This is a genomic window from Duganella sp. Leaf61 (genome assembly GCF_001421905.1).
Classification (GTDB): domain Bacteria; phylum Pseudomonadota; class Gammaproteobacteria; order Burkholderiales; family Burkholderiaceae_D; genus Rugamonas; species Rugamonas zoogloeoides.
Map to the genome: position 1 here is coordinate 227,995 of NZ_LMLM01000001.1, position 227,946 is coordinate 455,940.

The window sequence follows — 227,946 nt, forward strand, 5'->3', positions numbered from 1 at the left end:
CGTTTTCCAGCGTCTTCTGGTCGATGATGTTAATCGAGTTCGACACCCGGTTCGACACATAGGTGTAGCGGCCGTCGCCGGCCGAGCGGAAGTTGTGCGCGCCCATGCCGGTCTTGATGCGCTTGACGGTCTTTTGGATTTTCCAGTCGATCACTTCCACGTAGTCGCTGCCCATGATGCCCACCAGCAGGTACTTGTCGTCCGGTGTCATGGCGATGCCGGCTGGCAGCTTGCCCACCGACATGGTCCACTTGACCGCACCGCTGACCAGGTCGATGGCGCTGACCTGGTCGCTGCCCTGCTGGGTGATGAAGGCAGTGGTGCTGGCCTTGTCGAACGCCATGTGGCTCGGCAGCTTGGCCAGCGCAATGCGCTTGTTCAGGGTCAGGTTAGTGCCGTTGTAGCGGTAAATGTCCACCCGGTCCAGCCGCAGCGAGTTCGAGACGAACCATTTCTGGTCGGGCGAGAAGCCGATCTGGTACGGGTCGAGGATGTCCTTGAGAGTGCGCTGGATCTGGCCCGACTTCGGATCGAGGAAGATCAGTTCGTTACCGACCGAGCTGGCCACGATCAGCGACTTGTTGTCGGGCGTGGCCATCAGGTGGTGCGGCTCCTTGCCGACCGGGAAGGTGGACAAGCTCTGGTACGTGGCCTGGTCCAGCAACTGCACGGTCGCATCACGCGAGTTGAGCACCACCACGACGTTGGCCTGGGCGCCCTGGATGAAGGCGACGGCGCAAACGCTGGAAACAACGATATGGCGGAAATTGCGGCGGAGACTGCTGAACATGAAGAAATCGCTTGTAGGAGCAAAGACTTTATTTTACGTGCAAACCCGGCTGTGCCGAGGGGGAAAGTTCACAATTATTCTGCCGTGCGGGCTGGCGCGCGACACCGGCCAGGGCATCGGGAGCGACGCCACCTTGTCGCTGCTGCTACAATTGATGACTTGTTCCCAACAATAGAAGGAAAAGCTATGTCCACCATCACTACCGACTCCGGCCTGCAATTCATCGAACTGACGGTTGGCGACGGCGCTGAAGCCAAGGCCGGTCAAAACGTTACCGTGCATTACACCGGCTGGCTGCGCAACGACGACGGCACCAAGGGCGCCAAGTTCGATTCGAGCAAAGACCGCAACGACCCGTTCGAGTTCGCACTGGGCGCGGGCATGGTCATCCGTGGTTGGGACGAAGGCGTGCAAGGCATGAAAATCGGCGGCGCCCGCCAGCTGATCATTCCAGCGGAACTGGGCTACGGTTCGCGCGGCGCCGGCGGCGTGATTCCACCGAATGCCACCCTGATCTTCGACGTCGAACTGCTGGGCGTTTAATCGCGTTAAGTAGTACCGCTGGCAGCGCGCGCACTACCCTCAGCGCTGCCAGTTGCGCCGCAACGCCTCCTGCTCCGCGCGCGTATCCATCATTCCCCCCACTATTCGCTGGTCGATCGCTTCGAGCACTGCTGTCGGCATTTCCGTGCCTGCCATGCGCTGCGCGCTCATTTGTGGCGCGGGACGCATGTTTTGCACCATTACTGGCACCCGCCACTCCTCGCTGGCGCGGCAGGCCATGCCCACCAGATCCTGGCTCAGGCCCACCAGCGTAAAGGTGCGGCAATAGCCGCCCTGGTTCGACAGAAAACTCAAGCCCACCCGCACATCGCCTTCCGACGGCGCGGCGCCGCCCATTTGCCGGCTCAGCGCCAGATCGAGCTTGCCCTGGGCGATTAACATGCCGTTGCGGCTGATGATGGTGGTGGGTGTGGCCGGTGGTTCGCCCAGCCAGGCCGGCTGCCAGTACACCAGCGCAAAGCGCCCCGCCAGCAAGCCGGCGACCAGCGCGGCGCCGATCGCGATCCAGACCGGCCAGCGCCAGCGCGGCGTTTGCGCCTTGCGCGCAGCCTGCTGCACGGCCACGCGCTGGGCCCGGATCGCCGACAGGTGTACCACTTTACCGTAGCGCGGCTGCGGTCCGTTGTATGCATGGGATTTCACGCGCAGGGTGGCCACCCGGCATTGCAGGCTGGCGTCGCGCTGCATGGCGTGCTCGATGGCGCGGCGGGTCGCGTCGTCCAGCTGGCCATCGGCGTAGGCAATCAGTGTGTCATCTGAAAAGCTCATCATCCTGCTCATTATCGCTGCGCAAGTCGTGCCATGATAAACCTTTTTGAACAGGATGCGAGTCCGTCAGGATTGCGTAAGCCCTTTAACTACAAGGGATCATCCGGTGCAAATGGGCGCGCGGCAGGTGCAGCAAGGGTTACTTTGAAACTCTTCACGCGGAAACCATTACATCTGACAATATTTATGCTAATCTGCGCGCTCTAATAACCAAGGAGGTAGTAATGAAAAAAGGCGAACTGATTGCTGAATTTGCGAAACGCACCGAGATGTCTGCTGCTGCCGCCAACACCGCAGTAAACACCCTGATCGCCATCGTGACCGAGCGTCTGAAAAAAGGCGACACGGTAGGCATCACCGGCTTCGGCACCTTCTCCGTTGCCAAGCGTGCTGCGCGCAAAGGTCGCAATCCAGCTACCGGCGAAGCGATCAAGATCGCTGCGTCGAAAACCCCGAAATTCTCGGCGGGCGCGACCCTGAAGTCGGCTGTCAACCCGGCCAAAAAAGCCAAGTAATTGCAGCACCGCTGGCGCCCAGGTGCAGCCAGCGACCAGTAACACGGCGGTTCATGCCAGGCGCACAGCCTGCCATGGCCGCCGTTGTGCTTTGGAGCGCGTGTTTTTGAGGGGTTCCTCTAGCGGATTTCGCGAGGGCTGCGGGTATGATGGACGATTGCACCCAACACAGGAGAAGACATGAGCTTACAAGCACAATTCGAACAAGCCCAGGCGGACTCGAAAAACCTGCCGGAACGTCCGGACAATATGACCCTGCTGAAAATCTACGCGCTGTTCAAGCAGGCGTCGGTGGGCGACGCCACCGGCGAGCGTCCCGGCTTTACCGACATGGTCGGCCGCGCCAAGTTCGACGCCTGGGATGCACTCAAGGGCACCAGCGCCGACGACGCCAAACAACAGTACATCGACCTGATCGAAGACCTGAAGTAATCCCGTGCCGGCCCTGGACTACCATGGGCCGGCCTCCTGCTATGCTGCCGTAAATACGCGGCGCATCTTGTCCGCTACCTTGCTCTCGATCTGCGACGCAAACGCGCTGATCGGAAAGCCGAGGGCGATATGCAACTGCGCCTGGTTCGGCAGCAAACTCAGCGTGCCATTCACGCCGCTGCGCTCGAACCGCAGCACATCACCATCCCAGCGCGACGTCAATTCGAATTGTTCGGACAGTTTGTCCGCAACTTGTTGCGCCGCCGCACGGGCTTGCTCGGGCGCCAGGTGGTGTTCCTGGACGATGTTGATGTCCGCCATGCACTTCCTTAAAAGTAAAACAAAGGCTGCATCATGCCAGTTGCGCCCCTGCGGCGCTAGTGTCCGGCCTGCCTGAACGATGCCGATGGGTCCGCGCGCGAGTCGCGCTGCGGCTCCGCGCCCGGCCACGGCGCATTTGCTTATATGTATTGTATATAAGCGCCGTTTGTGAGAAATAAGGAATTACCTTAAAATACAGTGCTTTGCCGAGGTTAGCCGGCTACGCCATTGCCGCCGACGCCACTGCGCACCAACATTGATAGGACTGTTATGACCCACGTTGTCACCGAATCTTGCATCAGCTGCCGTTATACGGACTGCGTCGATGTTTGCCCGGTAGATTGTTTCCGCTCTGGACCGAACTTCCTTGCCATCGACCCGGACGAGTGCATCGACTGCGCCGTTTGCGTGGCCGAGTGCCCGGTCAACGCGATTTACGCCGAAGAAGATGTGCCCGGCGACCAGCAGCAATACATCAAGCTCAACGCCGACCTGTCGCGCCACTGGCCGTCGATCACCAAGACCGTCGCCCCGCTGCCGGACGCCGACCAGTTCAAGGACGTCAAAGACAAGCTGCACCTGCTGGTACGCTAAGACGTCTGTCTGGCCGGGCAATACCGACAGCGCGCAGCGCGCTGTCGGTATTGCCTAACCATTATTGAAATCACAGGAAAAACGAATGAATAGCACTGTCACCCCTACCGGCGTCATCGAAACCGATGCCGTCATCATTGGCGCCGGCCCGGTCGGCCTGTTCCAGGTCTTCGAACTGGGCCTGCTGGAAATCAAAGCCCATGTGATCGATTCGCTGGGCGCGGTGGGCGGACAATGCGTCGAACTGTATCCTGACAAGCCGATCTACGACATCCCGGCCGTGCCTTCGTGCACCGGTCAGGAACTGACCGACAACCTGCTCAAGCAGATCGAGCCGTTCGAGCCGACCTTCCACCTGGGCCAGGAAGTGGTCAAGGTTCAACGCCGCGACGACGGCCGTTTCGACGTCGCCACCACTGCCGGTACCGAGTTCATCACCAAGACCATCTTCATTGCTGCAGGCGTCGGTTCGTTCCAGGCCCGTACCCTGAAAGTGGACGGCATCGACGTCTTCGAAGGTTCGCAACTGCACTACAAGGTCAAGGATCCTGCCCAGTTCGAAGGCAAGAACCTGGTCATCTGCGGCGGCGGCGACTCGGCCCTGGACTGGGCCCTGAACTTCGTCGGCAAGGCCGAATCGGTCGTGCTGCTGCACCGCCGTGAGGACTTCCGCGCTGCGCCAGCCTCGGTCGCCAAGATGAAAGCACTGTGCGACGACTACGAAATGCAATTGATCGTGGGCCAGGCCACTGGTTTCGAGACCAAGGACGACAAGCTGACCGAACTGAAGGTCACCGGCCAGGACGGCGTTACCCGCCGCGTGCCTCTGGACATGCTGCTGGTGTTCTACGGCCTGTCGCCGAAGCTGGGCCCGATCGCCGAATGGGGCCTGGACATCGAGCGCCGCCAGCTCAAGGTGCAGGATACCGAGAAGTTCGAAACCAATGTGCCGGGCATCTTTGCCGTGGGCGACATCAACACCTATCCGGGCAAGAAAAAGCTGATCCTGTCGGGCTTCCACGAAGCCGCGCTGGCCGCCTTTGGCGCCGCGCCGTACATCTTCCCGGACAAGAAGATCCACATGCAATACACCACCACCTCGCCAAAGCTGCACAAGGTGCTGGGCGTGGAGACGCCAGTTTTTGATTAAGGGAACATCAAAAACCTACTGCACGGTCCGCTATCGCCGCTCCGTTGCTCAGCGTACAGCTGTACGCTTCCGCTACTCGCGACGATAACGAACCGCTCGCTACGGTTTTTCAATATTCCCAAGCTTGATCAAGTGCTACTAGCGCATCGCCAGTAACACAACACTCAGGTAGATGTCCTACATAAAAGCAGCGGAAACGCTGCTTTTTTTATGGCGGCAGCAGTATTATTCTTGAGACGGGATTTGTTGCGCAATATCAGTAATTTTTCCCCGAGGCACCAAAATGCATCGATCACCAGCCCCTACGCGGCCTTGCGCCGCTAAATTGGCGTATCATGCATGGATTGGTGCAACGCACCATAAAAACACCGGGACAACTACCATGCTCTACCAACTGCACGAAATGCAACGATCGATGCTCACGCCACTGATGCAGTGGGCCGATGCCTCCGCCAAAATCTTCAGCAATCCGGTCTCGCCGCTGGCGCACACGCCGTTCGCGCAGCGCATCGCCGCCGGCTACGAACTGATGTACCGACTGGGCAAGGACTACGAAAAGCCGGCGTTCGGCATCGACACGTCTCCGGTCAAGGGTATGCCCGAGCCGGTAGGCATCATCGAGCAGGTGACAGTCAACAAACCGTTCTGCCGCGTGATCCACTTCCGCAAGGACCTGGACGATCAGCAGGTGACAGACCTGGCGCAGCCGACCGTGCTGCTGGTGGCGCCGCTGTCGGGACACCACTCCACGCTGCTGCGCGACACCGTGCGCGGCTTACTGGTCGAGCACGACGTCTTCATCACGGACTGGACCGACGCCCGCATGGTGCCGCTGGCCGACGGCGCCTTCCGCCTCGACGATTACATTTATTATGTGCAGGACTTCATCCGCCACCTCGGCCCGGACGTGCACGTGATTTCCGTGTGCCAGCCCACGGTGCCGGTATTGGCCGCCATTTCGCTGATGGCAACCGCCAACGACCCTAAACTGCCGAAAACCATGACCATGATGGGCGGCCCGATCGATCCGCGCCGTTCGCCCACGGCCGTCAACAACCTGGCCACCGAGAAAAAATTCTCGTGGTTTGAAAACACCGTGATTTACCCGGTGCCGCCGAACTACCCCGGTTTCGGCCGCAAGGTGTACCCGGGCTTCCTGCAGCACGCCGGCTTCATCGCCATGAACCCGGGCCGCCACGCCGAGAGCCACCGCGACTTCTACAACCACCTGGTCAAGGGTGACGAAGAAACCGCCGAATCGCACCGCAAGTTCTACGACGAATACAATGCCGTGCTGGACATGCCGGCCGAGTACTATCTCGACACCATCAAGACCGTGTTCCAGGAATTCGCCCTGCCGCGAGGCACCTGGGAAGTGGGCGGCCAGCTGGTGCGTCCGCAAGACATCACCTCGGTGGCGCTGTTCACGGTCGAAGGCGAGCTGGACGACATTTCCGGCGCCGGCCAGACCCAGGCCGCGCACGACCTGTGCAGCAATATTCCGGACGACATGAAGCAGGACTTCGTGGCGCCGGGCGCCGGCCACTACGGTATTTTCTCGGGCCGCCGCTGGCGCGAGATGGTCTGCCCGAAAATCACCGATTTTATCAAGCAACACGCTTAAGTCTGCAAAATACCCGCCGCTGCAACAGCGCCGGGTATTTTTTCGGTCAAATACATCACGTTGCGATATATTTCGGCATGACTTCCAAAACCCTCGACAAATCGGACTTTGCCGCGCTGTCCGAATTCCGTTACCAGATGCGCCGCTTCGAACGCTTTTCCGAAGACGTGGTGCAAGCGCAAGGCATCACTCCCCTGCAATACCTGCTGCTGCTGCACATCAAGGGCTACCCGGGCCGCGACTGGGCCTCGGTGGGCGAACTGGCCGAACGGCTGCAAGCGAAGCACCACGGCGTGGTGGCGCTGGTCACGCGCTGCGAAGCGATGGGCCTGGTCATGCGGCGCGTGAGCGAGACCGACCGCCGCCGCGTGGAAATCCACCTGTTGCCGCACGGCGAAACCATCCTGGCCCAATTGGCCGAACAGCATCGCATCGAACTGCTGTCGCTCGCAGGCGTGTTCACCATTCCCCAGATCCGCCACGAGTAAAACCGGCTTTTTTCGGTGAACGGCGCGCAGATGTCGGATAATGGCGTTTTACCGATTTTGAAACCGCCGTGTCCGACCTCCGCCCCCTCGCCGACCGCATCGAAGACGTCCTGCCGCAAACGCAATGCACCAAGTGCGGCTTCGATGGCTGCCGTCCGTACGCGCAGGCAATAGCGGACGGCGCGGCCGAGATCAACCAGTGCCCGCCTGGCGGCGCCGAAGGCATCGCCAGGCTGTCGGCGGTCACCGGCCGCAAGGTCATTCCGCTCAATCCCGTCAACGGCCTCGAGCGCCCGCGCGCGGTGGCGTTTATCGACGAGTCGCTGTGCATCGGCTGCACCCTGTGCATCCAGGCCTGCCCGGTGGACGCCATCGTCGGCGCTGCCAAGCTGATGCACACCATCGTGCCCGACCTGTGCACCGGCTGCGACCTGTGCGTGAACCCGTGCCCGGTCGATTGCATCGTCATGTACCCGGTCACCGAGACCACCGGCTGGGCCGCCTGGGGCCAGCCCGAGGCCGACGCCGCGCGCGAGCGCCACGACTTCCGCACCGTGCGCCTCCAGCGCGAAAAGCGGGAAAACGACGACCGCCTGGCCGCCAAGGCCCACAGCAAGATGGAGGTCGTCAACGCCATCGATCCGGCCGACGCCGCGTCGGCCGAGGCGCTCGCGCGCAAGAAAGCCATCATCGCCGCCGCCATGGAGCGCGCCCGCGCCAAGAAAGAAGCTGCGGCAGCCGATGCTGCGGCAGCCGAAGCTGCGGCAGCCGAAGCTGCAGCAACCAGCCAGAACGGAACCAAGCCTGAATGAATCCAGCCAAACGCCACGAAATGTTCGTGCGCTTCCGCGCCGCCAATCCCCACCCCAAGACCGAACTCGAATACACCACGCCGTTCGAACTGCTGATCGCGGTGCTGCTGTCGGCGCAGGCCACCGACGTCGGCGTGAACAAGGCCACCCGCAAGCTCTACCCGGTGGCCAACACGCCGCAGGCGATACTCGACCTGGGCGAGGACGAACTCAAGACCTATATCCAGACCATCGGCCTGTATAAAACCAAGGGCAAGAACGTGATCGCCACGTGCAGGATGCTGGTGGACCTGCACGGCGGCGAAGTGCCGCGCGACCGCGAGTCGCTCGAAGCCCTGCCCGGCGTGGGCCGCAAGACTGCCAACGTGGTCATGAATACGGCGTTTGGCGAACCGACCATGGCGGTCGATACCCATATCTTCCGCGTGTCAAACCGCACCGGGCTGGCGCCCGGCAAGAATGTCGAGATCGTCGAGCAAAAGCTGTTAAAGTTCATTCCTAAAGAATTCTTGCAAGATGCGCATCATTGGCTGATACTGCATGGTCGCTATACCTGCAAGGCACGTAAACCAGAGTGCTGGAACTGCATGCAGATCGATTTATGCGACTACCGCAGCAAAACTCCGCCGCCAGCCATATTGTAAGCAAGCTTACCCCACGCTATCTTTACACGTTTTTGGATGCAAAAAACTACATTCGGCGCCCTGGCGTGCCCCGCATGCCGCACGTCATTGAACAGCGATACACCATTGGCCACCAGTTTGCCGCTATCGAGCGGTGTGCTGAGCTGCCCTGACTGCGCGCTCCATGTCCCCGTGGTGCGGGGGTTCCCGCTGTTTACAGAAGCGCACCTGGGTAGCGTGGCCGACGCGCGCGCCACGCTGCCGGCGCTCGATGCCAAGCTGGCGCCCAGCCCCGACTACCTGTCATTCATGCACCGCCGCCATGTGCGCCGCATTCCCGACCGCTACGCCGCCTTCCAGCCGTTCAACGAATCGACACGCGCGTTCTACGCCCTGCTCGACCTGGCGCGCGCGCACCTGCGGCCCGGCGACCTGATACTCGACACCTGGGGCCGTACCGGCTGGAGCGGCGAGATGCTGGCAGCGGTCTTTCCCGAGCAACACGTGGTGTCGATCTGGGAAGGCAACTTCGACGTACTCGGCTACATGGGCTACGCGCATTGGCTTGCCGCCGGCCGACGCGCGCCCAACCACGATATCGTGTTTGTGCCGCCCGGCGGTCCGCTGCCGTTCGGGGACAGCCGGTTTGCGCTGGTCCACGGCCTCGACTCGCTGCACCGCTACGCGCCCGCGACTTTCCTCGGCGACCTGCTGCGCATCGCCCGCGACGACGCGCCGATCATCTTCCCGCACGTGCACATGGCCAACAGCGAACCGTCGCCATATTTTGATCGTGGCGGCCTGATCCTGCACGGCCGGCGCCACCTGGAGCGGCTGCAAGCGGCGCGCAAGCGCCAGGCACGCAGCGCCATCGTCATGGCCGAGGTAACCTTGTTCGATGCCCGTGCGCACGGCGCCACGACCTTGCTGAGCGAGCCGGACACGCCGCATTACAACGGCCTGGTGGCGTTGACGCCGCCATCGTGGGAAGGCGCACCGCTGCGGCGGGCCGATCTCGATCTCGCCGTGCCCGGCGCACGCGGCATCGTCAACGCCCTGCTCGAGCTGGACAGCCTGAACGGCCGTGCCGTGGCCGATCCGCAGGCATTGGGCGGCCTGATGGCAGATCTGCTGCTGCGCCACCCCTGCTATGCGGACCGGCTCGACCGGCTCGGCCTGCAAGCGCTGGAGCCGGAGCAGTTGCAGATCCTGTTCCAGCTTGGGCAAATGCGTACTCTAGAAGAAACGGCGCAACGATTGCAGTTGCCGGTCCGTCACGTGTGCGACCAGGCCCGCGCCATGGTCGATGCCGAGCTGGTGCAACTGGCGCCGGTGAGCGGCGCCATGGCGCGCCTGCAGTCGTATTACGCCAGCCAGGTGGTGCGGCCGCTACCACAAGAAGAGACTTTCGAATACCTGTGGCAATTGCTGCCCACGCTGTACCGCGACCGGCCGTTGCTGCTGTGTGGCATCGACGACAGCGCCTTCGGCGTGGACGAGGTGACACTGCTGGTGCCGGCCCTGCAACAGGGCTTGCGCGCCCTGGGCGTTGGGCCCGGCGACCGCGTGGTGATGCTGTGCGCGCCACACCCGGAAGCGGTGCTGCTGACCTGGGCCATCTGGCGACTGGGTGCGGTGGTGGTGCCATTGCGCAAGGAGCTGGCCGAAACACCTGCGCAGCTGGCGCCGCTGCTCGACCGTATCGAACCGGCCTTGCTGGTGCTGGACCGCCCGCGCCTCGGCGCTGCCGCCCTCGCCACCTGTCCGGCCGTGCTGCTCGATGCCTTGCACGATGACGACAACGACGCAGCGGTGCCCGCCGGGAACACCGTGCCGGAATTGTCGGCTCTGCTCGAAGACTGGCTGGAACTGCCGCCAGCATCAACCACACACGTGGTGCAGCCAGATGATGTCGCCATGATCCTGTTTACGTCCGGCAGCACCGGCATGCCCAAGGGCGTGGTCCATAGCCAGCGCGCACTGCTGCACAGCGGCCAACTGGCAGCCACCGAGTTCGGCTGGCACGACCAGGACCTGCTGCTGTCGCTGGGCGACTTCCACACCATGAGCGGCTTGCGCAATCCACTGGTGGCGGCGCTGTTCGCGGGCGCAGGCGTGTACCTGGCCGACGAGGCCGAGCGCCACAGCGTGGGCAAGACCCTGCAGGCGGCGCAGCGCCACGGCGTGACAGTGTTGTCCACCGGACCAGCCTGGCTGTCCATGCTCGACCTGCTGCCGGCCCACCTGACCCTGCACCCGGCCAGCCTGCGCCAGATCCTGTCCACCGGCGCGCCGCTACAGCCGGCGCTGCATGCAACGCTGGTGCAACGCATGAACCTGGCCATTGTCGACTACTACGGTCTGACCGAAACGGGCGGCCTGTGCATGGTGTTCGACCACCTGCAAGGCGCCACCGGCAAACCGGTAGGCGCCGTGGTGCAAATCTGCGATGCCGACGGCGCGCCATTGGCAGCCGGCCAGGCCGGCGAACTGCGCGTGCACAGCAATCAGCTGATGCTCGGCTACTGGCGCGATGCCGCGCAAACGGCCCGCGTCGCACGCGGCAACTGGCTCTATACCGGCGACATCGCCAGCCACGACGGCCACGGCCGTATCACCCTGCTGGGCCGGCACGACGACCAGCTCAAGAACGAGTTTGGCGATATCGTCCACCCGGCGCCGCTCGAGCGCGCCGTCTGCCACCTGCCCCACGTGCGCGAGGCAGCCATCACCGCGGGACCGCAAGGCCTGGTCGGACTGCTGGTGGTCGATGCCGGTTTCGACATGGCAGCGTTTGTCGACGCCTGCCGCCGCCAGGCCACCGCCGACGTCATGCCGCGCCTGTGGCGCGTGCGCGACGCGCTCTCCTATACCGCAGCTGGTAAGCTCGACCGCAAACTGCTGGCGCATTCCCTCTCACAAGTTTAGAAAGCAGCACATGTTCGACTCCCGTTCCGGCCATGCCGCGTCGCCTTTTTTGATCGGCGCGAAAACCCTGTCTCACGGTGAACTGGACACCCAGATCGCCCTGGTCGCAGCACGCCTGCTGGCCGGCAAGCTCGACCAGCAACGCGTGCTGTTCATGGTGCGCGACGACCTGGCCGCGATGCCGCTGCTGCTCGGTTGCCTGCGCGCTGGCGCGATCCCGCTGCTGCTTGATCCCGGCACCGCCGCCAGCCAGGTGCAATACCTGCTCGAACATGCACAAGTGGCCGGCGTCATCGCCGACGCCGACCGCATTGCACAATGGCAGGAAGCCGGCATGGCCCTGCCGGCGCAGCGGATCGGCGTGGCTGGCGCCCAGGCCAAGGGCAAGCTGCTCGGCAAATTGCTGGGCCGCCGCGCCCCGGCCGATCTCGACAACTGGCCCGGCCTGCTGTCGGCGCCGACGCCGGCAGCGCTGCCGCCAGCGCGCCAGGAAGGTCCCGCCTACGTGGTCTTCACCTCGGGTAGCACGGCGCGCCCGAAGGGCGTGGAAATGCACTGGCCGGCGCTGCTGGCGCATTCGCGCACGATAGGCGACCACTACGGGCTCGACCAGAACTCGCGCCTGATGAACTTGATGCCACTGACGCATGCCGACGGCCTGGTGCAAGGCGTGCTGCTCGCTTACCGGGTGGGCTGCGCGCTGGTGCGGCCGGCGCCGTTTTCCATCGTCGGCATCGAGGCGCTGTTGATTGCCGTGTACCGCGAACAGGTCACCCACCTGGTGGCGGCGCCCACCGCGCTGGCGCTGATGCAGCAATACGGCAGCCACCTGGCAGAAAATTTCAGCAACGGCCATTTCCAGTTTGCCGTCTCGTGCAGCGCGCCGCTGAGCGCCGCCATCTGGACCGGCTTTAGCGACACCTTCAAAATCAAGCTGATCAACACCTATGGCCTGAGCGAAACCGGCGCCTGCGGCCTGTATGCCGGACCGGACGCTGCCAGCCACAAGGTAGGCAGCGTGGGCATCCCGCGCGACATGCTGGCCAGGATCCTGCGTGAAGACGGCAGCGCAGCGGCGGACGACGAGCCGGGCGAACTGTGCCTGCAAGGCGCCAACCTGATGCACGGCTACCTCGACAATCCCGCAGCCACCGCCGCCGTGCTGCGCGACGGCTGGCTGCACACGGGCGACCAGGCGCGGCGCGACAGCGACGGTGTCTACTGGATCACCGGCCGCCTCAAGGACCTGATCATCTGTGGCGGCTACAATCTGTCGCCGGAAGCCATCAACGGCGTGCTGCTGCAACACCCGGCCGTCCTGGAAGCGGCCACCGTGGCCCTGCCCGATGCAACCTGGGGCGAAATCCCGGTGGCCTGCGTGGTGCTGCGCCCCGCCATGGAGGCCGACAGCGCGCAATTGCTGGCGCACTGCGGCAGCCACCTGGGCGCGCACGAACTGCCCAAGCGCATCGTCTTCAGTTCGCAATTGCCGCGTACGCCGTCGGGCAAGGTGATCACCGCTCAACTGCAAAAATCGCTGGCGGTAACGCCGGTGAGCGCGGGCAGCACGCACGACCCGCGCGCACAAGTTTTCGCGCTTGCTGCCGAACTGTTCCAGGTGGCCCCGCACACCTTGCAGGACAGCTCCGGTCCGGCCAACACCCCGGGCTGGGACTCGCTGGCCCACATCAATTTCGTGATCGGCCTGGAAACCCTGTTCAACATCCGCCTGAGTCCGACGGACGTGGTGCACATGGAATCGCTGGGCGCGACCGTGCACATGATCAACAGGCTGGCGCGCTGAGATGGGCGTGGCGATGGCCAAGGTCTTGCCGCTGCGCATCTGGCTGTACAGCGTGGTGCTGGTAGCCGCCGTGATGGCGGTGGCGGCGCTGTACTACCGGTCGGCCAGACAGGAAGCCGGCGCCGCAGCGGCCGGCCAGGTACAGCACTTTCTTGCAGATCATCCCGACCGGCCTGGTGTGCGCGTAGTGGCACTGGGGTCTTCGCTGCTGTGGGCCGCCACGCCGCCAGGCCAGTATGAGAAGCTGGAAGGCATGGACTGGCTGCGGATCACCAAGAGCGGCAGCAGCATGGGGTATTTGCACGCCGTGCTGGACGTACTCGACCGTCACCCCCCCGGCATACTGGTCATCGACACCAACCTGCTGTTGCCAACCACCCCAGACGTGATCCTGGAAGAGATGCGCTATGCTGTAGCGACCATGCTGAAGGCCCAGGTTGCAAAGCTCGTGGCACGCGGCGGGCCTGGCACTGCAACCGGGATGCGCCTCAACGACCAGGTGACCATGTTTCCGTGCGAAGTCCAGACGCCTGCCGCAATCCGGAAACAGCTGGCAAGCCTGGTTGCCCAGCAAAACTCCGCACAGGGCCGCCCTGACATCGACGCCGCTTTACAAGCCCGACTGCTGCAACTGTCCCGGCGCGGGGTGCACATCGTGGTGCTGGAGATACGCCGCAGCAACCACTTCGAGCAGGCACTCACGCACGAAAGGCAGTCGTGGTTGCAACGCTGGAAAGCCGCCATGCCGCCAGGCCCGCGCGTCAGCTACCTCGCCTCCCCCGATTATCCCGAACCGGACTTGTACTGCGACGGTCGCCACATGAACGCCGCCGGCGCACGCCGCTTCGAGACTTGGTGGTCCGCGCAGCTGCAGTCCATGGCGAAGGGCGGCTGACATGGTATGGCTGTCTGTTTTCGGCATGCTGTTTATATCCGCGCTGGTTGCGCTCTACTGGCGGTTGCCGGGTCAATGGCGGCCATGGTTGCTGGCCGCCGGCGGCACGGTGCTGCTCGCCCATGACAGCTGGATCGGGCTGGGCGCATGGGCGGCCTTGCTGCTCTGGGTGGCGCTGATGTGCGGGCCGCAATGGCAGCGCAAGACCCTGATGCGTGCCGTGGGGCTGGGCGGGGTGCTGCTGATGTTCGGCGCCTACCAGCTCGGCAAGGCCAGCCATGGTTTGATCGCCTGGCTCGGCTATGCGTTCGTTTCGCTCAAGGCGTGGCATCTGATCGCCGAACACGGCAGCGGCCCGCTGCGCGATGGCCGCGCCGCAAGTAGCCTGGCCTACCTGCTGTTCCCGCCGACGCTGGCGGTAGGCCCGGTGCAGCGCTATGAAAGCTTCCGGCTGGAACTGCTGCGCGCGCGCTGGGATGGTGCCATCGCCTCGCAGGCGCTGCAACGCCTGCTGTATGGCTACGTGAAAGTGGTGCTGCTGGCTGGTTACCTGCTGAATCACAAGCTCGATACCCTGGCGCTGGCAACCGGCCATCCCTGGCTCGATACGTACCTGCCGCTGCTCGGATACGGGCTCAACCTGTACTGGCAGTTTTCAGGCTACTGCGATATCGCCATCGGTTTTGCCGCGCTGCTGGGCATGCGGGTGCCGGAGAATTTTAACTTCCCGTTTTCCGCTGGTAATTTGCAGGAATTCTGGCGGCGCTGGCATATCACGGTGTCGGAATGGTGCCGCGACTTCGTGTTCCGTCCCATCCTGTCGCGTACCCGCCAGTACATGCTGGCCAGCCTGGCCAGCATGGTGGTGCTGGGCCTGTGGCACGAGCTCTCGCCGCGCTACCTGGCCTGGGGTCTGTTCCACGGCGCCGGCCTGGTGGTGGTGCATCTATGGGGCAAGCACATGCCGTGGGCGGCCGCGCTGCGCACCAACGCGCTGTGGCGGGGTTTCAGCTGGCTGCTCACGCTGCAATTTGTCATCCTCAGCTTTGCGCTGACCTCGACGCCGAACCTGGCCGCCGCCTGGCGCTGCCTGGCAACGCTGTTCGCACCACTGATACCGGGGAGTTAAACCATGTACGCATTCCTGTTACGCCACCTGCCAGCGCCGCTGGTCCACGCGCTCTACACGCTATGGTACGGCGGCTTGCTGTTGCTGCTGTGGCTCAAGTGGTCGGTCGCGCTGGGCATAGGGTTCCGCTACGGCCAGCTGTGATTACACCAGCACCAGGTTATCGCGGTGCACCAGCTCCTTGCCCTCGAGGTAGCCGAGGATCGCTTCGATCTCGCTCGAAGGTTTACGCATGATGCGCCGGGTTTCGGCGCTGGTGTAGTTCGACAGCCCGCGCGCCACCGGCAAGCCAGCCTGGTCCACGCACGTGATCACGGCACCGCGCCCGAACTCCCCTTTGACTTCGATCACGCCGATCGGCAACAGCGACTTGCCCTCGGCCGTCAGTTTTTGTACCGCGCCGGCGTCGAGCACGACCTGGCCCGCCGTGTGCAGGTGGTCGGCCATCCACTGCTTGCGCGCGGTCAGGTGGCCGGTCTGCGCGGCCAGTTCGGTGCCGATCGCTTCGCCGCCGGCCAGCCGCTCGAGCACCCGGTCCTCGCGCCCGTAGGCGATCACCGTGTGCGCGCCCGACTTGGCGGCGCGCTTGGCGGCCAGGATCTTGGTCAGCATGCCGCCGCGCCCCAGGCTGCTGCCGGCGCCGCCGGCCATCGCTTCAAGCGTCAGGTCGCCGGCGCGGCCATGCGCGATCAATACGGCGGCCGGGTCCTTGCGCGGATCGGCGCTGTACAGGCCTTTCTGGTCGGTGAGGATGATCAGCGCGTCGGCTTCGATCAGGTTGGCCACCAGCGCACCGAGGGTGTCGTTGTCGCCGAACTTGATTTCGTCGGTAACCACCGTGTCGTTCTCGTTGATGATCGGCACGATCCCCAAGCGCAGCAAGGTAGTGAGCGTGGAGCGGGCATTCAGGTAGCGTTCGCGGTCGGCCAGGTCGGCGTGGGTAAGCAGCACCTGCGCCGTGCCCAGCGCGTGGGCGCGGAAGCTGGTTTCGTAGATTTGCGCCAGGCCCATCTGGCCGACGGCGGCGCAGGCCTGCAATTCGTGGATGTCGTGCGGACGGCGCTCGAAGCCAAGGCGCAACATGCCCTCTGCGATGGCGCCGGACGAGACCAGCACCACCTGCTTGCCGAGTGCGCGCAAGGCAGCGATCTGCGCGGCCCAGCGGGCAATCGCTGCGTGGTCGAGGCCGCGGCCGTCGTTGGTGACCAGCGACGAGCCGACCTTGATGATGATGCGTTGGGCTTTTTGTATAACGGAATTCATGGGTGCGACACTACTCCAGACAAGCGAAAGAAATGACTGTGCTGTGATTGTGCTTGGCTAGGACGGATGGCCCTGCTTGCCGCAGAGGGTCGCAGGCCTTGTGGTAACAAAGGACGGCGGGCATCATCAGCTGATTACGATTATGACGGTGAAAAACAAAAGGCATAACCAGTTCAACCTGATTATGCCTTTGATACCAAATTCCGTCGAGGACTGGTGCAGTCCCTTTGGGAAATCAGTCGAGAATCTTGAAACGCGGATCGTCCGGATCGATCGACGAAATGCCGCGTGCTTCCTCGGTCATCTGGGTTTCTTCGCTACGCTGCTCGGTGTGACGCACTTGTTCCAGGTGCATCTGGATGGCGTTGACCAGCTCTTGCGTACCGTCGCGGCTCAGCGCCGAGATCTCGAACACCGGACCCTTGAAGCCGAACTTCTTGATGAAGTCCTTCACGCGCTTGACGCGTTCCGCTTCCGGCACCATGTCGAGCTTGTTCAGTACCAGCCAGCGCGGCTTGTCCACCAGCGCTTCGTCGTACTTTTTCAGCTCGTTGACCAGCGCCTTGGCTTCCTTGACCGGATCGACATTGGTCTCGAACGGCGCCAGATCGACGATGTGCAGCAGCAGACCGGTGCGCTGCAAGTGGCGCAGGAACTGGTGGCCGAGGCCCGCGCCTTCGGCGGCGCCTTCGATCAGGCCTGGAATGTCGGCGATCACAAAGCTTTTCTCGTGCGATACGCGGACCACGCCCAGGTTCGGGAACAAGGTGGTGAACGGGTAGTCGGCGATCTTCGGACGGGCGTTCGATACGGCCGAAATGAAGGTCGATTTGCCGGCATTCGGCATGCCCAGCAGGCCGACGTCGGCCAGCACTTTCAGCTCGAGGCGGATTTCGCGGCGTTCGCCTTCTTTACCCTCGGTCTTCTGGCGCGGTGCGCGGTTGGTCGAGGTCTTGAAGTGGATGTTGCCCCAGCCGCCCTCGCCGCCCTTGGCCAGCAATTCCATTTGACCGTGTTCGGTCAGGTCGGCCAGGATCTCGCCCGACACGTCGTCGATGATCAGGGTGCCGACCGGCATGCGCATGTGGATATCGTCAGCGCCCTTGCCGTAGCAATCGGCGCCACGGCCCGATTCGCCGTCTTTCGCGCGGTGCACCTTGGAGAAGCGGAAATCGACCAAGGTATTGATGTTACGGTCCGCTACAGCCCAGATCGAGCCACCCTTGCCGCCGTCGCCGCCGTCAGGGCCGCCAAATGGGCGGAATTTTTCACGGCAAAACGAGGCGCAACCATTGCCGCCGTCACCACCGATTACTTCAATTTTTGCTTCGTCGATAAACTTCATGATGTACCGCCATAAAACTAAAAGGCCCTACCATGGGCAGAGCCTTTTCGATTGAAGGCTTGCGCCTTACAAAATCGGATGGTGCGCCCCGCGCATCATCCGTGCAGCGTCATTAGGCTGCTGCTACTACGGTAACGTACTGCTTCGAGCCTGCGCCCTTGACTACGAACTTGACCACGCCATCCACCAGAGCGAACAAGGTGTGGTCTTTGCCGGTGCCAACACCTTCGCCGGCGCGCACTGGCGTGCCGCGTTGACGAATGATGATGCCGCCTGCATTGATCGTTTGACCGCCGTAAACCTTAACGCCCAGGCGTTTTGATTCTGAGTCACGACCATTTCGCGTTGTGCCGCCGCCTTTTTTGTGTGCCATGCTAAAGCTCCTTGAGTACTAGAGTGTGCCGGAACGGGATTAGCCGTTGATCGAGACGATTTGGATTTCGGTGTAATTCTGACGATGGCCTTGATGCTTCTGGTAGTGCTTACGACGACGCATCTTGAAAATCTTCACCTTATCGTGACGACCTTGAGCCACAACAGTAACCAGTACCGTAGCACCTTCAACCAGGGGAGCACCAAACTTGATGCTGTCGCCCGCGCCAACGGCGAGGACTTGGTCAATGGTGATTTCGGAACCAATGTCTGCAGGTATCTGTTCTACTTTAAGTTTTTCGCCAGCGACAACTTTGTATTGTTTGCCACCGGTTTTTATGACCGCGTACATGATTTGAAACCTCTTCATATGTTGAGAAAAATCCGCCAGCGCCTTGCAGCGACGAGTGCTGCTGTCCTGCATGGAAACCGGGGAACCGCAGATTATACATGGGATGAGTTTTCGCGTCAAAAACTATTCACAAACCGGCGGCGGCGTGGTATGTCAGTCAACTTGGCTCCCTATCAAGATGGACAAACCCACCAGCGCCCCCGGTAGCGGGGGCCATGTCGTATAATCTCGGCACCTATAATGTCAACGCACAGGTTCGTCTTGTCTGCCGCTACCCAAACCGCCCCCCAGAACACCATCGCCCACTCGATCGCCGCCGACATGGACGCGGTCAATGCGGTGATCCGCCGCAAGCTGCATTCCGAGGTCAGCCTCGTCAATCAGATTGCCGAATACATCATCAGCGCTGGCGGCAAACGCCTGCGGCCGGTATTGGTATTGCTGGTAGCTAACGCGTATTCCTATAAAGGCACAGCGCACCACGAGCTGGCCGCCGTGGTCGAATTCATTCACACCGCCACCCTGCTGCACGACGACGTGGTCGATGAATCGTCGCTGCGCCGGGGCCGCGCTACCGCCAATGCGCTGTTCGGCAATGCCGCGTCTGTGCTGGTCGGCGACTTCCTGTACTCGCGCGCGTTCCAGATGATGGCCGACCTGGCCAATATGCGCGTGATGCAAATCCTGTCCGAGGCCACTAACGTGATCGCCGAAGGCGAAGTCCTGCAACTGCTGAACATGCACGACCCGGACGTGAGCCAGGAACGCTACCTGCAAGTGATCCGCTCGAAAACCGCCAAGCTGTTCGAGGCCGCCGCCGAACTGGGTGCCCTGATCGCCGGCGCCACCGAGCCGCAGATCGCCGCCGCCGGCGAATACGGCCGCTCGCTGGGCACCGCGTTCCAGCTCATCGACGACGTGCTCGACTACGCTGGCGACGCTGCCGAAATCGGCAAGAACGTCGGCGACGACCTGCGCGAAGGCAAGCCGACGCTGCCGCTGATCTACCTGATGGAAAACGGCACGCCGGAACAGCGCCAGCTGGTGCGCACCTGCATCGAGCAAGGCGACGAGCAGCACTTCGACGCGGTCCTGGCAGCAGTGACCAGCAGCGGCGCGCTCGACTTCACGCGCCGCCAGGCCGAGATCGCTGCTGAGCGGGCGGCCGAAGCGATTGCCGGGCTGCCGGAAAGCGAGTACAAGGATTCGCTGCTGCAGCTGGCGCATTTCTCCGTCAATCGTACGCACTGATCAAAACGGCGCCGATGGCGCCGTTTTCATTAGAGGATCTCTTGCACCAGCTCCGCCGGCCGGCACAGGCGCACGCCCTTGTCGGTCACCACGAACGGGCGGTTGATGAGAATCGGATGGGCCATCATCGCATCGAGCAACGCCGAATCCGGCAGCGACAAGTCGCCAAGGCCCAGTTCGCCGTACAGGTCGCCCTTGTCGCGCATGCCCTGGCGCACGGTCAGGCCGGACTTGGCAATCAAGCTTTCCAGTTCCGCGCGCGTGGGCGGGTTTTTCACATAATCGATGATCTGCGGTTCGACGCCAATGGCGCGGATCGCTTCGAGGGTCTTGCGCGACGTGCCGCAAGCGGTGTTGTGATAGATCGTGATTGCCATGCTGCCGCCCTTGAGTAGTCAAAGGCGGCATTATCGCCTAGAACTTCGTCGCCAGACTCAGACCGATCGCGCGCGGCATCAGGCGATAGCCCTGCACGATCGACGCCACCTGCGGGTGCTGGATCACGGTATCGTTGTCGAAGGCATTCTTGACGAACACGGTGAACGTGTAATTGTCGAAGCTGGTGCCGGCGCTGAAGTCGGCCGTGTGGTAGCCGGGCCGGTCGTAGTCGGTGGACTCGGGATTGAGCGAACCCTTGCTCGCCCCCACCCACTGCACGCCACCCATCACGAACGCGCTCTGGGCGCCGGCCAGGGCGAAGTTGTAGCGTGCGCTGATGGCCGCGTTGTACTTTGGCACGCCCTGGATGCGCGCGCCAGCCACCGCCCCCACCACGCCGTTCTGGCTGCCCACATCGTTGCTCAGTTCGGCCTTCACGTAACCGCCCGATGCACTCAGGGTCAGGCCCGCCATCGGCTTGGCCTTGATGTCGAATTCAAAGCCTTTGGTGGTGGCGTCGCCGGCATTGGCGTTATACGTGTAGGCGCAGGTGGGCAAGTACACGCCCTGCTGGATATTTTTCCACTTCACGTAAAACACGTCGGCGTTGACCGTCAGCCGGTTGCCCATAAAACGTGATTTGCTGCCCACCTCGTAGCTCCACAGGCTGTCGGCCGCGTAGTTGGGCGGGCCTTCGGTCAAGCCATTGAGTTCCAGGTCGGGGCCGCAGGTGGTCGGCGGCACGAAGATATTCGAGCCGCCGAGCCTAAAACCCTTGGCCACGCTGGCGTACACGGTATTGGACGGATCGACTTCCCACGTCATTGCATACTTGGGCGTAAACGCGTGCGACGACAGGCTGGCGCCGCTATTGTTGCCGGCGCCAGCCAGGTAGTTGCCGTTGCGCTGGGCCAGCGTCGACTTGGCTTTCAGGTAGCGCGCGCCGACGGTCGCGTGCACCGCGGGGGTAAAGTAATAATTGGCTTCGCCGAAGATCGACGCCTGCTTTTCGCGGTAGTGGAACTGGCCGGCAAACGAATCGTCGTTCGGAAACGAACCGGGCTGCACGTCCGGCAGCAATTCGGGGTCGTAGATATCGAAGCCGAACGACTTGAAGGTATCGGTCAGGCCGAAGATGGGATCGTTCTCGGCAATGTCGGTGCGCTGGCGCGAAAAATAAGTGCCGGCCAGCCAGGTCCACGGCGACACACTGGCATCGTAGGGGCGCGATGCCAGACGGAATTCCTGCGACACCTGGCGCACGCGGTTTTGCAGGTACACGGCCGACGGCAAGCCGGCAATCGCCTCGATCAGCGCGGGCGGCGCCTTGCCGCCGTCATCGGTCGAGGTCAGAAAAGTCGAGAGCGAATAGCTGTTGTACGCCGAGCCGTTCTGGGTGCGGTCGAACTTGCGCGAGAAATAGCTGGTGGCCGACGTCAGATCGGCGCCGCCCAGGTCCCAGTTGACGGTGATGCTGGGCGCGAACAGCTTGTCGAGCGACGGCTCGCGCACCTGTTTTTGCGCCTGGTAGTTGGGACGGTCGAGGTTGAAGGCCGAGATATCCTTGGCGTCGAGCCGCTGGTAGTAGAGCGACGGCGTCACGGTCACATTGCGCGTGGCCCGCCACTTGAGCGCCACGCGCAGCTCCTGGTCGCTGATCCGGTTGATGTTGTCGGCCACGGTGGCGCCATTGCCATCGACCTGGTCGATGAAACCGCCCGTGTGCTGGGCCTGCACGCCAATGCGCAGCGCCAGCTCGTCGGGCACCAGCGGGAAGTTGCCGACGATATTGGCCGACCAGCTGGGGCTGCCGCCTTTGGTATTCGACGCCTCGGTATAGGTGGTGACCTCGCCGTCTTTCAGGTCCGGCTCATTGGGCACGAACTTGATGGTGCCGCCCATCGAGCTGGCGCCGTACAAGGTTGCTTGCGGGCCGCGCAGCACTTCCACCCGGTCGATATCGAAAAAGCGCGGCTCGATATTGCCCATGGTGTACACATTGCCCACCGTGACCGGCGTATCGCCAAGGTACACGCCAACGGTGGCAGCGCCGGCCGTGGAGCTGATGCCGCGGATTTCGATATTCGACGTGCCGGGCCCGGCGCCGCCATTGCCGCTGGCAGCGGTAAACGAGATATTGGGCACCACCCGCGTGAGGTCGGTGATATCGCGGATATGCTCTTCCTGCAACTGCTTGCCGGTGACAGCCGAGATGCTCATGGCCACCTTGACCGGATCTTCCTTGCGCTTTTGCGCGGTGACCGTGACTACTTCGATCTGGTCCGGGTTAACTGCCTGCACTTGCGCTTGCGCTGTGCCTGTCAGCGCCAACGCTGCCGAAACCGCACTGAACATGATCGTCCGCCGTGTCTTCATCCGTGTTCCCCAATCGTCAAAGTGAGCCGGTAGGCGGGGCCAGCGCCCCGAAATGATGCATCTTTTGCCAAACAACAAGCTTAACCATCTTAATCTTTTTACAAAGCAAGATCTTTGCCAACGAGGTGGGAAATGTTGTCTATTGACAACGCATGCGCATGGTTATGCGTTGCATCAGCAAAAGCGTGGATCCGTTGCCGAGCCGGTGAAGGGCTACTGATTATCGACGCGAAGTGACCCCGGAATCGAACCGGCAAACAAACCGGCAAAAAAACCGGCTTTAAATGATGGATTCCTCAGAAAAATCACCTACAATCAAATAGTTACGAATCACCAAAACCGGCAAAGAAAGCGGAAAAATGTACCATTCTCCACGGACTTTTTGATTGAAGCGCATCGGGCGCTGTATGAGCGACTGGCCCCCGAGGACCGTATTTCAGACGATGGAGAAGTGATCGTACCCGGTCAAATCAGGACGCGCGACGTGGAGGTGGGACGCCATATACCGCCAAGGGCCGCGTCGCTGCCGGCTTTCCTTGAACGCCTCGACCAGGTGTACGGACCCACACGCAGTTGGGAGCGCACCCTGATTGCAACCGCATGTGCGCATCACCGGGTGGCGTGGGTACATCCTTTCCTCGATGGGAACGGCAGAGCCACCCGGCTGCAAAGTCATTGCGCCCTCTGGAAACTTTCTGAAGGTCTGTGGTCCCCCAATCGCGGCCTTGCGCGATCCACGACCGCTTACTACGCCGCCCTTCAAAACGCCGACTCTGCGCGCCGTGGCGATCTCGATGGCCGTGGCAACCTCAGCGCAGCCGGCTTGTTTGAGTGGGTAAAATATTTTCTTGGCATCTGCCAGGACCAGGTGGCGTATATGTCGTCCATGCTTGCACTGGAGGGTATCAAACAACGCATCGAAGCACTGATCATTTTCCGCTCGACCCAGGACAAGTCCATACGACGCGAAGCGATTCTTCCGCTGGTTCACATCTTTGGGCTGGGCCCCATCACCCGTGGCGAGTTTGCACAAATGACAGGGTTGGGGGAGCGCAGTGCCCGCTCCCTGTTGTCCAAGCTATTGGCAGACCGGCTGCTGGTCAGCGACACGCCTTATGGCCCTGTGCGCTTTGGCATGCCGCTGAACTCGCTGGGCATGATATTCCCGAATCTTTACCCGGAAGTGGACCAGCTACTGGCCTGATTTTTCTCTTGCCCCCCTATTCTGGCATGCACTTCACGCGCTTGAAGGCCACGCCGAAATATGCTGAAATAATGACACGTCGGGGTGTAGCTTAGCCCGGTAGAGCGCTACGTTCGGGACGTAGAGGCCGGAGGTTCGAATCCTCTCACCCCGACCAAGTCCTCCCACTAAACTCCGTTTTCAAAAGAAAACAGCACAGACCAGCAAGCCCGATATCGACCTGGCTGAAAAACGCTACCGTGATTTGAAGAAGGAATTAGGAAAATGAACACTACCCTTTTTGCCAGCGTCTGGGACGCGTATTGAAGACACGCCGGAGGAAGCTGCAAACATGAAGGTTCGTTCGCAATTGATGATGCAGTTGAAAAGCCGCATCACCAAATCCGGGCTGAGCCAGGGAGACGTCGCCAAGCTGCTTGACATCACTCAGCCCCGCGTGTCCGATCTAATGCGCGGCAAGATCAATTTGTTCGGCATCGATGCCTTGGTGAATATGGCGGCCAAGGCAGGCTTGCAAGTCCAACTCCAACTGCTGGATGCAGCGTAAGCCGAAACAGAGCAGCCAATAGCACTGTCCCGGCCAAGTCGAACCAACATCGCATCGAAGGCCAGGGTACCCATCCGCAAGCTCCGCTGACGCAGGACGCGTTCGTGCCCATGACCGGCCTGGCGAACCGGTTGTACCCGCACCACTGCACTCAAATCCACAACATCACCGTATTGGCAGTCGCCTGCAACGCCGGCACGCAGCGCCCGGTAGCTTCCGCGCGCGAGCAACTGCCTATGCTCATCGACACCGACAGCGCGCCCACCAGGTCGCCGCGCCGGCTCTTGATCGGTACTGAAATACCGCGCAAGCCCACCTCGTACTGGTTCTCGGTAACGCCAAAGCCCGCTTCGCGGATCGCCATCAGCTCGTGCAGCAGTACGTCCTTGTCGATGACGGTCATGTGGGTGTAGGCCACCAGTTCCACGCGTTCCAGGTAGGCGTGCAAGGCGTCCTCCGGCAATCCCGAGAGCAGCACGCGGCCGGCGGTGGAAGTGTAGGCCGGCAGCCGCGTGCCCGGATCGAAGCCGGCGGTGAGCACGCGCGGCGCGTTGACACGGCTGACGTACACCACGTCGTCGCCTTCCAGTACCGAGTAGTTGGTGGACTCCTGCAACTGCGTGGTCAGGCGCTGCAGGAACGGCACGATGGCGCGCGGCAGCCGCGCCGAGTCCAGGTAGGAGTGGCCCAGCGACAGCACCTTGGGCGTGAGCCAGAACTGCCGGCCATCGGTTTGCGCCATGCCCACGTGGACCAGCGTGAGCAGGTAGCGGCGCGCCGCGCTGCGCGTGATCTGCACCTTGTCGGCCAGCTCGCTGGCGCTCAGGCGCATCGATTCGTCGCTGAATGCACGAATCACTTCCAGCCCCTTGACCAGTCCCTCGATGACGTCGCGCTTGGCGACCACCACGTCCGGCAATGCCTGTCGTCTCATGAAACCCCGCCTGATTGCTCTAATTGCACGAATTTTACGATGATTGCGCGATAATCGCGCATCACGGGCGATTATTGCACTATTCGCGATTTTAGGGTCTATATTTCATCGCGGTCGTTTTCTACACTCGCTGCATAAGTTCTTACAGCGAGGAGATCATGCACACACCGCAAGCCCATCCCGAGCCGACCAATCCACTCGGCATCGACGGCATCGAATTCATCGAATACGCCAGCGCCGAGCCGCTCGCCTTTGGCGCGCTGCTCGAGCAGCTCGGTTTTATCGCCACCGCCCGCCACCGCTCGCGTGAAGTCACGCTGTACCGCCAGGGCAGCATGAACGTGATCGTCAATGCCGACGCGCGCGCCCTGCAGCAATCGGGCACCGAGCCGCGTTCCACCATCGTCAGCGCCATCGCCCTGCGCGTGCGCGATGCCGATGCCGCCTACCGCCACGCAGTGGACCAGGGCGCCTGGCCGATTCCCACCCGCGCCGGCGTGATGGAGCTAAACATCCCCGGCGTCCATGGCCCGGGCGACTCGATCCTGTATTTCGTGGACCGCTTCCGCGACTTTTCGATTTACGACGTCGACTTCAAGCCGATTGCGCCCACGCCCGCCCCCGCTCCTGCTCCTGCTCCGACATTGGCCGGGCTGCACTTTTTCGGCGTGGTGCAAGCCATCGGCGCCGGCCGTGCGCCCGAATGGATCGCCTTCTACCAGCAACTGATGGACTTTCGTGCGCTGCCGGAGGGCCGCTACTTCGGCGTGGTCCCCAAAGGCACGCTGCTGGAAAGCCCGTGCCACCGCTTCTACCTGCAACTGGTGGAGCCGCCGGAAGGCGCGGCCGGCCTGCAATGGGGCGAGCAGCTGATCCGCGTGGCCTTCGGTGCGCCCGATGTGCCGGCCGCCGTGCGCGCTCTCCAGCAGCGCGGCATCGTGTTTATCGACCGCGAGCCGGTCCAGGCCAGCGAGAAAGGCGCGCTCACCCAGTTGTACAAAGGCGGCGTCAGTTTCGAGCTGGTGCACAGCCATCTCGAGGAGCAGCCATGATCGACATTTCCGGCACCACGCGCATCTTCCCCGTGATCGGCTGGCCGGTCGAACAGGTGAAGGCCCCAGCGCTGTTCAACGCCTACTTCCAGCGCCACGGCCTCGATGCGCGCGTGATTCCGCTCAAGATCGAGCCGGCATCCTATGCGGCGGCAGTGCGCATGCTGATGTCGTTCGAGAACGTCGGCGGCATCTTCGTCTCGATTCCGCACAAGCCGGCCAGCGTGGGCGCAGTGCAAGTGGCAACGCCGCGCGCCGCGCTGGCCGGTTCCTGCAATGCCATCTACCGCGCTGCCGATGGCGTGCTGACCGGCGACCTGATCGACGGTGAAGGTTTCATCCGCGCGTTCGACCGCCTGTGCGCGGGCCAGGCCCCCGCACCAGCCAGTTCGCGCGCGCTGGTGGTGGGCACCGGCGGCGTCGGTTGCGCGATCGCCTACGCGCTGGCCGAACGCGGCTACGCGGAAGTGGCGATTTGCGACACCCGCCCCGAACCGGCAGCCGCATTGCAAGCCCGCCTGCGCCAGGCCTTTCCCGCCGTGCGCATCGTGATCGGCACGCCGCAAGCGGCCGGCTACGACGTGGTGGTCAACGCCACGCCGCTCGGCATGCACGCCGACGACGCCGTGCCGATCGACCTGCAGGGCGTGTCGCCCGACTGCATCGTGGCCGACTGCGGCATGAAGATCGAGATGACCCGGCTGCTGCGCCAGGCGCAGGAACGCGGCTGCCGCATCCAGAAGGGCAAGGAAATGCTGATCGAACAGGCGCCCTTGTACCTCGAGCACTTCGGCTGGCCCGGGGTCTCGTCCGATGCGTTCCGCGCGCTGGAGGCATTATGAATCTCTCCAACTTCGGCATGGACAGCATTACCCTCGCCGGCCCGCTCGAAGCGAAGCTGCGCGCCTCGCAGGCACTGGGTTTTTCGCAAATCATGCTGTGGGCGCGCGACCTGGCGGGCCACCCCGGCGGGCTCGATGAAGCGGTGCGCATCGTGCGCGCCAGCGGCGTGCGGGTGACCGGCATCCAGGTGATGCGCGACTACGAAGGCCTGAGCGGCGCGCTGCACGACTATAAGTTCGACATCGCCCGCGAGCTGCTGCGGGTGTGCCAGGCAGTTGGCGCACCGCTGCTGATGGTGTGCTCCACCACCTCCAGCCACGCCAGCGACGACATCCACCTGGTGGCGCGCCAGCTGGCCAAGCTGGCCACGGCGGCGGTGCCGCTGGGCGTGCGGGTGGGCTTCGAGGCATTGTCCTGGGGCCGTCATATCAACCAGTACGAACAATCGTGGCAGGCCGTGGAACTGGCCGACCATGCCAACCTGGGCGTGGTGATCGACTCGTTCCACATGCTGGCCAATCGCGCCGACCTCGATGGCCTGGCCGATATCCCGTCGCACAAGATCGCCATGGTGCAGCTGTCCGACTTCATGTGGCGCGACATCCGCTCGGCCGAAGAACGCCTGGAGACGGCGCGTCACCTGCGCGTGTTCCCCGGCGAAGGCGCCCACTCGGCGGAACTGGCCGACCTGCTGCGCCGCCTCGATCGCGGCGGCTACAGCGGCGACTACAGTTTTGAAGTCTTCAACGACGACTACCTGCAACTGGCGCCGGAAATCGTTGCCGCGCGCGCGCACCGTTCCGCCAAGTGGGTCACCGACCAGGTGCTGCGCCGCAGCCTGGAGGTGCGCCGCCCGGTCCACGGCCAGCCGGTGATGGCATGAAGCAGGCCATCCTGGTCCTGAACGGACCCAACCTCAATCTGCTGGGCCGGCGCGAGCCCGCCGTGTACGGCGCCCACACGCTGGCCGATGTCGAAGGCTTGTGCCGCGACGCCTGCGCGCACCACGGCTACACGCTCGATTTCCGCCAGTCGAACCACGAAGGGGTGCTGATCGACTGGCTGCACCAGGCCGGCGCCGCGCAGGCCAGTGGCGCACTGGCCGGTGTGGTATTCAACGCCGGCGCGTACACCCACACATCAGTGGCGCTGCACGACGCCATCAAGGGCGCGCAGGTCAGGGTGATCGAGCTGCATATCACCAATGTGCATGCGCGCGAGCCGTTCCGCCATCACTCGTACCTGGCGCCAGCGGTATACGGCGTGATGGCCGGCTTTGGGGTACAGGGCTATGCGCTGGCGATTGCGGCGCTGGCAGCGGGGCCGCCGCCCGCCAACCGCAGCGCCGTGAAATAAAAAAACAAAATTCACACAATAACGACAACGGAGACAAGACATGAAACAGCAGCTATGCCTGGTGGCAGCGCTGGCGGGCGGCGCCATGCCCGCGCCAGCCCTGGCCCAAGGCCAGGGCCAGACCACCCTGTACGGCAATATCGATGAATACGTAGGCTACATCCGCAGCAGCAGCGGCGCCAGCATTATCGGCCTGAACGACGGCGCCATCCTGCGCAGCCGCCTCGGTGTGCGCGGCGGCGAAGACCTCGGCGGCGGCTACCAGTTCAAGTTCACGCTGGAACAGGGCTTTGCCACCGACAGCGGCGTGATGGCCGACAGCAGCCGCCTGTTCGACCGCCAGGCCTGGATCGGCCTGGCCGGCCCATACGGCGAATGGCGCATCGGCCGCCAGAACACGGAAATCTTCATGGCCGGCGGCGCCATCGACTACACCGATCGCACCACGTTCGGCTCGCTGTTCAACAGCTTCGGCATCCCTTCGCGCTATGACAACGACCTGTATTACAAGTCGCCGCGCCTGCAAGGCGCCCAGCTGACGCTGCACTACGCGCTGCCGGAAAACGCGGGCCGCGTCGACAACGGCCCGGTGGTACAAGCCATGCTGGACTGGCAGGAAGCACTGTGGCGGGCCGGCTACGTAGGCCTGGCCGCCCGGCCCGACGGCGCCACCGCCACCGTACGCAACCGCATCGTCTATCACAACGTGTACGTGAACTACCAGTACGGCAAGGGCAAGGTGTACCTGGCGCTGGGCCGCAGCAACAACAATACCGCCAGCGCCAATGGCTTGAACACCGCAGCCATCCTCAGCAATATCAGCAGCCCCAACAATTATTTTGCCGGCACCGACCTCAACGCCGCGCGCTACTACAACCTGGCGCAGGTCTCGGCCGACTACCGCCTCGGCCCGCAACTGCGCGTGGGGGCGCTGTACGGCGTGCTGCACGACACCTCGGGCGGCGGCGCCAGCGCCCGCGGCTTCAACCTGGGTGGTTACTACGACCTGTCCCGGCGCAGCCAGCTCTACGCGTTCGCCAGCCGGCTGACCAACAACCGCAACGCCGGCTTCCGTTTCAGCGGTTCGGCCGGACCATCGGCCAACCTGGCTGGCGCCGACGTCAATGGGCAAAAACTGACCGGTCTGCAGATCGGCATCTTGCACAAGTTCTGATGCGCTTGTTCACCATATAAACTACGATTCTTGGAGAATACAATGTCGACCGCAACCGCACAGGCCAGGCAGCAAGCTGCTGCCGCCACCCCTGCTTCTCAACATTCACCGCGCAAAGCGGCACTGGCCAGCTGGATCGGCAGCGCTGTTGAGTACTACGACTTTTTCATTTACGGCACCGCCGCGGCGCTGGTGTTCGGCAAGATCTTCTTTCCCGCGTTTGATCCGGCCACCGCGGCCATCGCTGCCTTCGCCACGTTTGGCGTGGCCTATATCACCCGCCCGATCGGCGCCGTCATGCTCGGCCACATCGGCGACAAATACGGCCGCAAGAAGGTGCTCACGTTTACGCTGCTGCTGATGGGCGTATCGACCTTCCTGGTGGGCCTGCTGCCCACCTACAACCAGGCCGGCATCCTGTCGCCCATCATGCTGGTGGTGCTGCGCATGTTGCAAGGCATCTCTGCCGCCGGCGAACAGGCCGGCGCCAACTCGATGACGCTCGAACACGCGCCACCGCACCGCAGGGCCTTCTTCACCAGCTTTACGCTCAGCGGCACCCAGGCCGGCCTGATCCTGGCCACGCTGGTCTTCCTGCCGATTTCCGCACTGCCGGAAGAGCAGCTGCTGTCGTGGGGCTGGCGCATTCCGTTCTTCCTCAGTGCCATCGTGGTGGTGGTCGGCTTCTGGGTGCGCCGCACGCTGCCGGAAACCCCGGCCTTCCAGGAAGAATCCAAACAGCATGAAGACGACCGCCTGCCGCTGACCGTGCTCCTGCAACAGCACAAGGCCAACCTGGTGCGGGTGATCTTTGCCGCGCTGGTCTCGGTGATCAGCACCATCTTCAGCGTGTTTACGCTGTCGTATGCAGTCAATACCGTGCACCTGCCGCGTTCGACCATGCTGACGGTGCTGGTGCTGGCCAACCTGGTGGCGCTCGGTGCGATCCCGCTGTTTGCGGCGCTGTCCGACCGCATCGGCCGCCGCCCCGTGTTCATCTTCGGCGCACTCGGTTCGGCAGCGCTGGCGTGGCCGTATATGTGGGCCATCAGCACGTCCAACATCCCGCTGATCTTCGTGTTCGGCCTGCTGCTGTCGGGCGTGGTTTACAGCGCCGCCAACGGCGTGTGGCCGGCGATGTACGGCGAAATGTTCAGCACCCGCGTGCGCCTGTCAGGCATGGCGATCGGCACCCAGATCGGCTTCGCGCTGGGCGGCTTCGCCCCGACCATCAGCGCCGCCATCCTGCGCCCGAACGATCCAATGGGCTGGGTACCGGTGGCGGCGTTCGTCACCTGCACTTCGATCATTTCGGCCTTCGCGGTATTTACCGCGCGCGAGACTTGTCGGGTGCCGATGCAGGACCTCGGAAAAAATTGATATTACGGCGCCGGCGCCATCCGCACCACCACCTTGCCCCTGGCCCGGCCCTGGTCCAGGTAGGCCAGCGCTTCTTTCGCCTGGGCGAACGGATAGACCTGGTCGATCACGGGACGGATGGCGCCCGTTTCCAGCAGCTTGCCGATGGCGGCCAGCTGGGCGCCGTCCGGGCGCACGAACATGAAGGAATAAGCGGCGCCGCGCTGCCTGGCCATGCTGCGGATCTTGCGGCTGAGCAGGCCCATCACGAAGCGGAACACCACGTTCATGCCGCGCTGGCGGGCAAAATCGGCGGTAGGCGGGCCGATCAGCGAAACCACCTTGCTGCCCGGTCGGACGATGCCCAGCGCCTGCGCCAGCCCGTCGCCCTTCACCGTGCCCAGCACCACGTCGTAGTCGCCCAGCACTTGGGTGAAATCCTGCTGCTTGTAGTCGATCACTTCGTCGGCCCCGAGGCTGCGCACCAGCGCCACGTTGCCGGTGCTGGTGGTGGTGGCCACGCGGGCGCCCATCTGTTTGGCCAGCTGGATGGCAAACGAGCCGATGCCGCCCGAGCCGGCCGGGATGAACACTTTCTGCCCCGGCTTGACCGATGCATGCTCGTGGAACGATTGCCACGCGGTGAGCCCCACCATCGGGATCGCTGCTGCCTGCACGAAGTCGAGGTTGGCGGGCTTGTGGGCGGCTGCGTGTTCGGGCACGGCAACGAACTCGGCCAGCGATCCGCGACCGGTGTCGAACACGCTGGCAAACACCGCATCACCCACCTTGAAGCGGGTGACGCCGGCGCCGGTTGCCACCACCACGCCAGCCAGGTCGCTGCCCATCACGGCAGGCAACTCGAACTTGAGCAGCGGCTTGAATTCGCCCCTGACGATCGCGTTATCGACCGGGTTGAGGCCGGCCGCGTGGACTTGCACCAGGATCTCGCCAGGCGCGACCACGGGACGGGCCACCTCGGCCAGCACCAGCGCGCCAGTCTTGCCATAGGCTTTCAGGATGAGTGCTTGCATGGTTTCAGTTCGCCAAGGTGGGGTAATCAGTGTACCCCTTGGCGCCGGGCGTGTAGAAAGTGGCCGGGTCGGGGGCGTTCAACGGGGCGTCGCGGCGCAGGCGCTCGACCAGGTCGGGATTGGCGATGAACGGGCGGCCAAAGGCCACCAGGTCGGCCTGGCCGCCTTTCAACGCCTGCTCGGCGCTGGTTTTGTCGAAGCCGCCGGCAGCGATGAACGGGCCATCGAAGGCGGCGCGCAAGGCAGCCTTGATGCCGACAGGTACGGGCGGCGTGCCCATCGCGGAGTGGTCGAGCACATGCACATACAGCAGGCCCAGCCGCGACAGTTCCGCCACCAGCTCAATGTATTGCTCGTCAACGCCGTCATAGGCGCCAGCGGCATTGACCACGCCGTAAGGCGACAGGCGTATGCCCACGCGGTCGGCACCGATCGCGGCCACTGCCGCGCGCGCCACTTCCAGCACGAAACGGTTGCGTCCTTCGGCGGTCACGCCGTAGCCGTCGGTGCGCAGGTTGATATTGGCGTTGAGGAATTGTTCAAGCTGGTAGCCATTGGCGGCGTGCAGTTCGATGCCGTCGAAGCCGGCCTCAATGGCCAGGCGCGCAGCGTCGGCATACTCCTGCACCGTGGCGGCGATGTCGTCCTCGGTCATGGCGCGCGGCGCCGTGTGCGGCAACGGCCCCTTGCCGTCGACCTGCATTTCGCCGGGGCACACTGCGGACGACGGCCCCATCACCGTGGCGCCTGCGGGCAGGTTGTCGATGTGGCTGACGCGGCCCGTGTGCATCAACTGCACGACGATCTTGCCGCCCTGCGCATGCACGGCGTCGGTCACCAGGCGCCAGCCGGCCACATGTTCGCGATTGAACAGGCCGGGAATCCGCGGGTAGCCCAGGCCGTTGGGCGACGGCGACGTGCCTTCGGTGACGATCAGGCCGGCAGTGGCGCGCTGCGCGTAGTACGTGGCCATCAGCCTGTTGGACGTGTTGTGCTCGACGGCGCGGCTGCGCGTCAGCGGCGACATCACTACACGGTTGGCCAGTTCAAGGCCACGCAGGGAAAAAGGTTCAAAGATCATGGTGGGCATCCGAATGTCAAGGTTAAGCAGGCAGCAGGCGCGGGGCGACGGTGCCGGTCTGGGCGCTGGCGAACAGCGTGACGCGCGCGGTCTCGTATTGTTCGATCAGCGCGGCATCAGCCACCGATGGCAGGGTCAGGGTTTCGCCCTGGTCGAGGCCGAACAGCGCGGCATCGACCATGGCGTCGGCCGCCATCACGGTTTCCGGCGCCAGCGCGGCCAGTGGCACGCCCGACGGGTCCCACAGCTCGGTAGCGGTGGCGGCGGGCAGCACGGCCTGCACCTTGACGCCGGTGTCGGCCAGCTCCTGCTCGATGCCGCGTGTAAAAGCCACCACGAACGACTTGGTGCCGCTGTAGACGGCGGTGATCGGCAGCGAGTGCAGGCCCAGCACCGAGGCGACGTTGATGATCAGGCCGGCATTGCGCTGCTTGAAGGCCGGCAGCGCCGCATAAGTCAGGCGGGTGAGCGCCGTGATATTGAGCGCCAGTTGCGCGGCGACGTCGTCCGCGGTGCTGGCGGCCAGCGGCGCCAGGCGGGCGATGCCGGCGTTGTTGACCAGCACGCTCACGGCAGGATTGGTGGCCAGCACGTCGGCCACGCTGTCCTGCCCGGCCGTGGTGGCCAGGTCGGCAACCAGCGGCGTCACGTGCACGCCGTGTTTTGCGGCCAGGCTGGCAGCCAGGGTTTCCAGGCGGTCGGCGCGGCGCGCGACCAGCACCACGTCGTAGCCACGGGCGGCAAAACGGTCGGCGTAGATGGCGCCGATGCCGGACGAGGCGCCGGTGATGACGGCGATGTTGCGGCTGCTGTGAGCGGTAACTGACATGATTTTTCCCTTTAAAAAATATGAAAATATGACGATCATCATATTCATGATCAAAAAAAACCGCCGAACAACTATTCGGCAGCCGGTAAAAACTGCTTGACGGTGGCCGCGCACAGCGCTGCCGACAACTTGGGATCGTCCACCGCGCGGGCCAGCATGGTGGTGCCGATCAGTGAACACAGCAATGCCATGGCCTGCTCGTGGGCCTGGGGCTGGCCCCAGTCCGGCATCTGGCGCGCCAGCAGATCGACCATCTCCTTGATGTGCACGGTGGCCGCGTGGCGGACTTCGGGCGCCTGCCGCGGCATTTCCGACGCCAGCGCCGAGACCGGGCAACCGTGCTCGATGGATGCAATGTGTTCCGGCGACAGATACGCGTCCATGATCGCCTTGATCGCCTGCCCCGGCGGTGCGGCAGCGGCCAGCCTGGTGGCCAGCGCCACCGCGTCTGCCCCCGCGCGGTCGCCGGCCTCGGCCAGCAGCGCGTCGCGCGAGGCGAAGTGGGCGTAGAAGCCGCCATGGGTGAGGCCGGCCTCCTTCATGATGTCGGCCACGCCCGTGCCATCGTAGCCGCTGCGGCGGATGGCGCGCGAGGCCACCTCGACGATACGTTCGTGGGTCACTTCCTTGCGGCTGGCAGCCGGGCGCCTGGATGATTTTGTTTGCATGACGGTCATCATATACCGGTTTCGGAATCGCTGCAAGCCGGTATCGCGTGACGCAGTTACCGCCCCGACGGTAGCGCCTGCGGGGTGGGCTGCACGACAGGCCGGGCCAGCCACGCCACTGCCAGCGACGCCAGCACCAATCCCAGCACCGTCGGCGCAAATGCCTGCACCCCGTACCGGTCGAGCAGCAAGCCGCCCACCAGGCCGCCGCCGGCAATGGCCAGGTTCCAGGCCGTGACCAGCATCGACTGCGCCACGTCGGCCGCCGCGCCGGCAGCATTGTCGAGCGCGGTCTGGAACAGCGTGGGAACGCCGCCGAACGCCGCACCCCACAGCGCCACGGCAAGATACATCATGACCGGCGCCGGCTGCACCGGAACCAGCACCAGCAGCAGTGCCGCTATGGCAAAGACCACGTGGCTGGCAATGGTCAGCGCACGCAGGTGGCGGTCGATCAGCACGCCGGTAATCCAGATGCCGGCCAGCGCACTGACGCCGAACACCAGCAGCACCACGTCGATACGCTCGGCCAGACCGGCGCCGGCCAGCAACGGCGCGATATACGTGTACAGGATGTTGTGAGCCAGCACGAAGACCAGCACCATCCACAACACCGGCCGCACACCGGCCAGCGCCAGCACCGCCCCCAGCGAGCGGCGCGCTCCCGGCGCCTGGCCGGCTACATCGGGCACTTTGCGCCACACCCACAACATCAGCAACAGCGCCAGCGCGCTCATGGCGGCAAAGCACATGCGCCAGCCGATCAGCTTGCCGATAAAGGTGGCCAGCGGCACGCCGAGCGCCAGCGCCAGCGGCGTGCCCACCATCGCCACTGCGATCGCCCTGCCCTTCTGGTGCGGCGGTACCATGCGTGCCGCATAACCGGCCAGCAGCGCCCACAACACGCCGGCCGACACGCCCGCCACCAGCCGTCCCGCCATGATGGCGCCGTAGTGGCTGGAAAAACTGGTCACGCTGTTGGCGACCGCAAAGCCGGCAATCGCCAGCAGCAGCAACGGCCGGCGGCGCCAGCTTTGGGTGAGCGTTACCAGAGGTATTGCCGCCACCAGCGAGCCGATGGCGTAGATCGTCACCATCTGGCCAACCATCGACTCGGACACCGACAGGCTGGCCGCAATCGGCAACAGCAGGCCGGCCGGCAGGGTCTCGGTCAGAATGGTGAGAAAGCCGGCCATGGCGAGGGCCAGCAAGGCGGCCAGCGGCAGTGGGCGGTCCCGGTCCCGGTCCCGGTCCCGGTCCCGGTCCCGGTTCCGGTTCCGGTCGTGGTCATGAGTATGTTCGTGGTCCGGCTTCATGCGCAATCCTCTCTGTAGAAAAGGCGATGATAGGCAGCGCACCAATAAAGAAAAAGTCGGGTACAGTTCCTCGTTCTACGGACAGAACTGTCCGCAATCAGGGAGACGCATGGACAGCTTGACCGGCTTTACGGTATTCGTGACAGTGGCGGAGGCGCGCAGTTTTGTCGCAGCCGGCCGCGCCCTCGGCGTATCGGCTTCGGCGGTGGGGAAAAGCATCGCCCGGCTCGAGGACAAGCTCGGTGTGCGGCTGTTCCACCGCAGCACGCGCAGCATCACGCTGACGGCCGAAGGCACCCTGTTCCTCGAGCGCAGCCGGCGCATCCTGGCCGAGATCGAAGCGGCCGAGCAGGAACTGTCGCAGGCCGCCGGTGCGCCGCAGGGACGGCTGCGCGTGAGCTTGCCGCTGGTGAGCACGCTGGTGCTGCCCGTGTTGAGCGAGTTCATGCGACTGCACCCGGCGGTGCAACTCGACCTCGACTTCACCGACCGCATGGTCGATGTGATCGACGAGGGTTTCGACGCCGTGGTGCGCACCGGCCAGCCCACCGATTCGCGGCTGTCGGCGCGCCAGGTAGGCACGTTCCGCCAGGTGCTGGTGGCCGCTCCCGACTACCTGGCCCGGTGCGGCACGCCGCAGGCGCCGGCCGACCTGCTGCAGCACACCTGTTTGCACTTCCGCTTTCCGCACAACGGCAAGCTCGAGGCGTGGCCGCTGCCTGAGCGCGATGGCCAGGTGCCGTTGCAGCTACCGGCCTCGATGGTCTGCAACAACATCGAAACGCGCGTGTGCTTTGCGCTGCTGGGACGCGGCATCGCGTTCCTGCCGGATTTTTCGATCCACAACATGCTGGCCGACGGCCGCCTGGTGCAGGTGCTGCCGGGCTGCGAGCGCCGCAGCACGTTTCACGTGCTGTGGCCAGCCAGCCGCCACCCGTCGCCCAAGGTGCGGGCGCTGGTGGACTTCCTGTGCGACCATCTGTTCGCGGCATTCCCGACAACGACAAAACAGGAGCATGGCAAACGATGAAAACGGTGTTGTTCTGGTTCCGCAACGACCTGCGCCTGCACGACCAGCCCGCCCTGCAGGCGGCGCTGGCCAGTGGCGCGCGCTACCTGCTGCCGGTGGCGTGCCTGCCGGCGCCCGACGAGCGCGGCGCCTGGGGCTGGGAGCGCGCCAGCCCACAGCGCCGCGCCTGGCGGCATGGCGCGCTGCGCGACCTCGACCGGCAGCTGACCCGCCTCGGCTGCCCGCTGCTGGTATGCGATGGCGATCCGGCCACCGTGCTGCCGGCGTTGGCCGCTGCGGTCGGCGCCACTGAACTCTACTGCGAAGACATCGCCGCCCCCGAGGAACTGCAGCAAGTGGCAGCACTGCGGGCCGCCGGCCTGGCGGTGCATACCACCTGGCAAAGCACGCTACTCGATCCGCAATATCTGCCGTGGACGGTGGACGCGCTGCCGGCCAGTTATACGCCGTTCCGGCAGGCGGTCGAGCGGGCGACCCGCGTCGCTATCCCGGCCATCCCGGCCACATCGGCCGCGGCGGCCACGTCGGCATCATCGGCGACCAAGGCGCCAGTCACTGCGCCACTGGCGGCGCCGTCGGCACTGGCGCCCGCGCCGCTGGCACCTCCCGACGCCCTGCTGCCGTGGCCGCCGGCAACCACCGCAGCCGGTCCTGGCTTGCCCGGCTACCGCGCAGCGCTGCTGCCGGCGCACGTCGATGCGCGGACGGTCGATGCGCGCGCGTCGCTGCCGGCGGGTCTGCAAGGCGGCGAGACGGCCGCACTGGCGCACCTGCACCAGTACCTGCACCGGCGCCTGCCCGACAGCTACAAGCGCACCCGCAACCAGTTACAGGGCGTGGATTTTTCCAGCAAGTGGTCGCCGTGGCTGGCCAATGGCGCGCTGTCGGCGCGGCGCATCGTGGCCGAGTTGCGTGCGTACGAGGCGCAGCACGGCGCCAACGAAGGCACCTACTGGCTGTGGTTCGAACTGCTGTGGCGCGACTACTTCCGCCTGCTGCACTTGCAGCATGGCGTGGCGCTGTACCGCGAACGCGGCCTGTCCACCCGGCGTGCAACGCCGACGCCTGACGCATCCGCTGAGCGCACTGCCAATCTCACCCGCTGGCGCCACGGCGCAACCGGCCAGCCGCTGGTGGACGCCGCCATGCGCGAACTGCTGCACACGGGCTACCTGAGCAACCGCCTGCGCCAGGTCGTCGCCAGCTTCCTGCTGGGCGAGTTGCAGGGCGACTGGCGCGCCGGCGCCGCGTGGTTCGAATCGCGCCTGGTCGATTACGACGTCTACAGCAACCAGGGCAACTGGCTGTACATCGCCGGACGCGGCACCGACCCGCGCGGCGGGCGGCACTTCAACCTCGAGAAGCAGACCGCCGAGCATGATCCCGACGGCGTCTATCGCCGGTTGTGGACCGAGGGGGAGTCGGCATAGAGCGCTGTTACGGAAAACGCGGCCGGGCAGTGGGCGAGCGTAACTGGTCGAGGCGAGCGCGCACATCGCGCATCGGCGAGCAGCCGAACACGCGGCTGTATTCGCGGTTGAACTGGCTGGCGCTCTCGTAGCCGACCTCGAACGCGGCGCTGGCCGCGTCCAGGCCATCGATCAGCATGCGCCGCCGCGCTTCGTGCAGGCGCAGCTGTTTCTGGTATTGCAGCGGACTCATCGACGTCAAGCGGCGGAAATGGTGGTGCAGGGTCGAGACACCCATGCCAGCCTGCTGCGCCAGTTGCTCAATGCGCAGCGGCTCGGTGTAATGCTCGCGGATCCAGTCCACCGCGCGCACCGTGCGGTCGCTGTCGCCGCCGGTGGTGGCAATTGCGCGCAAACGCGCGCCTGCTGCGCTGTGCAGCACGCGATAGATGATTTCCCGCTGCAGTAGGTCACTGAGAAACGCCGACGGCTCATGCGACCCGAGCAGATCGAGCATGCGGCCAAAGGCCGCCGCCAGTTCCACCGTCACGGCCCCGGTGCCCATGCCACACGTATCCGGTGCTGCGGCACCGGTCATATCCGTCATTAACGGCGTACTGACCAGCACCTCGCGTACCAGGCGGATATCGAGCGCCAGCCGCAAGCACATATACGGCGCGGCCACGCTGGCATCGAGCACTTCGCTGCTGACCGGCAAGTCGATGGCGGTCACCAAAAAGCGCGAGCGGTCATAGACAAAACTGTGCTGCCCCAGGTGCACCCGCTTGCTCCCCTGCACCACCAGCGCAATGCTGGGCAGGTACTGGGCCGGCGCCGGCGGCGTCGGCTCCAGGTGGCGGTAAAGCGTGAGCGCGGCGATGCCGGTCGGATTTTCGACGGCGCCCACCAGCGGCGCGCTTTTTCGTACCAGCTCGGCACACAATGATTCGATTGTTTTATCCATGGTGGAGGCAATCATAGCGACTGGCGCCCCCGGCTGGCTACAGGATTCGCCGGCGCCAGAGGATCAGGCAAGCGACGTAGAGGAACGGGATACCGCCGCCCCCGCCCAGGCGGCACACTGGTCCGGTCAGCCGGGCCTTGCCCGGCATCCCCGAACCATGGAGCCCCAGATGCCAGACTTGCCGATATCAACCGCGCCAACCTCCCCAAACATCGATCGCCGCACCTTCATTGCTACCAGCTCCGGCGCCGTGGCCGCCAGCATGCTGCCCGGTCGCGCCCAGGCCGACGGCGCGCGACAGGCCGCAGGCCAGAACCCGGCCACGGGCGGCGCCGTTGTCACCGCCAACACCACGCTCACCGTGAACGGCAAGCAACATCAGCTCGACCTCGACACCCGCGTCACCCTGCTCGACGCCTTGCGCGAACACCTGCACCTGACCGGCACCAAGAAAGGCTGCGACCACGGCCAGTGCGGCGCCTGCACGGTACTGGTCGATGGCCGCCGCATCAACTCCTGCCTGAGCCTGGCCGTCATGCACGACGGCGACCAGGTCACCACCATCGAAGGCCTGGGCACGCCCGACCAACTGCACGCGATGCAGGCGGCATTCGTCAAGCACGACGGCTACCAGTGCGGCTACTGTACGCCCGGCCAGATCTGTTCGGCCGTGGCCACGCTCGACGAGCTCGCGCGCGGCGTACCGAGCCACGTCACCGCCGACCTCACCGCCGCGCCGCTCTTGAGCGCCGCAGAACTGCGCGAGCGCATGAGCGGCAATATCTGCCGCTGCGGCGCCTATTCCAACATCATCGACGCCATCACCGACGTGGCCGGGAGCCGCGCATGAAAGCCTTCACCTACGAACGCGCGCGCACCCCGGCCGAAGCGGCGGCCGCCATCGTCCGCACCCCGGGCGCGCGCTTTATTGCCGGCGGCACCAACCTGCTCGACCTGATGAAGCTGGAAATTGACACCCCGGCACACCTGGTGGACGTCAACCACATCGGCCTCGACCAGATTGCCGCCACGCCGGACGGCGGCCTGCGCATCGGCGCACTGGTGCGCAACACGGAACTCGCTGCCGACGCCACCGTGCGGCGCGGCTACGGCGTGCTGTCGCGCGCACTGCTGGCCGGCGCCTCGGCCCAGCTGCGCAACAAGGCCACCACGGCCGGCAACCTGCTGCAACGCACGCGCTGCCCGTATTTCTATGACACCAACCAGGCCTGCAACAAGCGCCAGCCCGGCAGCGGCTGCGCCGCCGTCGGCGGTTTTACCCGGGGCCTGGCCATCATCGGCCACAGCGACGCCTGCCTGGCCACTCACCCGAGCGACATGGCCGTGGCCATGCGCGCGCTCGATGCGGTGGTGGAAACCGTGCGCGCCGACGGCGCCACGCGCCGCATTGCAATCGCCGATTTTTATCGGCTGCCCGGCAACGCGCCCGAGCGCGACACCAACCTCGCACCCGGCGAACTGGTTACCTCGGTAGTGCTGCCGCCGCCAGTGGGCGGCCAGCATTTCTACCGCAAGGTGCGCGACCGCGCCTCGTATGCATTCGCGCTGGTGTCGGTGGCGGCCATCGTCCAGCAGGACGGCAGCGGGCGCGTGGCGCTGGGCGGCGTCGCCCACCAGCCGTGGCGCCGCCAGGAAGCCGACAGCGCCCTGCCGCAAGGCGCCAGGGCCGCCATGGCGCGCCTGCTGGAGGGCGCCAGACCGACTGAAGACAACAGCTACAAGGCAGTGCTGGCCGAACGCACGCTGCACGCCATTCTCGATCAGGCCAACCCGCAAGCCAAGGAACCCGCATGAAATTCGACAAACCCGCCACCACCAGTCCGATCGACCAGCTCAAGGTGGTCGGCAAGCCCCTCTCGCGAGTGGAAGGATTGCTCAAGGTCACCGGCACAGCCACTTACGCCTACGAGCAGCACGCCGCCGCGCCGAACGCCGCCTACGGCTACGTGCTGGGCGCGGCGATTCCCAAGGGCCGCATCGACAGCATCGACATTACCCGCGCCCGCGCCGCGCCCGGCGTGCTGGCCGTGGTCACGGCCGCCAATGCCGGCCAGCTGGGCAAGGGCGAGTTCTACGCCGCCCGCGCGCTGGCCGGTCCCGACGTCGAGCATTACCACCAGGCCGTGGCGCTGGTAGTGGCCGAGACGTTCGAGCAGGCGCGCGCCGCCGCGCAACTGGTCGATGTGCGCTACACGCGCACCGCCGGCGCCTTCGATCTGGCCGCGGCCAGGGACGGCGCGCCAGCACCGAAGGCAGCCAAATTCGCGCCGCCGCCCGAAACCGGCATCGGCGACTTCGACTCCGCCTATGCCCAGGCCACGGTCAGGCTAGACCGGCAATACACCACGCCCGACCAGGCCCACGCCATGATGGAGCCGCATGCCAGCATCTCCGCCTGGCACGGCGCCCAGCTCACGCTCTGGACCTCGATCCAGCAAATCAACTGGGGCCGGCGCGACCTGGCCAAAACGCTCGGCATCGCGGCAGACAATGTGCGGCTGGTGTCACCGTACATCGGCGGCGGTTTCGGCGGCAAGGGCACCATCCTGTGCGACGCCGTGCTGGCTGCGCTCGGGGCCCGCGCAGCCGGCCGGCCGGTCAAGCTGGCGTTGCAACGCCCGCTGATGTTCAACAACGTCACCCACCGTCCGGCCACCATCCAGCGCCTGCGCATCGGCGCCACCGAAAGCGGAAAAATCGTTGCCATCGGCCACGAAAGCTGGTCCGGCAATATTGCCGGCGGCCGGCCCGAGGCAGCCACCGCCGCCACCCGCCTGCTGTACGCGGGCGCCCACCGCATGACACGGCTGCGCCTGGCGCACCTGGACCTGGCCGAAGGCAGCGCCATGCGCGCACCGGGCGAAGCGCCCGGCATGATGGCGCTGGAAATCGCCATCGATGAACTGGCCGAACAGCTGCAGCTCGATCCCATCGAACTGCGCATCCGCAACGACACCCAGGTCGATCCAGAAAACCCCAAGCGGCCGTTCTCCCAGCGCCAGCTGGTGCAATGCCTGCGCACCGGTGCCGAGCGCTTCGGCTGGCAGAACCGGCCGGAACGCCCGGCCAGCCGCCGCGACGGTCACTGGCTGGTCGGCTACGGCGTGGCCGCCGCCATCCGCGGCGCGCCGATCACCACGTCGGCCGCGCGCGTGCGGCTCGACCGGCGCGGCATGGTGACGGTGGAAACCGACATGACCGATATCGGCACCGGCAGCTACACCATCATCGCCCAGACCGCCGCCGAGATGATGGGCGTGACGGTCGGGCAGGTAGTGGTCAGGCTGGGCGACTCGAACTTCCCGGAATCGTCCGGCTCCGGCGGCCAGTGGGGCGCGGCATCCTCGACGGCAGGCGTGTATGCGGCGTGCATCAAGCTGCGCGAGGCGGTGGCCAGGCAGCTCGGGTTCAAGGCCGACGATGCCACCTTTGCCGACGGCCAGGTGCGCTGGGGTGGCCGCAGCGTGCCGCTGGCCTATGCTGCACGCACGCGCGATCTGGTGGGCGAAGACAAGATGGAATACGGCGAGCTGTCGAAACAGTTTGCGCAGCAGACTTTCGGCGCGCATTTCGTCGAAGTGGCGGTCGATGCGGCCACCGGCGAGGTGCGCGTCCGCCGCATGCTGGCCGTGTGCGCGGCCGGCCGCATATTGAATCCCAAGACCGCGCGCAGCCAGATCATCGGCGGCATGACCATGGGCGCCGGCGCGGCGCTGATGGAAGACATGGTGGTCGATCACCAGCGCGGCTTCTTCGTGAACCACGACCTGGCCGGCTACGAAGTGCCGGTCCACGCCGACATCCCCCACCTCGATGCGATCTTCCTCGACGAGGTCGATCCCACCATGAGTCCCTTGAAGGCCAAGGGCGTGGGCGAGCTGGGCATCAGCGGCGCGGCAGCGGCAATCGCCAACGCCATCTACAACGCTACCGGCGTGCGGGTACGCGATTACCCGATCACGCTCGACAAGCTGATCGACAATTTGCCCAGCCCTGTCTGATCTGGAGCTGGAGCGCCCGAAAAGCCTCCAGGGCAAGGCGCAGCGACGAAGACAGTACGCTAGTACGGCGAGGAGCTGCAACGCCGCCATGGAGGCTTTTCGGGCGCTCCTAATCGAGGAAATCAGCGAATTCTCGCTGGGCATATCCTTGTAATTTGGTCCACGGCGCTGGAGCCGCGCCGGCGCGGGCGGTGACATCCACGCGGCGATAGAAGGTGCCGGCCTTGTCGCCGCTTTCTATCGTCACCGGAATCTGGCGCTGCTCGTCCCACAGCACGCGCTGGTACACGCCGTTGTCCTCGCGCTCCCGCCACTTCGCGCCGGGCGTGCTGCTGGCGCGGTTAGTGATGGCCATGGTTTTCAGCAGGCGCGGATCGAGCAGGTAGAACGCGCGGTCCCACGAACCGTCGAAGTTGACGTTGTCGAACTCGGTGGCGGGGATGGCGATCACCGCCTTCTCTTTCACATCGACAAACTCCAGGCGCGGCGTCTTGCCGGCGTTGATCACGTGGCGCGGCATGGCGATGTGGTTGAGGCCGTGGCGATGACCACCCTCCTCATGTTTATGCGGCGCCGCATGCGCCGGCAGCACCCGCGCACTCCACACGTGGCCGGGGCGGCGCAGCATGGTTTCCTCGTAGCGCGCCTCGCGGGTGACGCCGTCGGGGGTGACGGTTTTGCTGTAGTAGGCAATCGCCAGGTCGAGGTCGGGTGCGGTGGCCGGTGCATTGGCAACGGCGTGCACAGTACCGGCCACGCACAGCGTGGCCAGCAGCAGGGAGATGCGCAAATTGCTCATCAACTCAGAACCCGAACGCCGTTTTCAACAAACCAAACACCTTGGTGTTATCGAGCGTGCCCTTGAACGGCTTGGCGCCGGCGCCGGTAGCAAACAGTTTTACATCGCCACCACCGTGGGTTTCGCTCGACAGGCGCACGCCGGTCTCCTGCAGGTAGTTATCGGCCAGCACCGTGGTGCTGTCGAGGTTGTCGCGCAGGTTCGGGCGGTTCGGGCCGTTGCCGAACACCAGGGTGGTGTAGGTCTTGCCATCGGCATCCCTGGCCGGCTGGCCGTCGCGGTAACCACGGTTGATGTCGAGGATGGGGTTGCCGCGTTTGCCGTAGCCGTTGAACGCCAGCGTGTGGTCATGGTCGGCGGTGACCACGATCAGGGTGTTGGCCAGGGTCGGGTCGGTCAGTCTGGCCTTGGCCAGCGCCGCCTTGATGGCGTCGTCGAATGCAATGGTGTCAGTCAGCGCGCGCTTGGCGTTGGTGCCGTGCAGCGCGTGGTCGATGCGGCCGCCTTCCACCACCAGGAAGTAGCCGTTGGTGTTTTGCGCCAGCAGGTCCATTGCCTTGACCGTCATCTCGGCCAGGCTCGGTTGCGACGCGCCCTCGCCCAGCGGCGGCGTGGCGGTGCGATCGAGTTCGTATTCGAGGTGGCTGCGGGTGCTGTACAGGCCGATGAATTTCTTGCCGGTGGCAGCATTCATCTCGGTCTTGTTGGCAGCGACCGTGTAGCCCTTGGCGGCCAGTTCGGTCAACAGGTTGCGGCCGTCGGCGCGGCCGGTAGTGTTGCCGGCGCCATAAGGCGTGAAGTGGTTGCGCCCGCCGCCCATCAGCACATCGACGCCATCGCCCAGGGCGGTATTGAAACCGGCGCCGCCCGGCACCAGTTGCGCGGCAATGTGGTACTGCGCATTGCGGTTGCAGATGTGCGACCAGGCCGTGGCCGGGGTGGCGTGGGTCAGCTCGGTGGTGGTAATCGTGCCCACGGCCTTGCCCTTGGCCTTGGCCAGTTCCAGGATGGTGGGGGCGGCCGTGCCGTTGGTGGCGGCGCAGTTGTTCACGCCGAGGTTGCCGTTGGCGTCGCGGCCCGGGTTGGTGGCGACCGTTTCGGCGGACATCGAGATTACCTCGTTGTTCATTTTCACGCCGGTCATGTAGGCGGCCATCGACGGTGCGCTGTCGGTGGTCTGGGCGTCGGCCGAGAAGGTCTTGATGCGCGCGGTACGCTCGAGCGTGTCCATGGTCAGGCTGCCGTCTTCGCCGTACTTGTAGATGCGCGCGGCGGTAATCGTGGTGGGGCCCATGCCGTCACCGAGGAAGAAGATGATGTTCTTGGCTTCGCCGGCCGCATGCGCTGGCAGGGTAAAGGAGGTAGCAAGGCCCAGGGCCAGGCTGGCCGCGATCAGGGTAGGTTTCATGTCTGGTATCCGTGTGAAAGTTTTACAGGCCGGAGGCGGTCTTGACCAGGCTAAACACCTTGGTGTTGTCGATGGTGCCGGTGAAGTTTTCGGCGCCCTTGCCGATCGCGCCCAGGAACACGTCGGTGCCGCCGTGGGTCTCGCTGCCCACCGCCACGCGCACTACTGCCTCCTGGTGATAGGTATTGGCGCTGGTCACGCTCTCGTCCAGGCTGGCCATGCTGCTGCGGTTGCCCTGGGTGCGGTTTTCGCCATTGCCGAAGCCGATGATCGAGTACGGCGCACCGTCGAGGTCCTTGTCCACCGCGCCGGTCACGTAGTTTTTCACCACGCCCAGCACGCCGGCATTGCCGGCGGTGGTTTTGCCGGTGCGCTTGGCGTAGCCGTTCAGGACCAGCGTGTGGTCATGGTCGGCGGTCACCACGATCAGGGTGTTTTTCAGGTCCGGGTCGGCGATGCGGGCCTTGGCCAGCACGGCCTTGATGGCGTTGTCGAACGCCACCATGTCGTGCAGGGCTTTCTTGGCCGTGGTTTCGTGCAGCGCGTGGTCGATGCGGCCGCCCTCCACCATCAGGAAGTAACCCTTGCTGTTCTTGGCCAGCACGTCCATGGCCTTGGTGGCCATTTCGGCCAGGCTCGGCTCCTTGGCCGGGTCACGGTCGAGGTCGTAGCTCATGTGGCTCGACGAGAACAGGCCCAGCAGGCGGGTGGTCTTGCTGGCGTCGATCGCGTTCAGCTCGGTGACATTGCTGACGTACGTGGCGTTTTTTGCTTTCGATTCGTCGATCAGGTTGCGGCCGTCGCTGCGCTTGCCGCCGGCGGCGACCGGCACGAAGAACTGGCTGCCGCCGCCGAGCATCACGTCCAGGCCCGTGCCCAGCGCGGCATTGAAACCGGAGCCGCCCGGCACCGACGCGGCGGCGATATCGTTTTCCAGGTCGCGGTGGCAGATGTGGGCGTAGGTGGCGGCCGGGGTGGCGTGGGTGACGCGGGTGGTGGTGACCACGCCGGTAGCCATGCCCTGCGTCTTGGCTTGTTCGAGCAGGGTCGGCACCGCCGTGCCATTGCTGGCGCCGCAGTTGTTGCCGAGCTTGTTACCGTTGGCGTCGTTGACGGGATCGACGGCAATCGTGTTGGCCGACATCGAGATCACTTCGTTGTTCATTTTGACGCCGGTCATGTAGGCGGCCATCGACGGCGCGCTGTCGGTCACTTGCGCGTCGTTGGAGTAGGTCTTCACGAACGCCGATTCCGGCAGCGTATCGACGGTCAGGTCGCCGTCTTCACCGACGGCGTAGATGCGGGCGGCGGTCATGGTGGTCATGCCCATGCCGTCGCCGAGGAAGAAGATCACGTTCTTGGGCGCGGCAGCCACCGGGGTGGTGGGCGCGGTCTCGTTGACAGGAGTGGAATCGCTGCTGCAGCCAGCCAGCAGGGCGGCGGTCAGGCCGGCAACGAGCAGCGGCTTGCACAAGGAGTTGCGGTTCATGGTGTGTGTATCCGGCAATCGTTTTAAAGATTTGCAAGATAACAATTCCGTATTACCGCCTCATGACAAGATGAGGCTGCTCTACAACATCAGGCAGCGTGCAGACCACTGCGGTGCAGCGGCAGGGTGACGCTGAACGTGGTGCCGTCCTGCTCGCCGGAGACGACCTCGATGCGCCCGCCGTGGGCCTGGGCAATCTGGCGCGCGATGTACAGGCCGATGCCCAGGCTGGTGTGCTCGCCTGCGTCCGCACCGCCCTGCTGGGTGATGCGCACCAGCGGATCGAAAATACCGGCAATCTTGTCGGCCGGAATGGCGGGACCGGCATTGTTGATGCTGATGACGATGTCGTTGCCGGCGTCCGCCAGCACAGTGACGGCCACCGGCGTATCCACCAGCCCGTACTGGATGGCGTTGCCGATCAGGTTGGACAGCATTTGCGCGATGCGGCCATTGTCGATCATCGTCATCACGCTGCCCGGAACCTGCAGCGCGATCTGGCGTTCCGGGTGGAAGGTGCGCAGTTCTTCGACCACCTGGCGGCTGATGATGGCCAGGTCGCCGTGGCGGGTATCGATCGGCATATTGGCGCCGAAGTGGGTGCGGGTGTAATCGATCAGGTCGTTGACCAGGCTGCTCATGCGCCTGGCGCTGCTGTTCATGCGGGTAGCCGCCAGCGCGTACTTGTGCGGAATATCGTTGGCCTGCATCAGGAAGCTCGACCCCATCACCACCGCGCCAAGCGGATTGCGCAGGTCGTGGCCGAGGATGGCCAGGAACATGTTCTGCGACTTTTTGACCAGGTATTCGTAGCGCGCCACCGATTCGGCCAGCGCCTGGTCGATCGCCTCGTTAAAGCGCGTCATGTCGGCGCTGTCGGTGTCGCGGTCTTCCCTGGTAAACGCATCCCACAGCGCCAGCACGCTCGAACGCAGCGCGCGGTATTCCGACACCAGTTGCACGACGGTGTAACCGGACAGCAGGCGCGCCTCCGCGTGGGTTTCGGACGCGGTGTCCCGGTGGCCGTTTTCACGCTCGCGCTCGCCCAGCCCCTGCGACTTGGCCACGCGCTCCTGTTCCGATTGCGGCTGGTCGAGGTCGTCGGCCACGGCCAGCAGCATTTGCCGCGCGTGGTCGCGCAGTTCGACATCGTCCATGGTGAGCGCCGGTGGCTCGACCGTGCGGGCGAAATCTTCCCAGGCCTGCAGGATCGCTTCGATATTGCTGCGGATAAAATCGGCAAGCCGGAGGTGTGCCATGGAAGCTTGCCTTTCAGGTGCCCGAGTCCGCGCCATTCGCATCGAAGGGGTCATCGATCATACCACCTGCTGCGGCGCGCCACGCTGCGGGGCAAGGCCTGCCGTATCGCCATCGAGCACTACCCGGCGCGACGCCATGCTGGTGCTGATGCCCATGTCGGCAAAGCGCTCCATGGTGGCCAGCAGTATGGTCTGCTGGGTATCCATGTACACCAGGTAGTTGGACGTGAGCACAAAAAACACCAGCTCGTATTCGATTGCCTCGGGCGTGACCGCTTTCAGGTGCACGCGGTCGCAGCGGATGTCGGGCTGGGCCTCGACGATGGTGCGGATCATGGCCGGCACCTGGCCCGCCAGCGCAGCCGGGGTTTCCGGGTTGATGCGGAAAGACATGACGATGCGGCGCGTGGCCATGCGCTTGTAGTTGCGCAGCACGTTTTTCAGCAGGTCGGTGTTCGATACCACGATCTGTTCGCCGCTGTCGGCGCGGATGCGCGTGGTTTTCAGGCCCACGTGTTCCACGGTGCCGGACACGCCCAGCACATTGATGGCGTCGCCCACCTCGAATGGCTTGTCCACCGCGATCGACAGCGACGCAAACAGGTCGCCGAGAATGTTCTGCGCAGCCAGTGCGATGGCAATACCGCCGATACCGAGACTGGCAATGAACGTGGTGATATTGATGCCGGCATTGGACAACACCGACAGCAGCAGCAAGGTCCACAACAGCGTCTTGATGGCGCCGCTGACCAGCGTGTTGGCCACCGTGAGCGGCGCGTCGGCGTCATCGGACTGGCTGCGGAAGTAGCGGCGGATGCCGATGGTGAGGGCGCGCGTGAGGTAGATCGTCACCTGCACGCCGATCACGATGAACCACAAGTGGTCGATGCGCTGGTTCCACACGGCGCCGAAATCGAGCACCGTCAGCGCCGCCAGCACGGCGATCAGGAGAATGACGAAGTTGCTGGTGCTGGCCACCGTGGCGCTGAGCACCTCGGCCAGCGGGCGCTGGGCATGGGCGCCGGCCGCCATATGGGCCAGGCGCCGCCGCACGAAGATCTGCAAGCCGTGCAGCAGGAAAAACACCACTGTGCCGACCACGGCAGCCACGATCCAGTCTTCGAGGGCGATGCTGGTGAGCCAGGGGCTCAATTGGTAATGGTTCAATACGGGCTCCAGTGCTTGAGTTGGCTAGATGGTAACCCCCTCAGCACTAACGAGCCCGCACTTTTCCGTAAGGAACCTCTAAAACCGTAGCGAGCGGTTCGTTATCGTCGCGAGTAGCGGAAGCGTACGGAGGTACGCTGAGCAACGGAGCGGCGATAGCGGGCCGCGCAGTAGGTTTTCGAGATTCCTTTAGGGAACGATTGCTGTGAACAAATAAACTGCAAAGATTACCAGGTGCACCGTACCCTGCATCACCGTGGTGCGGCCAGTCCCCAGCGACAGCGTGGCGACGATCAGCGACAGCAACAGCAACACGCTGGACTTCACATCGATACCGAGCGACAGGGTCCAGCCGGTCATCAGCGAGACCACGGCCACGGCGGGAATCGTCAGGCCGATACTGGCCAGCGCCGAGCCGAGCGCCAGGTTCAGGCTGGTTTGCAGGCGGTTGGCGCGTGCGGCGTGGAAGGCGGCGATACCTTCCGGCAGCAGCACCACGGCAGCAATGATGATGCCGACCACGGCCTTCGGCGCACCGAGCTTGAGCACGGTTGCTTCAAGCACAGGCGACAGCATCTTGGCCAGCAGTACCACGCTGGCCAGGCAGGCCAGCAGCAAGGCGGCCGACAGCCAGGTCATTTTCAGTGGCGGCGGCGGCGCGTGGGTGTCTTCGTCGTTGGTGGCCACTTCCGGCAGGAAGTAATCGCGGTGACGCACGGTCTGCACCAGCACGAACGTGCCATAGAGCACCAGCGACACCAGCGCGATGAAGCCGAGCTGGCTGGCACTGTACGACGGGCCGGGCACGGTGGTGGTGTAGTTGGGCAAGACCATGGTGAGGATCGAAATCGCCGCCAGCGTGGTCAGCGCGGCCGACACGCCCGACAGGGTAAACGTCTGCTCGCCGTGGCGCTTGGCGCCGGCCAGCAGGCACAGGCCCAGCATGCCGTTGAGGATGATCATCACGGCCGCGAACACGGTATCGCGCGCCAGTCCGGCGGTCGCTTCGCCGCCGGCAATCATCAGCGAGACGATCAGCGCCACCTCGATGGCAGTCACCGCAATCGCCAGCACCAGCGTGCCATACGGCTCGCCCACCTTGTGCGCCACCACCTCGGCGTGGAACACGGCCGCCAGCACGCCGGCAAACAGGCCCGCCACCAGCAGCAAGGTATAGACCTGGCCGACGATGTCCTGCGCGCCCATCGCCTGGCCGGCGATCAGCAACCAGGCGATCACCGGCGAGGCGATCGACCATATGGGCAAAGACTTCGATATTTTCACTATGACACTCCCGTGCTTGACTCTGGAAAGTGCATTGTAACTGCTGCATGCTTGCGCAATAAACAAACCGATAACCAAAATCGCGCGGGCGATGAAAATCCGGCGAAGCGGGCAGCCGGGGCAGCCACCCGTGGTATGGTCCGAAAAAAATGCTACGGAGACAGACATGAAGCGCAGGGAAATGACCAAGGCCATCGCGGCCGGGCTGATGATGCCGTTTGCCTTTTGCCAGCAACACGCCCAGGCTCAAAGCCAGCCGGCCGCCGCCGGCCGCCAGTTGCGCATCGTGCCCGCCATTGCGCCGGTAGCCGGCACCCGCGCCCCGGCCGAGCAGGACATGCAAGCCTACCTGTTCGTCTATTTCAAGGACGAAACCCACTCGGTCCACTTCGCCACGTCCACCGACGGCTACACTTTTACCGACATCAACGACGGCCAGCCGGTATTACCGGGCGAGGGCCTGGGCGAGCAGCAAGGCGTGCGCGACCCGCACCTGATGCGCGGCCCCGACAACGCTTTTTATATGTCGATGACCGACCTGCACATCTACGCGCGCGACGCCGGCCTGCGCAGCACCGAATGGGAACGCCCGGGCGAAGCCTACGGCTGGGGCAACAACCGCGCGCTGATCCTGATGAAATCGTACGACCTGGTCAACTGGACCCACGCGCTGGTGCGCATCGATCAACTGTTCCCGGCCGACTACGCCGACATCGGCGCCGCCTGGGCGCCGCAAACCATTTTCGATGCCGAAAAAAACCAGCTGATGGTGTACTTCACCACCCGCCACAAGGGCGGCCAGAACTACCTGGTGTACTCGTATGCCAACGCCGCCTACACCACGCTCGAGACCACACCACAGCAGCTGTTCCACTACCCTGACCAGACCAAGAGCACCATCGACGGCGACATCACCAGGGTGGGCAACAAGTACCACCTGTTCTACGTCGCCCACGACGCCCCGAACGGCCTGCGCCACGCGGTGTCGGACCGCATCAACACCGGCTACCAGTTCGACCCGCGCAAGATCGATCCCGAAACTGTGGCCTGCGAAGCGCCGATGGTCTGGCGCCGCATCGGCAGCAAGAACTACGTGCTGATGTACGACGTGTTCGGCCTCAAGCCGAACAACATGGGCTTTTCCGAAACCGCCGACTTCACCACCTTCAAGAACCTGGGCCGCTTCAACGACGCCGGCTCACCGATGCGCGCCACCAATTTTTCCGGCCCCAAGCATGGCTCGGTGATGCATCTCACGGCGGCGGAACTGGCGCGCCTCAAGGCGCATTTCGCCCGAGCCTGACTACTGGCAGTTACGCCGCCAGCGTGCCGGCACCAGGCACTGCGCGGGACTGCTGGCGCCGACGCATCCAGCCGACCAGGCCCAGGCCGCCGATCATCATGGCGTAGGTGGACGGTTCCGGCACGGCGGTGACCGAGATATTGTCGACGGCGACGTCAAAGTTGGTGAAGCCGTACATATAGCCGGGTACGAAAGTCCCGAACACCACTTCGTCCACGCTGGCCAGCACGTCGGCAAAACTGCGGCCTTCTGGCAGCCTGGGTCCGGCGCCGTCGTCGGTGGAGCCATAGCCGCCCCAGCCCGCCGGCAAGCCGGTGGCGGTCGGGTCGGCGATGGTGACCGACAGGTGCTGCCAGTCCTGGGTGGCGTCGATGGTGCCGAGCTTGTACCACACGCTCGAGTACGGCATGCCGGCCGGCGTGTTGCCGTAGTCGCGCAGCTCCACCACCACGTCGCGCGCAACGTCCTGGTTGAAATACTTGATCTCGTTGGCCTTGATGTCGAGGCCCAGCGTCACCGGCCCCTTGGCCGAGTAATCGCCAAGAAAGGCGGCGTTGGTGGTGGTGCCGAACGAAATGCCGAAGTTTTCAATCACCGTGCGCAGCGCCGGCGCGCCATGGCCCATGCTGGTATCGATGCCGGAACCGCCATTGCCATCCGCCGCTTCCAGGCCGTACCAGCCTTCGTTACCATTGGAAAAATCCACTGTCGTGGAACCACCGGCCGCGCAGGCGGCGCTACCAGCCAGGGCCAACATTACCGCCATCATTGCTTTGTTCAAAGTCATGAGTCTTCCTTTGTCAGTTGGAGGGAGAACAGGCCACCGGCCGCCGAAAACTTGTGATCTCCGGAGAGCCGGTGCAGGACCAGTTTGTTGTCGTTCCATCCAGCAGTCAAAGACTATGAGTCACAAATTTGTAACCAAAATGTAACCATTGAACGAGTAAATTGCCTTACCCCTACTATGCGTTCTATTTGGTAACGGGTACGAAAGTGACCGACAGTATTGATTCCGACGTTACCCGCTGCGATGGCGGGCCGTGCCATCGAAATGCACCAAGGCGAGCTACGCGCAGTTCTGCACAATCGCCCGCAACGTCCATCGCACGTTGCATGTCACCTTTTTGCCACAGCGTTAATGCGCAGACGGATGATACAAAGCCTGTAACTGGCCATACGGCATAGCCTGCGCCACCAGCGGACCGGCGTTGCCGGTGGCGAGGAAGTCGCGGCCCATTCCGGCAGCGACTGCCCACAACGCTTGCGGAATGCCGGAGCCGGCGCTCAGGCGGCACACGCCCAGCTGCATGAGCGTGTCGGCGTCCGGCACGCCCGGCCAGTCCATCACGTTGACCGGCAAGGCCACTGCCGCGACCACCTGCGCAATCTCATCGGGCTTGACGATGCCGGCCACGAACAGGCCGTCGGCGCCGGCCGCCTGGTACAGCGCCGCGCGGCGCACCGAGGCTTTCGAACAGCCGCGCGCTGCCCGCATCCCAGGCGTTGGGCAGGTGCAGCAAGCGGCTGCCGTCGTGCAGTTTTTTGAAGGTGGTTACAGCGTTCATCCGGGCTCCTTAAAATAAACTCGATTGCATGGTGGTGAGATTGCCGAAGCTGTCGTGCATCGGTTGCAAAATGGCGTCCGCAATCGGCTGCAGCTGCTTGGTCAGGTAATGTTCGTAGTCGATCTGCGACCGTAAATCTTCCAGCGGTTCCGGGCCGCTGGCGGTCATCACGTAGCTGATCCAGCCGCCGTTCTGGTAGCGCAGCGGGCGCCGGTGCGCCAGGTTGTATTCATCGGCCAGGCGCGCGGCGCGCACCTGCGGCGGCACGTTCACCTTGTATTCGTCGAGCGGCTGACGCAGGCGCTTGCGGTACACCAGCAGATCGTCGCATTCGCCGGCCAGCATGCGGTCCGCGTAGTCGCGCACATAGTCCTGGTACGGCTGGTTCTTGAACACGCGCAGGAACAGCCCTTGCTGGAACTGCTGCGCCAGCGGCGTCCAGTCGCTGCGCGCCACTTCCAGGCCGCGATAGATGACTTCCTCTTCACCCTGCGCATTGATCATCAACCCGGCGTAGCGCTTCTTGCTGCCCATTTCCGTGCCGCGGATGGTGGGCATGAAGAATTTCTGGTAGTGGGTGTCGAACTCGATTTCGAGATGGCAGTCGAGGCCATGCTTTTCCTTGAGCATGGTGCGCCACCACTGGTTGATGCCGTCCGCCAGCTGCTGGCCGATGGCCAGCGCATCGTCGTTGCGGTGTTCCTTTTTGAGCCAGATGAAAATCGAATCGGTGTCGCCGTAAATCACGTCGTAGCCTTGCGCTTCCACCAGTGCGCGCGTCTGCTTCATCATCTGGTGGCCGCGCAGCGTCACCGACGACACCAGGCGCGGATTGAAGAAGCGGCATTCGGTGGCGCCCAGCACGCCGCAGAAGGAATTCATCAACAGCTTCAATGCCTGCGACAGCGGCTCGTTCTTCGCCCGCTTGGCGGCGTCGCGCTGCTTCCAGATTTGCGTGGTGATCTCGGGCAGGCAGTGCTTCGTGCGCGAGAACACGGTGCCGTTCACGCCTTCCACCTGCTCGGCCGGATCGGTGGCCGCTTCGCCTTCGATCAGGCCCACCGGATCGACCAGGAAGGTGCGGATGATCGACGGGTACAGGCTTTTGTAGTCGAGCACCACGACCGAGTCGTACAGGCCCGGCTTGGAATCCATGACGAAGCCACCGGGCGACGCCCCGCCCGACACATCGCCCACGCTGGGCGCGACGTAACCCTCGCGGTGCATGCGCGGCAGGTAGTGGTGGCTGAATGCGGCAATCGAGCCGCCCAGGTGGTCGGCCTGCAAGCCGGTAACGGTGGCGCGCTCGATCATGAACGCCAGCAGGTTGGCTTTCTCAAAAATACGCGTGACCAGCTCGCAGTCCTTGAGGTTGTAGTGCGCCAGCGCCGGCTTGTCTTCGTGGAAGCGACGTTCGATCTCGGCCATCTTGTCGTAGTCGCTGCCGATGTCCTTGCCCTCGCCCAGCATCTCCTGCGAGACGTTCTCCAGGCTGTACGACTGGAACATCCACGACGCCGCCTTGAGCGCATCGATCCCGTCCAACACGATGCGGCCCGTCACCGGCGCGAACATATAGCCCTGCTTGCCCGGGTGCTCGCGCCACTCGATGGTTTTGTTTTCGCGACCCAGGGTCAGTGGAATGCGGTACTTGTCGGCGTTCTTTTGCAGCACCCGCAAATCGAACTGCACCACGTTCCAGCCGATGACCACGTCGGGATCGTGGCGCGCGAACCAGCCGTTCAGGCGCTCGATGACCTGGCGCGGCGTGGCGCAGTATTCGAGGTCGAAGTCGATCGACTGCCCCGATGATGCCGGTGCAGTGCCGAGCATATACACCTGGCGCTGGCCGCAGCCTTCGAGCGCAATCGAATACAGGTCGCCGTGGGCGCTGGTTTCGATATCGAGCGAGACGATCTTGAGCGCCGGACGATAATCGGGCGCCGGCTTGAGCTTGCAGTCGAAGATCGTCGCGCCTTCGACGCGGCCGCCTTCAACGGTGACGCCGGCCGAAATGAACCGCTCCATCAAATAGCGCTCGGGCGGGCGGATATCGGCCTCGTACATGCGGATGCCATGCTCGCGCAGCGTGCGTTCAAACGCGGTGAGCGCCTTGTAGCGCGATGCGTACACGCCGATCACAGGCGTCTGCTGGAAGGTTTTCAGCTGCAAGTCGCGCAGCTCGATGCCGCCCGACTGGTCCATCAGCGCCGCGATGGCCGCGCGCTGTCCTGCCTCGGCAAAGGCGACCGAAGTTTGCGCGGTCAGGCGGATTTTCCGGGGGCCGTCGTCGGTGGCCAGCCAGAAGTCGATCTCCGTGCCGTGCGGGGTATCGCGCCAGTGGCGCGTGAGGATAAAGCCGGTGCAGGTCATGGCAGAATTATACTGTATGTGCATACAGCCGCAATTCTGGCCTTGATGAGCTGCGGGAGCAGGCGCGGGGTCAGCCGCTACTGCGTTCGATAATCGAAAAGCCGATATCGAGTATGCGCTCCCCCACCTCGCGCTCCTGCGAGCGGTCGAGAATGAAGCGCGCAGCCGTGGTGCCGATCAGCGCGCCGTCGATGCGCACGGTGGTCAAGGCCGGATGCAGCTCGCGCGCAAACGCCAGGTCGCCCAGGCCAATGACAGCGAGCTGCTCAGGCACCGCGATGCCGAGCGCCTGCGCCTCGGTCAGCACGCCCAGCGCCACCATGTCCGAGCTGCAGAACACGGCGTCGATATCGGGATGCTGCGCCAGCAGCGCGCGCAGGCCGGTGCGACCGAAACCGGTGTTGGTGGGCGCGGGCGCCACCAGCGCGGGTATCGCCGTCTCGCCCGGCGCAGCCATGCCCAGCGCAATTGCCGTTTCCGAGAATGACCGCATGCGGCGCTGGGCGCGGTCGTCGTCGGCGCCCAGCGTGGCCACGCGGCGGCGGCCGCGCGCGTGCAAATACTCGGCCACGGCCTGCCCCACTTTTTCGTGCGAAAAGCCGATCAGCATGTCGATCGGATTGGGCGCCAGGTCCCAGGTTTCCACCACCGGGATGCCGCTGTTGAGCAGGCGCTTGCGGCCGGCTGACGAATGCATGATCCCGGTGAGGACCACGCCGTCCGGGCGGCGGCCGATGATGGCTTCGAGCAGTTCGTCCTCGCGCGAATCCTCGTAGCCCGACTGGCCCAGCATCACCTGGTAGCCATGCTGCGCCAGCGCCGCCGTCAACGACTGCACCATTTCGAGAAACACGTTGCCGGCGATGGTGGGGATCACGGCAGCGACCAGCCGGCTCTTGCGTGACGCAAGGCCGCCGGCCAGCATATTGGGCACGTAGCCGGTTTGCGCGACCGCGTCTTTCACGCGCTGCATGATCGCGTCCGACACCACGCTGGGATTGTTGAGCGCACGCGACGCGGTGATCGGCGCCACCCCGGCCAGGCGCGCAACGTCGCGCAGCGTGATGCCGCCGCTGTTGCGGCGGCGCTTGGGAATGTCGTGGCCAGGCGGGTTATCGGTGGGATCGGTCATGCTGCGATTTTAACAGGTGGACAACCGGTGAGCTTCAGCGGTAGGTGAGCATGTCTTTCCCGCCCAGCGCTTCCAGGTGGGCGTAGTTGTTGAAGTAATCGAGGCCGAATTCGCCGGGCCGATGCAGCAGCCGGGTGACCGAGCAATTGGCCATCTTCCAGGTCATTTCCATGACCTGGTAGTCCTGCAAGCCCAGCACGTGCTGCATCACGGTGGCGATCACGCCGCTGGACGTCAACACCAGCGTGGCCTGCTTGCTGTCGGGGCGGTCGAGGCGTTCCAGCGCAGCCACCACGCGGGCGCGGAATTCGGGCCAGGCCTGCGCGTATTCATCGTCATGCCAGCCGGTCATCCAGCGCTGCATCGCCGCGCGGAACAGCTGCTCCATGGCGCGCTGCGGCTCGCGCTGGCCGGCCAGGCGTTCGCCCAGCGCCACCGGGTCGGCAAATTCCGGGCAGTGGCGCAGCATCACTTCGTGGTGGTCGAATTCGGCAAAACCGGGTTCGACCTCGCGTTGCGCTGGTGGCCACAAGCCGGCCGGCATCTCGGCCTGGCAGGCATCGGCTGCCTGCCCATGGCGGGCCATGCCGCCGGTCAGCACGCGGTGAAAACGCTGGCCGCGCCTGGCGAACCACTGCCCCAGCAGGCGCGCCTGCTCAATGCCGCGTGGCGACAGCTGGTCGTAATTGGCGCTGCCGAACGACGCTTGTGCGCTGCGCACCAAAAAAATCTGTCCCATGATCCGCCTACGACTGCGAAGCCGGGCAGGCCGCGCTGCCATTGGCAGCCAGGCCGCGCACCGCCGTGGCAATGTCGGCCCCCAGGCGCGCCACGGCGCGGCGATGGCCGGCCACCAGCGCTTCGTTACCGTCGCTCACCGTCTCGCTGGCAACCGTGCGGCAGGTCAGCACCTTCGGGCTGCCCACCTGGCGCACGCTCCACACGGCGTCGAGCAGCGCGTATTTGCCGGGTGCGGACTCGAAGCGCTGCACATTGGTGCTGATGCGGTACACGGTGGCGCCTTCCGGCGTGGGCGTGCGGAACACGTCCACCGCACCCAGGTCGTTCGTCACCACCTGCGACAAGGCCTGGCCGATTTCGGCGGCCGGCGGCGAGGTCCACAGGTCCTGCTCCAGCAAATCCATGCGGCCATCGGTGGTCACCACCAGCTGTTTGCGTGCCACCTGCTGCGGCACCGTCACGGCCGGAATCTCGATGAAATAGGCGGGCGCCGCGCCACTTTTCGCGGTGGGCGTGCCCATGCCGCTGGCCAGGCTGTAAAAGCGGTCGGGCGGGGTGCTGGAGCAGCCGGCCAGCGCCGCAGCAGCAGCAACAATGGCGAGGCAATACAAACGGTGCGTCATTTCTTCTCTCCTTTTTTCTCCGGCTTGCCGCGGATGAGCGACTCGGGATGGCGTTCCAGGTAGTCGGTCAGCGCATTGAGGGACTCCATGGTTTGCGTAAGCTGTTGCAGCGCTTCGCGCAGGTCGGACTGCACCGGCGAATCCTTTTGCAGCAGTTCGTCGGCCGTGCCGAAGGTCTTGCGCGCCGCGCCCAGCGTGTCTTTCATCTCGGGCACCACTTGCGCGTCGAGCTGCTTGAGCAGGCTGTCAGCGCTTTTCAGGGTGTCGCGCAGGTTGGTGCCGATTTCCTCGAACGGTACCTTGTCGAGCTTGCGCGCGATGCTCGAGAGCTGGGTTTGCAGCTCGTCGAGCGTATTCGGTACGGTTGGAATTTCAAGCGGGTCCTGGTTCATGTCGATCTTGGCGCTCTTGGCATTCGGGAAGAAGTCGAGCGCCACGTACAGCTGGCCGGTGAGCAGATTACCGGTACGCAGCTGGCCGCGCAGGCCGCGCGCGACCATGCGCTCCATCACCTGCGGTCCGGCGTTGCGGTCCTGGTCGTCATCGATACTCTTCTGGAAGGCGCGGCCCAGGCGCGCCGGGTACATGTCCACCGTGACCGGCATGCGGAAGGTTTTCTTGACACGGTCGAACTCCACGCCCACCGAACGCACTTCGCCCAGCACAATGCCACGGAAGTCTACCGGCGCGCCCTGCGACAGGCCGCGCAGCGACTGGTCGAAATACAGCACGGTGGTGATCGCGGGACCATCCGGGTCGCGCAGCGCGCTGGCCTGGTCGGCGGCCAGCAGGAACTGGCTGCCCTGCGGCGCCACCACGTCGGGCTTCTGGCCGCCGGCGCTCTCGAAGGCGATCCCGCCCACCACCAGTGCGGCCAGCGATTGCGTATTGAGCTTGAAGCCCGACGAATCGAGCCGCACATCGACGCCGCTGGCATGCCACCAGCGCGTGTTCTTGCCCACGTACTGCTCGTACGGCGCGCGGATGAACACTTTCATTTTCACGCCGCGCCCCTGCTCTTCCAGGTCGAACGCGGTCACCCGGCCTACCGGGATGCGGCGGTAGTAGACCGGCGAACCCACATCGACGGAACCGAGGCTTTCGGCGTGCAGCGTAAACAGGCTGCCTTTTTCGTCGGTGGCCACCTGCGGCGCTTCTTCCAGGCCCGCAAATTCGGTGGCGGTCTCGCCGGACTTGCCGGCATCGACGCCGATGTACGCGCCCGACAGCAGCGTGCCCAGGCCCGATACGCCGGTGGCGCCCACCTTGGGCCGCACCACCCAGAAGCGGGTGTCGGCAGCGGCAAAGCGCTCGGCTTCCTTGCTCATGTCGATCTTGACCAGCACCTTGGACAGGTCGCGCGAAATCGAGATCGAGCGCACGATGCCGATATCGACATCCTTGAACTTGACCTTGGTCTTGCCGGGTTCCAGGCCGTCGCCGCTGCGGAAGCTCACCGTCACCGACGGTCCCTGATCCACAAAGGTCTTGATCACCAGGCCCACGCCGATCAGCGCGGCCAGCAGGGGGATCAGCCAGACCAGCGAGGGCAGCCAGCGATTGGCTTTTTCGACGGCCGGTTCGTGCACCGGCCGTGGGTGGTCTTCGTTTTCAGGCATGCTTTTCTCCATGTGTATCGACGGGGTCCCAGATCAGGCGCGGATCGAACTGCATCGACGCCATCATCGTCAGGACCACCACGGCGCAAAACGCCAGCGCGCCAGGGCCGGCGGTAATCACCGCCAGCGACTGGAAGCGCACCAGAGCCACCGTCAGCGTAATGACAAAAATATCGAGCATCGACCAGCGGCCGACGAATTCAACGATGCGGTACAACATCGTGCGCTGCTCCGGGCGCCAGCGCGAGCGGCGCTGCGCAGTCGCGGCCAGTATCGCCAGCGCCACCAGCTTCATCACCGGCACCACGATACTGGCAATGAAAATGATGATGGCCAGCGCCTGCGAACCGCTGTTCCAGAACAGCAGCACGCCGCTGATGATGGTGTCGTCTTCCTTGCCAAACAGGGAGTTCGTGTACATCACGGGCAGCAGCATGGCGGGAATATAAAGAATGGTGGCTGCCAGCAGCAGCGCCCAGGTGCGGCCCACGCTGTCCGGGCGGCGCCGGTGCAGCGCCGACTTGCACCGTTCACAGTGCTGGCGGCGGCCTTTTTCGGGGGCCACCAGGCCGCAGCTATGGCACGCCACCAGTGGTGCACCGGCAGCCAGCGCCTGGTAATTGAACTGCGACTGCGACGGGCGCATGCCCTTGGGCCCCGGCAGATGCTCGCCGATATTCCATAAAATCTTGGGGTCGAACGACATCACCAGCGCCAGCATCAGGGTGAGCACGGCAAACGCGAACAGGCCCGGATGGACGATCACGCGCGCCAGGCTGGTCATCTTGACGATGGTGATCAGGATGCCGATCATCAGCACTTCCGTCATGCCCCAGCGCCGCGCCGTGCCGAGCGCGCGCAGCATGGAGTCGAATCCGGGCGGCCGCCGCCCCCGGCTCAGCCACAGCGTGACGTAGAACAGCGACGCCAGCTCCACCGCCGGCAGCACGATGGTAAACAGCGTGACGATGGCCGCAACGATCTCCATCTTCTCGCGCCAGAGCACGTAAATCGCCCCCATCAGCGTGGAAGCGATGCTGTAGCCGCCCACCGACAACTCGACGATGGGAAAGAACTGGGCAATCAAAAAGGTAAAAATGGCGGCGAGCGTGATGGCGGCCATGGCGCGCGGATCGGAGCGGATGCCGCGATAGAGTATCGAGCCGCAACGCACACACCGCGCCTTTCCGCGCGGTTGCAAAGGGCGGTGCTGGTGCAGCACGCCGCAGTCGTGGCAACTGATCAAATCGTAGCGATACACGGTCCGGCCGGAATGATGGAAACATTCATATCATACGGCAATACTGGCGCGCACAATTGTGCGGCGGGACCGGTTTCGCGGTGCTTACTTCAATTTACTTTTTGTGCAGGAAGTCGAGCAGCGTGGCGGCCACCACCTTGGTCGCTTTGCGCAAGTCGTCCAGGTTCAGGCGTTCGTCGGCCTTCTTGGCGTTCGATTCGGGCACGGTGCGCGGGCCGGCGCCGTACAGCACGGCCGGAATCCCGTGCTCGCCGTACAGGCGCGCGTCCGCGTACAGCGGCGTGCCCTGGGCGGGAATCGTCTCGCCCAGGTAGGTTTGCGCATTGTGCTGCAGGCTGGCCACCAGGTGCGCGGTACCCGGCAGTTCGCGCAGCGCGTGCGACAGCAGCAGGCGCTTGACGTCGAGCGTGATGCCCTCCTGCCCTGCCACCGCCTGTTCGATCAGGGCGCGCACGTGCGCTTCCACCTGTACCGGGTCTTCCTCGGGAATCATGCGGCGATCGAGCTTGAGCACCACCTTGCCCGGCACGACATTAGTATTGGTGCCGCCATCGATGCGGCCCACCAGCATGGTCGGCGAATCGATGCCGGCAATCTTCGACTTGATCTTTTTGAGCTCGGGCAGCTCGTCGTAGATGGCGTTGAGGATGCGGGTGGCCGCCTGCAGCGCGTCGTGGCCCGTCTCCGGCATGGCGCCGTGGCCGGACTTGCCGTGCACCGTCACTTCCAGTTGCAGGCAGGCGTTGTGGGCGGTGACGATGTTGTAGCTGAAGCCCGCCGCGATGACGTAATCGGGCTTGGTCAGCTTTTGTTCGAGCAGCCAGCCGGGGCCCAGCAGGCCGCCGAATTCCTCGTCGTACGTGAAGTGCAGTTCCAGCGCGCCTTGCAACGGCACGCCCAGCGCTTCCAGTGCGCGGGCAGCGAAAATGTAGGTGGCGAAGTCGCACTTGGAGACGGCAGCGGCGCGGCCGTAGATGTAGCCGTTATCGACCACGCCGCCGTACGGCGGATAGGTCCAGTTGTCGCCGGGCGGCACCACGTCGCCGTGGGCGTTGAGGGCCACCGTGGGGCCGCCGCTGTGGTACGGACGCCGCACGATCAGGTTGGTGATGGTCTCCATGCCGTAGTCGCGCACCGCCTGCTCGGGCACCGCGTGCTGCTCGGCGATCCAACCGTAGGCTTGCACCAGGTTCGCCACCATTTCGGCGTGCGGCGCGTTGTCGCCGGGCGGGGTGTCGGTCGGGATGCGCAGCAGTTGCTGGAGCACGCCCACCTGTTCGTCGAAATGGGCGTCGATCCACTGCGCCAGTTGTGCTTTTTGGTCGTTCATCAGTTCTTCTTTCATTTTGCGCCCGCTTCGTACCAGGCCGCGACTTGCGCGCGTTCGGCGTCGGTCATTTGCGTCAGGTTCGCCAGCGGCATGGCCTTCAGTTGGACCGTCTGCTTGTAGATCTTCTCGGCGTTCTGGCGGATTTCCGCCTCGTTCTCCAGCATGATGCCGGCCGGTGCGGCCGCAAAGCCGGCCTGCTTGGGTTGAGCCGCGTGGCACGACACGCAGCGCTGGTCGATGATGGTTTTCACTTGCGCGAATTGTTTGGCAGCCGCTTGCGGATCGACCGCCGGCGCAGCCGCCACCGCTGCCGGACTGCTAGGAGCGATCGCCACGGCCACCGCCGCCAGCAGCGCCAGGCCGATGACCGGATAGCGCCACTCGACGCGGCCCTTGTGGCGCAGGTTGAAGAAGTGGCGAATGAACACGCCGGCCGCCATGATCAGCGCCAGCACCAGCCACGAATACTCGTGGCGGTAAGTCATCGCGTAATGGTTGCTGATCATGATGAACAGCACCGGCAAGGTGAAGTAGTTATTGTGGACGCTGCGCTGCTTGGCCTTCTGGCCGTGCACCGGATCGGGCATGCGGCCGGCCGACATGGCTTCGACCATCTTGCGCTGGCCGGGAATGATCAGCATCAGCACATTGCCCACCATGATGGTGCCGATCAGCGCGCCCACGTGGATGTACGCGGCGCGGCCGCTGAGCACATGGGTCAGGCCATAGGCTGCCGCCACGATCAGGGCGAAGATCACCACGCCGAACCAGAAGTCATGCTTGCCCAGCGGTGAGCGGCATAGCAGGTCATAGACGGTCCAGCCGACGACCAGGGTGCCGACGCCGATGCCCACCGCCTGCAGGCTGGTGATGTCGGCCACCGATTTGTCGATCATCATGGCCTGGGCGTTGAAGTAATAGGCGATCGTCAGCAGTGCGATGCCGGAGAGCCAGGTGGAGTAGGCTTCCCACTTGAACCAGTGTAGCTCCTTCGGCAGCTCGGCCGGCGCCACCAGGTATTTTTGCGGGTTATAAAAGCCGCCGCCGTGCACGGCCCACAGCTCGCCCGACACGCCCTTCTTCGCCAGCTCGGAACCCGGCGCCGGCGGACGGATCGAGTTATCGAGCCACACGAAATAGAACGATGCGCCGATCCAGGCGATACCGGTGATGACGTGGAGCCAGCGTACCAGGAGGTTGAGCCATTCAAGGCCGTAGGGGACGAGGTACGCAAACAATTCCATGGCTAGTCTTTCAGGTCAGGGCTGTGGCTAATTTACAGAAGATAGCTGCAAATGCTGCAATGCACATGAACTATCGAGTATATTAAACATATCGTATTCCGTATAACCTGAACAAGACTTTTCATGGCCGCTCTGCCACAACACCTGGACCTGCACCTGATCCGCATTTTGTACATGCTGCTGGTGGAAAAAAACGTCTCGCGGGTGGCGCTCAAACTCAATCAACCGCAGCCGTCGATTTCGGCCTCGCTGCGCAAGCTGCGCGAGCTGACGGGCGATCCCATCCTGGTGCGCGGCGCCCGTGGCATGGTGCCCACCCAGCACGGCGAGAGCCTGCTGCTGCCGGCCAAGCGCATCCTCGACGAAACGGAAAACCTGTTCCTGAAAAAATCGCCGTTCGTGCCGCAGATCGAAGCGCGTACCTTCCACGTCGCCGCGCCCGATTATCTCGACAGCCAGTTCCTGCCCAATCTTGTTGCGCTTTTACGACGCGGCTCGCCGAACAGCCGCGTCAAAATCCACAGCCTCGGTCCGCGCGTGGACTATGTGCGGCTGCTGTCGGACGGCGACATGGACCTGGTCATCGCCAACTGGGACGAGCCGCCCGAGCACCTGCACATGTCCAAGCTGTTCGAGGACCCGATCACCTGCGTGATGCGCGCCGACTGCCCGTACGCGCTGCGCACGCCCAGCGACGCCATGACGCTCGACGACTACCTGACCCTGCCCCACGTGGCGCCCACCCAGCTGATGCCCGGCTACCTGGGCGTGATCGACGATTTTCTCGACCGCCAGGGCTTGCAGCGCAACGTGGTGGTGGAGTCGGCGTACTTCGGCCTGATCCCCAATATGCTGGCGCAGACCGACCTGGTACTGACCACCGGGCGCCAGTTCGTGCGCCAGTACGAAAAGCAGATGCCGCTCAAAACCTACGCGCTGCCCGTCAAATTCCCGGCCATGCGGTTTTACCAGTTATGGCACGAACGCGTGCACCAGGCGCCGGAGCACAAGTGGCTGCGCGAACAGGTGGCGGCGGCGGCCAAGGGATTGACGCTGAAGTAAGCGCGCCTGCTGCATAAATCGTATAACCCGTACCTGCCGCAGCATATGTCACGCCCCCGTCCACGCGCTATCATCAAGCCTCGATAACGGACACCCACGCCATGACCACCCTTTCCGAGCTCAATAAATGCGACGTCGCCACCTTCATCGACCGCCTGCGCGGCATCTACGAGCATTCGCCCTGGATCCCCGAGCGAGCCGCTGCCCGGCGTCCTTTCGCCAGCGAGAACGCACTGAAGCTGGCCTTGCAGGACGTGGTAACGTCCGCCACGCTCGATGAACAACTGGGCCTGATCCGCGAGCACCCGGAACTGGCCGGCAAGGCCGCCGTGGCCGGCCAGCTGACCATGGAGTCCACCAGCGAACAGGCGGCGTCCGGGCTGCACCTGTGCAGCGCCGAGGAATACGCCGTGCTGCACCAGCTCAACGCCGACTACAACGCCAAATTCGGCTTCCCGTTCATCCTGGCGGTGAAAGGCCCCACCGGCAAGGGCCTTACGCGCCGCCAGGTGATCGCCGCGTTTAGCCGCCGACTGAAAAACCGCCGGCCCGACGAAATCGCCGAATGCCTGCGCCAGATAAAGCGCATCGCCGAAATCCGCCTCAACGACCTGCTCGGTGTTTCGCTCGACTTCGGCCCCACCATCATGGCGTGGGCCGAAACCATCGCCGCCTGGAGCGATGTCGAGGTGGCAGAAGAGCAGGACTTCGACCTCACCTGCGCCTACATGACCCCGGCGCACCAGCGCACCGCCGCACAGCTGCGCGACTGGATGACCGAAGCCGGCATGGATGCCCACATCGATGCGGTGGGCAACGTGGTAGGCGTGTACCGCTCCGACGCGCCGGGCGCCAGGACCCTGATGACCGGCTCCCACTACGACACTGTGCGCAACGGCGGCAAGTACGACGGCCGCCTCGGCATCCTGCTGCCGATTGCCATCGTGCGCCACCTGCACCAGCGCGGCGAGAAGCTGCCGTTCCACCTGGAAGTGGTGGGCTTCGCCGAAGAAGAAGGCGTACGCTTCAAGAGCACTTTCCTGGGCAGCAATGCGATCACAGGCCGCTTCGACATGGCGCTGCTCGACCAGGAAGACGCCGACGGCATCACCATGCGCGCAGCGCTGGCCGCCGGCGGTCACGACTTCACCAGCATTCCCGCCATCGCCCGCCAGCCGGAAGACATCCTCGCCTTCGTGGAAGTCCATATCGAACAAGGCCCCGTGCTGTTGCAGCGCGACCTGGCGCTGGGCGTGGTCACGGCAATCGCCGGCAGCTCGCGGTTCCTGGTACAACTGACCGGCCTGGCCAGCCATGCCGGCACCACGCCGATGGCCATGCGCAAGGATGCCGCTGCTGCCGCCGCAGAGATTGTGCTGCTGGTCGAACAGCGCTGCGCGCAGGCGCCGTCGCTTGTCGGCACGGTGGGCCAGCTCGAAGTGCCGGGCGGCTCGGTCAACGTGATCCCGGGCGCCTGCAAGCTCTCGCTCGACATCCGCGCGGCGGACGACGCGGTGCGGCTGACGGCGGTGGCCGATGTATTGGCAGGCATCGCCGCCATCTGCGAGCGGCGCCAGGTGGAATTCGCGCTCGAACAGATCGTCGATGCCGCCGCCGCGCCCTGCGCCCCGCACCTGATGGACCAGTTGGGCGCAGCAGTGGAACGCGCCGGCCTGCCCCGCTACGACCTGCTATCGGGCGCCGGCCACGATGCAATGGCGATGGCAGCGATCACCGACGTCGCCATGCTGTTCACCCGCTGCGGCAACGGCGGCATCAGCCACAATCCGCTTGAGACCATGACGGCCGATGATGCCGATATTGCGGCGCGGGTGTTGCTTGATTTTGTGCGCAGCTTCTAATCTTCTGATCTCAAACCGCATGCTGCCAGCGCAAACCGTAAGGCAGCACCCCTGGCCCAAACACAAAATGCAGAACGCGGCGGCGGCTGGAGCCGTTTGCCTTGGATGAAGCGTGCAGCAACAGCGGCCGCAGTATCAAGACACCACCTTTACCGACGGTGCAGCTAACTTCTCCGAGATTGTCCCGGGCGGTCAACGCAGCTTGCGCACTAAGCCTGCCCGCCTTGTGCGAGCCCGGCAACACCTTGAGTGGTCCATCGTCGCTACCGCATTCGTCGAGGTGTAGTCTTACTGCTACCAGTTCCTGCAAAACCGCTTCAGGCGGCTGCACAAATATCGCGCCATCCTTTTCGGACCAGCCCGAAAGCGCCTGGTGGTCGATTTTTTCCCGGACCGGGATGCTCAGATCCTGGTGTATCGGGACCAGCCAGTTCTGGTCGCGCGACTTTTCAAAATAGGTGCATTGCACGGCTACCGCATGCTCGGGCAGCGCCGCCCCAATGAGCGGGTGGAGGCGTATCGTCCGCGCCAACGCCCGGCACCAAGGCATCTCCAGCATGCTGCGCGCACCTGTGCCTTCGCTTATGGCCTGCCCAAGCGAAGCCGAAATGCTCGCACACGCAGTTTCATCGAGCACATCTGCGACGATCGCAAAGCCGTCGTCTTCAAAGCGGTTTATATGCATAGGGGATTTCGCAGTCGCGCCAACCGCCAGATTACACTATTCCCGCCCGCTCCAGCATCGCATGAAACAGCACATTGCACCCGGCCTCCAGGTGCTCCGGCTTGGCGTCCTCGATCTCGTTGTGGCTGATGCCGTCCTTGCACGGTACGAAGATCATGCCCGATGGCGCCAGGCGGGCGGCGTAGATGGCGTCGTGGCCGGCTCCCGAGACCACGTCCATGGTCGAGTAGCCCAGTTTGGCGGTGGCGCTGCGCACCGCGTCCACGCAGTCCGGGTGGAACGGGCATGGCGGGTAGTACGACACGCGTTCGAGCGCGATGCGCAAACCGGTGTCGCTTTGCGTCTTGTCGATGAACGCCAGCAGTTCGCCGTGCATGGTGTTGAGCAGTTCATCGTTGACGTTGCGCAGGTCGATGCTGAATTTGACTTCGCCGGGAATCACGTTGCGGCTGTTGGGGAACACCTGCACCATGCCTACCGTGCCACGACCATACGGAGGATAGCGGTTGGCGATCGCCACCACTTCCTGCATGATCACGGTGGACACTTGCAAGGCATCCTTGCGCAATCCCATCGGCGTGGGGCCGGCGTGGGCTTCCATGCCGGTCACCACGCAGTCGTACCACGACAGGCCCATGACGGCCGGCACCACGCCAATCACCTTATCCGCGTCTTCCAGCACCGGGCCTTGCTCGATATGGGTCTCGAAATACGTGCCGATCGGATGCTGGCCCGGCACCTGGTCGCCCTTGTAGCCGATACGCTCCAGTTCTTCGCCCACGGTCTTGCCATCGGTGTCCTTGGCTGCGTACGCAGTCTCCAGGCTGAAGGCGCCGCAGAATACGCCCGAACCCATCATCACCGGCACGAAACGCGAGCCTTCCTCGTTGGTCCAGAAGGCCACTTCGATCGGCGCCTCGGTCTTGATGTTCATGTCGTTCAGGGTGCGCACCACTTCCAGCCCGGCCAGCACGCCGTAGTTGCCATCGAACTTGCCGCCCGTGGGCTGGGTGTCGATATGGCTGCCGGTCATCACCGGCGGCAGCGCGTTGTTGGTGCCGTCGCGGCGCATGAACACGTTGCCGATCTGGTCGATCGTGATCGACATCCCTGCTTCCCTGCCCCACCTGACCACCAGGTCGCGGCCCTGCTTGTCCAGGTCCGTCAACGCCAGGCGCTTGACGCCGCCCTTGGCGGTGGCGCCGATTTGAGCCAGTTCCATCAGCGCCGCCCACAGGCGGTCGCCATTGATGCGTATGTCAGTCATAGTCAGAGTCCTCGTGTGGATGCTGTGAAGGCGGGACGGTCGATGTGGCGGCCAGCGCCCTCCACCGCCATCAGTTCGCCGCGATGGAATACCACGTTGCCCGCCGCCAGCGTGGTCGACGGGATGCCCTTGACGGTGCGCCCCTCGAACACATTGAAGCCGCCCTTGGCAAATTGCGTTTTGGCTGAAATGGTGCGGGTTCCTTGCGGGTCCCACACCACGATATCGGCGTCCGCCCCCACGGCAATCACGCCCTTGCGCGGATAGATGTTGAAAATTTGCGCGGCGTTGGTGGACGTGACGCGCACGAATTCCGATGGCGTGAGCACGCCGGTATTCACACCCGCATCCCATACCACCGACATGCGGTCTTCCACGCCGCCGCAGCCGTTCGGGATCTTGGTAAAGTCATCCTTGCCGGCCGCTTTTTGCGCGGCGCAGAACGTGCAATGGTCGGTGGCGGTCGTGTGCAGGTTGCCGCTCTGCAGACCGTTCCACAACGCCTTTTGGTGGTGCTTGCTGCGAAACGGTGGGCTCATCACGTGGCCGGCCGCAAATTCAAGATCCTCGCTCTGGTACACGCTGTCGTCGATTACCAGGTGGCCGGCCAGCGCCTCGCCGTACACGCGCTGGCCGTGGGACCGCGCACGGGTAATCGCCTCGAGCGACTCTTCGCAGGAGACATGGACGATGTACACCGGCGTGTTCAATACGTTGGCAATCGCAATCGCGCGGTTGGCTGCTTCCGCTTCCACGGCCGGAGGGCGCGACAGCGGATGCGAGCTGGGACCGGTGAGGCCCTGCTTCAACAAGTCCTGCTGCAATTGATAGACCAGCTCACCGTTCTCCGCGTGCACGGTCGGAATCGCCCCGAGTTCGAGCGAGCGACGGAAGCTTTTCACCAGCGTCTCGTCGTCGGCCATGATGGCGTTCTTGTACGCCATGAAGTGCTTGAAACTGTTGACGCCATGGTCGCGCACCAGGATGCCCATGTCGCGGTGCACGGTGTCATCCCACCACGTGATCGCCACGTGGAAGGTGTAGTCGCCGGCCGACCTGGCCGACCACTCGCGCCACTGGTGGTACGCCTCGATCAGGTTCTGCCCTGGCGCGGGGATGACGAAGTCCATGATGGTGGTGGTGCCGCCGGCCAGGCCGGCCGCCGTGCCGGTGAAAAAATCGTCGGACGTGACGGTGCCCATGAACGGCAGGTTCATGTGGGTGTGGGTGTCGATCCCGCCCGGCATCACGTACTGGCCGGTGGCGTCGATCACCTTGGCCGATGCCGGCGCGTCGAGGTTCTCGCCCACGGCCACGATCTTGTCGCCGTAGCACAGCACATCGGCGCGGAAAGCACGGTCGGCGTTGACGACGGTGCCGCCACGGATAATGGTAGTCATTGCAGTCTCCTTAGGGGTGGACCGGCGCGCCGACGGCGGGCACGGTTTTCCCCTTCATCATGATCCCGTACACCACGGCGGAGATGGCAACGCCAACAAACCACGCGTAGGTATAGATCGTTTTAAAACCGTCGCCCACGTCCGGGAACGACGCCGGGAACGCAGCATTGAGGAAGCCGGGAATATTGGGCAGCACGCCGACGATGAACGCCACCAGCGCCGCCATGTTCCAGCCATTGTTATACGAGTACTGGCCGCGCTCGCGGTACAGTTCCGCCACATCGAGTTCCGTCTTGCGCACCAGGTAGTAATCGACGATCAGGATGCCGGCAATAGGACCGAGCAGCGCCGAGTAGCCGATCAGCCAGGTGAACACATAGCCCTGGGTCGATTCCAGTATCTTCCACGGCATCATGACGATGGCGATGGCCGCCGTCAGGTAGCCGCCGGTGCGGTACGTGACGCGCTTGGGCGCCAGCGCCGAAAAATCGTATGCCGGCCCCACCAGGTTGGCGGCCAGGTTGACCGACACCGTGTCGATCAGCAGGATGATCAGCGCCACCAGCACCGCCACGCCGGTCATGCGGCTGGCCAGGTCCACCGGATCCCAGATCGCCTTGCCGTACAGGACCACCGTGGCCGACGTAACGATCACCGCCATCATCGACAGCAGCGCCATCGGCACTGGCAGGCCCACGGTCTGGCCCACCACCTGGTCGCGCTGGGTTTTGGCAAAGCGGGTAAAGTCGGGAATGTTCAATGCCAGCGTGGCCCAGAAGCCCACCATGGCAGTGAGCGACGGCCAGAATACGGACCAGAACTGGCCAGCCTTTTTACCGCCTTCCACGAACTGCGACGGCGCCGACAGCAGGTCGCCGAAGCCGCCGGCCTTGTTGTGCACCCACGCCAGCAGCACGAAGCAGATCAGGATTTTCAGCGGTGCGGTATAGGTTTCCAGTTTGCGGATCGACTCCATGCCGTGCACGATGTAATACAGCTGGATGGCCCAGAAACCCAGGAAACACAGCAACTGCGCAGCGTTGATGCCCAACACTGCGATCTTGTCGCCGCCAATCTCGCCGCCCATCAACACCCCGAGCAAGGTGTAGATCATCTGGCCACCGAACCAGGTTTGAATGCCGTACCAGCCGCAGGCGACGATGGCGCGCATCAGTGCCGGCAGCTTGGCGCCGGCCGTGCCGAACGACGCGCGCGCCAGCACCGCGTACGGGATGCCGAACTTGGTGCCCGCGTGGCCGATCAACAGCATCGGCAACAGCACGATGGCGTTGGCCAGGAAAACCGTGAGCACCGCCTGCCAGCCGGACATGCCGCCTTCGATCAGGCTGGCCGACAGCGTGTACGCCGGAATGCACATCACCATGCCCACCCACAGCGCGGCAAAGTGGTACCAGCGCCACGTGCGCTGCGCGGCGGTGGTGGGCGCCAGGTCTTCGTTCCACAGTTGCGGGCTGACGGGAAGTTCACTGTTATTCACGGGACGGTCTCCAAGGGTTGACGGGCATGCTGCATCGAGTAACATCCTGCAAACGTTGCAAGTTTCGTACCCAGTAAACCTACACTGCTGCCACCGTCTCTTCCACCGCCTTTACTGCTGCCACGTTCTCCGCGCGCGGGTTGCGCGGGTCTTGCGTCCAGTTCATGTAGGGCTTGCCGGTCTTCTGCGGCACCATCGTGATGCAGCCCTGCACCGGGCAGGTGATCTCGCACAGGTTGCAGCCCACGCACTCGTCCTTGATCACCTCGTAGGTGCGCACGCCGGCAGCGTCGATCAGCTGGCTGATCGACTGGTGCGACGTGTCTTCGCACGCCACGTAACAGCGGCCGCACTTGATGCAGTCGTCCTGGTTGATCTGGGCAATGACCTGGTAATTCATGTTCAGGTATTTCCAGTCGGTGGTGTTGGGCACGGCCTTGCCCACGAAGTCGCTCACCTTTGTGTAACCCTTCTGATCCATCCAGCGCGACAGGCCATCCTTCATCTCTTCGACGATGCGGAAGCCATGCAGCATGGCCGCCGTACACACCTGCACGCAGCCCGACCCGAGCGCCATGAACTCGGCCGCGTCGCGCCAGTTGCCGATGCCGCCGATGCCGGAAATCGGCAAGCCTTGCGTAGCCGGATCGCGGGCGATTTCCGCCACCATGTTCAGCGCAATCGGCTTGACCGCCGTACCGCAGTAACCGCCGTGGGTGCTGGCGCCGCCGACGACCGGGAACGCCACCATCTGGTCCAGGTCCAGGTGCGTGATCGAGTTGATGGTGTTGATCAGCGAGACCGCATCGGCCCCGCCAGCCTTGGCGGCACGGGCCGGCGCGCGCACGTCGGTGATGTTGGGCGTTAGCTTGACGATGACGGGCAGCTTGCTGTGCGTCTTGCACCAGCGCGTGACCATTTCCACGTACTCGGGCACCTGGCCCACGGCTGCACCCATGCCGCGTTCCGGCATGCCATGCGGGCAGCCGAAATTGAGTTCGATGCCGTCGGCGCCGGTCGCTTCTACCAGCGGCAGGATATCGGCCCACAGCTTTTCTTCGCACGGCAGCATCAGCGAAACGATGATCACGCGGTCGGGCCAGTCCTTTTTGACCTGCGTGATTTCCTGCAGGTTGATCTCGAGCGAACGGTCGGTAATCAGCTCGATGTTGTTAAAGCCGATGACTTCGCGGTTCTTGCCGTACAGGGCTGAATAGCGCGACGAGACGTTGACGGCGGCCGGGTCTTCACCAAGGGTTTTCCACACCACGCCACCCCAGCCGGCCTCGAAGGCGCGCACCACGTTGTAGGCCTTGTCGGTGGGCGGCGCGGAGGCGAGCCAGAACGGATTGACCGATTTGATGCCGCAAAATTCGATGCTCAGGTCAGCCATTATGCAGCCTCCATTTTCGTCAGGTTGATGTCGCTGTGAATGGCGTGGGCCGCCAGCTTGCCGTGTTGTACCGCCTGCACCGTCAGGTCCTGGCCCGGCGCCACGCAGTCGCCGCCGGCGTAAATCTTCGGCAGCACGGTGCGGAACTGGTCATCGACATGAATCTTGTCGCCGTCGCGTTTCAAGGTCGAAGCCAGCGGATCGCTGATACTGGCTACATCCATGCCCTGGCCGATGGCCTTGAAGATGGCGTCGGCCGCAATCTCGAACGTCTCGCCGGTGCCGGTCAAACGGCCGCCAAGATCGGTGGTGCGCTCGAAGCGCATGCCGCGCACGCGGCCCGCGTCGTCCAGCAGCACCTGCTGCGGCTGCGCCCACGTGCGCATGCGCACCTGGTTGTCCTTGGCGATATGCTGTTCATGTTCGGTCGCGCTCATCGCTTCGAAACCACGGCGGTACACCAGCGTCACTTCTTCCGCACCGAGGCGCTGGATCTGCACCGCCATGTCGATGGCCGTGTTGCCGGCGCCGATGACGATGGCGCGCGATGGCAGCGGCAGTGCTGCCAGGTCGCTGGCCTGGCGCAGTTCGGCGATGTAGTCCACCGCCGCCAGCAGGCCTGGCGCATCTTCGCCGGTCAGGCCCAATTGCTTGCTGGCGCCCAGTCCCAGGCCGAGGAACACGGCATCGTACTGCGCATGTAAGTCTTTCAGTTGCAGGTTGGCGCCGAGCTTCTGGCCATGGCGAATCTCGATGCCGCCGATCTCGAGCAGGAAGTTCACTTCCTTCTGCGCGAAGTTGTCGGTGAGCTTGTACTTGGCGATGCCGTATTCGTTGAGGCCGCCCGATTTTTCCTGCGCCTCGAACACCACCACGTCGTTGCCCAGCATGGCCAGGCGGTGCGCGCACGACAGGCCCGCCGGTCCTGCACCTACCACGGCAATGGTCTTGCCGGTGGATGCAGCACGGGCAAACGGGTGCGCAGTAAGCGCCATGTTATCGACCGCGTAGCGTTGCAGCAGGCCGATTTTAACCGGCTGCCCTTCCGCGTCGTGGTTGCGCACGCAGGCGTCTTCGCACAGGATTTCGGTGGGGCAGACGCGCGCGCAACTGCCGCCCAAAATGTTTTGCTTGAGGATGCCGGTGGCCGCGCCGTTGATGTTTTCATCGTGGATATTGCGGATGAAACTGGCGACGTCGATGCCCGTCGGGCAGATTCGCGTGCACGGCGCATCGTAGCAGTACAGGCAGCGCGCGCTTTCGATGGCAGCCTGGCGCGCATTGAGCGCGGGCGCCAGGTCGGTAAAGTGGGAAGCCAATTGGGCATTGGCCTCCTTCGGATGCGGCATGTAGTTCAGAGATTCGATCATCATTCTTTTTTCCTGGCGAGATACTGCGATGCTTGGTGTGAACGTGATGCTGAAAGAGCGGTCTTACTTCATCTGAGGGAATGCAAATTCCGCGCCAGCAGTGGAGGTATTCGGCCAGCGCTCCATCACCGCTTTATGGCGCGTGTAAAAGCGCACGCCTTCGGGTCCGTATGCGTGATGATCGCCGAACAAACTGCGCTTCCAGCCCCCGAAACTGTTGAACGCCATCGGCACCGGCAGCGGTACATTCACGCCCACCATGCCCACCTGGATTTGCCGCACGAACTCGCGCGCGGTGCCGCCGTCGCGCGTGTAGATCGCCACACCGTTGCCATACTCGTTGCGGTTGATCAGCTCCACCGCGCTGCCCACGTCGGACAGGCGCACGATGCACAGCACGGGGCCGAAAATCTCTTCCTTGTAGATGCTCATGTCCGGCGTGACATGGTCGAATAATGTACCGCCGATGAAGAAGCCGTTCTCACGTTCGGGCACCACGTGGTTGCGGCCATCGACCACCAGCGTGGCGCCCTGCTCCACGCCTTCGCCGATCAGTTTCTCTATACGCTGCTTGGCCGCGCTGGAAACCACGGGCCCCATTTCGGCGTCATGCGCCATGCCGTCGCGCACTTTCAGTGCGGCCGTGCGCTGTGCCAGTGCATCGATGATTTTGTCGCCGGCGTCGCCCACCGCCACCACCACGGAAATCGCCATGCAGCGCTCGCCGGCGGAACCGAAGGCCGCGCCCATCAGGGCATCGACTGTCATGTCCATGTCGGCGTCGGGCATGACCACCATGTGATTTTTGGCGCCGCCCAATGCCTGCACGCGCTTGCCCGCTGCGCAGCCGCGCGCATAAATGTATTCGGCAATCGGCGTGCTGCCGACAAAACTCAAGGCCTGAATCGAAGGATGATCGAGCAGTGCATCGACCGCCAGCTTATCGCCCTGCACCACGTTGAACACGCCGTCCGGCAGGCCCGCTTCTTTCAGCAGTTTGGCGTGCAGCAGCGACGCCGACGGATCGCGTTCGGACGGTTTCAGAATAAAGGTATTGCCGCAGGCGATGGCCAGCGGGAACATCCACATCGGCACCATCACCGGGAAGTTGAATGGCGTGATGCCGGCCACCACGCCCAGCGGCTGGCGCACCGACCATGCATCGATGCCGCGCGAAATCTGTTCGGTGAATTCGCCCTTGAGCATTTGCGGAATGCCGACCGCGAACTCCACCATCTCGATGCCGCGCGCCACCTCGCCCTGGGCGTCGGCAAAGGTCTTGCCGTGTTCGAGCGTGACCACGGCCGCGAAATCGTCCACGTGCTGCTGGCACAGTTGCAGGTATTTGAAGAGCACGCGGGCGCGGGTCAGCGGCGGCGTGGCCGACCACGATGGAAACGCTGCTTCTGCTGCGCGCACGGCGGCATCCACTTCTTCCCCGCTGGCCAGCGCCACGCGGGCGACCGGTTCGCCCAGTGCCGGGTTGAAGACATCGGCGTAACGGCCGGAAGCCGTGTCCTGCTTGGCGCCGTTGATGAAGTGGGTGATGGTGTCAAGTTGGTTCATGTCGTTAGTCCGCTTCAATCGAGGTTTTTCAAAATCGTGGCCAGCTTGCCGAACAACTCGTCGACGTGTTTTTTCTCGAGCACCAGCGGCGGCGAGAGCGCGATGATGTCGCCGGTCACGCGTATCAACACACCGTCCGCAAACGCCTGCTTGAACGCGGCAAAAGCACGTGCGCCGGGCTTGCCCGCAATCGGCGCCAGTTCGATGCCGGCCACCAGGCCGATGGTACGGATGTCGATCACGTGCGGCAGGCCCTTGAGCGAATGCACGGCATCGGTCCAGTACTCGACCATGCCAGCCGCGTGGCCGAGAATGTCCTGTTCCTTGAACACTTCCAGCGTGGCCAGCGAGGCCGCGCAGGCGACCGGGTGGCCCGAATACGTGTAGCCGTGGAACAGTTCGATGCCTGGCGGCGCATCCATGAACGCATCGTGGATGTGCTGCTTGCTGAACACCGCGCCCATTGGAATCGTGCCGTTGGTCAGGCCCTTGGCGGTGGTCATCAGGTCCGGTTCGACGTCGAAATAATCGGCAGCAAACGGTGTGGTAAGACGGCCGAAACCGGTGATTACTTCATCGAAGATCAGCAGGATGCCGTGCTTGGTGCACAGCTCGCGCAAGCGTTTCAGGTAGCCCTTGGGCGGCACCAGCACACCGGTGGAACCGGCCACCGGCTCCACGATCACGGCAGCGATGGTGGAGGCGTCGTGCAGCGTGACGATGCGCTCCAGCTCGTCGGCCAGCTCGAAGCCGTGTTCCGGTTCGCCGCGCGTGTACGCGTTCTTGTCGAGATTGTGCGTGTGCGGCAGGTGATCGACGCCGGGCAGCATCACGCCGTACGGCTTGCGATTGCCGGCGATGCCGCCGACCGAGATGCCGCCGAAGCCCACGCCGTGGTAGCCGCGTTCGCGGCCGATCAGACGGGTGCGGCCAGCTTCGCCGCGCGCGCGGTGGTAAGCCAGCGCCATCTTCAGCGCGGTATCGACGGCCTCGGAGCCGGAGTTGGTATAGAACACGTGGCCGAAGCGGTGGCTGGTGTATTCCATCAGCTTGTCGGCCAGTTCGAACGCGGCCGGGTGACCCATCTGGAACGTGGGCGCGAAGTCGAGCTGGCCCACCATTTCGCGCACGGCAGCGACGATCTTCGGCTGCGCGTGGCCGCACGGTACGCACCACAGGCCGGCAGTGCCGTCGAGGATGCTGTTGCCATCGACATCCTTGTAGTACATGCCTTCGGCGGAGACCAGCAGGCGCGGGTTGGCCTTGAAATCGCGGTTGTTGGTGAACGGCATCCAGAACGATGCCATCGAGTCGGGGCGGGACAGGTTCATGCATATCTCCATGAAGGGGAATTTTTGACGACCCGTAAAAAAATTTTACAAGTGGCAAAACGATGATGCAATAATAGTCAGCGATATAACTATGGCACATATACACAGACGGTAAAACAGTCCAACCGTATCGGTGGTAAAAACAGTACAGTTTCGCTTTGGCTAGCGGGGAACGCAACGATGGAATCGGCAAGCATTGTGGTGGATCAAGCAGACTGTGCGGCAGCGTGGCCGGTACTGGCCATAGAGCGCAGCAGGAAGGGCAGCCTGGTCGAGCAGATCGTAGCCGCGATTGCCGCCATGGTGGGCCGCCGCGAGTTGCGCATCGGCACTAAAATGCCGTCGGTCAGGCAGTTTGCCAAGTGTAATGGCATCAGTACCTTTACAGTTGTGGAGTCGTACGACCGCCTGGTCACGCTGGGGCTGTTGATGTCGCGCCGTGGTTCCGGCTACTTTGTCGCGCGCCAGGATCTGCCGCCGGCCATGACGCCGATGGCCATGCACACCATGCCCACCGCTATCGACGCGCTCACGCCGGACCTGTATTCGGGCGTGTCCGAGGCCCTGGCGGCCGGCGTGGGCTGGCTGCCGCCCGAGTGGTACGGCGACGACACCGTGCTCGACGCCGTGCGCCATGCAATGCGCATTCCGTCGAGCCGGTTGCGCGGCTACGGCCACTCGATGGGCTTTCCCACGCTGCGCCATCACATGGCGGCCACCCTCAGCGACGACCTGTTCCCGGTCGATCCCGAGCAGATCCTGCTCACCCACGGCGCCACCCATGCGTTCGACCTGATCCTGCGCACCCTCACCCGCCCCGGCGACACGGTGTTCGTCGAAGATCCCGGCTACAGCAACCTGCACTCGCTGATCCTGCACCACGGTTGCATCGCGGTCGGCATTCCGCGCGGCGAACACGGTATCGATGTCGAGCTGCTGGCGCGCCAGGCCGCCCTCACCCAGCCCAAGCTCATGTTCGTCAACACGGTGCTGCAAAACCCGCTGGGCACGTCCCTGTCGGCGGCGCAGGCGCACCGGCTGCTGGCCCTGGCCGAGCAGTTCGATTTCTGGCTGGTGGAGGACGATATCTACCGCGAGCTGGCGCAGCGCGGCGAGGCGTCACTGGCAGCTATGGACGGCCTGCGGCGGGTGATCCGCGTGGGCAGCTTTTCCAAGACGCTGTCGCCGGTGCTGCGGGTGGGATCGATCTGTGCGTCCGCCTCGCTGCTGCCCGAGCTGCTGCGCGTGAAAATGCTGGCGGGGCTGACGACCTCCGAGATCAACGAGCGCGCCGTGTACCACGCCATCAGCGCGCGGCCGTATAAACGCATGGTGGACAAGCTGATGGCGCAGCTCGAATCGGGCCGCGAGCGCACCATCGAGAGTCTGCGCAACATCGGCATGGCGCCGCTGGCCAAGCCGCGCGGCGGCATGTTCGTCTCCGCCGGCTGGGATGTTTCACCCCGCCCCGACTGGAATGGCAAGACCATCGCCGATGCGGCGCTCAAGGCCGGCATCCTGCTCTCGCCGTGCGATTTCTTCATGCTGCGACCGCCCGAGTCGGTCTGGTTCCGCTTCAATGTCGCCTACAGCAACCACCCGCAACTGCTGGACTTCCTGCAGTCGGTCCGCCCCGCCTGAAAGAGCTGAACATGTCGATCGTCAAACTGCCAGCAGCACCACGGATCAAGCGCCGCATCATCAACCGCGACAAGCTCGAAGCCGACATCGTAGTCGTGGCCGTGCGCGTGTTTGCCGAAAGCGGCTACGAGGGCGCATCGATCGCCACCATTGCCGACCGGGCCGGCCTGTCGAAGCAGAACCTGATGTACTACTTCCCCACCAAGCAGGCCCTGTACGAGCGCGTGCTCGACGATGTGCTCGACGACTGGCTGGAACGGATGGACAGCCTGGCGGCAGGCGACCAGGAGCCGCAGGCGGTGCTGCGCGCCTATGTGCAGGCCAAGCTGAAGTTTTCGCGCGAGCAGCCGTGGGCGTCGCGCGTGTATGCGATGGAGGTGATCAGCGGCGCCCAGTTGTACGGCGCGCAGATCCAGCGCCGCGTGGTGCCGCTGCTGCGCAAGGATATCGCCGTGTTCGAGCAGTGGATCGCGGCGGGCAAGATCGCCCCGGTCAACGCCACCCACCTGCTGTTCGCGATCTGGGCCATGACCCAGTCCTACGCCGACTTCGCGCCGCAGATGGCGCTGGTGCTGAACCGCAAGCAGCTGGGCAAAAAGGATTTCGACGACGCCGAACAGCTGATCGTCGATATGGTGCTGGCGGCGGTTGGAGTGCCCTTGGTATCCAGGAACGCTTGACAACCGCTCAAGGCAAGGCGCAGCGCCGCAGGCAGTACGAACGTACGGCCACGAAGCTCCAAGAGCGCCTGACAACCGCTCAGGGCAAGGCGCAGCGCCGCAGACAGTACGAGCGTACGGCAAGGCGCTGCAACGCCGCCCTGAGCGGCTTGTCAGGCGCTCTTGCGGCGGCGGGCGGTAAAGCCTACCAACCCCAGACCCGCCAGCAGCATTGCCCAGGTTTGCGCTTCCGGCACGGCCGTGGCGACCAGCACCAGTCCCGGCACGTCAACGGCAGCAAAGCCCCCGCCTGCGGCGTTACCGATGGTCACCGAAGAATTCCAGTCATTGACCACCACCGTGCCGTAGATAGTGCCGCTGCCACCGGTCACGGTAGCCTTGGGCGCCAGCACGTTGGCGTTGAAGCCATTCTGAAAATTGAGGGTGGTGGCGTCGGCAAAGTTGAACAGCACGTTGTAGCCGTCGAACGCGCTGAAGCCACCCTTGAACGTGGCGCTGTCGCCGAGGAAGTTGACGATCAGCGTGGCGCCCGCGCTCAGGTTCGAGAAACTGTACCAGCTGCTGGAATCGAGCCAGCTGGCGTCGAGGTTGATCACTTCGACCTGGCTGTTGGTGCCGTTGATGAAGATGCCGTTCCATTTTTGCTCGGTACTGGCAGTAGGCGTCAGCGCCGCCAGCGCGTTCGAAGTTTGCGTGAGCGACGTGGAAAGCGCATTCAGGTCGGCTGGCGCGATGCCGGTGGTGACCGGGCCGTTCAGGGTGCCGCTCTGGTTCAGGTAGCTGGTGCCGCCCACGTAGGTGCTGCCGTGGCCGACATTGCCGCTGGTGAACGTGAAATCGCGGCCCGCAACCACCGCGTAGTCGCCGTAGGCGCCGGTGTTGCTGGTATTGACGGAATAATTGGCCAGGCTGATGTCGCGGCCGGCCAGGATCGATCCATCCACCCTGCCGCTGCCGGACTTGAAATCGTTGAACGAATAGACAGCGGCGCCGCCCAGGTCGATCTCGAGCACGTCGGCATGCGCTACGGTCATTGCGGAGGCAAGGGCAACAGACGAGATGAAGCGGGCGGTAATTGTCGAAACGGACATGGCAGGGGTTCCCTTTTTAGGTAGAACCCCCGAGTCTAGCATAAATTATATTTACGCAAAACATTTTCCATTTCTACAACTCAACAAATTTAATCCTGCTTGCGGCGGCGGGCCATGAAGCCCAGCATGCCCAGGCCGGCCAGCATCATGGCGTAGGTTTCCGCTTCCGGCACGGCAGTGGCCAGGCTGCCGCTGAACTGTTGCAAGTGCACTTCGCCCTGCTGGTTGAATGCCTTGGCATACACGCCACCCTCGACATTGGCGCCGCCGAGGTTGCTGAACGTACCATCAGCCACCACGACCTGGCCGACAAAGGTACGGTCCACGGTCACGCTGGTGGCGCCGGCGAAGTTCCAGATCAGCGAGCTGCCGAGGCTGTTTGGAGCAAGGATGTTGGCGCTCAGCGACAGGACCTTGTTGTCGGTGTTGAAGATTACCGTGCTGGCGTTGGTCAGGTTGAACGCGAACTCGTTGGTATTGGCCGAGAAGATCTTGCTGTCGAGCGAGGTCAGGTCGAATACCAGCACGCCGCTGGCATTGCCGGTGCCGCTGAAGGTCACCTTGTGGTCGTTGTTGGAGAATCCTACCGAGGTGCCGGTCGTGCCCTTGAGCGCCGCCAGCTTCGTGCTCATATTGTTGATCACGTTCGAGAAGTCGGTGCTGGTGGCGGCGGCGCGGGCGGCGTCCATCACGGCAGTGGTCGAGGCCAGCGGACGGTTGTTATTGGTGCCACTGTAGCTGGCGGCATGGCCCTTGCCATTGAAGTTGACATTGGTGGCGGCGCCAGCCACCCAGGCGTCGCCATTGAACGTCGACGAGGTGGCGCTGCCGCCCACGTAGGCCTGGCCAGTGTTGACAATGATGCCGTTGGCGCTGCCGCCTACCACGGCGCCGAGGCCGTTCACATGCAGATTGCCGCTGGCGCTGCCGCCCACGGTCAGGCCGGCATAGGCCGACTTGGCGGTGTCCGAAGCGTGCTGGACATAATCGCCGCCCTGCAGGTTGCCTGCGACGTAGGTGCGGCCATCGACGTGCGAAGTCGAAGTCATATCGCCCTTCACCACCACGTTGAACTGCTTGAGCATTTCGTCAGCCGTCAATGGCGCGGCGTGTGCAACGCCTGCGAACAGGGTGGAAGCGGCAAGAGCGACACAGGTACGAACCATCATGGTGACTTATCCTTAAAAATTGGTGGAAGGTTGTGATCGGGATCAGTTAGATTCCATATCCACAACAATAATTGCGATGATATCACCATAATTGCAATTTGAATACTTTATTTTTTGCAATTGACAGTTTTTTTCTGCAACGCACCATCCACGCCTGGGTACAGCCCCGCCCCGCTTGTCGCGCGCAGTCGCCGCTGATCCCGCCAAAACCGCAGTTGATCGGAAACCGCGCCCGGACGACGGACGCCACCGCTACAGTGACTCCATCAACACCGATCAACACTTCACCAGGGAGACCACCATGAGCAACTTTTTCCACAACGCCGGCAATGTCGTCGATGAGATCACCCGCGCTTTCACCCAGGCGTTGCGCTTCGGTGCGCGCACCATCCGTCGCCTGTCCTGGCCGGCGCTGCTGGGCGCCGCGCTGCTGCTGGCCTTCATCGTCAGCATCCTGCCGCTGGCCTTGACCCTGTTTGCCATCTTCCTGGTGGTGAAACTGGTGATGTGCGCCTGCGACGGCCAGCGGGGCCGCGTCATCAAGGAGCCGCTGCAATGAAAAAGGGCCGGCTGACCGCAGCCGGCTACAGCAACGCCAAGGGCGCGCTCGACATCGTGCGCGAAATCGGCGAGATCACGGCCACCCTGTGGTGGCGCTTTTTCGACTGGCTGGCCCAGGTGGAATGGCGCAAGCTGGTGATCATCTGGCTGCTGGTCATGATCTTCGGCATGACGCCGTTCGGCCATCCCGAGCAGACCGGCGCCTTCATCGTGCTGTCGCTGGGACTGAAGGTGCTCGCCGGCGGCAAGCGCCGCGCCGAACTCGAAGCGCGCGACGCCACCACCCATGCCGACGAAGAAGGCCTGGAACGGCGCCTGGTCGAAGCGCGCATGGCCGCGCTGCAGGCGCAGGTGGAGCCCCACTTCCTGTTCAACACCCTGGCCCTGATCGGCCAGCTGATCGAGACCGATCCGCCGCAGGCCGCGCGCATCCACCAGAACCTGATCGACTACCTGCGCGCCACGCTGCCGCAGATGCGCGCACGCGGCGCCGGCACCCTGGGCCGGCAGATCGAGATGTCGCGCGCGTATCTGGCCATCATGCAGGCGCGCATGCGCGCACGGCTGGCCGTGTCGATCGATGTGCCCGACGAGATGCAAAGCGCGACCTTCCCGGTGATGATGCTCCAGATCCTGATCGAGAACGCCATCAAGCACGGACTGGAGCCGAAGATCGCGGGCGGACGCATCGATATCCGCGCCAGCGTCGAGGGGCAGGTGCTGCAAGTCGATGTGCTCGACGACGGTATCGGCTTCAATGTGCATGCGGGCGACGGCCTGGGGCTGGCCAATGTCCGCGAGCGGCTGCGCATCCTGTACGGTCAGCGCGCCCAGCTGGTGATCGAGGCGCCGCTCACCGGCGGCACCCGCGCCAGCATCCGCCTGCCCTATGCGCCAGACATTTTCGCCGGCGGTGCGCCATGAACCGCCCTACCGCGCTGATCGCCGACGACGAGGAAGGCATGCGCGAGCAACTGCGCAGCCGCCTGCGCGACGCCTGGCCCGCGCTCGACATCGTGGCCGAAGCGGCCAACGGCATTGAGGCCGTGGCGCTGGCCGGCCAGCACCAGCCCGACATCGTCTTCCTCGACATCCGCATGCCGGGCCTGTCCGGCATCGAAGCGGCGCGCCTGCTGTTCAGGCGCTGCCACCTGGTGTTCGTCACCGCCTACGACCAGTACGCGATCGAGGCGTTCGAACAGGGCGCGCTCGACTACCTGATGAAACCGGTGGGCGGCGAACGCCTGAAGACCACGTGCGCGCGCCTGCAGCAGCTGGTGGGCCGCCAGCCGACCGACATCGAGCGCCAGCTGAAAGCGCTGCTGACACAGCCAGGCCGACCGTCCGCAGCGCCGGCAGCGCCCGACTACCTGCGCTGGATCCAGGCCGTGGTGGGCGCCAACTTGCGCATGATCAGCACGCGCGAGGTGCTGTACTTCCAGGCCGACGAAAAATACACGCGGGTCCAGACCGGCCAGTCGGAAGTGCTGATCCGCAAGCCGCTCAAGGAGCTGGCGGACGAGCTCGACCCCGACGAATTCTGGCGCATCCACCGCTCGACCCTGGTACGGGTGGACGCCATCGAAGGCATCACGCGCGACCTGCGCGGCCGGCAAATGCTCAAGGTACGCAACCATCCGGCGCTGCTGGAAGTAAGCCGGGGCCATGCCGGCAAGTTCCAGCAAATGTGAATACGCTTGATGGGGATCAGGCTATACTGAATTGTCATTGAACTTGCTACCCGTTCGGTGATCGAAACAGTTCCACTTTCCGCACTGGAGGAACCATGACCAGCATCCCCAAGCCAACCTTGTGCAATGTCGTGCCCTGCATGCGCTACCGCGATGCGCCGGCCGCCATCAAATGGCTGAGCGACACCTTCGGCTTCGAACCCCAGCTGGTGGTGCCCAACGACGACGGCACCATCGCCCACGCCCAGCTGGTATTCGGCAATGGCGTGATCATGCTCAGTTCCGTCTTCAACACCGAGTTCGGCCGCCTGATGAAACAGCCGGCCGACATCGGCCATGCGGTCACGCAAAGCACCTACCTGGTCGTCAACGACGCCGACCACGTGTACAGCCGGGTGCTCGAGGCTGGCGCCGAGATCCTGCTCGACATCAAGGACGAAGACTACGGCGGCCGGGGGTTTACCTGCCGCGATCCGGAGGGGCATATCTGGAGTATCGGCACCTACGACCCGCAAACCTGATGGAGCACCCACCCTGACCTCCAGCGCTGCGTTGCGGCTCCTTGCTCTGGCGGTCAGGCCGGGCGCTTGAGGGCAGCGACCAGCGCCTGGTCACGGACCTGGGTAGGATGCAGGCGGATGACGTCGCGGTACAGCGGTGGCATGGCGGCGCACAGGGCGGCCAGGGCTGCTGCGTCGATGCGTGGCGTCACGTACTGGAACTGGTGCGGGTTGTGATCGGGCAGCGGGCCTTCCATGGTCGAGGCCCAGGCGCCCAGGTCCATGAAGCTGGCGGCGCCGTGGTCCGGTCCGTGCGCAAACACGAACGTGCCTTCGCGCGGGTGGCCCAGGTACCGCCGCACCTCTTCCTGTTCCTCCGGCGTGGCGCCGTCCATCAGCTTGTAGCGCAGCTGCGCGTAGGCGCGCGTGATTTCCATGAACGCGGTGCGGATGCCCGACTGCGCGCGCTTGCCGGACATGCACAGCAGCAGGTTGCCGAAGGCGTCGAGCAGGGCCACGGCGTCGCCTTTGGATACAGCGGCGCCTGCGCTGTGGCTGGCGTGGTGACCTTCCTTCTCATTGCCCTGGTCCCGCGCCATGGCTTGCAGCAAAAACGGCGCCAGGCCGGCGTCAGGCGCATGCGGTGCGCAGCGGTACGTCAGCGCATCGGGATGCAGCTGTTTGAGCGCGCGCACGATGCGGTGGTCGGGCGCCAGCGTGGCCGGGTCGCGCAGCTGATCGCGCGCGCGGTCGGCGCCGAACAACGCCACCACTTCGCGCGAAGTGGCTTCGAACGCCAGCGCGCACAGCGCCTGGGTGGCCTCCGCAATGGTTTTACCGATGAAGAACGAGCGCGGCGTGGCGCCGGCGCCCGCGCGCGCATACAGCGATGCGCCCAGCACCGCCGGGTAGCTGAAGCTGCGTTGCGCCTGTGTGCGCAAGCCTGCCGGCAGCGCTTCGAACACAGCCGCCTCATCGTAGTTGATGCCGGCAATGCGGTCGGGCGCGGCTGCCACCACGTTGAAGCCGCCGGCCAGGATCGCGCCGCTGCACATGCAGCACGGGTCGAGCGTGGTGACGATGGTGATATCTTCGGGCGGCGGCAGCGCGCGGCCCCGGGCCCGTTCGGCGTAGTACCAGTCGATCAGCTGGCGTTCGCCGTGCGCGGTGGGGTCGAACACCAGGCCGTGCAAAACGACGTTGTTGTGCAGCGACTTGAGCACGTTGCCGTGCTGGTCGAGCATCAGGCCACCAACACCGAACGTGCCCTGGGTCTTGGCCGCGATGGCCTCGGCCGCCGCAATGGCGACGGCGGCCTGGACATCGATTGTCTTCTTGAAGACCAAGGACTTACTTCTTCAGGTCGGCGCGGCCGAACCCGTTGGGCAGCTGTTCGGCTGCCGTGGTCTCCAAAATGTCGCCCTTGAGATTGGTGAGCAGCACCGGCAGCTCGTCGCCGCCCAGTTCCAGGATCACCTGGCGGCATGCGCCGCACGGGGCGATCGGGCCGTCGGTCTCGCCGATCACGACCAGCTGGTCGAAGTCGCCGGGCTGGTAGCCGTGGGCAAAGGCGCTGAAGAACGCGGTGCGCTCGGCGCAGTTGCACAAGCCATAGGCGGCGTTTTCCACGTTACAGCCGTGGAAAACCTTGCCGTCGCGGGTTTGCAGCGCGGCGCCGACCTTGAAGTTGGAGTACGGCGTGTAAGCCTTCAGGCGCGCGGCGGTGGCTTCGGCGATCAGTTCTTGTTTGTTCATGGTGTCCTCTTGTTTTTGTGATGCCGGCTGGCGGCGGCTCTGACCCCGCACTGCCATCCGGCTGTTTCGGGGTTACGGGCGGATCGTGCGGTATACCACCGGGTTGGCGGCGGGTGCCGTCTCGCCGATCTGGTACGCCGCCTGGATCTCGCGGATCGCCTGGTCGGCTGCTTCCTGCGTGCGCGCATGGACCATTGCCAGCGGCTGGCCGGCCTCGATCTTGTCGCCCAGGCCCGCCAGGCCGGTCAGGCCGACCGCGAAGTCGATCGGATCGGCCGCGCGGCGGCGCCCGCCGCCCAGCGAGACTACGGCCAGGCCGATTTCGCGGCAGTTGGTGGTGGCCGCGTAGCCGGAAACCAGCGCTGGCGCCGGCACGATGATCGGCGAGCGTTCCAGGTACTTGTCCGGGTTGTCCATCAGGTCGGCCGGGCCGCCCAGGGCCGTGACCATGCGGGCGAAGCGCTCGGCCGCTTCGCCGCTGTCGAGCGATGCTTGCAGCCTGGCGCGCGCTTCGTCTTCGGTCGCGGCCAGCTTGCCCAGCACCAGCATCTCGGCGCACAGCGCCATCGTCACTTCGTGCAGGCGTGCGGGGCGCGACTTGCCGGTCAGGTAGTCGATCGCGCCGCGTACTTCCACCGCGTTGCCGGCGTACGGCGCCAGCGATTCGTTCATGTCGGTCAGGATGGCGGACGTGGTCATGCCCGCGCCGTTACCCACCTGGACGATGCTCTCGGCCAGTTCCACCGACTTTTCGTACGTGGGCATGAAGGCGCCGGTGCCGGTCTTCACGTCCATCACCAGCGCATCGAGGCCGGCCGACAGTTTTTTCGACAGAATCGAGCCGGTGATCATGGCCACCGATTCCACGGTGGCGGTGACATCGCGCACACCATAGAAAATCTTGTCGGACGGCGCCAGCGACGCCGTCTGGCCGATGATGGCCACGCCCACTTCCTTGACCACTTTGCGGAACAAGGCGTTGTCCGGCACCGTGCTGTAGCCGGGGATCGAATCGAACTTGTCGAGCGTGCCGCCGGTGTGACCGAGGCCACGGCCCGAGATCATCGGCACGAAGCCGCCGCACGCAGCGATCATGGGGCCCAACAGCAGCGAGACCACGTCACCGACACCGCCGGTAGAGTGTTTATCGACCACGGGACCCGGCAAATCGAGCGAGCGCCAGTCCAGCACTTCGCCCGAGTCGCGCATGGCCAAGGTGAACGCCACGCGTTCGTCCATGGTCATGTCGTTGAAATACACGGCCATCGCCAGTGCGGCGATCTGGCCTTCGGTGATGCTTTTGGTGGTGATGCCACCGACGAAGAACTGGATCTCCTGGGCCGACAGCACGCCGCCGTCACGCTTCTTGCGTATGATCTCTTGAGGTAAAAACATGCGATTCTCCGCTTGGAAATATGGTGCTGAAAGTGATACGGGCCGGCAGCTCCAAAGGAACGCCGGCCCTGATTGTCCTGTCCTTAAGCGTTAAACGCCGTAAGGAATCCAGACATTCTTGACTTGCGACGCATGCGCCAGCACTGCGCGGCCGCCGGCTTGGGCCGTGCTATACCAGTCGCGGCCCTTGGCGCCGCCCACCCAGGTGCGCTTGAGCGACGCGGCCGACAGGCGCTCCACTTCAGCGCAACCGGCAGCCGAGCCGTCGTGGCGCCACACGGCGTCGATGTCGCTGTGCGTGGCCAGCGTGCGCGCCAGTTCGTCGGCGCTGCCGGTGACGATGTTCACCACGCCACCGGGCAGGTCCGACGTATCGAACACCTGGTACAAATCGGTGGCCGACAGCGGATGCGCTTCGGACGGCACCACCACCGCGCGGTTGCCCATCGCGATGGCAGGAGCGACGAGCGAGATCAGTCCCAGCAGCGGCGCCTCGTTCGGGCACACGATGCCGATCACGCCGACCGGTTCGTTCAGCGCCACGGTCACACCGTGCATCGGCGGCTGGTGCGCCAGGCCGTCGTACTTGTCGGCGTACGCTGCGTAGTAGAACAGGCGTTCGATCGAAGCCTGCACTTCCTTCTCGGCGCTGGCGCTCGAGGCGCCGGTCATGGCGCTGATGCGCGCCGCGAATTCCTCGCCACGTGCAGCCAGGTTTTCAGCGATGTAGTACAGCACTTGCGCGCGGTTGTGCGCGGTCGCTTTCGACCAGCCGCCGGCTTTGTGGGCCGCTTCCACCGCGTTGCGGATGTCCTTGCGGCTGCCCTCGCCCACTTCGGCGATGAACGCGCCATCGGCACCGTGCACCGCGCGGCTGTAGGCGCCGTCAGGGCGCGCCTGCTTGCCGCCGATGTACATCTTGGCGGTGCGGTCGATGGCAAACGCGCCACCGGCAGCAATCGGCGCCGGCGCCTTGATCTTGGCCGGAGCAGCCAGGACCGGCGCAGCAGGACGTGCATCTTCCGACAGCGCGGTCAGATATTCGTACATGCCTTCGCGGCCGCCTTCACGGCCGAAGCCGGACTCTCGGTAGCCGCCGAAGCCGCAGGCGGCGTCGAACTGGTTGGCGGTGTTAATCCACACCACGCCAGCCTTGATCTGCGGCGCGACGTCGAGCGCCAGCGAGATGTTCTCGGTCCACACGCACGCGGCCAGGCCATACACGGTGTTGTTGGCCAGTTGTACCGCTTCCGGCGGGGTGCGGAAGCTCATGGCGACCAGCACCGGTCCGAAGATCTCGGCCTGCGCCACGGCAGCCGAGGTGGAGGCGCCGGTGATCAGCGTGGGCGGGAACCAGGCGCCATCGACGGGAATATCGCACGCCGGCTGGTATACGGTGCAGCCTTCGGCGCGGGCCGATTCCACCAGTTCGGTGATGCGCTGCTGCTGGATCGGATCGACCAGCGCGCCGACGTCGATCGATTTTTCCAGCGGCGCACCGAGCGTGAGCTTGTCCATGCGCGCGCGCAGCTTGGCCAGGAACTTGGCTTCGACCGATTCCTGCACCAGCAGGCGCGAACCGGCGCAGCATACCTGCCCCTGGTTGAACCAGATCGAATCGACCAGGCCTTCCACGGCTGCGTCCAGGTCGGCATCTTCGAAGACGATGAACGGCGACTTGCCGCCCAGTTCCAGCGACAGCTTCTTGCCGCTGCCGGCAGTGGCAATGCGGATCTGGCGACCGACTTCGGTGGAACCGGTAAACGCCAGCTTGTCGATGCCCGCGTGGTTGACGATGGCTTCGCCCACGGCGCCGTCGCCGGTAACGATGTTGACCACGCCCGCTGGCACACCCGCCTGCACGCAGATTTCGGCAAACAGCATGGCGGTCAGCGACGTGAATTCGGCCGGCTTGAACACCACCGTGTTACCGGCGGCCAGCGCCGGTGCGATTTTCCACGACAGCATCAGCAGCGGGAAATTCCACGGCACGATCTGGCCCACCACGCCCACGGCGCGGTAGTCGGCAAATTCTTCGGCTTGCAGTTGCGCCCAGCCGGCGTGGTAGTAGAAGTGGCGCGCGGCCAGCGGCAGATCGACGTCGCGGGTTTCGCGGATGGTCTTGCCGTTGTCCAGGGTTTCCAGCACCGCGAACAGGCGCGCATGCTTTTGCAGCAGGCGTGCGATCGCGTACAGCACCTTGGCGCGGCCATGGCCGCCCAGTGCCTGCCAGCCCGGCTGCGCGCGGCGCGCGGCGGCTACGGCGCGGTCGACATCGTCGCCGGTCGCTTGGGTCAGGTCGGCCAGTTTCGAGGCATCGGCCGGGTTGGTGGAGGCGAACAGTGCGCCGGCGTCGGTCCAGGCGTTGTCGATGAACAGGCCGAAGGTGCGGCCGTGTTGTTCCAGCCACGCTTGCGCTTCTTTCTGGCTTTCGGGTGCTGGGCCGTATTCCATGGTGTTGAGGATCTCTTTAATTGATGGCATGACGTGTCCAGATTCTTAAGGTTGGGCGTGACGATGAGCGGCCGAGTAATTGCCGGTCACGTAGTGCTCGAGCTGGCGTTCGATGTCGGTCAGCAGGCTCGAAGCACCGATGCGGAACAGGTGCGGTTCGAGCCACTCGTTACCCAGTTCTTCCTTCATCAGCGTCAGGTATTGCAGGGCCGCCTTGGCCGTGCCCACGCCGCCTGCCGGCTTGTAGCCGATCTTGAAGCCGGTCTGCTCGTGGTAGTCACGAATCGCGCGCACCATCGTCAGCGACACGGGAATCGTGGCATTCACAGGCTCCTTGCCGGTGGACGTCTTGATGAAGTCCGCGCCGGCCATCATGCACACCCACGACGCTTTGGCCACGTTTTCCAGCGTCACCAGTTCACCGGTGGCCAGGATGGCTTTCACGTGCGCGTCGCCGCAGGCCTGGCGGTAAGCCAGCATCTCGTCGTACAGCGCCTGCCAGTTGCCGGTCAGGACGTGCTGGCGCGTGATCACGATATCGATCTCGGACGCGCCGGCAGCCACCGACAATTCGATCTCGCGCACCTTGGTTTCCATGCTGGTGAGACCAGCCGGGAAGCCGGTGGAAACGGCGGCGATCGGCAGGCGGCCTTGCAGCACTTCACCCGCCGGCTTGATCATCTCGTGGTACACGCACACGGCGCCGGTGGTGAGCGGGTAATCGGACAGCCCCAGCGCCTCGACCAGGTCGGCGCGCAGCGGACGCATGGCCTTGCGGCACAGGCGCTCCACGCGGCCCGGGGTATCGTCGCCGGACAGCGTGGTCAGGTCGATCAGGCCGATGGCCTTGACCAGCCACGCGGCCTGGTACTCTTTTTTCACCGTGCGGCGGTTGGCCAGGCTGGCGGCGCGGCGGTCGGCCGCGCTCTTGTTGATGTGGATGTGGTTGATCCAGCCCAGGTCCAGCGGGACGGCTTCGTTACGCTTGAAATCAGCGAGGTGCAAGTCTTGGCTCATAACAGGTTGTTTCCGTTGGAAAGTGGTGGCACGCCCAGGTGGTGCGCCAGGGTCTGGCCGATGTCGGAGAACGATTCGGAGATCGGCAACTGCTGCGGCTTGATACCGGGGCCGAAGAAAATCATCGGGATGTGTTCGCGCGTGTGGTCGGAGCCGGGCCAGGTCGGGTCGCAACCATGGTCGGCGGTGATCACGGCCACGTCGCCGTCCTGCATGCGGGCGATGAACTCGGGCAGGCGCGCATCCATTTCGTGCAGCGCGTTCGAGTAGCCGGTAACGTCGCGGCGGTGGCCGAAAGCCTGGTCGAAGTCGACGAAGTTAACGAACGTGAGCGACTTGTCGCCCGCCTCGTCCTGGACTTTCAGCAGCGCGTCGAACAGCGCCATATTGTCCTTGCCCTTGACCACGCGCGACACGCCTTGCGTGGCAAAGATGTCGCTGATCTTGCCGAGCGCGATCACTTCGCCGCCATCGTTCTTCACGTGGTCGAGCAAGGTGGGCGCCGGTGGCGCGACCGCGTAGTCGTGGCGGTTGGTGGTGCGGGTGTAATTGCCGTCGGCGCCGGTGAACGGACGCGCGATCACGCGGCCGATGTTGTACGGCTCCACCAGCTTGAAGGCGATCTCGCACACCTGGTACAGGCGCTCGAGGCCGAACGATTCTTCATGCGCGGCGATCTGCAGCACCGAATCGGCCGAGGTGTAGATGATCGGTTTGCCGGTAGCGACGTGTTCATCGCCATGCTTGTTGATGATTTCCGTGCCCGAGGCGTGGCAGTCGCCGAGAAAACCCGGCACGCCAGTCAGTTCCTGCAGCTTTTGCGTGAGCTCCGCCGGGAACGACGGCACCGTTTTCGGGAAGTAGCCCCAGTCGAATTCCACCGGCACGCCGGCGATCTCCCAGTGGCCGGACTGGGTGTCCTTGCCGGTGGAGCGCTCGCGCGCGGCGCCGTAGGCGGCGGTGAAACCGTCACGCTGGTTGAAACCCTGGGCCCACTCGCCGCTGGCGGCATGGGCGGCCGCGGCCAGGCCCAGTTTTTCCATCACCGGCAACTGCATCGGCGTGCCAGCCTTGGCGGCCCAGTCGGCGATATGGCCGAAAGTGTTGACGCCGACATCGTTGTACTTGTCCGCGTCGGGCGTGGCGCCGAGGCCGAAGGAATCAAGCAGGAGGATAAATGCGCGTTTCATGGTGTGCTCCTTCAAAAGCAAAAAAGGGCGGACCAGCCGCCCCTTCGGGTATTACTTACGCCTGCGGGGTTTTGCCCACGTTGGCCAGGAAGGCCAAAATCACTTCGATCAGCGACGTGGCGGCAACGGCTGCGTATTTCAGCGTTTGCTCGTGCGACAGCGGGAACGGCGACAGGCCCTCTGCCAGGTTGGTGATGGCGGACACGCCCACCACCTTCAGGCCGCAATGACGGGCCGACACCACTTCCGGCACCACCGACATGCCGACCACGTCGGCGCCCAGCGTCTTGAAGGCGCGGATTTCGGCCGGGGTTTCGAAGTTGGGACCGGCGTAGGCGATGTACACGCCTTCGTGCAGCGGCACGTTCTTTTCCTTGGCCGACGCGTGCAGCAGCGCGCGCAGGTCGGCATCGTAGGCGTTGGCCATGCTGAAGAAGCGTGGACCGAAACGCTCGTCGTTAGGGCCCATCATCGGGGTGCCCGGCAGGTAGTTGATATGGTCGGTCAGCGCCACCAGCGAGCCGGCATCGACTTCGGTGCGCAGCGAACCGGCCGCATTGGTCACGAACAGCATCTCGCAGCCCAGCAGTTTCATGGTGCGCACGGCGCTGGTCATCACGCCCATGCCATAGCCTTCGTACACGTGGCCGCGGCCCTTCATGCACACCACCTGCACGCCCGCCAGGGTGCCCACCACCAGTTCGCCGGCGTGGCCGTGCACGGTGCTGATCGGGAAGCCCGGCAGCTCGTTGAAGCTGATGGTGACTGCGTCGGTCATCTGCTCGGCCAGCACGCCCAGGCCGGAGCCCAGGATCATCGCCACGCGTGGCTTGAAGTCTGCAGGAATGCGGGCACGGACGATTTCGGCGGCCTGGAATGGGGAGTTGCTGGACATGATTTTCCTCTGTTGTTCTTGGGATGGGCCGATCGGGTTGCGCCGAGAGACGGCCATTGGACGAGCATGGAGATGCGACATGATGCCTCATCCCCATTATGTATGGCAAATACCATTTTTCTTGTCCATTTATACTTGGCGCATATAAATGGGCCAGTATTATAAATCATCCGAAACTTCGCTGACGCAAGCTACTGATAGCGGTTGACCGCTTTTAGACATTTGTTTACCATCGCAGACAAATGTTTAACCCAGACCATTCCTTGTGAACGAACTCTCCAAGAAGGAACAGCTGTACCAGCTGATCCGCGCCAATCCCTTCATCTCGCAGCAGGACCTGGCGGCAGACCTGGGCCTGTCGCGCTCTGCCGTGGCCGGCCATATCGCCAGCCTGATCCGCGAGCGGCGCCTGCTCGGCCGTGCCTACGTGCTGCCGGCGCCGCGCGACCAGCGCCCGGTGGTGTGCATCGGCGCGGCCAACGTGGACCGCAAGCTGCGCACCATCGCCGCCCTGCAAGCCGGCACCTCGAATCCCGCCACTGCCTCGGAAGCCTATGGCGGCGTGGCGCGCAATATCGCCGAGAACCTGGCGCGCCTGCAAACCCCGGTGGCGCTGTTGACCGCCCTCGGCGACGACGGCGCCGGCCGCGCACTGCAAGACCATGCCCAGGCCACCGGCATCGACACGCGCGGCAGCCTGGCGCTGGCCAATACCGCCAGCGGCACCTACACCGCCATCCTCGACGCCGAGGGCGAGCTGCACGTGGCCCTGGCCGACATGGCGCTGTACGACCAGCTGACACCCGAATTTCTGGCCAGCCGCGCGCCGCAACGCGCCGACGCCGCGCTCACGGTCGCGGACCTGAACCTGCCACGCGACACGGTGGCCGCGCTGATCGACAGCGCCCGAAACGACGCCGCTGGCGCACCGCTGGTTCTCGTCGCCGTCTCGCAGCCCAAGATGGCGCGCCTGCCGCACGACCTGCACGGCGTGCGCCTGTTGATCCTCAACCGCGCCGAACTTGAAACCCTGGCCGGCCGCCCGCTCCCCACCGAAGCCGATGTGCGCGCCGCCTGTGCCGAGGTGCAGCAACGCGGCGCGCGCGACGTCATCGTCACCTGCGGCAGCCAGGGCGTGTTCCACACCCGCGCCGGCCAGCTGGTGTGGCTGGCCGCGCACCAGGTAAAAGTGGTCGATGTGACCGGCGCCGGCGATGCCTTCTCTGCCGCCGTTTGCTGGTCGCTGGTCCAGGACAGCAGCGCCGACCTGACCCTGGCCTGCCGGCGTGGCCTGGCGCTGGCCGCCGTCACCGTGCAAAGCGCCAGCACCGTGGCGCCGCTGCCCGATGCCGGCCTGCTCGACAACATCTCCGATACCGATGCGGCGCACGGCCATGCCGCGCCGCTCTATACCAACGCATAACAAGGAACCATCATGCATCAATACCTGCTGTTCTCTCCCGAAGTTGCCGCTGCCCGCGCTGCCGGCAAGGCCATCGTCGCGCTGGAATCGACCATCATCTCGCACGGCATGCCCTACCCGCAAAACGTGCAGATGGCGCGTGAAGTGGAACAGATCATCCGCGACGGCGGCGCCGTGCCGGCCACCATCGCCATCATCGGCGGCAAGATCTGCATCGGCCTGTCCGATGAACAGTTAGAGCTGCTGGGCACCTCGCCCGACGCCATGAAGGTCAGCCGCCGCGATTTGCCATTCGTGCTGTCGCAGTCGAAGCTGGGCGCCACCACCGTGGCCGCCACCATGATCTGCGCCGAACTGGCCGGCATTTCCGTGTTCGTCACCGGCGGCATCGGCGGCGTGCACCGTGGCGCCGAGACCAGTTTCGACATCTCGGCTGACTTGCAGGAACTGGCGCAGACGTCGGTGGCCGTGGTGTGCGCAGGCGTGAAATCGATCCTCGACATCGGCTTGACGCTCGAATACCTGGAAACCCACGGCGTGCCGGTGGTGAGCGTGGGCCAGCGCGGCTTCCCGGCGTTCTTCACCCGCGAGAGCGGCTTCAATGCCGACTTCCAGCTCGACACCCCGGCCGAGCAAGCTGGTTTCATCCGCACCAAGTGGGCATTGGGCCTGAAAGGCGGCGTGGTGGTGAGCAACCCGGTGCCGGCCAGCGAGGCGATGCCGAAAGAAGAGATCGACGCCATCACGCTGCAGGCGCTGGGCGAAGCGGATGATCAGGGCGTAACCGGCAAGAACGTCACGCCGTTCCTGCTCGCGCGCATCAAGGCGCTGACCGCAGGCCGCAGCCTGGTGACCAATATCGCGCTGGTGAAAAACAATGCCCGCTGCGGCGCGGCGCTGGCGGTGGCAATGCTCGCCGCCTGATACACTAACGCCCATGTCCATCGACCTGAAACAACTGAAGTACTTCCTCGCCGTCGCAGAAGAAAAGAGTTTCAGCCGGGCGGCCGAGCGGCTGCACATATCGCAGCCGCCGCTCAGCCAGCAGATCATGAAGCTCGAGAGCGAACTCGGTGTGAAGCTGTTCGCCCGCACCACGCGCACGTTCGAGCTTACCGTGGCCGGCAAGGCGCTCATGAGCGAAGCCTCAGACCTGCTGGGCCGCATGCGCATGACCATCGACACCATCCGCCAGATCGACCGCGGCGAAGTCGGCCGCCTGCGCGTGGGCATCGTCGGTTCGGCCATGTGGGGACCGATCCCCAGCCTGCTCGAAGAATTCCAGACCAAGTTCCCGCGCGTGACCTGGACCATCCACGAACTGGGCCCCACCCTGCAATACGAGGCGCTGCGCGCCAAGCAGGTGGACGTGGGATTCTGGCGCGAGCCGCGCATCGACGAAGATCTGCTGCGCCAGGATCACCTGCGCCAGGAGCTGTGCTTCAAGGAGGATGTGTGCGTGGCGATCAACGAGCACCACCCGCTGGCCAAGGCCGACGCCATCGAGTTGATCGACATCGCCAACGAACCGATGCTCACGCTGGCGCTCGACAAGTCGTCGTTCCCGCGCTATTTGATCCAGTGCTGCGTGGATGCCGGCTTCCAGCCGACGATTTTCCAGGAAGCGACCGAGCCGCAAACCCTGCTGGCGATGGTGGGCGCGGGCCTGGGCGTCACGCTGCTGCCCGAAACCACCAGCCGCATCGGCTGGCCCGGCGTGGTGTTCGTGCCGATCCGCACCAACCCGCCCTCGGCCAATCTTTACATTACCTACACCGCGCTGGACGACGCGCCCGTGGTGCGCGCCTTTCTCAACATTCTCAATCCACCGGCCCGCACCGACATCAGTGAGTGACGCCGCCCGACTCGCGCACATCGACCGTGTGGGCGAGCGTGGTGCGGATCGCGATACGCAAGCCTTCCACCATGTCGTCGAGCCGCATGCTGGCAGTGCCCGGATGGGCGGCGGCCTGCTGCGGCAGGTACGGAATATGGATAAAGCCGGCGCGCATGGTGGTACCCCAGTCGCGCGCCTGGTGCATCAGACCATAGAACACGTGATTGCACACAAAGGTGCCGGCAGTTTGCGACACCGATGCCGGCAGCCCCGCCTCGCGCAGCGCGTGGACGATGGCCTTGATCGGCAAGGTGGAGAAGTAAGCGGCCGGCGCGCCATACACCACCGGCTGATCGACGATCTGGCGCTGCACGTTATCGGCAATCGGGGCGTCGTCGATATTGATGGCGATGCGTTCGACCGACAGATCGACGCGGCCGCCCGCCTGGCCCACGGCGATCACCATGCATGGCTGCAGTTCTTCCACCGCGTGGTGCAGCACCTTGTTGGCCTGGCCGAATACGCACGGCAGTTGACGGGCGTGGACGATGAAGTCGCCCTCGCTCCAGCCCTGCAGGGCACGCACGGCTTCCCACGAAGGGTTGATGGTCTCCTGGTTGAACGGCTCGAAGCCCGTCAACAGGATGATTTTTCGCATTGGCATATTGGTTACCTCCTACCTCCTACCAGGACGCTACTCTACTCCAATTGTCGTTGCCCGGCATGACCGTTACAAATTCATCAAAAAATACAGCAGCGCGATATTGGCCAGTAATACCGGCACTGCGGTGGCCACCTGCGCCTTGATCACGGCGTTCTTGTCGGGCAGTTCGAGCAGCGCGGCCGGCACGATATTGAAGTTGGCCGCCATCGGCGTCATGAGCGTGCCGCAGTAGGCGCTAAACATGCCGATCGCCGCCATCACCGCCGGATTGGCGTCGAACACACCGACCAGCACCGGCACCCCGACGCCGCCCGCGATCACCGGGAAGGCCGCGAAGCCGTTCCCCATGATGATGGTAAACAGCGCCATGCCCAGGCAGTACACGGCCACCGCCACCAGCTTCATGTCCATGTCGATGTACGACGTGACCACGTGCGCCACCGCCTTGCCCATGCCTGCTTCAGAAAACAGCAGGCCCAGTACCGCCAGCATGTGCGGCAGCACCACCGCCCAGCCCAGGTGGTCGACCAGCCGCCGCGATTCGCGCAGCGCCTGCACCGGCGTGGCGCGGGTGAGCGCGCAGGCAATGGCGACGGCAATCAGCGAACCGCAACCGAGGCTCGCCAGGGTCAGATTCTTCTGGTCGAGCAGGAACCGGCCGTCGAATTGCACATCTTTTAATAGCGTGGAACCGATCATGGTCACCACAGGGATGGCCAGCGCGGGCAGCAGCAGCTTGTGACCGAGCCGCGCGGCGCTGCCTTGCCGCTCCTGCGGCGTGCGTTCGCCGTGGCGGCCCAGCGCCACGCCGCCGAAGCCGGCGATCAGCGCCATCACCACCATCAGCGCGCCGGCAGCCATGGGTGGCAGTGCTTCGCCGGCCAGGTACACCACCGCGTACAGGCCCCAGAACAGCGCACTCGAATATCGCTTCGGATGGTGGCGGTCGCGCAGCGTCATCACGGCAATCGCCAGCAGCATCGCGCCCAGCACATAATAAAAATAGTCGAGGCGGATGATCATGGCGCCATCCGTTTCATGGTGCGCGCAATCTGGGCGTCGAACCGGTGCAGCCGCCACGCGTGAATGATGAAGGCGGTAACCGCCGTCGGAATGCCCCACAGCGCGATGTGCAGCGGATCGACGTTCAGTCCTTCGCCGAGCAGGATAGTCTGCATCAGCACGATGGCGCCGAAGGCGACAAACACGTCTTCGCCAAAGAACAGGCCGACGTTGTCGGTGGCGGCGGACATGGCGCGGATGCGGTGGCGCACAGTGTCGGGCAGCTTTGGGTAGCGTACCTCGGCCGCGCCTTCGGCCATCGGCGCGATCAGCGGGCGCACCATGTTCGGGTGGCCGCCGATGCTGGTCAGCCCGAAGGCGGCGCTCACCTCGCGGATGGCGAGATAGACGATCAGCAGGCGGCCGGTGGTAGCCGACTTGATGCGGGCGATCGACGCCTGCGCATGCTCCTTCAGGCCGTAGCGCTCGAGCAGGCCGATGGCGGCCAGCGGCAGCAGCAGGATCAATGGCAGGTTGCGGGTCTTGATGAACGCCGCGCCCAGGGTGGCCAGCAGCGTGGGCACGTCCATGGCGGCGGCAAAGCCGGTCACGAAACAGGCGGCGACCACCACCAGCACGGGATGGGCGCGCAGGGCAAAGCCCACGATGATCACGGCCACGCCCAAGAGCGGCCACAGATTGACGGTATGGTTCAACAAAATGCCTCCCAAAGTAAAAAGCCCCGCGCACTTTGCAGTGCGCGGGGCTTTGAATTTACAGCAAATTAGAAATTGACCTTGAAGGTACCGCCCCAGGTGCGCGGTTCGTTCAGGATGCCGGTCAGGTTGTCGAAGTCGATCGCGCCGAGGATCACCTGGCGGTCGGTGATGTTACGGCCGAACGCTGCCACTTCGTACTTGCCATTGCCCCACTTGTAGGCCGCGCGCACGCCGCCTTCGGTCAGCTTCTTGGCCGTGTACTCAGGTGCTTCGTACAGGAAGAAGTTGTAGCTGGTGCGGTAGGCCCAGTCGGTCATGGCGTAGAACTCGCCGTTGCCGATCTCGGTGCTGTACTTGAGCGTGAAGTTCAGCTGGTGCTTGGGCGCGCGCGGCAGCGGGTTGCCGTCGATGTAGGAAGTGCCAACGAACGGCCCCTGCCTGTTGGTGGGCGTGCAGCCGCTGGCAGCGTTGTTGCCCACGTTGCCGCAGTATTGAACGAACAGGTTCTTGTCCTTGATCTCGGTGTCGTTGTAGCTGTAACCGAACGTCGTGCTGAACTCGTCGCTGAGGTTGGCCTGGAAGTCCAGCTCCACGCCCTGGCCGGTGACCTTGTCGGCGTTGATCAGCTGGTTCATATTGACCGCGCCGCTGCCGGCGGTCAGCTGCTTGTCCTTCATGCGGTACTGGAACACGGAAGCGCTCAGGCGCGCGCGCCGGTCAAACAGGTCCTGCTTGACGCCCGCTTCGTACGACAATGCGCGTTCCGCATCGGCCGACGACGGCTTATCGCCCAAGCCGTTAAGGCGGCCCTGGATCGACGGCGCGCGGTAACCGGTAGCGACACGTGCAAACAGGTTGGTGGTCTTGCTCAACTCATAGGTACCGCTCAGGTCCCAGCTCACGTTGTGCGAATCCTTGTTCACTGGCAGCGGGCCCGAGGAAGCCGGCGGCTCCACGCGCATCGCCGTAAAGTCCTTCTTGTCGCTGGTGTAGCGCAGGCCGCCGCGCAATTTCAGCTTGTCCGACACGGTATAGTTGAGCGAGCCAAACGCTGCCCACGACTTGTTCTTCTGGTTCTGCACGGCGTATTGCGGATTTTGTGGATTGCCGGGCGCGAAGGTGTTGAAATTGATACTGTCGATCTGGATGCTCTCGTCGAAGTAGTACAAGCCGCCGATCCATTGCAGCGGGCCGCGGTAATTGGACTCGGCGCGGAACTCCTGCGAGAACTGGCGGTGGTTCGGCAGCACGTCGGCCGTCTCCACCGGGAAGGGAATCACGCCCGGGCCGCTGGGCAACGCCGCTTGTGCCGGACCGCAGAACAGCGTGCAACCATAACCGCCATCGACGTCGGCGCGGCTGTAGAACTCGAGTTTTTCGTAGCCGGTGATCGAGTGCAGCGTGATGTCGCCGGTGGTGTACTTCAGGCGCATGCTGCCGCCCTTGGTTTCCAGGTCCTGCTGGTTGATGCCGTCGCTGGCGTACGAGCCGTAGTCGAAGCCGTCCACCAGGTCGTTGGTGCCCTTCTTGATGATATTGGCGCGGAACAGCGCGGCGTTGCCGTGGTAGTTGCGGGCATGGACGTTGAACAGGGCCGAGAAGTCCTTGTTCGGCTGCACCAGCGCCTGCAGGCGGAACGCCTGGTCGCCATAGCCTTCGAAGTCCTGGGTACCCTTGCCGGCGGTGGGGTTGGTGTTGTGTACGCGGTTGTCGCGGTGCTGGCTGGTGCCCGAGAAGCGCAGCGCCACGGTGTCGCTGACCGGCATGTTGAACACGCCTTCGGCCGTCTTGGCCGAAAAGCTGCCGATGCCCAGCTGCAGATAGCCTTCGGTCTTGAAGACCGGCTTGGCCGAGTCGAACTTGATCACGCCGGCCGGGGAGTTACGGCCGAACAGCGTGCCCTGCGGGCCGCGCAGCACTTCCACCTGGTCCACGTCGAACACCGGGAAGCCCTTGAGCATGGCGTTTTCCATCACGATGTCGTCCATCACCAGACCCACCGGCTGCGACGCGTTCAGGTCGAAGTCGGTGTTGCCGAGACCACGGATGTAAAAGCGCGGGAAAGTGCGGCCGTAGTCCGATTCGATGCTGACCGACGGCGTGCGGCCGGACAGGAAGCGGATGTCGGCGGCGCCGGAGGTGAGCACATCGAGCTTGTCGCCCTTGACGGTGGCGATCGACATCGGCACGTCGCGGATGTTCTCGGCGCGGCGCTGGGCGGTGACGATCACGGTCTCGAGCTGGTTGCGGCCGGCCGGGGCAGCGGTGCCGGCAGCGCTGGCGTCCTGTTCCGCCCCCTGCTCTGCCACGGCTGCAGCGACTGCCGCCGCTTCGGCGGCCAGGGCCGACGACAGCGGGAAGGCGCTGGCCACGGCCAGGGCGATCAGCGATGGTACGGCGGACCGCAAGACGAAACGATGTGTGCTCATGGATACTGCTCCCGGATATTGTTTATATGGTTATGTGGAAAACGCTGGATGCGATGCTAGCACGGGCAAAAAGCGCCGCAAACCGGGATTTTCCCCAGCTTGATTAATAGCTAATCGATATAAATAGCCAAGCAAAAACGAATTTGTCGTACATATCAAGACTGATGCATAGTTGTAGGCTGCTTAAAAAATAGTCGCGAGCGGCATGTTTGCTGCGTTGCAGAGTGAAAAAGCGGTGGCGGCAGAGAAATTGAAGAAGGCAAGCTGCGCAAGGCGCCGTGTGAAATCGGGCCGGTGTGCATGAAAACGCAACAGTGAAAAAATATTTTATTTGGTTTGCAACGTTGCTGCGGTGCGACACGTGCGAATGCTAGTGATGGTTTCACGCAGCGGCCCCTGAAATGGTCCGATTGCTTAAAAATCAGGCAGTCGATGCGAGAAAACGCGGCCAAAGTACATGTTTCGTCCAATAAAAATATACAATATCGTTCTTCCAGGAGCCTATTCATGAAACTTAAACAACTTAGTTTGACGGTTGCAGCCGTGTTGGTCGCTGCCAGCGCGTCCGCAGCGGCCCCAAAACTGGCCGTCGTGTATGACGCCGGCGGCAAGTTCGACAAATCGTTCAACCAGTCCGCATTCGAAGGCGCCTCGCGCTTCAAGCAGGAAACCGGTATCAATTTCATCGAGGTGCAAGCCTCCAGCGACACCCAGGCCGAGCAGGTGCTCCGTGGCCTGGCCCGCAAGAACCTGGACCTGATCGCTTCGATCGGCTTCGCCCAGCAGGCCGCCGTGCAGAAGGTCGCCAAGGAATTCCCGAAAGTGCGTTTCGTGCTGATCGACGGTGTGGCGCAAGGCGCCAACGTCAACTCGATCACGTTTAAAGAAGAAGAAGGTTCGTACCTGGTCGGTGTGGCCGGCGCCATGGCGTCGAAATCGAAAAAGCTCGGCTTCATCGGCGGCATCGACATTCCGCTGATCCGCACCTTCGCCTGCGGCTACACGCAAGGCGCCAAGGCGGTCAATCCGAAGATCGACGTGTTCTCCAACATGGTGGGCACCACTGCCGCCGCCTGGAACGATCCGGCCAAGGGCGGCGAACTGGCGCGCTCGCAGTTCGACCGTGGCGTGGACGTGGTATTCGCCGTGGCCGGTGGTTCGGGCATGGGCACGCTGCAAACGGCCAAGGAAAAAGGCAAGCTGGCGATCGGCGTCGATTCGAACCAGAACGCGCTGTATCCGGGCTCGATCCTGACGTCGATGGTCAAGCGCGTGGACAACGCCGTGTACGACTCGTTCACGCAAGTGAAGAACGGCACCTGGAAGGCCGGCGTCACCGCCAAGGGCCTGAAAGAAGGCGGAGTCGATTGGGCGCTGGACGCCAGCAACCGCAAGCTGATCACCCCCGAGATCGAAAAGCGCGTACTGGGCGCCCGCAAGGACATCATCGACGGCAAGGTCAAGGTGATCGACATCCGTTCGGGCGCGGCCTGCCCGGTCTGATCCCTGTTTGACTTCAGAGCGCGCCGCCGGGGAGCATCCCCGGCGGCGCGTTTGGTTTTTTTCTTATTATTCCGCACCGACTACGACTATGCAGCCAGCAGTAGAATTTCGCGGCATCTCCAAGCACTTTGGGGCTGTCAAGGCGAACACGGACGTCAGCTTCGCCATCGCCAAGGGTTCGATCCATGGCCTGGTGGGCGAGAACGGCGCCGGCAAATCGACCCTGATGAGCATCCTGTACGGATACTACCGCGCCGATGGCGGGGAGATCCTGCTCGATGGCCAGGCGCGCCACATCCGCACCAGCCAGGAGGCGATCGCGATGGGCATCGGCATGGTGCACCAGCACTTCATGCTAGTCGAGAACATGACCGTGCTCGATAACGTCATGCTGGGCAGCGAAGGCGGTTTCCAGCTCAAGCCCAAGCGCGCGGCGGTCGAAGCGAAGCTGCGCGAGATCTGCGCCCGCTACCGCCTCGACGTCGATCCGCTGGCCGTGATCCACGACCTGTCCGTCGGCGCGCAGCAGCGCGTGGAAATCCTCAAGCAGATCTACCGCAGTGCCAACATCCTGATCCTCGACGAGCCGACCGCCGTGCTCACGGCCCAGGAAACCGCGTCGCTGTTCGAAATCCTGCGCCTGTTCAAGGAACAGGGCAAGACCATCATCCTGATCACCCACAAGCTGCAGGAAATCCTCGACATCACCGACACCGTGACCGTAATGCGCGGCGGGCGCGTGATCGGCGCCGTGCCCACCGCCGGCACCACCAAGGAAGACCTGGCCAACATGATGGTGGGCCGCCAGATCATCAACAACCTGCCCCGCGCGCCCTACAATCCGGGCGCGCCGGTGCTGCACGTGCAAAACCTGCAATTGCAGGACGGCCAGGGCGTCAAGCTGCTGGCCGATATCGGCTTTACGCTGCGCGCCGGCGAGATCGTCGCCATTGCCGGCGTGTCCGGCAACGGCCAGAGCGAGTTGATGGAGATTTTGTCCGGCATGCGCCTGCCGTCGTCGGGCCAGGTGGACTTCCAGGGCAAGGCGCTGCCGTTTGCCGGCCGCTCCGACGCCGACGGCCTGCCGCGCACCATCCGCGACCTGGGCATCGCTCATATTCCGGAAGACCGCCTGCGCGACGGCGTGGTGAAAAACTTCTCGGTCATGCACAACACCATCCTCGGTTACCAGGACAAGCTGAAAGGCCGCTGGGGCCTGTTCGACTTCAAGGCCATCGCAGCGCGCTGCGCGGCGCTGATGAAGGACTTCGATGTGCGCCCCAATAACCACGACCTGCGTATCGGCCTGCTCTCGGGCGGCAACCAGCAAAAAGTGGTGATCGCGCGCGAAGTGCTGGCGCAACCGACGCTGATGCTGGTGGGCCAGCCCACCCGTGGCGTCGATATCGGCACCATCGAGAGCATCCACCGCCAGTTGCTCGCGCTGCGCGACTCAGGCGTGGCCATCCTGCTGGTGTCGGTCGAACTGGAGGAAGTGCGGGCGCTGGCCGACCGTATTCTCGTCATGTGCGGCGGCCGCATTACCGGCGAACTGAAAATTGAAGAATTCGATACCACCCGCATTGGCTTGCTGATGGGCGGGATGCACAAATCATGAACAACCAAGACCTGCCACGCTGGGCGACAGCCTTTGTCATGCCCCTCCTGAACCTGCTGTCGGCCCTCCTGGTGACCGCGCTGGTGATCCACATGCTGGGCGAAAGCCCTACCGAGTCGCTGGCCATCCTGGTCAACAGCGCTGTCGTCAATCCGGAAGGCCTGAGCTACACGCTGTTCTATGCGTCCACCTTCATCTTTACCGGCCTGGCCGTGTCGATCGCCATGCAGGCGGGCCTGTTCAACATCGGCGCCGAAGGCCAGATGTACCTGGGCGGTCTCGGTCTCACGCTGGCCATGCTGGCCTTCGACAGCTCGCTGCCGGCATGGGCGCTGATCCCCGTCGGCGTGCTCGGTGCCGCGCTGTTCGGCGGCCTGTGGGCGTTCCTGCCCGGCTACCTGCAAGCGAAGCGCGGCAGCCACGTGGTGGTCACCACCATCATGTTCAACTTCATCGCCGCTTCCCTGATGAACTTCGTGATCGTCAAGTACATGATCCCGGACGGCGAGCAGAATCCCGCCAGCCGCCTGTTTACCGAAGCGGCCGAGCTGCCGCGCCTGAACCAGTGGTTCCCGATCCTGGGCGAAACCCCGCTCAACATCAGCTTCTTCCTGGCCATCCTCGCGCTGGCCGTATACGGCGTGATGACCACGCGGTCGTCGTGGGGCTTCAAGGTGCGCGCCACGGGCCTCAACAAACATGCGGCCCACTACGCGGGCATCCGCATCAGCAAGATGATCATCGTGGTCATGCTGATCTCGGGCGCGCTGGCCGGCCTGGGCGCCGTCAACTCGGTCATGGGGTCCACCCACTACCTGTCGCTCAACTTCGTCGGTGGCGCCGGCTTTATCGGCATCGCCATTGCGCTGATGGGCCGCCAGCACCCGGTGGGCATTTTCCTGTCGGCGGTGCTGTTCGGCGCACTGACCCAGGGCGGCTTCGACCTGTCGCTGGAAAAGCAGAACATCCCGCCCGAAACCGTGATCCTGATCCAGGGCCTGATCATCCTGTTCTGCGGCGCCATGGAAAACCTGTACGCGCCGGTCATCGCCAAGATGCTGAACCTGAAGAAGAAGTGACTACTGGACTGACAATATGACTTTTGACGACCTCCATCTTGGCAGCATCCTGGTATCGACCGTGCGCAATGCGCCGGTGCTGATTTTCGCCGGCATGGCCGGCCTGTTCGCCGAACGCTCGGGCGTGATCGACATCGGCCTGGAAGGCAAGATCCTCGCCAGCGCGTTCGTCTCGGCCGCCGTGGCGTACATCACGCAGAACCCGTGGAACGGCATCGCCGCCGGCATGCTGGTGTCCATCCTGCTGGCCACCCTGCAAGCCTACGTGGCCATCACCCAGAAGGGCAACCAGCTGGTCGCCGGCATTGCGATCAACATCGCCATGAGCGGGTTGACCTTTGTTGTCGCCCAGTACATCTTCCAGCAGGGCGGCCGCACGCCGGACATCGGCTCCGCGCGCCTGTTCGACGTGGTGCTGCCCGGGACCGCTGCGATTCGCGACGTGCCGTTTATCGGCTGGGTATATGCGCACCTGATCGGCGGCCATTCGGTGCTGGTGTACCTGGCGTTCGCGCTGGTGCCGCTGGTGCACTGGCTGCTGTACCACACCCGCTTCGGCCTGCGCCTGCGCGCCTGCGGCGAAAACCCGCATGCGGCCGACGCCGCCGGCGTCAACGTCGCCCGCCAGCGCTACACCACGATGATCGTGGCGGGCGTATTGTGCTCGTTCTCGGGCGCATACCTGTCGATCGTGCAGAGCGGCTTCTTCCTGCGCGACATGTCGGCCGGCGCCGGCTACCTGGCCCTGACGGCCATGGTGTTCGGTAACTGGCGGCCGCTGTACACGTTCCTCGGCTGCCTGATGTTCGGATTCTTCGCTGCCGTGCAAATCCAGATCGAAGGCGTGGACCTGCCGGTGGTCGGCCGCCTGCCAGGCTCGCTGATCCAGATGGTGCCGTACGTGGTGACGGTGATCGTGCTGGCCGGCTTGATGGCCAAGTCGGTGGCACCCAAGGCTTTGGGGACGCCGTTCGTCAAGTCGCGCTAACTGCCCACTGTACTTTGCGGCTTGCCCATTCAGCGCAAGCCGCGCATATAGGCCAGCAAATCGGCCACCTGCTGCTCGTCGCTGATGCCCCAGAAGCGCATGCTGGTGCCGGGCACCACGTCGTGCGGCGCGCGCAGGAAGGCGGCCAGGTTGGCTTCGGTCCAGACCAGGCCCGAGCGCTTCATCGCTTCCGAGTATTTGTAGCCCGCCGACGTGCCGGCCTTGCGGCCGACGATGGCGTTCAGCTGCGGGCCGTAGGCCGGTTGCGCGTACTTGCCCACCTGGTGGCACGACGCGCATTTGAGGAACGCGGCTTCACCGGCCTTCGGGTTGCCGATTCTGGCGGCAGCAGGAGCGGCGTGGACCACGGGCGCGAGCAGCGCTACAGCGGCGGCGCACAACAACAGGAACTGACGGTTTTTCATCTGAGACAAGGCTAAGCTGGCGTGACGCCGGTAGCAGCGAAGTTTACAGCAAACCACGTTCAATCTATCTTTTTGGAAAGGATGGATTTCCACACGGAAACCCTTGTACAATCCTGTCCATCTACCTGCATGTCCCAGCCCCGCCTTGCAGCATCCCAGTATTACTCCGGCCCCAAGCTCCGCCGCTGTCCACCTTCACCGGAGCAGCACCATGAAACTTACCAATATCAAGATCGGCCCGCGCCTGATCATCGCCTTCAGCTTCGTCCTCACCATGCTGCTGGCGGTCGCAGTCCTCAGCGTCACCCGCATGTCCGCCATCCAGCAGGCGATGGTCGAAATCACCAAGGGCAATAATATGGAAGCGAGCATGGCGTCGGCCATGCGCCTGGCCGTGGACGATCGCATGATCGCGCTGCGTAACATCGTGCTGTTGCAGGATGCGGCCGACATGCAGGCGCAGATCGAGCGTATCCGCCACCAGGCCGCCGACTACGCCAGCGCCGAGCAGAAACTGCGCCAGACCTTCCAGGTGTACGGCATCCTGCCCGAAGAAACGGCGCTGCTCGAAGACATCAAGACCCATGCTGCGGCAGCCCTGCCGCTGATGGAAAAGATCCAGGCGCTGGGCCTGTCGAACAACAACGCCGAAGCCACCCGGGTGCTGATGCACGAGCTGCGCACCGCGCAAAAAAAATGGCAGGACAGCCTGGCCGCACTGGTTGCCAGCGAAAATCGCCAGAACGAGGAAGCCACCGCGCAGGCCGACGCCACCTATGAACTGGCACGCAACCTCACCATTGGCATCAGCACCCTGGCCATCGTCGCCGGCCTGATCACCGCCTGGCTGATCACGCGCAGCATCACCACGCCGATCAACCGCGCCGTGGAGATCGCCCAGACCGTGGCCGCCGGCAACCTGACCAGCAACATCGTGGTGCAGGGTCGCGACGAGACCGCGATACTGCTGGGCGCTCTGAAAGAGATGAACGCCAGCCTGCAGCAGATCGTCGGCCAGGTCCGCGCCGGTACCGACACCATGACCACCGCTGCCGGGGAAATCGCCAGCGGCAACCTCGACCTGTCGTCACGCACCGAGCAGCAGGCCGGCTCGCTGGAAGAAACCGCATCGTCGATGGAAGAGCTGACGTCCACCGTCAAGCAAAACGACGACAATGCCCGGCAGGCCAACAGCCTGGCTACCAGCGCCTCTGAGCTGGCCGGCAAGGGCGGCGTCGTGATTGCCAGCGTGGTGCAGACGATGGAAGCGATCAACGATTCGTCGAAGAAGATCGTCGAGATCATCAGCGTGATCGACGGCATCGCGTTCCAGACCAATATCCTCGCGCTCAATGCGGCGGTGGAAGCGGCGCGCGCCGGTGAGCAGGGTCGCGGCTTCGCGGTCGTGGCAACCGAGGTGCGCAACCTGGCCCACCGGAGCGCGGCGGCGGCCAAGGAAATCAAGACCCTGATCGGCGACTCGGTCGCCAAGGTCGATGCCGGCGCGGCGCTGGTCGACGAAGCCGGCACCACCATGAGCGACGTGGTGGACAGCGTGCGCCGGGTGCGCGACATGATCGCCGAAATCGCCGCTGCCAGCCGCGAACAAAGCATGGGCATCGAGCAGGTCAACCACGCCATCATCGAGATGGACGGCGTGACCCAGCAGAACGCCGCGCTGGTCGAGCAGTCGGCGGCCGCCGCCGCGTCGATGCAGCAGCAGGCGGAGGAACTGGCCGACCTGGTGGGCAAGTTCGTGCTGCCCTCCTCTCCTGTCCCGGCGCAACTGGCGGCGCACCGCGCACCGCCAGCCGTCAGCGTGCTAGGCCGGGCTGGCGCGGCCAATCCAGGGCTGCGTATCGCGGCGGTGTGACCGTCCCGGCAGCGGTCACCGTATCCTGAGCAGGTGCGCGCCGGGTGCCGGCGCGGCGGCGCCGCGATCGAGCTTGAATACGCTCACGGCCTGCGCCAGGTTGGCGGCCTGCTCCTGCAGGCTCTCGGCGGCGGCGGCGGCCTGCTCCACCAGCGCAGCGTTCTGCTGCGTCACGCCGTCCATCTGCACCACCGCCTGGTTGACCTGGGCGATGCCTTCGCTCTGTTCGGCCGTGGCCACCGTGATTTCGCTCATGATCTCGGTAACGCGGCGCACGCTGGACACCACGTCGTCCATCGTGCTGCCCGCTTCGTCCACCAGCCGCGTGCCGGCGGCCACTTTGCCGACCGAATCGTCGATCAGTTCCTTGATCTCTTTGGCGGCCGCCGCGCTGCGCTGCGCCAGGTTGCGCACTTCGGACGCCACCACCGCGAAGCCGCGTCCCTGCTCGCCTGCGCGCGCCGCTTCCACGGCAGCATTGAGCGCCAGGATGTTGGTCTGGAAGGCGATGCCGTCGATCACGCTGATGATCTCCACGATCTTGTTCGACGACGCGTTGATCGAGGCCATGGTGGCCACCACCTGCGCCACCACCGCACCGCTCTTTTGCGCCACGCTCGAGGCCGAGCCGGCCAGCTCGTTGGCCTGGCGCGCGTTGTCGGCGTTCTCCTTGACCGTGGACGTCAGTTCCTCGATCGACGCGGCGGTTTCTTCCAGCGCGCTGGCCTGCTGCTCGGTGCGCGCCGACAGGTCGGTATTGCCATGTGAGATTTCGGCGCTGCCGCGTGCCACGTTCTCGGCGCTGGCACTGACCCGCAGCAGCACGTCGTGGATATTGCCCACGAACTGGTTGAAACCGGTACCGATCACCGCCAGTTCGTCGTTGCCGCGCACGTCGAGCTTGACGCTCAGATCGGCGTCGCCGCTCGACAGCGCCGTCATGCGCGCGCCCAGCGCCCGCAGCGGCGCGGTCAGGCGGAACACCACGCCAACCAGGATCAGCGCCGTGGCCACCGCGCACACCAGCGAAACGATCAGGGTGTAGAGCAGCAGCTCGCGCGCGGGCGCGGTCGCCACGCTTTTCGGGAACGTCAGCTGCACCGACCACGGCGCCGACTGGGCGTGGATGAACAGCGGCTGCAGCAGGTGCACCCAGCCTTGCTCGTCCACGTATTCGTAGGGCTGGCCCTGGCGCGCACGCTCGAGCGCTGCTGGCGGCAAGTCGTCGGCCTTCTTGCCCAGCTTTTCCGGTGCGGGATTGCTGGCGTACAGGCCACCGCTGGAGATCAGGCTCAGTTTCGCGCCTTCGATGGTCTTGAGTTCGGCAAGGATTTTCGCCAGCCGGGTGAGCATGAAGTCGGCGCTGGCCACGCCCTTGAACTGGCCGTCGATCATGATCGGCGCCACCAGCGATGCCATCAGCGTGGGCTTGCCGTCCACCGGATAGTTATACGGCTCGGTGAAAAACACCTTGCCGCTGCGCTTGGGGATGTCGTACCAGTCATTGGCGCCGGCAGCAGTGTCGAACACGATCGGCTCCACGTGCAGCGCGCCGCCGGCGCCGCGCGTCCAGTACGGCATGAAGCGCCCGGTGGCGTCGTACAGCGGCGCCTTGCCCGCGTACTCGGCATCCTTGCCGTCGAGGGCATTCGGTTCCCACGTGACTGCGGTACCGACGAGGTCTTCGGACCCGGTCAGCGTGGCTTTGACCAGCTCGTTGATCTGCTCGCGCGCCAGCGGCAGGTTGGCAGTGCGCGTGCCGCGCATGGCGCCGGCCAGGTTGACGATGGCCGCCAGGTTGGTGGCGATGCGCGCCTGCAGTACGCCCGACACCTCGCGGCTGGACGTGCGCGCCAGGTCCATCGCGGCCGCCTCCGCGCTGGCGCTGCTGCGGATGCCGGTGACGGTGGCGGTGATCGCCAGGCTGGCCACCACCAGCGCGGTGGCGGCGGCGCAGATCTTGCCGTTGAGGGAGAGGTTCATGGAAGGCCCGTGCAAAGAAAATCAAAAGGTGCGCAACAGCGCCACCACGAAAGTGCCCCTGGCCGGATCGGATGTCTCGATCACACCGCCGCCATTGGGCACACCCGTGGTGTAGCGGTCGTAGGCATCGGTCGCGCCATGGGCGCGGGTGTAGGCGGCCGACAGCGTCCAGCCGGGCACCAGCACCTTGGCCACACCCACGCGGTAGTCGCGCCAGTTCCACACGGCGTTGTTGGCCACCCGCCCTTGGCCCGCGTGCAGCTGCATGGTGTAGCCGTCGCCCAGGTCGAGGTTGGCGCCGAGGTCCAGGTAGCCGGTGCCGCGCGCGTTCTCGATGCCGAAGAATTCACGGCTGACGGTGTAGTTGTATTTGACGTAAGCCCAGCGGTACGTGAGCCCCAGCGCCACCTCGGTGTAGTCGTAGGTGGTGTCGGTGGCGGCGATATGCGCGCCCGGGTACTTGTACACGTACACGCCGGCGCTGTAGCCGGCGGCGCCATCGTTGCCGAGCTTTCCGGTATAGGTGCCGTACAGGTCCCACTCCACCGTGCCGTCTTCCACGTAGCGGTCGCTGATGGTGGACAGCCAGGTGCCGAAGGCGAAGCCGCCCGGTCCCGCGTAATCGACGCCGCCTTGCAGCGCGGGCTTGCCCCAGCCCTGGCGGAAACCGCGCGAGATGTATTGCGACGCGGCGGTGACGTTGGCACTCCAGGGCGAGGCTATGGTCTCCACCGCCTCCTGGCCGTGCGCTGGCGCGCACAGTGCCGCCGCAATCACCACGCCCATGGCCGGTATCGATCGGACAGCCGCATGCATTGTCATAGCACCTCCGCCTGCGCTCTCCTGCGAAGGCAGGAGTTCTGTCCCTAGCATAAGCAGTAGCCATGCTCGAAGTCAACACGCATAGCGCTGCGTGGGCCGATCCGTTGTAAAGACGACGAGGCGGTACGCGCCGGCAGCAAGTGCATTGGCAAGGGGCGCCGCCGCGTGGCACACTGCGGTTTTTTCCTGGCTCGCTCCATGCAGCACCCCGATCCTGAAGGCCGGCGCAATACCTGGAGGCTGCTGCTCGCTGCAGGCCTGCTGCTGTGCGGCGCCCCTGCCCGCGCCGTCGTGGCCGCACCGACAATATTGACGTATCCGCTCACCAGCGAAGGCGTGGACAGCCGCTACGACTACGAGTGGTCAGTGCTGCGCATGGCGCTGGAGAAGTCCGGCGCCCGCGCGGGCGAGTTCGATGTGCGGCGCTCGGCGGTAGCCATGTCGCCGCCGCGCGTGCTGCACGAAATGCGCGCGCAGCCGGGGAGGATCAATGTGTTCGTACGCGCCACGTCGGCCGAACTGGAACGGGAGTTTTTGCCGGTGCGCCTGCCCGTCGATCGCGGCCTGCTGGGCTATCGCCTGCTGCTGATACGCGCCTCAGATCAACCGCGCTATGCGCGCGTGCGCAGCGCGGCCGACCTGGCGTCCATGCGCGCTGGCCTGGGCCAGGGCTGGACCGACGTCGCCATCCTGCGTGCGGCCGGAATACCCGTGGTGGAAGGCAGCAGCTACACGGGATTGTTTTCCATGCTCGATGCCAACCGCTTCGATTTTTTCCTGCGCTCGATCGACGAGGCCTCGCGCGAGATCGATGAGCGCCATGACGACTATCCGCAGATGGCAGTCGAGCAAACGCTGCTCGTGCACTACCCGCTGCCGCGCTACTTTTTCCTGCGCCGCGACGCGCAAGGCCAGTTGCTGGCTGCGCGCATTGCGGCGGGGATGGAAACCATGATCCGCGACGGCTCGCTGGGCACCCTGTTCCAGCGCTACAAGGGCGACCTGATACGCAAGGCGCGCCTCGACCAGCGCCGCGTGATCCGCCTCGCCAATCCGCAACTGGGACCGGAGACGCCGCTGGCGCGGCACGAGTTGTGGTTCAATCCGCTGACGGGGAAATGAACGGGCACCCCGCCTGCGCGGCGTTTCGCCGGGGTGGGATGCCGGCGCAAACGCCGGCGCTTACGGCCAGATTGCTTTCAGCACCGCCGCCAGCTGGTAACCGCCCTGCGTGAGCTGCTGCCTGGCGATGGCCGAGCTGGGAACCGGGTAGTTGTCCGGCATCGCCAGCGCCCACACGTTATAACTCTCGCCCGTGCTTTTGCTGGTCTGCTTGGTCGCCGCACCCACCGTCACGTCGGCGTAGGCCACCTTGGAAATCGCCAGCGACTGGTCTGCCCATTGATACGGCCAGGTAGCCAGGTCGCCCTTGGCCGACACCACCGTCGGGTTGCCGGCGATGACCAGCTTGGCGAACTGCTCCGTCGTGCGTGCGCCGATGCGGCGGAACGCGTAGTTGACCACCGTGGTGTCCCAGTACGAATGGAACGGGCGCGTGGTCTGCGGTGCGCGGGCGGGTGCCCCCGCAGGCTTGATCTCGTCCACCGGCGCGGCCGGAATGAGCTTGTCGCTGGTGGCGGTGAGCTTGACGTCGTCGAGCAGCAGGTTGTTGCCGCCGCGCGCGTCGAACACTTCGCCGGCGTCCAGCTGCGCCTGGGCGGGCACCACGAACTTGCCGTCGCTGGAAACGAAACCGGCGCCCACGTGCAGCGGCTGGGCGATGTCGCCGGCCAGGTGGGTGAGGATCAGCAATGCCTGGCGCGGCGTGAAGTTGTGCGGGTTGGTCGTTGCATCGGCCTTGCCCTGCAGGACCGCGATGCACTGCTTGGCCGTCTGCACGATATCGTCTTCCGCCGTGCCCACGCCGTGGTCGTGGTAGCTCGGCAGCTGGAACGGCACGTCGGTGTAGTGGTATTCGCTGTGCTTGGGATTGGCCGCCACGTACGAGGTCATCTCGGCGCTTTGCGGACCGCAGTACGTGCCCTTCACGCAGTCGGCCCAGGTGGAGATTTTTTCCAGGCTCTCGCCCGGCAGCAGCAGCGCCTGCACGTGCTGCTGCGCATTGCTGCCCTTGAGCAGCTGGTCGGCGATCGCGCCCACCGCGCGGTGGCCGTCGTTGCCCCAGGCCTGTACGTTGAACGAGGCAAAGGCGCCGGACAGCGCCAGGATCAATGGGAGCTGCTTTTTCATAAATTGCTTCATTCTGCTTTACCCTTGACCGGTTTCGGATACTGCTTGTTGATGTTGAGCGGCTGCGCATACGGCGACGTCCAGATCTGCTCTTGCGTGGCGGCCAGGCGCTCGGCCATTTTCTCGTTGCGCATCACCACCTCGAAATTGCGCGACAGGTCCATGTAGCCACCGGCCCAGTTGCTGGTGCCCACCCAGGCGACCTGGTTGTCGATCACCATGGTCTTGCTGTGGATGACGCGCGCGAACGGAATGAAGCCACTCGACGACATCGGCAGGGTCACCACGCGGATCTCGACGTTGGGCAGTACCGCCAGGCTTTTCAGGTACGCCTGTGCCGGCATTTCCAGGTTCCAGTTCGAGACCATCAGCTTGACCTTCACGCCGCGGTTGGCGGCGGCACGGACGGCGTTGTCGATCACCGCGTAGTAAGGACGGGTGCCGTTGGGACCATAGCTGACCGGCGCGTAGTCGAGCAGCTGCACCCGCACTTCGGTCTTGGCTTCGGCCAGCAGCGCAGGCAGACCGCTTTCGGAGTCGCCGATACCACGGGTGTTGTACTGGTTGGGGCTGGCCAGCAGGTAGGCGTCCTGGCGGTAGTCGGCAGCCACCACTTTCTTGTTCACCTCGGGCACCTTGCCGCCCTTGGCCAGCAGGCCCTGGGCGCGCCAGTCCTGGTTGAACACGGCCAGCACCTCGCCGACGATTTTCGCATCGGTGATGCGCAGTCCCGTTTCGTGGATATGCTCGAACGCGCGCCAGTCGAAATTCTGGCTGCCGATAAAGGCCTCTTTACCATCGACCACCAGGTACTTGGCGTGGATGATGCCGTTGCCGGTCAGCTTGGAAAAATCGAGGATGCGCAGCTCCAGGTTCGGAATCGCTTTCAGGCGTTCCAGCGTGGCCGGCTCGGAGAGACCCACGCCCTTCTGGTCGATCAGGAAGCGGATCTTGACGCCGCGCTGGCCGGCGGCCGCCAGGCGTTCCACCACTTTCTCGAATGCGCTGCCAGGCTTGGTGACGGCGTAGAACTGGCCGATCACGATGTCCTTCTTGGCGTTGTCGAACATCTCGCTCCACACCGTGACCGGGTCGCGCAGGTCGGGATTGCGCAGCACTGTTTCGGCCGGCGAGGTTTGCACCAGCTCGAAGCCGGGGATGGAAAACTCGGCGCGCGCAGCGCCGGTGGCAGCCAGCAGCGCTGGCACGAGGACGGACAGTAAAATTCGACGCATGGATAACTCCTATTGCAGGCGCTGGTAGCGCTGTTGTGGCTGGGCGGCGCCGGCGGGTTTGCCGGCCTGTTCGCGCTTGACCAGGTAATCGTTGAGGGCATCGATATCGCGGATACCGGTATCGGTGCGGTTGCGGCCATTGGCAAACATCGGGAAGCCGTCGCCGCCTTCGGCCAGGAAGTTATTGACCATCACGCGGTACGACGCTTCGCGGTCGAGCGGTTTGCCATTCAGCCTGGCGCTGCCCGGCACCACCTTGCTGCCGTCGCCACGCCGCGCATCCCACTGGTAAGTAAAGCCCTCGGACACTTGCAGCAGGCCGCGAATGTCTTCGCGCCCGCCGCTCCACTGCTGTTCGAGCAGGTCGAGAATTTGCCAGCCCTTGAGGTTCATCACCACCAGCGTGTTCCCGAACGGCAGCACCATGCGGGTCTGGCCCACGCTGGCGCGGCCGTTGTCGGTATCGAGGTCCTGGCGCATGCCGCCGTTGTTCATGAAGCCGATCTGCACGCCGAACGGACGGCCCGCCTGCAGCACCGAATCGGCCACCAGGTCGCCGAGCGCGGATTCGCCGCTATCGGCGCGCTTGCGCACCACGCTGGGTACCGCCAGGCGCGCCACCGGCTGCGCCAGCAGCGCCGCGCTGCGCTCCCGCGCGGTCTCCAGGTATGCCGCCAGTTGCGGATCTTTCGGCCATTTGCCGGGCACCATCACCTCCTGGCGCGCGCGGATATCCTTGAGCGTATTGGTCTGCGTCTCGACGGTGAGCGCGATGCGGCCCAGCACGTGGCCGCCCATGTCCGACTGCGTGACGGTGCGGCCATCGACCTGGCACAGGTAGCCCTTATGCGAGTGGCCGCTGACCACCAGCCGCACGGCCGGATCGAGGCGCTTGACGATATCGACCACGGGGCCGGTGAGCTTGCTGCAATCGGGCTGGTCGAATTTTTCCACCGTGCTGCCGCCCTGGTGCACCAGCGCCACGAATACGCCCACGCCCTGCTGGCGCAGCTCGGGCAGTTGGCGGTTGATGGCGTCCGCTTCGTCGATGAATTCGAGGCCGGCGATGCCGGAGGCCAGCGCCGCCTCGGCGGTGCTTTTCAGGACGGTGCCGATGAAGGCGACCTTGACGCCATGGGCCGTCTCGATTTTATAAGCGGGCAGCACCGGCTTGCGGGTGGCGGTGTCGATCACGTTGGCGGCCAGGTACGAAAATTTGGCGCCGCCGAAGTCCGGTGCGTACTTGCAGGCCTTGTCGGCACGCGGCGACTTGCAGCCGCCCATCTGCTGGCGCAGCAATTCCACCCGGCCGGCGTCGAACTCGTGGTTGCCCACCGAGCTGGCGCGCAGTCCCAGCAAGTTCATGGCGCCGATGGTGGGCTCGTCGGCCCACATCGACGAAATGGCGGGACTGGCGCCCACCAGGTCGCCGGCACCGACCAGCAGCAGTTGCGGATCGTCGCGGCGCCATGCTTGCAAGGCAGCGCCGATGGTGTCGATGCCGCCCGCCTCGATGGTGCGCGGACCGCCGCCTTTGACGCTGTCCCACACGTACTTGCTGGGCTCGAGGTTGCCGTGGAAATCGTTGAGCGTGACCAGTTCGATCTGCACCAGGTTAGAAGTGGCAACGGAAGCAGAAACCGGAGCAGCGGACGGCGCCGGCAGGCGCGTCGAACAAGCTGACAGCGAGGCCGCCAGGCAGGCGGCCAGCACGATCGCGGCCACCGGACGAAGAGATAAGTTCATTGCAGTCCAGGCGTGTCGGAATCGATTATTGTACCGCGCAAAAGCAGGCCGGGAACAGCGTAAAAGCTCGCTGGAATAATACGTTACAAAGCATTGCGGGCATAAAAAACGGCCGGTGTCGCCACCGGCCGTTCCGTGTTTCAAGGACGTGTTACGAACTTAGAATTCGTACTTCACAGTCGCTTGAAGAGCCCACTGCGACTCGCCCTTGCCCTGGCGCGTTTCCAGGTTTTCGACACTGTCGCGCACCTGGTAACGGTAACGCCCCTGGGCGTCGAGACCGACGAAGTCGACGAAGCTGCGCGCTTGCGCGCCGCCGCTCTGGAAAGCTACCTCGTTGATGCGGCCCCATTTCTTGTTCAGCAGATTGCCGAAGTTGAAGATGTCGAACGTGAACACCGCTTTGTGGCCGCTGAAGAAGCTTGGAATCTCCTGGGCGATACGGACGTCGAAGCTGTTGGTCCACGGCGAGAAATCGGTGTTACGACCGATGACGCCACCAGCCGCCTGTTTCAGCGCCTTGTTGTTGTTCACAACGTTCCAGAACTTGGTTTCGTTGGCGTTGTTGGTCGGGGTATCGCCCACGAACACCACCTGGCCCGAACCTGGCGCCGACGGGATGTACATCAGGTCGTTACCAGCCACGCCATCGCCGTTCAAATCGTTGTTGATGGTCCAGCTGTACGGCTTGCCCGAACGGCCTTCGTAGAACAGACCGAACGTGGTCTTGTAGTTGTCGAAGAAACGTTTCTGGAAGTTCAGCACTGCGCTGATACGGTCTTTCACCAGGTAGCTCGAGTTGGCGGCAACTTCTTCATTCGGGTTGAATACCGAACGGCCGTTGTAGGTCGAGTTCGAGGTGGAAGACGTCAAAGGCGACACTTCTTTCGACTCCGTGTACGAATAGGCCAGCGACCAGCTGTAGCCGCCCGACATCGGACGCGACAACGAAGCGGTGGCGACGTTGCTGTAGCCCTTGGAGGTGCCGGTAGCGACCAGCACGTTGCCGAAGCTGCTGTTGCTGGCAGCCTTGCTGCGGTAGTTGGCGCAGTTGGTGCCGTTCACGACACCGCTGCTGACCGCGCCGCCGGTAGCATTCCAGCAGTTTTCCGACAGGGCGGCGCCGTTGTAGTACAACGGACGACCATCGGTACCGGTGGCCGTTGCTGCGCCCAGGTTGTAGTTCTGGTAGTAGATACCATCACGCACCTTGGTGCGCAGGAATTCGGCGCCGAAGACCATGCCATACCATGGCAGCTCGTGGTCCAGTGCGATGTTGGCTTTCCATACCGACGGCTGACGCAGACCTGGCGCCAGGGCGTCGATCGGCGGTACCGGGGTGGGGGTGGCCAGATTGCCTGGTGCAACACCAACTGCCGGGTTAAACGTTCCGCCACCCGGTGGGCACGGCGTGGTCGAAGTGCTGCAAGTAAGCGTGCGGGTTGCCACGCCGTTGTTCTGGAACGGGTTGGCCAGCCAGACGGTAGCTGCCGCGCCCTGGAACAGGCCGGCGCCGCCGCGTACTTGGGTACGACGCTCGGTGTCGAACTTGTAGTTGAAGCCGGCGCGCGGCTGCCACAGTTGCTGGCCGTCGAACGTGACCGTGTTGTCGATGCCGAAACCGCCCGTCTGGCGGCCGGTAACCAGGCCCACGCCAGGCGCGGTGATGCTGGCCACGGCGGCTTGCGCCACAGTTGCATTCAACGATGGACGCTCAGGCACGCCGGCCTTATCGTAGCGCACGCCGTAGCTGATGGTCAGGTTCGGGTTGACGGTCCACACGTCCTGCAGGAAGACGCCGGTGTTCTTCATGGTGAAGTTGGCGGCGGCGTTCCGCTCCAGGGTGTTACCTGGCGCTGCAGTCAGCAAGGTGTACGTGGTTGGACGACCGATGCGGAAGTTTTCCAGCACAGCTGCTTCGACCTGGGCCGCCGTGGCAGTACCGCAGTTGATCGCACCAAAGCTGTACTGCAGTGCGGCGCTGCTGTTCTGGCAGCTGAAGTTGTAGTTGCCGTAGGTATTTTGCAGGAACGCGTTGAAGATTTCGTTTTTCGCGTAGTCGGCGCCAAACTTGACTTCGTGGTCGCCCAGCGTCCAGTTGGCGCCGCCGTACAGGTCGAGCGTCTTGGTGCTCAGGTTGTTGAACTGGCGGCTAGAATCGGTACCGAAGTTCAGCGTGCGGCTGGCGGTGGTCAAGCCCGATGGAGCACCGGCCGGCAGTGCACCTGCAAACGTCAGCGAGATTGCTGGCAGGGTCGAATTATTCTCTGGAACGCTCTGGTAATCGCGTTGCGAAGCCTTGAACTCGGTCGAGAAGGTCGGGGTCCAGTCCGAGGTCAGTTGCGCGACCTTGGTTTCGATGTTTTTCTTTTGTGCATACCATGCCGAATTTAACGACAGGGAGTTGCTGGTGATGCTAGGGAAGATCGGTTCCGACTGCTCGGTTTTCGAGTAACGCACCATCAGACGGTGGTCGTCGTTGATGTTCCAGTCCAGCTTGAGCAGCTTGTCGGTGACGTCCAGTTTGGTGCCGCCTGGCACCTCGCTGCTGCCGGCATCAATGCCGTAACCCGTGGCAATCGCTTGCGCCTGGGCGATCGCGTTGGGGGTAATGGCCACATTGGTCAAGCTACTGCCGAGCGGGCCGAAGGCCGGCGCGCTGCGCGACGATTCCAGTTTTTCGTAGTTAGCGAAGAAGAACAGCTTGTCCTTGATGATCGGACCGCCGAGGGTTACGCCCTTGGTAGTGTCTTTCGATTTCGGCGGTGCATAGTAGCTGTCGGTGCTCGCGTTGTAACGGTCTCCCGACAGCTCGTCGTTGCGGAACACGTAGTACACGCTGCCCTTGACGGTGTTGGTACCGGACTTGGTGACAGCATTGATGTTGCCGCCGACATAGCCCTTCTGGGTGACATCGTAGTTGGCGACGTTGACCTGGACCGACTGGATCGCTTCGATCGAGATCGGCTGTTTCGAGGTCGGCGAACCGCTCGCTTCCAGGCCGAACGTGTCGTTCACGGCAACGCCGTCGATGGTCAGCGAGTTGTAGCGCGAGTTCTGGCCAGCCACGGACATTTCGCCGCGTTCCTTGTCGGTCTGCGATACGCGTGGGTCGCTGCGGGCATAGTCTTGCAGGTTGCGGTTGATCGAACCCTGGATCGCCAGTTCGGTCGCGCTGATGCTGGTGCCAGCGCCCATGTTCGACTTCGAGAATTTTTCGGAACGGGCGGCGGAGCCGGCCACGGTCACGACTTGCATTTGCGCGCCCAGGGAAGCGTCCACGGTGGCAGTTTCCGCCAGCTGGGTGAACACGTTCTCGCGCTTTTCTTCAACGCCATCCTTGGAGATGATAATCGTATACGGACCACCGGTACGCAGACCGCGCTGCAGGTAACGGCCTTCGGCATCGGTCACCACCTTGGTGCTGGTGCCGGACTCGGTGTGGACGATGGTCACGACTGCGCCTGCAGCAGGCTTGCCGTCACCGGACGAAATGCGACCGCCGATTGCCGACGTCGTGTTCTGTGCCATGGCCGGTATCGTCGCAAGCGCGATAGACAGGCTGAACGCGATTTGCGTCAGCTTGAGCCGTTTGTGATTGATCATTGTATAACCCCAAAAAAGACTAATAGTTATGTCGAAACCTGCGGGTGGCAGGGATCTCCCTCTTACGTTTGCTGCAACTGGTCAGACCGTCCAAGTCCACCCGGCACAAACGTGCAGCGGGTGAGTGTAGCGGTGAAATATGTCAGGGCTGTGACGGGGATAAGCTCCGGGCAAGGAAAAAAACTTGCCTTTTTGGATCATTTAATCGGACTATGCATTAACCAAAAATCGCTGACAAATACGTTTTACCTTAAAGATTCAGATCGAAAAACTATAAATGAGCTGAAAAAAACGCTGAAAATCTGGTTGTCGCGACCGCCCCGTCAAAAACAGGCGAAATTATAAGTCAGCGGTTCTCACGTGAAATCCATTCATTACCAAATAAGCATCAACCCCGCCCTGCTTCGCGGAATTGTGTAGCTTGTGGGCCACACTTGGTAAAAAAGATATATCCAGTGGAAGGAAATAAAGGTAGGAGTGACAACAGCATGTGGCTGCGGTGCGAGGAGAAATATTTATGACGAAGTGCGCGCGGGTGTGGACGTTGCGCCACACACCCGAGGTTTTCAACGCTGGATCAACGCTTTTGCTTCGGTTGCGCCTTGGCAATATCGGCTTCAAATTTGTCGAATTTGCCGTCTAAAGCTTTCAACAAGCGTTGTTTGTCTGCATCAGCCAGGAAAGAATAACGGATGCTGTCGTACGAAAGTTTCTTCACCTCGCCATATGTCGGCTGGTAACGCGACGCGAACAGCACGAATTCGCCCGACAGGTTGTTGCGCGAAACGCCGGCATCGTCAGTGCTGAGCACGAACGGCACGCCATATTTGCGGAACAGGGTGACCGGGTGTTCCTGGTCTTTGATGCCCAAAATAAAGTCGTTACTGCTCAAATTGACCTCGACCGCGATGTTCCGATCACGCATTTTTTTCATGATGCCGAGCGGATCGTGCTCGTGGACGATGTCCATGCCGTGGCCGATGCGGCTGGCGCCGGCCACGTCGAGCGCATCCTTGATGTGGAATTTCAAACCTTCCGGTTCTACCATGCCCAGCGACAATTCGCCCGCGTGCAGCGCCAGTTTCACGGCCGGATATTTCGCTTTCAGGAAGCCGTACATTTTCATGTGCAGCGCATAGTCGCGCATCGACACGTGGGTGCTTTCCTGGCCGACGATGTTCACGCCGACGATCATCGGACTGGCCGTGGCCATTTTAAAGCTCGACACCATTTGCGAGAACACCTGCGACGGCGTGAGGAAGCGCAGCGCGAACGGCTGGTAGCGCAGCGTGAAATCCTGGTCGTCGATGCCGGCGCCCGATTTCTTCACGTTGTCCAGGTACGCGGCGATCCAGCCGTTGAACGCCTGGTCGCCTTCGAGCTTGTGCATGTACGCTGCCAGGTCGGCGTCGGTGACGGTGCCGGCACGGGCCTTGTCGTCGAAGCTGGCGTCCTGGGCAATCGGCGCGATCTCGAAGATGGTTTCGATGTAGCTGAGGTTTTCCTCGATGGCGCGGCGCTTGAGCGTTTGCAGGCCCTCGGCGGTGTTGGTGGACGCGACCGGGTTGAAATAGGCGAAGGTGTCGAAGAACTGGCGGTCGGGCGGATTCTGGATGGCGCCGTGGTTGTGGTAATCCTTGTCGGACCAGCGCTGCAGCAGGTTGGCGAGGAAGGTATTGTCCTGCAGGCTGTCTTCGCCCGACAGGCACGCGCGTTCGGCAAGCGGCCTGGCGCGTTCGGCCTTGGCGACCGCCTGATCGACGTTGATGGTGTAGCCGGCCTTGTTGACGCAGAAGCCTTCCTTGTCCACCCAGCGCAGGTACTGCTCGGCGTACAGCGCGCCGGAATAATGGTGGTGCAGGTCGCCACCCTTGGGCATCAGCGTGAAGAACATGGTCAGTTCGGCCAGCTTGGGATCCTTGCCCGCCACCATCGAGGCAAACACATTGCTGGTGATCGCTTCATTGCTTGCGGCTTGCGCGGCCAGCGGCGCGCCGCACAGCATGGCGACGGCCAATGGGATGGCCAGGGCTTTGAAACTGACGAAGTGTTTGTGCATGGTGCTTCCCAAGGTAAGTGAATCAAGTGCGGACGTGGACCCGGCGTCCGGCCGAATACGTAGCGGCAATCGCCCGGTCGTCGCCCAGCAGCGCCAGCGCGAACAGCAGTTCCTCCAGGCTGGCGGCGTTGCCCGAGCGGCGCTGCAACAGCGGCGTACCCTGCGGATCGACGACGATGAAATCGGCCTCCGCGCCGGGTGCGAAATTGCCGATCGTGCCCTCGAGCTGCATGGCGCGCGCGGCGCCCAGCGTGGCCAGGTAAAACATCCGCAAGGCCGGCAGGTGGCTGCCCTTCAAGCGCGCTACTTTATAGGCTTCATTCATGGTTTGCAACATCGAGAACGACGTGCCGCCGCCCACGTCCGTGGCCAGCGATACCAGCATGCCCGCCTGGTCGGCGCGCTCGAAGTCGAACAGCCCGCTGCCCAGGAACAGGTTCGACGTGGGGCAGATCGCCGCTGCCGCGCCGGTTTCCGCCATGCGCCGGCGGTCGGTTTCGTCAAGCCAGATGCAGTGACCGTACATGGCGCGCGGACGCAGCATGCCGTAGCTGTCGTACACGTCGATATAGCTGCGCGACTGCGGGAACAGTTCGCGCACCCACGCGCATTCGGCTTCATTTTCCGACACGTGGGTCTGGATATAGGTGTCGGGGTACGCGCGCGCCAGCTCGCCGGCCAGGTGCAGTTGCTCGTTGGTGGACGTGGGCGCGAAGCGCGGCGTGATCGCGTACTGCGACCGGCCGCGGTTATGCCAGCGGTTGATCAGGGCTTCGGTATCGCGCGCGCCGCCCTGCGCCGTGTCGCGCAAAAACTCCGGGCAGTTGCGGTCCATCAGGACCTTGCCGGCCACCATGCGCAAGCCGCGCGCATCGCTGGCGGTAAAGAACGCGTCCACCGACTGCGGATGCACGGTGCAATACACCATGGCGGTAGTGGTGCCGCAGCGCAGCAGCTCGTCGAGGAAGAATTCGGCCACGCCGGCCGCGTGGACCGGGTCTTCGAAGCCGCGCTCCACCGGGAACGTATAGGTCTCCAGCCACGGCAGCAGCCCTTCCGACGGCGACGCGATCATGTCGGTTTGCGGGTAGTGGATGTGGGTGTCGATAAAGCCGGGCATGAGCAGCTTGCCGCTGTAGTCGTGCACCGTGGTCCCCGGCGGCAGCGTGGCGTGCAAGATGGCGTAGTCGCCTGCCGCCTGGACCTTGCCATCGGCGACGATCAACAGGCCGTCTTCATGCCAGGCATGCGCGTTGTCGCTGAAGGCCGGATCGGCGAGAAAGTGCAGCAAGCTGCCACGGTAGGCTTGCAGGTCGGTGGTGGACATAGGGGTCTTTCTGAAATTAAGCGGTGATGCGTTGGTGTTGCCGGGGTTGCTGACTTTGCCGAGGTTGCGGATATTGCGCCTCCCAGACCATCAGCAATTGCGCGCACACGGAGGCGGCGATGGCGGCCGGGAGCTTGCTGGTAATGCCGGGCAGCCCGATCGGGCACACCATGGCGGCGATGCGGTCCTGCGCGATGCCGCGCGCAGCCAGGCGCCGCTCGAATTGTACCCGTTTGGTGCTTGACCCGATCAGGCCGAACCAGCCCACGTGCGGGCGCGCCAGGATGGCTTCGGACAGGCGCTGGTCGAGCGCATGGCTGTGGGTGAGCACCAGGTAGCTGGCGCCGTCCGGCGCGCGCGCCACCAGCGCTTCGGGCGTGTCGGTTGTTTCCACCGTGACGTTGGCCGGCACGGTAGCGGGGAACATGTCTTCGCGTTCGTCGATCCAGGTGACGGTACACGGCAACTCGCCCAGGGTACGGACGATGGCGGCGCCCACGTGGCCGGCGCCAAACAGCAGCAGGTGGGCACGCGGCGCCGGGCAGGCGTCGAGCAGCCAGCGGCGGCCGGTTACGTCGCGGACGATAGTTGTGGTGGTGGCAGCGTCCAGGGCCGGTGCGGCGCCCTCACCGGCAACGACGACGCCATCGGCATCGATCAGCAACGCTGCCGGCGCCTCGTCGATGGCGCTCAAGCGCCAGCTGTCTTCGCGCGGGCGGGCGCGCAGCCCGGCCAGCACGGCGCGCAGCGCATCATCGACCACCTCGAATGCCAGGTGCACCACGCCGCCGCAGCACTGGCCCAGCGTGGGGCCGAGCGCATAGCGTTCGAGCCTGGTGGCGCCAGCGGTGGGGTCGTCCAGCATGGCACGGGCCAGATCGACCGCGCACAATTCCAGGTGGCCGCCGCCGATGGTGTCGATCTGACGGGCGCGGGTGACCAGCATTTTGGCGCCGGTTTCGCGCGGGCCGGAACCCTCGACGATCGCCACCGTCACCAGCACCGCCGGTTCATCCACGTTGGTCAGCCACGCATTCATCTCAGGCCCCGAGTTCGACGATGGACACGGCGCGCAGGATTTCCTCGCTGGTGGCCGGGGCGTTGAGCGGCGGGTTGACGCGGTGGCCGCCCACGCTCGATATCGCGTCGCGAATCGCAAAGAACACCGAGAACGGCAGCAGCAGCGGCGGCTCGCCCACGGCTTTCGAGCGGTGGATGCTGTCCTCGACGTTGTCGTTCTGGTAGAGCGTCACGCGCAAGTCCTCCGGGCAGTCGGAAATGCCCGGAATCTTGTAGGTCGATGGTGCGTGCGTCATCAGCTTGCCGGCGCCATTCCACCACAGCTGTTCGGTGGTGAGCCAGCCCATGCCCTGGATAAAGGCGCCCTCCACCTGGCCGATATCGATGGCCGGGTTGAGCGAGCGGCCGGCGTCGTACAGAGCGTCGGCGCGCAGCAGCTTCCATTCGCCGGTCAGCGTATCGACCACCACTTCGGACACCGCCGCACCATACGCGTAGTACGAGAACGGGTGGCCGTTCATGGTTTTCGGATCCCAGTGCAGGCCCGGCGTGGCATAGAAGCCGTCGGACCACAGCTGCACCCGCGCCAGGTAGGCTTTTTGCACCAGATCGGGGAATGGCACGACGTGGCCGTTGACGTGCACCGCGTTGTCCGCGAAGCGCACGGGCTGGCCGTCGTCAGCGCCGTACAGTTTGATGGCGTGAGCCGTGAGGCGTTCGCGGATCTGGCGCGCGGCGTCCTGCGCGGCCTTGCCGTTCAAATCCGCGCCGGTGGAGGCGGCCGTGGCCGACGTGTTCGACACCTTGCTGGTATCGGTGGCGGTCACCCGCAGGTTTTCCATGGAGACGCCCAGTTCGTGCGCCACCACCTGCATCACCTTGGTGTTGATGCCCTGCCCCATCTCGGTGCCGCCGTGGTTGACCAGTACCGAACCATCGACGTACACGTGCACCAGCGCACCGGCCTGGTTCAGGTGCGTGACGTTGAAGGCGATGCCGAATTTGAGCGGCGTGAGCGCCAGCCCCTTTTTCAGCACCGGGCTGGTTTGATTGAACGCGTCGATGGCGGCGCGGCGCACGCGGTAGGCGCTGCTGCGTTCCAGGTCGGCGGTCAATGCTTCGATCACGTTATCGACGATCTCCTGGCCGTAGGGCGTAATATTGCGGGAGGTAACGCCATAGAAATTGATGCGGCGGATATCGAGCGCATCGCGCCCCAGGTTGCGGGCGATATCGTCGATGATGTATTCGATGGCGATCGCGCCCTGCGGTCCGCCAAAGCCGCGGAACGCGGTGTTGGACTGGGTATTGGTCTTGCCGCAGCCGGCCAGGATTTCCACGTCCGACAGATAATAAGTGTTGTCGAAGTGGCAGACCGCGCGCGTGGCCACGGGGCCGGACAGGTCGGCCGAGTAGCCGGCGCGCAGCGTCATGTCCACCTTGGCGGCCAGGATCTTGCCGGTATCGTCGTAGCCCACTTCGTACTCGTAATAGAAGCAGTGGCGCTTGCCGGTGACCAGCATGTCGTCGTCGCGGTCGGCGCGCAGCTTGACCGGGCGTTTCAGTTTGGCGGCAGCGATGCCGGCAGCAGCGGCCCACAGCGCCGACTGCGACTCCTTGCCGCCGAAACCGCCGCCCATGCGGCGGCATTCGACCTGCACCTTGTGCGAGTGCACGCCCAGCGCATGGGCCACCACATGCTGCATTTCGCTCGGATGCTGGGTGGAGCATTGCACCAGCATGCCTTGATCTTCCTTCGGTATCGCGTAGGCGATCTGGCCTTCGAGGTAAAACTGCTCCTGGCCGCCCACGAACAGTCTGCCTTTGACCACGCGCGGCGCCAGGTCGAACGCGGTCTGGAAGTCGCCGCGCTTGAGTGCCATCGGCGGCAGCACGTATGATTGCGCGGCTTTCGCTTCCTGCGGCGTGAGGATGGCCGGCAGCTCTTCGTAGTCGATCACGGCGCGGCGCGCGGCGCGGCGAGCGTTGTCGTGGGTGTCGGCCACCACGATGAAGATCGGCTGGCCCACGTACAGCACTTCGCCGGCGGACAGGATCGGATCGTCGTGGATGATCGGGCCGCAGTCGTTGGTGCCGACGATGTCGGCAGCCGTGTACACGGCCACCACGCCGCCTGACGCGCGCACCGGCGCCAGGTCGAGCGACTTGATGTTGGCGTGCGCTTTCGACGACAAGCCCAGCGCCGCGTGCACGGTGCCTTGCAACTCGGGGATGTCGTCGGTGTACGTGGCCTGGCCCAGCACATGCAGCTCGGCCGATTCGTGCTTGCGCGGGATGCCGACGGCTTGCCAGCCTGCTTCACGCACGCGGTTGGGGGCGGTGGGCTGGTTCATGCGGACTCCCTGGCGTCTTTGAAAGCGAAGGCATTGACCGACTCGTTGCCGAGCGGCGCCTCGAGGCGCGTCTCGAACCAGAACCGGCGCAGCAGGTTTTGCGCGGTCTGCATGCGGTAGGTGCCGGAGGCGCGCATGTCGGACAGCGGTTTGAAATCCTGCGCCAGCATGTCCATCGCCACCCGCAGGTTGGCTTCGTTCCAGCGCAGGCCGGTGAGCGCACTTTCGGCGCGCGGTGCGCGGCGCGGCGTAGCGGCCATGCCGCCGTAGGCGATGCGGGCGTCGATGATCTGGTCGCCGTCGAGCGTGAACGCAAACGCCGCGCACACGGCCGAGATATCCTGGTCGAACCGCTTGGCCAGTTTATAGGTGCGGAACTGGACATTCTCGCGCGGCAGCGGCACCCGCACGGCAGCGACGATTTCGTCGGTCCGCAGATCCTTTTTCTGGTAGTCGAGGTAGAACGCTTCGAGTGGCAGCACGCGCTGGCCCGCCGGGCCTTGCAGCACCACTTCACTGCCCACCGCGATCAGCCACGGCATCGAGTCGCCGATCGGCGAGCCGTTGGCGACGTTGCCGCACAGGGTGCCCGCATTACGGATCGGCAGCGAGGCAAAACGCTGGCGCAATTCGCCCAGCTGCGTCGGATACAGCTCGCACAGCGCGTTGTAGGCGTCTTCGAGCGACACGCCGGCGCCAATTTCGAGCATGTCGCCCTGCTCCACCACCGTTTGCAGCGCGGTGACGTGGCCCAGGTAGATGATGTCGCCCAGTTCGCGCAGCTGCTTGGTAACCCACAGGCCGATGTCGGTGGAGCCGGCCAGCAGCGTGGCTTGCGGATGGGCGGCGCGCAGGGCGACGAGTTCCGCCAGCGTGCGCGGCGCGTAAAAGGTGCGGCCGTGGGCTGTGTAGCTGGTGCCCGCGTCGCGTTGCAGCGCTTGCAGTTGTGCGGTGAGCGCGGCGCGGTCGAAGGTGACGGCCGGCAGTTCGGTCATGCGGTGGGCGGCGTCGATGATGGGACGGTAGCCGGTGCAGCGGCACAGGTTGCCGGACAGGCAGTCGTCGATCTCGCGGCGCTGCGCCGGTTCACCGTTTTTGTCGAGGTACATGCCCCACAGCGACATCACGAAACCGGGGGTACAGAAGCCGCACTGGGAACCGTGACACTCCACCATGGCCTGCTGCACCGGGTGCAGCGCGCCGTCCTGCTGCTGCAAGTCTTCGACAGTAAACAGCGCCTTGCCGTCGAGCGTGGGCGCGAACTGGATGCAGGAATTGACCGCCTTCATTTCAAGCTGGCCAGTGGCGTTCAAGCTGCCGACCACCACGGTGCAGGCGCCACAATCGCCCTCGGCGCAGCCTTCCTTGGTGCCGGTGCAATGGAGGTCTTCGCGCAGGTGCTGGAGCACGGTGCGGGTAGGTGCGCCACCGGCAAATTCGCGCACGGTGCCACGGAAGTAAAAGCGGATCGGTTCGGACATCTTGGCCTCAGGCTGCAAAAGGATGGGTGGAGCGCCAGTGGTCGGCGATATCGATGCGGCGCGTGATCCACACCTGCTCGTGGCCCTGCACATAGTCGAGGAAACGCGCCAGCGCGGCCAGCCGCGCCGGGCGGCCCACGATGCGGCAGTGCAGGCCGATCGACAGCATCTTCGGCGCGTTCAGGCCGGCGGGGTCACCTTCGGCATACAGCACGTCGAACGCATCTTTCAGATAGTCGAAGAACTGCGTGCCCGAATTGAAGCCCTGGGCAGCGGCAAAGCGCATGTCGTTGGTGTCGAGCGTGTAGGGCACGATCAGTTGCGGCGCGGTGGTCGGCTGGCCGTCGGCGCCCGTGTGGGCTACCTGCTGCCAGAATGGCAGGTCGTCGCCATAGTGGTCGGCATCGTACGCGAAGCCGCCGTGTTCCATCACCAGCCGGCGCGTGTTGGGCGAGTCGCGGCCCGTGTACCAGCCTTGCGGCGCGCTGCCGGTGAGCGCGCGGATGATGTCCACGGCTTCTTTCATGTGGGCACGCTCCGTGGCTTCGTCCATGTTCTGGTAGCTGATCCAGCGCAGGCCGTGGCAGGCGATCTCGTGGCCCAGCGACTGGAAGGCGGCAACCGCCTCGGGGTGGCGCTTGAGCGCCATCGCCACGCCAAACACGGTCAGCGGCAGCTTGCGGTCCTCGAACAGGCGCAGCACGCGCCACAGGCCGGCGCGCGAACCGTATTCGTACAACGACTCCATGCTCATGTGGCGGTCGGGGAACGAGGCGGCGCCGATGATTTCGGACAGGAAGGTCTCGGAGCCGGCGTCGCCGTGCAGCACGCTGTTTTCGCCACCCTCCTCGTAATTGAGCACGAATTGCAGCGCCACCCGGGCGCCGCCGGGCCAGCGGGCGTGGGGCGGGGTGCGGCCGTAGCCGATCAGGTCGCGCGGGTAGTTGTCGTAAGTGCTCATAGGTTTGTGCGGGAACGCGGGCCGGGGTATGGGGAATATATCCTTAATCATATAGGCGCCGGCGCGCGCCGGTATATGATTTACACGATAGCCGCTTGTCATTCACCGATATAGGACACAAACCGCCATGGGCAAACTCAGCACGCACGTACTCGATATCACCCAGGGCAAGCCCGGCGCCGGCGTCAAGCTGGCGCTGTACGCGGTCAACGCAGAGGGCCGCACCCTGCTCACCACCGATGTCACCAACGCCGATGGCCGCTGCGCCACGCCGCTGCTGGCAGGCGAACAGCTCACCGCAGGCAAATACGAGCTGGTGTTCGCTGCCGGCGATTATTTTGCGGCGCAGGGTGTGCAGGTGCCCGAACCGCGTTTTGTTGACGAGGTGACCATTGCCTTCGGCGTGGCCGACGCTGAACAGAACTACCACGTGCCGCTGGTGGTCTCGCCGTGGGCGTATTCGACCTATCGCGGCAGCTGAGGCCCCCCGGGGGCGCCGCGCTTGCCGCGCCCGGCAAAGCCCCCTAAGATGCGCACCATGACCACTTCCCACCCGGCGTTGACCGCCTCCCTGCTGCGCCAGGCCGTGCAATTGCAACAGCAAGGCCAGTTGCCACCCGCGCAGGCGCTGTACCGGCAAGTGCTGGCGCTCGACCCGCAGCAGTTCGACGCCCTGCACCTGCTGGGCGTGATCGCGCGCCAGCAGGGCGATGCGGCCGGCGCCATCGCATTGATCGCGCAGGCCATCGCAGTCGATCCGGCGCAACCGAAGGCTCATGCCAACCTGGGCGTGGCGCTGATGGATGCGGGCCGGGCGCAGGAGGCGCTGGACAGCCACGAGCGCGCCATCGCGCTGCAACCCGACTATGCCATGGCGTGGAGCAATCGCGGCAATGCCCTGCGCCAGTTGCAGCGCCATGAGGAGGCGCTGCACAGCTACCAGCGCGCCGTCTCCCTCCAGCCCAACTACCCGGAAGCGCACTGCAACCGCGCCATCGTGCTGCAGGAAATGGGCCGCTACGCCGAGGCCCTGGGTGCGGCCGAGGATGCGCTGGACCTGCGCGAACGCTACGCCGACGCCTGGTTCGCCCGTGGCAATGCGCTGCACGGCTTGCGCCAGCTGGCCGCTGCGGTGGACAGCTTCGAGCGGGCCATCGCACTGCGCCCACAATGGGCCGAGGCGCACAGCGCGCTGGGCGCCAGCCTGCAAAAGCTCGGTGACTTCGACGCCGCGCTGGCCGACTACGATCGCGCGCTGGCGCTCAAGCCAGGCCACGCGCTGGCGCACTACCATCGCGGCAATACGCTGCGTTCTCTGGGCCGCACCGAGGAAGCCGTTGCCGCCTACCGCGCCGCACTGGCCCATGGCGACGATCCGCAAACCATCGCCTTCGCGCTGGCCTCGGTGGGTGCGGGCGCAACCCCGGCCACGCTGCCGGGCGACTACGTGCGCACCCTGTTCGACCAGTACGCCAACCACTTCGACCAGCACCTGACCGAAGTGCTCGGCTACCGCACCCCGGCCGCGCTCGATGCACTGATCCGCAGCGCCGGGCATCGTGCAGCGCTCGATATCGTCGATCTGGGCTGCGGCACCGGCCTGTGCGGCCCCTACCTGCACGCATACGCGCGCCGCCTCGACGGCGTGGACCTGTCGCAGCAGATGCTCGACAAGGCGGCCGAACGGGCACTGTATAACGAGCTTGCCTGTACCGACCTGGTGGACTACCTGGCCGGCCGCGCGCAAGTGTGGGACCTGGCGGTGGCTGCCGACGTTTTTGTCTATATCGGCGACCTGGCGCCCGTGTTTGATGCCGTGCACCAGGCGCTGCCCCCGGGCGGGCGCTTCTGCTTTTCGGTCGAAGCGGGCGCACCAGACGGCGCCGAATACGTGTTGCAACCATCGAACCGCTATGCCCACACGTTGCCATACCTGCAGCGCCTGGCGACCGCGACCGGCTTCACCATCCTCGCCACCGACGCGCTGGCGGCGCGCCAGGAAAACGGCGCGCCCATCACCGCCCACACCGTCCTGCTCGGCAAACCGTTGTAGACAAACTTGCATGTGGTGGGGGAGTGACTTAGAATTCGAGGCTTCTCCGCCACCGATCGCCATCTTTGGATACCGTGCCCTTATGGGTGCAGCTGCTTGCACTCGGCCTGCTGATTTTGTTTTCGGCTTTCTTCGCCATGGCGGAGACGGCGCTCATGGCGGCCAACCGCCATCGCTTGCGCCATGAAGCCAAACGCGGCAATCGCCGCGCCATCACCACCCTCTGGCTGCTCGAACGGACCGGCAAGCTGCTCTCGCTGGTACTGATTGCCAATACGCTGATCAACGCCACCGCCACCGCGCTGGTGACGTCGATTGCGATCCAGGCCTTCGGCCACGACGACAACGTCATCATCGTCTCCACCGCCTGCATCGCCTTTTTGCTGATCGTGTTCGCGGAAATCTCGCCGAAGATGATCGGCGCCACCTACCCCGAGAAAATCGCCCTGCCCACCAGCATGGTGCTGCGCCCGCTGATGGCGGTGTTCAAGCCGGTGATCTGGTTCGTCAACCTGTTCGTCACGCAAATCCTGCGGCTGTTCCGCACCCAGGCCGGCGGCCAGGTGAACGATGCGCGCGTCTCGCCCGAGGAGCTGCGCTCGATCGTGCTCGAAGGCGGCAATTTCATTCCGCAAAAGCACAAGAGCATCCTGCTCAACCTGTTCGACCTCGATACCATCACCGTCGAAGACATCATGACCCCGCGCTCGCAGGTGGAGGCGCTGGACCTGGAACTGCCGGTCGAGCAGATCAAGCGCGAGCTGACCACCTGCCAGCACAACAAGCTGCCCGTGTATGAAGGCGAGATCAACCGCATCGTCGGGATTTTGCACGTACGCAAGGCCGTGGCGCTGCTCAACCAGGAAGACGATTTGACCGTCGATCACTTCCGCCAGTTGCTTACCCCGCCCTACTTCATTCCGCAGGAAACGGGCGCCTTCACCCAGCTGCAATATTTCCAGGAAAACAAGCAGCGGCTCGGCATCATCGTCGATGAGTACGGCGAAGTACAGGGCCTGGTCACGCTCGACGACATCATCGAGGAAATGATCGGCGAATTCACCACGTCGCTGCCCGACAATGCCCCGCCCGACACCTTCGGCTGGAACGACGCCGGCGCCTGCACGCTGGAAGGCACCACCGCGCTGCGCGACGCCAACCGCCGCCTGGGCCTGGACTTTCCGCTCGACGGTCCCAAGACCCTGAACGGCATGCTCCTCGAGTTATTGCAAGACATCCCCGACGCGCCGATCAGCATCAAGGTTGGCAATTGCATCATCGAAGTGGTCGAAGCTGATGATCAAGCCATCAAAGTGGTCAAATTGCTACGTACCGGCGGCAAACGCAGCCATTGAATCGTGCGCCTGTGGGTGCACGCAACAGCAGAGGTACAATCGGCTCGACCAGCGGACCTTGCGCTTTACAAAGGATGTGCCTGAGGGCATGATTCAGAAGGGCAACAGGTTCGCCCTCCACCATCGGAAGCAGCCATGGCCGCAGTCCTACCGAACACCGTTACCATGCCGGGCCTGGCGCGCGCCCTGATGCAGGCCGGCCGCCTGTCGCCGCCGCAGGCCGAGGCACTCAACAAGAAAGCCCACCACGAAAAACAGCCGTTCATCGACGTGCTGCTGGCCAGCGGCGCCATTGACTCGCGCGCATTGGCCACGTTTTGCGCCGAAACCTTCGCCTATCCGCTGCTCGACGTGTCCATGCTCGATATCGAGGCGCTGCCCGCCAAGGCCATCGACGCCAAGCTGATGCAGGGACAGCGCGTGGTGGCGCTGGCCAAACGCGGCAACAAGATGGCCGTGGCGATTTCCGACCCCACCAATACCCAGGCGCTCGACCAGGTCAAGTTCCAGACCGAATCCACCGTGGAACCGGTGATCGTGCCGCACGACGCGCTGTTGCAGCTGCTGGCGCGGTTCGGGCGCAGCGCCGAGCAGAGCATCGCCGACCTGGCCGGCCCGGAGACGGACTTCCAGTTTGCCGAGGAAGAAGAAGCGCCGGCCAGTGCGGCCGACACCGCTGCCGCCAACGAAGTGGAAGATGCGCCGGTCGTACGTTTTCTCAACAAGATGCTGCTCGACGCCGTCACCATGGGCGCATCCGACCTGCACTTCGAGCCGTTTGAAAAATTCTACCGGGTGCGCTTTCGCGTCGATGGCGTGCTGATCGAGCACGCCCAGCCGCCGGTGTCGATCAAGGACAAGCTGGTGTCGCGCATCAAGGTGCTGGCCAAGCTCGACATTTCCGAAAAACGGGTGCCGCAGGACGGCCGCATGCGCCTGGTGGCCTCGCCCACCCGCACCATCGACCTGCGTGTTTCCACGCTGCCCACGCTGTTCGGTGAGAAAACCGTAATGCGTATCCTGGACGGCAGCCAGGCGCAGATGGGCGTCGACGCGCTCGGCTACGAGCCTGAACAAAAGGCGCTGCTGATGGACGCCATCCACCGCCCGTACGGCATGGTGCTGGTGACCGGGCCCACCGGCTCGGGCAAGACGGTGTCGCTGTACACGTGCCTGAACGTGATCAACAAGCCCGGCATCAATATCTCCACCGCCGAAGACCCGGCCGAGATCAACCTGCCCGGCGTCAACCAGGTCAACGTCAACGACAAGGCGGGACTGACGTTTCCGGTGGCATTGAAATCGTTCCTGCGCCAGGACCCGGACATCATCATGGTCGGCGAGATCCGCGACCTCGAAACCGCCGATATCGCAGTAAAAGCTGCGCAAACCGGCCACCTGGTGTTTTCCACGCTGCATACCAACGATGCACCGTCCACTCTCACCCGGCTGATGAACATGGGCGTGGCGCCGTTTAATATCGCCTCGTCGGTGACCCTGATCACGGCCCAGCGCCTGGCCCGGCGGCTGTGCGTGTGCAAGCAGCCGGTGGACATTTCTGCGGACTTGCTGATCAAGGCCGGCTTCCAGCCCGCCGACCTCGATGGCACCTGGAAGCCGTACGGTCCGATCGGCTGCGAGCGCTGCAACGGCGGCGGCTACAAGGGACGCGTGGGCCTCTACCAGATCATGCCGATCACGCCGGCCATCGAAGCGCTGATCCTGGCCCACGGCAACGCCATGCAGATCGCCGCCCAGGCCCAGCTCGAAGGCGTGAAATCGCTGCGGCAGTCGGGGCTGCTCAAGGTCAGGCAAGGCATGACCAGCCTTGAAGAAGTACTCGGCTGCACCAACGAATAGGACTGCGACCCATGGCAAACACCGGCAACCAGGTCAAGGAAACCATTTTTGCGTGGGAAGGCAAGGACAAGACCGGCAAGACCGTGCGCGGCGAACTGCGCGCCGGCGGCGAAGCCGTGGTCAACGTCACCTTGCGGCGCCAGGGCATCATGGTCACCAAGGTGCGCAAGAAAACCTACCGCAGCGGCAAGCGCATCAAGGAAAAGGACATCAGCCTGTTTACGCGCCAGCTGGCCACCATGATGAAAGCCGGCGTGCCGTTGCTGCAGGCGTTCGATATCGTCGGCAAGGGCCATTCCAATCCGTCGGTCTCCAAGCTGGTGCTGGATTTGCGCGCCGATATCGAGACCGGCACCAGCCTCAACCAGGCGTTCCGCAAATTCCCGCTGTACTTCGACGCGCTGTTCTGCAACCTGGTGGCCGCCGGCGAACAGGCCGGCATCCTGGAAGACCTGCTCACCCGGCTGGCCATCTACAAGGAAAAGACGCTGGCCATGAAGGCCAAGATCCGGTCGGCGCTGATGTACCCGATCTCGATCCTGGCGGTCGCCTTCATCGTCACCGCCGTGATCATGATCTGGGTGGTGCCCGCGTTCAAGGAAGTATTTGCCAGCTTCGGCGCCAACCTGCCCGCCCCCACGCTGTTCGTCATGGCGCTCTCGGAATTCTTCGTGAACTGGTGGTATGTAATTTTTGGTAGTCTTGGCTTCGGCATCTGGTTGTTCTTCCGCACCTGGAAACGCTCGGTGCCGATGCAGCGCGCCATGGACCGGCTGATCCTGCGCGTGCCCGTCTTTGGCGAGGTGGTGCGCAAGGCCACGATTGCGCGCTGGACCCGCACCCTGTCTACCATGTTTGCTGCCGGTGTGCCGCTGGTCGAATCGCTCGACTCGGTGGGCGGCGCGGCCGGCAACGCCGTCTATGCCGACGCCACGCGCCGCATCCAGAACGAAGTGAGCACGGGCACCAGCCTCACCGCCGCCATGCAGAACGCCGACGTGTTCCCGAATATGGTCACGCAGATGGTGTCGATCGGCGAGGAATCGGGCGCGCTCGACGCCATGCTGGGCAAGGTGGCCGACTTTTACGAGGAAGAAGTGGACGAGGCCGTGGCTTCGCTGTCGAGCCTGATGGAACCGGCGATCATGGTGATCCTGGGCGTGCTGATCGGCGGGCTGGTGATTGCCATGTATCTGCCGATCTTCAAGCTGGGCTCGGTGGTGTAAGCGGCTTGGCCACGTTGTCAGCAACGGCCTGGCCGCGTTGTTCGGCTGAGGCCGAGGCTGCGACTGGGACCAGGCTGCGCAGGTCAGCCAGCGTTTTTGGTGTTTCCGCCTTTTACAGGTGGACGCAGCGCTTGTAGGCGCTGGCGGCCATCGGCCAGGGCGGCGTCGCCCTGGTCGAGCAGGTGTTCGATGGCTGCGCGCTCGGCGCTGCCGGCGGGAAAGCGCTGGCCCACGCTTTGAAAGCTCAGCAGGATGCCCTGCATGCCTTGCAGCAGCGCATCGTGGACGTCGCAGGCCAGGCGTTCGCGCTCGGCCAGTTGCGCCAGCAGGTCGCGGCGGCGGCACATGGCCTTGCACCAGCGGTCGTGGCACAGCAAGCCCAGCATCAGGCAGAGAAATAGTCCCAGCAACAGGCAGCCTGCCAGCCATAGCGGTGGGGGTAAGGAAGTCGGCAATCGAGGCTCCAACCAGATCAGTTCCGCCACCTTGCCATTAACTTTTGGTTACGCCCATATCTCGTACGGGGGAGAAACTGCCCCAAGGTGGGGCAAATTTGACTGGCGCGTCTTCGGCCATGCTTTAATATGCGCTGGGGTCATCAATCGACCAATTTTTCAGGAAATCTACTCACTCATGCTGCAACCGTCCCTGCTGTTCGCTCCCGCCGGCGAGCTTGTCATCAGCCTGATCGCCGGGCTGTTCGGCCTCTTGATCGGCAGCTTCCTCAACGTCGTGATTCACCGCCTGCCGCAAATGATGCAGCGCGAGTCGGACAATTATTGCGATGAAGAAGCCGGAAAACCGCCGCGCCATACCACCCGGTACAGCCTGGTAGCGCCACGCTCGGCCTGCCCGCACTGTGGCCACCAGATCACGGCGCTGGAAAACATCCCGGTCATCAGCTGGCTGGCGCTGCGCGGCAAATGCAGCCAGTGCAAGGCGCCGATCTCGGTGCGCTACCCGCTGGTGGAATTGCTGACGGCCGCGCTGTCGGCACTGGTCGTGTGGCAGTTCGGCAGCGGCTGGCAGGGACTGGGCGGCTTGCTGCTGCTGTATATGCTGGTGGCGCTCACCTTTATTGACTTCGATACCCAGCTGTTGCCCGACGACCTGACCTACCCGCTGCTGTGGGCCGGCTTGCTGCTCAATCTGAACGCCACCTATGTCTCGCTCGAAAGCGCGGTGATCGGCGCGGCCGCCGGCTACCTGGTGCTGTGGTCGATTTACTGGGCCTACAAACTGCTGCGCAAGCGCGAAGGCATGGGCTATGGCGACTTCAAGCTGCTGGCCGCCCTCGGCGCCTGGCTCGGCTGGACCATGTTGCCTGCCATCGTGCTGATGGCCTCGCTGGTGGGTTCGGTGGTCGGCATCGTGCTGATGGTCCTCAACCGGCGCGGGCTCGACTACCAGATTCCGTTCGGCCCGTATTTGGCGGCCTCGGGCCTGATCTGCTTCCTGTACCGCGCGCCGCTGGCCGATGTCAGCGCCATCCTGTACCCGGTGCTGCGATGACGGGCACTTTTGCAGTCGGCCTGACGGGCGGCATCGGCAGCGGCAAGAGCACCGTGGCCGACCTGTTTGCCGCACGCGGCGCCTCGATTGTCGATACCGACGTCATCGCCCACAGCCTGACCGCGCCGGGCGGCGCGGCGATGCCGGCCATCATCGCCGCGTTTGGCGCCGAGTTTGCCGATGCCAATGGCGCACTCGACCGTCCCCGCATGCGCGCGCTGGTGTTTTCCGATGCCAAAGCAAAAGCCACGCTCGAAGCAATCCTGCACCCGCGCATCCGCGCCGGCGCGCTCGCTGCTGCCGAGGCCGCCACCGGCGACTACGTGATGTACGCGGTGCCGCTGCTGGTGGAGTCGGGAACGTGGCGTGACAGGGTGTCGCGCATACTCGCGGTAGACTGTCGCGAAGACGTGCAGATCGCCCGCGTGATGGCGCGCAATAATCTGTCCGAAACGCAAGTACGCGCCATCATGGCGGCCCAGGCCAGCCGGGCCGAACGGCTGGCGGCAGCCGACGATGTCATCGACAATAACGGCGGTCTCGACGCGCTGGCGCCGCAAATCGACCGCCTGCACGCCCAATATCTGCAAATGCGCGGTTAATTTCGGCAGCAATCGCGCACTATGCTGTCGCAATATTTGTAATTTTGCTTGGCTTGCTTCAAAATCACGTGCATTGTCTGCAGGTCCACCTATAGAGGGATGTTATTTTGATCGTCTACGAATATCCTTTCAACGAACGCATCCGCACCTTGTTGCGCTTGGAGGATCTGTACGAGAAATTCCAGTTCTTTGTGCATCAGCCCGACCCGATGCAGCACCACGTCGCCCTGTCCACCATTTTCGACATGCTCGAAGTGGCCGGCCGCGCCGACCTCAAATCCGACCTGCTGCAAGAACTCGAACGCCAGCGCCAGACCCTGCTCGGCTACCGCCTCAATCCCAACGTCCAGCCCGAAATGCTCGACGCCATCCTGGCCGAAGTAGACAGTGTCAGCAGCGCCCTGGTCGCCGCGCAAGGCAAGACCGGCCAGAACGTGCGCGACAACGAGTGGCTGATGAGCATCCGTGGCCGCACCATCATTCCCGGCGGCGCCTGCGACTTCGACATGCCGTCGTACTACGCCTGGCAGCAACGTCCGGCCGAGCAGCGCTACAGCGACATCGTCACCTGGTTCACGCCGCTGGCGCCGCTGTTCGATGCGCTGGGCCTGGTGTTGCGCCTGCTGCGCGACTCGGGTGTGCCAGTCAAAATGATTGCCGTGGCCGGCAGCTACCAGCAAATGTTGCAAGGCAAGGTGTACCAGATGCTGCGCCTGTCGCTTGACGAAACCTCGGGCGCGATCCCCGAAATTTCCGCCAACAAGTATATGTTGTGGGTCCGGTTCACTACCCAGGGCGGCGACCTGAAACCCAAGCCGCTGGAAGATCAGGTACCATTCGAGCTTACCCTCTGCAACTTCTGATCGAATCATATGGTTACCGTAGTCTCCTGCCCGACCTGTTCCGCCAAAGTGGAATGGAAGCCTGAAAACAAGTATCGCCCGTTCTGCTCGGAACGCTGCAAGCAGATCGATCTCGGCGCCTGGGCCGAGGAGAAGTACGCGATTCCGGCCGCGCCCCCAAAAGATCCGCACGAGGAAGAATAAGCGGCGGCGTTTTGCCGCAAGTGTTGCTGTCACTTGCGAAAAACTCGATTCCCGCCTGCGCGGTAATGACGGCTCACCGGCTGGTGGTCGATGCTGCCGCCGGCCGTTACACTGCTGTTCCCGCTCCCCTACATCGCTACCTTGACCGCCCTGCCGATATACAGGATTGGCCCGGTCGGCTTGCCGGTCGGCGAACCCGCTTCCGGTTCCAGCGTGATTTCAAACAGCTGGTCCTGCTGCACCTGCGGCAGTTGATCGAGGGTCAGCTTGACCGATTGATTCGGTCGCACCAGCCCCAGCGATACCGGGGCTTTCCAGTCCGTTCCCTTGGTCCAGAATTGCAGCGACTTATTACCCGGCACAGCCACGCCATGCAGCGGCGTCAGCGTCAGCTTGCGGTTCAGGCTGGCCTGAACCACGTAACCGGCGGTACGCTCCTGCGGCGCCACCAGCACCACCATGTACGCCGGTTGCAGCGCCTCGCTGGACGGTTGGCGCGTGAGCAGCACGGCCAGCACCAGCGTGGCAAACACGGCCCCGCCGCTGAGCGCACGCCACACGCGCAAGTCGTCCCACCAGCGGCGCCAGCCACCGGCAGCTGTCACGGCCGACGGTGTCAGACTGCTTGCCAGCTTGTTGACAGACTGGTCCGCCGCAGCCGTGGCGCGGCTGCCGGCGACGCTATTGCTGATTTTCGGCCACAGTTCCGGCGACGGTTCAGTTGGTTCTGCCAGCGCGGTCAGCGGCAGCAGGCGCTGTTCCCACGCGGCCACTTCGGCGCGCAGCAGTGGCTCCAGGGCCAGCCGGCGTTCGATGTCCTGGCGCGCGGCCAGCGGCAAGGTGCCGAGCACGTACTCGCCAGCGAGCTCCCTCAATGTTTCGATAGATTCCGTCATGCCATGCACTCCCGCAAAGCGGCCAGGCCGCGCTTGAGCCAGGCTTTGACCGTGCCCAGCGGCGCGTTCAGCCGCGCCGCGATTTCACTGTGGCTGCACCCATCGACATAGGCGCAGACGATGCTGTTGCGCTTGGCGCTGTCGAGGTGGCCGAGACAGTCGTTCAGGCGTCCCATATTCGCTTGCAGCTCGAACTGCTCGGCGACCGTGTCGCCCTGCCCGTCCTGCGCTTCCTGCAAGGCGTCGAGCGCGTCGTTGTCGTCGGTATAGACATCGCGTTCACGCGAACGCAGCGCATTCAATGCCTGGTGCCGCACCACGCTGAAGACCCAGCCGCGCCCGGCGCCACGGCCGGCGTCGAAGCTGGCCGCTTTTTGCCAGATGCTGACAAAGGCGTCGTGCAGCACGTCTTCGGCCAGGTCGCGCCGGCGCACGATGCGCAGCGCCACGCCCAGCAAATGGCGGCCGTCCTGCTGGTACAGGCGGTGCAGCGCCTGCTGGTCACCGAGCGCACAGGCGTGCAGCGCAGCGTCGTAATCGAATCCGTCGGCGGTTGGTGGCATCGGCATTCTGAGGTGAGGTGGGCGGAGCGCTGCTGCGGCTGATTATAGCCGAGGGCTGCGCGCCCGCCCGCTTCGGTTCATTGCTCTCAGGCGGCTTTCCAGAAGATGTAGTCGGCCTGGTACTGCACTTTCTCTTTGGCGCCCGCGTTGCCCGCGCCGCACATGCCGGCCGGGGCCACGCCACCCCTGGTGGCCACGCGCTGGATGTACGTCACACCCATCATGGCGCCGTTGCCCATGGCCGGGTTGGCCTTGACCAGCTGCGACGGGATATTGCCGGCGCCGGCCGGTGCGACCGCGAGCTGGGTGGCGGTCACTTTCGAGCCGTCGTTGCTCTGCCAGGTGGCCGGAGGACCGAAGTACTTACCGACGCTCATGCCGCCGCGGTCGGTTAGCTGCGCATCGGGGCCGATGAAGGTCCATTCGAACTGGTCGGCGCTGTCTTTCTTCAGTTTGCATTCGTAGGTGATGTCGCCGGCGCCCACGGTTTCCATGGCGACCTTGTGGCCGGCCGGTACCTGCACGGTGGCGGGCAGCGCTTGTTGATTGAAGCTGGGGACACTGGCGCAGGCCGAGAGCATGACAGCAGCGGCAATGGCGGACGTAATGGCGAGGGTTTTCATGGCGGGCTCCTGAAGTCGTTGTTAGGTGGCGGCGCATGGTTGTGCGCCGATACCTGTACTACCCGCCGGCACTGCGTTTGGATGCAGTGCGGTGCAAAAATATTTTAGCGGCCGAGGTTAAAGCGCAGCTGGTCGAGCCACTCGATCAGCGGAATGGTGGCCGGCAGCAGCGGCTCCACGCCTACCGTGCCCTGCCACGCGAACGCCTGTCCTTCCAGGCTTTGCGGCTCGCCGTGCCAGTCGCGGCTGATGAAGAAATGCAGGCGCACGTGCGCGTGCGGATACACGTGCTCGACGCCGCACCACTCCTCGGCGCTGTTGATGGTCAAGCCCAGCTCCTCGACAAACTCGCGTTTCAAGGCTTCGAGGATGGTTTCGCCGGGATCGACTTTACCGCCCGGGAATTCCCAGTAGCCGTCGTACGGTTTGCCGGCCGGGCGCTGGCCCAGCAGCACGTCGCCGTTCGGCTGCATCAGGATGCCCACGGCCACGTCGATCGGCTTGATTGCTGCATCGCTCATGCCAGCCGCCCCGCGTAATCCTTGGCGAACTGCCACGCCACCCGGCCCGAGCGCGAGCCGCGTTGCAAGGCCCAGCGCAGGGCATCGCCACGGGCGTCGGCAATTTGCGTCTCGGTGCAACCGAGCGAGGCCAGCCAGTGGTTGACGATCTGCAGGTAATCGTCCTGCTTGAACGGATAAAACGTCAGCCACAGCCCGAAGCGTTCGGACAGCGAGATTTTTTCCTCGACCGTCTCGCCCGGATGCAGGTCGCCATCGTCGCCGTGTTTATAGCTCATGTTGTCGGACATGCGCTCGGGCAGCAGGTGGCGGCGGTTCGAGGTGGCGTAGATCAGCACGTTGTCGGACTGCGCCGAGATGCTGCCGTCGAGCGCCACCTTGAGCGCCTTGTAGCCGCTCTCCCCCTCTTCGAACGACAGGTCGTCGCAGAAAATGATGAAGCGCTCGGGCCGGCCGGCCACGAGATCGACGATATCGGGCAACTCGGCCAGGTCGACCTTGTCCACCTCGATCAGGCGCAGGCCGTCCCTGGCGAACTGGTTCAGGCAGGCCTTGATCAGCGACGACTTGCCGGTGCCACGGGCGCCCGTGAGCAGCACGTTGTTGGCCGGGCGGCCGGCCACGAACTGGCGCGTGTTCTGCTCGATCTGCTGCTTTTGCGGGCCGATGTGCTGCAAGTCGTCGAGCGCGATATCGGACACGTGCGCCACCGCCTGCAGGTAGCTGCCGCCGCCGAATCCACCGCTACCGCCGCTGCGCTGGCGCCAGCGGAACGCATAGCCGCGCGTCCAGTCCGGTACTGGCGGCGCTGGTGGCAGCACCGCTTCCACCCGCGCCAGCACGGCCTCGGCACGGGCCAGGAATTGTTCGAGCGTGGTCATCACGAACGGTAGTCGGCGTTGATGCTCACGTAGTCGTGCGACAGGTCGCAGGTGTACACGGTGGCAGCCTGGTCGCCGCGCGCCAGTTTCACGCGCACCAGGATTTCGCTCTGCTGCATCACGCGCTGGCCATCGGCTTCCTGGTAGTCAGGATTGCGCCCGCCGTTCTTGGCTACCCACACGTCGTCGAGGTACAGGTTGAGCTTGCTGACATCGAGATCATCGACGCCGGCATAGCCGATCGCGGCCAGGATGCGGCCCAGGTTCGGATCGGACGCAAAGAACGCGGTTTTCACCAGCGGCGAGTGGCCGATCGAATAGGCGATCTTGCGTGCTTCGGCCACGCTGGCCGCGTCCTCCACGGTAATGGTGATGAACTTGGTCGCGCCTTCGCCGTCCCGCACGATGGCTTGCGCCAGGAACAGCGACAGCTCGGTGACGGCGGCAGCCAGCTCGCGGTATTCAGGCGACTCGACCGAATCGATCACCAGGCTGCCGGCACCGGTGGCGATCAGCATGAATGAATCGTTGGTCGAGGTATCGCCGTCGATGGTGATGCAATTGAAGGTCTGGTCGGCCACCTGCTTGACCAGCAGGTCAAGCACCGGCTGCGCCACCTTGGCGTCGAACGCCAGGTAGCCGAGCATGGTGGCCATATTCGGCTTGATCATGCCGGCGCCCTTGGAGATGCCGCTCATCGTGACCGTGTGGCCGGCGATGGTGACCGTGCGCGAACCGGCCTTGGGCTGGGTGTCGGTGGTCATGATGGCTTCGGCCGCGTTGAACCAGTTATCGGCTTGCAGGCCGGCCACCGCTTGCGGCAGGCCGGCGATCACCTTGGCCGCCGGCAAAGGTTCGAGGATCACGCCGGTGGAGAACGGCAGGATTTGCGCTGCTTCGCAGCCAAGCTGGGCCGCCAGCGCGGCGCAGGTTTCGTTGGCCAGCGACAGGCCCAGCTCGCCGGTGCCGGCGTTGGCGTTGCCGGTGTTGACCAGCAGCGCGACGACCGGCTTGCCGGTTTCCCTGGCGGCTGCCAGATGGGCCTTGGCGATCTGCACCGGCGCAGCGCAGAAACGGTTGAGGGTGAACACGCCGGCAACGGTGGCGGTAGGCGCCAGCTTCATCACCAGCACGTCCTTGCGGTTGGGCTTTTTGATGCCGGCTTGGGCGAAGCCGATCTCGATACCGGCAACAGGTTTCAGGTCGGCGGCGACGGGCAGAGGGGAATTGACGGCCATATTCAGTGATCTCGTAGGTGGCAGGGAAGCCGATATTGTAATGCCTGACCGGCAAAACGGCGCGGTGCGTGAGTGACGACTTTCAGTCGTGGCATAAATGTTAAACATGCCTGCACGATTACTGACACGATGTCATACAACTTATTGATTTTGCAGGTCTTTTTGCATAAAAACGACGAAATATAGAACGATCGTCCACTTTTTCGCATTTATTTTCATGCTTTAGGGCAATTTAGTTTAAGTTAAGCAACGAATGCCCCATCCCCGCATCGCCCTAGACAACGTAGTACAAGACAACCCTCAGCAAGGACGAGCACCTCATGAAAAAGCAACTATTAGTAGCAGTGATCCTGGCCGCCATGGCCACGATGCAGGCCCATGCCGGCGCCCTCGACGACGGCAACCTCAGCATCAGCGGTTTCGGCACCGTTGGCGTTGCCAAGAGCAATAGCGACACCGCGCAGTTTTCCCGCTACAACCAGTCCGAAGGCGTGGGCGACAGCCCGCGCATCGGTCTCGACACCAACCTCGGCCTGCAGGCGACGTACAAGATCAACGACTGGCTGTCGGGTACGGTGCAAGTACTGAGCCGCAAGGGCCCGGAGGGCAATTTCGGCACCGACCTGACCTGGGGCTTCCTGAAAGCAAAGATCAGCGATGAAGTGAGCATCCGCGTGGGCCGGGTTGCGGTACCAACCTTCCTGATCTCCGACTACCAGAACGTCGGCTACGCCAACACCATGATGCGCCCGCCGATCGAGCTGTATGCGCAGAACCCGATCGAGAACTCGGACGGCGTCGATATCAACTACCAGCGCGCTTTTGGCGACCTGAACCTGACCGCGCAAGCGTTCGTCGGCGTCAGCCGTGGCAAGCTCTACATCGCTTCGAACACCACCACGATCGCCGAGTACCGCGCTCCGGACGCCGGCATCAGCGTCACCGGTGAATACGGTCCCTTCGTGTTCCGCGCCGGCCATGCCCGCGCCAACCTGGAAATCAACGACCTCACCGCCCTCAACGCACTGGGCAATACCCTCAACGCCATCGGTTTCCGCCAACTGGCGTCGGACCTGAGCTTCAGGGATGGCAAGAAAATTGCATTCACGTCGCTCGGCATGACAATGGACTGGAACAATATTTTGCTGCAATCGGAGTATGCCCAGCGCCGCGCCAAGGAACCGGTGTACCTGGCCGATACCAATTCCTGGTACGCGATGGCAGGCTATCGCGTGGGCAAATTCGTGCCCTACTACGCACATGCATCGGTCAAGGGCGCGGGCAGCTCGGTCACCCTGCCGGCAACCCTGGCAGCGGCCCCGGCAACGCTGCGCGGCGCCATCAATTCGCTGGTGAGCTCGCAAGAGCAGACCACCGACCTGGTCGGCGTGCGCTGGGACTTCGCCAAGTCGATGGCACTGAAGATACAACTGGACCGCGTGAAACCGAAAGCCAAGTCGGGCTACCTGATCCACACGCCAGCCGCCGGCACCACCAAAGACGTCAACGTGGTCGCAGTCGGCCTCGACTTCGTATTCTGATCCGGGAGCACCTATGAACAACAATATTATTGCTGCAGTACTGGTGGCCGCGCTGGGCGCCGTGGCACTGCCGGCCTCGGCCGAAGTGGTCGTGATCGTCAGCCAGAAAAATCCTGCATCGCGCATGTTCTCGGAACAGGCTTCGCAGTTCTTCCTCGGTAAATCGAACCTGTTCACGCCGGTGGACCTGCCGGAAAGCTCGGCCGTACGTGCCGAGTTCTACAAGAAGGTGGCGGACAAGGATACGGCACAAGTCAAAGCCTTGTGGTCGAAGCTGGTGTTTACCGGCAAGGCTACCGCGCCGAAGGAATACGCCAGCGCCGCCGAGGTAAAGAAAGCCGTGGCAGCCGATCCGAAGGCGATCGGCTATATCGAGAAGTCGGCCGTCGATGATACGGTGAAGGTGATTTTGACGTTGCCGTAAGATGAAGTAGTGGCGGTCACTGTGGGTCACGGTGGCCGCCATGTTCCAGGCAGTAAGAGTTACCCGTTCGGAAATTCAGGCATCGACGCGATCGGCAGTACCAGGATGTCCGGATCGTTGGGAAGCTGTATGAAGCCGTATTTCTTGTAGAAGTCGACGGCGCCGTCTTTGGCGTCGACGAACATGGCAAAGCCGCCAACCAGCCGCGAAGCCTGGCACACCCGCTCCATCGCTTCGAACAACAGGCGCTCGCGGTAGCCGCGCTGTTGCGCGTTGGCCGATACCGCCAGCCTCGCCAGCGTATATCCCGCCACGTTCATCGGTAACTTTTTTGCCATCGCAACTGGCAATTCATCCTTGGGCGTGACATCCCGGATGGCCATGGTCACGAAGCCTTGAACCACTGTCGGGCTCTCTTCCTCGATCAGCACAAAGGTTTTAGAGGTATTATTTTTTTGATGCTGGCGCGCCGTGGTCCTCAACCAATGATTGAGGTCTGTATTGCCGCAGTCGAAATTGGCTACATCATGCGCTTTACCGAGCGCCTCAATCTTTACGATCGCCATATTTCTCTTCCATGAATCGCTTGAAGCCCCGCTGCATCGCTGCATTGGGTTGCGGCGGGCTATCGAGCAGGTTGAGCAACATGGCCGCGTCATCCCGAGAAATGGTGATGCGTTTTTCTCGATCCACAATCTTCTGTGCTTTTTCCAGCGCTGCCTGCACCACAAAACCATTCAGGGTAGTACCGGTCAACTCGGCTGCAGAGTTCAATACCTCCGCGACCGCAGTGGAGATCCGGGCAGTAATCCGCTCTTTCTCAAGTAGTGCGCTCATGAAATACCCTTCGGTGAGTTGACGATGACAGACGATCCAATCAATATAACGCAAGTTGATTAGTCGGCGACAAATTGACGCCATGCGACACTTTGTCACCTACTAACAATAGGCGTAAAAAAACCGCCATCATCGCGTGCGATCATGGCGGTTTTTCAATCGAAGTTTATTACGCCAGCTTGCCGTGGCAAGCCTTGTACTTCTTGCCGCTGCCGCATGGGCAGGGGTCGTTGCGGCCGACTTTCAGGCCCATTTCCATCAGCTGCTCGCCCGTGAGGTTTTGCAGTTCCGGTGGCAGGCCCGCGTAGTTGTTGGCCGATGCTGGCGCGGGCGCCAGCAGGTCTTCCGGCGCCGCGTTCGGGTCGAAGTCGGCGTGCTGGTAGCTGACGTTTTCCACGTGCGACTTCTGCATCTCGGCTTCGGCCAGTTCGATCTCGTCGCGCGACTGGATGCGCACGGTCATGATCAGCTTGACCACTTCGTTCTTGATCATGTCCAGCATCTGGCCGAACAGTTCGAACGCCTCGCGCTTGTACTCCTGCTTCGGATTCTTTTGCGCGTAGCCGCGCAGGTGGATACCCTGGCGCAGGTGGTCGAGTGCGGCCAGGTGCTCGCGCCAGTGGCTGTCCACGCTTTGCAGCATGACGTTGCGTTCGAAGCCGGCAAACGATTCGCGGCCGACAATGGCGATCTTCGCTTCGTACTGGGCATCGGCGGCAGCCAGCACGCGTTCCAGGATGTCGTCGTCGTTGATGTCTTTTTCGGTCTCGAGCATGTGCGCGAGCGGCAGGTCGATTTGCCATTCGGACGCCAGCGAGGCTTCCAGGCCCGCGATATTCCACTGCTCTTCGACCGATTCGGCCGGCACGTATTCGCGTACCAGGTCGGTGAAGGCGCCGTGGCGCAGCGAGTCGATCAGTTCCTTGGTGTCGGTGGCTTCGAGCAGCTCGTTACGCTGCTGGTAGATCACCTTGCGCTGGTCGTTGGCGACGTCGTCGTATTCCAGCAATTGCTTGCGGATGTCGAAGTTACGGGCCTCGACCTTGCGCTGGGCCGATTCGATCGAACGCGAGACGATGCCTGCTTCGATCGGTTCGCCTTCCGGCATTTTCAGGCGGTCCATCACGGCGCGCATGCGGTCGCCCGCGAAGATGCGCAGCAGCGGATCGTCAAGCGACAGGAAGAAGCGCGACATGCCGGGATCGCCCTGGCGTGCGGCACGGCCGCGCAATTGATTGTCCACGCGACGCGATTCGTGGCGTTCGGTGCCGATGATGTGCAGGCCGCCGGCGGCCACCACTTCTTCGTGCAGCGCCTGCCAGCCGTCGCGCAGTGCCTTGGCCTGCCTGGCCTTGTCGGCGTCGGACAGGTCCGGGTTGGCTTCGATGAACTGGATCTGCTTTTCCACGTTACCGCCCAACACGATGTCGGTACCGCGACCGGCCATGTTGGTGGCGATGGTGATGGCTTTCGGGCTACCGGCCTGGGCGATGATCTCCGCTTCGCGGGCGTGCTGCTTGGCGTTCAGGACGTTGTGCGGCAGGCCGGCCTTGGTCAGGATGCTCGACAGCAGTTCGGAATTCTCGATCGAGGTGGTACCGACCAGCACTGGCTGGTTGCGGTCGTAGCACTCGCGGATTTCCAGCATCATGGCGTTGTACTTTTCCTGCGCCGACTTGTACACCTGGTCCTGGCGGTCCTTGCGGGCCGATGGACGGTTCGGCGGCACTACCACGGTCTCAAGACCGTAGATTTCCTGGAATTCGTACGCTTCGGTATCGGCGGTACCGGTCATGCCGGACAGCTTGGCGTACATGCGGAAGTAGTTCTGGAACGTGATCGAGGCCAGGGTCTGGTTCTCGTTCTGGATCTTGACGCCTTCTTTGGCTTCCACCGCCTGGTGCAGGCCGTCGGACCAGCGGCGGCCGGTCATCAGGCGGCCGGTGAATTCATCGACGATGACGACTTCATCGTTCTGCACCACGTACTGCTGATCCTTGTGGTACAGCGCGTGCGCGCGCAGTGCGGCATACAGGTGGTGTACCAGCGTGATGTTGGCGGAATCGTACAGCGACGCGCCTTCGGCCAGCAGGCCCATCTGCGTGAGGATGGCTTCGGCCTTCTCGTGGCCGGCTTCGGTGAGCAGCACCTGGTGCGATTTCTCGTCCTTGGTGTAGTCGCCCGGCACTTCGATCTTGCCTTTGCCGTCGGACGTTTCTTCGCCGATTTGCAGGGTCAGGTGCTGCGGCACTTCGTTGATCTTGTAGTACAGGTCGGTATGATTTTCCGCCTGGCCCGAGATGATCAAAGGGGTACGCGCTTCATCGATCAGGATCGAATCGACTTCATCGACGATGCCGAAGTTCAATTCGCGCTGGACGCGGTCCTTGGCGTCGAACACCATGTTGTCGCGCAGATAGTCGAAGCCGAATTCATTGTTGGTGCCGTAGGTGATGTCCGAACGGTAGGCCAGCTGCTTGGTGCCGTGGTCCATCTGCGACAGGTTGATGCCGGTGGTAAGGCCGAGCCAGCTGTACAGCTTGGCCATGGTCTCGGCGTCGCGCTGGGCCAGATAATCATTGACCGTGACGATGTGCACGCCCTTGCCGGACAGCGCGTTCAGGTAGGCAGGCAGGGTGCCGGTCAGGGTTTTGCCCTCGCCGGTGCCCATTTCAGCGATCTTGCCATGATGCAGAACCATACCGCCGAGCATTTGCACGTCGAAGTGGCGCATCTTGAACACGCGCTTGCTGGCCTCGCGGCAAACCGCGAACGCTTCGGGCAACAGGGCATCGAGCGACTCTCCCTTGGCAACCCGATCCTTGAACTCGGGCGTCTTGGCTTGCAGCTCGGCATCCGACAGTTTTTCCATGGCCGGCTCGAGGGCATTGATCTCGCGTACCGTTTTTTGGTATTGCTTGAGCAGCCGCTGGTTGCGGCTGCCAAAAATCTTGGTCAGTAATGACATGCTTGAATTCTTGAAAAAACGCCGTTAAAAAAGCTCTGTAGGTGAAAAACGCTAGACCGCACGGAGTTCGACTATGGCAAAAGACGATGATTTTATCACGCGTCCGGGGGTACATTGGGTCTATGGTCTGGATAACAATAGCGGATAGGTGAACAATGTCACCAAACCAATCTATTTTACCCGGTGGTGACAGATTAGCCGGCGACTGACGTGCGCGGCGCCGTTGTGATATGTTCGCGCCATGCGATTCAATTCCTCCAACCTGACAATCAAGCGCCGCACCGCCGTGGTCGCCACCGACTTTTTGCGCCGCGACGACAAGATGGCCGCCCTGCTGCCGGCCATCGAGCGCATGGCCGCGCTGCAAAAAGACTGCGCTGCGGCGCTGCCGGCCATGTTCCGCTACTGCGACATTCTCGCTTTCGAGGACGGCCAGCTGACCCTGTCCGTGCCGAACGCGGCGCTGGCAGCCAAGCTCAAGCAGCAAATTCCAAAATTGCAGGAAACCCTGGCCAAGCGCGGCTGGCAAGTGAGCGCCACGCGCCTGAAGGTGCAGATGACCAAAGCGGCCGAAATCAAGGAACAGATGCGCTCGCTGTCACTGTCGGAAGCGGCGGTCACCGCTTTCGACGACCTCGGCAACAACCTCGAACAGTCGCCGCAGAATGCCACGCTGATTGCCGCCTTGAAGGCGATGGTAGCGCGGCGGCGTGAAGCCTGACGCGTCTAGATCGCCGCTAAATTTGCGTCCACTCGCTGGCCATTTGACGGGCGTAAGACTGCGGTGCGGCCTCAACCTTGTCAAAGGTGACAATTTCATACGCATCGGGATGCTTGAGCAATTCCAGCAGCAGCTGGTTGTTCAGCGCATGCCCCGACTTGTGCGCCTCGTAACCGGCGATCAGCGGGTGGCCTACCAGGTACAAGTCGCCGATGGCGTCCAGAATCTTGTGGCGCACGAACTCGTCGTCGTAGCGCAGCCCGTCCGAATTCAAGATGCGGTACTCGTCCATCACGATAGCGTTTTCCAGCGAACCGCCACGCGCCAGGCCGATGCCGCGCAACATTTCCACGTCCTGCATGAAGCCGAAGGTACGGGCCCGCGCCACGTCGTGCACGTACGAGACGTCGCCGAAATCGACCACCGCGCGCTGCTGCGTGCCATCGACAGCCGGGTGGTTGAATTCGATGAAGAAATCGAGCTTGAAACCGTCGTGCGGCACCAGTCGCGCCCATTTTTCGCGCTCACCGGTACCTTCGCGGATTTCCACCGGTTTCAAGACGCGGATGAATTTCTTGGCGGCCGGCTGCTCCAGCACACCCGCCTGTTGCAAAAGAAATACGAACGAGGAGGCCGAGCCGTCCATGATCGGAATTTCCTCTGCGCTCACTTCGATGTACAGGTTGTCGATGCCGAGGCCGGCGCAGGCCGACATCAAGTGCTCGACCGTGGAGACGCGGGCGCCGTCCTTGACCAGCACCGACGCCATGCGCGTGTCGCCGACCGCCATCGCGCTCGACGGGAACTCGACCATGGGCGAGAGATCGACGCGGCGGAACACAATGCCGGTATCGGGTTCGGCCGGGCGCAGGGTCAGCTCGACCTTGCGTCCGGAATGCAGGCCCACGCCGGTGGTGCGGACCAGTTCTTTGATGGTGCGTTGTTTTAACATGGGCTGATTATATCCAAGTTGTCCGGCCGGGGTTGGCTAAGGCTACGGATGTTCCGACTCCTTGTGAACGGACTCGCGCCGCACCAGGTAGATGCCGCTGGCAATGATGATACCCGCTCCCAGCAAGGTGTAGCCATCCGGCAGCGCCTGCCACAACAACCAGTCGATCGCCACGCCCCAGGCCAGCGCCGTGTACTCGAACGGCGCCACGATCGACGCCTTGCCGGTACTGAAGGCCTTGGTAATCGCCAGCTGGCCGAAAAAGCCCGACAGCGCCAGCGCCAGCAGCACCCAGCCGTCGGCCGCGCGCACCGGCACCCATACCGGCCAGGCCAGCGCCACGCCGCCGATCGCCATCAGGGTCAGCAGCCAGAACATCATCGACTCGGTACTGTCGGTGCGCGCGAGCAGCCGCGCGGTGATTGCCGACACCGCGTAGCACGCGGCCGCCGCCAGGATCGCCAGCCCGCCCAAGGTGAGGAAGCCGCTGCCTTCGGGACGCAGCACCACCAGCACGCCAACCAGCCCGACCACGATGGCCACCCACTGCCCGGCCACCACGCGCTCCTTGAGCACGAACACCGACAGCATGGTGATGAGCGCAGGCGCGATAAAGAAGATCGAATACGCCTCGGCCAGCGACAGCGCCTTGAGGCCATACGCAAACGTGGTAAGCATGCCGATACCGAGCAGCGCGCGGAAAACGTGCATGCCCCAGCGCACCTTGAAAATGCCGCGAAACGCGCCGCGATACCAGATGTAAACACACAGCAGCGGCAGCGAACTCAAGGCGCGCAAGGCGGTCACCTGGGTGGCGGGATACGTGGCCGATAACAGTTTCATGGTGGTGTCCATGAACGAAAACATCATCACGGCAGTCAGCATGGCGTAGATGCTGTGCAGGTTTTCCTTGCGGGAGATCGTGGAAGTAAAAGCGGAAGTCAGGGGAAGCTCCTTGCTGCGCTGGCCCGGAGGGGGCCACTGGGAACGTCATCATGGCGACGTCCGGAGCCAGGACGGCGCGAGTTGGCTCATGCGCGGTCGGCCATGATTATAGCAAGTTGACAATGGGTGTGCTGATGGACGAGGTTTGCCTACTCACTCAATGGTGAGCGGCGCGCTCTGGGTGGCGTATCCGCATAGGCCTCGGTTCGGAAGCCTCGCCGCTGGGACAGCAGCGCCTCGCCATCGATGCGTTGCGCGAGCTCTTCGATGTCGGCAGCGGACACACCATATGCCTGGAAGTGCTCTTTCCATCCATCCACGACGAGAATAACCTTTGCCACCTCGGCGCAGGCCTCGCGCGCGGTCAGGCCGAATAAGGCGTGCTGTGACATCGCATTCACGAGCGTCGAGTCCCGGCCGTCTGCGCCAACACCGAGCTCCTGGTGCCCCTGTCCGGAATTTGTGGGAAGCACGTCGTAGGCAGGCGCCAGCGCGAGCCGGCGTACCCTGGCGGACGCGCCCTTTCCTGCAGGCTCGGGGATAACCAGGAGCGTATGGTTCTTTTCATGATCGTCGGTGTTATCGATGAGAATATTGAACACCATGCGCCGAAATAACTCAGCCATTTCGCGCCTGTTTTCGCCACTCGCAGTCCTGCCGGATCGGCGCAGTAGTTGCGCCAGGTTCGGGTAACTCAGGTCAGGTTCCTGGGTTGCGGTGACCAGCGCACGCATGGCAGTGCCTGCCGAGATACAGTGGACACGCTGTGCGCCCTTGCGGTCGAATCGTCGCACCGCGATGGCGTTTTCCCCGGCGAGCGGGACCAGCCGGGTCTCTGCCACGGTAATGCCGGCTTTGCCGCAAAGCGTCATGGTGGCGTGCTCGATTAGCGGAACGTCCACCGGTTCGTTATTGAAGAATTTAATGACCCACTGCTCTCCCCCAATTTCGATCAGCGCCTTTGGCTTGGCGCCGCCGAAGCTGCCGCCTGATGCGGCCATGCGCCCTTCCAGCTCGGTGATAGGCTCTTTGCCGCTGATTTTCGCGATAATCTCGCTGAGCTTTTGCGCGCTCTCGAGCCGTGGTAGCGGCCCGACGATGCGGGGCAAGTAAGCGTCTTGGGAAGTGGAAACACCCAATGCGCCAAAGCGGTCGTCACCGGCGTAGTACAGGAACTCCATTAGCGACAACCGTGCAGGCTTGTCGATGAATCGGATAACCCGCTCCCCCCAGCGGTCCGGCCGGGCATCATCGACGGCGCCCGCAGCAACCTCCTTGGTGCGTGGCAAATGTTCGATATCGACCAATGGCAGATCTTCGCTCAACGGAAAACCCGATGCCAACCATGTGGGCGCATAGGTCAACGAGACGCCCTTGCCCGCGGTCACCAGGTTCAAGGTACCGACGAGACGGGGGTTGTCGGGCTCCTCAATAAACCAGAGATAAAGCTCGTTAGAAACAAGCTGATGGGTTGCCACCTAGGCCTCCTTGGCTTCCTTGCGTTTCTGGCGCGTTTGTGCCGACGCCTGGGCGCGGGCTTTGCCGAGCGCTACCGCTTTTCTGACGTCGAGTTCCAGTGCTCCACGATCCTTGTCAGGAGAGGCCAGCTCCGCAAGTGCACCGTCGCGGCCGATCAACCACAGGGCTGTAGCATAAATTCCCATGCCAACGCCAGGCTCGCCGGCCTCCAGCCGCATCAGTGTGGGCACGGACACGCCCAGCCGGGACGCCCATGACACCAGTGACTCTTTGCGGCGCAGTCTTGCGACTGCCAGGTCCGCCCCCAGGCGCTCAAGTGCCGACAGTGTGGCGGGCGGGAGTTGCTGTAGGGCGATAGGTATCTTAGGCATAATAAAAAGAATAGTAAAAACAACTGTTTCGTACAAGTCTTTGTTAGTTTCCCGAATATTCGCTTGTCGACTGAAGCCAATATACACAAAGAATTACATGAAAATGCTATTTTCGTGCAATTCTTTATTTACCTGAGTGTGAATAATGGCTGCCGTTATGGCAGCAACATCACCAGCTTCAGATCATGCCGCTTGGCCAGATGCATAGTCACCTGCGTCAAGGCCAGCTCCCCCATCGCAGGATGCTGGAAGCGGCGCAGGCCGCCGTCGCGGGCTACCACGTCCTGCAAGGTCCACAGGGCCTGGAACTCGGCACTGCCTTGCGACAGCTCGGCAATCAGGCCGGCGACGGCGGGCAGGCCCGCGTGCTTGCCGATGTCGGCGCGGAACTCGGCTACCAGGCGGCTGGCGCGGTCGTCCCAGTCGACGATCAGGCCGCGCGCGGCAGCGCTGCGGAACGTGAAGCGCAGCAGGTTCGGACGCAGCGGCGCATTGGCCTCGACATCGAGCCAGCCGCCGAACAGCGCCAGCGCATCGGCGTTCCAGGCCAGCGCATCCCACTGGCGATCGAGCACATAGGCCGGGGCGCCGATCGCATCCACCATCGCCTGCAATGGCTGCGCTTCTTCGTGCGTGGCGCTTGCTTGCGGGTCAATTCTATCGGCCAGGCTGAACAGATAACCGCGCTCGGCTGCGCTCAGTTGCAGCACGTCGGCCAGGCGCGCCAGCAGGTTGCTCGACGCGGCCACATCCCTGCCCTGCTCGATCCAGGTCAGCCAGGTAGGGCTGACGTCGCACAACTGCGCCAGCTCCTCGCGCCGCAGGCCGGGCGTGCGGCGGCGGCCGCCCGCCGGCAAACCTGCGCGGTCAGGCGTGATGCGTTCGCGGTGGGCGCGGATGAAGTCGCCGAGATTGTGTTGCATGGTAGTTCCTTATACCAGGATAAATCCTTGTCTTGTTACAGGATATGAATCCACCTATTCTGCCCTGACCACCACCATTTTTGGAGAAAATCTCATGCAGCAGCCAGCCCTTGTCGCCCAGCAGTTCGGCAACACCGCCAGCGCCTACCTGACCAGCGCAGTCCACGCGCAAGGCGCCGACTTGACCGCATTGCGCGACATCGCCGCCGGCTTGACCGGCAGCGCCAAGCGCCCCGTCGTGCTCGATCTCGGCTGCGGCGCCGGCCACGCCAGCTTCGCGGTGGCGCCGGTGGCCGAGTCGGTTACGGCATTTGACCTGTCGCCGGAGATGCTGGCCGTGGTGGCCGGCGCCGCGCGCGAACGGGGCTTGGCGCAGATCGTCACGCAGCAAGGCAACGTGGCCAGCCTGCCGTTTGCCGACGCGTCGTTCTGCATGGTGATGACGCGCTTTTCCGCCCACCACTGGTTCGATGTTCCAGCCGCGCTGCGCGAAGTCAAACGCGTGCTCAAGCCGGGCGGCGTGTTGGTCGTCATCGACATCACGGCGCCCGAATCGCCGCTGCACGACACCACCTTGCAGGCCGTGGAATTGCTGCGCGACGGCTCGCACGTGCGCGACTACCGTACCTCGGAGTGGCTGCGCATGCTTGATGACGCCGGCTTCGCAGGCGAGCGCGTGAGCGACTGGAAGCTGCACATGCAGTTCGACGAATGGACCGCACGCATGCGCACGCCAGCCGAACGCGTGACCGCAATCCGCAGCCTGCTGCGCGGTGCGCCTATGGAGACGCGTGACTATTTCGCGGTGCAGGACGATGGCTCGTTCACCATCGATTCCACCTTGTTCAGGGCGCACAACCGTCAAGACTGATCCCGAAGTGGATTTGCTGCGATATAGTTGCGGAATGATTCCAACTGACATCCGTGAAGAAATACTGACCCGCATGCGCCGTGCCGAAGCCGAGCATGGCGTGCGCATCCTGCTGGCGGTCGAATCCGGCAGCCGCGCCTGGGGCTTTGCCTCGCCCAACAGCGACTACGATGCGCGTTTTATTTATGTCCATCCGCAAGACTGGTACCTGTCGGTCGGGCTGGAGGAACAGCGCGACGTGATCGAATATCCGATTGTCGATGATATCGATCTCAACGGTTGGGACTTGCGCAAGGCGCTGCGCCTGTTCGCGCGTTCCAACCCGGCATTTGTAGAATGGATACAGTCGCCGATCATCTATGCAGAACACGGTCCGTTTGCTGCGGCGGCGCGCACGCTGCTGCCGGACGTGTACTCGGGCGAAACCGGCATCTACCATTACCGCAGCATGGCCAAGACCAATTATCGCGGCTATCTGCAAAGCGATCTGGTGCCGCTGAAAAAATACTTTTACGTGCTGCGCCCGTTGCTGGCCGTGCGCTGGCTCGAGCATTACGGTACAGCTGCGCCGATCGAGTTTGAAAAACTGCTGCACCTGGTCGCCGACCAGCCTCAACTGCTGGCCGACATCGATGCCCTGCTGGTGCAAAAGCGTGCGGCGCCGGAACTGGGTCTGGCGCCCGCCATTCCCAGCATCAACGCGTTTGTCGAAAGCGAACTGGCGCGACTGGAATCGATCAAACCAGCGCCGCACCAGCGCGGTGACATGGTGCCGACGCTGAGTGACGTCTTCCGCAACTGCCTGCATCAGGCCTGGTCGTAAACCACGAAACGGCGCCGAGGCGCCGTTTCGTGGTTGCTGCAAACTGAAGCCAATTACAGCTGGCCCAGCAGCGTCTCCGCGTTCGACACTTCGAACTTGCCGCCCTGCTCAATGTTCAGCTGGGTGACTTTGCCGTCTTCCACCAGCAGCGAGTAGCGCTGCGAGCGGGTGCCCATGCCGTGCTTGCTGAAGTCGGCGTCCAGGCCCAGCGCCTTGCTGTAGGCGGCGTTACCGTCGGCCATCATGCGGACGATGCCGGTGGCTTTCTGGTCGCGGCCCCAGGCGCCCATCACGAACGCGTCGTTGACCGAGATGCACCAGATTTCATCGACGCCCTTGGCCTTGAATTCTTCCGCGTGCTGGACGTAACCTGGTACGTGCTGCGCCGAGCAGGTCGGCGTGTAAGCGCCTGGCAGGCCGAAGATGGCGATCTTCTTGCCCTTGACCAAGTCCTGCACGTTGAACACGTTCGGGCCCAGTGCGCAGCCTTCGGTTTCGGTTTCGATGAATTCGGCCAGGGTGCCTTCCGGCAGTTGATCGCCGATCTTGATGGTCATGGTGTTTCCTTTATCAGTCTGTTTGAACGAAAAAATAGCCGCGACGCGCGCGGCTACGTTAAAGCCAGTATGCCTGAAGCGCCGCACCTTTGCAGGCGGCGCTTCAACCCAAGGCTTAGAGCGCTTAACATAACCTTCAGGGCAAGGCGCAGCGACGAAGACAGTACGCATGTACGGCGAGGCGCTGCAACGAAGCCATGGAGGTTTTGTTACGCGCTCTTAATCGGCTTGCTTGCGCAGGAAGGCTGGAATGTCATAGGTCTCCATGCCATTCTTTTCCATCGCGCGCACTTGCTCCGAGGCCGACTCGCGGCGCCATACGGCTGGCGCCTTCATGCCGTCGAAACCGGCCGCGCCGGAACCCATCACGCCGGTCGCGCCCATCGACACATTGACCGCCGCGCCGCCCATGCCAGCCGATGGCATCATCGGGCTGTTGTGGGTGCCGGTGCGCAGCATTTGCTGCGGTACCAGTTGCACGTGCTTCTTGTTTTTGCCGAGGCCGGTGGCGACCACGGTGACGCGGATCTCGTCGCCCATCGAGTCGTCGTAGGCGATACCCTGGGCGATCGACGCGTCCGGTGCGGCGAAGGCGCGCACGGCGGCCATGACTTCCTTGATCTCCTTACCTTTCAGGCCACGGCTGGCGGTCACATTGACCAGCACGCCACGGGCGCCCGACAGGTCAACACCGTCGAGCAGCGGCGAGGCCACGGCCTGTTCGGCGGCGATGCGCGCGCGGTCCACGCCCGAGGCGGTCGCGGTGCCCATCATGGCCTTGCCCTGCTCGCCCATGATGGTTTTGACGTCGTTGAAGTCGACGTTGATGTGGCCCGGCACGTTGATGATCTCGGCGATACCGGCTACCGCGTTGTTCAGCACATCGTCGGCGTGTTGCAGCCATTCGATCAGCGATTCGTCTTCGTAGATCTCTTCGAGTTTTTCGTTGAGGATCACGATCAGCGAGTCGACGTTGGCCGACAGCTGTTCCAGGCCTTCGTCGGCGATGTCCATGCACTTCTGACCTTCGTGCGAGAACGGCTTGGAGACCACGGCAACGGTCAGCGCGCCCAGCGACTTGGCCACTTCGGCCACGATCGGTGCGGCGCCGGTGCCGGTGCCGCCGCCCATGCCGGCAGCGATGAAGACCATGTGCGCGCCGCGCAGCGCGTCTTCGATGCGCGCGCGCGAATCTTCGGCCAGCTTGCGGCCGACTTCCGGCTTCATGCCGGCGCCCAGGCCGGTCTCGCCGATCTGAATGATGTTGTCCGCGCGCGAGGTGGCCAGCGCCTGCGCATCGGTATTGGCGGCGATGAATTCCACGCCCGACATGCCCTTATTGATCATGTGTTGAACTGCATTGCCACCTGCTCCGCCGACACCGACCACCTTGATGACGGTGCCCAAAGCTGCGTTATCGACCATATCGAACTCCATGATGTGCTCCCTATCAGTTTGCCGTTTCCAAGCGCCAGTCCTCATAGTAATAGGAGAACTGGAGATTGAAAACTGCGGATTAATTTAAATAATTTAGATGCTTACGTTTTCGTTCAGTTTTGTTCAACTGCATACTGCGTTCGTTCTGCTTTGTGCTACATATCCTGTACTGCCCTGCTTAAAAGTTCCCGAGGAACCATTCCTTCATGCGCTGCCATACCGCCTTCACCGAACCATCCTGGCGCGTGACGATGTGCCCGCGCAGGTACTGCTTCTTCGCTTCCAGCAGCAGGCCCAGCACCGTGGCATAGCGCGGGCTGCGCACCACGTCGGCCAGCTGGCCCCGGTAGTCGGGCGTACCCAGGCGCGCCGGGCGCAGGAAAATGTCTTCCGCCATCTCCACCATGCCCGGCATGATGGCCGTGCCGCCGGTGAGGACGATGCCCGACGACAGCACGCCTTCGTAACCCGACTCGCGCACCACCTGGTGCACCATCGCAAACAGCTCTTCCACGCGCGGCTCGATCACGGCTGCCAGCGCCTGGCGCGACAGCGTGCGCGGACCACGGTCGCCCAGTCCCGGCACCTCGAGCGTTTCGCCCGGATCGGCCAGCACCTGCTTGGCCACGCCGAAGCGGATCTTGATCTCCTCCGCTTCTGCCGTGGGCGTACGCAGCGCCATGGCGATGTCGTTGGTGATCTGGTCGCCTGCGATCGGGATCACCGCCGTGTGGCGGATCGCGCCGTCGGAAAACACTGCAACGTCGGTGGTGCCGCCGCCGATGTCGATCAGAACCACGCCCAGTTCTTTTTCATCGGTGGTCAACACCGCGTCGGCCGAGGCCATCGGTTGCAAAATCAGGTCCGAAACTTCCAGCCCGCAACGACGCACGCACTTGACGATGTTTTGCACCGCAGATACGGCGCCGGTCACGATATGGACTTTGACTTCGAGACGGATGCCGCTCATGCCGATCGGCTCGCGCACATCTTCCTGGCTGTCGACAATGAACTCCTGCGGCACGGTGTGCAGCAATTGCTGATCAGTCGGAATGTTAACCGCCTTTGCCGTTTCGATGACGCGCGCTACGTCGGTGGCCGTTACTTCCTTTTCCTTGATGGCCACCATGCCGCTCGAATTGAAGCTGCGGATATGACTGCCGGCAATGCCCGCGTACACATTGCGGATCTTGCAGTCGGCCATGAGCTCGGCTTCTTCCAGCGCGCGCTGGATCGATTCGACGGTCGCTTCGATATTGACCACCACGCCTTTTTTCAGGCCCTTCGATTCGTGCTGGCCCAGCCCGATCACTTCGTGGCGCCCATCGCTCATCACCTCCGCCACCACGGCCACCACCTTGGAGGTGCCGATGTCGAGACCGACGATCAGGTTTTTCGCGTCTTTTGTCATGTGTTGCCTGCTCTGTTCTGCTTGATTGTTATCGTGGTTATTGTGCTGACCGTGCTTATCTTGTTACCGGCGTTGGCTTTTGCCCACCGCCCGTGGTCTTCTTCATCGCCTGCTTTTTCGGCCAGGCGCCGTCCTTCGGTATCTTCAATCCCCTGGCGCTGAGCGCCAGGCCGTTCTGGTAACGCATATCGATGGTCTCGATTTCCGGCAGGTGCTCCACCAGTTGCGGGTAGATGCCCAGCAGGCGCTCCACGCGTTCCTTCAACGTGGTGCTGGTCTGCTCGCGGCCCAGCGCCACACTGGTGCCGTTGTCCAGCCTGACGGTCCATGCATAGCGCGAGGACAGCGACAGCGCTGCCGGCACCAGTTGCAACGGCGCGAACCAGGTGCGCAGTTCGGCGTAACGCGCCAGCACTTCCTTCTCGCTGCCATCGGGGCCGTCGAATTCCGGCAACTCGTGATCCTCTTCCGCCTCGGCCAGGTTGGCGGTAAACACATCGCCCTTGGTCGAGAGCAGGCGGCCGTCGTCGCCCCACGTGCCCAGCGCCTCGTGCTCTTCCAGCGTGACGATCAGCTGGTCGGGCCACTCGCGGCGCACCGTTGCGCGGCGTACCCACGGCACCGCCTCGAACACCTGGCGCACCGCGTCGAGATTGGTGGTAAAGAAGTTGCCCTTCAGGCGCCACAGCGCGCTGTTGCGCAAGGTCAGCTGGTTCACGTGGCGCAGGCCGTCGTGGTCCATGCTCTCGATGCGGATCGCGCGCAGGTCGAACATCGGACGCTGCGCCACCCACCACACGCCGGCACCGATGCATGCCAGCAGCGCGGCTGCGAACAGCGCGCTGGCGGTGGCATTCAAGGCTTTAGCGTCTTGCCACATCGTGCGCTCAACCCTTCATTTTCAAACGGGCCGTGCGCAGGATCGCCACGCACAGGTCTTCGTAGCTCATACCTTCGGCACGCGCCGCCATCGGCACCAGCGAGTGGCCGGTCATGCCGGGCGAGGTGTTCACCTCGAGCAGGAACGGCTTCTGGTCGCGTTCGCGCAGCAGCACGTCCACCCGGCCCCAGCCTTCGCAGCCGATGTTGCGGTAGGCCGCCACCGCGATGCGCTGCATCTCGGCGGTCAGCTCGGGCGGCAGCACGGCCGGGCAGATGTACCGGGTGTCGTCGGTAAAATACTTGTTCTGGTAGTCGTAGTTGCCGGCTGGCGCGACGATTTCCACGATCGGTAGCGCGCGCGCATCCGCTCCGGAGCCAAGCACTGCCACCGTGAACTCGCGGCCGGTGACGAATTCCTCGGCCAGCACGGCGTCGTCGATGGCGGCGGCGATATCGCACGCGGCCTTGAAGTCGGCCGCAAGCTCCACCTTGGTGATGCCGATGGTCGAGCCTTCGTGCGGCGGCTTGACGATCAGTGGCAGGCCCAGGTCGGCACTGACGGCATCGAGGTCGGAGGCGGCGTCGATCACCGCGTAGCGTGGCGTGGGCAGGCCGGCGGCCAGCCACAGGATCTTGGTGGTGATCTTGTCCATCGCCACGGCGCTGGCCATCACCCCGCTGCCCGTGTACGGAATGCGCAGCAGTTCCAGCGCGCCCTGCAGGCTGCCGTCTTCGCCGTAGCGGCCGTGCAGCGCGATGAACACGCGGTCGAATTGTTGCTCGGCCAGTTCGGCCAGCGTGCGCTCGCCGGTGTCGAAGCCGTGGGCGTCAACGCCCTTGCTTTGCAGCGCTTTCAGTACGCCGGCGCCCGACATCAGCGACACTTCGCGCTCGGCCGAACGGCCGCCGAACAGCACGCCCACCTTGCCCAGCGCCTTGATATCGTCAGTAGAGATGATGCTCATGGTCAGACCTTTGGATAATGAGTCAGTTTGGCCGGCACGGCGCTGATGGCGCCGGCGCCCATGGTGATGACGACGTCGCCGTCCTTCACCACGCTCATGATGGTTTCCGGCATATCGCCGATGTTTTCGACGAAAATCGGTTCGATCTTGCCGCGTGCGCGCAAGGCGTGCGCCAGCGAGCGGCCGTCGGCAGCCACGATCGGCGCTTCGCCGGCCGCGTACACCTCGGCCAGCACCAGCACGTCCGGCGCGCCCAGCACCTTGACGAAATCTTCGAACAGGTCGCGGGTGCGGCTGTAGCGGTGCGGCTGGAACGCCAGCACCAGGCGGCGGCCCGGGTACGCAGCGCGCGCGGCAGCCAGCGTCACTTCGGTTTCCACCGGGTGGTGGCCAAAATCATCGACCAGCGCGAACGTGCCGCGCGGTTCAGCTCCACCTTGGATGGCAACCTCGCCATAGCGCGTAAAGCGGCGGCCCACGCCCCCGAAGCCTGCCAGGCCCGCTTGCGTGTGGTGGTCGGCGATGCCGATCTCGCGGGCGATCGCAATCGCCGAGCAGGCATTCTGCACGTTGTGCATGCCGGGCTGGTTCAGTACGACGTCCAGGTCCGGGTAGCCGTCCTGCAGCACGGTGAAATGCATTTCCACGCCCACGGCGCGGGCATTGATGGCGCGCACTTCCGCCTCTTCATGGAAGCCGTAGGTGGTGACCGGCTTGGTCACGTGCGGGATGATCGAGCGCACGTGCGGATCGTCGATGCACAGCATGGCGCGGCCGTAGAACGGCAGGCGGTGCGTGAAGTGCACGAACGCCTGCTTGAGCTTTTCGAAATCGTGCTCGTAGGTGTCCATGTGGTCGGCGTCGATGTTGGTGATCACCTCGATCATCGGCGTCAGGTTCAGGAACGACGCATCCGATTCATCGGCTTCGGCCACCAGGTAGTCGCCGGTGCCCAGTTTGGCATTGGCGCCAGCGGCAGTCAGGCGTCCGCCGATGACAAACGTCGGATCGAGGCCGCCCTGCGCCAGCACCGATGCCACCAGGCTGGTGGTGGTGGTCTTGCCGTGGGTGCCGGCAATCGCGATGCCGCGTTTCAGGCGCATCAATTCGCCAAGCATCACCGCGCGCGGTACGATCGGCACCTTGCGCGCGCGCGCTGCCAGTACTTCCGGATTGTCCTGCTGCACAGCGGTCGAGGTGACGACAGCGTCGGCGGCGCCGATATTGTCAGCGGCATGACCCTGGAACACTTTGGCGCCCATGTCCGCCAGCCGCTGGGTGACAGCGTTGCTGCCCAGGTCCGAGCCGGAAACGGAATAGCCGAGCGTGAGCAGCACTTCGGCGATGCCGCTCATGCCGCTGCCGCCGATGCCGACGAAGTGTATGTTCTGTACTTTATGTTTCACTGCCCTGTTCCTATACTTTTACTGCAAGTTGTTCGATTACCTGTGCGATCGCCTCGTTCGCATCGCGCTTGCCCACCTTGTGCGCTGCCGTCGCCATGGTGAGACACGCGGTGCGGGTGAGCGTCTCGAGCAGCGTTGCCACGCTTTGCGCGCTCATTTCCGTCTGCGGCATGTGGATCGCCGCGTTCTGCTTCGCCATCCACTGCGCGTTGTCGCGCTGGTGGCTGGTGGTCGATGCCACCAGCGGCACCAGCACGCTGGCCACGCCGGCGGCAGTCAGCTCCGACACCGTGATGGCGCCAGCACGGCAAATCACCACGTCGGCCTGCGCGTAGGCGCTGGCCATGTCGTCGATGAAATCGACCACGTTCGCCGCCACACCGGCTTGCGCGTACGACGCGCGCAGCGCATCGATATTCTTCTTGCCCGATTGGTGCGTGACCATCGGCCGCTGCTCCGCCGGAATCAGCGCCAGCGCGCTTGGTAAATTGTCGTTGAGCGCCTTCGCGCCCAGGCTGCCGCCGACGACCAGGATGCGCAGCGCGCCGCTGCGGCCCGCGAAACGCTCGGCCGGCGCCGGCAGATCGAGGATTTCCTTGCGCACCGGGTTGCCGGTCACCACCGCCTTGTCGGCCGCCTTGCCGAAGTTGGCGGGAAAACCGAAGCACACGCGCTCGGCGAACGGCACCAGCGTCTTGTTCGACAACAGCAGCGCGGCGTCGGCGTTGACCAGTGCCAGCGGCGTGGCGCGCAGCTTGGCCATCAAGCCCCCCGGTACAGTAACGTAGCCGCCCATGCCGAGGATGACATCGGGCTTGCGCTGGCCGATAAAACCGTGGCACGCGATGAAGGCTTTCACCATTTTCAGCGCGCCGCCGATCGAGTGCGACAGGCCCTTGCCGCGCATGCCGGTAAAGTCGATGCTGTCCATCGCAATGCCGCTTTTCGGCACCAGGTCTTGTTCCATGCCGGCGGACGTGCCGAGCCAGGTTACCTCCCAGCCGCGCGCGCGCATGGTCTGCGCGATGGCCAGGCCGGGGAAAATGTGGCCGCCGGTGCCGGCTGCCATGATCATCAGTCGTTTCATAATCTGCCACCACGCATCAGGACCCGGTTCTCGTAATCGATCCGGAGCAGGATCGCCAGGCCGATGCAGTTAATTACCACGCCCGTGCCGCCATAGCTCATCAGCGGCAGGGTCAATCCCTTGGTGGGCAGCAGGCCAAGGTTGACGCCCATATTGATAAAGGTCTGCACACCGATCCAGATGCCGATGCCCTTGGCCGTCAGGCCGGCAAAAGTCTGGTCGATGGCAATGGCCTGGCGGCCGATGTCAAACGCCCGCTTGACGATCCAGTAGAACATCGAAATCACGATCAGCACCCCGACCAGGCCCAGCTCCTCGCCGATCACCGCCATCAGGAAGTCGGTGTGCGCTTCGGGCAGGTAGTGCAGCTTTTCCACGCTGCCGCCCAGGCCGACGCCGAAGATTTCGCCACGGCCGAACGCGATCAGCGAGTGCGTCAGCTGGTACGCCTTGTTCATCGCATTGTTCTCGTCCCACGGATTGAGGTAGGCGAAATAGCGCTCGCGGCGGAATTTCGACAGCGCGATGATGGAACCGAAAATGGCAACCAGCATCACGCCGATGCCGCCGAACCACACGGCGTTGATCCCGCCCAGGAACAGGATGCCCATGGTGATGCAGACGATCACGCCGAATGCACCGAGGTCGGGCTCAAGCAGCAGCAGCAAACCGACGAAGCCCACTGCGGCGGCCATCGGCAGGAAACCCTTGGTCAGCTTGTGCATGTATTCCTGCTTGCGCACCGTGTAGTCGGCCGCGTACAGCACCGCCACCACCTTCATCAGTTCCGACGGCTGGATCTTGATTACGACCAGCGACAGCCAGCGGCGGCTGCCGTTCACCACCGAGCCCAGGCCCGGGATCAGCACCATCACCAGCAGCACCAAAGTGCCGATGAACAGGTACGGCGCCCACTTTTGCAAGGTGGCGATGCGGGTGCGGAACACGAACATGCCGATCACCAGCGAAACCACCACGAACATGGCCTGGCGTTGCAGGAAGTAGGTATTCTGCCAGCGCACGTAGTTGGCAAAGCGCGGCGAATCGGGCAGCGAGATCGACGCCGAATACACCATCACCATCCCCAGCAACATCAGGATGATGGTGACCCAGACCAGCGGCTGGTCGTACTCCATCATCTTCGACTGCCGCGCGCGGCCATCGATCGGCGTGACCGCCGATTTCTGTCCGAAGCGGAACGGCATCTGGAAGGCCATCAGAGCTCCTGTCCGTTGTCGAGGGCGATCTCGCGCACGGTGTCGATGAACACCTGGGCGCGATGCGCGTAGTTCTTGAACATGTCCATGCTGGCGCACGCCGGCGACAGCAGTACGGCGTCGCCAGTCTGCGCCAGGTCGCGCGCACGCATGACCGCCTTGGGCAGGTCGGTGCCGCAGTCTTCCAGCGCGATGCCGGTGTGGGCCAGCGCAGCGCGCAGCAGTGCCGCATCGCGGCCGATCAGCAGCGCCGCGCGCACGTAGCGGCCGGCCGGTTCGGCCAGCGGACCGAAGTCCTGGCCCTTGCCGTCGCCGCCGAGGATCACCACCAGGCGCTGGTCGGCGCCCGTGAAGGCCTTACCGAGGCCGTTCAATGCGGCCACGGTGGCGCCCACGTTGGTGCCCTTGCTGTCGTCGTAGTATTCGACGTCGTTGATCGCGCCCACCAGTTCCACCCGGTGCGGCTGGCCGCGGTAGTCGCGCAGGCCGTGCAGCAGGGGCGCCAGCGGCAGGTCGATGGCGCGGCACAGCGCCAGCGCGGCCAGCGCGTTGGCGGCGTTGTGCACGCCACGGATTTGCAGCGCGTCGGACGGCATCAGGTTTTTCACCATGGTCTCGACCGGTGGTGGCGGCGGATCGTTCTTCTTGCGTTTTTTCGGTTCGCCCTCTTCCTCGGCCGGCACGGCGGTGGCCAGCCACAGCACGTTGCGCTCGTTGTGCAGACCGAAGTCGCCGAGGTGTTTCGGCGCATCGGTGCCGAAGCTGACATTGACGCCGTTGCTACTGGCCATGCGCATCACGGTGGCGTCGTCGCGGTTCAACACGCGCACTGTGTCGTGGGCAAAGATACGGTGCTTGGCGGCGGCATACGAGGGCATGTCGCCGTGCCAGTCCAGGTGGTCCTGGGTCACGTTCAAAACCGTGGCGGCGTGCGCTTCGAGGGTGAAGGTGGTTTCGAGCTGGAAGCTCGACAGTTCGAGTACCCACACGTCAGGCAGGCTGTCGTTATCGAGTACTTCGCGCAGCACGTCGAGCGCCGCCGGGCTGATGTTGCCCGCCACGCGCACGGTCTTGCCCGCGCGTTCGCACAGCTGGCCCACCAGCGTGGTCACGGTCGTTTTGCCGTTGGTGCCGGTAATTGCGATGATCTTCGGCGCATAGTCACGCTCAAGCTTTAGCGCTTCGAGCGCCTGGGCGAACAGTTCGATCTCGCCCCAGACCGGAATGCCGGCGGCAGCGGCTGCCGGCGCAATCTCCGCCAGTTCGCGGCCCGGCGCCAGGCCGGGGCTCACTGCCACGAAGTCCACACCGGCCAGCAGTGCCGCGTCGAACGCACCGGCGACGAACTCCACGCCTGGCACCGCAGCTTGCAACGCAGGCAGGCGCTCGGGCGACTCGCGGGTATCGGCCACGCGTACGCGCGCGCCGCTACGGGCGAGCCACAGCGCCATCGCCAGGCCGGATTCGCCCAGCCCAAGCACTAATGCGTTTTTGCCGTCGTAGCTCATCGCAGCTTCAGGGTAGATAAACCAACCAGCACCAGCATCATCGTGATGATCCAGAAACGCACGACGACCTGGGTCTCTTTCCAGCCTTTTTGTTCGAAATGGTGGTGCAGCGGCGCCATCAGGAACACGCGGCGGCCCACGCCGTAACGCTTCTTGGTGTACTTGAACCAGCTCACCTGCATGATCACCGACACCGTCTCCGCAACGAAAATGCCGCCCATGATGAACAGCACGATTTCCTGGCGCACGATCACGGCGATGGTGCCCAGCGCGCCGCCGAGGGCAAGTGCGCCGACGTCGCCCATGAACACCTGGGCCGGATGGGTGTTAAACCACAGGAAAGCCAGGCCGGCGCCAGCGAGCGCGCCGCAGAAGATGATCAATTCGCCCGCGCCTGGAATGTGCGGAATCAAGAGGTACTTCGAATACGTGGCGCTACCGGTCAGGTAGGCGAACAGGCCCAGGGCCGCGCCGACCAGGATGGTCGGCATGATGGCCAGGCCGTCGAGACCATCGGTGAAATTCACCGCATTGCTGGTGCCGACGATCACGCAGTACGTCAGTGCGATGAAACCCCATACGCCCAGCGGATAGCTGATGGTCTTGAAGAACGGCACGATCAGGTCGGCCTTGGGCGGCAGGTCCATCTGGAAGCCGGACTGCACCCAGGCGAAGAACAGCTCGAACACTTTGCCGGCATTCGGCGCGGACACCGAGAATGCCAGGTACAGCGCGGCGGCCAGGCCGACCAGCGACTGCCAGAAGTATTTTTCGGCCGAGCGCATGCCCTCCGGATCCTGGTTGACCACCTTGCGGTAATCATCGACCCAGCCGATGGCGCCAAAGCCCAGCGTGACCACCAGCACCGGCCAGATCAGGCGATTCGACAGGTCGCACCACAGCAGCGTGGACACGCCGATGGCGATCAGGATCAACACACCGCCCATGGTGGGGGTGCCGTGTTTTTTCAGGTGCGTCTGCGGACCGTCGGTGCGCACGGCCTGGCCGTACTTGAGCGACGTCAGCATGCGGATCACGGCCGGACCGGCCGCCAGGCCGATGATCAGGGCGGTGGCCGCAGCAGCCACGGCGCGGAAGGTGATGAAGTTAAAGACCCGGAGCGGTCCTATCTCGTCCTGGAAAAACTGAGCGAGCCAAAGCAGCATGATTAGTGACTTCCTTTAATAGCTTGTTGCAATCCAATCAAATGCTGCACGACCCGTTCCATTTTCATGAAGCGGGAGCCCTTGATCAATACGGTTGCGTTCGACGTGACTGCCGCATCGACTGCGGACAGCAAGGCGTCGAATTGTTCAAAATGACGAATGGCGCCCCCACGCATGTGGGCGGCCAGCTCGCCGGTAACGAGCACCTGTTCGATGCCCTTGCTCTGCGCGTAAGCGCCGATCTCTTGGTGGAACTCGCGGCCCTGCATGCCCACTTCGCCCATGTCGCCCAGCACCAGCACGCGTGGCGCAGCGGCTTTTGCCAGCACGTCGATGGCGGCGCGCACCGAATCCGGGTTGGCGTTGTAGGTGTCGTCGATGACGGTGGCGCCATTGGCGGCAGCCTTGCGTTGCAGGCGGCCACTGACCGGCGCAAACGTGTCGAGTCCCAGCTTGATGTGTTCCAGCGCGATGCCGGCCGCGTACGTACACGCTACCGCGGCCAGGGCATTGCGCACATTGTGTTCGCCGGCCGCCTGCAAGTTGACGAAGAACTGTTCTTCGCCCTTGTCGCTGCTTGCGCGGATGGTGATGAACATTTCGCTGCCAAAGTCGTTGGCACGGAAGGTGCACGACACCTCCGCCGCCTTGCTCAAGCCGAAGCGCAGCGCGCGGCGGCCGGCGGCCAGTTCGTCCCATACCGGCGTGTACTCGTCACCGTGCGGATAGACTGCCACGCCGTCGGCCGGCAAGACGGCCAGCACGGCGCCGTTCTCGCGCGCCACCGCTTCCACCGTGTGCATGAATTCCTGGTGTTCGCGCTGGGCGTTGTTGACCATGGCGATGGTCGGCGCGGCAATCGCGGCCAGGCGGGCGATTTCGCCCGGATGGTTCATGCCCATCTCGATCACGGCCGACTGCTGCTGCGCGTCCATGCGAAACAAGGTGAGCGGCACGCCGATTTCGTTATTCAGATTGCCGCGCGTGGTCAGGCGCCCGGTTTCGCCGTGGGCGGCGGCCAGGATGGTGGCGATCATTTCCTTGACGGTGGTCTTGCCGTTACTGCCGGTCACGCCAATCACCGGCACTGCGAACTGCCCGCGCCACCAGTTGGCCAGCTGGCCCAAGGCCGCCAGGGTATTCGGCACGACGATGGCCGGCACGCTCAACCCATCTGGCACTTCTTCCACCACCACGGCAGCGACGCCTTTGGCAGCGACATCGTGCAGGAACTTGTGGGCGTCGAACACCTCGCCGCGCAAGGCGACGAACAGGGCGCCGGCGGCCACGCTGCGGCTGTCGGTGGAGACGCCATTGAATTCAAGCGCGCCGTTGCCGGCGAACGCAGCGCCGGTAAGCGAAGGCAGGACCTGTGCGAGTGCAGCGCGCATCAATGGGTCCTCATCATGGTCAGGCGCGCCGACAGCGCCAGCTGGGCGTGGTCGGTGTCCGAGAACGACAGCTTCTTGCCCTTGATTTCCTGGTACGGCTCATGGCCCTTGCCGGCCAGCAGAATCACGTCGGCCTTGGCCGCGTGCTTGATCGCCGACAGGATGGCGCCGGCGCGGTCGTCCTGGGTTTGCACGCGCGATGCCGGGTTGTTCAGGTCCATGCCGGCCACGATCTGCAGGATGATGGCATGCGGATCTTCGCTGCGCGGGTTGTCGCTGGTGACGATCACCTGGTCGGCCGCCTGGGCGATCTTGCCCATTTGCGGACGCTTGCCCGGATCGCGGTCGCCGCCGCAGCCGAACACGCACCACAGCTGGCCGTTGCGATCGGTGGCGACAGCGCGCAGCGCGGCCAGCGTCTTTTCCAGCGCATCGGGCGTGTGGGCGTAGTCGATCACGATCAGCGGCGCATCCTGGCCACCCACCTGCTGCATGCGGCCCGGCGCCGGGACCAGGGCTTCCACCGCCTCGATGGCGCCGCGCAGGCCGGTGCCCTTCGCCAGCAGCGAGCCGATCACGCCCAGCGCATTGCTGATATTGAAGGCGCCCACCAGGTGGGTTTTCACCAGCGCCACGCCCAGCGGGCAATCGAGGTGGAACTCGGTGCCGCCGGCGCGGCCGGTGCGCAACTGGCTGGCGCGCAGCACCAGCACGTCGTCGATATCCGGTTGCGCGGCTTCGTCCCTGAGCGTGTAGCCGATCAGCGGAATGGTGCCCGCCAGCGCCGGTTTGGCTTTCAGGTGGCTGATCAGGCGCAGGCCGGCCGGATCGTCGAGATTGACCACGGCGGTTTTCAGGCCCGGCCAGTCGAACAGTTTGACCTTGGCCGCTTCGTACGCGGCCATGTCGCCGTGGTAGTCGAGGTGGTCGCGGGTCAGGTTGGTAAACACCGCCACGTCGAAATGCATGCCGGCCACGCGATGCTGATCGAGGCCGATCGACGACACCTCGATGGCCAGCGACCTGGCGCCTTTTTCGCGCAGGCCGGCCAGGGTGCGCGCCAGCAGCACGGCGTCGGGCGTGGTGTAGCCGGTAACGTCGTAATCGACTTCGCCGCGCGCGCGGAACACGCCCACGCCGAGCGTGCCGACCACGGCAGCGAGTTCGCCGCCGCGCGCCAGGGCCTGGCCCAGCCAGACGGCGCTCGAAGTCTTGCCGTTGGTGCCGGTCACGCCGACCGTAAACATGGCGCTGTCAGGCTGTGCATAGTAGGCGTGGGCGATCGGGCCCGCGTGTTGTCTGAGATCGGCGACGCCGATGCTGGCGACAGTGGTGCCGTCGGGCAGAGCACCGCCGGCAACGTCGAACACCACCAGCGCGGCGCCGTTGGCCACCGCGCTGTCGATAAAGGCGCGGCCTTCGGCAAAAGCGAAAAACACGTCGCCCGGTTCCACGCGGCGCGAGTCCGAGGTCAGGCGGGCGCCTGGCGCCAGCTTGCGGATCGCGTCGGCGATGGCGGGTATTCCGGCCAGCGGGTCGAAGTTTAAAGTCGTCACATGTTCCCCTGTGCTGCGGATTCAGGAATGATGATATGGGTCAGGTCGGAGTCCGGCGCCACGTTCTTGGCGCGCAGCGCCTGCGCAGCCAGGGCGGAAAACACCGGGCCGGCGACGTCGCCGCCGTATTTGAGAGGGCCGCTCGGCTCGTCGATCATGACGGCGATGATGAAGCGCGGGTCCGACATTGGCGCCATGCCGACGAAGTTGCCGATGTACTTGGTGTGCGAATAGCGGCCACCGATGAATTTTTGCGCGGTACCGGTCTTGCCGCCCACGCGGTAGCCGGGCACTTGCGCCTTGACGGCGGAACCGCCCGGCAGCGTCACCATTTCCAGCATCTCGCGCATTTCGGCGGCGGTCTTGGGGCTGATCACCTGGGTCCCGTGCGGTGCTTCGTGCACCTTCTGGAACGACAGCGGAATAATGTCGCCATCGCGCGCCAGCACCAGGTAGGCGCGCGCCAGCTGGATCAGCGACACCGACATGCCCTGGCCAAAGCTCATGTTGGCGTGTTCGATCGGACGCCACGATTTGTAAGGACGCACGCGGCCGGCCACGGCGCCAGGGAAGCCCCACTTGGGCGGCTGGCCGAAACCGAGCTTGGTGAACATTTCCCACAGATCTTGCGCCGGCATCGCCATGGCGATCTTGGTGGTGCCGATATTGGACGACTTCTGGATCACGGTCTGGACGTCTATCACGTGGTGTGGCGAAGTGTCGTGGATGACGCGGTCGGCGATCACCATGGCGCCGTTGCCGGTGTCGATCATGGTGTGCGGCGTGACCTTCTTGGCGTCGAGCGCCATCACCACCGGGAACGGCTTCATCGACGATCCCGGCTCGAACGTATCGGTCATCACGCGGTTGCGCAGCTGTTCGCCGGTGAGCTTGGAGCGGTCGTTCGGGTTATAGGTCGGGTAGTTGGCCAGCGCCAGCACTTCGCCCGTGTGCACGTCGAGCACCACGGCAGCGCCAGCCTTGGCCTTGAATTTTTCCACCGCGTCTTTCACCTGGGTGAAGGCGATGTACTGGATCTTGCTGTCGATCGAGAGCGTGAGGTCCTTGCCGTCGTGCGGTTCGCGCACCGAGCCGATGTCTTCGACGATGTGGCCCAGGCGGTCGCGGATCACGCGGCGCGTGCCGGGCTGGCCGACCAGGCTTTTTTGCTGCGCCAGTTCCATCGACTCCTGGCCCACGTCTTCGAGGTTGGTAAAGCCCACCACGTGGGTGGTTACTTCGCCCTGCGGGTAGAAGCGCTTGTATTCTTTTTCCGAGCCGATGCCGGTGATATTGAGCTTGGCGATCTTGTCGGCCACGTCGAGTTCGACCTGGCGCTTAAGGTACACGAAGCTGCGGTCGGAGTCGAGCTTCTTCTGCAGCTCGGCGTTGGTCATGCCCAGCAGCGTGGCCATTTCCTTGAGTTTGTCGGCGGGCGCGTTCTGCACGTCGTCCGGGTTGGCCCAGATCCCCTTGACCGGCACCGACGACGCCAGCACCTGGCCGTCGCGGTCGGTGATCTTGCCGCGCGTGGCGGGCAGCACCAGGGTGCGCGCATAGCGGGCTTCGCCCTGCTTTTGCAGGAACTGGGTGGACATGCCCTGCAACCACATGGCGCGGCCGGCCAGCGCGGCAAACGCAAAGAACAACACGAACAGCACGACGCGCGAACGCCATACCGGCAGGCTCACCGCCAGTACCGGGTTTTTCGAGAACGGCACGCCCTTGGAGCGGGCGACCCGTGCGTTGTTCTGGTTGCCGCCGCGGCTCATTTCGATGCCTCGGGTGTCAGGTATTGCGTGCGCGCGGCGGTCAGCGCGGTCATGCCCAGGTCGCGGCGGGCGATTTCCTCGATACGCGCGTGCTTGCCCAGGGTGGACTGGTCGAGCTGGAGCTGCGACCATTCGATGTCGAGCTGGCGCGCCTGCGACTGCGAGCGTTCCAGCTCGATGAACAGGTGGCGCGCCTGGTACTGGGCGTTGACCAGCGACAGGCCGCAGCCCACCAGCAAGGCGGACAGCACGATGTTGATCTTGCCGCTCACGCCGCGTCCTCGGGGAAAGGCAAACGGCGCGCCACGCGCATCACCGCCGAACGGGCGCGCGGGTTGGCGTCCACTTCGGCGTCGGACGGCTTGAGCTTGGCCAGCAGCTTGATCTCGGGCTGCGGCAGGTCCACGGCGCGGATCGGCAGGCGGCGGTCGGGCTGTTCGACATTGGCGCGGGCAGCGAAGAAGCGCTTGACCATGCGGTCTTCCAGCGAGTGGAAGCTGATGATGGCCATGATGCCACCCGGGGCCAGGCTGTCGTACGCCTGGTTCAGACCGATTTCGAGGTCTTCAAGCTCTTTATTGATGAAAATCCGGATAGCCTGAAAGGTGCGAGTGGCCGGATCCTTGCCCTTCTCCCGGGTTTTGACCGCGCCTGCCACGATGCCGGCAAGCTGTCGTGTGGTCGAAATTGGTTCGATTGCCCGGCGAGCAACAATCGCCTTTGCAATCTGGAAAGCAAACCGTTCTTCCCCATATTCTTTGATAACCTTTTCCAGTGTCTGTTCGTTTTCGATGGCAAGCCATTCGGCTGCCGACATGCCGCGCGTGGTGTCCATGCGCATGTCGAGCGGACCGTCGTTGCGGAAGCTGAAGCCGCGTGCGGCGTCGTCCACCTGCGGCGACGAAATGCCCAGGTCGAGCAGGATGCCGTCCGCCTGCGCCGCGCCGCGTGCCGCAAGCGCCGTGCGCATGGTGGCGAAGCTGTCGTGGACGATGGTGAAGCGTGGATCGTCGATTTGTTCGGCGGTGGCGATTGCCTGCAGGTCCTTGTCGAAGGCGATCAGGCGCGCGCCCTCGCCCAGCTTCGACAGGATCAGGCGCGAGTGGCCGCCACGGCCGAAGGTGCCGTCGACGAACACGCCGTTGGCGCGTGCGCCGTGCAGCGCCAGGGCATCGACCGCCTCGTCCAGCAGGACGGTGCGATGCTGGAAATCGGATGCCGCACGGTCGGATACCGGGCTGTCAGGTACCGTAGTAGTAGTGATCACGGAGTACCTTAGAAAGAGAAATTGGCGAGGACATCGGGGGTGCCGGCATCAATGGCCTGCTGCTCTTTTTCCGCCATCTTGGCGGCATCCCAGATTTCGAAATGCGAGCCCATGCCCATCAACATCACTTCGCGCTCGATGCCGACGGCGGTGCGCAGCTCGGGCGCGATCAGGATGCGGCCGGCGGTGTCGAGTTCGACGTCGGTGGCGTAGCCCAGGAAGATGCGCTGCCAGGCGCGCGCCTGCATGGGCCACTGGGCGATCTGCTGGCGGTGCTGCTCCCACACGGGACGGGGAAACAGCATGACGCAGCCATCGGGATGGCGGGTGAGCGTGAGGCGGCCATCGCATTGGATGGCCAGCGCGTCACGATGCTTGGCAGGGATGGACATCCTGCCTTTTGCATCGAGATTGATTGCGGACGCGCCTTGAAACACGGGATTACCTTTGACCTCAGTATTGTTAGCGGAGCATGAATTGCAACTTTTATCGTTCAACTTCCGCTGCCGCTAAGTCAGTAGAAATTTCCCACAAAAAGACACTTTTTCACACAGATGCCCACTTTAGAGGATGGAGGAATGGTGGTCAAGCGCTTTCCGGCAATTGAAAACCCGATTTTATTAATGAAATTAAGGACTTAGCGCGATTCCTTGAAGCCACCTAGAAACAAAATAGCTCAACAAATTAAGTACTTATCTCAAAAACTGAATGTGGACTCTCATCTGTACACATGGTTTTGGGGTTTGCGCTCTATCAAAAATGACGGGAACAAAACAATAAAATAAGTGCATAAAGTTGCCAGGCGCCAACATTGCATTAAGTTATTTACAACAGTCGAGTTCGGTAATGTCGAGGAGGTGAAAGCGGGACAAACGCGAAGAATGCCGTCCAAAGCGGCACTAGCAGCGGCGGAATAGCGGGTCAGTGACTTTCAGTCGGCTTTCAATGGTTCGAACTGGTCGATCGGCCGAACATACCATTTGGCTCAAGTTGTCTATACATATTAACGCACAGCGGCGCTACGTAAACCGGCATTATACGCCGCTCAAAAGCCCCGAACACGGGGTTTTTCGGGGCGCTTGAATTATTAAAAAGTTAACCTTCCAGCTCCTGATGCCAGTCGCGCGACCGCGCGACCGCCCTGCCCCAGGTCGCCAGCAGGGCCTGGCGCTGATCGTCGCCCATGGCCGGCTCGAAGCGCCGTTCGCAGGTCCACTGCGCCGCCACCTCCTCGCGGCTGTCCCAGTAGCCCACCGCCAGCCCGGCCAGGTAGGCTGCGCCCAGCGCCGTGGTTTCGGTCACCTGTGGACGCACCACCGGCACGCCCAGCAGGTCGGCCTGGAACTGCATCAGGAGGTCGTTGCGGGCGGCGCCGCCGTCGGCCCGCACCTCGGTGAGGGTGAAGTCGCGGTGCGACGCGGCCACGTCGCGCTGCATGGCGATCATCAATTCGGCGCTTTGGTAGGCGATCGCCTCGAGCGCGGCGCGGGCGATATGGCCGCGATGGCTGCCCCGGCTCAGGCCCACCAGGGCGCCGCGCGCGTACGGGTCCCAGTGCGGCGCGCCCAGGCCGACGAAGGCCGGCACCAGGAACACGCCGCCGCTGTCGGACACGCTGGCAGCGAGCGCCTCGACCTCGCTCGACTGCCGGATCAGGCCCAGGCCGTCGCGCAGCCACTGCACCGTGGCGCCGCCCATGAACACGCTGCCCTCCATCAGGTAATCGGTCTCGCCGTCGAGGCGCCAGCCCACGGTGGTGAGCAGGCGGTTGTGCGAGGCCACCGGGTGGCGACCCAGGTGCATCAGCATGAAGCAGCCGGTGCCATAGGTATTCTTGACCATGCCCGGCTGCAGGCAGGCCTGGCCGAAGGTGGCGGCCTGCTGGTCGCCGGCGATGCCGGCCACCGGTATCGGCACGCCGAACAGCTCGGGCCGGGTGGTGCCGATTTCTTCGCTCGACGACACCACCTGCGGCAGCAGTTCCTCGGGAATGTCGAACAGCGCCAGCATGTCGCTGTCCCAGCGCAGCAGGTGGATATTGAACAGCATGGTGCGTGACGCGTTGCCGACGTCGGTCACGTGGCGGCCGGTCAGCTGGAACGCCAGCCAGCTGTCGATGGTGCCGAACGCCAGTTCGCCGCGCCGCGCGCGGTCGCGCGCGCCGGGCACATGGTCGAGCAGCCATTTCAGCTTGGTGGCGGAGAAATAGGCGTCCAGTTCCAGCCCGGTGGCGGCCTTGATCGCGCGCTCCTGGCCTGCTGCGCGCAGGGCGTCGCAGGTATCGGCCGTACGGCGGTCCTGCCAGACGATGGCCGGGGCGATCGGCTCGCCCGTCGCGCGGCCCCACACCATGGTGGTTTCGCGCTGGTTGGCAATGCCGATGGCAAGGATCTGGCGCGGGTCGATGTGGTTGTCGCGCAGGACCTGGCGGGCGACGTCGAGCTGGCTGCGCCAGATGTCGTGCGGATCGTGCTCGACCCAGCCGGGATGGGGGAAATGCTGGGGATATTCGGCCGCCGCGCTGCCGCAGATGTGGCCGGCGTGGTCGAACACGATGGCGCGCGAGCTGGTGGTGCCCTGGTCCAGGGCAAGTATGTAGTGTTTCATCGGCGTCCCCCGGTCGGCGCGGCGTCGCGTCGATCCGGCAGGCGCCGCATGGTCATTAGTTGAAGCAAGCCGATAGGCCGGATTTTGTTACGGCGCGGCAGAACCGCGCTATGACAGCCATTCCTCTAGGCGCTGGATTACTCCAGCGCTCAAGCTTCCTACCCGCACGCTCCGCGAGCAGCATCATCGCGTGCCTATTTGGAATTGCACCAGGTGGAGGTTACCGCGTTTCACCGTAACTTAATACGCTCGTCTCTGTGGCCCTGTTCCTCGCCTTATACCTCGCCGGCTTGCGCCAGCAAAGGCTTTCGGCGGACGGCCGTTAACCGTCACCCCGCTCTGTGGAGTCCGGACCTTCCTCCCGCCAGGCATTACGCGCTGGCCAGCGGCTGTCTGGCTTGCTTCAGGCAGTATTGTACCAGTCCATGCCGCCAATTCCGAATTTGATGTCGCCATTGTTAAAGCCCGCGCCGTGGCGCCGTCTTAGAATGACGCACCACCACCTGACAAGGCCTCCTACCATGACGCACCCCACCCGCAGCGGCGGCCAGATCCTGGTCGACGCCCTCCAGATCCACGGCGTCGATACCGCCTTCGGCGTGCCCGGCGAAAGCTATCTCGACGTGCTCGACGCGCTGCACGACTCCGGCATCCGCTTCATCATCAACCGCCAGGAAGGCGGCGCCGCCTTCATGGCCGATGCCTACGGCAAAATGACGGGCCGTCCCGGGATCTGTTTTGTGACGCGGGGGCCGGGAGCCACCAACGCCTCGATCGGCGTGCACACCGCGTACCAGGATTCGACGCCGATGATCCTGTTCATCGGCCAGGTCGGCAGCGACTTCATCGACCGCGAAGCGTTCCAGGAAATCGACTACCGCCGCATGTTCGGCCAGATGGCCAAGTGGGTAGCGCAGATCGACCGCGCCGACCGTATCCCAGAATACCTAGCGCGCGCGTTCCAGGTCGCTACCAGCGGCCGTCCCGGCCCGGTGGTGCTGGCCCTGCCCGAGGACATGCTCACCACCCTGGCCACCGTGGCCGACACGCGCCGCTACCAGCCGGTGCAGGCGTCGCCATCGACCGCACAAATGGCCACCGTGCGCGCCATGCTGGAAGGTGCGCAGCGCCCACTGCTCCTGATCGGCGGCGGTGGCTGGACCGAAGCGGCCTGCGCCGACCTGCGCCGCTTTGCGGAAATCAACGACCTGCCGGTGGCATGCGCGTTCCGCTTCCAGGACCTGCTCGACAACGACCACCCGAATTACGCCGGCGACGTCGGTATCGGCATCAATCCGGCACTGGCCAAGCGCGTGCGCGAGGCCGACGTGATCGTCGCCATCGGCCCGCGCCTGGGCGAGATGACCACCGGCGGCTACGGCCTGCTGGCCGCGCCAGTGCCGCAGCAGCGCCTGATTCACGTCCACGCGGATGCCGAGGAACTGGGCAGCGTGTACCAGGCCGAGTTGATGATCAACAGCGGCATGCCGCAATTTGCCGCCATGCTGGCCGCACTCGAACCACTCAACAGCGATGCCTGGCGCGCCAGCGTGGCGGCCGCCCGCGCCGACCTGGCGGCCTGGCAGCAACAGCCGCCGATCTTCCAGGACGGCAGCGCGCCGCTCGACCTGTGGCAGGTGGTGCAGGATATCGACCGCATCGCCCCGCACGACGTCATCATCACCAATGGCGCCGGCAACTACGCCACCTGGGCGCACCGCTTCCACCGCTACGGCGGCATGCGCACCCAGCTGGCGCCCACCAGCGGCGCCATGGGCTACAGCGTGCCGGCCGGCGTGGCGGCCAAGATCATCGACCCGGCCCGCACCGTGATCACCTTTGCCGGCGACGGCGAATACATGATGAACGGCCAGGAGCTGGCCACGGCGGTGCAGTACCGCGCGGGCGTGGTGGTGATCGTGTTTAACAATGGCATGTTCGGCACCATCCGCATGCACCAGGAGCGCGATTACCCGGGCCGCGTGTCGGGCACGGAGTTGCACAACCCCGACTTCGCGGCGCTGGCGGTGGCCTATGGCGGCCATGGCGAGGTGGTGACGGCGACGGCGCAATTCGCGCCCGCGCTGGAGCGCGCGCTGGCGTGGGCCGATGAGAAACAGCTGCCGGCGCTGATAGAACTGCGGTATGACGGCGAGTTGATTACGCCAGGAGCGACGTTGGCCACCATCCGCAGCACGGCCCAGGCCGCGCAGGCGGCCAGGAAAGGCAACTAAGCTCAGGCGCCGCCGTTCTCGACGGCCGGCGCATCCTTCTGCTCTTTTTGCGCCGGGCAGGCGCGGCACACGCCGGCCTTGCGGCCGAAGTCGGTCACCAGCGGCAGCCGCATCGGCAGCGTGGCATCGCCGCAATAGCCGCCGTCGAGCACCAGCGCCTTGCCGCCATCGACGATCTTGCCGCTGATGGTGCGCTCGTCCTCTTCCGGCGGTTGCACGGTGAAGTACATCTGCCTGCCGCGCGGGTCGATATTGACGTCGCTGGCCACCACCGGCCAGCTGATGCCGCCGGCCGTGTATTCGTACAGCACGGTATCGACCTCGTTAAACCGCTGCAAGGTGATGCGCTGGCCGCCGAACTCGCCGCTGTCGGCGTTGATGCACAAGTCGGAAAACACCAGCATGCCGTAACGCGGCAAGCCGCGCTCGTCGGCGGCCTTGCGCGTGCCGGACGCCTTGGGTGCAGCCAGCACCGCGCACGAGGCCAGCAGCAGAGCGCCGGCCAGCAGCGCACGTTGTTGGTTCTTCATTCGTTGATCGCTTTCCCAAAAGAACAACGGCTGCACCAGGCAGCCGTTGTGGATTCTAAAACCTGAAAATCAGATTAGAACGAGTGTTTTACGCCCAGGTTGAACGCTTTGTCGCCCGTACCGCTTTCGGTGTTGTTACCAACGGTGTAAGCAGCGCCGTTCTTGTTGTTGATTTTAGCGAAAGCAACATAGGTGCTGGTGCGCTTCGACAGCGCGTACGAGTAACCAACAGCGAACTGGTCAGCATCGCGGTTCAGCGGATCTTTGTCGTTTTTGCGGGTGTACGAAGCCATCACGGTGCCGGCGTCGCCCACTGGTGCGGTCAGACCGATCAGTGCGTTGACGGTGTTTTCCGAATTGCCGTAAGGAACGGTGCTATAGGCGTTAGGCACTGCAACGTTCGAGCTGTTCAGGCCCTTGTTGTTGCCGTAAGCAACGTAAGCTTTAACAACTTTGAAGTTGTAGTTAGCTGCAACCAGGGTGTTGTGGCCGTTACGCAGGTTAGGATTGGTCGCGGTGTCGTTGTTGTGCGTGTTGTACGCGATACCAACGTTCAGGTCGCCATTGGTGTACAGGCCCGACGCGCCGATTTGACGTTGCGCGCCCGAATCGCCAGCTTGTTCGCCCAGGCTGTACGAAACCGAACCCGAGAAACCGTAGTAGCTAGGGGTTTTGTACACAACCGCGTTGTCGTTGCGGGTGCCGGTCGTGACGTTAGCCACGGCGCTGGTCGAGCCCACTGGGAACAAGTTTTTGGCGGTACCGGCCATGCCCATTGCGAACGGGTCACCCACGTCGCGCAGAACTTCGTAGTAAGGGGTGTACTGACGACCCAGGGTCAGGGTACCGGCAGTTTTCGAGCTCAGACCAACATAAGCTTCGCGGTTGAACAGACGGTTAGTGGTGTTGTCCAGTGCGCCGTCATCGGTTTTCACGCCGGCTTCCAGTTTGAAGATAGCGCTCAGACCGCCACCCAGGTCTTCAGTGCCTTTGAAGCCGATACGCGAAGCCGAAGCAGTACCGCTACCCAGTTTGGTAACGTTACCGTTGATACCGCCACGTTCAGCGACGATACCGGCATCGACGATACCGTACAGGGTAACGTTCGACTGTGCCATTGCGACGTTGCTCAGGGCGCCCAGGATGGCGATGGAGATCAGGGATTTTTTCATTCTTTATTTCCTTCAGTTGTATTGCTATCAAAAGGTAAAGCTAGTAGTGCGGCTCAATTCGGTTGCTTATCGACGCCTGCTGGGACGCCGTTTGTGCGTGAGGGCTTACTCCTCAACAGCCACCGCTTGCTTACTGTGGCGCTATCCGCACCGGAGGCGGTACTCTACAGCTGCTCGGCTACCTGGCTGATACAAAAACGTTCATGTTGCCCCGTTGTCGTGCTTGCCAGATGTCCAAAACGCCCGTATTTTATCGCATCGCAATATTTCATGCCGAACAAGCGAACCAGCCCCGTTTTTTCCGCACGATGAACATGCATCGACAGTCCGTTGTGCGGTCTGTCTGTGTCACTGTGCATGTCATGCACCAGCTACTACATCGTGGTCGGACCAAGTAAAAATAGCTACATTGCTATTTACGACGCCATTTTATAACGAAGAGCTCGTGTTAACCCCCAACTCATTGCTAATAAGCTTACAACTTGTCATCTGGTTTGCCACTGAAATATTCCTGGAAGTGTCAAAAACCAACTTTGAAACCGGTATTACAGGCGTGTGACAGGGTTAACTTCTGTTCCAAATGCAACTTTCAGGGACATATCAGCATTTTGTAAGTAAATGCTACCTGTTGTGCCGTAGCCACAAAAACTGCACCACTTAGTGCGCTTACCGCCCCAAACAGGGGAGTGACGCACCGAAAACGCCGCCTTGCATATGAGCAAAACTCATGTGCTGCATTTTCCGATGCCCCTTGCCGACTTGATTGTCAGGGCCGCGATCCGCCGCACGCGCTCTGGTAAAATAGCATCATTTCCTCCCATGTCCGGCCTGGCCGGGCATCAGCTTGAAGCGCCCCAACCACCTATGTTTAGTTTCTTCAAGAAAAAACCTGTCGCCCCCGAAGTGCCGCAGGTGTCCGCTCCTGTCCCGGTATCTGTCCCGGCGCCGGCCCCGGTGCCGGCCACGCCAGCCGTTGTTGTCACGCCCGACCTGCCCGACCTGCTGCCGATCGAGGAGCCGGCGCAAAAGCAATCGTGGATGTCGCGCCTGAAGGCGGGATTGTCCAAGACGTCGAGCAACCTGTCGCTGCTGTTCGTCGGCGCCAAGATCGACGACGACCTGTACGACGAACTCGAAGCAGCACTTTTAATGGCCGATGCCGGTGTCGATGCCACCGGATACCTGCTGACCGCGCTCAAGCGCAAGGTCAAGGAAGATAAGCTGCTCGATGCCGCCGCCGTCAAGGCTGCGCTCAAGCAATTGCTGACCGAACTGCTGCTGCCGCTGCAAAAGCCATTCGAGCTGGGCCGTCACCAGCCGATGGTGATGATGATCTCGGGCGTCAACGGCGCCGGCAAGACCACCACCATCGGCAAACTGGCCAAGCACATGCAGTCGAACGGCCAGTCGGTGCTGCTGGCCGCCGGCGACACGTTCCGCGCCGCCGCCCGCGAGCAACTGATGGTCTGGGGCCAGCGCAACAACATTACCGTGATCTCGCAGGCGTCCGGCGATCCCGCCGCCGTGTCGTTTGACGCAGTGCAGTCGGGCAAGGCGCGCGGCCTCGACGTCGTGATGATCGACACCGCCGGCCGCCTGCCCACCCAGTTGCACCTGATGGAAGAGTTGAAAAAGGTCCAGCGCGTGATCGGCAAGGGCATGGACGGCGCACCGCACGAAACCTTGTTGGTCATCGACGGCAATACCGGGCAAAATGCGCTGGCGCAAGTGAAAGCGTTCGACGACGCCCTCAAGCTGACCGGCCTGGTGATTACCAAGCTGGACGGCACGGCCAAGGGCGGCGTGCTGGCCGCCATCGCGCGCGTACGCCCGGTGCCCGTGTACTTCATTGGCATCGGTGAAAAAATCGAAGACTTGCAGCCGTTTGTCGCGGCCGAGTTTGTTGAAGCGCTGCTCGGCTAATCACGGATAACCACACCATCAGAATGATCGAATTCCGCAACGTCTCCAAGCAGTACTCTCCCGATGCGGTGGCGCTGCGCGACCTCTCGTTCAACGTTGACAAGGGCGAACTGGTGTTCCTGGCCGGCCCGTCCGGCGCCGGCAAGTCCACCCTGCTGAAAATGATCGCCGCCGTGGAACGTCCCACGGCGGGCCAGGTGATCGTCAACGGCCAGGATATTTCGCGCATCCGCGCGTCGGCCGTGCCGTTCCTGCGCCGCAAGCTGGGCCTGATCTTCCAGCAGCAGCGCCTGCTCACCGACCGCACCATCCTGGCCAACGTGATGCTGCCGCTGCTGGTCACCGGCTCGTCGCACCGCGAGGCCGAGCAACGCGCCCGCGCCGCGCTCGACAAGGTAGGACTGCTCGAACGCGCCAGCGCCCAGCCGCTGGCCCTGTCCGGCGGCGAACAGCAGCGCGTATCGATCGCGCGCGCCATCGTCAACCGGCCGCAGGTGATCCTGGCCGACGAACCCACCGCCAACCTCGACCGTGCCAGCGCCAACAAGGTGCTCGATGCACTCAAGGCTTTCCACTCGGTGGGCGTGACCTGCCTCATTTCCAGCCATGACGAGCAAATGCTGGACGCCGCCGCCCGCGTAATCCGGCTCAACCATGGTCAACTGGAGGTGGCGCCATGACTTACTGGTTCCGCCAACACCGATATGCGCTGTCGGTCGCGCTGGTGCACCTGCGCCGCGCGCCGGGCAGTTTCCTGTTCAATATATTAGTGGTGGCGATTGCGCTGGCGCTGCCGTTCATGGGCGCCACCCTGCTCGACAACGTGCGTCCCATGTCCGAACAGTTGTCGGTCGATCCCGAGCTGAGCATCTTCCTCAAGCAGGATACGCCGCGCCAGCAGGCCGAAGAACTGGCCGTGCTGCTGCGCCAGGCCGTGCCCGACAAGCAGGCCAAGATCATTTTCACCGAGCGCGAAAAAGCGCTGGAGACGCTCAAGGAAAAAAGCGGACTGGCCGACGTACTGACCACCCTGGGCGAAAACCCCTTGCCGGACAGCTATGTGCTGAAGCTTGATGCGTTCCGCTTGGCCGAGTCCGGCGGCGACGTGGATGTGCTGGCCGAGCAGATCCGCGAACTGCCCGGGGTCGATACGGTGCAAGTCGATTCGGCCTGGGTCAAGCGCCTGGCCGCCCTGCTGGGCATCCTGCGCCTGGCGCTGCTGCTGCTGGCAGCCACGCTGGGCACGGTGGTGGTGGCCGTGGTGTTCAATACCATCCGTTTGCAGGTGCTCACGCAACGCGAGGAAATCCAGGTTTCCAAGCTGATCGGCGCCACCGACAGTTTCATCCACCGCCCGTTCTATTACACCGGTGCGCTGCTGGGCCTGTGCTCGGGCGCGCTGGCGCTGGGCGCGGTGGCCCTGGCGCTGCGCCCGCTCAATGCAGCAATTGCCGAGTTCGCTCGCCTGTATGCGTCGGAATTCCAGCTGACGCCGCTGTCGCCGCCGCTCATGGCCGGCTTGCTGGCCCTGTCCGCCGGGCTGGGCCTGATCGGCGCCGTACTCTCGGTGCAGCGCCATTTGGCGCGCGTGCAGTAATTTCTCACCGCCGCAACCGCGTGGTTGCGGCCCCCTCAGGTGCGGCCGCGCACCGACTTCCCAAGCCCCTCCCCTCAGCATAGGCACGACATTAAGTCCAGTCTAAGCTGCGACGCGCAAACTTCATACATGGAAGCGATGAGCTTCATCAAGCTCATAGCAAATTTACTATCAAGGTCATAGATTTGCAGTGATTGGCACTCTCGGACAGAGAGTGCTAATATATGAACACTGCAGAGCTAATCAATGTCTTTGTAGCAACCAGCAATCATCGAGCGAAGGAAATGAAAATGACTATGATGTCCGCAACGACTTCGTTGGCCCCTGCCAACAACAGTGCTCTGGGACTCGGGTTCACTGGCAACCTGGGGAACCTGGACGCCTATATTTCGGCTGTCAACCGCCTGCCGATGTTGACGCACGCCGATGAGGTATCGCTGGGTAAACGGCTCAAGGAAAGCAATGATCTGGCCGCCGCGCAGCAACTGGTGCTGTCGCACCTGCGCCTGGTGGTGTCGATCGCCCGTGGCTACCTCGGTTACGGTTTGCCGCACGCCGATCTGATCCAGGAAGGCAATATCGGCCTGATGAAGGCGGTCAAGCGTTTCGACCCCGACCAGAACGTGCGCCTGGTGTCGTACGCCATGCACTGGATCAAGGCCGAGATGCATGAGTACATCCTGAAAAACTGGCGCCTGGTCAAGGTGGCAACCACCAAGGCCCAGCGCAAGCTGTTCTTCAACCTGCGCAGCCACAAGACCGGTCTCGATGCAATGAGCCCGGCGCAAGTGGACAGCCTGGCGAAGATGCTCGATGTCAAGCGTGAAGAAGTGATCGAGATGGAAACCCGTCTCAGCGGTCGCGACATTGCGCTGGAATCGCCAACCGACGACGAAGACGACAAGTTCGCACCGATTGCCTACCTGTCGTCCGAGCAATCGGAACCGACCCGGGTGCTGGAAGCGGAGCAAGTCACGCGCCTGCAATCGGAAGGCCTGGAGCAGGCATTGGGCAAGCTAGACGCCCGCTCGCGCCGCATCGTCGAAGCGCGCTGGCTGGCCAACGACGATGGCTCGGGCGCCACGCTGCACACGCTGGCGGAAGAGTTCGGCGTATCGGCCGAGCGCATCCGCCAAATCGAGTCGGCAGCGTTGAAGAAAATGAAGGGTTCGCTGGCGGCTTACGTTTAATCCGCACTGCCAGCCGGTGTCGGGCCCAGCGGGTCCGACACCAAGCAGTAAAACCCGCGTCACGCTGACCGCGTACGGGGTAGCAGCTTCTTATTCAGCCAGGCTTTTCGCCAACAATTCGCCCACCAGCTGATTCATATCAACGCCACGTGCCGTTGCTTGTGCATTTAATTGCGCAACCAGGTCGCTATTCAATTTGACGGCAAACGGCACCAGGCCCAGGGCCTGGTCGCGGCGGCGCTGTTCGCGCTTGTCGATCACTTCCGGCGCCTTGCCGAAGCTGGACGCGTGGCCCGCCGACATTTTGCCCATGATTTTTTTGGCATCGGCCTTGGCCAGTTCGGTCTTGCGCATGGTAATTCCCTGTGAGTGTTTGCTAAGTGCCGACATTCTACGCAGCTTGGGCGCTGCCGGTGGGGTTTGTTTGCCCCCGAGCCGTTACGCCGTCACCGCAGCTTAACCGTGCGACACACAAATGATAGTTTTGTTAATATTTTTAACCATAATATTCAGAGAGGTCAAGATGAAGAAATCCATTTTGCGCCAGCTGATCGTCCTGCCCCTGCTGACGGTCGTAATGGCCGGGCTGTATGCCTGTGGCTCGGCATCCGGCACCAGCCGCGCCGCTTCCTCAGCACAGCAGCAACCGTTCAACACCACCTACGTGCTGGCGCAAGGCGACAGTGCCATGATCGCTCCAGCCGCCCAGCCCGCTGCCAGCGGCAAGTCCGGCACGCTGGTCGCCCCTGTCGTGCGCCTGGACCGCGTCAACGACAGCCGCTGCCGCGAAGGCGCCGTGTGCGTCTGGGCCGGCTACATCAGCTACAGCCTCAGCCTTACCCGCCCGAACGGCGCCACCAGCAATTTCGTCCTGTCCGACAGCATGCCCAACGGCGCCACCAGCGTCACGCAAGACGGCCTGACCTTCACCCTGGTCGGCGTCGAACCGCAAACGGTGCCGCCCAAGAACGACATCATTCCCGATTACCGGGTCAGCATCCGGGTGAGCAACGTGGCGGTCGCACCGCAGCCCAAGCCGGCGTAAAGGAATAGTTGATTTATTGCCAGCAGGATCGGGTAAGCTATCGGTAACTTCCGTCCCGAGATCTACCGCCATGATTCTGCGCCACCGTTCGATCCTGATTTCCACCATCATTGTCACGCTGGTGCTGCCGCCAGCCTGGGCCAAGACGCCGGTGGCAACCGGTACCGGCGGTGCTGTGGCCACCATCAGCGAGCCGGCGTCGAAAGCTGCGATCGCCATCCTCAACCAGGGCGGCAACGCCATCGATGCGGCAGTGGCGGCCGCCGCCACGCTGGGCGTGACCGATCCGTTCAGCTGCGGCATCGGCGGTGGTGGCTTCATGGTGATCTACCTGGCCAAAGACAAGCGCGTGATCACCATCGACCACCGCGAAACGGCGCCCGCCAGTTTCACACCCACCGTGTTCCTCGACCAGGGCAAGCCGATCGATTTCGACACCGTGGTGGCCAGCGGCATGTCGGTCGGCGTGCCCGGCACCGTGCGCGGCTGGGACGAGGCGCTCACCCGCTACGGCTCGATGTCGTTCAAGCAGGTGCTCGCGCCTGCCGTCAAGGTGGCCACCGATGGCTTTACCGTCAACGACAACTTCAACCGGCTGCTCGGCATCAATCTCGACAAGTTCGGCAAATTCCCGGCCACCGCCGCCATTTATCTCAAGAACGGCAAGCCGCCGGTGGCCGGCAGCGTGCTGCGCAACCCGGACCTGGCGCGCGCGTACCGCGAACTGGGCGCCGGCGGCGTCAAGGCTTTTTATACGGGCAAGATGGGCCGTGCCGTGGTCGATGCCGTCAACCGTCCCACGGTGGCGGCGGACGTGAGCGTCCGTCCCGGTAACATGAGCATGGCCGACCTGGCCAATTACGAAGCACGCCTGCGCCTGCCGGTGCACAGCACCTATCGCGGCTACGACATCTATGGCATGCCGCTGCCCGGCTCGGGCGGCATTGCGATTGCCGAAGCGCTCAACATCCTCGAAGGCTACGACCTGAAAGCCATGCCGCGCGAGCAGGTCGAGCACCTGTACCTGGAAGCGAGCCGCCTGGCCTTTGCCGACCGCAACGCCTATCTGGCCGACCCGGAATTCATCGATGCGCCCGTGGCCGGCCTGCTGAACAAGGACTATGCCGCGCGCCGCCGCGAAGCCATCGATACAGCCCGCGCCACGCTGCACGCACCGGCCGGCGATCCGTATCCGTTCCAGAACGACACCAGCGTGCCGCTGCGCCCCGCCAGCGCCAAGCTGCTGGCAGAAGGCGCCCACACCACGCACCTGACGGTCGCCGACAAGGACGGCAATATCGTCTCGTACACCTACACCATCGAGTCGTGGGGCGGCAGCGGCATGGTGGTGCCCGGTTACGGCTTCCTGCTCAATAACGAGATGACAGATTTCGACTTTACCGGTCCGGCGCCCAATGTGCCGGAAGCGGGCAAGCGTCCGCGCAGCAGCATGTCGCCCACGCTGGCCTTCAAGGACGGCAAGCCGGCATTTTCGATCGGCAGCCCGGGCGGCGCCACCATCATCACCACCGTACTGCAAACCATCGTCAATTACATCGACCTGGGCCTGACCATGCCGCAGGCGGTCGATGCGCCGCGCCTGTCCGAACGCAATGGCATGGCCACGGACGTGGAACCCGGTTACGCCGCGCTGCCGGCAGCGCAAGCGCTGGCCCAACGCGGCCAGCGCTGGAGCGCGGAGCCCGAGGAAATCGGCGCCGCCAACGCGCTGGTGTTCAACCCGGACGGCACGGTGACGGCGGTGAGCGAAGGCTGGCGCCACGGCGTGGGCAGCGCCATGGTGCAACAGTCGGCGCATTGAGCATGATCGAATTCCAGGGTTTGTCCAAGACCTACGGCGCGTTTGACGCCGTCAAGCCGTTGCACCTGACCGTGCCGCGCGGGGAGCTGTTCGGCTTCCTCGGCCCCAACGGCGCCGGCAAGACCACCACCATCCGCATGATGATGGGCATCCTGGTGCCCAGCGCCGGGCGGGTGCTGATCGACGGCTTCGATTGCCACGCGCAGCCGGCCGAGGTCAAGCGCCGGGTGGGCTACCTGCCCGACACGCCGGTGTTTTACGACTACCTGCGCGGGCGCGAGATCCTGGTGTTCGTCGCCGAAATGCACGGCTATCCGCGCGCAGAAGCGGCAGCGCGCAGCGCGCGCCTGCTGGCGGAATTCGGCCTGGCAGAAGCGGGCGAAGACTACGCGGTCAACTATTCGCTCGGCATGAAGAAGCGACTGGGCCTGGCCTGCGCACTGATCCACGACCCGGTGGTGCTGATCCTCGACGAGCCGATCAACGGCCTCGATCCGCGCGCCTCGCGCGATGTGCAGGAGCTGCTGCTGGCTGCCGCCGCGCACGGCGTCACCGTCTTTGTGTCCACGCACTTGCTCGACATGGCCGAAAAGCTGTGCGACCGCGTGGGCATCATCCACCGGGGCCAGCTGGTTGCCACCGGCACGCTTGACGACATCCGCGCCGAAGCGGCGAGCAGCGGTTCGCTCGAAGACGTGTTCCTCAAGATTACCGACGACGCGGCTGCCGGCGATGCGTGACCAGCACGCGGTGCATGCACCGCCGTCCCCGGCGCGCGCGATATGGCTGATGACCAGGATGCGGCTGCGACGCCAGCTCAACCAGGTCGGCAGCGTGTTCGCCCGCAAGAAGAAACCGCCGAAGGCCGGCGCCCCCGTCACCCGCGTCGCCAACGGCGGCAAGCGCAACGGCATGTGGATCATCTCGGCCGTCGTGGCGGTGCTGATGCTGTTCGTGTGCCTGAACATGTCGCGCATGGCGGTGCTCAATATGCAGTGCCGGCTGGTGGACGGCGGCGCCTGCGCCCAGGCCGGCGCAAACCGGAACGGCTACTTCAACTTCGACGCGGCAGCGGCCGAACTGCACGCGGCGCCGTTCGAGCCGTCGTTGCTGGGTGGCCTGGCGATGGTGCTCACTGCGCTGTTCGCCATCGCGGTGCTGCTGCCGCTGGCCGGCAAGGAGCTGGCCAAGCCGGACTGGGATCTCGAATGGCTGGTGACGCTGCCGGTCGAGCGCTCCACCCTGCTGTGGGGGCGGCTGGTGGAACGCAGCGCCAGCAACCTGTCCGGCATCTTCGCGCTGTTTCCGCCGTACGCGATGATCGCCTGGTTCTCCGGCTACCAGTGGACCGCTGTGCCGATCGCACTGCTGGCCACCGCGCTGCTGCTGCCGCTGGCAGCGCTGCTGCACACGCTGGCCGACACCGGCGTGCGACTGTGGCTGGCGGCAGCGCAGTTGCGCAACCTGCAGGCGCTGCTCTCGCTGCTGAACGCGCCCATGCTGTACCTGGTGTTTGCGCTGTCGATGCCGGCCGCCAGCAGCTTCGTGATGGACCTGGCGCGCGGATTTCCGGCCTGGGGCTTGTGGCTGCCGCCCGGCGTGCTGCTGCAGGCAATCCAGGCCCAAAGCGTGCAACAATTCGCCATGCTGGCAGCGCTGCTGGCGGCGCAACTGGTCGTGCTGCTGTGGCTGGGGGTGGCGCTGATGCGCCGGCAGTTGCGCCATGGCGTGGTTGGCTCGGGCGTGCGCGAGAGCGGGCGCAAGACCGCCGCATCCACGCAGCCGGAGAAGCCGGGTCTGCACCTGCCGCTGTCGCCCGTGATGCGGCGCGAGCTGCGCCTGCTGGCGCGCGACCGCAACTTCCTGGTGCAAACCCTGGTGCTGCCGCTGATCGTGGTCGGCAGCCAGCTGGTGTTCAACGGCAAACTGGACACCCTCTCCCAGTTCGGCACCATGCCGACCGTGGCGGCGGCGATTGCATTCGGCATCGGCGTATATGTACTGATGCTGTCGGCCTTCCAGACCCTCAACAACGAAGGCAACGCCCTGTGGCTGCTGTACACGGTACCCCATTCGGTGGAAAGCGTGTTGAAGGAAAAGGCGCGACTGTGGGGTGCGCTGGCCTTGGTCTATCCGCTGATGGTGGCCGTGCTCACCCTCGCCACCGCGCCGGCGCCAACCTGGCAGATGCTGGTGCTGCTCTTGATCGTGATGGCCGGTATTCCGATCTATTCCACCATCGCCGTGGCGCTGGGCGTGTTCGCGTGCGATCCCACGGCCATCGAAGTGCACAAGCGCATCCGCCCCACCTACAGCTACCTGTTCCTGCTGCTGGCCGGCTTTTACACGTGGTCGATCTACACCAGCATGTGGTCGCAGAAAGTGGTGATCATGGTGCTGAGCGCCGCGCTGGCGCTGGCCCTGTGGCAGAAGGCGCGCGATGCCCTGCCCTATCTGCTCGATCCGGGCGCGTCGCCGCCGGCGCGGGTATCGGCCTCCGACGGCCTGATCGCCGCCACCGGCTTTTTCATCGTGCAGGCCATCGTCGTGCTGCTGCTGATGCAAGGCAAACCGCAGGCTACGCTGCCGGCATTGACGATGGCGTTCGGCGTAGCCGGCCTGCTGGTGTATGCGCTGATGCGGCTGGTTTACTGGCGTGCAAAGACTACCGACGTACCGGCGATACTGCGCGGCGCGGGCTGGTGGCCCTCGATAAAAATCGCGGTTCTGCCGTGTGCGCTGGCCTGCGCGGTGGCGCTGGCGTACCTGGCCGCGCTCAAGGCGTGGCACGTGCCGCTGCCGGCCGGCGATTCCCTGGTCGATGCGGTAGCCTATCCGGGGCTGTGGATGGTGGCGTTGACGGTGATGGCCGCACCGCTGTGCGAGGAATTCATTTTCCGGGGCCTGATCTACGGCGGCTTGCGCCGTTCGATACCGGCCTGGCAGGCGCTCGCGGCGAGCGCGGCGATTTTCGCGGTGGTGCATCCGCCGCTGGCGATGCTGCCGGTGTTCGTGCTGGGCTGCTGCGCGGCGTGGGCCTATGAACGCAGCAGGACGCTGCTCGCGCCCATGCTGGTCCATGCGGTGTACAACGCGGTGGTGCTGGCTGCTAGTCCTTGAACCGCATCGGCGCCAGCGCAAAGGCGCCGCCGTGGTACGTGACGGAGCTGTTCGGGTCCGGGTACACGCCGCTGTCGGGGAACTTGCCGTCGAACTGCTTCGAGCTGTCCTTGGGGCGGTAGCCGATATGCGAGGCCTTGCTGTTGTCCCACCAGGCGACGTCGTTGTCGGACGTGCCGAACAGGATGGTAAAGCCCACGCGGGTGGCGAACAGGGAGCTGCGCAGCGCTTCCACCAGGTCGTCGTAGCTGAGCCAAGTGACCATCATGCGGCGGTCGGCCGGTTCCGGGAACGAGGAGCCGATGCGCAGGCAGACGGTTTCGAGGCCGGTGCGGTCGTAGTAGTAGCTGGCCAGCTGCTCGCCGAAGCATTTCGACACGCCGTAAAAACTGTCCGGGCGGGTGGGCGCGGTGGCGTCGATGTAATCGGTGTTGCGGTAGAAGCCGACCGTGTGATTCGAGCTGGCGAAGATGATGCGGCGGGTGCCGTGTTTGTGCGCTGCTTCGTACAGGTTGGCGGTGCCGATGATGTTGGCCTGGACGATGTTTTCAAACGTGTTCTCGGTGGAGATGCCGCCGAAGTGCAGCACCGCTTCCACGCCTTCGAGCAGCTGCATGACCGCAGCCTTGTCGGACAGGTCGCACTGGATGATTTCCTCGCCCTCGCGGGCTTCGCCCAGGTCGGCGATGTCGGACAGTACCACTACATCAGCCCAGGGTTTGATGCGATCACGCAGAACCTTACCCAGGCCGCCGGCAGCGCCGGTCAGCAGCAAACGTTTGAATGGCTTAGTCATAGTCTCTTTTTATCTGTGTAACTGTAGTCTTATAAAGTACGCTTGCTGCCAACCGGCCGGGATCGACCGCGCGATGCGGTTACGTCACCGGGGCCGGGTTGAACAGCACGAGCGCGTTTTGCAGCTTCCATTTTTCGGCCCAGGTTTCGCGGCCGCTGGCCACGTCCAGCACCAGCTGGAACATCTCCCAGCCAACGTCCGCGATGGTGGCGTCGCCGCTGGCGATACGGCCGGCGTTGATGTCCATCAGGTCATGCCAGCGCTTGGCCAGATCGTTGCGGGTAGCGACCTTGATCACCGGGACTTCGGCCAGGCCGTAAGGGGTGCCGCGGCCGGTGGTGAAGATGTGGACATTCATCCCCGCAGCCAGTTGCAGTGTACCGCAAATGAAATCGCTGGCGGGAGTGGCGGCATAGATCAAACCCTTCTGTTTGAGCTTTTCGCCCGGACTAATCACGCCGTTGATTGCACTGCTGCCCGACTTGACGATCGAGCCCATGGCTTTCTCGACGATGTTGGACAAACCGCCCTTCTTGTTACCGGGCGTGGTGTTGGCGCTGCGATCGACGCCGCCGTGGTCGAGGTAGCGGTCGTACCACGCCATCTCGCGGATCATGGCCGCTGCCACTTCCGGCGTTTCGGCGCGCGAGGTCAACTGGTCGATGCCGTCACGCACCTCGGTGGTTTCCGAGAACATCACGGTGGCGCCGGCACGCACCAGCAAATCGGTGGCAAAGCCCACGGCCGGATTGGCGGTCACGCCCGAGAAGGCATCGCTGCCGCCGCACTGCACGCCCACCACCAGTTCGGACGCCGGCACGGTTTCGCGCTGGCGCGCGTTCAGGCGCTTGAGGTTGGTCTCGGCCTGCTTCATGATCGAGTCGATCATCGACATGAAGCCCACGTGCTCGCCGTCCTGCAGGCAGACCAAAGCCGGGTCGGCGCCGCCTTCGTTCTGGATCGGGATCGAACCCTTGGGGAACAGGCGCGTCGGTTGCAGCTTCTCGCAGCCAAGGCTCACGACCATGGCCTGGCCGCCGAAGTTGGGGTTCAGTGCGATATTGCGCACGGTGCGGATCGGGATCTCGGCGCCGGGCGCGTCGATCGCCACGCCGCAGCCGTAGGTGTGTTCGAGGCAGACGACATCGTCCACGTTCGGGTACTTGGGCAGCAGCTCTTTCTTGATGCGGTCCACGGCAAATTCCACCACGCCCGAGACGCATTGCACGGTGGTGGTGATGCCCAGGATGTTGCGGGTGCCGACGCTGCCGTCCGGATTGCGGAAGCCCTGGAAGGTGTAGCCTTCCAGCGGCTCGGCCTTCGGCAGCGCGCGGGTGGAGATCGGCAAGCCTTCGAGGCCCAGGGCGCCGGGCATGATCACGTTGCCTTCGTTGAGCCAGCGGCCCGCCGGCAGGTCTTCACCGGCAAAGCCGATGGTGACGTTGTAGCGGATGACTTCATCGCCCTTGGCCAGGTCGCGCAGCGCCACCTTGTGGCCTTGCGGGACGGCTTCCAACAGGGTCAGGCCGCTCTCGAACACCGCGCCGGCCGGCAGGCCGCCGTCGTTGACGACAATGGCGACGTTGTCGTTGTCGTGCATGAGGATGTAGCGCGGGGTGCTGACCGGGGTAGCGCCGGGGGCGGTGGCAGGGACACGCTTGATATCGGTAATGCTGGATGGTGGCGTCATTCTGGCTTCCTTTCCGGGAGTCTCTACCCGGCTAACGTTGTTTTTTCGGCTTTCAAATTGGTCAGGCCAATTTAGTTATTGGTCCGCCCAATTTTTTCATGTGGGGACAAACCGCGCCCTTGCAACCCGCATTCCACCGTGCTTTAATCGCATTTTTAAGCTAATGGCACGGTACTCGGGAGGCTATTTGACGCTCCGAGTATGCCACCTAAAAAAGTATTTGGCTAGTCCGCGTTGACCAATTTGGTCAGACCACCTTAGAATGGCCTGACCAAATGGCAGAGAAATTATCCCTAAAGCCATACCTAAAAAACGAGACAATGATGCAGAAGAGAACTTCCGCACTCCCCGACCCGCATGTCCATGAAGCACGCCTCTACCGCGTGGTGGCCGACCGCATCCAGGACCTGATCCGCACCGAAAACATCGCTCCCGGCGAACGCCTGCCCTCCGAACGCGACCTTGCCACCAAGCTCAGTGTCAGCCGCGCCTCGTTGCGCGAAGCGCTGATCGCGCTCGAACTGGGTGGCGTGATCGAGGTGCGCGGCGGCTCCGGCGTGTATGTCAGCGAGCGCCCCGCGCCTGCCGACCTGCCGGAAGTGGGCCCCGGCCCGTTCGAGGTGCTGTCAGCACGGCGCCTGATCGAAGCCGAGATTGCCGCGATTGCCGCCCGCGTGGCCACCGACAGCGCCATCGACGCCATCCTGCAGGCCGTGGTCGAGATGGAGCAGAGCCACGCCAACTACTCGAGCAACGAGCAGGCCGACCGCAACTTCCACCTGGCGATCGCCCGCGCCACCGGCAACAGCGCGCTGGTCGGTTCGCTCAGCTACTTGTGGGACCAGCGCGGCCGGCTGTGGCACAAGCTCAAGGAGCACTTCCAGACCGAGGAACTGCGCCAGGAGACGCTCAAGGATCACCGCCGCATCCTGGAAGCCATCGCCGCCCACGATCCGGCCGCCGCCCGCAAAGCCATGCGCGCCCACCTCGAACGCGTGACGCGTACGTTCTCGCGCGGCTGACCGCTTCATCCGACCGCCGCGCGCGGCGATCAACTTATTGAGTGTTTCCGGCTGGTCGTGCTTCACGTGTGCTTTGCACAACAGTCGTCCAAAAAAACAGTCGCCAACCCGGCGCCGGACCGGCACACCGCGGTCCGCGCCAACTGCCTGTGAGAAGACCATGATTACCCGCCTGATCTTAGCCGCCTTTGCCTCGTCCGTTGCCACCTCCGCCACCCTGATGTCCGCGCCGGTGCACGCGGCCGAGCCAGCCAAGCCGGCGCGCCTGATCCTGGTGGGCGACTCCACCATGGCCAGCAACAGCGGCTACGGCGACGCCTTCTGCGCCCGCGTCCACCGCGCCAATACCTGCATCAACCTGGCCAAGGGTGGCCGCAGCTCCGGCAGCTTCCGCGCCGAGGGCCGCTGGGACGAAGTGGAAGGTCTGCTGCGCGGCGCTGCCGCCTACAGCACCACGTATGTGCTGATCCAGTTCGGCCACAACGACCAGCCGGGCAAACCGGGCCGCTCCACCGATCTCGCCACCGAGTTCCCGGCCAATATGGCGCGCTACGCGCAGGAAGTGAAAGCGCTGGGCGGCATCCCCGTGCTGGTCACACCGCTCACCCGGCGCAGCTTCGTCGGCGGCGTCCTGCAAAACAACCTGGTGCCGTGGGCCGACGTGATCCGCGCCACCGCCAAGGCGCAGCAGGTGGCGCTGCTCGACCTCAACGCCGACAGCTTTACCGCCGTGCAGGCAATGGGGTCCGAACAGGCCGATACCTTTGCGGTGGAACCGCCGCCGGCGAAAAAAGATCCCGCTGCGCTCACGGCCGGCAACGTGGAGGTGGCCGGCGCCGCCAAGTCGGCGTTCGACTACACCCACCTCGGCCCCAAGGGCGCGGCCTATTTCGCCGACATGGTGGTGGGCGAAATGAAAACGGCGGTGCCGGTGTCGGCGGGCCTGTTCATCGCACCACGCCCATGACGGCCACCGTACGTGCAGCCGCGACGGCGCTGTTGCTGCTGACGTGTTCGGGCAGCGCCCAGGCCCAAAGCGAACCGGCGCGGCGTCCGCAACTGACAGCCGAACAGGCCAGACACTATGCCTACGGCGAAGTGCTTAAATATGTAGGCCCGGCCGGCAGCGAACGGATCGATCCCTGGGACCCGCTGGCCGATCCGCTGGCGCGCGGCGCCGCCTTTACGCCTGACTACGTGGTGGACCAGGCGGCCAAGGCCGATGGCGTGAAAGTATTCAACACGGTGCAGGCGGCGGTCAGCCGCGCGGTGGCCGACAGCCGCGCCGCGCCAACCAGGCGCCTGTACCTGCTGGTCAAACCGGGCACCTACCCGGAACTGGTGTACGTGCCGGCCGTGGCGGCGCCAATCACGCTGTACGGCGACGGCAAGGATGCCGCCGCCACCCGCATCACGGCCAAACTCGATGCATCCGCCACCGGCGCCGACTACACCGCATTGTATAGCGCGCAGTTTGCCGCCGTGGCGCCCGAGATCCGCGCCATGTTCGACAGCGTGAAAGACCGCGACCAGATCCGCACCTTCGGCACGGCCACCGTGTGGGTGCAAAGCGACGGCTTCCAGGCCCGCAACCTGACGTTCGAGAACGGCTACAACAAGGACATCGGCAACGCCCGCGCGGAAGCGCTCCCCAATGTGAACAACGTCCACCACCAGGCGCTGGCCTTGCAAGTGGACGGCGCCGACAAGGCGCAGTTCGAGAACGTGCGCCTGATCGGCTTCCAGGACACCTTGTACGTCAAGGCCAAGGCGGTAGCGACCAGCACACGCAGCTTCTTCAACAAGTCGTACATCGAAGGCGATGTTGATTTCATTTTCGGCGACAGCACCGCGTATTTTTACCAGAGCGAGATCAGGACGCTGGGCGACCGCGGCGTGTCATACGTGGCCGCACCGAACACCAACGTCAAAACCAGATATGGCTTCGTGTTCGACAGCAGCCGCTTCACGCACGATGGATCAAGCAACGCCCGCGCCGGCCAGTTCCACCTGCTGCGCCAGTGGTTCCACAATTCCAAGTGCACGCCTTACGCCAAACTCGCTTTAAGCGGCTACAGTTGCACGCTGGGCGTGACGGACGTGTATCGCGCGCCGGTCGGCACGCTCACCAAAACCACGCTGGAAACGGTGGGCAAGATGGTGGTGCTCAATTCGCGCATCGGCGCCCACATCAACCGCCAGCGTCCCTGGGCGGACTGGAACAAGCCCGGAGCGATTGCCTACCGGCCGGTCCAGTACAGCAGCAACGATTACTGGCACAACCTGGCCAGGAACGGCATCGATCCGGTGAAAGATCTGGGCTACGGCGAGCAGCCGTCGCCGGCCGCCATCTTTGTCGCGGAATTCAATAACCAACACGACGATGAATAACAAGGAGACTGCATGACCCTCACTATCAATATCCGGCGCCGCAACCTGATGAAAGCGCTGCCGGCGGCAGGCATCACGCTGGGCCTGCCGGCTGCCGCCGCCGTGGCGCCCGATCCGTGGCTGCAGGCGCAAGCCATCATCGACCACGTCTCGAAGCCGCTTAAATTCCGCAAGCAGGATTTCGTGGTGACGAAGTTCGGCGCCAAGCCGTGCAAGCTCACCAGCATCAAGGCCTGGGTATCGTTCGAGGGACAGGACACGCTTGCGACGCCCGCCGCCAGATCGCCCGACTGCTACGGCGCCATCAAGGCCGCCATCAAGGCGTGCCACGAAGCGGGCGGTGGCCGCGTGGTGATCCCGGCCGGGAACTGGTACTGCGCCGGCCCGATCGTGCTGCTGTCGAACGTCAACGTGCATTTGAGCGCGGGCGCGCACATCTACTTCAGCCACGACCCGGCCGACTACGCCAAGTACGGCGACATCGACTGCGGCAAGAACGGCAAGCTGGTGATCTCGCGCTGGCAGAGCAACGACTGTCTCAATTATTCGTCGATGATCTACGCCTATGGCCAGGACAATATCGCACTGACCGGCGAAGACTGGACCAGCGTGCTCGATGGCCAAGGCGGCGTGCCGTTCAATGAAGCGGGCGATTGCTGGTGGACCTGGAAGGGCAAGCAGAAAACCATCAACTCCATCGGCCAGGGCAACACGCCCAATTTCGTCGCTGGCAAAATGTCGGAAAATACCGAGAACCCGAACAACGCCAAATCGCTGGCGGACATCGCGCCCGGCATCACCGATGCCGAGCGCGCGCTCATCGAAGGCAAGGACCAGACCTGGAGGACGGACGCCAAGTACCTGCCGTCGCTGTCGGAAGCCGGCGTGCGGCTGGCCAAGCGCGTCTTCGGCGTGGGCCATTATTTGCGGCCACCGATGATCCAGATTATCGGCTGCACCAACGTGCTGCTGCAGGGTTACCACGTGATGCGCACGCCGTTCTGGATGCACCACCCGGTCCACTGCCGCAACCTGGTGATCCGCAAGGTGCACTGCGAAAGCCATGGCCCCAACAGCGACGGCTTCGATCCCGAAGCATGCGACCACGTGCTGGTGGAAGACTGCACGTTCGACACCGGCGACGACTGCATCGCCATCAAGGCCGGCAAGAACCAGGACACGCAATACGGCCCGTCGCAAAACATCGTGATCCAGAACTGCATCATGCACAGCGGCCACGGCGCCGTCACGCTGGGCAGCGAGATGGCCGGCGGCATCCAGAACGTGTTCGCGCAAAAGCTGGTGTTCCAGAACGCCAACTGGCAAACCAACCCGCTCAATATCGCTATCCGCCTGAAGACCAACCTCAATCGCGGCGGCTACCTGCGCAATTTCTACGTGCGCGACGTCTCGATCCCGAACGGCGTGCAGCTGACCGCCTCGCACTACGCCACCTTCCCCGATTCGCCGATCAACGGCAAGCAGGTGGCCACCGCTGCCGGCGCCGTGGTGGCGTTCGACTGCGACTACATCCCCACCGCCGACCACGTGCGCACCCGCCCGCCGGTGGTCAACAACATCCATATCTCGAATGTGCGCGTCGGTAACGTGACCAAGGACGGCGAGACCGGCTCCTGCTTCCAGGCCATCATGCTGCTCGGCCCCGTCGCTTCCGACTATAACGGTCCGCAACCGGCGCCGCCGGTGGTGCCGATCACGGACGTGACGATCACCGACTGCGATTTTGGTGCGCCGACCAACGCGGCCGAGCCGTGGTTCATGTATAACGTGAAGGGGGTGACGCTCAAGAACGTCACCATTGCGGGCAAGGTGTACAACCAGACCTTGAACGCGCCGGCATAAGTCATCATCAAAATAAAAAAAGGCAGGTGCTTCCGCATCTGCCTTTTTTACTTCGCTACGCCATCAAGCCCCGAACGGCGTTTCCGCAATGCCTTTGACCCCAGGCTGGAGCAAAATCACCGCCCCGCCCCACTCCGCATCTTCCGGTTTCCCGGACGGAATCGACGTTACCAGCAACTGGTCCAGGTTCTTGCCGCCAAACGCGCACATGGCCGGTTTCAACATTGGCACGTCGAGCTTGCGATCGAGCTTGCCCTGCGGCGTGAAGCGCAGGATGTAGCCGCCGTCGTTGCCGCAGACCCAGTAACAACCTTCGCTATCGACTGCCGCGCCATCGGGCCGGCCCACCGACTTGGTCAGATCGGCAAACACGCGCTGGCTGGTCGGTACGCCATCGTCGATGTCGTAGTCGAACGCCCAGACCGTGCGCCGCAGCGGGTGCGAGTCGGACAGGTACATGGTGCGCCCGTCCGGCGAAAAGCCGAGGCCGTTCTGCGTGAGCAGGTCGGAGACCATCGGCTTTGATATGCCACGGCGGTCGTAGCGATACAGCTTGCCCACCGGGCGCGCCTGGCCCATGTCCATGAACATGGTGCCGGACCAGAACCGGCCCTGGCGGTCGCAACGACCGTCGTTGAAACGCATGCCTTCGCCCAGATCCGCGCCCGGCGTGGCCAGCCTGGTCTGGACGGCGGCTTGCGCTTCACCAAGATCGAGCTGGAACATGCCGGTTTCCATGCCCGCAATCAGGCCGCCGCCGGCCCGGGTCGCGACGCAGCCTGCCATCTCGTCCAGGGTCCAGAAGCGGGTGGCGCCGGTCGCGGGATCAAGCCGCCAGACGCGCCTGGCGGGAATGTCGGTCCAGTAAAACATCGACTCCGCCGCGCTCCAGGTGGGGCTTTCCCCCACCGCACACTTGATGTCGCTTACGCGTTCCATACCAGGTCACCGTTGACGATGCGCGGAAGTTTTTCCGGATTTTCGTCAGTCAGCGAAGTTGGCAGCAGGTACGACGGCACGTCCTGGTAGCTGACCGGACGCAGGAAGCGGTCGATGGCCGACGCGCCCACCGAGGTGGTGCGGCTGTCGGACGTCGATGGGAACGGGCCGCCGTGGACCATGGCATGCGCCACTTCCACGCCGGTGCCAAAGCCGTTGAACAGGATGCGGCCCACTTTGCGCTCGAGGATCGGCAGCAGGCGGGCAGCCAGTTCGCGGTCGTCGGCGGTAGCGTGCACGGCGCCGGTCAGCTGACCTTCGACGTGGTTCGCTACGGCCAGCAGTTCGGCTTCGTCTTCCGCTACCACCAGCAGCGAAGTTGGTCCGAAGATTTCGCCTTCCAGCTTGTCGTCGGCCAGGAATTTTTTCGCTGGCACCTGGTACAGGAATGCTTGCGCGGCGCATGGGGCTTCGGTGCTTTGACCAACAGCGACTTGCTCTACGCCTTCCACGCCGGCCAGGTTTTTCACGCCCGACACGTACGCTTTGTGGATGCCCGGGGTCAGCATGGTCGAAGCAGCCTTGGCGCCGATGGTGCCGGCGGTCGCGTCAACGAATGCTTGCAGCTTGTCGCCCTTGATACCGATCAGCAAACCTGGGTTGGTGCAGAACTGGCCGGCGCCCATGGTCAGCGAGTCGGCAAACGCTTGCGGCAGCTTTTCGTTGCCCAACGCGCCTGGCAGCAGGAACACCGGGTTGATCGAGCTCATTTCGGCGTACACAGGGATCGGCTCCTTGCGTTCGGCAGCGGTTTTCATCAGCGCCAGGCCACCGGCGCGCGAGCCGGTGAAGCCCACGGCCTTGATGGCTGGATGGCTGACCAGGGCCTGGCCCACGGTCTGGCCCGAGCCGATGATCATCGAGAACACGCCAGCTGGCAGGCCCGACTCTTCCACCGCTTTCGACACGGCTTTACCGACCAGCTCGGACGTGCCGAGGTGGGCCGAGTGGGCCTTGACGATGACCGGGCAACCGGCAGCCAGCGCCGAAGCGGTATCGCCACCAGCGACCGAGAACGCCAGCGGGAAATTCGACGCGCCAAACACGGCGACCGGGCCCAGGCCGATTTTGCGCAGGCGCAGGTCAGGGCGTGGCGGGGTGCGTTCCGGCAGCGCGCTGTCGAGCGTGGCCGACTGGAAGCGGCCGTCGCGCACGACTTTGGCAAACAGTTTCAGTTGATTGACGGTACGACCGCGCTCGCCTTCGAGGCGGGCTTGCGGCAGGCCGGTTTCCTGCATCGCGCGTTCGATCAGGGCCGGGCCCAGATCCATGATGCGGTCAGCGATGGTTTCGAGGAACTTGGCGCGCACTTCCAGGCTGGTGGCGCGGTACGGATCAAAAGCTGCATCGGCCAGTTGGGCCGCTTGTTCCAGGTCGGCGGCGCTAGCCAGGCCGAACGCCGGTTCGATTTCGACGTTGCGCGATGGGTCGATCGCCTTGATCGTGCCCTCTTTACCTACCAGTGCTTTACCGCCAATGATCATTTCGCCAGCTACTTGCATATCGACTCCTTAGATGTGTGAAAAGCGCGGACCAGCCGCGCTTGAATTCAAATCAGAAAACAGGCTTCAAATTACTTGGCTTGTTTTTTGATCAGTTTGTCCAGCATGTCGCATTCTTCCGCGGTCAGGTCGGTCAGCGGAGCGCGGACCGGACCGGCATCGTGACCAACCAGGCGGGCGCCGGCCTTGACGATGCTGACGGCGTAACCGGCTTTGCGGTTGCGGATTTCCAGGTATGGCAGGAAGAACTCGTCGATCATGCGGTTTTGTTCTGCGAAGTTGTCCGCAGCAACTGCATGGTAGAAGTCCATCGCCAGTTGTGGCACGAAGTTGAACACTGCCGACGAGTATACCGGAGTACCGATGGCCTTGTAGGCAGCGGCGTACACTTCGGCGGTAGGCAGGCCGCCCAGGTAGCTGAAGCGGTCGCCCATTTTGCGCCAGATCGAGACCATCAGTTCGATGTCGCCGATGCCGTCCTTGAAGCCGATCAGGTTAGGGCAACGGTCGGCCAGGCGGGCCAGCGAATCAGGGGTCAGGCGGCAGTTGGCGCGGTTGTACACCACAACGCCCAGGTTGGTGGCCTTGCAGACCTCGGCAACGTGCTCGATCAGGCCGTCCTGGCTCGCTTCGGTCAGGTAGTGTGGCAACAGCAGCAGGCCTTGGGCGCCGGCTTTCTCGGCTTCTTTGGCGTAAGCTGCGGCAACACGGGTCGGACCACCGACGCCGGCCAGGATCGGTACCTGGCCTTTGCAGGTATCAACCGCGGTTTTGATGATTTCCGGGAATTCTTGTGGGGTCAGCGAGAAGAACTCGCCCGTGCCGCCGGCTGCGAACAGGGCGCTGGCGCCGAATGGCGACAGCCACTCCAGGCGCTCGATGTACGATTTCTTGTTGAAGTCACCCTGGGCATCGAAGTCGGTAATAGGGAACGACAGCAGGCCAGAGGAAAGGATTTTTTTCAGGTCATTCGGTTGCATAACAGTCTCCAAGAATCGACATCTAATGTGTGGAAGGGGTCTCACGCGGTGTGAACAAGATCATCTGCACCGGTTGTATGACATCGTACAACCATATCCGAGCGGGGGCAAGCACTTTCCTGAGAACCGCCACACGGTCTGCGGCCGCACGGCAAAACAGTCAATAATTTGATTGCCAGCGCTGGCCGTCAGGCGTCCGGCGCGATGCCCTCCTGGGCCCGGCGCAGGCGCTCACGGCTGTTGCTCAGGTGGGTGCGCATGGCCGCGCGCGCCGCTTCGGCATCCTGGCGCAGGATGGCGCGATAGATGTCGTCGTGCTCGCGGTTCACGCGCTCCAGGTACGCGGCCGGGTCGGAATGGGCCAGTTGCGCGGAGTTTACGCGCGCGCGCGGGATGATGGTGTTGCCGAGGTCGCTCAAGATATCGACAAAATAACGGTTGCCGGTCGATTGCGCGATCAACAGGTGGAAATGGACGTCCGCCTCCACCGAGCCGGGCTGGCCGGCCGAGCTCTGGATGCGCGCCAGCGCTTCACCCATTTGCTGCACCTGCTCTTCGCTGCGGCGGGTGGCCGCCAGCCAGGCCGCTTCGGTTTCCAGGCTGATGCGCAGTTCCAGAATGGACAGCACGTCGCCGATGGTGCGGATGGTGTCGGACGAAATGCGCAGGTTGGCCGGTTGCGGCGCCAGCACGAAGGTGCCGATGCCGTGGCGGGTTTGCACCAGGCCAGCTGCCTGCAGGTGCGAAATCGCTTCGCGCACCACCGTACGGCTAACGCCGTGCATTTCCATGATCACCGACTCGGTCGGCAGCTTTTCGCCTGGTTTCAGGGTACCGGCCTGTATGGTCTGGGTAAAGCTTTCCACCACGCCCTGGGCGAGGTTGCGGTGCTTCTTGCGCGGCGACGCGATTGGCGCCGGCGCCGGGGTGACCTGCCCCTCGGCGGGAATGGCGGCTGCTGCAGTGTGATTCATGGTAATGAGTTTGTTGTATGACGACTGTTGCCATTATCGCCCATGCCGCGGCGCCAGTAGCCAGACGATGGCCTGTTTCTGGTCAAAATGATGATTAACACATCGTTTATGCCACAAAAACGGGCAATCAGACCAGTAGCGCAGCGCTCATCGAGGCGGCGTCGTCGTGCGAGTCGCGCAGGATCTGCTCGAGCGCGGCGTTGTCATCGATAAAGCCGGCTAAACTGGCCGGGCCTTGGGCCGCTTCATGTTTCGACGCCAGCGGTGAAGCCACCGGCGCCAGGTGTTTGGCGATGAGCAAGGTATCGCGCAGGCCCAGCGGCGGCGGCGTAAGCGTGGCGCCGGGCAGAGAAACCACGGCCAGCGCCACCGGATCGGGTATGCACAGCTTTTTCATGAGCGCGCGGGCAATGATTTCCTGCGGCGCGCCGAGCCAGTCGGCAGGGTCGTCGAGCAGGCCCGGCATATCGTCGGCCTGCGACAGCAGGTAAAAGCCCCCTGCTTCGTGGATGATGCCGGCAAACAGTGCGGTGTCGGGATCGGTGGCGGTGAGCTTGCCGGCAATTACATACGACAGCGCGGCGACATGGGCGGTGTGGCGCCACAGCTGCTCGGCCTGCGCACGCAGCTGCGGGTCGCGGATGCGGGCGCCGAACTGGCGCACCACCATCGCTGCCGCCATCGAGTACAGGTGACGGTAGCCCACGCGCGCCACCGCTGCGCGCACGCTGGTGATCGGCGTGCCGCTGCGGTTGAACACGGCAGCATTGGCCAGCGCCACGGTACGGGCGGCCAGGACCGGCTCGGCCAGCACGCGGCGCAGCACATCTTCGGTATCGCAATCGGGATCGGCCAGGGTCATCTGCAGGCGCAGGGCGGCATTGACACTGGTAGGAAAGACCAGCTCGCCGCGCGCAGCTTGCCTGACGATGTGCGAGATCTGGTTGAGTTTAAGCATGGCAACATTATAGCGTCACGGCAAAGACTGCGCGGTGAAAGTACCTACTACTTTAATGAAAGGGGGCCCCGCGCCGGTACGCGGGGCTTTGCTACGGTACTACAACTGCTCGATTACAGGTGCGCGGAAATTTGCGGCAGCAGGTCGTCGAAGGTACGGCCGTTGCCGTTTTCGCCGATGGCGTGCATTTTCCAGGCACCGTTGTGACGGTAAACCTTGGCCATGATCTGGGCCGAGTGCGGGCCTTGCACCGACAGGTTGAAGCGGGCAACTTCCTGGCCGTTGTTGGCGTCGATCAGGCGGCAGTAGGCGTTTTCCACCTGCGAGAAGGTCTGGCCGGTGAAGCTGTTGACGGTAAACACCAGGCTTTTAACAGTGGGCGGCACGGCGTTCAGATCGACGTTGATCTGTTCGTCGTCGCCGTCGCCGGCGCCGGTGCGGTTGTCACCGGTGTGGACCACGCTGCCGTCCTTGCTGCGCAGCTGGCGGAACCAGATCACGTCCACCGGACGATTGCCTTCGTCGAACATGACGACCGACGCGTCGAGATCGACCGCTTCGCTCTTCGAGCCGAAACCGAGGAAACCCTTGGTCTTGATGGCATCCCAGCCCAGGCCCATGGTGACCTTGCCGAGGGCGCCGCCGCCTTCTTTTTCCAGATTGATCTTCTGGCCCTTGCTCAAACTGACTGACATGTTTGTTCTCCTTGTTTGTTGGTTTATTACGCGGGGGTTTGCACCCAGGTCTTGAACGCCGTGCTGTTGCGCGAGCAGATCAGGACCTTGCCGCTGCCGGAAAAGCGCAGCACCATGCCTTCGCCGCTGGTCTGGCTGTTGACCAGGTTGCCGAGGAAGCCGCTGCTGCCACCGGTGGTGACCGAGATTTCGTAGCGCAGGCGGTTATCCCACGCCACCACGTGCGAGTTGTCGATGACGACATCGCGCCCGGGCGTCACTTCCAGCTCCGACATCGAACCGAAGCCCGACACCGCCACCTGGCCGTTGCCGGAGGTTTCGGTGATGAAAAAGCCGCCACTCTGGGCGAACAGCGCATTGCCAACGCTTTGCGTGCGCACCTTCAGCTCCACTGTTTCGGACGCCGCCACGAAGGCGCCGTCGCTGAGCATGTACTGCTCCTTGCCGACGTCGAGAATTTGCACCGCGCCCGGCAGCCGCGGCGACAGCAGGCAGTCGCCGTCGCCGCGTACCGCTTCGATATGCTGCTGGAAGAAGGATTCGCCGTTGGCAAAGCGCCGCATGATGGCGGCACCGATGCCGCCGGTCATCTTGCCCTTGAGGTCAAGCGCCTCCTCCATCATCACCATCGCATCGGACTCGCAGTAAATCTTTTCACCGCGTGCCAGCGACACATGCAGGAACGGATCGATATCACCGGTCACCGAAAATTTAGGCATGACGAACCCTTTCCTGGTTTAAACGCTGACGCCGAACGAGGCAGCGAGGGGACCCAGGCCGCCCTTGAAGCCCTGGCCCACGGCCTTGAATTTCCACTCGGCGCCGTTGCGATACACCTCGCCGAAGATCATGGCCGATTCGGTCGAACCGTCTTCCGACAGGTCGTAACGGGCAATTTCGGCTTCGCCGCTGGCGTTGACGGTGCGCACGTAGGCTTTTTGCACCTGGCCGAAGTTCTGCTTGCGGGCGTCGCCGTCGTGAATGGTCACGCAGATGGCGATACGCTCGATATCGGCCGGTACGGTGGACAGGTCGATGGTGACGGTTTCGTCGTCGCCAGCGCCGTCGCCGGTGCGGTTGTCACCGGAGTGGGTGACGGCGCCGTCGGACGACTTGAGGTTGTTGTAGAAGATGAAGTCGTTGTCGGCGCGGACCTTGCCGTCGGCCTTGAGCAGGAATGCAGAACCGTCCAGGTCGAACGCGCTACCATCGGTGGAGCGCACGTCCCAGCCGAGGCCGACGATGATTTTCGACAGGCCTGGGGCTTCTTTGCTCAGATTAACGTTACCGCCTTTTTGCAGACTGATTGCCATGGTAAGACTCCCTAATAATAAAAAGAAAACCGGACAAGGGGTACTACAGTGCAGCGCGCCGTGTCCGTATTAGACGGCGCGCTGTGTTCTTGGTTCGTTACTTCGCTGCGATAGCCGCGGTGGCTTCCTGCTGGCGACGGTAACGAATTGACGACCAGACCGAGGCGGCAATAAACGCCACACCAATCAGGCCGGTAAAGATTTCCGGCACGTGGAACTTCATACTGGCCAACATGATCGCGGCCAAGATACCGATGGCGTAGTGGGCGCCGTGTTCAAGGTACACGAACTGGTCGAGCGTACCCTTTTTTACCAGGTACACCGTCATCGAACGCACGAACATCGCGCCGATGGCCAGGCCCAGCATGATGATCACGACGTCGGTGGTGATGGCAAACGCGCCGATCACGCCGTCAAAGCTGAACGATGCATCGAGCACTTCGAGATACAGGAAACCACCGATACCGCCCTTTTTGACCATGTCGCCGACATCGCTGCCGCCTTCGTCCTCTTTTTCCAGCAGGCTGCTGATGGCGTCGACACCGACGTACACCAGGATGCCCCACAGGCCCGAGATCAGCACGACCAGCTTTTGCGCTTCGGTCACGATGCTCATGCAGCCCAGCAGCACGGCCAGCGAAATCATCACGGAGATCGACGAGACCTTGCCGAGCGAACCGAGTTTCTTCTCGAAGTTGCCAAGCCAGTGCACTTCCTTGTCGTCGTCGAGCAGGAAGTTCAGGAACACCAGCAGCAGGAACATGCCGCCGAAGGCAGCCACTTCCGCGTGATGGTTGGTCAGGTGCATCGAATAGGTTTTCGGGTCGTTCAGCGCCAGGGTCCACACATCCATGATGCTGATGTCGGCCGCCACGGCCACGATGACCAGCGGGAACAGCAATCGCATACCGAACACGGCAATGATGATGCCCAGGCCCAGGAACAGCTTTTGCCAGAACTCGTCCCAGTTCTTCAGGACCGACGCGTTGACCACCGCGTTATCGAACGACAGCGACACTTCCATCGCCGCCAGAATCACCGCCACGCCGAACGCCGACAGCGCCCCGCTCCATCCGCCCAGCTCGTAACCCCACCAGCCGGCCAAACCCAGGCAGATGAAGGTCACGAGGAAGGAAATTCTGAAATGCTTCATGGATTTCTCTCGTTATAAGTAGTGAATCTAGTTATGAATTGACCGGTGGAGTATAGGCCCTGACAACCTATTTAAAAATAGAAGATAATTGAAGTATTACTTCGGAATAATTGAAGGGTTGAATGTGAAAACCAGCGGCTTGAATTACCGTCATTTGTACTTTTTCTGGATCGTCGCCAAGGAAGGTGGCGTCACCCGGGCGGCCGAGCGGCTGGGGCTGGCCGTGCAGACCATCAGCATGCAGCTCTCCGCGCTGGAGCTTTCAATTGGCAAGCAACTACTGGAACCGCAGGGCCGGCGCCTGGTGCCCACCGAGGCCGGCCGGCTGGCCTTCAGCTATTGCGAGCAGATTTTCCTGCTGGGCGACCAGTTGCAAGATGCGCTCGATGAAGCCGAGGCCGGCAAGATGCGGCTCACGGTGGGTATTTCCGATTCGCTGCCCAAGCTGATCGCGTTCCGCCTGCTGCAGGCCACACAAACCATGAGCAAGCAGGTGCGGCTGGTATGCATGGAGGACGAATTCGAAAACCTGCTGGCCGATCTCGCCCTGGGCAAGCTCGACGTGGTACTGACCGACCGCACCGTGCGCGCGGGCGGCAGCCTCAAAGTGTTCAGCCACCTGCTGGGCGAGAGCGACATGAAACTGTTCGGCGTGCCGCGCCTGGCAGAAAAATACCGGGGCAACTTTCCGGCCAGCCTGCACCATGCGCCACTCCTGGTGCCCACCCGCAACAACGCGCTGCGCGGACGCATCGACACCTGGCTGGTGCAACACAAGGTACGGGCCGAGATCGCTGGCGAATTCGAAGACAATGCCATGCTAAATACGTTCGGGCGCAACGGCATGGGCCTGTTTTTCGCGCCGTCGGCGCTGGCGCATGACATCGAAGACCAGCTTGGCGCCGTGCTGGTCGGCGACGCGCCCGAGCTACGCGAGCATTTCTATGCCATTTCCAACGAACGCAAGATTCGTCACCCTGCTATTGAGGCCATTATCTCTACCGTCCACAGCCGCCTCTTCGCCCACTGAGCGCCTGACAAAGCCTCCAGCGCGGCGTTGCAGCTCCTTGCCGTACAGCCGTACTGTCTGCGTCGCTGCGCCTTGCTCTGAAGGCTTTGTCAGGCGCTCATCTAAAACCTCCAGNCCAGCGCGGCGTTGCAGCTCCTTGCCGTACAGCCGTACTGTCTGCGTCGCTGCGCCTTGCTCTGAAGGCTTTGTCAGGCGCTCATCTAAAACCTCCAGAGCGGCGTTGCAGCTCCTTGCCGTACAGTCGTACTGTCTTCGTCGCTGCGCCTTGCTCTGAAGGCTTTGTCAGGCGCTCATCTAAAACCTCCAGCGCGGCGTTGCAGCTCCTTGCCGTACAGCCGTACTGTCTGCGTCGCTGCGCCTTGCTCTGAAGGCTTTGTCAGGCGCTCATCTAAAACCTCCAGNCCTCCAGCGCGGCGTTGCAGCTCCTTGCCGTACAGCCGTACTGTCTGCGTCGCTGCGCCTTGCTCTGAAGGCTTTGTCAGGCGCTCATCTAAAACCTCCAGCGCGGCGTTGCAGCTCCTTGCCGTACAGTCGTACTGTCTTCGTCGCTGCGCCTTGCTCTGAAGGCTTTGTCAGGCGCTCTTATCCATCTCCCCCCTCCCGAAAGAGGCAATTCGTGCTGCTTTTGGCCGCTGTCGTTTAAGATAAGCGTTTTATACGAAGAAATTCGCCGCTCGGCCCCTATGCAAAACGTTCTGCTTGTCGTGCTCGCCCTATTCCTGGTCGCGCTCAATGGATTCTTTGTGGCGGCCGAATTCGGTATAGTCACGCTGCGTAAAACCCGGGTACGGGCAATTGCCAAGACGCAGGGACTGCGGGGGCGCATCCTCGGCAAGGTGCACGGCGAGCTCGACGCCTACCTGTCGGCCTGCCAGCTGGGCATTACGCTGGCCTCGCTGGGCCTGGGCTGGGTGGGCGAACCGGCGTTTGCCAGCCTGCTCGAGCCGTTGCTCACCGCCATCGGCATTACCAAGCCCGAGGTGGTGCACGGCATCGCCTTCGTGTTTGCCTTCAGTGTGATTTCGTTCCTGCACATCGTGGTGGGCGAGCTGGCGCCGAAATCGCTGGCGATCCGCATGCCGGAGGTGGTGGGTTTGTGGTGCGCACCGCCGCTGTATGTCTTCTACTGGATCATGTACCCGTTCATCTGGGTACTGAACGCCAGCGCCAACATGGTGCTGCGCATTGCGGGCCTGGCCGGCAAAGGCGGCCACGACAGTCATTACTCGGTCGAGGAACTCAAGCTGATCCTGCGTACCAGCCAGCCGGGGGAAAAGTTCAACAAGGACGAGCGCAACATCCTGGCCCACTCGCTCGATTTTTCCGACCTGGCCGTCTCCGACCTGATGCGTCCGATTAACGAGGTAATCAGCCTGCACGCCAGCCGCACCCTGGCCGACAACCTCGACACCATGCTGCGCAACCGCTTCAGCCGCTACCCGTATTACGACCGCGACGGCGAGACCGTGCTCGGCGTGGTGCACCTGAAAGACCTGTTCTTCGCCCAGCAGTCGGGCAAGCCGATCACCGACCTGGTGCCGTTCCTGCGGCCGGTGGAAACCATCTCGGCGCGCACGCCGGCGCTGGAACAGTTCCGCCGCTTCCGCGACGGCGCGCCCCACTTCGCGCTGATCGGCGAAAAAAACAAACGGCCGGTCGGCTTCATCACGCTCGACAACCTGCTGGGCGCGATGGTGGGCGAAATCCACGACGAATTCCGCCTCAACGAAAACGACTGGCTCAAGCAGCCGGACGGCACCCTGATCGGCAAGGCCAGCCTGCCGATCTTCTCGCTCGAACGCACCCTAGGCATCGATATCGAGAACGAGGAACTGGGCATGGAGGAAGTGGAATCGGTGGGCGGCCTGATCATGGTGAAACTCGGCGATATCCCCAAGCAGGGCCAGCGCATCAGCTTCCGCCATTTCGATATCGTGGCAAAAAAAATGAACGGACCGCGTATCTTGCTGGTCAAAGTGATACCGAAGGACGATACTGAGGATAATGCGGACCTGGATTGAGCGCGCAGCTTAGCGCTTGCGACGCCTGCTGTGGGCGATGATGCGCTCGATCGCAAACGCTAGCAGCGCCCCCACCGTGTACGCCACCAGGTCCATCCAGCCAAACGCCGTCCCCAGCACCAGGTGCCCGAGCGGATGCGCGCGCACGGCCACGATCCATGGCGCCTGGTACAGCTGGCCGAACTCCACCACGTAGGAAATCGCCAGCGCGCCCAGCGCCAGCCGGGCAACGCTCGAGCGCGGTGCGATCACGGCCAGGCCGAAGAACACCATCATGGTCCACAGCGCGTCGCCCGGGTACTTGCCGAGCGCGGCCGGAAACAGGCCGGGATACCGGCGCGACGCCAGGCCCAGCGCAATGACCGCGAGCACGATCGCGCCATACACCAGCCGGTTGCGCGGCTCGCTCGAGGAACTCACACCTGGGCGGTGTAGTTGCGCAGCAAGCCCATGCCCACCGCCAGCAGGGTCGGACCGATGAACAGCCCCACGAAGCCGAACGCCAGCACGCCACCCATCACGCCCAGCAGCACCAGGATGAAGGGCAAGCTGCTGCCACGGCTGATCAAGAGCGGCTTGACCACGTTATCGACGCCGCTGATCAGCAGCACGCCCCACACCGCCATGAAAATGGCCCAGCCGGTCTGGCCGTGGTCGAACAGCCAGATGGTGGCGCCGATCCAGATGATCGGCGGCCCTACCGGAATCAGCGAGAACAGGAAGGTGGCCACCGACAGCAGCGCCACGGCCGGCACGCCGGCGATCAGGAAGCCCACCGCCGCCACCACCGATTGCGCCAGCGCCGTGCCCAGCAAGCCGTACATCACGCCGCGCACGGTGCGGCTGATGGTGTCCGATACCGACGTCGCCTGCTCCGCGCCGATCAGCTTGTCCATGGCCCGGCCCAGCGACGACAGCATGGTGACGCCGTCGCGGTACAGGAAGAAGCTGACGAACACGGCCAGGCTCACCTGGGCCACGCCGCTGCCCAGCAGCACACCGCCACCGAGCAGCAGGTGGCGCGCCGGTTCGAGCAGGTTCTTGGCGACGTTGAGCAACTCCTCGCGGCTGCCCAGCAGGCGGCGCAAATATGTGTCGATCATCTCGCCCACCAGCGGCAGGTCGCGCAGCCAGGCCGGCGGCGCCAGCGTGCCGCTGCCGAGGCTGGCCTTGAAGTGGTCGTAGAACGAGGCGGCGTTGTCGGCGATATTCCAGGTCACCAGCGTGAGCGGCACCAGGATCAGCAGGGTCAAGCCCACGCTCATGATGGCGGCGGCCAGCGAGCGCCGGCCCTTGACCTTGTTCAGCAGGCGCAGGTACAGCGGCCAGCTTGAAATGGTGATGGCGCAGGCGAACAGGATGGCGGCCACGAACGGGCGCAACACGATCAGGCAGCCGATGACCAGCAGGATGACGGCAGCAAGCCGGGTGAAGGGTTGAAAGCGTTGGCGCATGCCGGCTCCGCAGGAGATCTACAGCAGTTGTTGAATATCGTGAACGATGGCCGCCTGGCCTTTGGCATGCGGTACCATCAGGCGCACCTTGCCGTTCTTGTCGAAGATGTAGCTGGCCGCCGTGTGGTCCACCGAGTAATTGGCGGCGTCGGTGCCGGGCACCTTGGCGTAGAAGATCTTGAATTCCTTGGCCACCGCCGCAGTCTGTTCAGGCGTGCCGTACAGGCCGATGAAGCGCGGATCGAAGGTGGGCACGTATTGCGCCAGCAGCGGCTGGGTATCGCGCTCGGGATCGACAGTGACAAACAGCACCTGCACCTGGTCGGCCCTGGGACCGAGGGTTTTCATCACGCCGGCCATCTCGGCCATGGTGGTGGGACACACGTCGGGGCACTGGGTAAAGCCGAAGAACATCACCACCACCTTGCCACGGAAGTCGGCCATGGTGCGCGGCTTGCCGGTATGGTCGGTCAGCGCGAAGTCTTTCGCAAAGGCGGCGCCGGTGATGTCGACATTTTGGAACGACGGCGAAGACGATGTTTCGCGACAGCCGGTCAGCAACATGGAAACGGCCAGCACGGCCAAAGCGAACAGTTTCTTCATATTTTGATGTAGTGGTCCACCAGCAACGCCGCAAACAGCAAGCCCAGGTACATGATCGACCAGGCGAACGCCTTGCGGGCCACCTGGTCGGAATAATGGCGATAAATCTTCCACGAGTGGTGCAGGAAGACCGCATTGAGGATGATCGCAGAAACCAGGTAAATCAGTCCGCTCATTTGCACCACGTAAGGCAGCACGGTGGTCGCGGCCAGCGCGATCGAGTACAGCCACACGTGGAACTGCGTGTATTCCATCCCGTGCGTGACCGGCAGCATCGGCAGGCCCGACTTGGCGTAGTCGTCGCGGCGGTACAGCGCCAGCGCCCAGAAATGCGGCGGGGTCCAGACGAAAATGATCATCACCAGCAGCCACGCTTCGGCCGGTACTTCGTTGGTCATCGCGGCCCAGCCCAGGGCCGGCGGCATGGCGCCCGACAGGCCACCGATGACGATGTTCTGCGGCGTGGCCGGTTTCAAGATCATCGTATAGATGACCGCGTAGCCGACAAAGCTGAAGAACGTGAGCCACATGGTGAGCGGATTGACCAGCGCATACAAGATCCACATGCCGGCGCCGCCGATCAGCAGCGCGAATACCACGGTTTCGCCCACGGTCACGTCGCCCATGGCGTTCGGACGGCGCGCGGTGCGGGCCATGCGGGCGTCGATTTCGCGCTCGGCCAGGCAGTTCACTGCAAATGCGGCGCTGGTGAGCAGGAAAATGCCCAGCGTGGCCGGCACTGCCACGCGCCAGTCCGGAATCCCGTCCGTCGCCAGGAACATGCCGATGATGGCGCAAAACACCGCCATCTGGGTGATGCGCGGCTTGGTCAGCGCCCAGAACTGCGAGGCGCGGCGGGAAGGTTTGGTCAGAGTATGCGTGGTCATGATGTCATTTCGAAGCGCTTAGCCAGAAGGCATGCTATTGCTGCTTCAACGGTGAATGGTGCGATAAACCAGCACCCGAAGCTGCTTTTTTGGCAAGATCGTGCTGGAATTTAGCCTTGTAGTTTAACACGGTCAGCAAAAGTACCAGCAGCGCCGCACCGGCGTTGTGCAATACGGCAATGGTCAGTGGGAAGCTGAAGTAGATCGTTGCCAGTCCGGTGGCAACCTGCGCGGCCAGCACGATGGCGATGTAGCGCGCGGTTTTATGCAGGACGACATTGCCCCACGCGCGCCATGCCGTGTAGCCGGCCACCAGCGCCACGATGAAGCCCGCATTGCGGTGTACCCAGTGGATCGCCGTCAGCGCCGCAAACGGAATGTAATGGCCGGCAGCGGTTTTGCCCAACTCGCGCCACAAGGTAAAGCCGTGTTCGAAGTCCATGTCCGGCACCAGCTTGCCGCCGCACAGCGGGAAGTCGGTGCAGGCCAGCGTGGCGTAGTTGGTGCTTACCCAGCCGCCGAGGGCGATCTGTACCACCAGCAATACCGCCGAGATGCCGGCCAGCCAGCGGATCTTGCGCATCGCAGTGGGCGAGCCGGACAAGGTGCGCACCGGGGAAATCAGCTGGTTCTGGCGGCCGCCGTACCACACCAGCAGCGCCAGCAAGCCCATGCCCAGCAGCAGGTGGATGGTGACGATCACCGGTTGCAGCTTGAGCGTGACGGTCCAGGCGCCGAACGCGCCTTGCAGGCAGACAAAGAAGAACAGGAAGGTCGGCATGCCCGGCTTGTACTCGGGCCGGGTGCCCTGCGACTTGCGCCACTGGTACCACGCCTGCGCCATCATCGCCACGATCAGCACGCCGATGGCCATGGCCAGGTAGCGGTGGATCATCTCGATCCAGGCCTTGGCCACGGTGACCGGGCCGGTGGGGTTCAGGGTTTCGGCAGCCACAATGTCCGCGTGCGCCAGGAACGGGTTGGCGGCGCCGTAGCAGCCGGGCCAATCCGGGCAGCCGAGGCCGGAATCGGTCAAGCGCGTAAACGCACCAAACACGATCAGGTCGAGCGTGAGAAACACGCTCACCCAGATCAGCTTGCGGTACTTGTTGGCGTCGGACGACGTCCATACCAGCGACAGCGGCAGCAGCGCCACCAGCAGCGCCGTAATGGCCATTTGAGCGAGAGTCAGGTGCATCGTTTAGTTATCCCATTATCCTATGGCAGAAGCTTTAAGCAGTTTGGCGATGTCCTTGTGGACCTTGCCCGCCTTGGCGGTGTCGCTGGAGACGGCGCCTTTCGGGAAGCGCATCATCAGGTTGCCCAGCGGGTCGATCAGGTACACGTAGTCGGCGGCGCGCTCGCCCTGCTCCACCGGCAGCCATTTGGCGACCACCGCAGCCGGCGCGCGCAGCATGTGGGTGCCGTCGTTGACGCGCATGATCATGGTCTCGAGCGGCTGCTCGTCGGTGATCAGCCAAACCCGTTCCACCCGGTCCATGGCCTTGCCCTGCATGGTGCGCAGCTGGCGCATGGCAAACAGCTGGTCCTGGCAGTCCTGCTGGCAGTCCGACGGCCCCACCTTGAGCATCACCCACTTGCCGCGATAATCGGCCAGCGTGGCCGGGCTGCCGTCGAGCTGTTTGCTGGCCATCGACGGGATCGGATACTGGCGCGCATCGAGCAGGGTGCCGTAATTGGTTTCGCCCCCCTTGGGCTTGACCACGTAATACATGAAGTACGACGCCAGCAGCGGCGCGGCACACACGGCCACCACGGCCAGCAGCTTCCAGCGCCCGCGCGCCGTTTGTTTAGTGTTTGCCTGATTTTCCACGTCTGAATCCGTTCACGACAAAAAAGATGACCGCCATCGCCGCCAGCGCATACCACTGGAAGGCGTAGCCCTGGTGTTTTTCGGGATTCATGCCCGAAGCCGGCCATTCGCGGCCCATGCGCAGGTCGTCGCCATACGGGCGCGCCGGCGTGCCTTGCTGCAGCACGAACGGTTGCATGGTCAGACCGCTTGCTTTGGCCACTTGCAGCGGGTCGGCATTTTGCACGATGGCGCCGGGCGCCAACGCGGGCCCCGCGCCCAGTTCCATCACGTGGCCCGAGTGCAGGCGCGCCACGCCGTCCACCGTGACGGTACCCGTTGGCGTATCGAACGCGGGCAGCTTGTCGCGCGCCAGCGGATCGCGCGGCAGCCAGCCGCGCTGCACCAGCACGTGCATGTCCGAGCCATCGATTTTAAAGGGCATCAGCAGGTACACGCCCGCGCGGCCCTGGTACGGACGGTTGTCGAGGTACAAAGGCCAGTCCCGGACGAAATGGCCGGTGGCGCTGACCCGGCGGTATTCCACAGCGGCTGCGGCCAGCGGCGCCCCGGTCAGCGCCAGGGGTGCGGCAGCGGCGCCGTGGTCGAGGCGCGCCTGGGTGGCGATTTTCTCGTCGGCGCGGCGTTCCTGCCAGTTTCCCAGGGCGATGCCCAGCGCCACCACCAGGACCGTGGCAATCAAGGGAATCAATTTAAATCGGAAGGCAATCGGCATTACAATGAAGCCTCACTCATCTCGCTGCCCTGTCATGAAAATTGTCGTCGCCATCGCGTTCGTCCTGATCATCGGCAGCCTCGGCTCCGCGCTGTTCTTCCTCATGCGCGACAAGGGCAAGAGCAACAACACGGTCCGCTCGCTGGCGGTGCGGGTGGGCTTGTCGATCACCCTGTTCGTGATGATCCTCGTGGCTTACAAGCTAGGCTATATCCAGCCTACCGGCCTGCGCTGATCCTTATTTACAGCACCAGAAAAAACGGCCGCACCGGACATTCCCGTGTGCGGCCGACAGCATTATAGCGCCGATGTTTGGGGTATGTTCACAGCCAGTAGATCACCACGTACAGGCCCAGCCACACCACGTCCACGAAGTGCCAGTACCATGCCGCCCCTTCGAAAGCGAAGTGGTTGTCAGGTGTGAAATGTCCTTTTAATACCCGGTATAACACCACCGACAGCATGATCGCGCCCATCGTCACGTGGAAGCCGTGGAAGCCGGTCAGCATGAAGAAGGTCGAGCCGTAGATGCCGGATGTCAGCTTCAGGTTCAGTTCGCTATACGCGTGGATGTATTCATAGACCTGGAAGCCCATGAAGGTGGCGCCCAGCAGCACGGTGGCAAACAGCCAGATTGCCGTCTGCGCGCGGTGGCCGGCGCGCAGTGCGTGGTGGGCGATGGTGAGCGTCACGCCCGACGTCAGCAGCAAGGCGGTGTTGATGGTCGGGATCGGGAACGGTCCCATGGTGCGGAACTCGTCGACGGTACCGGCCGGGCTGGCGCCACCCCAGTGCGCGGCAAAGTCGGGCCAGATGAATTTATGGTCGATGTCGCCCAGCCACGGCATGGAAATCACGCGGGCGTAAAACAGCGCGCCGAAAAAGGCGCCGAAGAACATGATCTCGGAAACGATGAACCACGCCATCGACCAGCGGAACGAGTAGTCGATGCGCTGGCTGTACAAGCCGCCCTCGGATTCACGGATGGCGTCGCCGAACCAGAAGTACAGCACCGCGATGATGCCGGCCAGGCCGACCAGGTTGACCGGCATGCCCCACGCCACATCGTTGACCCACGCCGAGGCGCCGGCCATGGTGACCAGCAGCGCGATACCGGCCAGCAGCGGCCAGCGCGACGGCCCCGGCACGAAGTAATACGGTGCTGCGGTATTGTGTGCGCTCATCTCGATCTCCCCTGTCGAATTTTATAAGTGTAAGGACTATTTTGCTACCGCCCACTGCACGGCCAGGATCAGCAGCCCGATGAACAGGGCCACGGCGATCAGCGCCGCGATCACGATGTGCACCGGGTTGAGCCGGGCGTCATCGTTGTCGAAATCACTTTTGCGGCGCAGGCCGAAGAACGACCACACCACCGCTTTCAACGAATACCAGAACGACGCCGGCTGCTTGTCCATCTAGTTCGCCGCCGTCTTGTCCATGCCGCCCACTTCGAAGAACGTGTACGACAGGGTGATGGTCTTTACGTCGCGCGGCAGCTTGGGGTCGATGTAGAACATGACCGGCATCTGCCGCGCTTCGTTCGGCTTCAATGCCTGCTGCTTGAAGCAGAAGCACTCGACCTTTTTAAAATGCTGCATGGCGTTCTGCGGCGCGTAGCTCGGTATCGCCTGCGCCGCCACGTCGCGGTTCTGGGTGTTGACCACTTCGTACGTCACCGTGGCCAGCTCACCCGGGTGCACCGTCATCGATGCCACCGTGGGCCGGAAGCGGTACGGGCCCTGGCTGTTGGCGTCGAACTCGATGGTGATGCTGCGGGTGGCGTCCACCTGCGTGTTCTTGTCGTATTCGACCGTGCCGTCTTTTTGGGTGAGCACGTTCAGGCCCAGCGCTTCGCAGATCTGGCGGTAGAACGGGTTCAAGGCATAGGCAAACCCGAACATCACCACGGCCGTGACCAGCAGCTTGCCGAGCAAGGTACGGTTCAATCCGGAGGCGCCGGTTTTCTTCATGTCAGCTCAGCCAGATACGCTTGACGAACACCGACAGGAAAAACAGCACCGCCAGTCCGGCCAGCCACAGCGCCATGCGCACGTTGTTGGGTTTTTTATTCATTTGAACTGCGGTGGCGTTTCAAACGTATGGAACGGCGCCGGCGACGGCACGGTCCACTCGAGGCCCTCGGCGCCCTCCCACGGCTTGGCTTCCGCTTTCTTGCCGCCGCGAATGGTCGGGATCACCACGCCGAACAGGAAGAACACCTGCGACAGGCCGAAACCGAAAGCGCCGATGGTGGCGATCATGTTGTAGTCGGTGAACTGCGCCGAGTAATCGACATAGCGGCGCGGCATGCCGGCCAGGCCCAGGAAGTGCATCGGGAAGAACGTCACGTTGAACGAAATCAGCGACAGCCAGAAGTGCGCCTTGCCCATGGTTTCGTTGTACATGTGGCCGGTCCACTTGGGCGACCAGTAGTAGAAACCGGCAAACAGCGCGAACAGCGAACCGGCGACCAGCACGTAGTGGAAGTGCGCCACCACGTAATAAGTATCCTGCAGCTGGATGTCGATCGGCGTGACCGCCAGGATCAGGCCGGTGAAGCCGCCGATGGTGAACACGAAGATGAAGCCGACCGTAAACAGCATCGGCGTCTCGAACGTCATCGAACCCTTCCACATGGTGGCGATCCAGTTGAACACTTTCACGCCGGTGGGTACCGCGATCAGCATGGTGGCGTACATGAAGAACAGTTGCGACGTCACCGGCATGCCGGTGGTAAACATGTGGTGGGCCCAGACCACGAACGACAGGATCGCGATCGACGCGGTGGCATAGACCATCGATGCGTAGCCGAACAGCTGCTTGCGTGCAAACGCCGGCAGGATCTGCGAGACGATGCCGAACGCTGGCAAGATCATGATGTACACCTCGGGGTGGCCGAAGAACCAGAAAATATGCTGGTACATCACCGGATCGCCGCCGGCGGCCGCGTTGAAGAAGGTGGTGCCGAAGTGGCGGTCGGTCAGGGTCATGGTAATCGCCCCGGCCAGCACCGGCATCACCAGGATCAAGAGGTAGGCGGTGATCAGCCAGGTCCAGCAGAACATCGGCATTTTCATCAGCGTCATGCCCGGTGCGCGCATGTTGAGGATGGTGACGATGATGTTGATCGAACCCATGATCGACGAGGCGCCCATCAGGTGCATGGCGAAAATCGCCATGTCCATGCCAGGTCCCATCTGGGTGGACAGCGGCGCGTACAGGGTCCAGCCGGCGGCCGTGGCGCCACCCGGCACCAGGAACGACGTGGCCAGCAGCAGCGCGGCCGGCGGCAGCAGCCAGAACGAGAAATTGTTCATGCGCGCAAACGCCATGTCGGACGCGCCAATCTGCAGCGGAATCATCCAGTTGGCGAAGCCCACGAAGGCCGGCATGATCGCGCCGAACACCATCACCAGGCCGTGCATGGTGGTCAGCTGGTTGAAGAATTCGGGCTGGAAGAATTGCAGGCCGGGCTGGAACAGCTCGCTGCGGATCATCAGCGCCAGCACCCCGCCCGACAGCAGCATCACAAACGAGAACCACAGGTACAGCGTGCCGATATCCTTGTGGTTGGTGGCGAACAGCCAGCGTTTCAGGCCGGTCGGATGGTCATGGGCGTGATCGTGCGAGTGATCGTGGCCGTGATCGATGGTGCTTGTGCTCATTGTGTCTCCTGCTGTTCTGCTGGATTTATTTACGTGCAGCCACGATTTCGGCCGGTTGGACGATGTTTTGTTCTGGCTTGTTCGACCAGCTGTTGCGGGTGTACGTGATCACGGCCGCGATTTCGGTGTCGGACAGCTGCTTCCACGCCGGCATTTCGGCGGGATATTTACCGCTCTTCTGGCCGTTGAGCAGCACGTGGATTTGCGCCGCCTTGTCGCCGTTGACCACGGCCGAGCCGTCCAGCGGCGCGAAGGCGCTAGGCACGCCCTTGCCGTTGGCCTGGTGGCAGACCGCGCAGTTGGCGGTATAGACTTTTTCGCCGCGCGTTTTCAGCTCGTCGATGGTAAAGGTTTTGTTCGGATCGTCGGCCAGCGCCGCCATTTCCTTTTTCTTGCCATCGACCCAGGCCGTGTAGTCGGCGTCGGACACCACGCGCACGACGATCGGCATGAACGCGTGCTCCTTGCCGCACAGCTCGGAGCAATAGCCGCGATAGGTGCCGGTGTGTTCGGCCTTGAACCAGGTGTCGCGCACGAAGCCGGGAATCGCATCCTGCTTGACGGCAAACGCGGGGATCGACCACGAGTGGATGACGTCGGCGGCGGTGGTGACGATGCGGATCTTTTTATGGACCGGCACCACCATCTCGTTATCGACGTCCATCAGGTACGTGTCGCCACGCTTTTCGGTGGGGGCAAAGCCGGGCGCACCCACTTGCGCGCGCGGCGTGGCCAGGTTGGACAGGAAGGAAATGCCGGTGCCCTCCCCGCTCAGGTAGTCGTAGCCCCACTTCCATTGCATGCCGGTGACCTTGATGGTGATGTCGGCATTGCTGGTGTCTTTCATGCCGACCACGGTGCGGGTGGCGGGCAGCGCCATGCCGATCACGATCAGGAACGGCACCACGGTCCAGGCGATTTCGACGGCAGTCGATTCGTGGAAGGTGGCCGGTTTGTGGCCCAGCGATTTGCGGTGCTTGAAGATCGAGTAGAACATCACGCCGAACACGGCGACGAAGATCACCAGGCATACAATCATCATCCACGTGTGCAGATCGTAGACCTCGGTGGCGATGCGGGTGGCGGGCGGCTGCAGGTTCAGTTGTTTTTCAATTGGGCCGCCGGTGCCGCCCGTGGCCGGGCCGTACGTTCCGGCGGTTTCTGCTGCCCTCGCTGCAATACCGGCTGCCGTCATCGTAAAGCCGAGCATGAACGATGTAAGTCGCTTCGCAAGTGTCATGTTTTCCCCAACAAACCCAAGTGTAATTATTTTGTAACGACCTGGATTCCGGTAAACCAAACCCGCGTCGCTCCTTAAACAACTTCAGGTCCCGTTTGCACACTGCCGGGACTCTGAAGCCTTTGTCTCCATCCCCTACGTCACAGCGTGCTGCGAGAGAACAATACAAAAGCCTGATGCTGCTTAAATCAACTGCTCGCTTCGTTTCAATTGGTGCCCGGATAACGGCTTTGCCCATGATTCACAGGCAAAGTTGGTTATTGATTATATAGAACAAAAACCACGCACATCAACAAATAAACGATTTTGCAACTCTGTTGTCTCCGGGACGCATTTTGCTTGCGTCCAAGGCGTGATCGCGCTATGCGCGACCTTTAATTCTTCTTGCGCGGCAGGTCGAAGCGGATAATCGCCTCGCCCTTGGACGTGGTGCGCGGCGCCGGCCGGAACGCGTGGCCGTAGATCACCTCGAACGTCAGCGCCAGTTTGCCGTCGGGCCGGCGCTGGCGTTCCAGCGCCGCCAGCATGCGCTGCCAGGCCTGCTTGCCCATCAGCCCCTGGCTGCGCGTACCGAGCGGATTGCCGCCCAGCGCGCGCACGTCGGCCAGCAGCGCTTGCGCGGTGTCGTACGTGACCGTGATCACTTCCATGTCGAGCACCGGCGTGGAAAACCCCACCTCCACCAGCTGGTCGCCGAAGTCGTGCATATCGACAAACGGCAGCACGTGCGGCGCCAGGTCGGCCTCGGCAAACGCCGTGCGCAGTTCGCGCAGGGTGTCGGGCCCGAAGCACGAAAACATCAGCAGGCTGTTGACCCGCAGCACCCGGCGCCATTCGGCAAACACGCGGTCGGGCTGCGGATGCCAGTGCAGCGCCAGGTTGGACCACACCAGGTCGATCGAGTTCGGCGCCAGCGGCAAATCGGCAAAATCGCCGCACAGCAGGTCGATGCCGGCCTTCGACGGCAGCAGCTTGGACAGCAGCTGGTTCAGCGACGACTGCTTGGCGCCCTGGCTGCGCACGGCGCGCAGCGGCGCCTCGGCCGCATCGACGCCGAGAATCTGGGCGGCAGCGTACATTTTTTGCAACACACCAAGGTCGGCGCCGTCGCCGCAACCGGCATCGAGCACGCGCAAGGGCGCGATTTTAACCAATTCCAGCCGGTCCACCATCCGCGAGGCAATTTCCCGGCGCAAAAAATCGGCGGGGCGGGTGCGGTCGAGACGGGAAAACAGGGCGCGCACATGATCGAGATCAATCGGAGCGCTGAGTTTGGGCGGGTTGGCAGGCACGTGCATATATGGTTGACAGTTGGGTTCCACCTGCGATGGGCCGTGCCGGATGACGCCAGGCGGCCGCAGGTTGATGCGATAATGTCGGCAGTGTACATGGTTGGCGCCCGGCTGGCCGCCATGGGCCGCGTTTTTTGGGAAACATGGCATGAATGGCAAGCTGATCCGGCGAGCGCTCCACCTGCTGTTGCCCACCTCGTGCGCGCTGTGCGGCGCCGGCAGCGACGACACCCTTTGTGCAGCCTGCGTGGACCAGTTTTTCGGTCCCACTGCCGCCGTGCCGCGCTGCCCTTGCTGCGCCAATCCGGTCGTGGCTGGCGCCACGCTGTGCGGCCACTGCATCGCCGCGCGGCCCGCATTCGACCGCACCGTGGTCGCTTGCGACTACGCACTACCGGTCGATCAGCTGGTGCTGCAACTGAAATTCGGCCACCGGCTGGCCCTCGCGGCGCTGATGGCGCGGCGGCTGGCGGTCGTGACGGCAGCGGCAGCGGCGGAAAGTCCTGGCGCCCTGCCCGATCTGCTATGCCCGGTGCCGCTGGGCCCGCGCCGGCTGGCGCAGCGCGGCTACAACCAGGCGCTGGAAATTGCCCGGCCGCTGGCGCGCAGCCTGGGCGTGGCGCTGCAAGCCAGGCTGGTGGCGCGCACTCGCGAGACAGCCGCGCAAAGCAGCGTGGCGCCCGAAGATCGGCGCGCCAATATCGCCGGCGCTTTTGCCGTGCCCGCCCCGGCGCTGGCACTGGTACGCGGCCGCCATATCGGCGTGGTGGACGATGTGATGACCAGCGGCGGCACGCTCGACGAAATGGCGGCCACGCTCAAACGCCACGGCGCCGCGCGCGTGAGCAACCTGGTGTTCGCGCGCACCCCGCCCCATTGAATTTTTGAAGGAGAACATTGTGTTTCACGTCGTACTGGTCCACCCCGAAATTCCGCCCAATACCGGCAACGTCATCCGCCTGTGCGCCAACACCGGCGCCCAGTTGCACCTGATCGAGCCGCTCGGCTTTCCGCTCGAAGATTCCAAGCTCAAGCGCGCCGGCCTCGACTACCATGAGTACGCGAAAATGAAGGTGCACGCCGACTGGCAGTCGTTCTGCGCCGACCTGCAACCGGACCCGTCGCGCATGTTTGCCATGACCACGCGCGGCTCGTCGCCGTTTGCCGATGCCAGCTTCCGCCCGGGCGATGTATTCGTATTCGGTTCGGAAACGGCCGGCCTGCCGCCCGCCCTGCGCGACAACTTCCCCGCCGAACAACGGATCCGCCTGCCGATGCGGCCCGACAACCGCAGTCTCAATCTCTCGAATACGGTCGCGGTTGTAGTTTTCGAGGCTTGGCGCCAAAACGGCTACGCCGGCGGCGTATAGCATCTGACAACACCGCCATAGCGGCGTTGCAGCTCCTTGCCGTACTGGCGTACTGTCTTCGTCGCTGCGCCTTGCTCTGGCGGCGTTCTCAGGCGCTATTACCATTCCTACGGGAAGTTGAAGTGCGCAGTATCAATTGCGGTTCGATCATGCCGGTCTCCGGCTCCGGCTTGCCATCGATGGCGGCGATCAGTTTTTCCATTGCGGTCGCCCCCATCCGCTCGCTTTGCATATCGACCGTGGTCAGTGCCGGCGACGTGTACTGGCCGTACGAGATATTGTCGAACGCCGCCACCGACAGGTCGTCGGGCAGCGAAAAGCCCAGGGTTTGCGCTGCCTTCATGAAGCCCAGGGCCATCAAGTCGTTGTAGCAGATCAGCGCATCGGGCGGATTGCCGCCCAGCAAGATCGCCGAGCACACGCGTTCGCCCTCGGCCGAGGTGGGCGTGCCGCCCTCGTACACATCCAGGTCCAGGTCATGTTCGGCCAGGCAGGCACGGATGGCGTCGAGCCGGTCGTGGTCGCGACGGGCGCGGGCAAAGCGCAGGTAGGCGAACCGGCGGTGACCGAGCGACAGCAGGTGCCGCGCCAGCATGGCGGCGCCGCGCGTGTCGTCGCTGCTCACCCACTGCAATGGCAACCGCGTGGGCCGGCCAAAATACACCAGCGGCTTGCCCAGGTCCATCAGCCAGTCCATCTCCGACTCGACCATGCGCGAGAACAGGATCAGGCCATCGACGCGGCGGCTCAGCGCCTCGACCAGTGGCCGTTCGCGGTCAGCGTTTTCTTCGGTATCGACCAGCAGCAAGGTGTAGTTATGGGCCAGGGCCACGCGGTTGGCGCCCTTGACGATGCTGGTGAAATGGGGATTGTTGATGTCGAGGATGGACAGGCCGATGCTGCGCGTGCGGCCCGTGATCATCGATTGCGCCAGCGGATTGGACCGGTAGCCCAGCCTGGCAATCACTTCCTTGATGGTGGCTTCGACTGCCGGTGAGAACCGTTGCGCGCCGTTGACGAACTTCGACACGGTGGCGGTCGAAACACCGGCGGCGGCGGCCACGTCACGGATGGTTGCTACGTTTTTTTTCATTGCAGGCAGGAAGTGGGCGCGTGATCGATCGTGGCAACGATCTTAGCACGCGCCCAAGGTGCTTCAAGCCTTACAGATCGGTAATTTCCTTGTGGCGCGGCACCAGGATTTTCATGACGGTCCACGCTGCCAGGTAAGCCACGGCGCAAATTGCGAACATGATCATGTAACCGGTGTAGATATCGTTGACCGCCTTGTAGTGATCGAACACCCAGCCGCCCAGCTTGGTCAGCAGCACGCCGCCGATACCGCCGGCCATGCCGCCGATACCGACCACCGACGCCACCGCCTTTTGCGGGAACATGTCCGACACGGTGGTAAAGATGTTGGCCGACCAGGCCTGGTGGGCCGAGGCGCCGATACCGATCAGTATCACCGGCACCCAGAAGCTGATCGAACCGAGCGGTTGCGCCAGCAGCACCAGCAGCGGGAACAAGGCAATCACAAACATCGCCCGCATGCGGCCGTCATACGGCGCATAACCACGGGCCATGAAGTAGCTGGGGAACCAGCCGCCGCCGATCGAACCGATCATGGTCATGCTGTAGAGCACGGCCAGCGGCACGATGATGGCGTCGCCTTTCATGCCGTACTGGGCCGACAGATAGGTTGGCAGCCAGAACAGGAAGAACCACCACACGCCGTCGGTCATGAACTTGCCGAAGGCAAAAGCCCAGGTCTGCGGATATTTCAGCAACTGGAACCACGAGGTTTTACGGGCGGCAGCGGCCGACGCTTCCTCGGTTGTTTCCGCTTTGACCACCTGGTCGCTGCGAATATAGGCCAGTTCGGCGGCGCTCATGCGCTTTTGCTGTTCCGGCTTGTCGTACAACCACAGCCACAGCGCCATCCAGAAGAAGCCGACCGCGCCGATGATGATGAACGCCCACTGCCAGCCCCACACGGAAGCGATCAGCGGCACGCTGATCGGCGCCAGGATCGCACCCACGTTGGCGCCGGAGTTGAAGATACCGGTGGCGAACGACCGCTCCTTCTTGGGGAAGTATTCGGCAGTGGCCTTGATCGCGGCCGGGAAGTTACCGGCCTCGCCGATCGCCAGCACCGCGCGCGACACCATGAAACCGATGATGGACGGAACCACCACCAGGCCGAAGGCGCCGGCCACCACGGCAATGCCCTCGCCCATCGGCACCGCAAACGCGTGCAGGATGGCGCCGAGCGACCAGATCACGATCGCCACGACATACGCGGTCTTGGTGCCGATGCGGTCGACCACGCGGCCGGCCAGCAGCATCGAGACCGCGTACACGAACTGGAACGCGGCAGCGATATTGGCGTAATCGGTATTGGTCCAGCCGAATTCCTTGGACAGGTCCGGCGCCAGCAGGCTGAGCACCTGGCGGTCGAGATAATTGATGGTGGTGGCAAAAAACAACAAGGCACAGATGGTCCACCGGTATTTACCGACGGCCTGGCCGACTGACTGCGGGTTGACGGGCTCGCTCAGATTCATGGCATCACTTTGTATTATGTTTATGTTGATGATCTCTCTGTCTCCACGAGATCATGTCATATGTCATCGTACAACCATCAAAGTTGTGAAGCAAGAAAAAAGAAGTGGCTGCTCAAAGGCAGCCACCAAATGATCAAATCGTTGCGCGAAGCGGCTTTTTATGCCGCTGCTGCCATTCTCGGGCGGGCCAGCAACAAGGCGACCAGGCTGATCACCGCCGCCCCGCTCAGGTAGTAGCCCACGTACTGCAAGCCATAGTTGGTGGCCAGCCAGGTAGCGATGTACGGCGCCAGCGAGGCGCCCAGGATGCCCGCCAGGTTGAAGGTGAGCGAAGCGCCGGTGTAACGCACTTCGGCCGGGAACAGCTCGGACAGGATGGTGCCCAGCGGACCATAAGTCAGTCCCATCAACCCCAGGCCCAGCGACAGGAACACCGTCACCTGCGCGGTGCTGCCGGAGCCGAACAGCGGCGCCAGCGCCAGCCCGAAGATGGCGATTGCCGCCGAAATCCAGATCAAGGTGCGGGCGCGGCCATGGCGATCGGCCCACACCGCCGCGACCGGAATCGTCAGGCCGAAAAACAGCACGGCAAACAATTGCTGGATCAGGAAATCCTTGCGCGAGAAGTGCAAGGCGGTCGTGCCCCAGCTCAGCGCGAACACCGTCATCAGGTAGAACAGCACGAAGGTGGCCAGCGCGATCAGGGTGCCCAGCACCAGCATGGCGCCATGGTCGCGGAACACCGTCACCACCGGCACTTTGACGC

206 protein-coding genes, 1 tRNA gene, 1 other RNA gene and 1 pseudogene (2 of these 209 cut by a window edge) are annotated in these 227,946 nt (G+C 63.7%); 79 read left to right on the forward strand and 130 right to left on the reverse strand.

Going from position 1 to position 227,946, the window contains the following annotated elements; all coding sequences use genetic code 11:
• A protein-coding gene (locus tag ASF04_RS00925; protein WP_056137508.1) for a cytochrome D1 domain-containing protein crosses the window boundary here: on the reverse strand, positions 1-790 show its 5' portion. Its footprint begins 191 nt before the window's first position; only the first 790 of its 981 coding nucleotides appear in the window; its start codon is at positions 788-790; its stop codon lies beyond the left edge, outside the window.
• A gap of 186 nt (positions 791-976) precedes the next feature.
• On the opposite strand from ASF04_RS00925, the gene ASF04_RS00930 reads away from it, so the two are divergent.
• Positions 977-1,333 carry an FKBP-type peptidyl-prolyl cis-trans isomerase gene (locus ASF04_RS00930; RefSeq protein WP_019921571.1) on the forward strand — a complete coding sequence of 119 codons (357 nt, stop codon included), beginning with the start codon at positions 977-979 and terminating at the stop codon, positions 1,331-1,333.
• Positions 1,334-1,372: 39 nt separating this feature from the next.
• Here the strand turns inward: ASF04_RS00930 and ASF04_RS00935 are convergent, their stop codons facing one another.
• The gene (locus tag ASF04_RS00935) at positions 1,373-2,122 is read right to left on the reverse strand and encodes a hypothetical protein (RefSeq protein ID WP_056137509.1); all 750 of its coding nucleotides are present in this window, start codon (positions 2,120-2,122) and stop codon (positions 1,373-1,375) included.
• Positions 2,123-2,346: 224 nt separating this feature from the next.
• Here ASF04_RS00935 and ASF04_RS00940 point away from each other — a divergent pair, with 224 nt between their 5' ends.
• Complete coding sequence (locus tag ASF04_RS00940) at positions 2,347-2,637, forward strand: HU family DNA-binding protein (protein ID WP_019921569.1); 291 nt, start codon at positions 2,347-2,349, stop codon at positions 2,635-2,637.
• A gap of 180 nt (positions 2,638-2,817) precedes the next feature.
• Positions 2,818-3,069 carry an acyl-CoA-binding protein gene (locus ASF04_RS00945; protein ID WP_019921568.1) on the forward strand — a complete coding sequence of 84 codons (252 nt, stop codon included), beginning with the start codon at positions 2,818-2,820 and terminating at the stop codon, positions 3,067-3,069.
• Between the two features lie 39 nt (positions 3,070-3,108).
• On the opposite strand, the gene ASF04_RS00950 is transcribed toward ASF04_RS00945, so the two are convergent.
• Positions 3,109-3,390 carry a polyhydroxyalkanoic acid system family protein gene (locus ASF04_RS00950; protein WP_056137510.1) on the reverse strand — a complete coding sequence of 94 codons (282 nt, stop codon included), beginning with the start codon at positions 3,388-3,390 and terminating at the stop codon, positions 3,109-3,111.
• Between the two features lie 270 nt (positions 3,391-3,660).
• On the opposite strand from ASF04_RS00950, the gene fdxA reads away from it, so the two are divergent.
• From fdxA to ASF04_RS27255, 11 genes are all read left to right on the forward strand, one after another.
• Positions 3,661-3,984, forward strand: coding sequence for a ferredoxin FdxA (fdxA, locus tag ASF04_RS00955; protein ID WP_056137511.1), 324 nt, complete (start codon positions 3,661-3,663; stop codon positions 3,982-3,984).
• Between the two features lie 85 nt (positions 3,985-4,069).
• Positions 4,070-5,134, forward strand: a complete 1,065-nt coding sequence (locus ASF04_RS00960; protein WP_019921565.1) for an NAD(P)/FAD-dependent oxidoreductase — start codon at positions 4,070-4,072, stop codon at positions 5,132-5,134.
• A 382-nt stretch (positions 5,135-5,516) separates the two neighbouring features.
• Positions 5,517-6,758 (forward strand): polyhydroxyalkanoate depolymerase, encoded by a 1,242-nt coding sequence (locus tag ASF04_RS00965; RefSeq protein ID WP_056137512.1) that lies wholly within the window; start codon positions 5,517-5,519, stop codon positions 6,756-6,758.
• A gap of 77 nt (positions 6,759-6,835) precedes the next feature.
• Complete coding sequence (locus tag ASF04_RS00970) at positions 6,836-7,246, forward strand: MarR family winged helix-turn-helix transcriptional regulator (RefSeq protein ID WP_056137513.1); 411 nt, start codon at positions 6,836-6,838, stop codon at positions 7,244-7,246.
• Positions 7,247-7,314: 68 nt separating this feature from the next.
• Entirely contained in the window at positions 7,315-8,058 is a 744-nt protein-coding gene (gene rsxB, locus ASF04_RS00975) for an electron transport complex subunit RsxB (RefSeq protein WP_056137514.1), read from the forward strand.
• Positions 8,055-8,702, forward strand: a complete 648-nt coding sequence (nth, locus tag ASF04_RS00980; protein ID WP_056137515.1) for an endonuclease III — start codon at positions 8,055-8,057, stop codon at positions 8,700-8,702. Before rsxB ends, nth begins: the two co-directional genes overlap by 4 nt.
• A 36-nt stretch (positions 8,703-8,738) precedes the next feature.
• Positions 8,739-11,609 (forward strand): class I adenylate-forming enzyme family protein, encoded by a 2,871-nt coding sequence (locus tag ASF04_RS00985; RefSeq protein WP_156368499.1) that lies wholly within the window; start codon positions 8,739-8,741, stop codon positions 11,607-11,609.
• Positions 11,610-11,619: 10 nt separating this feature from the next.
• Positions 11,620-13,413, forward strand: coding sequence for an AMP-binding protein (locus ASF04_RS27250; RefSeq protein ID WP_056137517.1), 1,794 nt, complete (start codon positions 11,620-11,622; stop codon positions 13,411-13,413).
• A 13-nt stretch (positions 13,414-13,426) separates the two neighbouring features.
• Positions 13,427-14,308 carry a hypothetical protein gene (locus ASF04_RS00995; RefSeq protein WP_156368501.1) on the forward strand — a complete coding sequence of 294 codons (882 nt, stop codon included), beginning with the start codon at positions 13,427-13,429 and terminating at the stop codon, positions 14,306-14,308.
• A gap of 25 nt (positions 14,309-14,333) precedes the next feature.
• On the forward strand, positions 14,334-15,437 hold the full coding sequence (locus ASF04_RS01000; protein WP_162241416.1) for an MBOAT family O-acyltransferase: 1,104 nt from the start codon (positions 14,334-14,336) through the stop codon (positions 15,435-15,437).
• Positions 15,438-15,440: 3 nt separating this feature from the next.
• Positions 15,441-15,581 carry a hypothetical protein gene (locus ASF04_RS27255; protein WP_156368502.1) on the forward strand — a complete coding sequence of 47 codons (141 nt, stop codon included), beginning with the start codon at positions 15,441-15,443 and terminating at the stop codon, positions 15,579-15,581.
• Here ASF04_RS27255 and proB read toward each other — a convergent pair whose 3' ends face one another.
• The 4 genes from proB to rplU all read right to left on the reverse strand — a co-directional run bounded on the left by proB (position 15,582) and on the right by rplU (position 18,769).
• A complete protein-coding gene (gene proB / locus ASF04_RS01005) occupies positions 15,582-16,700 on the reverse strand; it encodes a glutamate 5-kinase (protein ID WP_056137520.1) in 1,119 nt (372 codons plus the stop codon).
• Between the two features lie 235 nt (positions 16,701-16,935).
• The gene (obgE, locus tag ASF04_RS01010) at positions 16,936-18,045 is read right to left on the reverse strand and encodes a GTPase ObgE (protein ID WP_019921558.1); all 1,110 of its coding nucleotides are present in this window, start codon (positions 18,043-18,045) and stop codon (positions 16,936-16,938) included.
• 112 nt (positions 18,046-18,157) lie between these two features.
• Positions 18,158-18,418, reverse strand: coding sequence for a 50S ribosomal protein L27 (rpmA, locus tag ASF04_RS01015; RefSeq protein WP_019921557.1), 261 nt, complete (start codon positions 18,416-18,418; stop codon positions 18,158-18,160).
• 39 nt (positions 18,419-18,457) lie between these two features.
• On the reverse strand, positions 18,458-18,769 hold the full coding sequence (gene rplU / locus ASF04_RS01020) for a 50S ribosomal protein L21 (RefSeq protein WP_026637237.1): 312 nt from the start codon (positions 18,767-18,769) through the stop codon (positions 18,458-18,460).
• Positions 18,770-19,009: 240 nt separating this feature from the next.
• On the opposite strand from rplU, the gene ispB reads away from it, so the two are divergent.
• Positions 19,010-20,020, forward strand: a complete 1,011-nt coding sequence (gene ispB, locus ASF04_RS01025; protein WP_193333548.1) for an octaprenyl diphosphate synthase — start codon at positions 19,010-19,012, stop codon at positions 20,018-20,020.
• 29 nt (positions 20,021-20,049) lie between these two features.
• Here the strand turns inward: ispB and arsC are convergent, their stop codons facing one another.
• Together arsC and ASF04_RS01035 are read right to left on the reverse strand one after the other, a co-directional pair.
• Positions 20,050-20,397: an arsenate reductase (glutaredoxin) gene (arsC, locus tag ASF04_RS01030; RefSeq protein ID WP_056137522.1), complete on the reverse strand. Its 348-nt coding sequence runs from the start codon at positions 20,395-20,397 to the stop codon at positions 20,050-20,052.
• Positions 20,398-20,434: 37 nt separating this feature from the next.
• Entirely contained in the window at positions 20,435-22,753 is a 2,319-nt protein-coding gene (locus tag ASF04_RS01035) for a TonB-dependent receptor (protein ID WP_056137523.1), read from the reverse strand.
• A gap of 340 nt (positions 22,754-23,093) precedes the next feature.
• Between ASF04_RS01035 and ASF04_RS01040 the strand changes: the two genes are divergently transcribed.
• The 3 genes and pseudogenes from ASF04_RS01040 (at position 23,094) to ASF04_RS01050 (ending at position 24,525) form a co-directional block, all read left to right on the forward strand.
• Positions 23,094-23,978, forward strand: coding sequence for a Fic family protein (locus ASF04_RS01040; RefSeq protein ID WP_255360900.1), 885 nt, complete (start codon positions 23,094-23,096; stop codon positions 23,976-23,978).
• Positions 23,979-24,058: 80 nt separating this feature from the next.
• A tRNA-Pro gene (locus tag ASF04_RS01045) sits at positions 24,059-24,135 on the forward strand.
• A gap of 107 nt (positions 24,136-24,242) precedes the next feature.
• A pseudogene (locus tag ASF04_RS01050) lies at positions 24,243-24,525 on the forward strand (helix-turn-helix domain-containing protein).
• Between the two features lie 151 nt (positions 24,526-24,676).
• Here ASF04_RS01050 and ASF04_RS01055 read toward each other — a convergent pair.
• Complete coding sequence (locus tag ASF04_RS01055; protein ID WP_056137525.1) at positions 24,677-25,459, reverse strand: IclR family transcriptional regulator C-terminal domain-containing protein; 783 nt, start codon at positions 25,457-25,459, stop codon at positions 24,677-24,679.
• 158 nt (positions 25,460-25,617) lie between these two features.
• On the opposite strand from ASF04_RS01055, the gene ASF04_RS01060 reads away from it, so the two are divergent.
• From ASF04_RS01060 to ASF04_RS01085, 6 genes are read left to right on the forward strand one after another with little or no spacing between them, the layout of a single operon-like run.
• Complete coding sequence (locus tag ASF04_RS01060; RefSeq protein WP_082488443.1) at positions 25,618-26,511, forward strand: 4-hydroxyphenylpyruvate dioxygenase; 894 nt, start codon at positions 25,618-25,620, stop codon at positions 26,509-26,511.
• Entirely contained in the window at positions 26,508-27,353 is an 846-nt protein-coding gene (locus tag ASF04_RS01065) for a shikimate dehydrogenase (protein ID WP_056137527.1), read from the forward strand. Before ASF04_RS01060 ends, ASF04_RS01065 begins: the two co-directional genes overlap by 4 nt.
• The gene (locus ASF04_RS01070; protein ID WP_056137528.1) at positions 27,350-28,237 is read left to right on the forward strand and encodes a sugar phosphate isomerase/epimerase; all 888 of its coding nucleotides are present in this window, start codon (positions 27,350-27,352) and stop codon (positions 28,235-28,237) included. Before ASF04_RS01065 ends, ASF04_RS01070 begins: the two co-directional genes overlap by 4 nt.
• The gene (gene aroQ, locus ASF04_RS01075) at positions 28,234-28,710 is read left to right on the forward strand and encodes a type II 3-dehydroquinate dehydratase (RefSeq protein ID WP_056137529.1); all 477 of its coding nucleotides are present in this window, start codon (positions 28,234-28,236) and stop codon (positions 28,708-28,710) included. Before ASF04_RS01070 ends, aroQ begins: the two co-directional genes overlap by 4 nt.
• A gap of 40 nt (positions 28,711-28,750) precedes the next feature.
• A complete protein-coding gene (locus ASF04_RS01080; protein WP_056137530.1) occupies positions 28,751-29,884 on the forward strand; it encodes a porin in 1,134 nt (377 codons plus the stop codon).
• 42 nt (positions 29,885-29,926) lie between these two features.
• Entirely contained in the window at positions 29,927-31,264 is a 1,338-nt protein-coding gene (locus tag ASF04_RS01085; protein WP_056137531.1) for an MFS transporter, read from the forward strand.
• Between the two features lie 2 nt (positions 31,265-31,266).
• On the opposite strand, the gene ASF04_RS01090 is transcribed toward ASF04_RS01085, so the two are convergent.
• The 5 genes from ASF04_RS01090 to ASF04_RS01110 all read right to left on the reverse strand — a co-directional run bounded on the left by ASF04_RS01090 (position 31,267) and on the right by ASF04_RS01110 (position 36,051).
• Entirely contained in the window at positions 31,267-32,277 is a 1,011-nt protein-coding gene (locus ASF04_RS01090; RefSeq protein ID WP_056137532.1) for an NADP-dependent oxidoreductase, read from the reverse strand.
• Between the two features lie 4 nt (positions 32,278-32,281).
• Positions 32,282-33,358, reverse strand: a complete 1,077-nt coding sequence (locus ASF04_RS01095; RefSeq protein ID WP_056138357.1) for an alkene reductase — start codon at positions 33,356-33,358, stop codon at positions 32,282-32,284.
• 22 nt (positions 33,359-33,380) lie between these two features.
• Positions 33,381-34,187 (reverse strand): SDR family oxidoreductase, encoded by an 807-nt coding sequence (locus ASF04_RS01100; protein WP_056138359.1) that lies wholly within the window; start codon positions 34,185-34,187, stop codon positions 33,381-33,383.
• 71 nt (positions 34,188-34,258) lie between these two features.
• The gene (locus ASF04_RS01105) at positions 34,259-34,867 is read right to left on the reverse strand and encodes a TetR/AcrR family transcriptional regulator (RefSeq protein ID WP_056137533.1); all 609 of its coding nucleotides are present in this window, start codon (positions 34,865-34,867) and stop codon (positions 34,259-34,261) included.
• A gap of 44 nt (positions 34,868-34,911) precedes the next feature.
• Positions 34,912-36,051, reverse strand: coding sequence for an MFS transporter (locus tag ASF04_RS01110; protein ID WP_056138362.1), 1,140 nt, complete (start codon positions 36,049-36,051; stop codon positions 34,912-34,914).
• A 229-nt stretch (positions 36,052-36,280) separates the two neighbouring features.
• On the opposite strand from ASF04_RS01110, the gene ASF04_RS01115 reads away from it, so the two are divergent.
• Together ASF04_RS01115 and ASF04_RS01120 are read left to right on the forward strand one after the other, a co-directional pair.
• On the forward strand, positions 36,281-37,201 hold the full coding sequence (locus ASF04_RS01115; RefSeq protein WP_056137534.1) for a LysR family transcriptional regulator: 921 nt from the start codon (positions 36,281-36,283) through the stop codon (positions 37,199-37,201).
• Positions 37,198-38,631 (forward strand): DASH family cryptochrome, encoded by a 1,434-nt coding sequence (locus ASF04_RS01120; RefSeq protein ID WP_056137535.1) that lies wholly within the window; start codon positions 37,198-37,200, stop codon positions 38,629-38,631. Before ASF04_RS01115 ends, ASF04_RS01120 begins: the two co-directional genes overlap by 4 nt.
• A 7-nt stretch (positions 38,632-38,638) precedes the next feature.
• Here the strand turns inward: ASF04_RS01120 and ASF04_RS01125 are convergent, their stop codons facing one another.
• Positions 38,639-39,574, reverse strand: a complete 936-nt coding sequence (locus tag ASF04_RS01125) for an AraC family transcriptional regulator (protein WP_082488533.1) — start codon at positions 39,572-39,574, stop codon at positions 38,639-38,641.
• 169 nt (positions 39,575-39,743) lie between these two features.
• On the opposite strand from ASF04_RS01125, the gene paoA reads away from it, so the two are divergent.
• Genes paoA through paoC form a run of 3 tightly spaced genes read left to right on the forward strand, consistent with a single transcriptional unit; the run spans position 39,744 to position 43,596 of the window.
• Positions 39,744-40,424 carry an aldehyde dehydrogenase iron-sulfur subunit PaoA gene (gene paoA / locus ASF04_RS01130; protein ID WP_056137537.1) on the forward strand — a complete coding sequence of 227 codons (681 nt, stop codon included), beginning with the start codon at positions 39,744-39,746 and terminating at the stop codon, positions 40,422-40,424.
• Positions 40,421-41,389 carry a xanthine dehydrogenase family protein subunit M gene (locus ASF04_RS01135; RefSeq protein ID WP_056137538.1) on the forward strand — a complete coding sequence of 323 codons (969 nt, stop codon included), beginning with the start codon at positions 40,421-40,423 and terminating at the stop codon, positions 41,387-41,389. Before paoA ends, ASF04_RS01135 begins: the two co-directional genes overlap by 4 nt.
• Positions 41,386-43,596: an aldehyde oxidoreductase molybdenum-binding subunit PaoC gene (gene paoC / locus ASF04_RS01140; RefSeq protein ID WP_056137539.1), complete on the forward strand. Its 2,211-nt coding sequence runs from the start codon at positions 41,386-41,388 to the stop codon at positions 43,594-43,596. The genes ASF04_RS01135 and paoC overlap by 4 nt, the downstream gene beginning before the upstream one ends.
• A 109-nt stretch (positions 43,597-43,705) precedes the next feature.
• On the opposite strand, the gene ASF04_RS01145 is transcribed toward paoC, so the two are convergent.
• From ASF04_RS01145 to ASF04_RS01170, 6 genes are all read right to left on the reverse strand, one after another.
• On the reverse strand, positions 43,706-44,395 hold the full coding sequence (locus ASF04_RS01145) for a hypothetical protein (protein ID WP_056137540.1): 690 nt from the start codon (positions 44,393-44,395) through the stop codon (positions 43,706-43,708).
• A 4-nt stretch (positions 44,396-44,399) separates the two neighbouring features.
• Entirely contained in the window at positions 44,400-45,803 is a 1,404-nt protein-coding gene (locus ASF04_RS01150) for an alkaline phosphatase (protein ID WP_156368503.1), read from the reverse strand.
• Positions 45,804-45,825: 22 nt separating this feature from the next.
• Positions 45,826-47,292: an alkaline phosphatase gene (locus tag ASF04_RS01155; protein ID WP_056137541.1), complete on the reverse strand. Its 1,467-nt coding sequence runs from the start codon at positions 47,290-47,292 to the stop codon at positions 45,826-45,828.
• A gap of 89 nt (positions 47,293-47,381) precedes the next feature.
• Positions 47,382-48,551: a sensor histidine kinase gene (locus tag ASF04_RS01160; protein ID WP_056137542.1), complete on the reverse strand. Its 1,170-nt coding sequence runs from the start codon at positions 48,549-48,551 to the stop codon at positions 47,382-47,384.
• 57 nt (positions 48,552-48,608) lie between these two features.
• Positions 48,609-49,718, reverse strand: coding sequence for a mechanosensitive ion channel family protein (locus ASF04_RS01165; protein WP_056137543.1), 1,110 nt, complete (start codon positions 49,716-49,718; stop codon positions 48,609-48,611).
• 189 nt (positions 49,719-49,907) lie between these two features.
• The gene (locus ASF04_RS01170) at positions 49,908-51,002 is read right to left on the reverse strand and encodes a calcium:proton antiporter (RefSeq protein ID WP_056137544.1); all 1,095 of its coding nucleotides are present in this window, start codon (positions 51,000-51,002) and stop codon (positions 49,908-49,910) included.
• A 166-nt stretch (positions 51,003-51,168) separates the two neighbouring features.
• Between ASF04_RS01170 and ASF04_RS01175 the strand changes: the two genes are divergently transcribed.
• The gene (locus ASF04_RS01175; RefSeq protein WP_056137545.1) at positions 51,169-52,305 is read left to right on the forward strand and encodes a glycoside hydrolase family 43 protein; all 1,137 of its coding nucleotides are present in this window, start codon (positions 51,169-51,171) and stop codon (positions 52,303-52,305) included.
• A 10-nt stretch (positions 52,306-52,315) separates the two neighbouring features.
• On the opposite strand, the gene ASF04_RS01180 is transcribed toward ASF04_RS01175, so the two are convergent.
• The 10 genes from ASF04_RS01180 to ASF04_RS01225 form a co-directional block, all read right to left on the reverse strand.
• Positions 52,316-53,092 (reverse strand): PEPxxWA-CTERM sorting domain-containing protein, encoded by a 777-nt coding sequence (locus tag ASF04_RS01180; RefSeq protein WP_056137546.1) that lies wholly within the window; start codon positions 53,090-53,092, stop codon positions 52,316-52,318.
• Between the two features lie 348 nt (positions 53,093-53,440).
• A complete protein-coding gene (locus ASF04_RS01185; RefSeq protein ID WP_056137547.1) occupies positions 53,441-53,800 on the reverse strand; it encodes an isocitrate lyase/phosphoenolpyruvate mutase family protein in 360 nt (119 codons plus the stop codon).
• Positions 53,801-53,879: 79 nt separating this feature from the next.
• Complete coding sequence (locus tag ASF04_RS01190) at positions 53,880-56,243, reverse strand: DNA polymerase II (protein WP_056137548.1); 2,364 nt, start codon at positions 56,241-56,243, stop codon at positions 53,880-53,882.
• Positions 56,244-56,313: 70 nt separating this feature from the next.
• Positions 56,314-57,375, reverse strand: a complete 1,062-nt coding sequence (locus ASF04_RS01195; RefSeq protein WP_056137549.1) for a LacI family DNA-binding transcriptional regulator — start codon at positions 57,373-57,375, stop codon at positions 56,314-56,316.
• Between the two features lie 34 nt (positions 57,376-57,409).
• A complete protein-coding gene (locus ASF04_RS01200) occupies positions 57,410-58,114 on the reverse strand; it encodes a histidine phosphatase family protein (RefSeq protein WP_056137550.1) in 705 nt (234 codons plus the stop codon).
• 7 nt (positions 58,115-58,121) lie between these two features.
• The gene (locus tag ASF04_RS01205) at positions 58,122-58,739 is read right to left on the reverse strand and encodes a membrane integrity-associated transporter subunit PqiC (protein ID WP_056137551.1); all 618 of its coding nucleotides are present in this window, start codon (positions 58,737-58,739) and stop codon (positions 58,122-58,124) included.
• Positions 58,736-60,358 carry an intermembrane transport protein PqiB gene (locus tag ASF04_RS01210; RefSeq protein WP_056137552.1) on the reverse strand — a complete coding sequence of 541 codons (1,623 nt, stop codon included), beginning with the start codon at positions 60,356-60,358 and terminating at the stop codon, positions 58,736-58,738. The genes ASF04_RS01205 and ASF04_RS01210 overlap by 4 nt, the downstream gene beginning before the upstream one ends.
• Positions 60,351-61,619, reverse strand: a complete 1,269-nt coding sequence (locus ASF04_RS01215) for a paraquat-inducible protein A (protein WP_056137553.1) — start codon at positions 61,617-61,619, stop codon at positions 60,351-60,353. The genes ASF04_RS01210 and ASF04_RS01215 overlap by 8 nt, the downstream gene beginning before the upstream one ends.
• 94 nt (positions 61,620-61,713) lie before the next feature.
• Positions 61,714-62,949, reverse strand: a complete 1,236-nt coding sequence (locus ASF04_RS01220; RefSeq protein ID WP_056138366.1) for a M20/M25/M40 family metallo-hydrolase — start codon at positions 62,947-62,949, stop codon at positions 61,714-61,716.
• A gap of 11 nt (positions 62,950-62,960) precedes the next feature.
• Positions 62,961-64,193, reverse strand: a complete 1,233-nt coding sequence (locus ASF04_RS01225) for a urate hydroxylase PuuD (protein WP_056137554.1) — start codon at positions 64,191-64,193, stop codon at positions 62,961-62,963.
• 123 nt (positions 64,194-64,316) lie between these two features.
• Between ASF04_RS01225 and ASF04_RS01230 the strand changes: the two genes are divergently transcribed.
• Together ASF04_RS01230 and ASF04_RS01235 are read left to right on the forward strand one after the other, a co-directional pair.
• On the forward strand, positions 64,317-65,255 hold the full coding sequence (locus tag ASF04_RS01230) for a LysR substrate-binding domain-containing protein (protein WP_056137555.1): 939 nt from the start codon (positions 64,317-64,319) through the stop codon (positions 65,253-65,255).
• A 101-nt stretch (positions 65,256-65,356) separates the two neighbouring features.
• On the forward strand, positions 65,357-67,117 hold the full coding sequence (locus ASF04_RS01235) for an allantoate amidohydrolase (protein ID WP_056137556.1): 1,761 nt from the start codon (positions 65,357-65,359) through the stop codon (positions 67,115-67,117).
• Positions 67,118-67,127: 10 nt separating this feature from the next.
• Here the strand turns inward: ASF04_RS01235 and ASF04_RS01240 are convergent, their stop codons facing one another.
• The 8 genes from ASF04_RS01240 to ASF04_RS01275 form a co-directional block, all read right to left on the reverse strand.
• Complete coding sequence (locus ASF04_RS01240; protein WP_056137557.1) at positions 67,128-67,802, reverse strand: phytanoyl-CoA dioxygenase family protein; 675 nt, start codon at positions 67,800-67,802, stop codon at positions 67,128-67,130.
• A gap of 31 nt (positions 67,803-67,833) precedes the next feature.
• Positions 67,834-69,069 (reverse strand): Zn-dependent hydrolase, encoded by a 1,236-nt coding sequence (locus ASF04_RS01245; protein ID WP_056137558.1) that lies wholly within the window; start codon positions 69,067-69,069, stop codon positions 67,834-67,836.
• A 2-nt stretch (positions 69,070-69,071) separates the two neighbouring features.
• On the reverse strand, positions 69,072-70,469 hold the full coding sequence (hydA, locus tag ASF04_RS01250) for a dihydropyrimidinase (protein WP_056137559.1): 1,398 nt from the start codon (positions 70,467-70,469) through the stop codon (positions 69,072-69,074).
• 10 nt (positions 70,470-70,479) lie between these two features.
• Positions 70,480-71,967 carry an NCS1 family nucleobase:cation symporter-1 gene (locus ASF04_RS01255; RefSeq protein ID WP_056137560.1) on the reverse strand — a complete coding sequence of 496 codons (1,488 nt, stop codon included), beginning with the start codon at positions 71,965-71,967 and terminating at the stop codon, positions 70,480-70,482.
• 79 nt (positions 71,968-72,046) lie between these two features.
• Positions 72,047-73,360: an NAD-dependent dihydropyrimidine dehydrogenase subunit PreA gene (gene preA, locus ASF04_RS01260; protein WP_056137561.1), complete on the reverse strand. Its 1,314-nt coding sequence runs from the start codon at positions 73,358-73,360 to the stop codon at positions 72,047-72,049.
• On the reverse strand, positions 73,360-74,733 hold the full coding sequence (locus ASF04_RS01265) for an NAD(P)-dependent oxidoreductase (protein ID WP_082488465.1): 1,374 nt from the start codon (positions 74,731-74,733) through the stop codon (positions 73,360-73,362). The genes preA and ASF04_RS01265 overlap by 1 nt, the downstream gene beginning before the upstream one ends.
• A gap of 60 nt (positions 74,734-74,793) precedes the next feature.
• Entirely contained in the window at positions 74,794-76,296 is a 1,503-nt protein-coding gene (locus ASF04_RS01270) for a CoA-acylating methylmalonate-semialdehyde dehydrogenase (protein ID WP_056137562.1), read from the reverse strand.
• 14 nt (positions 76,297-76,310) lie between these two features.
• The gene (locus ASF04_RS01275; RefSeq protein WP_056137563.1) at positions 76,311-77,627 is read right to left on the reverse strand and encodes an aspartate aminotransferase family protein; all 1,317 of its coding nucleotides are present in this window, start codon (positions 77,625-77,627) and stop codon (positions 76,311-76,313) included.
• A gap of 180 nt (positions 77,628-77,807) precedes the next feature.
• Between ASF04_RS01275 and ASF04_RS01280 the strand changes: the two genes are divergently transcribed.
• Together ASF04_RS01280 and ASF04_RS01285 are read left to right on the forward strand one after the other, a co-directional pair.
• Complete coding sequence (locus ASF04_RS01280) at positions 77,808-79,268, forward strand: PLP-dependent aminotransferase family protein (RefSeq protein ID WP_056137564.1); 1,461 nt, start codon at positions 77,808-77,810, stop codon at positions 79,266-79,268.
• An 11-nt stretch (positions 79,269-79,279) separates the two neighbouring features.
• Positions 79,280-79,948: a TetR/AcrR family transcriptional regulator gene (locus tag ASF04_RS01285; protein ID WP_056137565.1), complete on the forward strand. Its 669-nt coding sequence runs from the start codon at positions 79,280-79,282 to the stop codon at positions 79,946-79,948.
• A 152-nt stretch (positions 79,949-80,100) separates the two neighbouring features.
• Here the strand turns inward: ASF04_RS01285 and ASF04_RS01290 are convergent, their stop codons facing one another.
• Complete coding sequence (locus tag ASF04_RS01290; RefSeq protein ID WP_229204876.1) at positions 80,101-81,039, reverse strand: choice-of-anchor A family protein; 939 nt, start codon at positions 81,037-81,039, stop codon at positions 80,101-80,103.
• 89 nt (positions 81,040-81,128) lie between these two features.
• Positions 81,129-82,208, reverse strand: coding sequence for a collagen-binding domain-containing protein (locus tag ASF04_RS01295; RefSeq protein WP_229204877.1), 1,080 nt, complete (start codon positions 82,206-82,208; stop codon positions 81,129-81,131).
• Positions 82,209-82,509: 301 nt separating this feature from the next.
• Between ASF04_RS01295 and ASF04_RS01300 the strand changes: the two genes are divergently transcribed.
• The 4 genes from ASF04_RS01300 to ASF04_RS01315 all read left to right on the forward strand — a co-directional run bounded on the left by ASF04_RS01300 (position 82,510) and on the right by ASF04_RS01315 (position 84,981).
• Positions 82,510-82,767: a hypothetical protein gene (locus ASF04_RS01300; protein WP_056138372.1), complete on the forward strand. Its 258-nt coding sequence runs from the start codon at positions 82,510-82,512 to the stop codon at positions 82,765-82,767.
• Entirely contained in the window at positions 82,764-83,693 is a 930-nt protein-coding gene (locus ASF04_RS01305) for a sensor histidine kinase (RefSeq protein ID WP_056137567.1), read from the forward strand. The genes ASF04_RS01300 and ASF04_RS01305 overlap by 4 nt, the downstream gene beginning before the upstream one ends.
• Positions 83,690-84,460, forward strand: a complete 771-nt coding sequence (locus ASF04_RS01310) for a LytTR family DNA-binding domain-containing protein (RefSeq protein ID WP_056137568.1) — start codon at positions 83,690-83,692, stop codon at positions 84,458-84,460. The genes ASF04_RS01305 and ASF04_RS01310 overlap by 4 nt, the downstream gene beginning before the upstream one ends.
• Positions 84,461-84,555: 95 nt before the next feature.
• Positions 84,556-84,981: a VOC family protein gene (locus tag ASF04_RS01315; protein WP_019921502.1), complete on the forward strand. Its 426-nt coding sequence runs from the start codon at positions 84,556-84,558 to the stop codon at positions 84,979-84,981.
• Between the two features lie 53 nt (positions 84,982-85,034).
• Here the strand turns inward: ASF04_RS01315 and ASF04_RS01320 are convergent, their stop codons facing one another.
• From ASF04_RS01320 to xapA, 7 genes are all read right to left on the reverse strand, one after another.
• Positions 85,035-86,306, reverse strand: coding sequence for a hypothetical protein (locus ASF04_RS01320; protein ID WP_056137569.1), 1,272 nt, complete (start codon positions 86,304-86,306; stop codon positions 85,035-85,037).
• A 4-nt stretch (positions 86,307-86,310) separates the two neighbouring features.
• On the reverse strand, positions 86,311-86,772 hold the full coding sequence (locus tag ASF04_RS01325; protein WP_082488472.1) for a cytidine deaminase: 462 nt from the start codon (positions 86,770-86,772) through the stop codon (positions 86,311-86,313).
• 15 nt (positions 86,773-86,787) lie between these two features.
• Entirely contained in the window at positions 86,788-88,110 is a 1,323-nt protein-coding gene (deoA, locus tag ASF04_RS01330; protein ID WP_056137570.1) for a thymidine phosphorylase, read from the reverse strand.
• A 90-nt stretch (positions 88,111-88,200) separates the two neighbouring features.
• A complete protein-coding gene (locus ASF04_RS01335; RefSeq protein ID WP_373922114.1) occupies positions 88,201-90,594 on the reverse strand; it encodes an aldehyde dehydrogenase family protein in 2,394 nt (797 codons plus the stop codon).
• A gap of 15 nt (positions 90,595-90,609) precedes the next feature.
• On the reverse strand, positions 90,610-91,581 hold the full coding sequence (deoC, locus tag ASF04_RS01340; protein ID WP_056137572.1) for a deoxyribose-phosphate aldolase: 972 nt from the start codon (positions 91,579-91,581) through the stop codon (positions 90,610-90,612).
• Positions 91,578-92,771 (reverse strand): phosphopentomutase, encoded by a 1,194-nt coding sequence (locus ASF04_RS01345; RefSeq protein WP_056137573.1) that lies wholly within the window; start codon positions 92,769-92,771, stop codon positions 91,578-91,580. The genes deoC and ASF04_RS01345 overlap by 4 nt, the downstream gene beginning before the upstream one ends.
• Positions 92,772-92,826: 55 nt before the next feature.
• Positions 92,827-93,666, reverse strand: a complete 840-nt coding sequence (gene xapA / locus ASF04_RS01350; RefSeq protein ID WP_056137574.1) for a xanthosine phosphorylase — start codon at positions 93,664-93,666, stop codon at positions 92,827-92,829.
• Between the two features lie 265 nt (positions 93,667-93,931).
• Between xapA and ASF04_RS01355 the strand changes: the two genes are divergently transcribed.
• The 3 genes from ASF04_RS01355 to ASF04_RS01365 are packed head-to-tail and all read left to right on the forward strand — an operon-like array spanning position 93,932 to position 96,944.
• A complete protein-coding gene (locus ASF04_RS01355) occupies positions 93,932-95,089 on the forward strand; it encodes a carbohydrate kinase (RefSeq protein ID WP_056137575.1) in 1,158 nt (385 codons plus the stop codon).
• Positions 95,090-95,101: 12 nt separating this feature from the next.
• Positions 95,102-96,013: a pseudouridine-5'-phosphate glycosidase gene (locus ASF04_RS01360; protein ID WP_019921493.1), complete on the forward strand. Its 912-nt coding sequence runs from the start codon at positions 95,102-95,104 to the stop codon at positions 96,011-96,013.
• A 13-nt stretch (positions 96,014-96,026) separates the two neighbouring features.
• Complete coding sequence (locus ASF04_RS01365) at positions 96,027-96,944, forward strand: LysR family transcriptional regulator (protein ID WP_056137576.1); 918 nt, start codon at positions 96,027-96,029, stop codon at positions 96,942-96,944.
• Here the strand turns inward: ASF04_RS01365 and pcp are convergent.
• From pcp to ASF04_RS01385, 4 genes are all read right to left on the reverse strand, one after another.
• Entirely contained in the window at positions 96,934-97,584 is a 651-nt protein-coding gene (gene pcp / locus ASF04_RS01370; protein ID WP_152884596.1) for a pyroglutamyl-peptidase I, read from the reverse strand. The two genes, ASF04_RS01365 and pcp, sit on opposite strands and share 11 nt — an antisense overlap.
• Positions 97,585-97,656: 72 nt before the next feature.
• A complete protein-coding gene (locus tag ASF04_RS01375) occupies positions 97,657-98,613 on the reverse strand; it encodes a DUF979 domain-containing protein (RefSeq protein WP_056137578.1) in 957 nt (318 codons plus the stop codon).
• Entirely contained in the window at positions 98,610-99,308 is a 699-nt protein-coding gene (locus ASF04_RS01380) for a DUF969 domain-containing protein (RefSeq protein ID WP_056137579.1), read from the reverse strand. The genes ASF04_RS01375 and ASF04_RS01380 overlap by 4 nt, the downstream gene beginning before the upstream one ends.
• Before the next feature lie 68 nt (positions 99,309-99,376).
• Positions 99,377-101,740, reverse strand: a complete 2,364-nt coding sequence (locus ASF04_RS01385; RefSeq protein WP_200931054.1) for a TonB-dependent receptor — start codon at positions 101,738-101,740, stop codon at positions 99,377-99,379.
• A gap of 507 nt (positions 101,741-102,247) precedes the next feature.
• On the opposite strand from ASF04_RS01385, the gene ASF04_RS01390 reads away from it, so the two are divergent.
• The 4 genes from ASF04_RS01390 (at position 102,248) to ASF04_RS01405 (ending at position 106,928) form a co-directional block, all read left to right on the forward strand.
• A complete protein-coding gene (locus ASF04_RS01390) occupies positions 102,248-103,243 on the forward strand; it encodes a BMP family protein (protein ID WP_026637225.1) in 996 nt (331 codons plus the stop codon).
• An 88-nt stretch (positions 103,244-103,331) separates the two neighbouring features.
• Complete coding sequence (locus ASF04_RS01395; RefSeq protein ID WP_056137580.1) at positions 103,332-104,861, forward strand: ABC transporter ATP-binding protein; 1,530 nt, start codon at positions 103,332-103,334, stop codon at positions 104,859-104,861.
• Positions 104,858-105,940 (forward strand): ABC transporter permease, encoded by a 1,083-nt coding sequence (locus tag ASF04_RS01400; RefSeq protein ID WP_056137581.1) that lies wholly within the window; start codon positions 104,858-104,860, stop codon positions 105,938-105,940. The genes ASF04_RS01395 and ASF04_RS01400 overlap by 4 nt, the downstream gene beginning before the upstream one ends.
• 16 nt (positions 105,941-105,956) lie before the next feature.
• On the forward strand, positions 105,957-106,928 hold the full coding sequence (locus tag ASF04_RS01405; RefSeq protein WP_056137582.1) for an ABC transporter permease: 972 nt from the start codon (positions 105,957-105,959) through the stop codon (positions 106,926-106,928).
• Between the two features lie 29 nt (positions 106,929-106,957).
• On the opposite strand, the gene ASF04_RS01410 is transcribed toward ASF04_RS01405, so the two are convergent.
• Positions 106,958-107,353: a cytochrome c family protein gene (locus ASF04_RS01410; protein WP_082488475.1), complete on the reverse strand. Its 396-nt coding sequence runs from the start codon at positions 107,351-107,353 to the stop codon at positions 106,958-106,960.
• A 211-nt stretch (positions 107,354-107,564) separates the two neighbouring features.
• On the opposite strand from ASF04_RS01410, the gene ASF04_RS28550 reads away from it, so the two are divergent.
• Positions 107,565-109,226, forward strand: a complete 1,662-nt coding sequence (locus ASF04_RS28550; protein WP_056137583.1) for a methyl-accepting chemotaxis protein — start codon at positions 107,565-107,567, stop codon at positions 109,224-109,226.
• Between the two features lie 15 nt (positions 109,227-109,241).
• Here ASF04_RS28550 and ASF04_RS01420 read toward each other — a convergent pair whose 3' ends face one another.
• Entirely contained in the window at positions 109,242-111,209 is a 1,968-nt protein-coding gene (locus ASF04_RS01420; protein WP_056137584.1) for a methyl-accepting chemotaxis protein, read from the reverse strand.
• A 21-nt stretch (positions 111,210-111,230) separates the two neighbouring features.
• Entirely contained in the window at positions 111,231-112,031 is an 801-nt protein-coding gene (locus ASF04_RS01425) for a TorF family putative porin (protein WP_229204878.1), read from the reverse strand.
• A gap of 198 nt (positions 112,032-112,229) precedes the next feature.
• Between ASF04_RS01425 and ASF04_RS01430 the strand changes: the two genes are divergently transcribed.
• The gene (locus ASF04_RS01430; protein WP_056137586.1) at positions 112,230-113,153 is read left to right on the forward strand and encodes an ABC transporter substrate-binding protein; all 924 of its coding nucleotides are present in this window, start codon (positions 112,230-112,232) and stop codon (positions 113,151-113,153) included.
• Between the two features lie 60 nt (positions 113,154-113,213).
• On the opposite strand, the gene ASF04_RS01435 is transcribed toward ASF04_RS01430, so the two are convergent.
• The 10 genes from ASF04_RS01435 to puuE all read right to left on the reverse strand — a co-directional run bounded on the left by ASF04_RS01435 (position 113,214) and on the right by puuE (position 130,070).
• A complete protein-coding gene (locus tag ASF04_RS01435; protein ID WP_229204879.1) occupies positions 113,214-114,281 on the reverse strand; it encodes a S1/P1 nuclease in 1,068 nt (355 codons plus the stop codon).
• Between the two features lie 8 nt (positions 114,282-114,289).
• Positions 114,290-115,516: a phospholipase D-like domain-containing protein gene (locus tag ASF04_RS01440; RefSeq protein WP_056137588.1), complete on the reverse strand. Its 1,227-nt coding sequence runs from the start codon at positions 115,514-115,516 to the stop codon at positions 114,290-114,292.
• A gap of 9 nt (positions 115,517-115,525) precedes the next feature.
• Entirely contained in the window at positions 115,526-117,262 is a 1,737-nt protein-coding gene (locus ASF04_RS01445) for a bifunctional UDP-sugar hydrolase/5'-nucleotidase (protein ID WP_056137589.1), read from the reverse strand.
• A gap of 159 nt (positions 117,263-117,421) precedes the next feature.
• A complete protein-coding gene (locus tag ASF04_RS01450; protein WP_056137590.1) occupies positions 117,422-120,868 on the reverse strand; it encodes a TonB-dependent receptor in 3,447 nt (1,148 codons plus the stop codon).
• Between the two features lie 577 nt (positions 120,869-121,445).
• Positions 121,446-122,927, reverse strand: coding sequence for an adenosine deaminase (locus ASF04_RS01455; protein ID WP_056137591.1), 1,482 nt, complete (start codon positions 122,925-122,927; stop codon positions 121,446-121,448).
• A 22-nt stretch (positions 122,928-122,949) separates the two neighbouring features.
• The gene (gene guaD, locus ASF04_RS01460) at positions 122,950-124,254 is read right to left on the reverse strand and encodes a guanine deaminase (protein ID WP_056137592.1); all 1,305 of its coding nucleotides are present in this window, start codon (positions 124,252-124,254) and stop codon (positions 122,950-122,952) included.
• A 16-nt stretch (positions 124,255-124,270) separates the two neighbouring features.
• The gene (gene xdhC / locus ASF04_RS01465) at positions 124,271-125,293 is read right to left on the reverse strand and encodes a xanthine dehydrogenase accessory protein XdhC (RefSeq protein WP_056137593.1); all 1,023 of its coding nucleotides are present in this window, start codon (positions 125,291-125,293) and stop codon (positions 124,271-124,273) included.
• Between the two features lies 1 nt (position 125,294).
• Positions 125,295-127,628, reverse strand: a complete 2,334-nt coding sequence (xdhB, locus tag ASF04_RS01470) for a xanthine dehydrogenase molybdopterin binding subunit (protein ID WP_056137594.1) — start codon at positions 127,626-127,628, stop codon at positions 125,295-125,297.
• A complete protein-coding gene (xdhA, locus tag ASF04_RS01475) occupies positions 127,625-129,109 on the reverse strand; it encodes a xanthine dehydrogenase small subunit (protein ID WP_056138377.1) in 1,485 nt (494 codons plus the stop codon). Before xdhA ends, xdhB begins: the two co-directional genes overlap by 4 nt.
• 7 nt (positions 129,110-129,116) lie before the next feature.
• Complete coding sequence (puuE, locus tag ASF04_RS01480) at positions 129,117-130,070, reverse strand: allantoinase PuuE (RefSeq protein ID WP_056137595.1); 954 nt, start codon at positions 130,068-130,070, stop codon at positions 129,117-129,119.
• Between the two features lie 127 nt (positions 130,071-130,197).
• Between puuE and uraH the strand changes: the two genes are divergently transcribed.
• The 5 genes from uraH (at position 130,198) to ASF04_RS01505 (ending at position 136,564) form a co-directional block, all read left to right on the forward strand.
• Positions 130,198-130,551, forward strand: coding sequence for a hydroxyisourate hydrolase (gene uraH / locus ASF04_RS01485; protein ID WP_056137596.1), 354 nt, complete (start codon positions 130,198-130,200; stop codon positions 130,549-130,551).
• A 57-nt stretch (positions 130,552-130,608) separates the two neighbouring features.
• Positions 130,609-132,123, forward strand: coding sequence for a tetratricopeptide repeat protein (locus tag ASF04_RS01490; RefSeq protein ID WP_229204880.1), 1,515 nt, complete (start codon positions 130,609-130,611; stop codon positions 132,121-132,123).
• Between the two features lie 65 nt (positions 132,124-132,188).
• The gene (locus ASF04_RS01495) at positions 132,189-133,478 is read left to right on the forward strand and encodes an HlyC/CorC family transporter (protein ID WP_026637221.1); all 1,290 of its coding nucleotides are present in this window, start codon (positions 132,189-132,191) and stop codon (positions 133,476-133,478) included.
• Between the two features lie 135 nt (positions 133,479-133,613).
• Positions 133,614-135,338 carry a type IV-A pilus assembly ATPase PilB gene (gene pilB / locus ASF04_RS01500; protein WP_056137598.1) on the forward strand — a complete coding sequence of 575 codons (1,725 nt, stop codon included), beginning with the start codon at positions 133,614-133,616 and terminating at the stop codon, positions 135,336-135,338.
• A gap of 11 nt (positions 135,339-135,349) precedes the next feature.
• The gene (locus ASF04_RS01505; RefSeq protein WP_056137599.1) at positions 135,350-136,564 is read left to right on the forward strand and encodes a type II secretion system F family protein; all 1,215 of its coding nucleotides are present in this window, start codon (positions 135,350-135,352) and stop codon (positions 136,562-136,564) included.
• A gap of 83 nt (positions 136,565-136,647) precedes the next feature.
• Here ASF04_RS01505 and ASF04_RS01510 read toward each other — a convergent pair whose 3' ends face one another.
• Positions 136,648-137,019 (reverse strand): histidine kinase, encoded by a 372-nt coding sequence (locus ASF04_RS01510; RefSeq protein ID WP_156368504.1) that lies wholly within the window; start codon positions 137,017-137,019, stop codon positions 136,648-136,650.
• Between the two features lie 178 nt (positions 137,020-137,197).
• Between ASF04_RS01510 and ASF04_RS01515 the strand changes: the two genes are divergently transcribed.
• From ASF04_RS01515 to ASF04_RS01530, 4 genes are all read left to right on the forward strand, one after another.
• Complete coding sequence (locus ASF04_RS01515; RefSeq protein ID WP_056137601.1) at positions 137,198-138,076, forward strand: A24 family peptidase; 879 nt, start codon at positions 137,198-137,200, stop codon at positions 138,074-138,076.
• Positions 138,073-138,678 carry a dephospho-CoA kinase gene (coaE, locus tag ASF04_RS01520; RefSeq protein ID WP_056137602.1) on the forward strand — a complete coding sequence of 202 codons (606 nt, stop codon included), beginning with the start codon at positions 138,073-138,075 and terminating at the stop codon, positions 138,676-138,678. The genes ASF04_RS01515 and coaE overlap by 4 nt, the downstream gene beginning before the upstream one ends.
• 107 nt (positions 138,679-138,785) lie before the next feature.
• Entirely contained in the window at positions 138,786-139,541 is a 756-nt protein-coding gene (gene zapD, locus ASF04_RS01525; RefSeq protein WP_056137603.1) for a cell division protein ZapD, read from the forward strand.
• A 9-nt stretch (positions 139,542-139,550) separates the two neighbouring features.
• On the forward strand, positions 139,551-139,724 hold the full coding sequence (locus ASF04_RS01530; protein WP_019921459.1) for a DNA gyrase inhibitor YacG: 174 nt from the start codon (positions 139,551-139,553) through the stop codon (positions 139,722-139,724).
• A 128-nt stretch (positions 139,725-139,852) separates the two neighbouring features.
• On the opposite strand, the gene ASF04_RS01535 is transcribed toward ASF04_RS01530, so the two are convergent.
• The 6 genes from ASF04_RS01535 to argJ all read right to left on the reverse strand — a co-directional run bounded on the left by ASF04_RS01535 (position 139,853) and on the right by argJ (position 144,446).
• On the reverse strand, positions 139,853-140,620 hold the full coding sequence (locus tag ASF04_RS01535; protein WP_056137604.1) for an anti-sigma factor domain-containing protein: 768 nt from the start codon (positions 140,618-140,620) through the stop codon (positions 139,853-139,855).
• Positions 140,617-141,183: a sigma-70 family RNA polymerase sigma factor gene (locus ASF04_RS01540; RefSeq protein ID WP_056138379.1), complete on the reverse strand. Its 567-nt coding sequence runs from the start codon at positions 141,181-141,183 to the stop codon at positions 140,617-140,619. The genes ASF04_RS01535 and ASF04_RS01540 overlap by 4 nt, the downstream gene beginning before the upstream one ends.
• A gap of 86 nt (positions 141,184-141,269) precedes the next feature.
• On the reverse strand, positions 141,270-141,806 hold the full coding sequence (locus ASF04_RS01545; protein WP_056137605.1) for a DUF3455 domain-containing protein: 537 nt from the start codon (positions 141,804-141,806) through the stop codon (positions 141,270-141,272).
• A gap of 104 nt (positions 141,807-141,910) precedes the next feature.
• Positions 141,911-142,327: an NUDIX domain-containing protein gene (locus ASF04_RS01550; RefSeq protein ID WP_056137606.1), complete on the reverse strand. Its 417-nt coding sequence runs from the start codon at positions 142,325-142,327 to the stop codon at positions 141,911-141,913.
• Positions 142,324-143,208: an ATP-binding protein gene (locus ASF04_RS01555; RefSeq protein ID WP_056137607.1), complete on the reverse strand. Its 885-nt coding sequence runs from the start codon at positions 143,206-143,208 to the stop codon at positions 142,324-142,326. Before ASF04_RS01555 ends, ASF04_RS01550 begins: the two co-directional genes overlap by 4 nt.
• Positions 143,208-144,446, reverse strand: coding sequence for a bifunctional glutamate N-acetyltransferase/amino-acid acetyltransferase ArgJ (gene argJ, locus ASF04_RS01560; RefSeq protein WP_056137608.1), 1,239 nt, complete (start codon positions 144,444-144,446; stop codon positions 143,208-143,210). Before argJ ends, ASF04_RS01555 begins: the two co-directional genes overlap by 1 nt.
• Before the next feature lie 320 nt (positions 144,447-144,766).
• Here argJ and ASF04_RS01565 point away from each other — a divergent pair, with 320 nt between their 5' ends.
• A complete protein-coding gene (locus ASF04_RS01565) occupies positions 144,767-145,987 on the forward strand; it encodes a porin (protein WP_056137609.1) in 1,221 nt (406 codons plus the stop codon).
• A 13-nt stretch (positions 145,988-146,000) separates the two neighbouring features.
• Positions 146,001-146,411: a hypothetical protein gene (locus tag ASF04_RS01570; protein WP_056137610.1), complete on the forward strand. Its 411-nt coding sequence runs from the start codon at positions 146,001-146,003 to the stop codon at positions 146,409-146,411.
• A gap of 59 nt (positions 146,412-146,470) precedes the next feature.
• Here ASF04_RS01570 and ASF04_RS01575 read toward each other — a convergent pair whose 3' ends face one another.
• The 3 genes from ASF04_RS01575 to secA form a co-directional block, all read right to left on the reverse strand.
• On the reverse strand, positions 146,471-146,977 hold the full coding sequence (locus ASF04_RS01575; RefSeq protein ID WP_056137611.1) for a GNAT family N-acetyltransferase: 507 nt from the start codon (positions 146,975-146,977) through the stop codon (positions 146,471-146,473).
• On the reverse strand, positions 146,958-147,248 hold the full coding sequence (locus ASF04_RS01580; protein ID WP_082488538.1) for a DUF1778 domain-containing protein: 291 nt from the start codon (positions 147,246-147,248) through the stop codon (positions 146,958-146,960). The genes ASF04_RS01575 and ASF04_RS01580 overlap by 20 nt, the downstream gene beginning before the upstream one ends.
• 169 nt (positions 147,249-147,417) lie before the next feature.
• Positions 147,418-150,216 (reverse strand): preprotein translocase subunit SecA, encoded by a 2,799-nt coding sequence (gene secA, locus ASF04_RS01585; RefSeq protein ID WP_056137612.1) that lies wholly within the window; start codon positions 150,214-150,216, stop codon positions 147,418-147,420.
• A gap of 241 nt (positions 150,217-150,457) precedes the next feature.
• Between secA and ASF04_RS01590 the strand changes: the two genes are divergently transcribed.
• On the forward strand, positions 150,458-150,937 hold the full coding sequence (locus ASF04_RS01590) for a DciA family protein (RefSeq protein WP_056137613.1): 480 nt from the start codon (positions 150,458-150,460) through the stop codon (positions 150,935-150,937).
• 16 nt (positions 150,938-150,953) lie between these two features.
• Here ASF04_RS01590 and lpxC read toward each other — a convergent pair whose 3' ends face one another.
• From lpxC to ASF04_RS01615, 5 genes are all read right to left on the reverse strand, one after another.
• Complete coding sequence (gene lpxC, locus ASF04_RS01595) at positions 150,954-151,889, reverse strand: UDP-3-O-acyl-N-acetylglucosamine deacetylase (protein WP_056137614.1); 936 nt, start codon at positions 151,887-151,889, stop codon at positions 150,954-150,956.
• A 42-nt stretch (positions 151,890-151,931) separates the two neighbouring features.
• Positions 151,932-152,774: a DMT family transporter gene (locus ASF04_RS01600; RefSeq protein WP_056137615.1), complete on the reverse strand. Its 843-nt coding sequence runs from the start codon at positions 152,772-152,774 to the stop codon at positions 151,932-151,934.
• A 209-nt stretch (positions 152,775-152,983) separates the two neighbouring features.
• On the reverse strand, positions 152,984-154,312 hold the full coding sequence (locus tag ASF04_RS01605; protein ID WP_056137616.1) for a type II toxin-antitoxin system HipA family toxin: 1,329 nt from the start codon (positions 154,310-154,312) through the stop codon (positions 152,984-152,986).
• On the reverse strand, positions 154,313-154,771 hold the full coding sequence (locus tag ASF04_RS01610) for an XRE family transcriptional regulator (protein WP_229204881.1): 459 nt from the start codon (positions 154,769-154,771) through the stop codon (positions 154,313-154,315).
• A gap of 68 nt (positions 154,772-154,839) precedes the next feature.
• Entirely contained in the window at positions 154,840-155,607 is a 768-nt protein-coding gene (locus ASF04_RS01615; RefSeq protein ID WP_056137617.1) for a helix-turn-helix transcriptional regulator, read from the reverse strand.
• Between the two features lie 94 nt (positions 155,608-155,701).
• On the opposite strand from ASF04_RS01615, the gene ASF04_RS01620 reads away from it, so the two are divergent.
• A complete protein-coding gene (locus tag ASF04_RS01620) occupies positions 155,702-156,478 on the forward strand; it encodes a class I SAM-dependent methyltransferase (RefSeq protein ID WP_056137618.1) in 777 nt (258 codons plus the stop codon).
• A 34-nt stretch (positions 156,479-156,512) separates the two neighbouring features.
• Positions 156,513-157,301 (forward strand): nucleotidyltransferase domain-containing protein, encoded by a 789-nt coding sequence (locus ASF04_RS01625; RefSeq protein ID WP_056137619.1) that lies wholly within the window; start codon positions 156,513-156,515, stop codon positions 157,299-157,301.
• Positions 157,302-157,354: 53 nt separating this feature from the next.
• Here the strand turns inward: ASF04_RS01625 and ASF04_RS01630 are convergent, their stop codons facing one another.
• The 18 genes from ASF04_RS01630 to rnpB all read right to left on the reverse strand — a co-directional run bounded on the left by ASF04_RS01630 (position 157,355) and on the right by rnpB (position 177,935).
• Complete coding sequence (locus tag ASF04_RS01630; protein WP_019921438.1) at positions 157,355-157,858, reverse strand: peroxiredoxin; 504 nt, start codon at positions 157,856-157,858, stop codon at positions 157,355-157,357.
• 219 nt (positions 157,859-158,077) lie between these two features.
• A complete protein-coding gene (gene ftsZ, locus ASF04_RS01635; RefSeq protein WP_056137620.1) occupies positions 158,078-159,295 on the reverse strand; it encodes a cell division protein FtsZ in 1,218 nt (405 codons plus the stop codon).
• A 178-nt stretch (positions 159,296-159,473) separates the two neighbouring features.
• A complete protein-coding gene (ftsA, locus tag ASF04_RS01640) occupies positions 159,474-160,706 on the reverse strand; it encodes a cell division protein FtsA (protein WP_056137621.1) in 1,233 nt (410 codons plus the stop codon).
• A 55-nt stretch (positions 160,707-160,761) separates the two neighbouring features.
• Complete coding sequence (locus ASF04_RS01645) at positions 160,762-161,586, reverse strand: cell division protein FtsQ/DivIB (RefSeq protein ID WP_056137622.1); 825 nt, start codon at positions 161,584-161,586, stop codon at positions 160,762-160,764.
• A gap of 7 nt (positions 161,587-161,593) precedes the next feature.
• Positions 161,594-162,553 (reverse strand): D-alanine--D-alanine ligase, encoded by a 960-nt coding sequence (locus ASF04_RS01650; RefSeq protein WP_082488487.1) that lies wholly within the window; start codon positions 162,551-162,553, stop codon positions 161,594-161,596.
• A 2-nt stretch (positions 162,554-162,555) separates the two neighbouring features.
• On the reverse strand, positions 162,556-163,959 hold the full coding sequence (gene murC, locus ASF04_RS01655) for a UDP-N-acetylmuramate--L-alanine ligase (protein WP_056137623.1): 1,404 nt from the start codon (positions 163,957-163,959) through the stop codon (positions 162,556-162,558).
• Positions 163,960-163,969: 10 nt separating this feature from the next.
• A complete protein-coding gene (gene murG / locus ASF04_RS01660; protein ID WP_056137624.1) occupies positions 163,970-165,046 on the reverse strand; it encodes an undecaprenyldiphospho-muramoylpentapeptide beta-N-acetylglucosaminyltransferase in 1,077 nt (358 codons plus the stop codon).
• A complete protein-coding gene (ftsW, locus tag ASF04_RS01665) occupies positions 165,043-166,263 on the reverse strand; it encodes a putative lipid II flippase FtsW (RefSeq protein WP_019921431.1) in 1,221 nt (406 codons plus the stop codon). The genes murG and ftsW overlap by 4 nt, the downstream gene beginning before the upstream one ends.
• On the reverse strand, positions 166,263-167,771 hold the full coding sequence (gene murD, locus ASF04_RS01670) for a UDP-N-acetylmuramoyl-L-alanine--D-glutamate ligase (protein WP_056137625.1): 1,509 nt from the start codon (positions 167,769-167,771) through the stop codon (positions 166,263-166,265). The genes ftsW and murD overlap by 1 nt, the downstream gene beginning before the upstream one ends.
• Positions 167,768-168,937, reverse strand: a complete 1,170-nt coding sequence (mraY, locus tag ASF04_RS01675) for a phospho-N-acetylmuramoyl-pentapeptide-transferase (RefSeq protein WP_056137626.1) — start codon at positions 168,935-168,937, stop codon at positions 167,768-167,770. The genes murD and mraY overlap by 4 nt, the downstream gene beginning before the upstream one ends.
• Positions 168,938-168,939: 2 nt before the next feature.
• Entirely contained in the window at positions 168,940-170,328 is a 1,389-nt protein-coding gene (murF, locus tag ASF04_RS01680) for a UDP-N-acetylmuramoyl-tripeptide--D-alanyl-D-alanine ligase (RefSeq protein WP_056137627.1), read from the reverse strand.
• Positions 170,328-171,884 (reverse strand): UDP-N-acetylmuramoyl-L-alanyl-D-glutamate--2,6-diaminopimelate ligase, encoded by a 1,557-nt coding sequence (locus ASF04_RS01685; RefSeq protein ID WP_229204882.1) that lies wholly within the window; start codon positions 171,882-171,884, stop codon positions 170,328-170,330. Before ASF04_RS01685 ends, murF begins: the two co-directional genes overlap by 1 nt.
• Positions 171,881-173,656: a penicillin-binding protein 2 gene (locus ASF04_RS01690; protein ID WP_056137628.1), complete on the reverse strand. Its 1,776-nt coding sequence runs from the start codon at positions 173,654-173,656 to the stop codon at positions 171,881-171,883. The genes ASF04_RS01685 and ASF04_RS01690 overlap by 4 nt, the downstream gene beginning before the upstream one ends.
• On the reverse strand, positions 173,653-173,928 hold the full coding sequence (ftsL, locus tag ASF04_RS01695; protein WP_019921425.1) for a cell division protein FtsL: 276 nt from the start codon (positions 173,926-173,928) through the stop codon (positions 173,653-173,655). Before ftsL ends, ASF04_RS01690 begins: the two co-directional genes overlap by 4 nt.
• Entirely contained in the window at positions 173,925-174,923 is a 999-nt protein-coding gene (gene rsmH, locus ASF04_RS01700) for a 16S rRNA (cytosine(1402)-N(4))-methyltransferase RsmH (RefSeq protein WP_056137629.1), read from the reverse strand. Before rsmH ends, ftsL begins: the two co-directional genes overlap by 4 nt.
• Before the next feature lie 8 nt (positions 174,924-174,931).
• A complete protein-coding gene (mraZ, locus tag ASF04_RS01705; RefSeq protein ID WP_026637213.1) occupies positions 174,932-175,360 on the reverse strand; it encodes a division/cell wall cluster transcriptional repressor MraZ in 429 nt (142 codons plus the stop codon).
• 658 nt (positions 175,361-176,018) lie between these two features.
• Positions 176,019-177,530, reverse strand: a complete 1,512-nt coding sequence (gene glpK / locus ASF04_RS01710) for a glycerol kinase GlpK (RefSeq protein ID WP_056137630.1) — start codon at positions 177,528-177,530, stop codon at positions 176,019-176,021.
• Between the two features lie 57 nt (positions 177,531-177,587).
• Positions 177,588-177,935: RNase P RNA component class A (gene rnpB / locus ASF04_RS04205), an RNA gene on the reverse strand.
• Between the two features lie 116 nt (positions 177,936-178,051).
• On the opposite strand from rnpB, the gene ASF04_RS01715 reads away from it, so the two are divergent.
• A complete protein-coding gene (locus ASF04_RS01715) occupies positions 178,052-179,764 on the forward strand; it encodes a thiamine pyrophosphate-binding protein (RefSeq protein ID WP_156368505.1) in 1,713 nt (570 codons plus the stop codon).
• 2 nt (positions 179,765-179,766) lie between these two features.
• On the opposite strand, the gene ASF04_RS01720 is transcribed toward ASF04_RS01715, so the two are convergent.
• Positions 179,767-180,294: a hypothetical protein gene (locus tag ASF04_RS01720; RefSeq protein WP_056137632.1), complete on the reverse strand. Its 528-nt coding sequence runs from the start codon at positions 180,292-180,294 to the stop codon at positions 179,767-179,769.
• Between the two features lie 74 nt (positions 180,295-180,368).
• Positions 180,369-181,466, reverse strand: a complete 1,098-nt coding sequence (locus ASF04_RS01725) for a porin (protein WP_056137633.1) — start codon at positions 181,464-181,466, stop codon at positions 180,369-180,371.
• An 864-nt stretch (positions 181,467-182,330) separates the two neighbouring features.
• On the opposite strand from ASF04_RS01725, the gene ftsY reads away from it, so the two are divergent.
• The 4 genes from ftsY to rpoH all read left to right on the forward strand — a co-directional run bounded on the left by ftsY (position 182,331) and on the right by rpoH (position 186,176).
• Positions 182,331-183,389, forward strand: coding sequence for a signal recognition particle-docking protein FtsY (gene ftsY / locus ASF04_RS01730; RefSeq protein WP_056137634.1), 1,059 nt, complete (start codon positions 182,331-182,333; stop codon positions 183,387-183,389).
• Positions 183,390-183,412: 23 nt separating this feature from the next.
• Positions 183,413-184,069 (forward strand): cell division ATP-binding protein FtsE, encoded by a 657-nt coding sequence (locus tag ASF04_RS01735; protein WP_056137635.1) that lies wholly within the window; start codon positions 183,413-183,415, stop codon positions 184,067-184,069.
• On the forward strand, positions 184,066-184,986 hold the full coding sequence (gene ftsX, locus ASF04_RS01740) for a permease-like cell division protein FtsX (protein ID WP_056137636.1): 921 nt from the start codon (positions 184,066-184,068) through the stop codon (positions 184,984-184,986). Before ASF04_RS01735 ends, ftsX begins: the two co-directional genes overlap by 4 nt.
• A gap of 290 nt (positions 184,987-185,276) precedes the next feature.
• Positions 185,277-186,176: an RNA polymerase sigma factor RpoH gene (gene rpoH / locus ASF04_RS01745; protein ID WP_193333541.1), complete on the forward strand. Its 900-nt coding sequence runs from the start codon at positions 185,277-185,279 to the stop codon at positions 186,174-186,176.
• Between the two features lie 90 nt (positions 186,177-186,266).
• Here the strand turns inward: rpoH and ASF04_RS01750 are convergent, their stop codons facing one another.
• On the reverse strand, positions 186,267-186,530 hold the full coding sequence (locus ASF04_RS01750; RefSeq protein WP_056137638.1) for a hypothetical protein: 264 nt from the start codon (positions 186,528-186,530) through the stop codon (positions 186,267-186,269).
• 169 nt (positions 186,531-186,699) lie between these two features.
• Between ASF04_RS01750 and ASF04_RS01755 the strand changes: the two genes are divergently transcribed.
• From ASF04_RS01755 to ASF04_RS01770, 4 genes are all read left to right on the forward strand, one after another.
• On the forward strand, positions 186,700-187,221 hold the full coding sequence (locus ASF04_RS01755; RefSeq protein ID WP_056137639.1) for a hypothetical protein: 522 nt from the start codon (positions 186,700-186,702) through the stop codon (positions 187,219-187,221).
• 70 nt (positions 187,222-187,291) lie between these two features.
• Positions 187,292-189,043, forward strand: a complete 1,752-nt coding sequence (gene ggt / locus ASF04_RS01760; RefSeq protein ID WP_082488489.1) for a gamma-glutamyltransferase — start codon at positions 187,292-187,294, stop codon at positions 189,041-189,043.
• A 2-nt stretch (positions 189,044-189,045) separates the two neighbouring features.
• Positions 189,046-189,783, forward strand: a complete 738-nt coding sequence (locus ASF04_RS01765; RefSeq protein ID WP_056137640.1) for an ABC transporter ATP-binding protein — start codon at positions 189,046-189,048, stop codon at positions 189,781-189,783.
• Positions 189,776-192,163: a type II CAAX endopeptidase family protein gene (locus ASF04_RS01770; protein ID WP_056137641.1), complete on the forward strand. Its 2,388-nt coding sequence runs from the start codon at positions 189,776-189,778 to the stop codon at positions 192,161-192,163. The genes ASF04_RS01765 and ASF04_RS01770 overlap by 8 nt, the downstream gene beginning before the upstream one ends.
• On the opposite strand, the gene ASF04_RS01775 is transcribed toward ASF04_RS01770, so the two are convergent.
• Together ASF04_RS01775 and garD are read right to left on the reverse strand one after the other, a co-directional pair.
• Positions 192,153-192,959 carry an NAD(P)-dependent oxidoreductase gene (locus ASF04_RS01775; RefSeq protein WP_026637209.1) on the reverse strand — a complete coding sequence of 269 codons (807 nt, stop codon included), beginning with the start codon at positions 192,957-192,959 and terminating at the stop codon, positions 192,153-192,155. The genes ASF04_RS01770 and ASF04_RS01775 overlap by 11 nt on opposite strands.
• Positions 192,960-193,038: 79 nt before the next feature.
• Positions 193,039-194,559 (reverse strand): galactarate dehydratase, encoded by a 1,521-nt coding sequence (gene garD, locus ASF04_RS01780; RefSeq protein WP_056138390.1) that lies wholly within the window; start codon positions 194,557-194,559, stop codon positions 193,039-193,041.
• A 413-nt stretch (positions 194,560-194,972) separates the two neighbouring features.
• Here garD and ASF04_RS01785 point away from each other — a divergent pair, with 413 nt between their 5' ends.
• From ASF04_RS01785 to ASF04_RS01800, 4 genes are all read left to right on the forward strand, one after another.
• Positions 194,973-195,671, forward strand: coding sequence for a FadR/GntR family transcriptional regulator (locus tag ASF04_RS01785; protein WP_056138392.1), 699 nt, complete (start codon positions 194,973-194,975; stop codon positions 195,669-195,671).
• Positions 195,672-195,831: 160 nt separating this feature from the next.
• Positions 195,832-196,638, forward strand: a complete 807-nt coding sequence (locus ASF04_RS01790; protein ID WP_056137642.1) for a rhamnogalacturonan acetylesterase — start codon at positions 195,832-195,834, stop codon at positions 196,636-196,638.
• Positions 196,635-198,062 carry a pectinesterase family protein gene (locus tag ASF04_RS01795; protein ID WP_082488491.1) on the forward strand — a complete coding sequence of 476 codons (1,428 nt, stop codon included), beginning with the start codon at positions 196,635-196,637 and terminating at the stop codon, positions 198,060-198,062. The genes ASF04_RS01790 and ASF04_RS01795 overlap by 4 nt, the downstream gene beginning before the upstream one ends.
• Before the next feature lie 12 nt (positions 198,063-198,074).
• On the forward strand, positions 198,075-199,925 hold the full coding sequence (locus ASF04_RS01800; protein ID WP_056137643.1) for a glycoside hydrolase family 28 protein: 1,851 nt from the start codon (positions 198,075-198,077) through the stop codon (positions 199,923-199,925).
• Between the two features lie 63 nt (positions 199,926-199,988).
• Here ASF04_RS01800 and ASF04_RS01805 read toward each other — a convergent pair whose 3' ends face one another.
• The 9 genes from ASF04_RS01805 to ASF04_RS01845 form a co-directional block, all read right to left on the reverse strand.
• Positions 199,989-200,864: an SMP-30/gluconolactonase/LRE family protein gene (locus ASF04_RS01805; protein ID WP_056137644.1), complete on the reverse strand. Its 876-nt coding sequence runs from the start codon at positions 200,862-200,864 to the stop codon at positions 199,989-199,991.
• Entirely contained in the window at positions 200,852-202,426 is a 1,575-nt protein-coding gene (locus ASF04_RS01810; RefSeq protein WP_056137645.1) for an aldehyde dehydrogenase (NADP(+)), read from the reverse strand. The genes ASF04_RS01805 and ASF04_RS01810 overlap by 13 nt, the downstream gene beginning before the upstream one ends.
• A gap of 71 nt (positions 202,427-202,497) precedes the next feature.
• Complete coding sequence (kdgD, locus tag ASF04_RS01815) at positions 202,498-203,406, reverse strand: 5-dehydro-4-deoxyglucarate dehydratase (protein WP_056137646.1); 909 nt, start codon at positions 203,404-203,406, stop codon at positions 202,498-202,500.
• A 188-nt stretch (positions 203,407-203,594) separates the two neighbouring features.
• On the reverse strand, positions 203,595-204,380 hold the full coding sequence (locus ASF04_RS01820) for a FadR/GntR family transcriptional regulator (protein ID WP_056137647.1): 786 nt from the start codon (positions 204,378-204,380) through the stop codon (positions 203,595-203,597).
• A 127-nt stretch (positions 204,381-204,507) separates the two neighbouring features.
• On the reverse strand, positions 204,508-205,338 hold the full coding sequence (locus ASF04_RS01825; protein WP_056137648.1) for an HDOD domain-containing protein: 831 nt from the start codon (positions 205,336-205,338) through the stop codon (positions 204,508-204,510).
• Between the two features lie 113 nt (positions 205,339-205,451).
• Entirely contained in the window at positions 205,452-206,033 is a 582-nt protein-coding gene (locus tag ASF04_RS01830) for a TerD family protein (RefSeq protein ID WP_056137649.1), read from the reverse strand.
• Positions 206,034-206,059: 26 nt separating this feature from the next.
• Positions 206,060-206,752 (reverse strand): TIGR00266 family protein, encoded by a 693-nt coding sequence (locus ASF04_RS01835; protein ID WP_056137650.1) that lies wholly within the window; start codon positions 206,750-206,752, stop codon positions 206,060-206,062.
• 18 nt (positions 206,753-206,770) lie between these two features.
• Positions 206,771-207,346, reverse strand: coding sequence for a TerD family protein (locus ASF04_RS01840; protein WP_056137651.1), 576 nt, complete (start codon positions 207,344-207,346; stop codon positions 206,771-206,773).
• Between the two features lie 97 nt (positions 207,347-207,443).
• A complete protein-coding gene (locus ASF04_RS01845; RefSeq protein ID WP_056137652.1) occupies positions 207,444-208,499 on the reverse strand; it encodes a DUF475 domain-containing protein in 1,056 nt (351 codons plus the stop codon).
• A gap of 124 nt (positions 208,500-208,623) precedes the next feature.
• On the opposite strand from ASF04_RS01845, the gene nhaR reads away from it, so the two are divergent.
• Both nhaR and ASF04_RS01855 read left to right on the forward strand, forming a co-directional pair.
• Positions 208,624-209,529, forward strand: coding sequence for a transcriptional activator NhaR (gene nhaR, locus ASF04_RS01850; protein ID WP_056138394.1), 906 nt, complete (start codon positions 208,624-208,626; stop codon positions 209,527-209,529).
• Between the two features lie 683 nt (positions 209,530-210,212).
• The gene (locus ASF04_RS01855; protein ID WP_056137653.1) at positions 210,213-211,550 is read left to right on the forward strand and encodes a hemolysin family protein; all 1,338 of its coding nucleotides are present in this window, start codon (positions 210,213-210,215) and stop codon (positions 211,548-211,550) included.
• A 9-nt stretch (positions 211,551-211,559) separates the two neighbouring features.
• Here ASF04_RS01855 and ASF04_RS01860 read toward each other — a convergent pair whose 3' ends face one another.
• From ASF04_RS01860 to ASF04_RS01890, 7 genes are read right to left on the reverse strand one after another with little or no spacing between them, the layout of a single operon-like run.
• On the reverse strand, positions 211,560-211,970 hold the full coding sequence (locus ASF04_RS01860) for a DUF2809 domain-containing protein (RefSeq protein WP_056137654.1): 411 nt from the start codon (positions 211,968-211,970) through the stop codon (positions 211,560-211,562).
• Positions 211,967-213,004, reverse strand: a complete 1,038-nt coding sequence (locus ASF04_RS01865) for an AI-2E family transporter (protein WP_056137655.1) — start codon at positions 213,002-213,004, stop codon at positions 211,967-211,969. The genes ASF04_RS01860 and ASF04_RS01865 overlap by 4 nt, the downstream gene beginning before the upstream one ends.
• An 18-nt stretch (positions 213,005-213,022) precedes the next feature.
• Positions 213,023-213,607, reverse strand: a complete 585-nt coding sequence (locus tag ASF04_RS01870) for an SCO family protein (protein WP_056137656.1) — start codon at positions 213,605-213,607, stop codon at positions 213,023-213,025.
• Entirely contained in the window at positions 213,604-214,494 is an 891-nt protein-coding gene (cyoE, locus tag ASF04_RS01875; protein WP_019921387.1) for a heme o synthase, read from the reverse strand. The genes ASF04_RS01870 and cyoE overlap by 4 nt, the downstream gene beginning before the upstream one ends.
• 34 nt (positions 214,495-214,528) lie before the next feature.
• Positions 214,529-215,692, reverse strand: coding sequence for a heme A synthase (locus ASF04_RS01880; RefSeq protein WP_056137657.1), 1,164 nt, complete (start codon positions 215,690-215,692; stop codon positions 214,529-214,531).
• Between the two features lie 15 nt (positions 215,693-215,707).
• The gene (locus ASF04_RS01885; protein WP_056137658.1) at positions 215,708-216,328 is read right to left on the reverse strand and encodes a redoxin domain-containing protein; all 621 of its coding nucleotides are present in this window, start codon (positions 216,326-216,328) and stop codon (positions 215,708-215,710) included.
• Entirely contained in the window at positions 216,306-217,043 is a 738-nt protein-coding gene (locus ASF04_RS01890; protein ID WP_056137659.1) for an SURF1 family protein, read from the reverse strand. Before ASF04_RS01890 ends, ASF04_RS01885 begins: the two co-directional genes overlap by 23 nt.
• A gap of 34 nt (positions 217,044-217,077) precedes the next feature.
• Between ASF04_RS01890 and ASF04_RS01895 the strand changes: the two genes are divergently transcribed.
• Positions 217,078-217,278, forward strand: a complete 201-nt coding sequence (locus tag ASF04_RS01895) for a twin transmembrane helix small protein (protein WP_056137660.1) — start codon at positions 217,078-217,080, stop codon at positions 217,276-217,278.
• Positions 217,279-217,366: 88 nt separating this feature from the next.
• On the opposite strand, the gene ASF04_RS01900 is transcribed toward ASF04_RS01895, so the two are convergent.
• From ASF04_RS01900 to ASF04_RS01925, 7 genes are all read right to left on the reverse strand, one after another.
• Positions 217,367-218,227, reverse strand: coding sequence for a cytochrome c oxidase subunit 3 (locus ASF04_RS01900; protein ID WP_056137661.1), 861 nt, complete (start codon positions 218,225-218,227; stop codon positions 217,367-217,369).
• Between the two features lie 36 nt (positions 218,228-218,263).
• Positions 218,264-218,461 carry a DUF2970 domain-containing protein gene (locus ASF04_RS01905; RefSeq protein WP_056137662.1) on the reverse strand — a complete coding sequence of 66 codons (198 nt, stop codon included), beginning with the start codon at positions 218,459-218,461 and terminating at the stop codon, positions 218,264-218,266.
• Entirely contained in the window at positions 218,462-219,016 is a 555-nt protein-coding gene (locus tag ASF04_RS01910; protein ID WP_056137663.1) for a cytochrome c oxidase assembly protein, read from the reverse strand.
• A gap of 1 nt (position 219,017) precedes the next feature.
• Positions 219,018-219,119 carry a cytochrome oxidase small assembly protein gene (locus ASF04_RS27995; RefSeq protein WP_227012375.1) on the reverse strand — a complete coding sequence of 34 codons (102 nt, stop codon included), beginning with the start codon at positions 219,117-219,119 and terminating at the stop codon, positions 219,018-219,020.
• A complete protein-coding gene (gene ctaD / locus ASF04_RS01915; protein ID WP_019921378.1) occupies positions 219,116-220,711 on the reverse strand; it encodes a cytochrome c oxidase subunit I in 1,596 nt (531 codons plus the stop codon). The genes ASF04_RS27995 and ctaD overlap by 4 nt, the downstream gene beginning before the upstream one ends.
• Positions 220,712-220,736: 25 nt before the next feature.
• On the reverse strand, positions 220,737-221,951 hold the full coding sequence (gene coxB / locus ASF04_RS01920) for a cytochrome c oxidase subunit II (RefSeq protein ID WP_056137664.1): 1,215 nt from the start codon (positions 221,949-221,951) through the stop codon (positions 220,737-220,739).
• A 374-nt stretch (positions 221,952-222,325) separates the two neighbouring features.
• On the reverse strand, positions 222,326-223,249 hold the full coding sequence (locus ASF04_RS01925) for a methyltransferase domain-containing protein (protein WP_056137665.1): 924 nt from the start codon (positions 223,247-223,249) through the stop codon (positions 222,326-222,328).
• 142 nt (positions 223,250-223,391) lie between these two features.
• Between ASF04_RS01925 and ASF04_RS01930 the strand changes: the two genes are divergently transcribed.
• The gene (locus ASF04_RS01930) at positions 223,392-224,123 is read left to right on the forward strand and encodes a ComF family protein (RefSeq protein WP_056137666.1); all 732 of its coding nucleotides are present in this window, start codon (positions 223,392-223,394) and stop codon (positions 224,121-224,123) included.
• Between the two features lie 19 nt (positions 224,124-224,142).
• Positions 224,143-224,613 carry a tRNA (uridine(34)/cytosine(34)/5-carboxymethylaminomethyluridine(34)-2'-O)-methyltransferase TrmL gene (trmL, locus tag ASF04_RS01935; protein WP_026637204.1) on the forward strand — a complete coding sequence of 157 codons (471 nt, stop codon included), beginning with the start codon at positions 224,143-224,145 and terminating at the stop codon, positions 224,611-224,613.
• A gap of 88 nt (positions 224,614-224,701) precedes the next feature.
• Here the strand turns inward: trmL and ASF04_RS01940 are convergent, their stop codons facing one another.
• The 3 genes from ASF04_RS01940 to ASF04_RS01950 all read right to left on the reverse strand — a co-directional run.
• Positions 224,702-225,706, reverse strand: a complete 1,005-nt coding sequence (locus tag ASF04_RS01940; protein ID WP_056137667.1) for a LacI family DNA-binding transcriptional regulator — start codon at positions 225,704-225,706, stop codon at positions 224,702-224,704.
• A 70-nt stretch (positions 225,707-225,776) separates the two neighbouring features.
• A complete protein-coding gene (locus ASF04_RS01945) occupies positions 225,777-227,180 on the reverse strand; it encodes an MFS transporter (RefSeq protein ID WP_056137668.1) in 1,404 nt (467 codons plus the stop codon).
• A gap of 158 nt (positions 227,181-227,338) precedes the next feature.
• On the reverse strand, positions 227,339-227,946 hold the end of the coding sequence (locus ASF04_RS01950; RefSeq protein ID WP_056137669.1) for an MFS transporter. 676 nt of this gene lie beyond the right edge of the window; only the last 608 of its 1,284 coding nucleotides appear in the window; its start codon lies off the right edge, out of view; it ends in the stop codon at positions 227,339-227,341.

What these genes read in the sequence shown, in the direction of transcription:
- ASF04_RS00930 (WP_019921571.1), top strand. Translation starts at nt 977, where the DNA reads ATGTCCACCATCACTACCGACTCCGGCCTGCAATTCATCGAACTGACG.
- ASF04_RS00935 (WP_056137509.1), bottom strand. Translation starts at nt 2,122, where the DNA reads ATGAGCTTTTCAGATGACACACTGATTGCCTACGCCGATGGCCAGCTG.
- ASF04_RS00940 (WP_019921569.1), top strand. Translation starts at nt 2,347, where the DNA reads ATGAAAAAAGGCGAACTGATTGCTGAATTTGCGAAACGCACCGAGATG.
- ASF04_RS00945 (WP_019921568.1), top strand. Translation starts at nt 2,818, where the DNA reads ATGAGCTTACAAGCACAATTCGAACAAGCCCAGGCGGACTCGAAAAAC.
- ASF04_RS00950 (WP_056137510.1), bottom strand. Translation starts at nt 3,390, where the DNA reads ATGGCGGACATCAACATCGTCCAGGAACACCACCTGGCGCCCGAGCAA.
- fdxA (WP_056137511.1), top strand. Translation starts at nt 3,661, where the DNA reads ATGACCCACGTTGTCACCGAATCTTGCATCAGCTGCCGTTATACGGAC.
- ASF04_RS00960 (WP_019921565.1), top strand. Translation starts at nt 4,070, where the DNA reads ATGAATAGCACTGTCACCCCTACCGGCGTCATCGAAACCGATGCCGTC.
- ASF04_RS00965 (WP_056137512.1), top strand. Translation starts at nt 5,517, where the DNA reads ATGCTCTACCAACTGCACGAAATGCAACGATCGATGCTCACGCCACTG.
- ASF04_RS00970 (WP_056137513.1), top strand. Translation starts at nt 6,836, where the DNA reads ATGACTTCCAAAACCCTCGACAAATCGGACTTTGCCGCGCTGTCCGAA.
- nth (WP_056137515.1), top strand. Translation starts at nt 8,055, where the DNA reads ATGAATCCAGCCAAACGCCACGAAATGTTCGTGCGCTTCCGCGCCGCC.
- ASF04_RS00985 (WP_156368499.1), top strand. Translation starts at nt 8,739, where the DNA reads ATGCAAAAAACTACATTCGGCGCCCTGGCGTGCCCCGCATGCCGCACG.
- ASF04_RS27250 (WP_056137517.1), top strand. Translation starts at nt 11,620, where the DNA reads ATGTTCGACTCCCGTTCCGGCCATGCCGCGTCGCCTTTTTTGATCGGC.
- ASF04_RS00995 (WP_156368501.1), top strand. Translation starts at nt 13,427, where the DNA reads ATGGCCAAGGTCTTGCCGCTGCGCATCTGGCTGTACAGCGTGGTGCTG.
- ASF04_RS01000 (WP_162241416.1), top strand. Translation starts at nt 14,334, where the DNA reads ATGCTGTTTATATCCGCGCTGGTTGCGCTCTACTGGCGGTTGCCGGGT.
- ASF04_RS27255 (WP_156368502.1), top strand. Translation starts at nt 15,441, where the DNA reads ATGTACGCATTCCTGTTACGCCACCTGCCAGCGCCGCTGGTCCACGCG.
- proB (WP_056137520.1), bottom strand. Translation starts at nt 16,700, where the DNA reads ATGAATTCCGTTATACAAAAAGCCCAACGCATCATCATCAAGGTCGGC.
- obgE (WP_019921558.1), bottom strand. Translation starts at nt 18,045, where the DNA reads ATGAAGTTTATCGACGAAGCAAAAATTGAAGTAATCGGTGGTGACGGC.
- rpmA (WP_019921557.1), bottom strand. Translation starts at nt 18,418, where the DNA reads ATGGCACACAAAAAAGGCGGCGGCACAACGCGAAATGGTCGTGACTCA.
- rplU (WP_026637237.1), bottom strand. Translation starts at nt 18,769, where the DNA reads ATGTACGCGGTCATAAAAACCGGTGGCAAACAATACAAAGTTGTCGCT.
- ispB (WP_193333548.1), top strand. Translation starts at nt 19,010, where the DNA reads ATGTCAACGCACAGGTTCGTCTTGTCTGCCGCTACCCAAACCGCCCCC.
- arsC (WP_056137522.1), bottom strand. Translation starts at nt 20,397, where the DNA reads ATGGCAATCACGATCTATCACAACACCGCTTGCGGCACGTCGCGCAAG.
- ASF04_RS01035 (WP_056137523.1), bottom strand. Translation starts at nt 22,753, where the DNA reads ATGTTCAGTGCGGTTTCGGCAGCGTTGGCGCTGACAGGCACAGCGCAA.
- ASF04_RS01055 (WP_056137525.1), bottom strand. Translation starts at nt 25,459, where the DNA reads ATGAGACGACAGGCATTGCCGGACGTGGTGGTCGCCAAGCGCGACGTC.
- ASF04_RS01060 (WP_082488443.1), top strand. Translation starts at nt 25,618, where the DNA reads ATGCACACACCGCAAGCCCATCCCGAGCCGACCAATCCACTCGGCATC.
- ASF04_RS01065 (WP_056137527.1), top strand. Translation starts at nt 26,508, where the DNA reads ATGATCGACATTTCCGGCACCACGCGCATCTTCCCCGTGATCGGCTGG.
- ASF04_RS01070 (WP_056137528.1), top strand. Translation starts at nt 27,350, where the DNA reads ATGAATCTCTCCAACTTCGGCATGGACAGCATTACCCTCGCCGGCCCG.
- aroQ (WP_056137529.1), top strand. Translation starts at nt 28,234, where the DNA reads ATGAAGCAGGCCATCCTGGTCCTGAACGGACCCAACCTCAATCTGCTG.
- ASF04_RS01080 (WP_056137530.1), top strand. Translation starts at nt 28,751, where the DNA reads ATGAAACAGCAGCTATGCCTGGTGGCAGCGCTGGCGGGCGGCGCCATG.
- ASF04_RS01085 (WP_056137531.1), top strand. Translation starts at nt 29,927, where the DNA reads ATGTCGACCGCAACCGCACAGGCCAGGCAGCAAGCTGCTGCCGCCACC.
- ASF04_RS01090 (WP_056137532.1), bottom strand. Translation starts at nt 32,277, where the DNA reads ATGCAAGCACTCATCCTGAAAGCCTATGGCAAGACTGGCGCGCTGGTG.
- ASF04_RS01095 (WP_056138357.1), bottom strand. Translation starts at nt 33,358, where the DNA reads ATGATCTTTGAACCTTTTTCCCTGCGTGGCCTTGAACTGGCCAACCGT.
- ASF04_RS01100 (WP_056138359.1), bottom strand. Translation starts at nt 34,187, where the DNA reads ATGTCAGTTACCGCTCACAGCAGCCGCAACATCGCCGTCATCACCGGC.
- ASF04_RS01105 (WP_056137533.1), bottom strand. Translation starts at nt 34,867, where the DNA reads ATGATGACCGTCATGCAAACAAAATCATCCAGGCGCCCGGCTGCCAGC.
- ASF04_RS01110 (WP_056138362.1), bottom strand. Translation starts at nt 36,051, where the DNA reads ATGGCCGGCTTTCTCACCATTCTGACCGAGACCCTGCCGGCCGGCCTG.
- ASF04_RS01115 (WP_056137534.1), top strand. Translation starts at nt 36,281, where the DNA reads ATGGACAGCTTGACCGGCTTTACGGTATTCGTGACAGTGGCGGAGGCG.
- ASF04_RS01120 (WP_056137535.1), top strand. Translation starts at nt 37,198, where the DNA reads ATGAAAACGGTGTTGTTCTGGTTCCGCAACGACCTGCGCCTGCACGAC.
- ASF04_RS01125 (WP_082488533.1), bottom strand. Translation starts at nt 39,574, where the DNA reads ATGGATAAAACAATCGAATCATTGTGTGCCGAGCTGGTACGAAAAAGC.
- paoA (WP_056137537.1), top strand. Translation starts at nt 39,744, where the DNA reads ATGCCAGACTTGCCGATATCAACCGCGCCAACCTCCCCAAACATCGAT.
- ASF04_RS01135 (WP_056137538.1), top strand. Translation starts at nt 40,421, where the DNA reads ATGAAAGCCTTCACCTACGAACGCGCGCGCACCCCGGCCGAAGCGGCG.
- paoC (WP_056137539.1), top strand. Translation starts at nt 41,386, where the DNA reads ATGAAATTCGACAAACCCGCCACCACCAGTCCGATCGACCAGCTCAAG.
- ASF04_RS01145 (WP_056137540.1), bottom strand. Translation starts at nt 44,395, where the DNA reads ATGAGCAATTTGCGCATCTCCCTGCTGCTGGCCACGCTGTGCGTGGCC.
- ASF04_RS01150 (WP_156368503.1), bottom strand. Translation starts at nt 45,803, where the DNA reads ATGAAACCTACCCTGATCGCGGCCAGCCTGGCCCTGGGCCTTGCTACC.
- ASF04_RS01155 (WP_056137541.1), bottom strand. Translation starts at nt 47,292, where the DNA reads ATGAACCGCAACTCCTTGTGCAAGCCGCTGCTCGTTGCCGGCCTGACC.
- ASF04_RS01160 (WP_056137542.1), bottom strand. Translation starts at nt 48,551, where the DNA reads ATGGCACACCTCCGGCTTGCCGATTTTATCCGCAGCAATATCGAAGCG.
- ASF04_RS01175 (WP_056137545.1), top strand. Translation starts at nt 51,169, where the DNA reads ATGAAGCGCAGGGAAATGACCAAGGCCATCGCGGCCGGGCTGATGATG.
- ASF04_RS01180 (WP_056137546.1), bottom strand. Translation starts at nt 53,092, where the DNA reads ATGACTTTGAACAAAGCAATGATGGCGGTAATGTTGGCCCTGGCTGGT.
- ASF04_RS01185 (WP_056137547.1), bottom strand. Translation starts at nt 53,800, where the DNA reads ATGCGGGCAGCGCGCGGCTGTTCGAAAGCCTCGGTGCGCCGCGCGGCG.
- ASF04_RS01190 (WP_056137548.1), bottom strand. Translation starts at nt 56,243, where the DNA reads ATGACCTGCACCGGCTTTATCCTCACGCGCCACTGGCGCGATACCCCG.
- ASF04_RS01195 (WP_056137549.1), bottom strand. Translation starts at nt 57,375, where the DNA reads ATGACCGATCCCACCGATAACCCGCCTGGCCACGACATTCCCAAGCGC.
- ASF04_RS01200 (WP_056137550.1), bottom strand. Translation starts at nt 58,114, where the DNA reads ATGGGACAGATTTTTTTGGTGCGCAGCGCACAAGCGTCGTTCGGCAGC.
- ASF04_RS01205 (WP_056137551.1), bottom strand. Translation starts at nt 58,739, where the DNA reads ATGACGCACCGTTTGTATTGCCTCGCCATTGTTGCTGCTGCTGCGGCG.
- ASF04_RS01210 (WP_056137552.1), bottom strand. Translation starts at nt 60,358, where the DNA reads ATGCCTGAAAACGAAGACCACCCACGGCCGGTGCACGAACCGGCCGTC.
- ASF04_RS01220 (WP_056138366.1), bottom strand. Translation starts at nt 62,949, where the DNA reads ATGAACGACCAAAAAGCACAACTGGCGCAGTGGATCGACGCCCATTTC.
- ASF04_RS01225 (WP_056137554.1), bottom strand. Translation starts at nt 64,193, where the DNA reads ATGGAATTGTTTGCGTACCTCGTCCCCTACGGCCTTGAATGGCTCAAC.
- ASF04_RS01230 (WP_056137555.1), top strand. Translation starts at nt 64,317, where the DNA reads ATGGCCGCTCTGCCACAACACCTGGACCTGCACCTGATCCGCATTTTG.
- ASF04_RS01235 (WP_056137556.1), top strand. Translation starts at nt 65,357, where the DNA reads ATGACCACCCTTTCCGAGCTCAATAAATGCGACGTCGCCACCTTCATC.
- ASF04_RS01240 (WP_056137557.1), bottom strand. Translation starts at nt 67,802, where the DNA reads ATGCATATAAACCGCTTTGAAGACGACGGCTTTGCGATCGTCGCAGAT.
- ASF04_RS01245 (WP_056137558.1), bottom strand. Translation starts at nt 69,069, where the DNA reads ATGACTGACATACGCATCAATGGCGACCGCCTGTGGGCGGCGCTGATG.
- hydA (WP_056137559.1), bottom strand. Translation starts at nt 70,469, where the DNA reads ATGACTACCATTATCCGTGGCGGCACCGTCGTCAACGCCGACCGTGCT.
- preA (WP_056137561.1), bottom strand. Translation starts at nt 73,360, where the DNA reads ATGGCTGACCTGAGCATCGAATTTTGCGGCATCAAATCGGTCAATCCG.
- ASF04_RS01265 (WP_082488465.1), bottom strand. Translation starts at nt 74,733, where the DNA reads ATGATGATCGAATCTCTGAACTACATGCCGCATCCGAAGGAGGCCAAT.
- ASF04_RS01270 (WP_056137562.1), bottom strand. Translation starts at nt 76,296, where the DNA reads ATGAACCAACTTGACACCATCACCCACTTCATCAACGGCGCCAAGCAG.
- ASF04_RS01275 (WP_056137563.1), bottom strand. Translation starts at nt 77,627, where the DNA reads ATGAACCTGTCCCGCCCCGACTCGATGGCATCGTTCTGGATGCCGTTC.
- ASF04_RS01280 (WP_056137564.1), top strand. Translation starts at nt 77,808, where the DNA reads ATGGAATCGGCAAGCATTGTGGTGGATCAAGCAGACTGTGCGGCAGCG.
- ASF04_RS01285 (WP_056137565.1), top strand. Translation starts at nt 79,280, where the DNA reads ATGTCGATCGTCAAACTGCCAGCAGCACCACGGATCAAGCGCCGCATC.
- ASF04_RS01290 (WP_229204876.1), bottom strand. Translation starts at nt 81,039, where the DNA reads ATGTCCGTTTCGACAATTACCGCCCGCTTCATCTCGTCTGTTGCCCTT.
- ASF04_RS01295 (WP_229204877.1), bottom strand. Translation starts at nt 82,208, where the DNA reads ATGATGGTTCGTACCTGTGTCGCTCTTGCCGCTTCCACCCTGTTCGCA.
- ASF04_RS01300 (WP_056138372.1), top strand. Translation starts at nt 82,510, where the DNA reads ATGAGCAACTTTTTCCACAACGCCGGCAATGTCGTCGATGAGATCACC.
- ASF04_RS01305 (WP_056137567.1), top strand. Translation starts at nt 82,764, where the DNA reads ATGAAAAAGGGCCGGCTGACCGCAGCCGGCTACAGCAACGCCAAGGGC.
- ASF04_RS01310 (WP_056137568.1), top strand. Translation starts at nt 83,690, where the DNA reads ATGAACCGCCCTACCGCGCTGATCGCCGACGACGAGGAAGGCATGCGC.
- ASF04_RS01315 (WP_019921502.1), top strand. Translation starts at nt 84,556, where the DNA reads ATGACCAGCATCCCCAAGCCAACCTTGTGCAATGTCGTGCCCTGCATG.
- ASF04_RS01325 (WP_082488472.1), bottom strand. Translation starts at nt 86,772, where the DNA reads ATGGCAGTGCGGGGTCAGAGCCGCCGCCAGCCGGCATCACAAAAACAA.
- deoA (WP_056137570.1), bottom strand. Translation starts at nt 88,110, where the DNA reads ATGTTTTTACCTCAAGAGATCATACGCAAGAAGCGTGACGGCGGCGTG.
- ASF04_RS01335 (WP_373922114.1), bottom strand. Translation starts at nt 90,594, where the DNA reads ATGCCATCAATTAAAGAGATCCTCAACACCATGGAATACGGCCCAGCA.
- deoC (WP_056137572.1), bottom strand. Translation starts at nt 91,581, where the DNA reads ATGAGCCAAGACTTGCACCTCGCTGATTTCAAGCGTAACGAAGCCGTC.
- ASF04_RS01345 (WP_056137573.1), bottom strand. Translation starts at nt 92,771, where the DNA reads ATGAAACGCGCATTTATCCTCCTGCTTGATTCCTTCGGCCTCGGCGCC.
- xapA (WP_056137574.1), bottom strand. Translation starts at nt 93,666, where the DNA reads ATGTCCAGCAACTCCCCATTCCAGGCCGCCGAAATCGTCCGTGCCCGC.
- ASF04_RS01360 (WP_019921493.1), top strand. Translation starts at nt 95,102, where the DNA reads ATGCATCAATACCTGCTGTTCTCTCCCGAAGTTGCCGCTGCCCGCGCT.
- ASF04_RS01365 (WP_056137576.1), top strand. Translation starts at nt 96,027, where the DNA reads ATGTCCATCGACCTGAAACAACTGAAGTACTTCCTCGCCGTCGCAGAA.
- pcp (WP_152884596.1), bottom strand. Translation starts at nt 97,584, where the DNA reads ATGCGAAAAATCATCCTGTTGACGGGCTTCGAGCCGTTCAACCAGGAG.
- ASF04_RS01375 (WP_056137578.1), bottom strand. Translation starts at nt 98,613, where the DNA reads ATGATCATCCGCCTCGACTATTTTTATTATGTGCTGGGCGCGATGCTG.
- ASF04_RS01385 (WP_200931054.1), bottom strand. Translation starts at nt 101,740, where the DNA reads ATGAGCACACATCGTTTCGTCTTGCGGTCCGCCGTACCATCGCTGATC.
- ASF04_RS01390 (WP_026637225.1), top strand. Translation starts at nt 102,248, where the DNA reads ATGAAACTTAAACAACTTAGTTTGACGGTTGCAGCCGTGTTGGTCGCT.
- ASF04_RS01395 (WP_056137580.1), top strand. Translation starts at nt 103,332, where the DNA reads ATGCAGCCAGCAGTAGAATTTCGCGGCATCTCCAAGCACTTTGGGGCT.
- ASF04_RS01400 (WP_056137581.1), top strand. Translation starts at nt 104,858, where the DNA reads ATGAACAACCAAGACCTGCCACGCTGGGCGACAGCCTTTGTCATGCCC.
- ASF04_RS01405 (WP_056137582.1), top strand. Translation starts at nt 105,957, where the DNA reads ATGACTTTTGACGACCTCCATCTTGGCAGCATCCTGGTATCGACCGTG.
- ASF04_RS01410 (WP_082488475.1), bottom strand. Translation starts at nt 107,353, where the DNA reads ATGAAAAACCGTCAGTTCCTGTTGTTGTGCGCCGCCGCTGTAGCGCTG.
- ASF04_RS28550 (WP_056137583.1), top strand. Translation starts at nt 107,565, where the DNA reads ATGAAACTTACCAATATCAAGATCGGCCCGCGCCTGATCATCGCCTTC.
- ASF04_RS01420 (WP_056137584.1), bottom strand. Translation starts at nt 111,209, where the DNA reads ATGAACCTCTCCCTCAACGGCAAGATCTGCGCCGCCGCCACCGCGCTG.
- ASF04_RS01425 (WP_229204878.1), bottom strand. Translation starts at nt 112,031, where the DNA reads ATGACAATGCATGCGGCTGTCCGATCGATACCGGCCATGGGCGTGGTG.
- ASF04_RS01430 (WP_056137586.1), top strand. Translation starts at nt 112,230, where the DNA reads ATGCAGCACCCCGATCCTGAAGGCCGGCGCAATACCTGGAGGCTGCTG.
- ASF04_RS01435 (WP_229204879.1), bottom strand. Translation starts at nt 114,281, where the DNA reads ATGAAAAAGCAGCTCCCATTGATCCTGGCGCTGTCCGGCGCCTTTGCC.
- ASF04_RS01440 (WP_056137588.1), bottom strand. Translation starts at nt 115,516, where the DNA reads ATGCGTCGAATTTTACTGTCCGTCCTCGTGCCAGCGCTGCTGGCTGCC.
- ASF04_RS01445 (WP_056137589.1), bottom strand. Translation starts at nt 117,262, where the DNA reads ATGAACTTATCTCTTCGTCCGGTGGCCGCGATCGTGCTGGCCGCCTGC.
- ASF04_RS01450 (WP_056137590.1), bottom strand. Translation starts at nt 120,868, where the DNA reads ATGATCAATCACAAACGGCTCAAGCTGACGCAAATCGCGTTCAGCCTG.
- ASF04_RS01455 (WP_056137591.1), bottom strand. Translation starts at nt 122,927, where the DNA reads ATGCACAAACACTTCGTCAGTTTCAAAGCCCTGGCCATCCCATTGGCC.
- guaD (WP_056137592.1), bottom strand. Translation starts at nt 124,254, where the DNA reads ATGTCCACCACCGACCTGCAAGCCTACCGTGGCAGCTTGCTGCACTTT.
- xdhC (WP_056137593.1), bottom strand. Translation starts at nt 125,293, where the DNA reads ATGAATGCGTGGCTGACCAACGTGGATGAACCGGCGGTGCTGGTGACG.
- xdhB (WP_056137594.1), bottom strand. Translation starts at nt 127,628, where the DNA reads ATGAACCAGCCCACCGCCCCCAACCGCGTGCGTGAAGCAGGCTGGCAA.
- xdhA (WP_056138377.1), bottom strand. Translation starts at nt 129,109, where the DNA reads ATGTCCGAACCGATCCGCTTTTACTTCCGTGGCACCGTGCGCGAATTT.
- puuE (WP_056137595.1), bottom strand. Translation starts at nt 130,070, where the DNA reads ATGAGCACTTACGACAACTACCCGCGCGACCTGATCGGCTACGGCCGC.
- uraH (WP_056137596.1), top strand. Translation starts at nt 130,198, where the DNA reads ATGGGCAAACTCAGCACGCACGTACTCGATATCACCCAGGGCAAGCCC.
- ASF04_RS01490 (WP_229204880.1), top strand. Translation starts at nt 130,609, where the DNA reads ATGACCACTTCCCACCCGGCGTTGACCGCCTCCCTGCTGCGCCAGGCC.
- pilB (WP_056137598.1), top strand. Translation starts at nt 133,614, where the DNA reads ATGGCCGCAGTCCTACCGAACACCGTTACCATGCCGGGCCTGGCGCGC.
- ASF04_RS01505 (WP_056137599.1), top strand. Translation starts at nt 135,350, where the DNA reads ATGGCAAACACCGGCAACCAGGTCAAGGAAACCATTTTTGCGTGGGAA.
- ASF04_RS01515 (WP_056137601.1), top strand. Translation starts at nt 137,198, where the DNA reads ATGCTGCAACCGTCCCTGCTGTTCGCTCCCGCCGGCGAGCTTGTCATC.
- coaE (WP_056137602.1), top strand. Translation starts at nt 138,073, where the DNA reads ATGACGGGCACTTTTGCAGTCGGCCTGACGGGCGGCATCGGCAGCGGC.
- ASF04_RS01530 (WP_019921459.1), top strand. Translation starts at nt 139,551, where the DNA reads ATGGTTACCGTAGTCTCCTGCCCGACCTGTTCCGCCAAAGTGGAATGG.
- ASF04_RS01535 (WP_056137604.1), bottom strand. Translation starts at nt 140,620, where the DNA reads ATGACGGAATCTATCGAAACATTGAGGGAGCTCGCTGGCGAGTACGTG.
- ASF04_RS01540 (WP_056138379.1), bottom strand. Translation starts at nt 141,183, where the DNA reads ATGCCACCAACCGCCGACGGATTCGATTACGACGCTGCGCTGCACGCC.
- ASF04_RS01545 (WP_056137605.1), bottom strand. Translation starts at nt 141,806, where the DNA reads ATGAAAACCCTCGCCATTACGTCCGCCATTGCCGCTGCTGTCATGCTC.
- ASF04_RS01550 (WP_056137606.1), bottom strand. Translation starts at nt 142,327, where the DNA reads ATGAGCGATGCAGCAATCAAGCCGATCGACGTGGCCGTGGGCATCCTG.
- ASF04_RS01555 (WP_056137607.1), bottom strand. Translation starts at nt 143,208, where the DNA reads ATGACCACGCTCGAACAATTCCTGGCCCGTGCCGAGGCCGTGCTGGCG.
- argJ (WP_056137608.1), bottom strand. Translation starts at nt 144,446, where the DNA reads ATGGCCGTCAATTCCCCTCTGCCCGTCGCCGCCGACCTGAAACCTGTT.
- ASF04_RS01565 (WP_056137609.1), top strand. Translation starts at nt 144,767, where the DNA reads ATGAAAAAGCAACTATTAGTAGCAGTGATCCTGGCCGCCATGGCCACG.
- ASF04_RS01570 (WP_056137610.1), top strand. Translation starts at nt 146,001, where the DNA reads ATGAACAACAATATTATTGCTGCAGTACTGGTGGCCGCGCTGGGCGCC.
- ASF04_RS01575 (WP_056137611.1), bottom strand. Translation starts at nt 146,977, where the DNA reads ATGGCGATCGTAAAGATTGAGGCGCTCGGTAAAGCGCATGATGTAGCC.
- ASF04_RS01580 (WP_082488538.1), bottom strand. Translation starts at nt 147,248, where the DNA reads ATGAGCGCACTACTTGAGAAAGAGCGGATTACTGCCCGGATCTCCACT.
- secA (WP_056137612.1), bottom strand. Translation starts at nt 150,216, where the DNA reads ATGTCATTACTGACCAAGATTTTTGGCAGCCGCAACCAGCGGCTGCTC.
- ASF04_RS01590 (WP_056137613.1), top strand. Translation starts at nt 150,458, where the DNA reads ATGCGATTCAATTCCTCCAACCTGACAATCAAGCGCCGCACCGCCGTG.
- lpxC (WP_056137614.1), bottom strand. Translation starts at nt 151,889, where the DNA reads ATGTTAAAACAACGCACCATCAAAGAACTGGTCCGCACCACCGGCGTG.
- ASF04_RS01600 (WP_056137615.1), bottom strand. Translation starts at nt 152,774, where the DNA reads ATGCTGACTGCCGTGATGATGTTTTCGTTCATGGACACCACCATGAAA.
- ASF04_RS01615 (WP_056137617.1), bottom strand. Translation starts at nt 155,607, where the DNA reads ATGCAACACAATCTCGGCGACTTCATCCGCGCCCACCGCGAACGCATC.
- ASF04_RS01620 (WP_056137618.1), top strand. Translation starts at nt 155,702, where the DNA reads ATGCAGCAGCCAGCCCTTGTCGCCCAGCAGTTCGGCAACACCGCCAGC.
- ASF04_RS01625 (WP_056137619.1), top strand. Translation starts at nt 156,513, where the DNA reads ATGATTCCAACTGACATCCGTGAAGAAATACTGACCCGCATGCGCCGT.
- ASF04_RS01630 (WP_019921438.1), bottom strand. Translation starts at nt 157,858, where the DNA reads ATGACCATCAAGATCGGCGATCAACTGCCGGAAGGCACCCTGGCCGAA.
- ftsZ (WP_056137620.1), bottom strand. Translation starts at nt 159,295, where the DNA reads ATGGAGTTCGATATGGTCGATAACGCAGCTTTGGGCACCGTCATCAAG.
- ftsA (WP_056137621.1), bottom strand. Translation starts at nt 160,706, where the DNA reads ATGACAAAAGACGCGAAAAACCTGATCGTCGGTCTCGACATCGGCACC.
- ASF04_RS01645 (WP_056137622.1), bottom strand. Translation starts at nt 161,586, where the DNA reads ATGTGGCAAGACGCTAAAGCCTTGAATGCCACCGCCAGCGCGCTGTTC.
- ASF04_RS01650 (WP_082488487.1), bottom strand. Translation starts at nt 162,553, where the DNA reads ATGAGCATCATCTCTACTGACGATATCAAGGCGCTGGGCAAGGTGGGC.
- murG (WP_056137624.1), bottom strand. Translation starts at nt 165,046, where the DNA reads ATGAAACGACTGATGATCATGGCAGCCGGCACCGGCGGCCACATTTTC.
- ftsW (WP_019921431.1), bottom strand. Translation starts at nt 166,263, where the DNA reads ATGGCCTTCCAGATGCCGTTCCGCTTCGGACAGAAATCGGCGGTCACG.
- murD (WP_056137625.1), bottom strand. Translation starts at nt 167,771, where the DNA reads ATGAGCTACGACGGCAAAAACGCATTAGTGCTTGGGCTGGGCGAATCC.
- mraY (WP_056137626.1), bottom strand. Translation starts at nt 168,937, where the DNA reads ATGCTGCTTTGGCTCGCTCAGTTTTTCCAGGACGAGATAGGACCGCTC.
- murF (WP_056137627.1), bottom strand. Translation starts at nt 170,328, where the DNA reads ATGCGCGCTGCACTCGCACAGGTCCTGCCTTCGCTTACCGGCGCTGCG.
- ASF04_RS01690 (WP_056137628.1), bottom strand. Translation starts at nt 173,656, where the DNA reads ATGAGCCGCGGCGGCAACCAGAACAACGCACGGGTCGCCCGCTCCAAG.
- glpK (WP_056137630.1), bottom strand. Translation starts at nt 177,530, where the DNA reads ATGAAACACTACATACTTGCCCTGGACCAGGGCACCACCAGCTCGCGC.
- ASF04_RS01715 (WP_156368505.1), top strand. Translation starts at nt 178,052, where the DNA reads ATGACGCACCCCACCCGCAGCGGCGGCCAGATCCTGGTCGACGCCCTC.
- ASF04_RS01720 (WP_056137632.1), bottom strand. Translation starts at nt 180,294, where the DNA reads ATGAAGAACCAACAACGTGCGCTGCTGGCCGGCGCTCTGCTGCTGGCC.
- ASF04_RS01725 (WP_056137633.1), bottom strand. Translation starts at nt 181,466, where the DNA reads ATGAAAAAATCCCTGATCTCCATCGCCATCCTGGGCGCCCTGAGCAAC.
- ftsY (WP_056137634.1), top strand. Translation starts at nt 182,331, where the DNA reads ATGTTTAGTTTCTTCAAGAAAAAACCTGTCGCCCCCGAAGTGCCGCAG.
- ASF04_RS01735 (WP_056137635.1), top strand. Translation starts at nt 183,413, where the DNA reads ATGATCGAATTCCGCAACGTCTCCAAGCAGTACTCTCCCGATGCGGTG.
- ftsX (WP_056137636.1), top strand. Translation starts at nt 184,066, where the DNA reads ATGACTTACTGGTTCCGCCAACACCGATATGCGCTGTCGGTCGCGCTG.
- rpoH (WP_193333541.1), top strand. Translation starts at nt 185,277, where the DNA reads ATGACTATGATGTCCGCAACGACTTCGTTGGCCCCTGCCAACAACAGT.
- ASF04_RS01750 (WP_056137638.1), bottom strand. Translation starts at nt 186,530, where the DNA reads ATGCGCAAGACCGAACTGGCCAAGGCCGATGCCAAAAAAATCATGGGC.
- ASF04_RS01755 (WP_056137639.1), top strand. Translation starts at nt 186,700, where the DNA reads ATGAAGAAATCCATTTTGCGCCAGCTGATCGTCCTGCCCCTGCTGACG.
- ggt (WP_082488489.1), top strand. Translation starts at nt 187,292, where the DNA reads ATGATTCTGCGCCACCGTTCGATCCTGATTTCCACCATCATTGTCACG.
- ASF04_RS01765 (WP_056137640.1), top strand. Translation starts at nt 189,046, where the DNA reads ATGATCGAATTCCAGGGTTTGTCCAAGACCTACGGCGCGTTTGACGCC.
- ASF04_RS01770 (WP_056137641.1), top strand. Translation starts at nt 189,776, where the DNA reads ATGCGTGACCAGCACGCGGTGCATGCACCGCCGTCCCCGGCGCGCGCG.
- ASF04_RS01775 (WP_026637209.1), bottom strand. Translation starts at nt 192,959, where the DNA reads ATGACTAAGCCATTCAAACGTTTGCTGCTGACCGGCGCTGCCGGCGGC.
- garD (WP_056138390.1), bottom strand. Translation starts at nt 194,559, where the DNA reads ATGCACGACAACGACAACGTCGCCATTGTCGTCAACGACGGCGGCCTG.
- ASF04_RS01785 (WP_056138392.1), top strand. Translation starts at nt 194,973, where the DNA reads ATGCAGAAGAGAACTTCCGCACTCCCCGACCCGCATGTCCATGAAGCA.
- ASF04_RS01790 (WP_056137642.1), top strand. Translation starts at nt 195,832, where the DNA reads ATGATTACCCGCCTGATCTTAGCCGCCTTTGCCTCGTCCGTTGCCACC.
- ASF04_RS01795 (WP_082488491.1), top strand. Translation starts at nt 196,635, where the DNA reads ATGACGGCCACCGTACGTGCAGCCGCGACGGCGCTGTTGCTGCTGACG.
- ASF04_RS01800 (WP_056137643.1), top strand. Translation starts at nt 198,075, where the DNA reads ATGACCCTCACTATCAATATCCGGCGCCGCAACCTGATGAAAGCGCTG.
- ASF04_RS01805 (WP_056137644.1), bottom strand. Translation starts at nt 200,864, where the DNA reads ATGGAACGCGTAAGCGACATCAAGTGTGCGGTGGGGGAAAGCCCCACC.
- ASF04_RS01810 (WP_056137645.1), bottom strand. Translation starts at nt 202,426, where the DNA reads ATGCAAGTAGCTGGCGAAATGATCATTGGCGGTAAAGCACTGGTAGGT.
- kdgD (WP_056137646.1), bottom strand. Translation starts at nt 203,406, where the DNA reads ATGCAACCGAATGACCTGAAAAAAATCCTTTCCTCTGGCCTGCTGTCG.
- ASF04_RS01820 (WP_056137647.1), bottom strand. Translation starts at nt 204,380, where the DNA reads ATGAATCACACTGCAGCAGCCGCCATTCCCGCCGAGGGGCAGGTCACC.
- ASF04_RS01825 (WP_056137648.1), bottom strand. Translation starts at nt 205,338, where the DNA reads ATGCTTAAACTCAACCAGATCTCGCACATCGTCAGGCAAGCTGCGCGC.
- ASF04_RS01830 (WP_056137649.1), bottom strand. Translation starts at nt 206,033, where the DNA reads ATGTCAGTCAGTTTGAGCAAGGGCCAGAAGATCAATCTGGAAAAAGAA.
- ASF04_RS01835 (WP_056137650.1), bottom strand. Translation starts at nt 206,752, where the DNA reads ATGCCTAAATTTTCGGTGACCGGTGATATCGATCCGTTCCTGCATGTG.
- ASF04_RS01840 (WP_056137651.1), bottom strand. Translation starts at nt 207,346, where the DNA reads ATGGCAATCAGTCTGCAAAAAGGCGGTAACGTTAATCTGAGCAAAGAA.
- ASF04_RS01845 (WP_056137652.1), bottom strand. Translation starts at nt 208,499, where the DNA reads ATGAAGCATTTCAGAATTTCCTTCCTCGTGACCTTCATCTGCCTGGGT.
- ASF04_RS01855 (WP_056137653.1), top strand. Translation starts at nt 210,213, where the DNA reads ATGCAAAACGTTCTGCTTGTCGTGCTCGCCCTATTCCTGGTCGCGCTC.
- ASF04_RS01865 (WP_056137655.1), bottom strand. Translation starts at nt 213,004, where the DNA reads ATGCGCCAACGCTTTCAACCCTTCACCCGGCTTGCTGCCGTCATCCTG.
- ASF04_RS01870 (WP_056137656.1), bottom strand. Translation starts at nt 213,607, where the DNA reads ATGAAGAAACTGTTCGCTTTGGCCGTGCTGGCCGTTTCCATGTTGCTG.
- cyoE (WP_019921387.1), bottom strand. Translation starts at nt 214,494, where the DNA reads ATGACCACGCATACTCTGACCAAACCTTCCCGCCGCGCCTCGCAGTTC.
- ASF04_RS01880 (WP_056137657.1), bottom strand. Translation starts at nt 215,692, where the DNA reads ATGCACCTGACTCTCGCTCAAATGGCCATTACGGCGCTGCTGGTGGCG.
- ASF04_RS01890 (WP_056137659.1), bottom strand. Translation starts at nt 217,043, where the DNA reads ATGCCGATTGCCTTCCGATTTAAATTGATTCCCTTGATTGCCACGGTC.
- ASF04_RS01895 (WP_056137660.1), top strand. Translation starts at nt 217,078, where the DNA reads ATGAAAATTGTCGTCGCCATCGCGTTCGTCCTGATCATCGGCAGCCTC.
- ASF04_RS01900 (WP_056137661.1), bottom strand. Translation starts at nt 218,227, where the DNA reads ATGAGCGCACACAATACCGCAGCACCGTATTACTTCGTGCCGGGGCCG.
- ASF04_RS01905 (WP_056137662.1), bottom strand. Translation starts at nt 218,461, where the DNA reads ATGGACAAGCAGCCGGCGTCGTTCTGGTATTCGTTGAAAGCGGTGGTG.
- ASF04_RS01910 (WP_056137663.1), bottom strand. Translation starts at nt 219,016, where the DNA reads ATGAAGAAAACCGGCGCCTCCGGATTGAACCGTACCTTGCTCGGCAAG.
- ASF04_RS27995 (WP_227012375.1), bottom strand. Translation starts at nt 219,119, where the DNA reads ATGAATAAAAAACCCAACAACGTGCGCATGGCGCTGTGGCTGGCCGGA.
- ctaD (WP_019921378.1), bottom strand. Translation starts at nt 220,711, where the DNA reads ATGAGCACAAGCACCATCGATCACGGCCACGATCACTCGCACGATCAC.
- coxB (WP_056137664.1), bottom strand. Translation starts at nt 221,951, where the DNA reads ATGACACTTGCGAAGCGACTTACATCGTTCATGCTCGGCTTTACGATG.
- ASF04_RS01925 (WP_056137665.1), bottom strand. Translation starts at nt 223,249, where the DNA reads ATGCACGTGCCTGCCAACCCGCCCAAACTCAGCGCTCCGATTGATCTC.
- ASF04_RS01930 (WP_056137666.1), top strand. Translation starts at nt 223,392, where the DNA reads ATGAATGGCAAGCTGATCCGGCGAGCGCTCCACCTGCTGTTGCCCACC.
- ASF04_RS01940 (WP_056137667.1), bottom strand. Translation starts at nt 225,706, where the DNA reads ATGAAAAAAAACGTAGCAACCATCCGTGACGTGGCCGCCGCCGCCGGT.
- ASF04_RS01945 (WP_056137668.1), bottom strand. Translation starts at nt 227,180, where the DNA reads ATGAATCTGAGCGAGCCCGTCAACCCGCAGTCAGTCGGCCAGGCCGTC.